This is a genomic window from Pantoea sp. BJ2, assembly GCF_040255075.1.
In the GTDB taxonomy this organism is placed as follows: Bacteria; Pseudomonadota; Gammaproteobacteria; order Enterobacterales; family Enterobacteriaceae; genus Pantoea; species Pantoea leporis.
Genome location: NZ_CP158292.1, coordinates 1 through 230,686, shown reverse-complemented (window position 1 = coordinate 230,686; position 230,686 = coordinate 1). Strand labels below are relative to the sequence as shown.

At 55.5% G+C, this 230,686-nt stretch carries 194 protein-coding genes, 6 tRNA genes, 1 pseudogene and 1 riboswitch (1 of these 202 cut by a window edge); of the genes and pseudogenes, 88 read left to right on the top strand and 113 right to left on the bottom strand.

Annotated elements, in window-relative coordinates:
- The 3 genes from rmuC to udp all read right to left on the bottom strand — a co-directional run.
- Nucleotides 1-1,420: the 5' portion of a DNA recombination protein RmuC gene (rmuC, locus tag AAF463_RS01005; protein WP_101763736.1), read on the bottom strand. Its footprint begins 92 nt before the window's first position; only the first 1,420 of its 1,512 coding nucleotides appear in the window; the start codon lies at nt 1,418-1,420; its stop codon lies beyond the left edge, outside the window.
- A 201-nt stretch (nt 1,421-1,621) separates the two neighbouring features.
- Nucleotides 1,622-2,893: a hypothetical protein gene (locus AAF463_RS01000; RefSeq protein ID WP_101763929.1), complete on the bottom strand. Its 1,272-nt coding sequence runs from the start codon at nt 2,891-2,893 to the stop codon at nt 1,622-1,624.
- 99 nt (nt 2,894-2,992) lie between these two features.
- The gene (gene udp / locus AAF463_RS00995) at nt 2,993-3,754 is read right to left on the bottom strand and encodes a uridine phosphorylase (protein ID WP_101763737.1); all 762 of its coding nucleotides are present in this window, start codon (nt 3,752-3,754) and stop codon (nt 2,993-2,995) included.
- 301 nt (nt 3,755-4,055) lie between these two features.
- On the opposite strand from udp, the gene AAF463_RS00990 reads away from it, so the two are divergent.
- Nucleotides 4,056-4,892 carry a dienelactone hydrolase family protein gene (locus tag AAF463_RS00990; protein WP_350261394.1) on the top strand — a complete coding sequence of 279 codons (837 nt, stop codon included), beginning with the start codon at nt 4,056-4,058 and terminating at the stop codon, nt 4,890-4,892.
- Between the two features lie 41 nt (nt 4,893-4,933).
- Here AAF463_RS00990 and metE read toward each other — a convergent pair whose 3' ends face one another.
- Entirely contained in the window at nt 4,934-7,204 is a 2,271-nt protein-coding gene (gene metE / locus AAF463_RS00985) for a 5-methyltetrahydropteroyltriglutamate--homocysteine S-methyltransferase (RefSeq protein ID WP_350261393.1), read from the bottom strand.
- Nucleotides 7,205-7,339: 135 nt separating this feature from the next.
- Here metE and metR point away from each other — a divergent pair, with 135 nt between their 5' ends.
- A complete protein-coding gene (metR, locus tag AAF463_RS00980; RefSeq protein ID WP_176973392.1) occupies nt 7,340-8,272 on the top strand; it encodes an HTH-type transcriptional regulator MetR in 933 nt (310 codons plus the stop codon).
- A gap of 93 nt (nt 8,273-8,365) precedes the next feature.
- Nucleotides 8,366-8,845, top strand: coding sequence for a DUF1456 family protein (locus AAF463_RS00975; RefSeq protein WP_101763741.1), 480 nt, complete (start codon nt 8,366-8,368; stop codon nt 8,843-8,845).
- A gap of 133 nt (nt 8,846-8,978) precedes the next feature.
- Here the strand turns inward: AAF463_RS00975 and AAF463_RS00970 are convergent, their stop codons facing one another.
- Nucleotides 8,979-9,842 carry a carboxylate/amino acid/amine transporter gene (locus AAF463_RS00970; RefSeq protein WP_101763742.1) on the bottom strand — a complete coding sequence of 288 codons (864 nt, stop codon included), beginning with the start codon at nt 9,840-9,842 and terminating at the stop codon, nt 8,979-8,981.
- Nucleotides 9,843-10,178: 336 nt separating this feature from the next.
- Here AAF463_RS00970 and glpT point away from each other — a divergent pair, with 336 nt between their 5' ends.
- Nucleotides 10,179-11,519: a glycerol-3-phosphate transporter gene (gene glpT / locus AAF463_RS00965; RefSeq protein WP_110867929.1), complete on the top strand. Its 1,341-nt coding sequence runs from the start codon at nt 10,179-10,181 to the stop codon at nt 11,517-11,519.
- 33 nt (nt 11,520-11,552) lie between these two features.
- Here glpT and yigL read toward each other — a convergent pair whose 3' ends face one another.
- Nucleotides 11,553-12,353, bottom strand: coding sequence for a sugar/pyridoxal phosphate phosphatase YigL (gene yigL / locus AAF463_RS00960; RefSeq protein WP_101763744.1), 801 nt, complete (start codon nt 12,351-12,353; stop codon nt 11,553-11,555).
- Between the two features lie 37 nt (nt 12,354-12,390).
- Nucleotides 12,391-13,383, bottom strand: coding sequence for a lysophospholipase L2 (pldB, locus tag AAF463_RS00955; protein WP_350261392.1), 993 nt, complete (start codon nt 13,381-13,383; stop codon nt 12,391-12,393).
- Nucleotides 13,384-13,487: 104 nt separating this feature from the next.
- Here pldB and rhtB point away from each other — a divergent pair, with 104 nt between their 5' ends.
- Complete coding sequence (gene rhtB, locus AAF463_RS00950; protein ID WP_101763746.1) at nt 13,488-14,111, top strand: homoserine/homoserine lactone efflux protein; 624 nt, start codon at nt 13,488-13,490, stop codon at nt 14,109-14,111.
- Between the two features lie 137 nt (nt 14,112-14,248).
- Here rhtB and rhtC read toward each other — a convergent pair whose 3' ends face one another.
- The 3 genes from rhtC to pldA are packed head-to-tail and all read right to left on the bottom strand — an operon-like array spanning nt 14,249 to nt 17,613.
- Nucleotides 14,249-14,872, bottom strand: coding sequence for a threonine export protein RhtC (gene rhtC / locus AAF463_RS00945; RefSeq protein WP_350261391.1), 624 nt, complete (start codon nt 14,870-14,872; stop codon nt 14,249-14,251).
- Between the two features lie 12 nt (nt 14,873-14,884).
- A complete protein-coding gene (recQ, locus tag AAF463_RS00940) occupies nt 14,885-16,711 on the bottom strand; it encodes an ATP-dependent DNA helicase RecQ (protein WP_350261390.1) in 1,827 nt (608 codons plus the stop codon).
- Nucleotides 16,712-16,734: 23 nt separating this feature from the next.
- Nucleotides 16,735-17,613, bottom strand: coding sequence for a phospholipase A (gene pldA / locus AAF463_RS00935; protein ID WP_101763749.1), 879 nt, complete (start codon nt 17,611-17,613; stop codon nt 16,735-16,737).
- Between the two features lie 165 nt (nt 17,614-17,778).
- Between pldA and AAF463_RS00930 the strand changes: the two genes are divergently transcribed.
- Both AAF463_RS00930 and rarD read left to right on the top strand, forming a co-directional pair.
- Nucleotides 17,779-18,249: a thioesterase family protein gene (locus AAF463_RS00930; RefSeq protein ID WP_101763750.1), complete on the top strand. Its 471-nt coding sequence runs from the start codon at nt 17,779-17,781 to the stop codon at nt 18,247-18,249.
- 22 nt (nt 18,250-18,271) lie between these two features.
- A complete protein-coding gene (rarD, locus tag AAF463_RS00925; RefSeq protein WP_192236906.1) occupies nt 18,272-19,171 on the top strand; it encodes an EamA family transporter RarD in 900 nt (299 codons plus the stop codon).
- Here rarD and AAF463_RS00920 read toward each other — a convergent pair.
- From AAF463_RS00920 to AAF463_RS00880, 9 genes are all read right to left on the bottom strand, one after another.
- Entirely contained in the window at nt 19,142-20,194 is a 1,053-nt protein-coding gene (locus AAF463_RS00920) for an AbrB family transcriptional regulator (protein ID WP_350261389.1), read from the bottom strand. The two genes, rarD and AAF463_RS00920, sit on opposite strands and share 30 nt — an antisense overlap.
- A 145-nt stretch (nt 20,195-20,339) precedes the next feature.
- Nucleotides 20,340-21,293, bottom strand: coding sequence for a magnesium/cobalt transporter CorA (corA, locus tag AAF463_RS00915; protein ID WP_008105777.1), 954 nt, complete (start codon nt 21,291-21,293; stop codon nt 20,340-20,342).
- 310 nt (nt 21,294-21,603) lie between these two features.
- Nucleotides 21,604-23,766 carry a DNA helicase II gene (uvrD, locus tag AAF463_RS00910; RefSeq protein ID WP_101763753.1) on the bottom strand — a complete coding sequence of 721 codons (2,163 nt, stop codon included), beginning with the start codon at nt 23,764-23,766 and terminating at the stop codon, nt 21,604-21,606.
- Nucleotides 23,767-23,842: 76 nt separating this feature from the next.
- Nucleotides 23,843-24,559 carry a 5-amino-6-(5-phospho-D-ribitylamino)uracil phosphatase YigB gene (gene yigB, locus AAF463_RS00905; RefSeq protein ID WP_312463513.1) on the bottom strand — a complete coding sequence of 239 codons (717 nt, stop codon included), beginning with the start codon at nt 24,557-24,559 and terminating at the stop codon, nt 23,843-23,845.
- Nucleotides 24,559-25,467 (bottom strand): tyrosine recombinase XerC, encoded by a 909-nt coding sequence (xerC, locus tag AAF463_RS00900; RefSeq protein WP_101763755.1) that lies wholly within the window; start codon nt 25,465-25,467, stop codon nt 24,559-24,561. Before xerC ends, yigB begins: the two co-directional genes overlap by 1 nt.
- Nucleotides 25,464-26,168 (bottom strand): DUF484 domain-containing protein, encoded by a 705-nt coding sequence (locus AAF463_RS00895; protein WP_101763756.1) that lies wholly within the window; start codon nt 26,166-26,168, stop codon nt 25,464-25,466. Before AAF463_RS00895 ends, xerC begins: the two co-directional genes overlap by 4 nt.
- Nucleotides 26,165-26,989 carry a diaminopimelate epimerase gene (gene dapF, locus AAF463_RS00890; protein ID WP_101763930.1) on the bottom strand — a complete coding sequence of 275 codons (825 nt, stop codon included), beginning with the start codon at nt 26,987-26,989 and terminating at the stop codon, nt 26,165-26,167. The genes AAF463_RS00895 and dapF overlap by 4 nt, the downstream gene beginning before the upstream one ends.
- Before the next feature lie 29 nt (nt 26,990-27,018).
- On the bottom strand, nt 27,019-27,222 hold the full coding sequence (locus AAF463_RS00885) for a lipoprotein (RefSeq protein ID WP_101763757.1): 204 nt from the start codon (nt 27,220-27,222) through the stop codon (nt 27,019-27,021).
- Nucleotides 27,223-27,356: 134 nt separating this feature from the next.
- The gene (locus tag AAF463_RS00880; protein ID WP_101763758.1) at nt 27,357-29,918 is read right to left on the bottom strand and encodes a class I adenylate cyclase; all 2,562 of its coding nucleotides are present in this window, start codon (nt 29,916-29,918) and stop codon (nt 27,357-27,359) included.
- A gap of 316 nt (nt 29,919-30,234) precedes the next feature.
- Here AAF463_RS00880 and hemC point away from each other — a divergent pair, with 316 nt between their 5' ends.
- The 6 genes from hemC to AAF463_RS00850 all read left to right on the top strand — a co-directional run bounded on the left by hemC (nt 30,235) and on the right by AAF463_RS00850 (nt 35,169).
- On the top strand, nt 30,235-31,176 hold the full coding sequence (hemC, locus tag AAF463_RS00875) for a hydroxymethylbilane synthase (protein ID WP_101763931.1): 942 nt from the start codon (nt 30,235-30,237) through the stop codon (nt 31,174-31,176).
- Nucleotides 31,173-31,913 carry a uroporphyrinogen-III synthase gene (gene hemD / locus AAF463_RS00870; RefSeq protein WP_350261388.1) on the top strand — a complete coding sequence of 247 codons (741 nt, stop codon included), beginning with the start codon at nt 31,173-31,175 and terminating at the stop codon, nt 31,911-31,913. The genes hemC and hemD overlap by 4 nt, the downstream gene beginning before the upstream one ends.
- Before the next feature lie 23 nt (nt 31,914-31,936).
- Nucleotides 31,937-33,067 carry a uroporphyrinogen-III C-methyltransferase gene (gene hemX, locus AAF463_RS00865; protein WP_350261387.1) on the top strand — a complete coding sequence of 377 codons (1,131 nt, stop codon included), beginning with the start codon at nt 31,937-31,939 and terminating at the stop codon, nt 33,065-33,067.
- A gap of 2 nt (nt 33,068-33,069) precedes the next feature.
- Entirely contained in the window at nt 33,070-34,266 is a 1,197-nt protein-coding gene (hemY, locus tag AAF463_RS00860) for a protoheme IX biogenesis protein HemY (protein WP_192236887.1), read from the top strand.
- Nucleotides 34,267-34,426: 160 nt separating this feature from the next.
- Complete coding sequence (locus tag AAF463_RS00855) at nt 34,427-34,795, top strand: hypothetical protein (protein ID WP_350261386.1); 369 nt, start codon at nt 34,427-34,429, stop codon at nt 34,793-34,795.
- Nucleotides 34,792-35,169 (top strand): MarR family transcriptional regulator, encoded by a 378-nt coding sequence (locus AAF463_RS00850; RefSeq protein WP_101763763.1) that lies wholly within the window; start codon nt 34,792-34,794, stop codon nt 35,167-35,169. Before AAF463_RS00855 ends, AAF463_RS00850 begins: the two co-directional genes overlap by 4 nt.
- A 565-nt stretch (nt 35,170-35,734) precedes the next feature.
- Here the strand turns inward: AAF463_RS00850 and AAF463_RS00845 are convergent.
- From AAF463_RS00845 to trxA, 18 genes are all read right to left on the bottom strand, one after another.
- A tRNA-Pro gene (locus AAF463_RS00845) sits at nt 35,735-35,811 on the bottom strand.
- Between the two features lie 37 nt (nt 35,812-35,848).
- Nucleotides 35,849-35,935, bottom strand: a tRNA-Leu gene (locus AAF463_RS00840).
- Nucleotides 35,936-35,951: 16 nt separating this feature from the next.
- Nucleotides 35,952-36,027, bottom strand: a tRNA-His gene (locus tag AAF463_RS00835).
- A gap of 90 nt (nt 36,028-36,117) precedes the next feature.
- Nucleotides 36,118-36,194: transfer RNA gene (locus AAF463_RS00830), tRNA-Arg, on the bottom strand.
- 159 nt (nt 36,195-36,353) lie between these two features.
- Complete coding sequence (wecG, locus tag AAF463_RS00825; protein ID WP_350261385.1) at nt 36,354-37,088, bottom strand: lipopolysaccharide N-acetylmannosaminouronosyltransferase; 735 nt, start codon at nt 37,086-37,088, stop codon at nt 36,354-36,356.
- Between the two features lie 28 nt (nt 37,089-37,116).
- Nucleotides 37,117-38,460, bottom strand: coding sequence for an ECA oligosaccharide polymerase (wzyE, locus tag AAF463_RS00820; RefSeq protein ID WP_350261384.1), 1,344 nt, complete (start codon nt 38,458-38,460; stop codon nt 37,117-37,119).
- On the bottom strand, nt 38,457-39,527 hold the full coding sequence (locus tag AAF463_RS00815; protein ID WP_350261383.1) for a TDP-N-acetylfucosamine:lipid II N-acetylfucosaminyltransferase: 1,071 nt from the start codon (nt 39,525-39,527) through the stop codon (nt 38,457-38,459). The genes wzyE and AAF463_RS00815 overlap by 4 nt, the downstream gene beginning before the upstream one ends.
- A complete protein-coding gene (wzxE, locus tag AAF463_RS00810; protein WP_101763767.1) occupies nt 39,524-40,777 on the bottom strand; it encodes a lipid III flippase WzxE in 1,254 nt (417 codons plus the stop codon). The genes AAF463_RS00815 and wzxE overlap by 4 nt, the downstream gene beginning before the upstream one ends.
- A complete protein-coding gene (gene rffA, locus AAF463_RS00805; protein WP_350261382.1) occupies nt 40,777-41,907 on the bottom strand; it encodes a dTDP-4-amino-4,6-dideoxygalactose transaminase in 1,131 nt (376 codons plus the stop codon). The genes wzxE and rffA overlap by 1 nt, the downstream gene beginning before the upstream one ends.
- Complete coding sequence (gene rffC / locus AAF463_RS00800) at nt 41,904-42,602, bottom strand: dTDP-4-amino-4,6-dideoxy-D-galactose acyltransferase (protein ID WP_350261381.1); 699 nt, start codon at nt 42,600-42,602, stop codon at nt 41,904-41,906. The genes rffA and rffC overlap by 4 nt, the downstream gene beginning before the upstream one ends.
- Nucleotides 42,580-43,461: a glucose-1-phosphate thymidylyltransferase RfbA gene (gene rfbA, locus AAF463_RS00795; RefSeq protein WP_101763770.1), complete on the bottom strand. Its 882-nt coding sequence runs from the start codon at nt 43,459-43,461 to the stop codon at nt 42,580-42,582. Before rfbA ends, rffC begins: the two co-directional genes overlap by 23 nt.
- Nucleotides 43,462-43,483: 22 nt before the next feature.
- Entirely contained in the window at nt 43,484-44,560 is a 1,077-nt protein-coding gene (rfbB, locus tag AAF463_RS00790; RefSeq protein WP_137384904.1) for a dTDP-glucose 4,6-dehydratase, read from the bottom strand.
- Nucleotides 44,557-45,816: a UDP-N-acetyl-D-mannosamine dehydrogenase gene (gene wecC / locus AAF463_RS00785; RefSeq protein ID WP_101763772.1), complete on the bottom strand. Its 1,260-nt coding sequence runs from the start codon at nt 45,814-45,816 to the stop codon at nt 44,557-44,559. The genes rfbB and wecC overlap by 4 nt, the downstream gene beginning before the upstream one ends.
- Nucleotides 45,817-45,818: 2 nt before the next feature.
- Nucleotides 45,819-46,943, bottom strand: coding sequence for a UDP-N-acetylglucosamine 2-epimerase (non-hydrolyzing) (gene wecB / locus AAF463_RS00780; RefSeq protein ID WP_008105750.1), 1,125 nt, complete (start codon nt 46,941-46,943; stop codon nt 45,819-45,821).
- 10 nt (nt 46,944-46,953) lie between these two features.
- On the bottom strand, nt 46,954-48,003 hold the full coding sequence (gene wzzE / locus AAF463_RS00775) for an ECA polysaccharide chain length modulation protein (RefSeq protein WP_192414398.1): 1,050 nt from the start codon (nt 48,001-48,003) through the stop codon (nt 46,954-46,956).
- Between the two features lie 34 nt (nt 48,004-48,037).
- On the bottom strand, nt 48,038-49,111 hold the full coding sequence (gene wecA / locus AAF463_RS00770; protein ID WP_350261380.1) for a UDP-N-acetylglucosamine--undecaprenyl-phosphate N-acetylglucosaminephosphotransferase: 1,074 nt from the start codon (nt 49,109-49,111) through the stop codon (nt 48,038-48,040).
- A 278-nt stretch (nt 49,112-49,389) separates the two neighbouring features.
- Nucleotides 49,390-50,649: a transcription termination factor Rho gene (gene rho, locus AAF463_RS00765; RefSeq protein ID WP_008105744.1), complete on the bottom strand. Its 1,260-nt coding sequence runs from the start codon at nt 50,647-50,649 to the stop codon at nt 49,390-49,392.
- A 345-nt stretch (nt 50,650-50,994) separates the two neighbouring features.
- Nucleotides 50,995-51,327 (bottom strand): thioredoxin TrxA, encoded by a 333-nt coding sequence (trxA, locus tag AAF463_RS00760; RefSeq protein WP_008105741.1) that lies wholly within the window; start codon nt 51,325-51,327, stop codon nt 50,995-50,997.
- Nucleotides 51,328-51,444: 117 nt separating this feature from the next.
- Between trxA and rhlB the strand changes: the two genes are divergently transcribed.
- Nucleotides 51,445-52,740: an ATP-dependent RNA helicase RhlB gene (gene rhlB / locus AAF463_RS00755; RefSeq protein WP_110867909.1), complete on the top strand. Its 1,296-nt coding sequence runs from the start codon at nt 51,445-51,447 to the stop codon at nt 52,738-52,740.
- A 7-nt stretch (nt 52,741-52,747) separates the two neighbouring features.
- Nucleotides 52,748-54,232, top strand: a complete 1,485-nt coding sequence (gene gppA / locus AAF463_RS00750; RefSeq protein ID WP_350261379.1) for a guanosine-5'-triphosphate,3'-diphosphate diphosphatase — start codon at nt 52,748-52,750, stop codon at nt 54,230-54,232.
- A 157-nt stretch (nt 54,233-54,389) separates the two neighbouring features.
- On the opposite strand, the gene rep is transcribed toward gppA, so the two are convergent.
- Nucleotides 54,390-56,411, bottom strand: coding sequence for a DNA helicase Rep (gene rep, locus AAF463_RS00745; protein WP_137384900.1), 2,022 nt, complete (start codon nt 56,409-56,411; stop codon nt 54,390-54,392).
- Nucleotides 56,412-56,483: 72 nt separating this feature from the next.
- Between rep and ppiC the strand changes: the two genes are divergently transcribed.
- Complete coding sequence (ppiC, locus tag AAF463_RS00740; RefSeq protein ID WP_008105734.1) at nt 56,484-56,765, top strand: peptidylprolyl isomerase PpiC; 282 nt, start codon at nt 56,484-56,486, stop codon at nt 56,763-56,765.
- Here ppiC and AAF463_RS00735 read toward each other — a convergent pair whose 3' ends face one another.
- Both AAF463_RS00735 and pdeH read right to left on the bottom strand, forming a co-directional pair.
- Nucleotides 56,766-58,826 carry an AsmA family protein gene (locus tag AAF463_RS00735; RefSeq protein WP_110867907.1) on the bottom strand — a complete coding sequence of 687 codons (2,061 nt, stop codon included), beginning with the start codon at nt 58,824-58,826 and terminating at the stop codon, nt 56,766-56,768. It lies immediately after the preceding gene.
- 61 nt (nt 58,827-58,887) lie between these two features.
- Nucleotides 58,888-59,661, bottom strand: a complete 774-nt coding sequence (pdeH, locus tag AAF463_RS00730; RefSeq protein ID WP_101763780.1) for a cyclic-guanylate-specific phosphodiesterase — start codon at nt 59,659-59,661, stop codon at nt 58,888-58,890.
- A 282-nt stretch (nt 59,662-59,943) separates the two neighbouring features.
- Here pdeH and AAF463_RS00725 point away from each other — a divergent pair, with 282 nt between their 5' ends.
- Both AAF463_RS00725 and AAF463_RS00720 read left to right on the top strand, forming a co-directional pair.
- Nucleotides 59,944-60,873, top strand: a complete 930-nt coding sequence (locus AAF463_RS00725; RefSeq protein ID WP_101763781.1) for a sugar kinase — start codon at nt 59,944-59,946, stop codon at nt 60,871-60,873.
- A gap of 398 nt (nt 60,874-61,271) precedes the next feature.
- Entirely contained in the window at nt 61,272-62,144 is an 873-nt protein-coding gene (locus AAF463_RS00720) for an alpha/beta hydrolase (protein ID WP_101763782.1), read from the top strand.
- A gap of 3 nt (nt 62,145-62,147) precedes the next feature.
- On the opposite strand, the gene AAF463_RS00715 is transcribed toward AAF463_RS00720, so the two are convergent.
- The 6 genes from AAF463_RS00715 to bcsE all read right to left on the bottom strand — a co-directional run bounded on the left by AAF463_RS00715 (nt 62,148) and on the right by bcsE (nt 71,323).
- Entirely contained in the window at nt 62,148-63,656 is a 1,509-nt protein-coding gene (locus tag AAF463_RS00715) for a pitrilysin family protein (RefSeq protein WP_101763783.1), read from the bottom strand.
- A gap of 245 nt (nt 63,657-63,901) precedes the next feature.
- Nucleotides 63,902-65,182: a dicarboxylate/amino acid:cation symporter gene (locus AAF463_RS00710; RefSeq protein WP_101763784.1), complete on the bottom strand. Its 1,281-nt coding sequence runs from the start codon at nt 65,180-65,182 to the stop codon at nt 63,902-63,904.
- Nucleotides 65,183-65,410: 228 nt separating this feature from the next.
- Nucleotides 65,411-67,423, bottom strand: a complete 2,013-nt coding sequence (hmsP, locus tag AAF463_RS00705; protein ID WP_350261968.1) for a biofilm formation regulator HmsP — start codon at nt 67,421-67,423, stop codon at nt 65,411-65,413.
- A gap of 540 nt (nt 67,424-67,963) precedes the next feature.
- Nucleotides 67,964-69,595 (bottom strand): cellulose biosynthesis protein BcsG, encoded by a 1,632-nt coding sequence (gene bcsG, locus AAF463_RS00700; protein WP_350261378.1) that lies wholly within the window; start codon nt 69,593-69,595, stop codon nt 67,964-67,966.
- A complete protein-coding gene (locus AAF463_RS00695) occupies nt 69,588-69,776 on the bottom strand; it encodes a cellulose biosynthesis protein BcsF (RefSeq protein WP_192414390.1) in 189 nt (62 codons plus the stop codon). The genes bcsG and AAF463_RS00695 overlap by 8 nt, the downstream gene beginning before the upstream one ends.
- Nucleotides 69,773-71,323, bottom strand: a complete 1,551-nt coding sequence (gene bcsE / locus AAF463_RS00690; protein ID WP_350261377.1) for a cellulose biosynthesis protein BcsE — start codon at nt 71,321-71,323, stop codon at nt 69,773-69,775. The genes AAF463_RS00695 and bcsE overlap by 4 nt, the downstream gene beginning before the upstream one ends.
- A 195-nt stretch (nt 71,324-71,518) precedes the next feature.
- Between bcsE and bcsR the strand changes: the two genes are divergently transcribed.
- The 7 genes from bcsR (at nt 71,519) to nadS (ending at nt 81,445) form a co-directional block, all read left to right on the top strand.
- Nucleotides 71,519-71,713 (top strand): cellulose biosynthesis protein BcsR, encoded by a 195-nt coding sequence (bcsR, locus tag AAF463_RS00685; protein ID WP_101763788.1) that lies wholly within the window; start codon nt 71,519-71,521, stop codon nt 71,711-71,713.
- On the top strand, nt 71,713-72,444 hold the full coding sequence (gene bcsQ / locus AAF463_RS00680) for a cellulose biosynthesis protein BcsQ (protein WP_271460917.1): 732 nt from the start codon (nt 71,713-71,715) through the stop codon (nt 72,442-72,444). The genes bcsR and bcsQ (AAF463_RS00680) overlap by 1 nt, the downstream gene beginning before the upstream one ends.
- Nucleotides 72,441-75,044, top strand: coding sequence for a UDP-forming cellulose synthase catalytic subunit (bcsA, locus tag AAF463_RS00675; protein ID WP_280172297.1), 2,604 nt, complete (start codon nt 72,441-72,443; stop codon nt 75,042-75,044). Before bcsQ (AAF463_RS00680) ends, bcsA (AAF463_RS00675) begins: the two co-directional genes overlap by 4 nt.
- 15 nt (nt 75,045-75,059) lie before the next feature.
- Nucleotides 75,060-77,345 carry a cellulose biosynthesis cyclic di-GMP-binding regulatory protein BcsB gene (gene bcsB, locus AAF463_RS00670; RefSeq protein ID WP_350261376.1) on the top strand — a complete coding sequence of 762 codons (2,286 nt, stop codon included), beginning with the start codon at nt 75,060-75,062 and terminating at the stop codon, nt 77,343-77,345.
- Nucleotides 77,338-80,727, top strand: coding sequence for a cellulose synthase complex outer membrane protein BcsC (gene bcsC / locus AAF463_RS00665; protein ID WP_350261375.1), 3,390 nt, complete (start codon nt 77,338-77,340; stop codon nt 80,725-80,727). Before bcsB (AAF463_RS00670) ends, bcsC begins: the two co-directional genes overlap by 8 nt.
- 99 nt (nt 80,728-80,826) lie before the next feature.
- Nucleotides 80,827-81,159, top strand: coding sequence for a type II toxin-antitoxin system RelE/ParE family toxin (locus AAF463_RS00660; protein ID WP_222234972.1), 333 nt, complete (start codon nt 80,827-80,829; stop codon nt 81,157-81,159).
- 1 nt (nt 81,160) lies between these two features.
- Nucleotides 81,161-81,445: a NadS family protein gene (gene nadS / locus AAF463_RS00655; protein WP_222234973.1), complete on the top strand. Its 285-nt coding sequence runs from the start codon at nt 81,161-81,163 to the stop codon at nt 81,443-81,445.
- Between the two features lie 57 nt (nt 81,446-81,502).
- Here the strand turns inward: nadS and AAF463_RS00650 are convergent, their stop codons facing one another.
- The 16 genes from AAF463_RS00650 to AAF463_RS00575 form a co-directional block, all read right to left on the bottom strand.
- Nucleotides 81,503-82,507 carry a glycosyl hydrolase family 8 gene (locus AAF463_RS00650; protein ID WP_101763795.1) on the bottom strand — a complete coding sequence of 335 codons (1,005 nt, stop codon included), beginning with the start codon at nt 82,505-82,507 and terminating at the stop codon, nt 81,503-81,505.
- Between the two features lie 9 nt (nt 82,508-82,516).
- Nucleotides 82,517-82,963 (bottom strand): cellulose biosynthesis protein BcsD, encoded by a 447-nt coding sequence (gene bcsD / locus AAF463_RS00645; RefSeq protein ID WP_008104594.1) that lies wholly within the window; start codon nt 82,961-82,963, stop codon nt 82,517-82,519.
- Entirely contained in the window at nt 82,963-86,766 is a 3,804-nt protein-coding gene (locus AAF463_RS00640) for a cellulose synthase subunit BcsC-related outer membrane protein (RefSeq protein ID WP_350261374.1), read from the bottom strand. Before AAF463_RS00640 ends, bcsD begins: the two co-directional genes overlap by 1 nt.
- Before the next feature lie 11 nt (nt 86,767-86,777).
- Complete coding sequence (gene bcsB / locus AAF463_RS00635) at nt 86,778-89,309, bottom strand: cellulose biosynthesis cyclic di-GMP-binding regulatory protein BcsB (protein WP_192236866.1); 2,532 nt, start codon at nt 89,307-89,309, stop codon at nt 86,778-86,780.
- Nucleotides 89,306-91,411 (bottom strand): UDP-forming cellulose synthase catalytic subunit, encoded by a 2,106-nt coding sequence (gene bcsA, locus AAF463_RS00630; RefSeq protein WP_101763798.1) that lies wholly within the window; start codon nt 91,409-91,411, stop codon nt 89,306-89,308. Before bcsA (AAF463_RS00630) ends, bcsB (AAF463_RS00635) begins: the two co-directional genes overlap by 4 nt.
- 54 nt (nt 91,412-91,465) lie before the next feature.
- The gene (gene bcsQ / locus AAF463_RS00625; protein ID WP_101763799.1) at nt 91,466-92,266 is read right to left on the bottom strand and encodes a cellulose biosynthesis protein BcsQ; all 801 of its coding nucleotides are present in this window, start codon (nt 92,264-92,266) and stop codon (nt 91,466-91,468) included.
- Nucleotides 92,257-92,916: a cellulose biosynthesis protein BcsO gene (gene bcsO / locus AAF463_RS00620; protein WP_101763800.1), complete on the bottom strand. Its 660-nt coding sequence runs from the start codon at nt 92,914-92,916 to the stop codon at nt 92,257-92,259. Before bcsO ends, bcsQ (AAF463_RS00625) begins: the two co-directional genes overlap by 10 nt.
- Before the next feature lie 473 nt (nt 92,917-93,389).
- A complete protein-coding gene (dppF, locus tag AAF463_RS00615) occupies nt 93,390-94,400 on the bottom strand; it encodes a dipeptide ABC transporter ATP-binding subunit DppF (RefSeq protein ID WP_101763801.1) in 1,011 nt (336 codons plus the stop codon).
- The gene (gene dppD, locus AAF463_RS00610) at nt 94,390-95,376 is read right to left on the bottom strand and encodes a dipeptide ABC transporter ATP-binding protein (protein WP_008104610.1); all 987 of its coding nucleotides are present in this window, start codon (nt 95,374-95,376) and stop codon (nt 94,390-94,392) included. Before dppD ends, dppF begins: the two co-directional genes overlap by 11 nt.
- Before the next feature lie 12 nt (nt 95,377-95,388).
- Entirely contained in the window at nt 95,389-96,291 is a 903-nt protein-coding gene (dppC, locus tag AAF463_RS00605) for a dipeptide ABC transporter permease DppC (protein ID WP_110867893.1), read from the bottom strand.
- A gap of 9 nt (nt 96,292-96,300) precedes the next feature.
- Nucleotides 96,301-97,320, bottom strand: coding sequence for a dipeptide ABC transporter permease DppB (dppB, locus tag AAF463_RS00600; protein ID WP_110867892.1), 1,020 nt, complete (start codon nt 97,318-97,320; stop codon nt 96,301-96,303).
- Between the two features lie 198 nt (nt 97,321-97,518).
- Nucleotides 97,519-99,129 carry a dipeptide ABC transporter periplasmic-binding protein DppA gene (dppA, locus tag AAF463_RS00595; protein ID WP_101763804.1) on the bottom strand — a complete coding sequence of 537 codons (1,611 nt, stop codon included), beginning with the start codon at nt 99,127-99,129 and terminating at the stop codon, nt 97,519-97,521.
- A gap of 1,043 nt (nt 99,130-100,172) precedes the next feature.
- Nucleotides 100,173-100,249 (bottom strand) — tRNA-Pro (locus AAF463_RS00590).
- Between the two features lie 103 nt (nt 100,250-100,352).
- Entirely contained in the window at nt 100,353-102,044 is a 1,692-nt protein-coding gene (eptB, locus tag AAF463_RS00585) for a kdo(2)-lipid A phosphoethanolamine 7''-transferase (protein ID WP_271460924.1), read from the bottom strand.
- Nucleotides 102,045-102,313: 269 nt separating this feature from the next.
- Nucleotides 102,314-102,742, bottom strand: a complete 429-nt coding sequence (locus tag AAF463_RS00580) for an organic hydroperoxide resistance protein (RefSeq protein WP_101763806.1) — start codon at nt 102,740-102,742, stop codon at nt 102,314-102,316.
- 99 nt (nt 102,743-102,841) lie between these two features.
- The gene (locus tag AAF463_RS00575; RefSeq protein ID WP_101763807.1) at nt 102,842-103,306 is read right to left on the bottom strand and encodes a MarR family transcriptional regulator; all 465 of its coding nucleotides are present in this window, start codon (nt 103,304-103,306) and stop codon (nt 102,842-102,844) included.
- Nucleotides 103,307-103,368: 62 nt separating this feature from the next.
- On the opposite strand from AAF463_RS00575, the gene AAF463_RS00570 reads away from it, so the two are divergent.
- On the top strand, nt 103,369-103,962 hold the full coding sequence (locus AAF463_RS00570; protein WP_350261373.1) for an HD domain-containing protein: 594 nt from the start codon (nt 103,369-103,371) through the stop codon (nt 103,960-103,962).
- 43 nt (nt 103,963-104,005) lie between these two features.
- On the opposite strand, the gene AAF463_RS00565 is transcribed toward AAF463_RS00570, so the two are convergent.
- The 7 genes from AAF463_RS00565 to AAF463_RS00535 form a co-directional block, all read right to left on the bottom strand.
- On the bottom strand, nt 104,006-104,302 hold the full coding sequence (locus tag AAF463_RS00565) for an HTH-type transcriptional regulator (RefSeq protein WP_008104629.1): 297 nt from the start codon (nt 104,300-104,302) through the stop codon (nt 104,006-104,008).
- A gap of 247 nt (nt 104,303-104,549) precedes the next feature.
- A complete protein-coding gene (uca, locus tag AAF463_RS00560) occupies nt 104,550-108,149 on the bottom strand; it encodes an urea carboxylase (RefSeq protein WP_350261372.1) in 3,600 nt (1,199 codons plus the stop codon).
- 79 nt (nt 108,150-108,228) lie between these two features.
- Nucleotides 108,229-108,864, bottom strand: a complete 636-nt coding sequence (locus AAF463_RS00555; protein WP_350261371.1) for an urea amidolyase associated protein UAAP2 — start codon at nt 108,862-108,864, stop codon at nt 108,229-108,231.
- Entirely contained in the window at nt 108,864-109,571 is a 708-nt protein-coding gene (locus tag AAF463_RS00550) for an urea amidolyase associated protein UAAP1 (protein WP_192414359.1), read from the bottom strand. The genes AAF463_RS00555 and AAF463_RS00550 overlap by 1 nt, the downstream gene beginning before the upstream one ends.
- Before the next feature lie 11 nt (nt 109,572-109,582).
- The gene (locus AAF463_RS00545; protein ID WP_350261370.1) at nt 109,583-110,329 is read right to left on the bottom strand and encodes an ABC transporter ATP-binding protein; all 747 of its coding nucleotides are present in this window, start codon (nt 110,327-110,329) and stop codon (nt 109,583-109,585) included.
- A gap of 10 nt (nt 110,330-110,339) precedes the next feature.
- Nucleotides 110,340-111,152, bottom strand: coding sequence for an ABC transporter permease subunit (locus tag AAF463_RS00540; protein WP_350261369.1), 813 nt, complete (start codon nt 111,150-111,152; stop codon nt 110,340-110,342).
- Between the two features lie 14 nt (nt 111,153-111,166).
- Nucleotides 111,167-112,225 (bottom strand): putative urea ABC transporter substrate-binding protein, encoded by a 1,059-nt coding sequence (locus AAF463_RS00535; protein ID WP_350261368.1) that lies wholly within the window; start codon nt 112,223-112,225, stop codon nt 111,167-111,169.
- Nucleotides 112,226-112,287: 62 nt separating this feature from the next.
- Nucleotides 112,288-112,382, bottom strand: a riboswitch (guanidine-I (ykkC/yxkD leader).
- 408 nt (nt 112,383-112,790) lie between these two features.
- On the opposite strand from AAF463_RS00535, the gene AAF463_RS00530 reads away from it, so the two are divergent.
- From AAF463_RS00530 to AAF463_RS00475, 12 genes are all read left to right on the top strand, one after another.
- Nucleotides 112,791-113,513, top strand: a complete 723-nt coding sequence (locus AAF463_RS00530; protein WP_192236857.1) for a FadR/GntR family transcriptional regulator — start codon at nt 112,791-112,793, stop codon at nt 113,511-113,513.
- The gene (locus tag AAF463_RS00525) at nt 113,510-114,505 is read left to right on the top strand and encodes an ABC transporter ATP-binding protein (protein WP_350261367.1); all 996 of its coding nucleotides are present in this window, start codon (nt 113,510-113,512) and stop codon (nt 114,503-114,505) included. The genes AAF463_RS00530 and AAF463_RS00525 overlap by 4 nt, the downstream gene beginning before the upstream one ends.
- Nucleotides 114,502-115,563, top strand: a complete 1,062-nt coding sequence (locus AAF463_RS00520; RefSeq protein WP_101763817.1) for an oligopeptide/dipeptide ABC transporter ATP-binding protein — start codon at nt 114,502-114,504, stop codon at nt 115,561-115,563. The genes AAF463_RS00525 and AAF463_RS00520 overlap by 4 nt, the downstream gene beginning before the upstream one ends.
- Before the next feature lie 16 nt (nt 115,564-115,579).
- The gene (locus tag AAF463_RS00515; RefSeq protein ID WP_192236854.1) at nt 115,580-117,097 is read left to right on the top strand and encodes an ABC transporter substrate-binding protein; all 1,518 of its coding nucleotides are present in this window, start codon (nt 115,580-115,582) and stop codon (nt 117,095-117,097) included.
- Between the two features lie 17 nt (nt 117,098-117,114).
- Nucleotides 117,115-118,056 carry an ABC transporter permease gene (locus AAF463_RS00510; RefSeq protein ID WP_137384873.1) on the top strand — a complete coding sequence of 314 codons (942 nt, stop codon included), beginning with the start codon at nt 117,115-117,117 and terminating at the stop codon, nt 118,054-118,056.
- Between the two features lie 2 nt (nt 118,057-118,058).
- Complete coding sequence (locus AAF463_RS00505; protein WP_350261366.1) at nt 118,059-118,940, top strand: ABC transporter permease; 882 nt, start codon at nt 118,059-118,061, stop codon at nt 118,938-118,940.
- Nucleotides 118,941-118,949: 9 nt separating this feature from the next.
- Nucleotides 118,950-120,548, top strand: a complete 1,599-nt coding sequence (locus tag AAF463_RS00500; protein WP_350261365.1) for a gamma-glutamyltransferase family protein — start codon at nt 118,950-118,952, stop codon at nt 120,546-120,548.
- A gap of 323 nt (nt 120,549-120,871) precedes the next feature.
- A complete protein-coding gene (locus AAF463_RS00495) occupies nt 120,872-121,585 on the top strand; it encodes a DUF3053 domain-containing protein (protein WP_350261364.1) in 714 nt (237 codons plus the stop codon).
- Between the two features lie 457 nt (nt 121,586-122,042).
- Nucleotides 122,043-123,977 carry a PTS mannitol transporter subunit IICBA gene (locus AAF463_RS00490; protein WP_101763823.1) on the top strand — a complete coding sequence of 645 codons (1,935 nt, stop codon included), beginning with the start codon at nt 122,043-122,045 and terminating at the stop codon, nt 123,975-123,977.
- Nucleotides 123,978-124,071: 94 nt separating this feature from the next.
- Nucleotides 124,072-125,220 carry a mannitol-1-phosphate 5-dehydrogenase gene (mtlD, locus tag AAF463_RS00485; protein WP_101763824.1) on the top strand — a complete coding sequence of 383 codons (1,149 nt, stop codon included), beginning with the start codon at nt 124,072-124,074 and terminating at the stop codon, nt 125,218-125,220.
- A gap of 60 nt (nt 125,221-125,280) precedes the next feature.
- A complete protein-coding gene (mtlR, locus tag AAF463_RS00480; protein WP_206098224.1) occupies nt 125,281-125,826 on the top strand; it encodes a mannitol operon repressor MtlR in 546 nt (181 codons plus the stop codon).
- Nucleotides 125,827-126,002: 176 nt separating this feature from the next.
- Complete coding sequence (locus tag AAF463_RS00475) at nt 126,003-126,365, top strand: YibL family ribosome-associated protein (RefSeq protein WP_007893377.1); 363 nt, start codon at nt 126,003-126,005, stop codon at nt 126,363-126,365.
- 7 nt (nt 126,366-126,372) lie between these two features.
- On the opposite strand, the gene AAF463_RS00470 is transcribed toward AAF463_RS00475, so the two are convergent.
- The 3 genes from AAF463_RS00470 to AAF463_RS00460 form a co-directional block, all read right to left on the bottom strand.
- Nucleotides 126,373-127,335 (bottom strand): VirK/YbjX family protein, encoded by a 963-nt coding sequence (locus AAF463_RS00470; RefSeq protein ID WP_350261363.1) that lies wholly within the window; start codon nt 127,333-127,335, stop codon nt 126,373-126,375.
- A 188-nt stretch (nt 127,336-127,523) separates the two neighbouring features.
- Entirely contained in the window at nt 127,524-128,141 is a 618-nt protein-coding gene (gene sodA, locus AAF463_RS00465; protein ID WP_350261362.1) for a superoxide dismutase [Mn], read from the bottom strand.
- Between the two features lie 160 nt (nt 128,142-128,301).
- Nucleotides 128,302-129,327, bottom strand: coding sequence for a LacI family DNA-binding transcriptional regulator (locus AAF463_RS00460; RefSeq protein ID WP_101763827.1), 1,026 nt, complete (start codon nt 129,325-129,327; stop codon nt 128,302-128,304).
- A 295-nt stretch (nt 129,328-129,622) separates the two neighbouring features.
- Here AAF463_RS00460 and AAF463_RS00455 point away from each other — a divergent pair, with 295 nt between their 5' ends.
- The 4 genes from AAF463_RS00455 to alsE are packed head-to-tail and all read left to right on the top strand — an operon-like array spanning nt 129,623 to nt 132,382.
- Nucleotides 129,623-130,066 (top strand): PTS sugar transporter subunit IIA, encoded by a 444-nt coding sequence (locus AAF463_RS00455; protein ID WP_350261361.1) that lies wholly within the window; start codon nt 129,623-129,625, stop codon nt 130,064-130,066.
- 15 nt (nt 130,067-130,081) lie between these two features.
- A complete protein-coding gene (locus AAF463_RS00450; RefSeq protein WP_101763934.1) occupies nt 130,082-130,348 on the top strand; it encodes a PTS sugar transporter subunit IIB in 267 nt (88 codons plus the stop codon).
- A 43-nt stretch (nt 130,349-130,391) separates the two neighbouring features.
- Nucleotides 130,392-131,651 (top strand): PTS ascorbate transporter subunit IIC, encoded by a 1,260-nt coding sequence (locus AAF463_RS00445; RefSeq protein ID WP_110867875.1) that lies wholly within the window; start codon nt 130,392-130,394, stop codon nt 131,649-131,651.
- Nucleotides 131,652-131,701: 50 nt separating this feature from the next.
- On the top strand, nt 131,702-132,382 hold the full coding sequence (gene alsE / locus AAF463_RS00440) for a D-allulose 6-phosphate 3-epimerase (protein ID WP_350261360.1): 681 nt from the start codon (nt 131,702-131,704) through the stop codon (nt 132,380-132,382).
- Nucleotides 132,383-132,459: 77 nt separating this feature from the next.
- On the opposite strand, the gene AAF463_RS00435 is transcribed toward alsE, so the two are convergent.
- Entirely contained in the window at nt 132,460-133,800 is a 1,341-nt protein-coding gene (locus AAF463_RS00435; RefSeq protein WP_110867874.1) for an aspartate aminotransferase family protein, read from the bottom strand.
- 174 nt (nt 133,801-133,974) lie between these two features.
- Between AAF463_RS00435 and AAF463_RS00430 the strand changes: the two genes are divergently transcribed.
- Entirely contained in the window at nt 133,975-134,751 is a 777-nt protein-coding gene (locus AAF463_RS00430; protein WP_350261359.1) for a DeoR/GlpR family DNA-binding transcription regulator, read from the top strand.
- Here AAF463_RS00430 and fdhD read toward each other — a convergent pair.
- A complete protein-coding gene (gene fdhD / locus AAF463_RS00425) occupies nt 134,748-135,572 on the bottom strand; it encodes a formate dehydrogenase accessory sulfurtransferase FdhD (protein ID WP_336768757.1) in 825 nt (274 codons plus the stop codon). The two genes, AAF463_RS00430 and fdhD, sit on opposite strands and share 4 nt — an antisense overlap.
- A 138-nt stretch (nt 135,573-135,710) precedes the next feature.
- Here fdhD and fdnG point away from each other — a divergent pair, with 138 nt between their 5' ends.
- The 9 genes from fdnG (at nt 135,711) to AAF463_RS00380 (ending at nt 145,855) form a co-directional block, all read left to right on the top strand.
- On the top strand, nt 135,711-138,758 hold the full coding sequence (fdnG, locus tag AAF463_RS00420) for a formate dehydrogenase-N subunit alpha (RefSeq protein ID WP_350261358.1): 3,048 nt from the start codon (nt 135,711-135,713) through the stop codon (nt 138,756-138,758).
- An 11-nt stretch (nt 138,759-138,769) separates the two neighbouring features.
- A complete protein-coding gene (gene fdxH, locus AAF463_RS00415) occupies nt 138,770-139,669 on the top strand; it encodes a formate dehydrogenase subunit beta (protein WP_101763836.1) in 900 nt (299 codons plus the stop codon).
- On the top strand, nt 139,669-140,310 hold the full coding sequence (gene fdoI, locus AAF463_RS00410; RefSeq protein WP_101763837.1) for a formate dehydrogenase cytochrome b556 subunit: 642 nt from the start codon (nt 139,669-139,671) through the stop codon (nt 140,308-140,310). Before fdxH ends, fdoI begins: the two co-directional genes overlap by 1 nt.
- Nucleotides 140,310-141,236, top strand: coding sequence for a formate dehydrogenase accessory protein FdhE (gene fdhE / locus AAF463_RS00405; protein WP_101763838.1), 927 nt, complete (start codon nt 140,310-140,312; stop codon nt 141,234-141,236). The genes fdoI and fdhE overlap by 1 nt, the downstream gene beginning before the upstream one ends.
- Nucleotides 141,237-141,353: 117 nt before the next feature.
- Nucleotides 141,354-141,965 carry a glutathione S-transferase gene (locus tag AAF463_RS00400; protein ID WP_350261357.1) on the top strand — a complete coding sequence of 204 codons (612 nt, stop codon included), beginning with the start codon at nt 141,354-141,356 and terminating at the stop codon, nt 141,963-141,965.
- Nucleotides 141,966-141,973: 8 nt separating this feature from the next.
- Nucleotides 141,974-143,353 (top strand): L-seryl-tRNA(Sec) selenium transferase, encoded by a 1,380-nt coding sequence (gene selA, locus AAF463_RS00395; protein ID WP_350261356.1) that lies wholly within the window; start codon nt 141,974-141,976, stop codon nt 143,351-143,353.
- Nucleotides 143,350-145,203, top strand: coding sequence for a selenocysteine-specific translation elongation factor (gene selB, locus AAF463_RS00390; RefSeq protein WP_350261355.1), 1,854 nt, complete (start codon nt 143,350-143,352; stop codon nt 145,201-145,203). Before selA ends, selB begins: the two co-directional genes overlap by 4 nt.
- A gap of 111 nt (nt 145,204-145,314) precedes the next feature.
- Nucleotides 145,315-145,599 carry a type II toxin-antitoxin system ParD family antitoxin gene (locus AAF463_RS00385; RefSeq protein WP_061719305.1) on the top strand — a complete coding sequence of 95 codons (285 nt, stop codon included), beginning with the start codon at nt 145,315-145,317 and terminating at the stop codon, nt 145,597-145,599.
- A gap of 10 nt (nt 145,600-145,609) precedes the next feature.
- Nucleotides 145,610-145,855, top strand: a complete 246-nt coding sequence (locus tag AAF463_RS00380; protein ID WP_233501802.1) for a type II toxin-antitoxin system RelE/ParE family toxin — start codon at nt 145,610-145,612, stop codon at nt 145,853-145,855.
- Between the two features lie 67 nt (nt 145,856-145,922).
- Here AAF463_RS00380 and glyS read toward each other — a convergent pair whose 3' ends face one another.
- Complete coding sequence (gene glyS, locus AAF463_RS00375; RefSeq protein WP_350261354.1) at nt 145,923-147,992, bottom strand: glycine--tRNA ligase subunit beta; 2,070 nt, start codon at nt 147,990-147,992, stop codon at nt 145,923-145,925.
- 9 nt (nt 147,993-148,001) lie between these two features.
- The gene (gene glyQ, locus AAF463_RS00370; protein WP_008105242.1) at nt 148,002-148,913 is read right to left on the bottom strand and encodes a glycine--tRNA ligase subunit alpha; all 912 of its coding nucleotides are present in this window, start codon (nt 148,911-148,913) and stop codon (nt 148,002-148,004) included.
- Nucleotides 148,914-149,260: 347 nt separating this feature from the next.
- On the opposite strand from glyQ, the gene AAF463_RS00365 reads away from it, so the two are divergent.
- The 10 genes from AAF463_RS00365 (at nt 149,261) to AAF463_RS00320 (ending at nt 159,751) form a co-directional block, all read left to right on the top strand.
- Nucleotides 149,261-149,653 (top strand): RidA family protein, encoded by a 393-nt coding sequence (locus tag AAF463_RS00365; RefSeq protein WP_101763844.1) that lies wholly within the window; start codon nt 149,261-149,263, stop codon nt 149,651-149,653.
- Nucleotides 149,653-150,624 carry a D-2-hydroxyacid dehydrogenase gene (locus AAF463_RS00360; RefSeq protein ID WP_350261353.1) on the top strand — a complete coding sequence of 324 codons (972 nt, stop codon included), beginning with the start codon at nt 149,653-149,655 and terminating at the stop codon, nt 150,622-150,624. Before AAF463_RS00365 ends, AAF463_RS00360 begins: the two co-directional genes overlap by 1 nt.
- Nucleotides 150,625-150,824: 200 nt before the next feature.
- A complete protein-coding gene (locus tag AAF463_RS00355; RefSeq protein WP_101763846.1) occupies nt 150,825-151,721 on the top strand; it encodes a transporter substrate-binding domain-containing protein in 897 nt (298 codons plus the stop codon).
- 55 nt (nt 151,722-151,776) lie between these two features.
- Entirely contained in the window at nt 151,777-153,306 is a 1,530-nt protein-coding gene (locus AAF463_RS00350) for an amino acid ABC transporter permease/ATP-binding protein (protein WP_350261352.1), read from the top strand.
- Nucleotides 153,290-154,333 carry an alpha-hydroxy acid oxidase gene (locus AAF463_RS00345; protein WP_350261351.1) on the top strand — a complete coding sequence of 348 codons (1,044 nt, stop codon included), beginning with the start codon at nt 153,290-153,292 and terminating at the stop codon, nt 154,331-154,333. The genes AAF463_RS00350 and AAF463_RS00345 overlap by 17 nt, the downstream gene beginning before the upstream one ends.
- The gene (locus AAF463_RS00340) at nt 154,333-155,259 is read left to right on the top strand and encodes an ABC transporter substrate-binding protein (RefSeq protein ID WP_350261350.1); all 927 of its coding nucleotides are present in this window, start codon (nt 154,333-154,335) and stop codon (nt 155,257-155,259) included. Before AAF463_RS00345 ends, AAF463_RS00340 begins: the two co-directional genes overlap by 1 nt.
- Nucleotides 155,256-156,632 carry an amidohydrolase family protein gene (locus AAF463_RS00335; RefSeq protein WP_350261349.1) on the top strand — a complete coding sequence of 459 codons (1,377 nt, stop codon included), beginning with the start codon at nt 155,256-155,258 and terminating at the stop codon, nt 156,630-156,632. Before AAF463_RS00340 ends, AAF463_RS00335 begins: the two co-directional genes overlap by 4 nt.
- Nucleotides 156,633-156,646: 14 nt before the next feature.
- Nucleotides 156,647-157,408, top strand: coding sequence for a GntR family transcriptional regulator (locus AAF463_RS00330; protein ID WP_350261348.1), 762 nt, complete (start codon nt 156,647-156,649; stop codon nt 157,406-157,408).
- A 32-nt stretch (nt 157,409-157,440) separates the two neighbouring features.
- Nucleotides 157,441-158,556 carry a mandelate racemase/muconate lactonizing enzyme family protein gene (locus tag AAF463_RS00325; protein ID WP_101763852.1) on the top strand — a complete coding sequence of 372 codons (1,116 nt, stop codon included), beginning with the start codon at nt 157,441-157,443 and terminating at the stop codon, nt 158,554-158,556.
- Nucleotides 158,557-158,755: 199 nt separating this feature from the next.
- Nucleotides 158,756-159,751: an acyltransferase gene (locus AAF463_RS00320; RefSeq protein WP_350261347.1), complete on the top strand. Its 996-nt coding sequence runs from the start codon at nt 158,756-158,758 to the stop codon at nt 159,749-159,751.
- Here the strand turns inward: AAF463_RS00320 and AAF463_RS00315 are convergent.
- The 3 genes from AAF463_RS00315 to xylA form a co-directional block, all read right to left on the bottom strand.
- Nucleotides 159,736-160,668: a helix-turn-helix domain-containing protein gene (locus AAF463_RS00315; RefSeq protein WP_210081049.1), complete on the bottom strand. Its 933-nt coding sequence runs from the start codon at nt 160,666-160,668 to the stop codon at nt 159,736-159,738. The two genes, AAF463_RS00320 and AAF463_RS00315, sit on opposite strands and share 16 nt — an antisense overlap.
- Before the next feature lie 215 nt (nt 160,669-160,883).
- Nucleotides 160,884-162,326: a xylulokinase gene (gene xylB, locus AAF463_RS00310; RefSeq protein WP_350261346.1), complete on the bottom strand. Its 1,443-nt coding sequence runs from the start codon at nt 162,324-162,326 to the stop codon at nt 160,884-160,886.
- 17 nt (nt 162,327-162,343) lie between these two features.
- The gene (gene xylA / locus AAF463_RS00305) at nt 162,344-163,666 is read right to left on the bottom strand and encodes a xylose isomerase (RefSeq protein ID WP_350261345.1); all 1,323 of its coding nucleotides are present in this window, start codon (nt 163,664-163,666) and stop codon (nt 162,344-162,346) included.
- A 345-nt stretch (nt 163,667-164,011) separates the two neighbouring features.
- Between xylA and xylF the strand changes: the two genes are divergently transcribed.
- From xylF to AAF463_RS00270, 7 genes and pseudogenes are all read left to right on the top strand, one after another.
- Complete coding sequence (gene xylF / locus AAF463_RS00300; protein ID WP_101763858.1) at nt 164,012-165,004, top strand: D-xylose ABC transporter substrate-binding protein; 993 nt, start codon at nt 164,012-164,014, stop codon at nt 165,002-165,004.
- 28 nt (nt 165,005-165,032) lie between these two features.
- Nucleotides 165,033-166,553: a xylose ABC transporter ATP-binding protein gene (locus AAF463_RS00295; protein WP_271460948.1), complete on the top strand. Its 1,521-nt coding sequence runs from the start codon at nt 165,033-165,035 to the stop codon at nt 166,551-166,553.
- Nucleotides 166,546-167,727, top strand: a complete 1,182-nt coding sequence (gene xylH / locus AAF463_RS00290) for a xylose ABC transporter permease XylH (RefSeq protein WP_350261344.1) — start codon at nt 166,546-166,548, stop codon at nt 167,725-167,727. The genes AAF463_RS00295 and xylH overlap by 8 nt, the downstream gene beginning before the upstream one ends.
- 93 nt (nt 167,728-167,820) lie before the next feature.
- Nucleotides 167,821-168,999 (top strand): D-xylose utilization transcriptional activator XylR, encoded by a 1,179-nt coding sequence (gene xylR, locus AAF463_RS00285; RefSeq protein ID WP_061719296.1) that lies wholly within the window; start codon nt 167,821-167,823, stop codon nt 168,997-168,999.
- 61 nt (nt 169,000-169,060) lie between these two features.
- Nucleotides 169,061-169,155, top strand: a tRNA-Sec gene (locus AAF463_RS00280).
- 98 nt (nt 169,156-169,253) lie between these two features.
- Complete coding sequence (locus AAF463_RS00275) at nt 169,254-169,451, top strand: DUF5375 family protein (protein WP_350261343.1); 198 nt, start codon at nt 169,254-169,256, stop codon at nt 169,449-169,451.
- A gap of 105 nt (nt 169,452-169,556) precedes the next feature.
- Nucleotides 169,557-170,300, top strand: a pseudogene (locus AAF463_RS00270) (primase-like DNA-binding domain-containing protein); the annotation flags it as partial.
- A 170-nt stretch (nt 170,301-170,470) separates the two neighbouring features.
- On the opposite strand, the gene AAF463_RS00265 reads toward AAF463_RS00270, so the two are convergent.
- From AAF463_RS00265 to AAF463_RS00200, 14 genes are all read right to left on the bottom strand, one after another.
- On the bottom strand, nt 170,471-170,734 hold the full coding sequence (locus AAF463_RS00265) for a hypothetical protein (RefSeq protein ID WP_350261342.1): 264 nt from the start codon (nt 170,732-170,734) through the stop codon (nt 170,471-170,473).
- A gap of 405 nt (nt 170,735-171,139) precedes the next feature.
- A complete protein-coding gene (locus AAF463_RS00260) occupies nt 171,140-171,553 on the bottom strand; it encodes a hypothetical protein (protein ID WP_350261341.1) in 414 nt (137 codons plus the stop codon).
- Between the two features lie 25 nt (nt 171,554-171,578).
- Nucleotides 171,579-172,196, bottom strand: a complete 618-nt coding sequence (locus AAF463_RS00255) for a response regulator (RefSeq protein ID WP_350261340.1) — start codon at nt 172,194-172,196, stop codon at nt 171,579-171,581.
- Between the two features lie 160 nt (nt 172,197-172,356).
- Nucleotides 172,357-175,947, bottom strand: coding sequence for a transporter substrate-binding domain-containing protein (locus tag AAF463_RS00250; RefSeq protein ID WP_350261339.1), 3,591 nt, complete (start codon nt 175,945-175,947; stop codon nt 172,357-172,359).
- Complete coding sequence (locus tag AAF463_RS00245; protein ID WP_350261338.1) at nt 175,947-176,570, bottom strand: response regulator; 624 nt, start codon at nt 176,568-176,570, stop codon at nt 175,947-175,949. The genes AAF463_RS00250 and AAF463_RS00245 overlap by 1 nt, the downstream gene beginning before the upstream one ends.
- A gap of 287 nt (nt 176,571-176,857) precedes the next feature.
- Nucleotides 176,858-177,724, bottom strand: coding sequence for a hypothetical protein (locus tag AAF463_RS00240; RefSeq protein ID WP_350261337.1), 867 nt, complete (start codon nt 177,722-177,724; stop codon nt 176,858-176,860).
- A 32-nt stretch (nt 177,725-177,756) separates the two neighbouring features.
- Nucleotides 177,757-178,281, bottom strand: a complete 525-nt coding sequence (locus AAF463_RS00235; RefSeq protein WP_350261336.1) for a fimbrial protein — start codon at nt 178,279-178,281, stop codon at nt 177,757-177,759.
- Between the two features lie 8 nt (nt 178,282-178,289).
- The gene (locus tag AAF463_RS00230; RefSeq protein ID WP_350261335.1) at nt 178,290-178,760 is read right to left on the bottom strand and encodes a fimbrial protein; all 471 of its coding nucleotides are present in this window, start codon (nt 178,758-178,760) and stop codon (nt 178,290-178,292) included.
- Between the two features lies 1 nt (nt 178,761).
- Nucleotides 178,762-179,247 (bottom strand): fimbrial protein, encoded by a 486-nt coding sequence (locus AAF463_RS00225; RefSeq protein ID WP_350261334.1) that lies wholly within the window; start codon nt 179,245-179,247, stop codon nt 178,762-178,764.
- A gap of 109 nt (nt 179,248-179,356) precedes the next feature.
- The gene (locus tag AAF463_RS00220) at nt 179,357-180,097 is read right to left on the bottom strand and encodes a fimbria/pilus periplasmic chaperone (RefSeq protein WP_350261333.1); all 741 of its coding nucleotides are present in this window, start codon (nt 180,095-180,097) and stop codon (nt 179,357-179,359) included.
- On the bottom strand, nt 180,084-182,633 hold the full coding sequence (locus AAF463_RS00215) for a fimbria/pilus outer membrane usher protein (RefSeq protein ID WP_350261332.1): 2,550 nt from the start codon (nt 182,631-182,633) through the stop codon (nt 180,084-180,086). The genes AAF463_RS00220 and AAF463_RS00215 overlap by 14 nt, the downstream gene beginning before the upstream one ends.
- 116 nt (nt 182,634-182,749) lie before the next feature.
- A complete protein-coding gene (locus tag AAF463_RS00210) occupies nt 182,750-183,262 on the bottom strand; it encodes a fimbrial protein (RefSeq protein ID WP_350261331.1) in 513 nt (170 codons plus the stop codon).
- An 838-nt stretch (nt 183,263-184,100) separates the two neighbouring features.
- Nucleotides 184,101-187,241: an autotransporter outer membrane beta-barrel domain-containing protein gene (locus tag AAF463_RS00205; RefSeq protein WP_350261330.1), complete on the bottom strand. Its 3,141-nt coding sequence runs from the start codon at nt 187,239-187,241 to the stop codon at nt 184,101-184,103.
- A gap of 1,386 nt (nt 187,242-188,627) precedes the next feature.
- Nucleotides 188,628-189,287 carry a DUF1345 domain-containing protein gene (locus AAF463_RS00200; protein ID WP_101763861.1) on the bottom strand — a complete coding sequence of 220 codons (660 nt, stop codon included), beginning with the start codon at nt 189,285-189,287 and terminating at the stop codon, nt 188,628-188,630.
- Between the two features lie 195 nt (nt 189,288-189,482).
- Between AAF463_RS00200 and rhuM the strand changes: the two genes are divergently transcribed.
- Nucleotides 189,483-190,526: a RhuM family protein gene (gene rhuM / locus AAF463_RS00195; RefSeq protein ID WP_350261329.1), complete on the top strand. Its 1,044-nt coding sequence runs from the start codon at nt 189,483-189,485 to the stop codon at nt 190,524-190,526.
- Between the two features lie 111 nt (nt 190,527-190,637).
- Complete coding sequence (locus AAF463_RS00190; protein WP_101763863.1) at nt 190,638-191,486, top strand: AraC family transcriptional regulator; 849 nt, start codon at nt 190,638-190,640, stop codon at nt 191,484-191,486.
- On the opposite strand, the gene AAF463_RS00185 is transcribed toward AAF463_RS00190, so the two are convergent.
- Both AAF463_RS00185 and AAF463_RS00180 read right to left on the bottom strand, forming a co-directional pair.
- Nucleotides 191,443-191,841 (bottom strand): helix-turn-helix domain-containing protein, encoded by a 399-nt coding sequence (locus AAF463_RS00185; protein ID WP_101763864.1) that lies wholly within the window; start codon nt 191,839-191,841, stop codon nt 191,443-191,445. The genes AAF463_RS00190 and AAF463_RS00185 overlap by 44 nt on opposite strands.
- 334 nt (nt 191,842-192,175) lie before the next feature.
- Entirely contained in the window at nt 192,176-193,168 is a 993-nt protein-coding gene (locus AAF463_RS00180; RefSeq protein ID WP_350261328.1) for a LacI family DNA-binding transcriptional regulator, read from the bottom strand.
- 401 nt (nt 193,169-193,569) lie between these two features.
- On the opposite strand from AAF463_RS00180, the gene AAF463_RS00175 reads away from it, so the two are divergent.
- Entirely contained in the window at nt 193,570-195,033 is a 1,464-nt protein-coding gene (locus AAF463_RS00175) for a sugar porter family MFS transporter (RefSeq protein ID WP_101763868.1), read from the top strand.
- A gap of 46 nt (nt 195,034-195,079) precedes the next feature.
- On the opposite strand, the gene AAF463_RS00170 is transcribed toward AAF463_RS00175, so the two are convergent.
- The 5 genes from AAF463_RS00170 to AAF463_RS00150 form a co-directional block, all read right to left on the bottom strand.
- A complete protein-coding gene (locus AAF463_RS00170) occupies nt 195,080-196,210 on the bottom strand; it encodes an ROK family protein (RefSeq protein WP_101763869.1) in 1,131 nt (376 codons plus the stop codon).
- 8 nt (nt 196,211-196,218) lie between these two features.
- Nucleotides 196,219-196,959, bottom strand: coding sequence for a DNA replication protein DnaC (gene dnaC, locus AAF463_RS00165; RefSeq protein ID WP_110868257.1), 741 nt, complete (start codon nt 196,957-196,959; stop codon nt 196,219-196,221).
- A complete protein-coding gene (gene dnaT / locus AAF463_RS00160; protein WP_101763871.1) occupies nt 196,959-197,495 on the bottom strand; it encodes a primosomal protein DnaT in 537 nt (178 codons plus the stop codon). The genes dnaC and dnaT overlap by 1 nt, the downstream gene beginning before the upstream one ends.
- Before the next feature lie 111 nt (nt 197,496-197,606).
- Nucleotides 197,607-198,284, bottom strand: a complete 678-nt coding sequence (locus AAF463_RS00155) for a hypothetical protein (RefSeq protein WP_192236815.1) — start codon at nt 198,282-198,284, stop codon at nt 197,607-197,609.
- A gap of 73 nt (nt 198,285-198,357) precedes the next feature.
- The gene (locus tag AAF463_RS00150; RefSeq protein WP_350261327.1) at nt 198,358-199,053 is read right to left on the bottom strand and encodes an autotransporter; all 696 of its coding nucleotides are present in this window, start codon (nt 199,051-199,053) and stop codon (nt 198,358-198,360) included.
- A 140-nt stretch (nt 199,054-199,193) separates the two neighbouring features.
- Here AAF463_RS00150 and AAF463_RS00145 point away from each other — a divergent pair, with 140 nt between their 5' ends.
- The 9 genes from AAF463_RS00145 (at nt 199,194) to AAF463_RS00105 (ending at nt 208,419) form a co-directional block, all read left to right on the top strand.
- Nucleotides 199,194-199,754 (top strand): DNA-3-methyladenine glycosylase I, encoded by a 561-nt coding sequence (locus AAF463_RS00145; protein ID WP_101763874.1) that lies wholly within the window; start codon nt 199,194-199,196, stop codon nt 199,752-199,754.
- A gap of 109 nt (nt 199,755-199,863) precedes the next feature.
- Entirely contained in the window at nt 199,864-200,526 is a 663-nt protein-coding gene (locus AAF463_RS00140) for an OmpA family lipoprotein (protein WP_101763875.1), read from the top strand.
- 159 nt (nt 200,527-200,685) lie between these two features.
- Complete coding sequence (locus AAF463_RS00135; protein WP_350261326.1) at nt 200,686-201,690, top strand: LacI family DNA-binding transcriptional regulator; 1,005 nt, start codon at nt 200,686-200,688, stop codon at nt 201,688-201,690.
- Nucleotides 201,691-201,748: 58 nt separating this feature from the next.
- Nucleotides 201,749-202,774, top strand: a complete 1,026-nt coding sequence (locus AAF463_RS00130; protein WP_350261325.1) for a LacI family DNA-binding transcriptional regulator — start codon at nt 201,749-201,751, stop codon at nt 202,772-202,774.
- Nucleotides 202,775-202,899: 125 nt separating this feature from the next.
- The gene (locus AAF463_RS00125; protein WP_192236812.1) at nt 202,900-203,646 is read left to right on the top strand and encodes a sugar phosphate isomerase/epimerase; all 747 of its coding nucleotides are present in this window, start codon (nt 202,900-202,902) and stop codon (nt 203,644-203,646) included.
- Nucleotides 203,647-203,656: 10 nt separating this feature from the next.
- The gene (locus AAF463_RS00120; protein ID WP_350262018.1) at nt 203,657-204,601 is read left to right on the top strand and encodes a sugar kinase; all 945 of its coding nucleotides are present in this window, start codon (nt 203,657-203,659) and stop codon (nt 204,599-204,601) included.
- 179 nt (nt 204,602-204,780) lie between these two features.
- Nucleotides 204,781-206,064 (top strand): MFS transporter, encoded by a 1,284-nt coding sequence (locus AAF463_RS00115; protein WP_101763879.1) that lies wholly within the window; start codon nt 204,781-204,783, stop codon nt 206,062-206,064.
- A gap of 50 nt (nt 206,065-206,114) precedes the next feature.
- The gene (gene ghrB / locus AAF463_RS00110; RefSeq protein WP_192236811.1) at nt 206,115-207,089 is read left to right on the top strand and encodes a glyoxylate/hydroxypyruvate reductase GhrB; all 975 of its coding nucleotides are present in this window, start codon (nt 206,115-206,117) and stop codon (nt 207,087-207,089) included.
- A gap of 82 nt (nt 207,090-207,171) precedes the next feature.
- On the top strand, nt 207,172-208,419 hold the full coding sequence (locus AAF463_RS00105) for a valine--pyruvate transaminase (protein WP_192236810.1): 1,248 nt from the start codon (nt 207,172-207,174) through the stop codon (nt 208,417-208,419).
- A gap of 72 nt (nt 208,420-208,491) precedes the next feature.
- On the opposite strand, the gene AAF463_RS00100 is transcribed toward AAF463_RS00105, so the two are convergent.
- A complete protein-coding gene (locus tag AAF463_RS00100) occupies nt 208,492-209,925 on the bottom strand; it encodes a PLP-dependent aminotransferase family protein (protein WP_350261324.1) in 1,434 nt (477 codons plus the stop codon).
- Nucleotides 209,926-210,121: 196 nt separating this feature from the next.
- On the opposite strand from AAF463_RS00100, the gene AAF463_RS00095 reads away from it, so the two are divergent.
- From AAF463_RS00095 to AAF463_RS00070, 6 genes are read left to right on the top strand one after another with little or no spacing between them, the layout of a single operon-like run.
- Nucleotides 210,122-211,588: a hypothetical protein gene (locus AAF463_RS00095; protein ID WP_350261323.1), complete on the top strand. Its 1,467-nt coding sequence runs from the start codon at nt 210,122-210,124 to the stop codon at nt 211,586-211,588.
- Nucleotides 211,589-211,605: 17 nt separating this feature from the next.
- Nucleotides 211,606-212,883 carry an ATP-grasp domain-containing protein gene (locus AAF463_RS00090; protein WP_350261322.1) on the top strand — a complete coding sequence of 426 codons (1,278 nt, stop codon included), beginning with the start codon at nt 211,606-211,608 and terminating at the stop codon, nt 212,881-212,883.
- Nucleotides 212,871-213,578, top strand: a complete 708-nt coding sequence (locus AAF463_RS00085; RefSeq protein WP_350261321.1) for a class II glutamine amidotransferase — start codon at nt 212,871-212,873, stop codon at nt 213,576-213,578. The genes AAF463_RS00090 and AAF463_RS00085 overlap by 13 nt, the downstream gene beginning before the upstream one ends.
- A gap of 5 nt (nt 213,579-213,583) precedes the next feature.
- The gene (locus AAF463_RS00080; protein WP_192236807.1) at nt 213,584-214,384 is read left to right on the top strand and encodes a hypothetical protein; all 801 of its coding nucleotides are present in this window, start codon (nt 213,584-213,586) and stop codon (nt 214,382-214,384) included.
- Between the two features lie 27 nt (nt 214,385-214,411).
- The gene (locus AAF463_RS00075; RefSeq protein ID WP_350261320.1) at nt 214,412-214,912 is read left to right on the top strand and encodes a YbaK/EbsC family protein; all 501 of its coding nucleotides are present in this window, start codon (nt 214,412-214,414) and stop codon (nt 214,910-214,912) included.
- 21 nt (nt 214,913-214,933) lie between these two features.
- A complete protein-coding gene (locus AAF463_RS00070; RefSeq protein ID WP_350261319.1) occupies nt 214,934-215,839 on the top strand; it encodes an EamA family transporter in 906 nt (301 codons plus the stop codon).
- A 46-nt stretch (nt 215,840-215,885) separates the two neighbouring features.
- Here the strand turns inward: AAF463_RS00070 and ibpA are convergent, their stop codons facing one another.
- Nucleotides 215,886-216,299: a small heat shock chaperone IbpA gene (gene ibpA / locus AAF463_RS00065; protein WP_101763888.1), complete on the bottom strand. Its 414-nt coding sequence runs from the start codon at nt 216,297-216,299 to the stop codon at nt 215,886-215,888.
- A 286-nt stretch (nt 216,300-216,585) separates the two neighbouring features.
- On the opposite strand from ibpA, the gene AAF463_RS00060 reads away from it, so the two are divergent.
- Nucleotides 216,586-216,945, top strand: a complete 360-nt coding sequence (locus AAF463_RS00060) for a YceK/YidQ family lipoprotein (RefSeq protein WP_304622225.1) — start codon at nt 216,586-216,588, stop codon at nt 216,943-216,945.
- Here the strand turns inward: AAF463_RS00060 and AAF463_RS00055 are convergent.
- The 11 genes from AAF463_RS00055 to dnaA all read right to left on the bottom strand — a co-directional run bounded on the left by AAF463_RS00055 (nt 216,923) and on the right by dnaA (nt 230,686).
- The gene (locus AAF463_RS00055) at nt 216,923-218,185 is read right to left on the bottom strand and encodes a DUF3748 domain-containing protein (RefSeq protein WP_350261318.1); all 1,263 of its coding nucleotides are present in this window, start codon (nt 218,183-218,185) and stop codon (nt 216,923-216,925) included. The two genes, AAF463_RS00060 and AAF463_RS00055, sit on opposite strands and share 23 nt — an antisense overlap.
- 145 nt (nt 218,186-218,330) lie before the next feature.
- A complete protein-coding gene (locus AAF463_RS00050; RefSeq protein ID WP_350261317.1) occupies nt 218,331-219,626 on the bottom strand; it encodes an MFS transporter in 1,296 nt (431 codons plus the stop codon).
- Nucleotides 219,627-219,932: 306 nt separating this feature from the next.
- Nucleotides 219,933-221,081 (bottom strand): galactonate dehydratase, encoded by a 1,149-nt coding sequence (gene dgoD, locus AAF463_RS00045; RefSeq protein WP_007893527.1) that lies wholly within the window; start codon nt 221,079-221,081, stop codon nt 219,933-219,935.
- Entirely contained in the window at nt 221,078-221,695 is a 618-nt protein-coding gene (locus tag AAF463_RS00040; RefSeq protein WP_061719996.1) for a 2-dehydro-3-deoxy-6-phosphogalactonate aldolase, read from the bottom strand. The genes dgoD and AAF463_RS00040 overlap by 4 nt, the downstream gene beginning before the upstream one ends.
- Nucleotides 221,679-222,557, bottom strand: a complete 879-nt coding sequence (locus AAF463_RS00035; protein WP_350261316.1) for a 2-dehydro-3-deoxygalactonokinase — start codon at nt 222,555-222,557, stop codon at nt 221,679-221,681. Before AAF463_RS00035 ends, AAF463_RS00040 begins: the two co-directional genes overlap by 17 nt.
- Nucleotides 222,554-223,252 (bottom strand): FadR/GntR family transcriptional regulator, encoded by a 699-nt coding sequence (locus AAF463_RS00030; RefSeq protein ID WP_101763893.1) that lies wholly within the window; start codon nt 223,250-223,252, stop codon nt 222,554-222,556. Before AAF463_RS00030 ends, AAF463_RS00035 begins: the two co-directional genes overlap by 4 nt.
- Nucleotides 223,253-223,512: 260 nt before the next feature.
- The gene (yidA, locus tag AAF463_RS00025; protein WP_101763894.1) at nt 223,513-224,322 is read right to left on the bottom strand and encodes a sugar-phosphatase; all 810 of its coding nucleotides are present in this window, start codon (nt 224,320-224,322) and stop codon (nt 223,513-223,515) included.
- Between the two features lie 170 nt (nt 224,323-224,492).
- Nucleotides 224,493-226,898: a DNA topoisomerase (ATP-hydrolyzing) subunit B gene (gene gyrB, locus AAF463_RS00020; RefSeq protein WP_101763895.1), complete on the bottom strand. Its 2,406-nt coding sequence runs from the start codon at nt 226,896-226,898 to the stop codon at nt 224,493-224,495.
- A 17-nt stretch (nt 226,899-226,915) separates the two neighbouring features.
- Nucleotides 226,916-228,001 carry a DNA replication/repair protein RecF gene (gene recF, locus AAF463_RS00015; RefSeq protein WP_101763896.1) on the bottom strand — a complete coding sequence of 362 codons (1,086 nt, stop codon included), beginning with the start codon at nt 227,999-228,001 and terminating at the stop codon, nt 226,916-226,918.
- Nucleotides 228,002-228,179: 178 nt separating this feature from the next.
- Complete coding sequence (dnaN, locus tag AAF463_RS00010; RefSeq protein WP_008105300.1) at nt 228,180-229,280, bottom strand: DNA polymerase III subunit beta; 1,101 nt, start codon at nt 229,278-229,280, stop codon at nt 228,180-228,182.
- Between the two features lie 5 nt (nt 229,281-229,285).
- Nucleotides 229,286-230,686 (bottom strand): chromosomal replication initiator protein DnaA, encoded by a 1,401-nt coding sequence (gene dnaA, locus AAF463_RS00005; protein ID WP_101763897.1) that lies wholly within the window; start codon nt 230,684-230,686, stop codon nt 229,286-229,288.

The following is a 230,686-nucleotide window of genomic DNA, read 5'->3' as shown; positions in this document are numbered from 1 at the left end:
CCGGCTGCGCTTGTTCAACCAGTTGCGGATTAATCGGACGTTTGATCTCCACGCCAAGCGAACGGAACGCTTCACTTTGTGCGATCAGATTGCCGCGCCCTTCAGACAGCTTTTTCATCGCCTGATGATAACTTTGCTGTGCTTTGTCGAGATTGTGCCCGATGCCACTCATGTCATCGACAAACAGCCGCATTTTGTCGTACAGCCGCGTTGCCCGGTCGGCGATGCGCTGTGCGTTGCGGCTTTGATGCTCATAACGCCAGAGATTATTGATAGTACGCAGCGCCACCAGCAACGTGGTGGGACTAACCAGCATGATGTTCTGCTGTAACGCTTCGCTGATCAGCTCGGGCTGACGATCAATCGCCAGCAGAAACGCCGGTTCCACCGGGATAAACATCAACACATAATCCAGAGAGCGTAAACCGGGCAATTGTTGGTAATCTTTACGGCTCAGCAGGCGAATGTGTCCGCGCATGGCACTAATGTGTTCCTGAATCGCCTGCTCACGCGTGGCTTCATCGTCGGCATTGAAGTAGCGTTCGTAGGCCACCAGCGTCATTTTGGCGTCAATCACCACATCTTTACCCTGCGGCAAACGCACGATCACATCCGGTTGCATCCTGCCCTGCTGTTCCAGCTGCACGCTAACCTGCGTTTGGTATTCGTAGCCTTCACGCAGGCCCGATGCTTCCAGCACGCGGGCCAATACCACTTCGCCCCAGTTTCCCTGAATTTTATTGTCGCCTTTTAGCGCTTTAGTAAGATTGACCGCTTCCTGCGCCATCTGTGCGTTGAGTTGCTGTAGCTGGCGAATTTCGTGGGTCAGCGTGTGACGTTCACGCGCTTCCAGGCCAAAGCTGTCGGTGACCTGACGGCGGAAACCGTCCAGCTGTTCGCGCAGCGGACCAATCAGACTATTCAGGCTTTGACGGTTTTGTTCATCGACGCGCCGCCCGCTGTTTTCGAAGATGCGATTGGCGAGATTTTCAAACTGCGCGCTGAGGCGCTGTTCGCTGTTGGTCAGTAGTCGCTGCTTCTCTTCTGCACCGTAGCGCGTCTCTTCAAGACGAATGGTCACTTCGCGCAGTTCGGCTTCCTGCGCGCTGTTCACTTCAAGCTGATTTCGCAGTTCACGGCTGAGTTGTTCACTTTCGCCGCGCCAGTAATCAAGCTGCTGCAAACGTTCCTGCGCACCGCTCAGTGCACCGTGTAGCTGGCGCATCTCCTGTTCGCGTTGTTGGATTTGCTGCTGTAACTGTTCGAGCTGCTGCTGCTGACGCTGCTGCGCCTCTTCCAGCAGGCGACGCTCAGTGGTAAAGCTGGCGTGCTGATGACCGGCGCGCAGTTGAGCAATGATCCAGCCAATGCCCAAACCGGCCAGCGCCAGCGCGCCGCTAATGATAAGTTGCTGATCCATAATCCCCCCGCGGATCGACTTGCTGAGGGAAAAGGTAGAGCTCTACTGTATGAATGTCCAGATTTTTTTCCCTTCATACTTCAAGCCGCAGATGCGTTGGCTGCACGTTCTCACCCCAGTCACTTACTGATGTAAGCTCCCGGAGATTCGCCGCTTGCCGCCTTCCTGCGACTCGAATTATTTAGGGAAAACGTTCTCTAATTAGAGGGCTTTTACGGTGAGATCGCCCGCTTTCCACGCATCAATCAGGAAGAAGGGCATCGGCAACACCCATTCGGTTTCACCCTGGATTTTGGCCGGATAGGTCCAGCTTTTCCCGTCGTAGGTGATCTCAACCTGCTGCCAGCCGTTCTCAGCGTTTTCGACCTGGCCCGCCATGCTGGCAAAACCGGCGTTACTACCGACGTGGAAGCTGTCGGTTTGCCAGCGAATCGGCTGATGCGCCGGCCACGGTTGTGCATGATGGAAGCGGAAAATATCGTCATGATTCAAGATGCTCTCACGTACCGTCGGCCACAGCGCCACTTTGAGGAAGTACTGATCGGTAAATCGTTCGCTGCCTTCATATTGCGCGATAAAGTCACGCATCTGCTGCTCAACGTTGTGGAACACGCCGTGGCAGCCGCCCCACATGCCCGCCAGCAGCAGCTCGGTATGCGAGAAGTAATCGCGCATATGATGGAACCAGTAAGGCGAAGTCAGCCAGGCTTCTACCGCCACGACTTCGCGCTCGGACAGCAACGAATCCGCATCACGCACGATGTAGCGTTTGACGCTGTCATCGTCCATCACCAGGAAACGCCACAGCGTTGGGAAGATAGTTTTCTCATGCGACATATCCACCAGTTGGGTGTTTGGCTGCGTCAGGCGCTGCCAGACGTGCTGCGGCACGCTGTCGTCGAGATAGATGCGGCAGATCCAGTCGGGATAAAGCTCGCGCGCCACTTCGATGTTTTTAATCAAGGTTTCGCAGTAGCGTGGCTGACTGCCATACAGGCTAAAGGAGATGATATTTTCTGCCGGATTACTGCGGTTGATCGGCGGTGGTGTCTCAGAAGGGAAGGCGACTTTCGCCCCTTTACTGAAAGTCACATCAGATTTTTGCAGCGATTCGAGGCCGTAACGTGCCGCTTCATCTTCTTTATTCAACCAGCCGCACACTTCGGTTAATCCATCCAGCCAGGTTTCCGATGCCTGCGCACGCTGCGCGGCCGGAGCCTGGTAGATCTTCTGGTAAATTTTATAAGATTTTTTGTATTCGCCGACGCGCATCAGGGTGAGCGCGTAGTCGCTAAGCACCTGCATATGATGGGGCAAGACGCGCAGCACTTCTTCACAGCATTGACGCGCAAGAGGATAGTTATTCGCCGCCATCGCCTGGCGAAATCTCGCTGCTGCACCTTCAACGCGTGATTGTGCAGTAGCGGGATTATTCATGAAATTGGGACGTGAGACAGAAACCATTTTGCGCATAAGAAATTTCTCAGTAGCTGCTGAAATTGCGCGCATTCTAATCAGGAAATAGCGGGATTCCTTATAAGCCTGGTCTCGAATTCATCCCTGACTGGCGCACTAAATTAAGCGACGCGCGGCTTCAACCACAATTTTCACCGCATCACTTTCGGTCTGCTTCATGGTCGCGGCATCCGGGATCTCTTTTTGCGTACGGTTCACGATGACGCCAGCCACCATGCCGGCACGCAGTCCCTGACTGGCGCACATGGTTAACAGTGTAGCGGATTCCATCTCATAGTTGAGGACGCCCATTTGCTGCCACTCTTCCATTGAGCCCTGGAAGCGATTCACCACGCGACCGGAGAAAGTGTCGTAGCGTTCCTGGCCTGGATAGAAGGTGTCAGATGAGGCGGTAATACCAATGTGGGTTTTCGCGCCGCACGCTTCTGCCGCTGCCACCAGCGCGGTGGTGCAGGTGAAATCAGCTACGGCCGGGAATTCCATCGGCGCAAAGTGCAGGCTGGCACCGTCGAGGCGTACCGAAGCGGTAGTGACCAGCACATCGCCCACATTAATATGCGGCTGGATAGCGCCGGTGGTGCCAACCCGCAGGAAGGTGCGCACGCCAAGCTGCGCCAGCTCTTCAACCGCAATCGAGGTAGAAGGTCCGCCAATACCGGTGGAGCACACCACAACCGGTTTGCCATCCACTTCGGCCAGATAGCTGGTGAATTCACGGTGTGAAGCCAAATGCTGTGGGTTGTCCATCAGCGCGGCGATTTTCTTTACGCGCTCAGGATCGCCAGGCACGATGGCCAACGTGGCTCCTTTCAAATCAGCTTTAGTAATGCCAAGGTGGAAAACGTCAGACTGGGCCATAACAGACTCCTGATAATTGGGGATGAGCGCGCCACTCTACGTGAGCAGGCGGCATAAATATGTGACTCAATTCACCATCGATAATGAAACTTACATTATCAGAAAAACATTATGTGACATAAATCACACATTAACGCTGTGCAATTCTGAATTGCTACAAGCGGTGCTGTGTAAGTGTTGGTGGCAATGTTAATAGAGAAGCAGCACACGTGAAAAAATCCCTCTGTACCCTACGACAGCCTTGCTTCACTTCGCCAGGCTATAGTTACGTGATTGCGCATTTGCTAGCACGGAGAGAACAATGAAAACCGAAGACAATATGGCACAAAAAACGGCACCCGGTGGCTTTGCACCGGCCGTTCAGCCCACCGCAAGCAGCACCATTATTACCGGCAGCGACGCGATTCATGCTGGCGAGACCTCAGTTCCGAGCCAGGGCGAAAACCTGCCTGCCTATTACGCACGACCAAAAGAGTATCAAGGCACCTTGCCGGTGGTGTTGGTAGTGCAGGAGATTTTCGGGGTGCACGAGCATATCCGCGATGTCTGCCGCCGTCTGGCGCTGGAAGGTTATCTGGCCATCGCTCCGGAACTCTATTTCCGTGAGGGCGATCCCAACGATTACCACGACATTCCCACGCTGTTTAAAGAGCTGGTGAGCAAAGTTCCGGATTCGCAAGTGTTGTCCGATCTCGATCATGTGGCCAACTGGGCCACGCGCCACGATGGTGATATCCGTCGCCTGGCGATTACCGGTTTTTGCTGGGGCGGACGTATTAGCTGGCTGTTTGCCGCGCACAACCCGCAGGTGCGTGCAGCGGTGGCGTGGTATGGACGCTTAGACGGTGAGAAGACGCTGAAGCAGCAGAAGCATCCGATTGATATCGCGATAGATCTTAATGCACCGGTGCTGGGCCTTTACGGTGGTCAGGATGAGAGCATCCCGCTGGAGAGCATTGATAAGATGCGTCAGGCGCTGCATGCCGCCAATGCCAAGGCGGAAATCGTGGTGTATCCGGATGCAGGACATGCTTTCAATGCGGATTATCGTGCCAGTTATCACGCCGATTCCGCCAAAGATGGCTGGCAACGCATGCTGGCGTGGTTCGCGCAGTATGGCGTGGCGCCAAACGCGTAATAATAGGGGGCGCATTTGCGCCCCAATCTCATTTACAGCGACTAAGCCGTTTCACCTCGCAGGTTTTGCGCCGCTTTTACCATGTTCGCCAGCGCCTGACGGGTTTCCGTCCAGCCACGCGTTTTTAGGCCACAATCCGGGTTAACCCACAGACGCTCTGCCGGGATGCTCTGCGCCGCTTTACGCAGCAACTCTTCCATCCACTCCACGCTCGGCACGTTTGGTGAGTGAATGTCATACACGCCCGGACCGATTTCGTTGGGATAGTCGAACTCCTTAAAGGTATCCAGCAGATCCATATCGGAACGTGAGGTTTCGATGGTGATGACATCCGCATCCAGCGCGGCAATCGAGTCCATGATGTCATTGAACTCGCAGTAACACATGTGGGTATGGATCTGGGTTTCATTCTGCGCCACGGCGGCATTGAGACGGAACGCATCCACCGCCCAGGTCAGGTACGCCGCCCAATCGGACTGATGCAGCGGCAGGCCTTCGCGCAGTGCCGGTTCATCAATCTGAATAATGCCAATACCGGCTTTTTCCAGATCTTCCACTTCGTCACGCAGCGCCAGCGCAATCTGTTTAGCGATGGTTTCACGGCTTACATCTTCACGCGGGAACGACCAGCAGAGAATCGTCACTGGACCGGTCAGCATGCCTTTCACCGGTTTGTCGGTCAGCGACTGCGCGTACTTCGCCCACTCAACGGTGATGGCTTGCGGACGGCTTACGTCGCCGATGATGATCGGTGGTTTAACGCAGCGTGAGCCGTAGCTCTGTACCCAGCCGTTCTGGGTGAACACGAAGCCGTCGAGGTTTTCGCCGAAGTATTCCACCATGTCGTTACGTTCTGCTTCGCCATGCACCAGCACGTCGAGGCCCAAACGTTCCTGCTCCACAATCGCCTGTTTGATGTGCTCGGCGATGCCAGTGCGATAGTTTCCACCATCAATGTTGCCTTTTTTAAAGTCGAGGCGCAGGCCGCGAATTTCGGTGGTTTGCGGGAATGAACCTATGGTGGTGGTCGGCCACGCTGGCAGGTTAAAGCGGTGACGCTGCGCTTTGGCACGCTCGGTGTAGCTGCTGGCACGTTCAACGTCTCTGGCCTGAATTTTCGCCAGACGCTCGCCGACTGCGGCATTGTGAACGCGCGTGGAGTTGGCACGCGCACGAATCGGTGCGCTCCACTCAACCAGCGAAGCGGCATCGTTGTTGTTCAGCGCATGACTCAGCAGTGCAAGCTCAGCGCACTTCTGCAGAGCAAAGGCGAACCAGCTTTTCACTTCCTCATCGAGGCGCGTTTCCACGCTTAAGTCGATTGGGCTGTGCAGCAGCGAGCAGGATGATCCAATCCACAATTGTTGACGCTGCCCCACCAGCGGCTGCAGACGTGCAAACCAGCTGCTGAGATCGGCACGCCAGACGTTACGGCCATTGATTACGCCGACGGAGAGCAGCCAATCCGCGGGAATCTGCTGGTTCACCTGTTGGATGTCGTCTTTGCCGTGGACCAGGTCAACATGCAGACCTTGCACCGGCAGCGCTTTGATCACGTCGAGATTCTGACCGATGCTGTCGAAATAGGTGGTGAGCAGCAATTTGCTTTCGCCCTGCAGCGCGTCGTAAGCCGGTTTGAAGGCATCGCGCCACGCTTGCGGCAGCTCCAGCGCCAGTGCTGGCTCATCGATTTGTACCCATTCGATGCCGCGTTTTTTCAGTTCAGCCAGCACCTGTTGGTAAACCGGCAGAATGTCTTTGAGCAGTGACAGGCGGTCGAACGACGTACCTTTCACTTTACCCAGCCACAAATAGGTAACAGGACCCAGCAGCACCGGTTTAATCTTGTGCCCGAGCGCCAGCGCTTCATCAACCTCATCCAGCAACTGAGTCCAGGTCAGTTTGAACTGCTGCCCTTGAGTGAATTCCGGCACCATGTAGTGATAATTGGTGTTGAACCATTTGGTCATTTCCGCCGCTGCCGCCGGTTCACCGCTTGGTGCGCGGCCACGGCCAAGGCGGAACAGCGTGTCAAGATCGACCGAGCCATCCTGATTTTGGTGACGAGCTGGCACGTTACCCAGCAGCAGGCTGGTGGTGAGCACGTGATCGTACCAGGCGAAATCGCCGACTGGCAGCAGATCCACGCCCGCCTCTTTCTGCTGTTGCCAGTGACGGGCGCGCAGTTCACGCCCCACCGCCAGTAGCTCTTCCTGTGAGCTTTTACCTGCCCAATAGCTTTCCTGTGCTTTTTTCAATTCACGACGCAATCCAACGCGAGGGAAACCGAGAGTGTGGTTCAGAATGGTCATTTTCTGTTCTCCAGATATTCTTAACTGAATAGGGGGCAGAGATGTTTAGCCGTCCAGATGTTTACACCGCCATAATCTGCGGGTACTGTATGTTCCTCAAGCGCAATTTGTTCAATCTCGATGTGAAGGATTCTCATGATCGAACTCAAACACCTGCGGACGCTGCAGGCGTTACGGAACACCGGCTCGTTAGCTGCCGCCGCCTCCCAGCTTCATCAGACGCAATCGGCGTTATCCCACCAGTTCAGCGATCTGGAGCAGCGGCTGGGTTTTCGCCTGTTTGTGCGTAAAAGCCAGCCGCTGCGTTTTACGCCGCAGGGAGAGATTTTGCTGCAGTTGGCTGAGCAGGTTTTACCGCAGATTCAGCAGGCTTTGCAGGCGTGTCATGAGCCGCATCAGGCCACGTTACGTATCGCCATTGAGTGTCACAGCTGTATTCAGTGGCTGACGCCCGCGCTAAATAATTTCCGCCAGAGCTGGCCGCAGGTGGTGATGGATTTCAAATCCGGCGTGACCTTTGATCCGCAACCCGCGTTGCAACAGGGCGAGCTGGATGTGGTGTTGACCTCCGATATTTTGCCGCGCAGTGGATTGTTTTATTCACCGATGTTCGATTTTGAAGTGCGTTTGGTGATGGCACCGGATCATCCTTTGGCGCAGCTTGAGCACATTGCTCCGGAAGATATGGCCGATGAAGTGCTGATGATTTATCCGGTGCAGCGTCAGCGTTTAGATGTGTGGCGCCATTTCCTGCAGCCTGCAGGCGTCAGTCCAGCCTTGAAGAGCGTCGATAACACGCTGCTGCTGATTCAGATGGTGTCGGCGCGCATGGGCATCGCCGCGTTGCCACATTGGGTAGTAGAGAATTTTGAGCAGCAGGGTTTGGTGGTGACCAAGACCTTAGGCGATGGTTTGTGGAGCCGCTTGTATGCCGCCGTACGCGAAGGCGAGCAGCGTCAGCCGGTAATGGAAGCCTTTGTGCGGTTTGCCCGTCAGCACGCCTGTGAACATCTGCCCTTTGTGCGCGATGCCGCGCGTCCCGGCTCACTTCAAACCACCTCATCCTGATGTTGTTGGGCGGCGAAAGTCGCCCGCGCTGTTATCCCTGCCCCGCCTGCTCTATAATGCGCCGCCTCAACCCGCGACCAAGAGAGTTTCACCATGATGAGTAACGATGTTCTGCGCAGCGTGCGCTATATGCTGGATTTGAGCGATAGCAAAGTGGTGGAGATTTTTGCCCTGGCGGGAAGTGAAGTGCCGCTGGAAGACGTGCAGGCGTGGATGAAGAAAGATGACGATGCCGCGTTTCGCAAGCTGCCAGATGTATTGATGGGATATTTCCTTAACGGTCTGATTTTTTACCGTCGCGGTAAGAGTGAAGATGCGCCCGCGCCTTCGATTGAGCGCCGCATGAATAACAACATTTTCATGAAGAAATTGCGTATCGCCTTTGAGCTGAAGACCACCGATATTCCGGATGTGCTGCTGAAAGCGAACTTTAAGATCTCACAGGCTGAAGTTGGCGCGATTTTCCGCAACCCAGATCATAAGAATTTCCGCGAATGCGGCGATCAGATTCTGCGTAATTTCCTGAAAGGGTTGACGATGATTCATCGTCCGGGGCCGGCTAAGAAGGGTTAATCGCTTCTTTGTTCGAGCCGGGTCAGGGATAGCGCAGCAGATCGCAAAGGGAAACCACTTCCTTGTGGATCAGCCTCGCCATCCATGGCTCGGATGCTTTGCTCCACTGCCGCGCTATCCCTTCCCTTTTAGCCTATGCGTTGCTTTTCTTACCTAATACCCAGCGTTTGTGCACATAAAGGGATGCGAAAATCACGGCGGCACCGGCGAGAAAACTTGGCCAATGCGGTTTCTCCTGCCAGATCGCCAGATTCACCAGCAAGCCCGCTGGCACATGCATGTTGTTCATAATACCCAGCGTGCCAGCATCCACCTGCGTAGCGCCGTAGTTCCACATGAAGTAGCCCAAACCTGAAGCCGCCACGCCCAGCCACACCAGAATGCCCCACTGCAGCGACGTGGTCGGCAGTTTGTTCGGATTGCCCCACAAGCTCCAGGCGATCACCGCGATCATCACCGCGCCCAGATAGAACCACGAAAATGCGGTGTGCTGCGGCATCGGGCGAGTTTCCTGCAGGCGTTTGTAGCCCACCATGCCGATGGCGAAGCAGATGTTTGCCGCCTGTACCAGCAGCAAGCCGAACCAGAAATGGTCGCTGACTTTGTCGTAACGAATAATCGCCGCACCGATTACCGCCAGTAGCGCGCTGAAGGCATAGCCGATACGCAGCGGACGTCGGCTGAGCAAATCGTAGATCAGCGTGACATACAGCGGCGTCATCACGGTGAACAGCAGGAACTCGGTCACGCTGAGATACAGATAAGCCTCAAAGCTTAATAAATACATGATGCCAAGCTGCAGCATGCCCACCAGCATATACAGCAGGATGGTGGAAGCACGGTAACCGCGCCAGCGCAGGAACGGCAGGAAAACGATGGCGGCGAGCGCCAGACGCATCAAAACAGAGAACCAGGAATCCACCTGACCTGCAAGGTATTCCCCGATCAAACTGAAGGAAAAGGCCCACAGAATGGTGGTAACGATCAGTAACGGCACGGTAACGATCCCAAAATGAACAGTGGCGCTAGTGTAAACAAACTGTCGAAATCGGGGTGAACTATCTGGTTTACAAGTGGATAAAATAACGACGAATAATTTTCGAACCTCATTTTTACGACCGGCTAAAAATGCGCGAAATACAACATTTTCTGGTTTTTTTCGCTCTCCATTGTCATAAAACTGTAACATATGTGTCACATGTCACAGTAACTGCGCGTGACCATCACTATCCTTTGCGCGAAATGGAAACTTCGCTTTGCCATTTTTACTGCCTGTTTTTGCCCCAACCTGCTGGGAACTCATAACTATATCGCGCCCTGGAGGGCCACACTCATGTTGAGTATTTTCAAACCTGCACCGCATCGCCCACAAGTGGCCGATGATCGTGTTGATCCGCTTTATCGTCGTCTGCGCTGGCAGATTTTCCTGGGAATATTTTTTGGCTATGCCGCCTACTATCTGGTGCGTAAAAACTTTGCGCTGGCAATGCCTTATCTGGTGGAACAAGGCTTCTCGCGCGGCGATCTCGGCTTTGCGCTATCAGGCATTTCCATCGCTTACGGCTTCTCGAAATTCATTATGGGCTCGGTCTCAGACCGCTCGAATCCGCGCGTGTTTTTGCCTGCCGGATTGATCCTTGCCGCAGCGGTGATGCTGGTGATGGGGTTCGTGCCGTGGGCCACCTCCAGCATCATGGTGATGTTTGTGCTGCTGTTCCTGTGCGGATGGTTCCAGGGCATGGGCTGGCCGCCGTGCGGGCGCACCATGGTGCACTGGTGGTCGCAGAAAGAGCGCGGCGGAATTGTGTCGGTGTGGAACTGCGCGCATAACGTCGGTGGCGGTATTCCTCCGCTGCTGTTCCTGCTCGGCATGGCGTGGTTTAACGACTGGAAAGCCGCGCTGTATATGCCGGCGTTTGGCGCCATCCTCATCGCGATTATCGCCTTCGCCTTGATGCGTGACACACCACAATCTTGCGGTTTACCGCCGATTGAAGCGTGGAAAAATGATTATCCGCCGGATTACAACGAGGATCACGAGCAGGAGCTGACGGCGAAGCAGATTTTCATGCAGTACATTCTGCCCAACAAGCTACTGTGGTACATCGCACTGGCGAACGTGTTTGTGTACCTGCTGCGTTACGGCATTCTCGACTGGTCGCCGACCTACCTGAAAGAGGTGAAGCACTTCACGCTGGATAAATCCTCGTGGGCCTACTTCTTTTACGAATATGCCGGTATTCCCGGCACGCTGCTGTGCGGCTGGATGTCGGACAAAGTGTTCCGCGGCAACCGTGGCGCAACCGGCGTGTTCTTTATGACGCTGGTGACCATCGCCACCGTGGTGTACTGGCTGAATCCTCCAGGCAATCCAGGCATCGACATGCTGTGCATGATTGTGATCGGCTTCCTGATTTACGGCCCTGTGATGCTGATTGGCTTGCACGCGCTGGAACTGGCACCGAAAAAAGCGGCCGGAACGGCAGCGGGCTTTACCGGGCTGTTTGGCTATCTCGGCGGATCGGTTGCGGCGAGTGCGATTGTCGGTTACACCGTGGATTATTTCGGCTGGGACGGCGGATTCATTGTGATGATTGGCGGATCGGTGCTGGCAGTGATTCTGCTGCTGCTCACCATGGTCAGTGAGCACAAGCACAAGAAACAGCTGGCATAACGAAAAAGGGCCGGTGGTGACCGGCCCTTTTTTCTAGGCGAGGAACAGTTTACGCAGCGTGTGCGGCACGGCGTCATCCGCGTTGCTGCCAATCACTTCCAGCGTCGGCAAGGTATCTTTCAAACGCTGCTGCGCATTGCGCATGATGCAGCCTTTGCCCGACATGCTGAGCATCTCCACATCATTCATGCCGTCGCCGAAGGCGATGCACGCTTTCAGCGAGTGGCCGAGCTGTTTCGCTACCGCTTCCAGCGCGTGGCCTTTGGAAACGCCGCCCGCCATCACTTCCAGACACGTTGGCAGCGAGAAGCTGACATTTACGCGATCGCCCCAGCGCGCTTCAATCGCCTGCTCCATGGGAATCAACCGCTCCGGATCTTCGCAGGTGAAGAACACTTTGCTGATGCCATCAGTCGGCAGCATGCCCGGCTGGTAAACCTGATAGTTAAACACCGATTCACGGAAATAGTCCTGCTCATCCGGACGATGACGGCTCATGAACCACTCATCGTCGCGATAGACGTGCGTCAGGATATGCTCGTCATGATATTGCAGGCCATAGAGATCGCTGGCGATGTCGGCGTCAAGATTGTGGCTGAACACCAGTTCACCTGCGGCATTGTGCACGCGTGCGCCATTAGACGTGATCATGTAAGCCGGAATGCCGAGCTTATCGCGCATCTGTCCGACGTCGATATAGTGACGGCCGGTGGCAAAGACAAAGTGGATATCACGCGCCACCAGTTCCTGCAGCGTGGTGCGCGCGAACGGCGTCAGGCGGTGGTCCGGAGAGAGCAGCGTGCCATCCAGGTCGGATGCGACGATGTGATACATGTAAACCTCGGGTGTTGATATCGGAAAGTAAAATTGATTAAGCGTGGCGTTCAAAGAAATCGACCACCGCGTTTAGCGCTTCGGCACGCATCGCGTCTGTTTCAAACAAGATCTCATGACGCGCTCCTTTGATCACATACGGCGCGTTGCCCGCGCAGGGATGTCCTGCTGCGGCCATCGCCGTACAAAATAGATTTTGTGAGCGGTTATCCACCACATCATCTTCACTGGCCTGCAGCAGCAAGGTCGGCGTGGTGATGTTCGCTACCTGATTGAAGATGTCCCGCCCGGCCTGCACGCCTTCGCGCACCCAGTGATAAGTGGGGCCACCGACGCGAATTGCCGGATCGTCGGCGTAAAAACGCAGATTACGGCGATAGCGTTCGCGGCTATGCGTCAGGCGGTTGATGCCAAACGGATTGGCGCGCCAGCGCCCGGTGCCCAGCGCGTAACCTTCACGCAGCGCCGGCAGTTTCTCGGTCCAGTCCAGAATGCGGTGCGCCATCCAGTCGGGCAGCGGCAGCACAATGCCAAACATCGGCGCGGAGAACACCGCAGCATGAAACGCCTGCGGCTGACGCGCCAGAAACAGCGCTAAAATCGCGCCGCCCATCGAGTGGGCCAGCACGTAGCGCTGCTGATAATGGTTGCTTACGATCTCTTTCAGATACAGCGTTTCCAGATCGTCAACGTAGTCGCCAAATTCCACCACATGGCCGCGATGCGAATCTTCCAGCAGACGTTCAGAGCGTCCCTGACCGCGATGGTCGAGAATCACCACATCGTAGCCGCACATGAACAGGTCGTAAGCCAGTTCGGGATACTTGATGTAGCTTTCGATGCGGCCAGGCACGACCAGAATGACACGGCGATGTTGCGGTGAGGTGAAACGGACGTAACGAATCTTCAGGTTGCCGACGCCGGTAAATTCACACTCTTCACGGCGACGCCAGAAGTCGAGCAGCGGACCGGTGGCAAAGGCCGAAAAGCCTCGCTCACGTCCGAGCCAACTCTGTTTATGCTGCTGCATCCGTCCCCCTGAAAAAAACGTGATTTGCGCGCCTGTGCTGCGTAGCGTGCGGCGATTTTCTGTCGTATTGTGTCACACTTCGCTAACTTCAGGGAATGTCACACATGACCATTGAATGGTGGTTAACCTATCTGCTGACCACAACCATCCTCAGCCTTTCACCTGGTTCCGGCGCGATCAACACCATGAGCACCGGCATCAGTCACGGCTATCGCGGCGCAGCGGCATCGATTACCGGCTTGCAACTGGGTCTGGCCATTCATATTGTGCTGGTCGGCGCCGGTTTGGGTGCGCTGTTTTCCCAATCGATTCTGGCGTTTGAAGTCCTGAAGTGGGCCGGCGCAGCCTATCTGGTATGGCTGGGCATTCAGCAGTGGCGCTCGGCGGGTGGCATCGACCTCGACGCCGTTGCCAAAGCCATGCCGCGTCGCCGCCTGTTTAAGCGTGCCGTGTTGGTAAACCTCACCAACCCGAAAAGCATCGTGTTTCTCGCTGCGCTGTTCCCGCAGTTTATTCAGCCGCACCAGCCGCAGCTCATGCAATATCTGGTGCTGGGCGTGACCACCATTGTGGTCGATATCATCGTAATGATTGGTTACGCCACGCTGGCAACGCGTATCGCCGGCTGGATTAAAGGACCGAAGCAGATGAAGCTGCTGAACCGCACCTTTGGTGGATTGTTTATGGCAGTAGGCGCGCTGCTAGCCAGCGCACGCAGAATGGCGTAAAAGAAAATCGCACCCACGTCAAAGCCGTCGGTGGCGCAGCCAGTTCGGTGCCGGCCAGCGCGCAGCCCCCGGAGCGTACACGTCGTACGTGAGGAGGGCGAGCACTGCCCGGTGCCGAAATGGCAAGTAAACCAGGCTTAACGTGAAATGATAAGGTGAATGCCAAAACCGGCGAATAACACGCCCGCCATACCATCCACCCACTTCGCCATTCGCTGATACTTATCACGCATCCACGGCATAGCGAAAATCGCCGCCACCAGCGTAAACCACGCGAACGTCTCTCCGATAATCAGCAGGAACAACCCCCAGCGCTCCAACGCGCCAACGTCGTTGCCAACAAACAATGAGAATACGCTACCGAAGTAGATGATCGCTTTTGGGTTCGACAGGTTAGTCAGGAAACCTTTCAGGAAACTCATGCCCTTTTTCGGCAGCTCAACCACCGGCGCTTGCGATTGTGGCTGCTTGTGACGTTGACGCGCTGAGCGCATCAGCTGCCAGCCCATCCACAGCAGATACAATCCGCCGCCGACCATAATGATTTCATGCAGCCAGGCCATTTTTTCCAGGATCAGATGCAGGCCCATCAGCGCCACACCGGCCCAGATCACAATGCCCAACGTAATGCCCAGAACGCCCATCATCGCCTCTTTGCGCGAGCGGCTTGCCGCCGTTTGCGACACAAAGAAGAAGTCCGGGCCGGGACTCATCAGCGCAACCAGATGCACCAGCGCGACAGTGGCGAATAACATCAGCATGAATTTTTTCCTTTAACCTTCATCAACATGTTCTTTGATCATCACCAGGAACGGCTTACCAAAACGCTCCAGTTTGCGATGACCGACGCCGTTCACGCTGAGCATTTCTGACGCGCTAATCGGCATTTGTTCTGCCATTTCAATCAGCGTGGCATCGTTAAACACCACGTACGGCGGAATATTCTCTTCATCGGCAATTGCTTTGCGCAGCTTACGCAGCTTGGCAAACAGCTGGCGATCATAATTGCCGCTGTGCACTTTCGGCGAACTGCTGCCGCGCGTTTTCACCGTCACGATACGCGGCACCGCCAGCATCAGCGGCACTTCCGCACGTAATACCGGACGCGCCGCTTCGGTGAGTTGCAGCGCCGAATGCATGGCGATGTTTTGCGTTACCATCCCGAGGTGAATCAGCTGACGCAGCACGCTGATCCAGTGTTCGTGGCTGTGCTCGCGGCCTAAGCCGTACACCGGCAGTTTGTCGTGGCCGTTATCGCGAATACGCTGATTACTGGCGCCGCGCAAAACTTCAACAATATAGCCCATCCCAAAGCGTTGGCCGGTACGATAGATGCTCGACAGCGCCTTTTGCGCCTCCAGCAAACCGTCGTAGCGACGCGGCGGATCGAGGCAGATATCGCAGTTATCGCACTGCTGCTGGCGACCCTCGCCGAAATAGTTCAGCAATACCAGACGACGACAGGTTTGCGCTTCAGCAAACGCGTCCATCGCATTGAGTTTGTGGCGTTCAATATCCTGCAACGGGCCAGGCACTTTCTCTTCCAGACATTTACGCAACCACGCCATGTCAGCCGGATCGTAAAGCATCATCGCTTCGGCAGGCAGGCCATCGCGCCCGGCGCGGCCGGTTTCCTGATAATAGGATTCGATGTTGCGCGGAATATCGAAGTGCACCACAAAGCGCACGTTGGGTTTGTTAATGCCCATCCCGAACGCCACGGTGGCGACCACGATTTGCAGATCGTCACGCTGAAAAGCTTCCTGCACGCTGGCACGCTGCGCGCTATCAATGCCGGCGTGATACGCGCCAACGCTCAAACCACGGCTCTGCAGGCGCGCGGCGGTGTCTTCCACTTTGGCGCGGCTGTTACAGTAAATGATGCCGCTTTTGCCGCGCTGATCCTGCACATAACGCAGAAGTTGCTCAGTGGGTTTGAATTTCTCCACCAGCGTGTAGCGAATATTGGGGCGGTCAAAGCTGCTGATTTGAATCAGCGGATCGTCCATCTGCAGCAGATGGACGATATCGTTACGCGTGGTTTCATCGGCGGTGGCGGTCAATGCCATGACCGGCAAATCAGGGAAGTGCTGACGCAGCTGGCCGATCGAGCCATATTCCGGACGGAAATCGTGGCCCCACTGCGAAATACAGTGCGCTTCATCCACCGCCAGCATCACCGGATTCCACTGGTGCAGGCTGTCGAGGAAATTGTCCATCATCAGACGTTCAGGCGCGATATACAGCAGCTTGAGCTTGCCGGTACGACAATCCGCAAACACCTGCTGCTGCTGCTCACGCGTCTGCGTCGAGTTGAGGCACGCTGCAGCCACGCCGTTGGCTAGCAGCTGATCGACCTGATCTTTCATCAGTGAAATCAGCGGTGAAACCACCAGCGTCAGCCCTTCGCGCACCAGCGCCGGGATTTGATAGCACAGCGATTTGCCGCCGCCAGTCGGCATCACCACCAGACAATCGCGTCCTGACAGGGCGGTTTCGATGATGTTTTGCTGACCTGGGCGGAACTGCTGATAGCCGAAGGTATCTTGTAATACCTGCTGCGCCAGCATTTCCTGATTAAGCACTGCCGATGTTGCCACGGTAATCCTGTCTTTGTTGCGGGTTAGAACAGATCGTTGAGCGTCACGCCCACGCCAAAGCGCGTCTGGCGATGGTTATAGTCGATCAATGATTCACCATAACCGCTGAAGACCTGCGTGTAAAAGCGCACGTGTTCAGAGATCGGGTAGCTCCAGGCGAAGGTTGCACCGCCAAAGCCGCTGTTCCAGTTGTAGTTACCTTCCACGCTGAAAATGTTCTCGCCCATCATGTAGCCGAGCTTGGCGCGGTAGTAACCCATGTATTTGGTGATGTCCGGGTTATCGTCATTGCTTTCACTTTCAGGCAGACGATACCAGGGTTTGATCTCTGCGAGCAGATTGCCGTTCTGCGCCATGAAGCGCGCGTAAACGCGGTTCCAGCTGCGTGAGGTCGGCTCGCTGCGGCCGTTCGACTGATGCACTAAGCCGGTTTCCACATCGCGTAAGGTCCAGCCTGCGAAAGTGTAATCGGTGGCCCAGCCGAGGAAAATTTGTGGCTCATAATCGGTTTCACGGAACGGTGATGACGCACCACGGTTCGAGAGCTGCCACCACGAGCGCTGAGTATAGGACGCCGCCAGCACCGAGTTATCGCCTAAAATGCCGCGCCACAGCGGAAACGCCAGGCTGAGCTGGAATTTTACTTCATCATTTTTAGCTTTGTCTGCCCAGTTGTACGAAGAGATCGCCTCTTTGTTCATGTCGCTGGTGTAGGTGTAGAGCAGATAGTTGTTTTCGTAAGGATAAAGCACGAACGGGTTATCGTGTTTCTCCAGCAGGTTAGCGATAATGCTGCCCTTCACTGCCGGTGCATCATGAACCTCTTTTATCGTGGCTTCTTCAGCCTGCGCCAGGCCAGGAAGGATCAGCGCCGCGGCCAGCAAGGCGTAATGCTTACGCATAGAATTCTCCAGAGAACTGCGTGTCGTAATCGTCAAGTGACGGTTCAAAAAGCAGGCCATTCTACACGCAAAACCTGCGGTTGATCAGCGCCGATTTCCGAAACTGGAAAGCGGCTCGAACGCGGCATAATATACACAACTCGTTAACATTTTAAGGCAGGCATTATGTCATCCCCGTTGCTGACACAGCAGGAAGCGCGTCGTCTGATTGGCGAAATCTTTGTTTATCACATGCCCTTCAATCAGGCGCTCGGATTAGAGCTGGATCGACTGGAAGCGGATTACGCCGAACTCGGCTTCGCCAATAAAACCATGCTGGTCGGCAACGCAGCGCAGCAGATTCTGCACGGCGGCGTGATCGCTTCAGTGCTCGATGTCGCGGCCGGGCTGGTGTGTGTCAGCTATGCGCTGACGCGTCAGGAGAGCATTACCGAGGAAGAGCTGCGTCAGCGCCTGTCGCGCATGGGCACCATCGATATGCGCGTGGATTATCTGCGCCCTGGCCGCGGCGAGCGCTTTGTCGCCACCAGCAGCCTGCTGCGCGGCGGCAACAAAGTCGCTGTGGCGCGCGTGGAGTTACATAACCAGCAAGGCGATTACATCGCCACCGCTACCGCCACCTACATGATTGGCTAATCAGTATTTTTGGAATGACATGATGGATTCGCAACAAACTCGCCAGGGTATTGGCTATGCGCTCGGCGCTTACTTCATTTGGGGAATTGCCCCCGCCTACTTCAAACTGGTCAAAGAGGTGCCCGCTACCGAGATCATGACGCATCGCGTGATTTGGTCCGCACTGTTTATGCTGTTGTTGATCACATTGACGCGCAGCTGGGCGCAGGTACGTAGCGTACTGGCTCAGCCGAAAAAGGTGCTGCTGCTGGCGCTGACCGCCATCACCATTGGCGGCAACTGGCTGCTGTTTATCTGGGCAGTGAACAATCAGCACATGCTGGAAGCCAGCCTCGGCTACTTTATCAACCCGCTGATTAATGTGGTGTTTGGCATGCTGTTCCTGCGCGAACGCTTCCGCCGCTTGCAGTGGCTGGCGGTACTGCTGGCGACCACCGGCGTGCTGGTGCAGCTGTGGCAGTTTGGGTCGCTGCCGATTATCGGCCTTGGCCTGGCGTTGAGTTTTGCTTTGTACGGTTTGGTGCGCAAAAAAATTCAGGTCGATGCGCAAAGTGGCATGTTGATCGAAACGCTGTGGCTATTCCCGCTGGCGGCGATTTACCTGTTTGGTTTTGCCGATAGCGCCACCAGCCATCTCAGCGCCAACGCCATGAGCCTCAATCTCAAGCTGGTCGCGGCGGGCATTATCACCACCATTCCGCTGATGTTTTTTGCTGCCGCCTGCGCGCGTCTGCGCTTATCGACCGTCGGTTTCTTCCAGTATCTGGGTCCGACGCTGATGTTCCTGCTGGCGGTGCTGTTCTACGGCGAGCGCCTGACGCCGGATAAAATGGTGACCTTCGGCTTTATCTGGCTGGCGCTCGCCGTGTTCATTATTGATGCGGTTGCGTTCTCAGCTCGGGCGCGCATGCGCGTAGCGTGAAATAAAACGCGCCAGCGCCGGACCGGTAAGCAGAATGGTGAACAGACGCAGCGTCTGCAGCGCCATGACAAAAGCCATATCGACGCGCGTGCCGGCCGCAATAATCGCCACGGTATCCAGCCCACCCGGGCTGGTTGCCAGATAGGCGGTCATCAGATCGACGTGTAGCACGCGCGTTAGCATCCAGGCTAATCCGCCGCACAACAGCATCAAACCAAAAATCGACAGCAACATTTGCGGCAGCGTTCGCAGCGCAAGTTTGAAAATCGGTCGGGTGAAACGCAATCCCACGCTCCAGCCAATCAGTGCATAGGCTAGCGCCAGCAGCCATTCCGGAACCTGCAAAGTCGCCACATCGGTGCCGTGCAATACCGCACCGATCAGCGCGGCTAGCAGCAAGGCACCAGAAGGAATTCGCAGCCTCTGGCCGAGCCACGCACCGGCGACCATCACCAGCAGCGTCAGCAGAAAGCTGCTGTGCAGCGCGGGAAACCACACCAGTTCAGCTGCACCGCCGTGGGTGCCGAGGCCAATGCGCGCCACCACGGCCGCAGCGGTGGCGACAAACAGCACGCGCAGATACTGCATAAACGCCACCAGCCGCACATCCGCCCCAAAATCACCGGCCATCGCCACCATCGCCGAAGCGCCGCCGGGCGACGATCCCCATGCGCCGGTTGGGCCGGGCAAACTACTGAAGCGTACCAGAAGAAAACCGGACAGGCCGCTGGCCGCCAACGTCAGCATCAGCACCGCCAACACCACCGGCCAATCCTGAATCAGCGGCGTAAGAATGCCCGGCGATAAGCTCTGGCCAATCATGCAACCAAGCACCGCTTGTGCCAGCACGAAGAAACGTTTATCGATGCGAACAGTCGCGCCGGACAAGCCCATAAAGGTGCCGACGATCATCGGGCCAAGCAGCAAGGCCGCAGGAAGATGGAACAGCTGGAGGATAATCCCCAGCACTAACGAAGCAATCAGCAGCAGTGTCCACTGAAGTCGCAGTGAGAAGCGCGCCATAGGAGAGAATCAGATAGTGAGCAGAGCCAACAGGTTACGCAGAAAATTTAAGTTTATCTACCAGGTCGCCATAAATGGCGCCCCTACATTTGTCATGAGCGGTTTTGTAGGGGCGTCATTCATGACGACCTGGACTTAAGAACGGTTACAACCAGTTCTTGCGTTTGAAATAGAGGTACGGCGCCAGGCCAGCGAGAATCATCAGGCTAATCGCGCCCGGATAACCAAAGCTCCATTTCAGCTCCGGCATAAACTCGAAGTTCATGCCGTAGCTGGATGCCACCAGCGTGGGCGGCAGGAATACCACCGAAACCACCGAGAAGATCTTGATGATGCGGTTCTGCTCAATATTGATGAAGCCCATTGCCGCCTGCATCAGGAAGTTGACCTTCTGGAACAGCGATTCGTTATGCGGCAACAGCGATTCGATATCGCGCAGGATTTCACGCGCCTGCTCCAGCTGGTTGCCCGGCAGACGCGCTTTACGCACCAGGAAGTTGAGGGCACGCTGGGTATCCATCAGACATAACCGCACTTTCCAGCCGATATCTTCCAGCTCCGCCAGACGTGACAGCGCCTGATCGTACTCTTCGCCCTGCTGGCCTTCCATGATCACGCGGCTGAGTTTCTCCAGCGCGCTATAGATGTTCTCGATCTCATCCGCCAGCTGTTCGATTTTGGTCTCAAACAGATCCAGCAGCAGCTCATAGGCGTTGCCATCGGTCAGCATCTGATTGCGCGCACGCATGCGATAGAGACGGAAAGCTGGCAGTTCGCGTTCGCGCAGCGTATACAGGCGATCTTCGCGGATGGTGAATGCCACGGTGGAGTTGCCAGCGTGGTCTTCGGCATCTTCAAAGAAGAAGAAGGAGTGAATGTGCAGGCCGTCTTCGTCTTCGAAGAAACGCGCCGAGGCTTCGATGTCTTCCAGCTCCGGACGCGTCGCCAGGCTCTGGCCGAGCTCGCATTGCACGCGATCGCGTTCGCTGTCGTCAGGTTCGATCAGATCGACCCAAACAGACGTGTTGAGTTTGTCGTTATCTTCTTCCAGCTCGATGCGCGTCAGGCGATTACGATCGAGTTTAAATGCGCTCAGCATAGCAATAACTCCCCATTTTTTCGGAATGGGACAAGGCGGTGACCACTGTAAATTACGGGCACGGCGAAGCCTGAACACGGAAACTTTCGCTTCAAGGGTAAATCAGTGCTAACTCACGCGACGAGAGTAAAAAAGGGAGGTCGCTGTTAACCGCTAAGGCTACCAGCTAAAAGAGGTAACCTTAGGAGTTCCTGTTAAACAGGTGATTGAGCCAGCATCGACTGGGCGCGTCCAAGGCATTGTCCTCTCATGATAATAGTGCGCGCATGTTACGCTGAGACGAAAAAGTCGTCAAGGTAGCGCAACCGCGCTACACCGTTTCCAGACGGGCGTAAGCCGCCACCAGCCACTTGATGCCCTGGCCCTGAAACGCCACTTGCAAACGGCTGTGTTCACCGCTGCCTTCGAGGTTGATGATGGTGCCTTCACCGAACTTGGCATGACGCACGCGCTGGCCGAGCGTGAAGCCGCTGTCATTTTGCGCGATGGGCGTGCCCATGCGCTGATGGCTCACCGGACGGCTGACGCTGGCGCGCAAACGCACCTCTTCCACGCACTCTTCCGGCAGCTCGCCGATGAAGCGTGATGGACGGTGATACACTTCCTTACCATAAAGACGACGGCTTTCAGCATAGGTGAGCGTCAGCTTGACCATGGCACGCGTCACGCCAACGTAAGCCAGACGGCGCTCCTCTTCCAGACGACCGCCTTCATCCAGCGACATCTGGCTCGGGAACATGCCCTCTTCCATGCCGACGATAAATACCTGGCTGAACTCCAGCCCTTTCGCCGAGTGCATGGTCATCAGCTGCACCGCGTCCTGCCATTTGTCGGCCTGGCCTTCGCCTGCCTCCAGCGCCGCATGCGACAAGAACGCCTGCAGCGGCATCAAATCTTCGTCTTCGTCCTGATAGCTGAACTGGCGCGTTGCCGTGACCAGTTCCTCAAGGTTTTCTATACGCGCCTGGCCTTTCTCGCCCTTCTCCTGCTCGTACATCACCCATAAACCGGAGTCTTTAATTACGCGATCGGTTTGCACATGCAGCGGCATCTCGGCGGTTTCGCTGGCCAGTGAATCGACCAACTCGCAGAAGCGTTGTAACGCCGACGCGGCGCGTCCGGCTAAGGCTTTGTTCTGCAACAGCTCGCGCGTGGCCTGCCACAAGGTGAGTTGCTGATCGCGCGCGGTCTGGCGCACCACATCGAGGGTACGATCGCCGACGCCGCGCACCGGCGTGTTCACCACACGCTCAAAGGCTGCATCGTCATTGCGATTGGCCATTAAACGCAGATAGGCCAGCGCATCTTTAATCTCCTGACGCTCGAAGAAGCGCATGCCGCCATAAATGCGATACGGCATGCTGCCTTGCAGCAGCGCCTCTTCCAGCACGCGCGATTGGGCGTTGCTGCGGTAGAGAATGGCGCAATCCTGCAGCGCATTGCCGTTCTCGTGCCAGCTTTTGATGCGATTGACCACAAAGCGCGCTTCATCCAGCTCGTTGAATGCGCAGTAGAGTGAGATCTTTTCACCATCGCTGCCGTCGGTCCACAGCTCTTTACCGAGGCGGCCATTGTTGTTGGCGATCAGCGTGTTCGCCGCTTTCAGAATGTTGTTGGTCGAGCGATAGTTCTGCTCCAGGCGAATGGTTTCCGCGCCGGGAAAATCCTGCAGGAAGCGCTGGATATTCTCCACCTGCGCACCGCGCCAGCCGTAAATCGACTGATCGTCATCGCCAACAATAATCACGCGGCCGCTATCACCCGCCAGCATGCGAATCCATGCGTACTGAATATTGTTGGTATCCTGGAACTCATCCACCAGCACGTTGCTGAAACGCTCACGGTAATGGTTCAGGATATGCGGCTTGTTAAGCCAGAGTTCGTGGGCGCGCAGCAGCAGCTCGGCGAAATCCACTAATCCGGCGCGATCGCAGGCTTCCTGATACGCCTGATAGATGCGCAGCCAGGTTTGCTCAACCGGATTGCCGTAGCTTTCGATGTGTTTTGGCCGCAGGCCTTCATCTTTTTTGCCGTTGATGTACCACATGCCCTGACGCGCAGGCCACTGTTTCTCATCAAGGTTCATCGCTTTGATCAGGCGCTTCAGCAGACGCAGCTGATCGTCGCTGTCGAGGATCTGGAAATCCTGCGGCAAACCGGCATCAAGGTGATGCGCGCGCAGTAAACGGTGCGCCAGGCCGTGGAAAGTACCAATCCACATGCCGCCCTGGCTGGTGCCGATCAGCTGATCGATACGATGGCGCATTTCCGCCGCCGCTTTGTTGGTAAAGGTCACCGCCATAATCGAATACGGCGAGCAGTTCTCTACCGACAGCAGCCAGGCGATGCGATGCACCAGCACACGGGTTTTGCCACTGCCTGCTCCGGCCAGCACCAGCAGGTTGCTGCGCGGTGCGGCGACCGCCTCGCGCTGTTTGTCATTCAAGCCGTCAAGCAGATCAGAAACGTCCATAAGCACCGTTCGCGAAAGAAAATGAACTCAAATCCACACTGCTGCGGATAGAGCTGTATATATTTACATGTGTGGATTATAGCAGCGAGGTCAGAGATGCCAACCGATCAATTTCAACGTGCGGCAGCAAACGCGCATCGTCGATCTTCATCAGATTGCCTTCACGCAAATTGATCCAGCAGGCTTGCATACCGGCACGCAGCGAACCGGCAACATCAGTGGTGAGATCGTCGCCGACGTGCAGAATGTGCTGCGGCGCAATGCTCAAACGCTCAGCGGCCAGATGATACATATCCTGCCACGGCTTGGCGCGACCGTGCGGACCGGCACGCAGCGCGAACTGGAAGTGGTGATGGATGCCAAGCTTTTCCGGACAGGCATTGCCGTTAGTGATCGCCACCAGCGGCACGCGCTCGCCCAGCCACGTCAGCGTTTGATGCGTCTCTTCCGGCATATCGACTTCACTACGCCACTGATGGAAGACGCTCATCACATCGCTGGCACCGGCGGTGGCTTCCGCTTTGGATAAGCCGACATTGAGCAGCGCCAGCTCCACCGAGCGACGACGCCATTCAGACACGTCGTGATAAATTTCCGGCTCGCGAGCCAGCAACTCATTGCGCAGCGTCTGATAATCCGCCGGGGTGAATTCTCGCAGCGCCGGATGATACGCCTGCAGCGCAGCGTGCGATTCGGCAGTGGTTTTGCGAATGACGGGATGGTTGTCATACAGCGTGTCGTCGAGATCAAAGGTGATTGCTTTGATCGGGCCGAGCGGACGATAAAACTTCATTAAGACTTTCCTCGTTTGGCACGCGGATGGGCCGCATCGTAAACCGTCGCCAGATGCTGGAAATCCAGATGGGTGTAGATTTGCGTGGTCGCCAGATTGGCGTGACCGAGCAGTTCCTGTACCGCGCGCAGATCGCCGCTCGATTCCAGCAAATGCGTGGCAAAAGAGTGGCGCAGTTTATGCGGATGAATATGGCTGGCAACGCCTTGCTTGATGCCCCATTCGGCAAAACGCTTCTGCACGTTGCGCGTCGAAATCCGGCTGCCGCGGCTGGAGACAAACACCGCATCATCCTGCGGCGCAAAGCTAGCACGCAGCGGTAACCAGTGCTGAATCCAGGTGACCGCCGTGCCGCCAATCGGTACGCGGCGCTCTTTGCTGCCTTTACCCAGCACCCGCACTTCACCGGCCTCCAAATCCATGTGGCGACAATCCATATTCACCAGCTCAGACAGACGCAAACCGCCGCCGTACATGGTTTCCAGCATCGCGCGGTCGCGTACCGCCAGCGGATCGTTGAGATCGATCTCCAGCAGTTGGTTAACTTCGTCGACATCCATGTTTTTCGGCAGATGGCGCGCATTACGCGGCGTGGCGATGCCTTTGGCGGGATTGGCGCTCAGCATGCCCTGATGCACTTGCCAGTCGAGAAAACTGCGCAGCGCCGACATGCGCAGCGCCAGACTGCTGGCGCCTAAACCGCCCCGCCGGCTGCGTGCCGCCAGGCTGCGCACCTGCGCCGGTTCCAGCTGCGACCAGCTCGTCAGCTTCATCTCATCGGCTATTGCTATAATCGCCTGCAATTGCCGTTGGTAATTCTTTTGCGTCAGCGGACTCAGCTGGCGTTCGACCTTGAGATAACGCAGAAAGTCATCCACGGCCGGCAGCAGCGGACTGACGTGACTCATGCGCGTTCAATCCAGCGTGACAGCAGATCCGGCAACATTTGCGCCAGATGCTGCAGCAGCAGCGTACCCATGCCCGCCTGATAATGCTGATTATCGCGGCTGGTGAACATTAATATGCCCAGCTCGCCGCGTTCGCCCATCAGCGACATGGCTACCGAGCCAATCGCTTTGGCCTGCGGCAACAGCAGTAGCAATTCCGGACCATTCAGGCTGCCGAGATAGTGATGTTCATTGCCGAAGCGCTGAATGCGCAGCGGTTCGAATGCCTGACGTGACAAGCCGAGCTGGGTGAAATCAGAGGGTGCGCCGATGTGCCACTTGTCATTGAACACGCGTACGTGTGCGCCGGCCAGACCCAGTTCGCGCGCCCAGCGGTGCAGACGCGTTAGCATCTCTTGCAAGCTGTCGGCGGCGGCGAGATGACCTTGCAGCGCCAGCAGGCGATCAAACAGCTGATGGTTGGCGGTAGCCTGCTCCATCAGCAGCGTGATCTCCTCTTCTAACTGCTGGATATGGTTGCGCTGCCGCGCCATATGCCACTCCACCAGCGAAACGCTGCCGCGTACCGGATGCGGCACCATCATCTGTTCAACCTGGCGCGCATTGCGAATAAAAAAATCGGGGTTTTGACGCAGAAATGCGCTTACCGATTGATCGTCCAGCAAAACCTCGCTTTCGGTTTGCTCTTCGACATTTTTCATAGATGAATAAACCCATCATAGACGTGTGTGGCTGGACCGGTCATAAACAGCGGTTGCCCTTCCCCTTTCCAGGCAATGTGCAGCGTTCCGCCCGGCAAATCGACGCGGACATTTTCTGCCAAAATGCCCTGCTGAACGCCGCAGGCGACCGCCGCGCAGGCGCCGCTGCCGCATGCCTGGGTTTCGCCTGCGCCACGTTCATACACGCGCAGACGGATGTGTTCACGATTGACCACTTCCATAAAGCCGACATTAACGCGCTCCGGGAATCGCTCGTGGCTTTCCAGCTCTGGGCCCAGCGTTTCCACCGGCGCGGTTTTCACGCTTTCTACCTGAATCACGCAGTGCGGATTGCCCATCGATACCGCACCAAACATAACGGTTTGCTCGGCCACCCGCTGCAAATAAAGGTTCTCTGCTTTGTTCGCGCGGAGCGGCACGCTTTGCGGTTCGAAGTTGGGTTGCCCCATATTGACGCGCACCAGCTCATCATTGGTAACGCTGAGCACCATGCGGCCGGTTTGCGTGCTGACACGAATGTCGCTTTTATTGGTCAAACCTTTCAGACGCACAAAGCGGGCAAAGCAGCGTGCGCCGTTGCCGCACTGCGCGACTTCGCTGCCATCAGCGTTGAAAATGCGGTAATGGAAATCGAGATCCGGATCGTAAGGCGGTTCAACGATCAGTAGCTGATCAAAACCGATCCCCTGATTTCTGTCCGCCAGGCGGCGAATCAGTTCCGGCGAAAAAAAGACGTTTTGCGTCACAGCATCCACAACCATAAAGTCGTTGCCGAGACCGTGCATTTTTGAGAACTGCATTTTCTGCTCCGCCGGATTACTCATAGAGTTTAGTTGGCCTGCGAACCAGGCTTGCTGGTGACCAAACCACCGACATCAGCATCCTGAGCCGCTTTTTGCTGCTGCGCGGTGACCTGCTGTTTCGGCTTGTTTGGCTGATCTTTCGGCGGGAAATACAGCGGTCCTTTTAGGCCACAGCCTACCAGGCTGACCAGTGCCAGCGCCATACCCAGCTGACTCATCACTCGTATCATTCTGTCTGCTCTTCTGTCCTAAAGCCATGGTTGCTTATCATCGCAGTTGACGTTGTAAAAGCAACAGGAAATAGCCGCATTTCCTGCGGCAGGTCAGAGTAACAGCGCATCCCGCCGCGCGAACGCGGGCGGGATCAATGCATTTGATAGCGCGGCTGGAAGTCGCCGTTGTCGTTGTCAGGCTGGGTAGCGCAGAGCTGCGTCAGCGTTTGGCTGCGGAAAGGAATCACCTGGAAACGTTCGCCAGTGTTCACAATCTGGTAGAACTGCGGCAGGTTAAAGTTGATAAAGCTGGAGCCGTAAGTAAAACGGTCATGCGATGAGGAATAGAATCGACTCACGTCGCGCACCAGCTCCTCTTTACTGCCTTCGCAATGGTGATAAACCTCAACGCGATTGGTTTCGTCGAGGATATAGATGTTGAAGCCGCGATCGTCATTAGTATCTTCAAAGAAGAACTGAATGATGCCTTCGCTGGCGTAGCCGTTCACCACCGGCGGCAACGGCGTCTGGTTCGATTCCACTTTAATCGACAAACCATGCAGCTTGTTGTTAGAAATCGCGCCATAAAATTCGACGGCGTTTTCCAGCTTCTGCACCGACACGCTCATGCGTTCGAAGAATAAGCCCCAGGTTTGGCCCGCCATGCGTAACGCTTTAAAGCGGCCCGGTTCCTGACGCGTGCTCGACAGACGCAGCTCAATGCATTCCGAAACCAGCTGCTGCACGCGAGTACGAATTAAACCGCGCAGATGCTGGCTGTAGCAGAATACTTCCACCGTATCCGGCGGCGCAGCATCCTGATGCATTTTGCCGAGAATGGTTTTCAGCGCCTCAATCATCGCCTGCTCGCCATTGAAGTGCAGCGTACGCACTTCATTCCACGAGTTGCGATAGAGCAGATCGATGCTGCCAATCAAACATTGCTGCTGCTGACCGAAGCTGAACACATCCAGCTTACGGAAATCAAAATGCACCACCTGATTGCGGAATGCGGAGGTAGGATCGTGTTCCAGGTTAACGATAATCGCTAAGTGACGAATTTCGCACGGGCTGTAGAGCGCTTTCGGCGTCGGTGCTGGCACGCGCAGCGGGAAGTGGCTCGACACATCGTTAACCAGTTCCTGCAGACGCGGCAGATCGCACAAATCGTTGCCCTTCATATGCAGACGCGTTTTACTGGTCAGCAAACCGTTAAACCACGCCCACGCCACCAGCTTGTTCAGATAGCGATTATATTCCAGCGGCTGATGGCTGATGATAGAACTCATGTCTGGCGATTGGTTATACAGATACCAACCGGCGCGATTAGCGCGGCCCGCCGGGACATGAATAAAGGTAAGATTCTCTTCCGAGAGATCGGGCGAAATCTGCGGGTTCACTAAAGTGACTTTACCCGGCAGCGCCTCGAACGCGGCATACAGTTTACGCGTCAGCACGCCGATATCCTGCGGGCTGGCGCTGACACTTAAATTGTTGCGACGCGCAAAGCGAATCAGGTTGCGATAGCTCTGCATCATCGCATCCAGCAGTTCGTTGTGCGCTTCGCGTACCCGTTCGATTTTCCACTGCGCGCGGTTATCCAGTACCGCTAACTTCTCTTCATCCCAGCCCCACTCTTTAACCAGCTGCGATAAGATCTCGCGCCGCCAGCCGGTGCGCTGATGATGGTGATCTTCGCTCGAGAGCTTTTCACACACTTTTAAATAGAAACATCGACGCACTAAATCGAGGCGCGCCATGTCATCAACGCTGGTGAGATAGCGCGTCACGCGCTCCAGCATCATGCAGTAAGGATCGAGACCAAAGGAGACAATTTCGCCGTCGTGCAGGCGCTGCTTGATGTCCATCGACAAGAGCTGCGTGTCGGGATATTCCCAGCTGTAGGCTTCCAGCAGCAGGGTTTTCAGCACCGCTTTATACGGCGAGTCGATACTTTTATACAGCTGCCACAAGCTGGCACCGAAATACTCTTCCGCTGACAGCGTGCCAAGGCCGCCGAGATCCAGCCACTCATTCGGCGTCAGTACGCCTTGTGAATAGAGCGACATGACGTAATCGTCGTAATGGTGCTCCTCTTCGCCAGGCACCATATTCCACAGGATGCGTTTACCCGCCATACGCACGGCGGTACGGTAGAACTCATCCAGCAGCAAAATATGTTGGGTAGAACCGCAGTCTTCACCGCCGAGGCTACCGCTTTCGTTATGGCGGAAACGGTTCTCGTCAATCAGGAAGAAGCTGACTTCCACACCCATCGACACACACCATTTCTGCAACAGCGTACACTTACGCTGCAGATTGAGGCGCTCTTCATTATCCAGCCACGATTGGTGGCATACCCAGATGTCGAGGTCGGAAATGCTGTTTTGCCCAACCGACGAGGTGCTGCCCATTGAGTAAATGCCGGTAATTGGACGTTCGCCCGCGACGGCGGCGGTGAGATCGAGCGGTTGTCCGCCCGCTAAGTTCTGCAGCAGCTGGAATTGATTTTCATCGGGCGTGTAAAGGCAGACGCCATGCGGAACGCTACCTTCGAGGTAGCCCGGCATCAGCGGATGATGGTAATGCAATAATGTTGGCAGCAGACTGTAGACTTGCTGGAAAGCAGGCCCCATGGCAGCCAGTGCGCGATCTACACGCAGCTGGTTAATCGCATCCAGTCTCTGTTTCAGTGTCTCAATGTAGAGGTACAAGACGTTTCGCCTGATTGTCCCAGTGTTAAGCACCCTGTTTCCGCATTCTGCCGCTTAATAATAAAGATATCGGGCAAATAATTGCTGGAAACGTGATCAATCTAACACCCGGAGGATTGACCGTAAAGAAAGTTGCGCTACTTAACAGTTTAGCATGTTCCGACCGTAGCCCTGCTTTTTTCAGACTTCGACACAAAACTGCGACCCGCAAGATCCAGGCGCAGTCTGACATCGCGGCCTTTTCAATCCGTTGAAACTGACAGCATTCCCCTATCAATGATAGGATATTCGATGAACGATCAAAATGGTTAACAGCATGTTAAACAAAATTTTCAGAATTGCTACCAGACAAAGTCCCCTTGCTTTGTGGCAGGCACAATATGTCCAACAGCGTCTGATGGCGGCTCATCCGGGTCTGCAGGTTGAGTTGCTGCCGATGGTCACCAAAGGTGATGTCATCCTTGATACGCCACTGGCAAAGGTTGGCGGCAAAGGGCTGTTCGTTAAAGAGCTTGAGCTGGCAATGCTGGAAGGCCGCGCCGATCTCGCCGTGCACTCAATGAAAGATGTGCCGATCGATTTTCCACAAGGCCTCGGTCTGGTGACCATTTGCGAGCGTGAAGATCCGCGCGATGCTTTCGTCTCCAATCGTTACAACAGTGTTGATGAGCTGCCGCAAGGCGCGGTTGTCGGGACGTCCAGCCTGCGTCGCCAGTGCCAGCTGAGCGCCCGTCGTCCGGATTTAGTGATTCGCTCACTGCGCGGCAACGTCGGCACGCGTCTCGGCAAACTCGATGCCGGTGAATATGACGCCATCATTCTGGCGGCGGCCGGTTTGAAGCGTTTAGGTCTGGAAGATCGCATCCGTCAGGCAATGCCTGCCGAGATCTCCCTGCCCGCCGTGGGTCAGGGCGCCGTCGGCATTGAATGCCGCGCAGATGATGAGCAATTGATTACGCTGCTACAGGCGTTGAATCACGACGATACCGCCGTATGCGTGCGCGCCGAACGCGCAATGAACACGCGGCTGGAAGGCGGTTGTCAGGTGCCTATCGGCAGCTTCGCGGTGCTGGAAGACGATCAGCTGTGGCTGCGCGGATTAGTTGGCTCACCGGACGGCAGTCAAATGGTGGTCGGCGAGCGTCGCGGTCCACGCGATCACGCCGAAAGAATGGGGGTTTCGCTGGCCGAAGAGCTGTTGGATGGCGGCGCGCGCGACATTCTGCGTGAAGTGTATCAAGGTCAACCGCCAGTATGACCATCCTCGTGACCCGCCCGGAACCGGCCGCCACTGAACTGGTCTCGCGTTTGCGCAGCCTGGGCAAGCTGGCATGGGGCTTCCCGCTGATTGAATTTACGCCGGGTCGCGATCTTATCCATTTGCCAAGCCAACTTGCGGCGTTACAGCCAGGCGATCTGGTGTTTTTACTGTCGCAGCAGGTCGTTACTTTCGCCGAGCCCGCTTTACAGCAAAGCGCGACAACATGGCCTGAAGCCCTCAACTATTATGCTATTGGTCGCAGCACCGCTTTAGCCCTGCATACCGTCAGTAATCTCAAAGTAGACTATCCTCATGCGCGGGAGACCAGCGAAGAGCTGGTGCGCCTGAACCGTCTGCAGCAGGTTAGTGGCAAACGCGCGCTGATTCTGCGCGGCAGTCCGGGGCGCGAGTTGTTGGCAGAAACGCTGATTGAACGCGGCGTTGAGGTGCAATACTGCGAGTGCTATCAGCGCTGTGAAAAGCACTACAACGGCGCGACTGAAGGCCGACGCTGGCGCGATCGCGGCATTACAACGCTGGTGATAACCAGCGGCGAAATGTTACAACAACTCTTTTCTCTGTTTCCGCCAATTGATCGTCGGGAATGGTTACTGCACTGTCGGCTTGTGGTCGTCAGTGAACGTTTGGCTACGCAAGCCGCTGAATTAGGCTGGCAGGACATTGATGTAGCCGATGGTGCCGATAACGATGCGCTGCTGCGCGCGTTACGCTGAACTTAACAATGGGATGAGCCATAATGACGGAACAAAAAGCCTCCTCCGCCATGGTTGAAGAAACCACCCCAGCGGACAATTCTCCCTCGCCAGCAACCAAACCACCTCGCGATAAAAAAGGCGATGGCAAGGTGCTGAGTGCCGTGGCGATTGTGATTGCGCTGGCTATTGGGGCGGGACTTTACCTTAATGGGAAACACCAGGCCGATTTACAGGCTCAAACTAACCAGAATCTCAGTGAGCAGCTGAGCGCCTTGCAGCAGCAACTGGGCAGCGACAAACAGCAGCTGACGCAACAGCTGGATAGCGCCAACAGCGCCTTGCAGCAGGCGCGCACGCAGCAGGATAACAGCGCAAAAGAGCTGGAAACCCTGCGTGATAAAGTCGCTACCATCTCTGGAAACGACACGCGTACCTGGCTACTGGCGCAAGCGGACTACCTCGTCAAACTGGCGGGCCGCAAACTGTGGAGCGATCAGGATGTCACTACCGCGGCAGCGTTATTGAAAAGTGCTGATTCCAGCCTGGCCGACATGAACGATCCGAGCGTGATGAATGTGCGTCGTGCGCTAACGCAGGACATCAGTTCACTCTCCGCCGTCAGCCAGGTTGATTATGACGGCACCATCCTCAAGCTTAATCAGCTGTCGAACGGCGTCGATAATCTACGCCTGGCCGACAACGACAGCGATGATTCGCCTATGGACGCTGATGGCGGTGAACTCTCAAGTTCGCTGCACGAGTGGCGTCAAAATCTGGTGAAAAGCTGGCATAACTTTATGGATGATTTCATCACCATACGCCGCCGCGACAACACCGCACAGCCGCTGCTGGCACCGAATCAGGACGTTTACCTGCGCGAAAACATTCGTTCGCGCCTGCTGATTGCGGCTCAGGCCGTACCGCGTCATCAGGATGAGATTTACAAACAGTCTATCGATGCGGTATCAACCTGGGTTCGCGCCTGGTACGACACCAACGATGCCGCCACCAAAGCCTTCCTTGCACAGCTGGATGAATTGAGCCAGCAAAGCATTTCAATGGATGTGCCGGATGCGCTGGAAAGCCAGCCGCTGCTGGAAAAACTGATGCAAACCCGCGTACGTAATTTGCTGGCTCAGCCATCGGTTGCTGCTGATCAACAAGGAGGCTAACCATGCTGAAAGTATTGGTGCTTTTCCTGCTGCTGATTGCGGGCATTGTAGTTGGACCGATGGTAGCCGGCCATCAGGGCTACGTGCTGATCCAAACCGACAACTGGAACATTGAAACCAGCGTAACCGGCCTGGCGATCATCTTGATCCTCAGCCTGCTGGTGATTTTGTTGGTGGAATGGATTCTGCGTCGCCTATTCCGTACCGGCGCACGCACACGCGGCTGGTTCACCGGCCGCAAGCGCCGTAGCGCGCAGCGTCACACGCAAAGCGCGCTGATGAAACTGGCGGAAGGTGACTTTAAACAGGCCGAAAAACTGCTGTCGAAAAATGCCGACCACGCCGATCAGCCAGTGGCAAACTACTTGCTGGCTGCCGAAGCGGCACAGCAACGCGGTGACGAAATCCGTGCTAATCAGCATCTGGAGCGCGCTTCTGAGCTGTCGGTGAATGACACGATTCCGGTTGAAATCACACGCGTACGTCTGCAACTGGCGCGCAACGAAGATCATGCGGCACGCCATGGCGTTGATCGCCTGCTGGAAGTCGCGCCGCGCCATCCGGAAGTGTTGCGTCTGGCAGAACAAGCCTATATTCGTACCGGCGCATGGGGCGCATTGCTCGACATTCTGCCTGCGATGCAGAAAGTGCAGATCAATGATGAAGCACAGCGCGATGCCTTGCAGCAGCAAGCCTGGCTGGGCCTGATGAACCAGGCGATGGCCGATCAAGGCAGCGACGGTTTGAAGAAATGGTGGCAAAACCAGAGCCGCAAAACGCGTCAGGAAACCGCCTTGCAGGTGGCTATGGCAGAACATTTGATTGAGTGTGACGATCCGGATACCGCACAGAGCATCGTGCTGGAAGGTTTGAAACGTCAATATGACGATCGTCTGGTATTGCTGATGCCGCGTATTAAAAGTGGCGATCCGCAATCTCTGGAGAAAGCATTGCGTCAGCAGATTAAACAGCATGGCGCCACGCCGCTGCTCCATAGCACGCTGGGTCAACTGCTGATGCGTCATGGGGAATGGCAGCAGGCAGCAGAAGCGTTCCAGCAAGCGCTGGCGCAGCGTCCGGATGCGTTTGATTATGCCTGGCTGGCCGATGTTTACGACCGCCTGCATCGTCCGGAAGACGCTGCCAAAATGCGTCGTGAAGGCCTGCTACTTACGCTGAAGACCAATCCCAGCGCCTGATTTTACGATTGTTACTTTTGTGCACGCCGGGCTTGTCCCGGCTTTTTTTTGCCTGCAATTTATCGCTAATCAATATCCTGATCTGTTTCGATCATTACCGTGTGGGTCTGATGAAATTTTACACAGCAACATTGATTTGTTATGATCGGGTCATAAGTATATGGATGATGAAGACTACGGATTAAATACACTGATCGACATGGATGGATATCGATTTACTTATGAGAGCGGATATTGGTGGAAAATTGAGGTTCGTAAAGAAGCACCGTCGAAGTTCAGGCCGCATGGCATAAGGTACAATCTTACCTTCCATAACAATTACAACACCCGCATCTTCGGCATAGATAACGCTCATGCCATTAAGCCGCCGAAGAGAGGTTTTTCAGGTAAATGGACGGTTTATGACCATTTGCATAAAACCTCTGTTGATTCTGGGCAGCCCTATTTCTTTGTTTCGGCCAGCCAACTGCTCGAAGACTTTCTGGAAAATGTAGACAAAATCATTGGTGAAAAAGAGGGTGAATCATGAAAGCGCTCATCGGCATTATTTCTCCAGAGAATATGCGTAATCGAATAATGAGCATTGCGAGTGGGCAGTACAAACCTGAGGCTGATGAACCCAAAGTTTGGTTTGCGTCCGTGAACGCGATTGCGCAGGTGCTTAGCAATGAGAACATCCTACTTCTCAAGCTTATGCACGAGCGCAAACCTCAGACCGTTACAGAGCTGGCGGAGCTTTCGGGACGTCGAGTCAGTAATCTGTCTGCGACGCTGAAAACGTTGGAAGGTCACGGCTTTGTGAGCCTGAAGAAGATAGGCAAAAAAAAAATTCCTACCGCACTTTTCACTGAGTTCGATATACGCGTGACCAGTGAACTCATCGCAAAACCCGAAGCGGCTTAACTGAACCTTGCGTTCCGAAGCCGAATCTACCCTTCGCCATATTACAGACAAAAAAACACCTGCCATAAGCAGGTGTAAGATCAGGTCGTTAAGACAACTGATGGCATCCGACTCAACGTAATGTCCTTCTTACTGCAGTAAAGCGTGCGCAAATACTGCCAGGCTGGACAACGGATGCCGTAAGGGGCTCTGCATCATTCCCAGGTTTATGTAGCATCAGCAAACATAAGAGGTGGAATGAGCATCTACAGGTAGATTATTGCACAAGACGTGCCAAAGTTGCAGCACGTGCAATAAGCTAATTAATATCAACAGGATATAGTCCCTGCCACAATCCCGGTGTTAGCCACTGTCGGTAAAACGCGACGATCACTCAATAAGCTGTCTCCGCAGAACGACAAGCTATGCAAGGAATTGTCATGTCCATATAAATCAATGATTTATATGTATCTAAATAGCGACAATGTGCGGAATTACGCTCAAAGGAAATGATGGGAAGAGTTGAGAATATGAATGGCGGATACAAACGAAAAAAGCCTGCTTTTTCAAGCAGGCTTTTCGAATATGGTCGGCGAGAGAGGATTCGAACCTCCGACCCACTGGTCCCAAACCAGTTGCGCTACCAAGCTGCGCTACTCGCCGATTTTTTACTTTTTTAACGCTACAGCGTAATTTTGCCTGGTGCGAAGGGAGGGACTTGAACCCTCACGTCCGTAAGAACACTAACACCTGAAGCTAGCGCGTCTACCAATTCCGCCACCATCGCGTGACCGAGCAAAATCTGGGGTGGCTAATGGGACTCGAACCCACGACAACTGGAATCACAATCCAGGGCTCTACCAACTGAGCTATAGCCACCATAATTCTGGTGCGTAAGCGTGTTTCGCTTACTAATTCACTGCATAACGCGGTCTAACCAACCACCGAAGCTCTTGCGCACAAACTAAATGGCGCGCCCGACAGGATTCGAACCTGAGACCTCTGCCTCCGGAGGGCAGCGCTCTATCCAGCTGAGCTACGGGCGCGTAGCGCCGTTGCGGATGGGCATACTACGGGCTTGACCTCATACTGTCCAGCCCTTTTTTAGAAAAAAAACGCGTTTGATTACGCTTTGTGCATTCCATCGATAATTACAGCAGTTTGAGGCGCTTACCCTCTCATTTTCGCTGGAAAAACCAGCAATTTCAGAGGTCGCCCCGCCAGTGGTAGCGTAAGTATTTCAGCAGCTTTAATTGGCGACGCAGACGCGAAGGCTGACGAATAAGGCGATAAAGCCATTCCAGTCCGGACTTTTGCCACCAAACGGGCGCGCGCTTAACGTGCCCAGTAAACACATCGTAAGTGCCACCAACGCCCATATAGAGCGCATGCGGCCAATGGGCGCGGCAATCACGCATCAACAGCTCCTGGCGCGGCGAACCTTGCGCCACCGTGACAATCTGCGCACCACTCGCGGCGATGCGGGCAAACAGCGCGTCGCGCGCTTCAGGCGCAAAGTAACCATCCTGACTGCCAACGATATCCACATTCCACTGTCGGCGCAGCTTGTCGCAGGTTTCCTGCAGCACCGCCTGACGTCCACCAATCAGAAACACCGGAATGCCGCTACGCCCTGCACTCTCCATCAACGCTTCCCATAAATCCGCGCCTGCAATGCGGTTCACCTGCAGCTGAGGATACTTCTTACGTAGCGAACGGACGATGCTGATGCCATCCGGATATTTGAACTCAGCCTCAGCGATCAGTGCGCGTAGCTGCGCATCTTCTTCCAGCGTGAGCATTTTCTCGGCATTCATCGCCACCAGCGTGCCGCAACGCGGTTTACCCTCGGGCAGCAGAAAGCGCAGAAAGCTCGCCATATCGTTGAAGGCGTGAAGATCGACTCCGCGCAGGCTATAGCGCGGCTTATCGGTTTCCATGGTATGAATTTCCCGTTGTGCCCAAAGGTTAAGAAGGGCTGTGTAAAACCGGCTCGCTGCGCGGACGAATCAACCCCGCGCGCGCCAACAGCCAGTAAAGCAATTTAGCCGCCCATATACAGGCCGCAAAAATCAGACAAAAGAACACCACGCGCGAGCCGAAAGCATCCAGCCCTTCACGCGCCAGCACGATCATATTAAACACCGCGCCGAAGCAGAAACTCTGCAAAATCGCCCCGCTGTAACGATTGCTGGTATCGCGGCCATACAGATAAAGGTTATCGAAGCCTTTCATCAGCAGTCCGACAGCCACCGCACCGATTGGGATAAACCACACGCCGCCCATCACCACCAGCGAACCCAATAGCGTGGGCGAGATCGCCAAGCCGGAATGGTTGTTCAGCACTTCCCAGGTAAAGTAGTTAGCGCTGTTAAGAATGGCTGTTGGACGTCCCGGCCACATCCAGCTGGGAATGAACACGTAGAAATCGCGCCAAATCGGTGCCAGCTCCTGAAAATCGATCTTGTCGTAGTTTTGCAGTAACAGCGCCAGATTTTCCCACGGCGAGAAGGTGTCGCGCGTCAGATAAAGGAAGGTATAAAACGCTTCATCGCCCACTACGTCGAGGTTATAGCGACGCAACGCCAGCCAGAACATACCGCCAATCGCCATCACACCGGCGCCAACCAGCATCCACAGCGTGATCCAGCCGCGCGTAATGCCAATAAACAAGAACAGCGCGAACGCGATAATGATATTGGCGCGCGTGCCGCCCACCAGCGCGTAGGTCAGCAAGCCAAATGCCACCGACACCAGCAAAAACCACAGCCACTGACGCTGGGTTGGCTTGAGGAAGTAGCGAATCAGCATCGCCGGAATAAAGAAGTAGAAGAAGCGTTTAAGCGCCACGCCGGACACTTCGCTGGAGAAGATCTGGTTGTAAGCCGAAAGCCGGAACAGCAGCAGGCCGTTGTGCATAAAGAACACCGTCACGGTGCCAATTGCCACCAGCGCCAGCAGCAGACAGGTCAGATGGGTTTCAACCCGGTTCATCTGCAGCCAGGGTTTGCGCGCAGGCGCATTGGCCGGCCGCAGCCGCACCTTGTAGCTAACGTAATAGATGGCATAAAAGCTGGTAGCGGCCAGCAGCGCCTGCAGCAGATATTCCGGCGGCACCACCGCCACGTTAAAGCGGAATACCAGCACGCTGGTCAGCGGGAAGCCGAAATAGAAGGTCAACAAAAACAGAATGGTGAAGAACAGGTGGAAGTTGAAGCGCACCCGTTTAAATTCCCGCCAGGTTAGGGTCAGAATGAAACCCAGCGAACACAGATAAACCACCAGCAGACCACTAAACTGCATCAGGCTCATGTTCTCTCCCTTTCACTCAGGGTTAGCGCGTCGCGCCAGCCTGCCAGATAGCCGGGGGCAAAAAAGGCAATCGAAGAGTGATCGCATTGCGCTAATTGCCGTTGCGCTTCGGCCACGCTGGCGCTATCCAGCGCATCTTCGCTAAACAGCACCGGCAAACCTTGCTCGCTAAGATCGCGCCAGAACGGATTTTTGCGGTTCAGCACAAACGGAATATTGGCCTGAATCAGCAAGCAAAGCGTACCAATGCCTTGCTGGCGCTCGAACATAAAATAGCCGAGCTGGCAGCGGCTAAGCAATGTCAGATAGGCATCAAAGTCGATCTTGTCGCGCAGCAGCGTCACTTGCCCCGCCGGGAACAGGCGCTGTGCGGCGGCGGCAATCTCATCGATATAAGCGTGATTATTCTGCGGATAACCGAGCGGCACGACGATTTTCACCTGTTCACCAAACTGGGCTCGAATCGCCTTTAAACCGGCAATGTGACGATTACTGCGATCGCCGGAGTTACCGAGCAGAATAGTGAAATCGGGGCTTTCCACTGGCGCAGGCAGCGCCACGTCCGGCATGCGCGTCGGGAAATAGAGCCGCGAGGCGGGAACGCGCGGATGACGCTGCTGGAAATGGTGCAAATCACCGCGCGTCGCAAACACGCGCGCCACGCGCCCTTGCGCCATTCTGCGCAGCAGATAAAACAGCTGATACTTAAGGCCGCGCCCTTCTTCGTAGAGATCTGCGCCCCATACATGCCAGAACGCCTGCTGACGACGCAGTTTGCCGCTCAGCAAGGCCAACCAAATGCTGGGATTAAACTGGCCGTGAAAGAAGAAGCGCTGCGAGCGATCGGCAGCACGCGTCACCACAGCTTGCGCCAGCGCACGCTTGCTGGCAAAGGTTTCAATCTGCAATGAAGCATACGCTTGCAGCGTTTCGGGCGCGCTGGATACCACCATAAACTGACGCGGCGCAGCGCCAGGCAGCTCGGCGCTCATCACGTCATTAAAGAAGCGCAGCACCGTATGATTGTGATGCGGGATATCCGATCCCAATACGTGAAAAGTCGTCATTTTTTCCGGCAATAAATCATGAAGGCGCCACAACAAAGGGCGAAATAGAGAACGTAGGTTGCCATGTAAGCCTGCGCGGCCCCGGCGGTCCCGTGCAGCGGAATCAGCCAATGGGAAAAACCGGTCAGCAGGGCAAACTGGCTGATTTCCGTCAGAATATAGAAGCGCAGTGACGCTTTGGCGATCACCAGATATCCGAAAACATAGGCGCCGACTTTAAACACATCACCGCACAACTGCCAGACGAAAAGGTCACGCATCGCGCTGAACTGCGGCGAAAACAGCAGCCAGATAGCGACATCGCGCAGCAGCCATACGCAGAAACTGGCCGCTGCGACGGCAGGTAACACAAAGCGCAGCGCACGCCCAATCTCACGGGCGATTTGCGGTTTCTGCTCCAGCCGCGCCAGCGTGGGCAGCAGCCAGACGCTAAAGGTGGCGGTGATAAATTGCAGGTAGGCATCGGAAATACTGGTCACGCCCTGCCATAAACCGACCTGCGCCCAGCCTTGCTGCTCGGCCAGCAGATTTCGCATCATCACCCACGCCACCGGCAAGGTGAATGAGGTGATCAGCGCCATCAGCGTAAACTTCGCCAGATTGCGCGCCAGGTCAGGATGCCAGCCTGGCATCAGCCAGCTCAGCGGCAGCCGATCGCGATGGCGACGTAGCATCAGCAACGCCGGAAACACCAGCAGCGCCGGCACCAGCGCCAACCCCACTAACGCACCAGCATAGCCGCCCAGCCACCAGCACAGCACATAACCCAGCACGCCGACGATACTTCCGGCAATCAGCGCCAGCGCATTGCCGCGCGCATCGCGAAAGCCCTTCAGCAACGCCAGCGTCAGATTGGCCCAGGCAATACCGAGCTGCAGAAAGGCGACAATGCGCACCACGTTGGCATATTCAGCATGACCAAAAAGCGCCGTGCTGATGGGCGTTGCCGCCAGCAAAAACACCAGCGCCAGCAGCGTTGAAAAACCGAGCACAATCGCCGAAGCCGTGCCGGTCACCGCGCGCAGTTGTTGTGGCTGTTGCTGATGTTGCGCGACTAACGTAGTGACGCCGTTGAAGATGCCCGCGCCCGCCAATACGCCGAGTACAGTAATCAACTGGCGGAAGTTACCGGCTTGCCCGATCCCTTCGGGTCCGAAGCTTATCGCTAACAGTTTCACCACCAGCAGGCCAGCAACGATTTTTACCAGCGTGGAAGACGCGGTCCAGACTGATGCTTTTGCTAATGACATCAGGCAAAGAAACTCAGCAGCGAACTGATCACCGTACGCTGGTTGTTATCCGATAAGTTGTAGAACAGCGGCAGGCGCAGCAGGCGCTCGCTTTCACGCGTGGTAAAGGCATCATCACCGTGGAAGCGGCCAAAACGTTCACCCGCTGGCGACGAGTGCAGCGGGATGTAATGGAACACCGTGAGGATTTCCGCCTCTTTCATCCAGTTGATCAGCGCCTGACGATCGTCGCTGTCGCGCAGCTTGATGTAGAACATATGTGCATTGTGGCGGCAATTTTTTGGCACTACCGGCAGCTCAATACGGCCGGCAGCAGCCAGCGGCTGCAGCGCATCGTAGTAGCGTTGCCACAAACGCAAACGCTGCTGATTAATTTGCTCCGCCGCTTCCAGCTGCGCCCACAAATAGGCCGCCTGCAAATCCGCCATCAAATAGCTGGAGCCAATATCGCGCCAGGTATATTTATCGACCTGACCACGGAAAAACTGGCTGCGGTTGGTGCCTTTTTCACGAATGATCTCGGCACGATCCACCAGCTTCGCGTCATTGATCAGCGTTGCGCCGCCTTCACCGCCGGCGGTGTAATTTTTAGTTTCGTGAAAGCTAAAGCAGCCAATGTGACCAATGGTGCCGAGCGCGCGTCCTTTGTACTGCGACATCACGCCTTGCGCGGCATCCTCGATAACATAGAGTTTATGCTTCGCCGCCAGCGCCATGATGCTGTCCATCTCGCAGGCCACGCCCGCGTAATGCACTGGCACGATGGCGCGGGTTTTCGGCGTGATCGCCGCTTCAATCAGCGTTTCATCAATATTCAGCGTATCGGGGCGCACATCGACAAACACAATGATCGCGCCGCGCAGCACAAAGGCGTTGGCGGTGGAGACGAAGGTGTAGCTCGGCATGATCACTTCATCGCCAGGCTGCAGGTCAATCAGCAGCGCCGCCATCTCCAGCGATGCGGTGCAGGATGGCGTCAGCAGCACTTTTTTGCTGCCGAAATGCTGTTCCATCCACTGCTGGCAGCGGCGAGTAAAGCCGCCATCGCCGCACAGCTTGCCGCTGGCCATCGCCGACTGCATATATTCAACTTCGCTGCCGACAATCGGCGGCGCATTAAATGGGATCATGAGGCTTTCCTGTAGAACCAGTAAGCGGTGCTTTCCAGCCGCGCACCGCTGCGTAAATAGAGGCGCATCGCCGTGAGATTGCTAAGCTGGGTCGCCACGCGCAGATGCGTTAGCTGACGTACGCGGCCCCAGTCGGCGGCGGCGAGCAGTAAGCGCTGGCCGACGCCGCAACCTTGTGCGGCGGGCAATACCGCCAGCAGACCGATGCGCATGTCGCCGTCCACTTCGCGCATCGAGACGAAACCTTGCAGCGCGCCCTGCTCATCGCAGGCCACCAGACATTGATTATCAAAGGTGCCGCGCACCGCATTTTCAATCCACTGCGCGTAGAAACGTCCGCTGTCCGCCGCAGCAAACCACGGCGCGCGGAAGCGACTTTGGCTAAACGCCTGCGCAGCCGCTTCACGCAGTGCCGGGATTTGTGCTTCCCGCGCAATGCGCACGCCAACTTGCCGCTCGGTATGTTTGATGCTGAGGGAAAGGTCAGCTTCGCCTTCCACTAACTGAAAACCATGCTGGCTCAGCGCATCGATGGCATCAACGCGTTCAGCGGGCACCTTCACTTGCCACAGCGCATACGGCTGCTGAAGGGCCTCGGCCAGCACCAAATCGCCATCCAGCGATAAGCGCACGCTGTTCTGACCGAAGAACTCATTTTCCCACGTAAGGGAATCAATATTGACGCGGACGGGCATTGTGAACATCCAGCAGATACTGGCCGTAGCCGGTTTTGGTTAGCGCCTGAGCCGCGGCTAAAAGCTGGGCATCGCTCAGCCAGCCGTTACGCCATGCAATCTCTTCCAGGCAGGCAATTTTAAAGCCCTGCCGTTTTTCCACCGTCTGCACAAACATACTCGCCTCAATCAGGCTGTCGTGCGTGCCGGTATCCAGCCAGGCAAATCCGCGCCCTAGCAACTCCACTGCCAGCTCGCCCTGATCGAGATACATTTGGTTGATGGCGGTGATTTCCAGCTCACCGCGCTCGGAAGGTTTCACCTGTTTGGCAAACTCCACCACGCGATTATCGTAAAAATAGAGGCCGGTGACCGCCCAGCGCGATTTCGGCTGCTGCGGTTTTTCCTCAATGGAGAGCGCGTTAAAGTCGTCATCAAACTCCACCACGCCAAAACGCTCCGGATCCATCACCTGATAAGCAAAGACGGTCGCGCCGCTGCTGCGCGCGGCCACTTTCTTCAGCTTGGGGCTGAAACCCTGGCCGAAATAGAGATTGTCGCCCAGCACCAGACAACAGTGATCGTCACCAATAAAACTTTCGCCAATGATAAATGCCTGCGCCAGCCCATCAGGACGGGGTTGTTCTGCATAGGTTAGCTGAATCCCAAATTCACTGCCGTCGCCCAGTAAACGTTCAAAATGGGCGCGATCTTCTGGCGTGGTGATGATCAAAATTTCGCGAATCCCTGCCAGCATCAGTACCGACAGCGGATAGTAAATCATGGGTTTGTCATATACCGGCAACAGCTGTTTCGAGATGGCGCGGGTAATCGGATGCAAACGCGTGCCCGAACCTCCGGCTAAAATAATGCCTTTCATCGCTGCTCCTTCTGAAGTGCGTTTAACGCGGCGTGGCTAATCCCAGACGCTCACCGCGATAGCTGCCGTTAAGAATTGCCTGCCACCATTGCGGGTTTGCCAGATACCATTGCACGGTTTTACGAATGCCGCTCTCAAAGGTTTCCTGCGGCGTCCACCCTAACTCACGCTCAATTTTACTGGCGTCGATGGCGTAGCGCTGGTCGTGGCCGGGACGATCGCTAACAAAGGTAATCAGGTCACGGTAGCGGCTCAGGTGCGGTGCACGCTGCTGCGGCGCCAACTCATCCAGCAGATCGCACAGCGTTTCCACCACTTCAAGATTACGTCGCTCGTTATGACCACCAATATTGTAGGTTTCCCCTACTTTGCCGCTGCTCACCACGCTATACAGCGCCCGCGCGTGATCCTCTACATATAGCCAGTCGCGTATTTGGCTGCCGTTGCCATATACTGGCAGCGGTTTGCCCGCCAGCGCATTAATGATGGTGAGCGGGATCAGCTTCTCCGGGAAATGATACGGTCCGTAATTGTTGGAGCAGTTAGTGATGATGACCGGCAAACCGTAGGTGCGCAGCCAGGCGCGCACCAGATGATCGCTGCTGGCTTTGGTCGCCGAATAGGGGCTGCTCGGCGCATACGGCGTGGTTTCGGTAAAGAAATCGTCGCTACCGTGCAGGTCACCAAACACTTCATCAGTGGAGATATGATGCAGAATGAAGCCTTTTTTGCGTTCATCTGCCATGCCATTCCAGTAATGACGCGCCGCTTCCAGCAGCTGATAGGTGCCGACAATATTGGTTTCGATGAAGGCGATAGGTCCATCGATCGAGCGGTCAACATGACTTTCTGCCGCCAGATGCATAATGCAATCCGGTTGATAGTGCGCCATGACACGATCCAGCTCAGCGCGATGGCAAATATCCACCTGTTCGAAGGCGAAACGTGCATTCTGTTGCACCGGCGCCAGCGACGCCAGATTGCCGGCATAGCTCAGCTTATCGACCACCACCACGCGGTGTTCGGTGTTTTCAAGCAGAAAACGTACCAGCGCAGAACCGATAAATCCTGCCCCGCCGGTCACCAGAAACTGTTTCATCGCCACACGCCTTTGGTATCAACAATCCACGGCTGGGCAATCTGGGCCGCATCAATCGCGCGGAACTGTGCGTGATCAACCAGCATCACCAGAATATCCGCCTGCTGCAGCGCTACATCCGTAGCAACCAGCGTGGCTTCGTGCGCCAGACGTTGCGGAATGTCTTCCACATGCGGTTCAACCACCCAGGTTGCGCCGCTGTGCCACTCGGCAATACGATGGGCGACGCTCATCGCCGGACTTTCGCGCAGATCGTCAATATTCGGTTTGAAGGCCAGACCAAAGCAGGCAATGGTGACATCGCTGGCGCGTTTGCCGCTGGCGGTGAGGCACTCTGCTAACGCCTGCTTTACCTGATCCAGCACCCAGCCCGGTTTGGCATCATTCACTTCACGTGCGGTGCGAATCAGTCGCGCCTGTTCTGGATTCTGCGCCACGATAAACCACGGATCGACGGCGATACAGTGCCCGCCGACGCCCGGTCCGGGTTGCAGGATGTTGACGCGCGGATGGCGATTCGCGAGCGCAATCAGTTCCCACACGTTGATGCCCTGCTCGGCGCAAATCAGCGAAAGCTCATTGGCAAAGGCGATATTCACATCGCGGAAGCTGTTTTCTGTCAATTTGCACATCTCGGCGGTACGCGCATTGGTTTCCACACACGCGCCGCGCAGGAAAATGCGGTACAGCTCGCTGGCGCGTGCGGAACAGGCTGGCGTCATGCCACCAATGACGCGATCGTTTTCCAGCAGTTCAACCATCACTTTGCCGGGCAAAACGCGCTCCGGGCAGTAAGCGATAAACACATCGCACGCATCACCGTGCTGCGGGAAACGCAAATCGGGACGCGCCGCCGCCAGCCATTCCGCCATTTGCTCGGTGGCGCCCACCGGCGACGTCGATTCGAGGATCACCAGATCGCCCGCTTTTAACACGGGTGCAATCGACAGCGCCGCGGCCTGCACATAGCTGAGATCCGGCTGATGGTCGCCGATAAATGGCGTGGGCACGGCGATCAGGAATGCATCGGCGGCTTCGGCCTGTGTAGTCGCACGTAGATGACCGGCACGCACGGCTTCGCGCACCACATCACCCAACTCGGGTTCCACGATATGGATATCGCCACGATTGATGGTTTCAACGGCGCGGACATTAATATCCACGCCAACGACTTTCTTTCCCTTTGAGGCAAAAACGGCTGCCGTTGGCAGCCCAATGTAGCCCAGTCCGATAACGGAAATGGTTTCAAAACGCATGGTTACACTCTGTGTTGTTTTAGGGCCTGCAAGATGCGCGCGCAGGCGTGGCCATCGCCGTACGGATTGTGCGCGCGACTCATTGCCTGCCAGGCTTCATCGTCCTGCAACAGCAGGCTGACTTCAGCGACAATTTTACTGATATCGGTGCCGACCAGTTTCACCGTGCCTGCGTCCACCGCTTCCGGACGCTCGGTGGTATCGCGCATCACCAGCACCGGTTTGCCTAATGACGGCGCTTCTTCCTGAATGCCGCCGGAGTCGGTGAGAATCAGCCATGAGCGATTCATCAGCCAGACAAACGGCAGATACTCTTGCGGCTCAATCAGGATGATATTCTCGATGCCACTGAGAATGCGATTAACCGGCTCGCTGACGTTGGGATTGAGGTGCACGGGATAGACAATTTGCACCTGCGGATGCTGGCGCGCGATTTGCGCCAGCGCACTGCAAATGCGTTCAAAGCCGTCGCCAAAACTTTCGCGGCGATGTCCCGTAACCAGAATGAGTTTTTTGTCAGCGTCGAGGAACGGATAGCGCGCGGCGAGGCGGGCATTGAGATCGGCATCGTCCAGCACGCGATCACGCACCCACAGCAGCGCATCAATCACCGTGTTGCCCGTCACGAAAATGCGCGCATCCGGCAGATTCTCGCGCAGCAGATTTTGTCGCGAATTTTGCGTGGGCGTGAAGTGATAACTGGCGAGATGGCCGGTGAGCGTGCGATTGGCCTCTTCCGGCCACGGCGACATCAGGTTGCCGGTACGCAATCCCGCTTCTACGTGACCCACCGGAATCTGGTGATAAAACGCCGCCAGGCTGGCCGCAAACGTGGTGGTGGTATCGCCGTGCACTAACACCACATCCGGCTGGAAATCGGCGAGTACGGTTTTCATGCCCTGCAGAATGCGGCTGGTGATCTCCGTCAGCCCTTGCTCCGGGCGCATGATATTCAGATCATAATCAGGCTGCAGCTGGAACAAACGCAGCACCTGGTCGAGCATTTCACGATGTTGTGCGGTGACGCATAGGCGTGACTCGAACGCAGCATCCTGCGCCAGCGCCTGCACCAGCGGAGCCATTTTGATCGCTTCAGGACGCGTGCCAAATACCGTCAGAACTTTCACGTGGCTTCTCTTAATGGCTCGTTGCTAACGTTGAACGCGGACGACGCACCAGCGCCACTCCCGCACCGACCAGCGCGCCAATTACGCCCCACATGATCATCATAAACAGGCGGCGCGGACTATCGCGCGACACCGGCTCTTCCGGGGTGCGCAAATAGCGGTAAGTCTGGAATTGTTTATCCAGACGCGGACCGGCCTGCAGCGTACTCAGCATCGCTTTGTTTTGATCATAGCTTAAATCGTAAGCAGGCCCGCTGGCTTGTAAAGTGTCGAGTTGCGCCTGCAGCATTTGCTGACCCAGCAGGAAACGATCGCTGTCTGGCAGCGCTTCGCCGGTTGCCGGCGCGCGATTCTCTTTAATCCCCTGCTCGCTCGCCACTTTCAGCGCCTGTTCGATGCGCTGACGTTGACGTTCAAATACCGTCTGCGCCACTTCCTGCTGGCGGTTAACCTGCGACGCCAGCTGCACGCTGCGCGCCTGCCAGGCGCCTTTCAGCTCCGCATTAAGATGACGCGCCGCACGCTCGCTGGCGTAGGCAATATATTGACGCAGCAGATTGTTAGCATCGCTGGCGGTTTCGGCCACCAGCTTAATGTTATCTAAGATATTGCGCGCCGGGTCGGCAGCGGTGAACTGAATGTTGGTGATCAGGTCGTCGAGCAGCGCCGCATCGTTGTGCGCGTTACCGCTTTTGCGGCTTTTGAAGTATTCGGTCTGCTGCCAGAAATCACGGCGCGTATCCCATGATGCCAGCTGCATGGTGAACTCCTGATAAACCTCATCCATCACGGTCGGCGCTGGCGAACTGAGATTGAGCGTATTGGTGCGCACATCCAGATTATTGAGGAATTGCTGCTGTACGAAGAAATCACCCAGCATATTGACCGTTGGACGATCGGTCACCGCCGTGGTGCTCCACGCCTGCTTCATTAACATCGATGCTAACCAGGCGACCAGCGCAAACAGCAGCGCCAGACCGATAATCCAGCGTTTACCACGCCAGAGTGTGCAGCCAAGGCCACGTATATCCAGTTCGTTCTCCACAACGACAGAGGTCATAACAAAATCCTTATCAGGGTACTTTCTGGGTAATTTATTTTTTATCTTCGCTGCTTTGCCAGCGACGTTTAATGCGACGGATTTTGCGCGCCACGCGCCATGCGTGTTTCAGGCAATAGCCATAAAGGAGGAATGCCATCATGAACAGCACCAGCATCACCCACTCCGGGATGAAAGCCAGATACTCGCCGAGCACACCAATACCCGCCAGAAGCGCGGCGGCGACGGTAATCAGCAGGAACGCCTGACGTGATGTGAATCCGGCGCGCATAATTAAATGGTGGATGTGCTGGCGGTCAGCGGAAAACGGGCTCATGCCTTTGCGCAAACGGCGATACATAATCGCCACCATATCCATCAGCGGAATCGCGATCAGCCACAGCGCGGTGACGGGCGTGATCGGATGGCTCAGGCCTTGGGTGGTTTCCAGCAGAATCCAGATGATGGTGAAACCGATCATGGTGCTGCCGGCATCGCCCATAAACACTTTGTAGCGACGGCCAATCAAGCCGAGATTAAGCAGGATATAAGGAATGGTGGCGGCGATCATCGCGAAGCACCACATGGCGAGGCTGGTCTGGCCGTCAAAATAGAGAATGATGCCGATGGCGGCGAAAGTGACGCTGGAGAGGCCGCCAAGCAGGCCATCAATCCCATCCACCATATTGAACGCGTTAATGGCGGCCCATACGGCGAATAGCGTCAATACGTAGCCAAACGGACCGACAATTAACTCAACCGGCCCGATAATGAAGCCCAGACTGAGCAAATAGAGTTTGGCGCCGACCATCATCACGATGGCGACCGCCGCCTGCACCAGCGCGCGAATTTTAACGCTGATATCGAAGCGATCGTCCAGTGCGCCAACCAGCACCAATACGCCCGCGCAACTCAGATACAGCATCGCGTGCGGCAGATAATAATTTGAAATGGCAAAAGCGAAGCAGATTCCCGCGTACACGGAAATGCCGCCAACTAACGGAATGGCGCCATGGTGCCTTTTTCTGGAGTTTGGTGTGTCCACAAGCCCAATTTTTTTAGCTGCTTTGCGAGCAAAAAACAGGAACACTAAAGTAAAAAGAAAAATTAAACCAAGCTCAGTACTCATAGTGAGTAAATTCACGTTAATGCTCTCAGCTAAAATCGTGGACAACAATATGCAAAACACCCGCCATTGCCGTATATCCCTATTCCGAATTCTGCTACAGAAAAGTCTGATTGCTGAAAAAACAAACGAATCTCTGTCACAGTCAATATAAAAGCTTCCTGACTGCGCTAATCCTAATGCCCATAAATAAAAAACGCCACGTTAAGACGTGGCGTTAGCAATATTTCCTGGCATATTGTGCGAATCACCGCTTGGCTTAGCGACTCGCCGATCGCAACTTAGGAACGCTTCATCATATCGAAGAATTCGTCGTTGGTTTTCGTCATGGCCAGTTTGTTGATGAGGAACTCCATCGCGTCGATTTCACCCATTGGATGGATGATTTTGCGCAGAATCCACATCTTCTGCAGCTCTTCCTGCGTAGTGAGCAGCTCTTCTTTACGGGTACCGGAACGATTGTAGTCAATCGCTGGGAATACACGCTTCTCGGCGATTTTGCGCGAGAGGTGCAATTCCATGTTACCTGTACCTTTAAACTCTTCGTAAATCACTTCGTCCATCTTCGAACCGGTATCAACCAGCGCGGTCGCGATGATGGTCAGGCTGCCGCCCTCTTCCACATTACGTGCCGCACCGAAGAAACGCTTCGGACGATGCAGGGCGTTAGCATCCACACCACCGGTCAGCACTTTACCTGAAGCTGGAACCACGGTGTTGTAGGCACGCGCCAGACGCGTGATGGAGTCAAGCAGGATGATCACATCTTTCTTGTGCTCAACCAGGCGCTTGGCCTTCTCGATCACCATCTCAGCAACCTGCACGTGACGTGACGCTGGCTCATCAAAGGTCGAAGCGATCACTTCACCTTTAACCAGACGCTGCATCTCGGTCACTTCTTCCGGACGTTCGTCAATCAGCAGCACCATCAGCAGGCAATCTGGATAGTTGTAGGCGATGCTCTGCGCGATGTTCTGCAGCAGCATGGTTTTACCCGCTTTCGGCGGCGCCACAATCAGACCACGTTGACCACGACCAATCGGAGAAGCCAGATCCAGCACGCGTGCGGTCAGATCTTCAGTCGAGCCATTACCGCGTTCCATACGCATACGCTTGCTGGCGTGCAGCGGCGTAAGGTTTTCGAACAGAATCTTGTTACGCGCGTTTTCCGGCTTGTCATAGTTAACTTCATTAACTTTCAACAGCGCAAAGTAGCGTTCACCCTCTTTTGGCGGGCGAATCTTGCCAGAAATGGTGTCACCAGTGCGGAGGTTGAAGCGGCGGATTTGGCTAGGAGAGACGTAGATATCATCGGGACCGGCGAGGTAGGAGCTATCTCCAGAACGGAGGAAACCAAATCCGTCCTGCAATATCTCCAGCACACCATCACCAAAGATGTCTTCGCCGCTTTTTGCGTGCTGTTTCAGGATAGAGAAAATAATATCCTGCTTGCGCATACGCGCCTGGTTTTCCAGCCCCATATTTTCGCCGAGGGTAATCAGCTCAGAAACCGGCGTATTCTTTAATTCGGTAAGATTCATAGTGATGGGTTCTTAAACTCGGGGTAATTCTCGAAATGATTGTCGTGAGTGGTATGGCAAAAATTCCATGCCTGTTAATGGCTCTTTTTCAACTCAGCTCGACGATTATCGTCAGATGTGGCGATAGGAAACGAGGAGACAGTCGAAAGATGATGCCGAATGTGCTAGTCATCAGATTGCCAAACCACGATAACGTTCATTGCGAGTAGGGTCTGACAAGGGAAAACTTAGATGCAAACTACAAGGTAAGAGCGTAATGCAGTGAAATTAACTTAACACGCTTAAAGTGAGACGTCCAGCAGTGGCGAAAAAATTCACCACTGCCGAACAAACACCGCGCCGGGCTTAGGCCAGGTTGGCGTTCAGGAACTCTTTCAACTGTCCTTTAGACAGTGCGCCAACCTTGGTTGCCGCCACTTCACCGTTCTTGAACAGCAGCAGAGTTGGGATACCGCGGATGCCATATTTTGGCGCCGTACCCGGGTTGTCATCAATGTTCAACTTAGCGATGGTAAGTTTACCTTCGTACTCTTCTGCGACTTCGTCGAGAATTGGGGCGATCATTTTGCAAGGACCACACCATTCAGCCCAGAAATCTACCAGAGTGACACCGTCTGCTTTCAGTACGTCTGTGTCGAAACTGTCATCGGTCAAGTGAACGATCTTATCGCTGCTCATGTTTAACTCCAAAAGATTGCGCCTGGCGAATTGGCGGAAATGATACCAACGTAGGTTGACTTTATTTCATCGGATACGCTTTCGTAAAGCGCTAGTAAGCTGATATTCTACCACACTATGAGCAAAACACACTTAACTGAACAGAAGTTTTCCGACTTCGCCCTGCACCCTCAGGTGGTAGAAGCCCTTGATACCAAAGGCTTTTCTAACTGCACGCCTATCCAGGCGCTCGCATTGCCTTTTACGCTTTCAGGGCGTGATGTTGCGGGTCAGGCGCAAACCGGTACCGGCAAAACGATGGCGTTCCTGACGTCAACGTTTCATTATCTTCTTTCTCATCCTGCCGCAGAAGGTCGCCAGATCAATCAGCCACGTGCGCTGATCATGGCCCCGACGCGTGAGCTCGCCGTACAAATTCATGCCGATGCAGAACCGTTAGCCAAGGTCACTGGCTTAAAGCTGGGCCTGGCTTATGGTGGCGACGGCTACGATAAACAGCTGAAAGTGCTGGCTGATGGTGTCGATATTCTGGTGGGCACCACCGGACGTCTGATTGACTACGCCAAGCAGAACCATGTCAACCTGGGCGCGATTCAGGTTGTTGTGCTGGATGAAGCCGATCGCATGTTCGATCTCGGTTTTATTAAAGACATTCGTTGGCTGTTCCGCCGCATGCCGCCGGCCACCCAACGCCTGAGTATGCTGTTCTCTGCAACCTTGTCTTACCGCGTGCGTGAACTGGCGTTTGAGCACATGAACAACGCCGAATACGTGGAAGTGGAACCCGAGCAGAAAACCGGCCACCGTATTAAAGAAGAGCTTTTCTACCCTTCAAATGAAGAGAAAATGCGCTTGCTGCAGACGCTGGTAGAAGAAGAGTGGCCAGATCGCGCCATTATCTTTGCGAACACCAAGCACCGCTGTGAAGACATTTGGGGCCATCTGGCTGCCGATGGTCATCGCGTGGGTCTGCTGACGGGTGATGTGGCGCAGAAAAAACGTCTGCGTATCCTCGATGACTTCACCAAAGGCGATGTGGATATCCTGGTTGCCACCGACGTCGCGGCACGGGGTTTGCACATTCCTGCCGTCACGCATGTGTTCAACTACGATCTGCCTGACGATCGCGAAGACTACGTTCACCGTATCGGTCGTACTGGCCGCGCGGGTGCCAGCGGTCACTCCATCAGCCTGGCGTGCGAAGAGTACGCGCTGAACCTGCCGGCAATCGAAGAGTATATTGGTCACGGTATTCCGGTCAGCAAGTACAACAGCGATGCGCTGATGAGCGAACTGCCACCGCCGAAACGTCTGCAACGCAGCCGCTCGGGTAACGGCCCACGCCGTGGCGGGAACAACAGTAACCGTCGGAGCGGCGCGCCGCGCAATAGCAACCGTAAACGTTCGGGTTAAGCACACCATGCTAAGCGCATCGTCACTTTATGCAGCGATTGATTTAGGTTCTAACAGCTTTCATATGTTGGTGGTGCGCGAGGTGTCTGGCAGCATTCAGACCGTCGCGCGGATAAAGCGCAAAGTGCGTCTGGCGGCTGGCCTCGACAAAGCGAATCACCTCTCCGCTGAGGCGATGCAACGCGGCTGGCAGTGCCTGAGGTTGTTCTCCGAACAGCTGCAGGATATTCCTCCGGAACAAATCCGCGTGGTGGCAACCGCCACGCTGCGCCTTGCCGAAAATGCGCAGGATTTCCTCACAACGGCTGAACACATTCTTGACTGCGCGGTGAATGTCATCAGCGGCGAAGAGGAAGCACGCCTGATTTATCAGGGCGTAGCGCATACCACCGGCGGTTCCGATCAGCGTTTAGTGGTCGATATCGGCGGTGGCAGCACCGAACTGGTGACTGGCGAAGGTTCACATGCCACCACGCTGTTCAGCTTGTCGATGGGTTGCGTAACCTGGCTTGAACGCTACTTCAGCGACCGTCATCTGGCCAAAGAGAATTTCGAGCAGGCCGAACTGGCCGCGCGCGAGATGATCCGTCCGGTGGCCGCTGCGCTGCGCGAAAAAGGCTGGCAAATCTGCGTCGGAGCGTCGGGCACCGTACAAGCGTTGCAGGAAATTATGATGGCGCAGGGCATGGATGAGCGCATCACCCTAAGCAAACTGCAACAGCTGAAACAGCGCGCGATTCAGTGCGGCAAGTTGGAAGAGCTGGAAATTGAAGGATTGACGCTGGAGCGCGCCTTAGTGTTCCCGAGCGGTTTATCGATTCTCATCGCTATCTTCCAGGAACTCAGCATTGAAGGCATGACGCTAGCCGGCGGCGCACTGCGCGAAGGTTTAGTGTATGGCATGCTGCATCTGCCGGTGGATCGTGATATCCGCAGCCGCACATTGCAGAACGTGCAGCGTCGTTTTGCCATTGATATTGACCAGGCCGGTCGCGTACGTCAGTTGGCGGAAAGTTTCTTCCGTCAGGTGAGCAGCAGTTGGAAGCTGGATAACCGATGTCGCGATCTACTCCTTAGCGCCTGTTCTATCCACGAAATTGGCCTGAGCGTCGATTTCCGCCAGGCACCGCAACACGCCGCTTACCTGATTCGTCATCTCGATCTTCCTGGCTTCACTCCCGCGCAGAAAAAAATGCTGGCTTGCCTGCTGCAGAACCAAAGCGGCAGCATCGATTTAGCCTTGCTGACCCAGCAAAACGCCGTACCGCCGCGCATGGCGGAGCGTTTAAGTCGTTTGCTACGCTTAGCGATTATCTTCTCAAGTCGTCGTCGCGATGACACTTTGCCTGCCGTGCGTTTACAGGCGGATGATGATGCACTGCATTTGACGTTGCCGGCCGGTTGGCGCGAAGCGCATCCGCTGCGTTCTGAGCTGTTAGAGCAGGAGAGTCATTATCAGTCCTACGTGCACTGGTTACTGACGATTTCCTGATTGGGATTGCGCTGGCTATCCCCCATCCCGACCTTCCCCCGCAAGCGGGGTAAGGAGATGCTGCCACATGCAATTTCCGACTCACATATAGCAGCATCTTCCTCCCCCATTCATGGGGGAGGACCGAGGAGGGGGACTGCAAGCACTAACCGATAACTCAGCCCTTCTTCGCATTCTCCAGCATCGCTCTCAATCCAGCGACGCGCGTCTGCCCGGTCTTCACGCGCTCTTCGGCGCTCACCACTTTTTTCTCGCGTTCCCACACCACATCGTCCTGCGGCAACTCCAGCAGGAAGCGACTCGGTTCCGGGCGCATCAGCTCGCCATACTGGCGGCGTTCCCGGCACAGCGTAAAGGTCAGCTCTTTCTGCGCTCGCGTAATCCCCACGTAAGCCAGACGCCGCTCTTCCTCGATGTTGTTCTCATCGATGCTGCTCTGGTGCGGCAATAACCCCTCTTCCATGCCAACCAGATAGACATACGGGAACTCCAGCCCTTTTGAGGCGTGCAACGTCATCAGCTGCACCTGATCGAGCTCTTCGTCGCTTTCACCGCGCTCCATCATGTCGCGCAGCGTAAAGCGCGTCACCACCTGCGCCAGCGTCATCGGCTCGTTCAGCTCATCGCCTTCCAGCATCTCGGTCATCCACTGGAACAGCAGGTTAACGTTCTTCATGCGCATCTCAGCGGCTTTCGGGCTGGGCGAGGTTTCAAACAGCCAGCTTTCGTAGTCGATGCCGCGAATCAGATCACGCACCGCATTCACCGGCTCGCGTTCGGTCAGCTGGACGATTTCACTCAGCCAGTGCGTAAAGCGCTGCAGATGCTCCAGTCCGCGCCCGCTCAGCGTTTGCTCCAGCCCCATATCGAAGCTGGCGTTATACAGGCTTTTATTGCGCAGGTTGGCCCATTCGCCCAGCTTCTGCAGCGTTGCCGGACCAATCTCACGGCGCGGCGTATTCACGATACGCAGAAACGCGCTGTCATCTTCCTGATTGGTCAGCACGCGCAGATAAGCCAGCAAATCTTTGATTTCCGGACGAGAAAAGAACGACGTGCCGCCCGAGATACGATACGGAATACGGTTCTGCATCAGCTGCTTCTCGAAGACGCGCGACTGATGATTGCCGCGATAAAGAATGGCGTAATCTTTGTAGGCGGTTTTATTGATGAAGTGATGCGCGATCAATTCGCCCGCTACGCGTTCCGCTTCGTGGTCTTCGTTATTCGCGCTCAGTACCTTCAGCTCGCTGCCCTGCCCCAACTCTGAGAACAGGCGCTTCTCAAATACGTGCGGATTGTTGGCGATAAGGATGTTGGCCGATTTCAGGATGCGCTGCGTCGAGCGATAATTTTGCTCCAGCTTCACCACTTCCAGCGCCGGGAAATCCTGCTGCAGCAGCACCAGGTTTTGCGGACGCGCGCCACGCCACGAGTAAATTGACTGATCGTCATCGCCCACCACGGTAAAGCGCGCGCGCGCACCCACCAGCAGCTTCACCAGCTCATATTGGCTGGTGTTGGTGTCCTGATACTCATCCACCAGCAGATAGCGAATGCGCTGCTGCCAGCGTTCGCGCACTTCCTGATTGCGCTGCAGCAGTAGCGTGGGCAGCGCGATTAAGTCGTCGAAATCCAGCACGTTGCAGGATTTCAGGTGTTGGTCATACAGCTGATAACAGTGAGCAAAAATCTGGTCGCGCTGCGATTGCGCCAAACCCGCGGCGCCCTGCGGATCGACCAGATCGTTCTTCCAGTTGGAGATGGTGGAAATCAGCTGCTGTAACAGCGTCTTGTCCTCTTCCAGCCACTGTTTGGTCAGGTCTTTAAGCAAGGCTAGCTGATCCTGATCGTCGAACAGCGAGAAGCTGGCTTTCATTCCCAGCGCCTTGTATTCGCGTTTAATGATCTCCAGTCCCAGCGTATGAAAGGTGGAAATCATCAGGCCGCGTGCCTCTTTACGCCCCAACGTCTGCGCCACGCGCTCTTTCATCTCGCGCGAGGCTTTATTGGTGAAGGTTACGGCGGCGATATGGCGCGCCTGATAGCCACATTCGCGGATCAGGTGGGCGATTTTGTTGGTGATCACGCGGGTTTTACCCGAGCCAGCACCGGCCAGCACCAGACAAGGACCGGTGACAAATTCGACAGCTCGTTGTTGGCCGGGGTTTAAACGCATAACGGAATTCGCTCAGTTGAATCAAAAGAAAGGAGGTTATAATGGCCGGATTATACACATTAGGACTTCATCATGGCGAAAACCGCGGCGGCTTTACATATCCTCGTGAAAGAGGAAGCGCAGGCCAAATCCCTGCTGGCGCAACTTGAGAAAGGGGCGAACTTCCAGCAACTGGCAAAGAAACACTCTACCTGCCCATCCGGGCGCAACGGCGGTGATTTGGGTGAGTTCCGTAAAGGACAAATGGTACCGGCATTTGATAAGGCGGTCTTCTCCTGTCCGCTGCTACAGCCTTACGGACCGGTGAAAACCGCCTTTGGTTACCACATCATCAAAGTGCTGTGGCGTAACTGATCACTTCTGATTCTTCATCTGCTGCAGCACATTACTGCACTGATTGTCGTCAGTATCGCTAGGCGAAATCAGTGCGATCAACGCAGCGGCGGGAGCAACCACCGCCCCGAGCGCCACCGCTGCGGCACCGCGTGCAATCAGCGGTCCGGCTTTCACCCCGGCATCCGGATTTTTAAAGGTGCCGCGCACATACAGCGGCGAACGCAGCGTGATGATGCGAATCCCTTTACTCTCCGGATTGATCGACAGGTCCATGCGTTCATTCGCGAAATTAACGTTGCCGGTCACGTTGATCACCGCGTTCTCGGTATCCAGCAGGAACAGTTTCGGCGTCGCTAAGCCCTGACGAATATTCATATCGGTCGCCGCGCAGTTGATCCTCACTTCATCATCGCCGAACAGCTTACCCACCACATAGTTACCGACGTTCAGTCCGGCAATCTCCATCAGGCTGCGGCTGATCAGGCCATCATTCATCAGTAGCTTCAGTTCGCCATTGCTGGTGCCGAGCAGATCCGCCACCGAATTGCCGGTGCCGCTCAGCGAGGCATCGCCGTTGAGCTGGCCCAAACTGTTCTGCATCGCCGTAACATCCGGGAACAGCTGACGCAGACGCAGCTTACGCGCGTGCAAATCGGCGCGTCCGCGCATCGGGCTGCGATCGCCCTCCAGATGAATGGTGGAGTTGATGCTGCCGCCGGCCATACCGAAGCGCAGCGGATCGAGCAGCAGGTCGCCGTTTTTTAGCTGCAGATGCGTATAGAGATCGCTGAGCGGCAGCTTACTGCTGTGTTCAATGCGTTTGCCGCTGAACTTCACATCCGCATCCATCACGTCCCAGCTCTTGGTATCAAACTTGTCGTGTGGCAACACGCGATCGGCAGGCTGCGATGAGGCTTCGCCGCGCTGCGCTTTGGCCTGCTGCGTTTTCTCGCTGCCTTTGCCGGAGTTGACGCCAATCAGCGGCCCCAAATCTTCCATCCGCAGCTGGTTCGAGGTCAATTCACCGGTCAGCGTTGGACGCGGTTTGCCCTGACGATAGGTGAGCGAGCCGTGAATATCGCTGTCGCCGATGTGGCCGTTAAACTTCTCGTAGCGGAATAGCGGCCCTTTCGCCTCATTGAAACGCGCAATCAAATGGCCGTCGGTTTCATAGGGCGGCGTATCGGGCAGCAGCACGCCGGTCAGGCCATACAGATTGGCCAGCGTATCGCCCGCGAAGCGCAGGCGCACATCAAGTCCGCCAAGATTGAGCGGATCCTGCAAGGTACCGTCAATACGTACACGCGTGGTGCCATTACGCACATCCACCTGCAGCGGGAACGGCGTGGTTTTACTGCGCAGCGATAACATGCCGCCAATTTTGCCGTCGCCATCCAGCTTCTGATTGTTGTAGGTGCCGTTCGCCTGCCAGCCAAAGACAAAATCACCCGCGCCTTTCTGCTGATCGTCACCGCCCGCCACTTGGGCGTAGGGCACCGGTTTGCCCAGCGGATTGATGGTCACTGTGACATCGGCTTTATTGACGGCGTCGCGATAGCGCACTTGTCCCTGATCGAACAGGATGTTGTCGAGGCGGAAGGACCAGGCAGAAGGCGCGGCGTTAGCATCGCTGTTCTGGCTGCTGGCGAGATCAAAGGTCCAGTTATTCTTTTTGTCTGCGGTTTGCACCAGCCGCGCATCCGGCTTTTGCATCTTGATCCACGGCAGGTAGATCTGCTGATGCAGCAGCGCCAGCGGCGCAATGGTGGCTTCAACCCGCTGCAGATGCACCATGGTGACATCAGGAATAGAGGGCGGATTGCCGAGCATCACATCATCGGCATGCACCTGCGGCCACGGCACCCAGCTGCGCCAGCCAGGTTCTTCACGGTTGCGAACCCAGGCCACGCCGAGATCGCCGCGAATCGCGAAAGGTCGGTTCAGTTCGGCTGAAACTTTTTGATTAATCGTTGGTTTCAAGCGGTTCCAGTCAAAGGTGGCGATGAGCACCACAATCACTACAACCAATAACAAAAAAATCCCGAACACCCAGCTCAGGATCTTTCGAGTACGTGACATATTGCTTCCTCCTTGCCCTTCCACGTCTGACTAAGGATAGTCGAGACGCCGCGGAACGGGATCAGGGAAGCTCAAGAGCCATACGTTCCAGCTCGCTAAACGGCACCGGGCGCGAGAAGAAGTAGCCCTGCGCCGCCATCGCTGGCGAGCTACGCACCTGTTGCCACTCCTCTTCGGTTTCCACGCCTTCAACGATGACGCCGTTGCAGTAACGGTTAATCAACGCCAGCAGCATCGAGAACATCGAGCGGCCTTCATCGCTGGCGCGCAGCAGCATAAACAGCTCGCGCGAGAGTTTGATGTAGTCGTAACGCAGCTCGGTCAGCGCGGAGAAGTTCGCCATGCCAGAGCCAAAATCATCCAGCCACAGCGGCCCGAGTTCGGGCATCTTCGCCACCATCTCTTCCTGCGGCAGCGCATGATGCTCCGTTAGCTCGAAGCGCACCCACGGCAGTTGCGCAATCAGCGTGCGAATCGACTCATGCTTCTCAATCTCCATCAGCGTTGGACCGTCGATATTAACCGACGCCACCAGCTGACGCTGATTGAAAAACGCTGACCATGTTATCAGCAGCTCGAGTTGTTCCTGGACGACACCGAGGCGCTGCGCGATAGTCAGTGCTTCAAAATAGTCTTCGGGCGACAGCCTTTTTTCTGGCGCGGAGGGATGGGTAACCGCCGTCAGTAATTCAATAGCCAGCATGCGGCCTGAGACCTGGTAAATCGGCTGGAAAGTATAGAATCGTTGGCACTGCTGCCAGAAGAGACGCGTTTCCTGTTGTTGCTCCAATTCATTTGAAACAGGCAGCCGATGACTCAAATTCTTCATCACCATGGTTTTTTCCTGGTTGGTGTTGAGTGCCTGCAAATAGCATCTCAGCGGCAAGTATCGGCGATCGCCGGGATAACTTTATCAATCTCGTTAGTCCCATGAAGAGTTGAGTGTAACAGCGTGCTTCGCACTTAATCGGCAAAACAAAACGCGCTTTGGCCGCTAAATCACCGTGGCGCAGGCGGTTTGCTGCCTTAAGTTAAATCAAAACATCGTTTTAAAAACCATTGACGACTGCCATACCAGACGCGAGACTAAGGCAGAATTCACTACAGGCTGAAGACCATGACGCAGAAGAAAATCGCTATTATTGGCGAATGCATGATTGAGCTGTCCGAGAAAGGTGAGAACATCAAACGCGGTTTTGGCGGCGATACGCTGAACACGGCGGTGTATCTGGCGCGTCAGTCAGATAAACAGCTGCGTGTCGATTATGTCACCGCACTCGGCACCGACAGTTTCAGTGACCAGATGATCGCCGCCTGGCAGCAGGAAAATGTCGAAACCGCGCTGGTTCAGCGCCTCGACAATAAAATGCCGGGTTTGTATTTCATCGAAACCGACGACCACGGCGAGCGGACCTTCTGGTACTGGCGCAACGACGCCGCCGCCCGTTTCTGGCTGGACAGCGCGCAAGCGGACGCGATTTGCCAGCAGCTGGCGCACTATGATTATCTCTATTTGAGCGGCATCAGCCTGGCGATTCTGCCTGCGACCAGTCGCGAAAAACTGATGACGCTGCTTAGCGCCTGTCGTCAGAACGGTGGCAAGGTGATTTTCGATAACAACTATCGTCCGCGTCTGTGGGCCGATAAAGCCAGCGCTCAGCAGGCGTATGCCGAGATGCTGCGTCATACCGACATGGCATTTCTGACGCTCGACGACGAAGATTTGCTGTGGGGCGAGCAGCCGCTGGATGCGGTGATTGCTCGCACACGCGCTGCGGGCGTGCAGGAAATTGCCATCAAACGCGGTGCGGACTCCTGTCTGGTGGCGGTTGGCGATGAGCCGCTGCGCGAGGTCGCCGCCATCAAGCTGGCGAAAGAGAAAGTGATCGATACCACCGCGGCTGGCGACTCCTTCAGCGCTGGTTATCTGGCGGTGCGTTTAGCCGGAGGAAGCGCCGAAGATGCCGCCGCACGCGGTCATCTCACCGCCAGCACGGTGATCCAGTATCGCGGGGCGATTATCCCGCTCAGCGCGATGCCGAAATGACTTAACCACCTGCACCAACCGTAGCGGCGCAATTGATTGCGCGATGAATCGCGCCGCTACAAATCTCTGCGCCATTCATTACCTGTGCTAACCAACCCGCCCGCGCAGTTTGCCTTAACGCAGCATTTTTCCCTGCCAATTTCCGCTAACGACCTGACTCATCCACTTCTGTAACAAAAACGGTATTACTTCTTCACTCGCGCTAATCAGATCGATTTAAATTCAATGTGTTATGGCAGGAAATCTGGCCGCCAGGCATAGTCCGAAACTGGCGAAATCGGCGATTTTCGGCTGGACGCCAGCAGCAAAAAAGACCATGTTTTAATCAACAACAGCAGGACGCTGTTACTCCGGCCGCGAAAAAAATAACGACAACATGACTCGCTCAGGACTGACTTATGCACACAGAAATCATCAATATCTGGCCACACGGTGATGCGCCAGGCGCGAGCGATTCGCGCGCTCAGCCGCAGATCGTCGATCTCGCCAAAGAGTATGAACCTTATGACCGCGCCGCCACCGGCGTGCGCTGCCCGGAAATTGCCATCTGGCATCCGGAAACCTCGAACGGCATCACGCTGCTGGTCGCACCGGGCGGCGGTTATCAGCGGGTGTTGATCGACCGCGAAGGCAGCGCGCTCGCCACCTTCTTCACGTCAATGGGCTACACGCTGGCGGTGATGACCTATCGCCTGCCGTATGACGGTCACCACGAAGGTCCAGACGCGCCGCTGGCCGATGCGCAGCGTGCGGTGCGCGTGCTGCGTGAACGTGCGCAGCGCGGGCTGAACGGCAAATATATCGTGATGATGGGCTTCTCGGCGGGTGGACACGTTGCCGCCAGCCTCGGCACCCGCTTTGGCGAGAAACTCTATCCGGTGCAGGATCAAGCCGACAGCTTCACACCGCGCCCGGATGCGATGGTGCTGCTCTATCCGGTGATCAGCATGCGTGAAGGTCTGGCGCATGAAGGTGCACGCACCCGCTTGCTCGGCGCATGGCCGGATCAGAAGATGGTTGATGCTTATTCGCTGGAGACGCGCGTGCACGCACACACGCCACCGACGCTGCTGATTCACGCGTCCGATGATGAATCGGTTTCGGTGAACAACAGCATGGTGTTCTTCAGCGCGCTGCGTGAGCACAAAGTGCCGGTGGAGATTCACTTCTACCAGAAAGGCGGCCACGGATTTGGTATCCGTGGCGTGGCAGATTTACCGCTCGCCAGTTGGCCGATGCTGGTAACCGAGTGGCTACGTGCTAAGACCTAATGGTTAGGATGATGGCGCGGTCTGATCCGCCGCGCCTGCGCTGTTATCCGGTTTCACTTCTTCCGGACTCGCGGGTACCGCTGGCGGTTCGGGTAGCTTCATCACTTTATCCCAGCTTTCCTGCAGCATCTTCACGTTGGTCTCGGCTTCACCCTGCGGCTGAATCAGCACCATGGTCAGCTCCTGCGACAGTTGCTGACGCAGTTCCTGATTTAGCTGATCGCGCGTCATTTCGCTGAGGAAGGTTTGACGCAGCTTCTGATACTGCTCAGGCGCAATGTCCACCACCGCGTTTTGCTGCGAGCGCAGACGCTGGCCCATCAGAATATCGGTGTCGGTGCGGGCGTATGTGGCAAACAGCTTGTTGAGCTCCAGCAGCTTCTGCGCCATCAGCGCATCGAACTCCTCCTGCGGTAACCCTTTGTCGCGCACCGCCGCCAGCTCTTTCGCCACCTGATTCATATTCTGCGGCAAAGAGGCATTCGGGCTGTCCATGTTGATCGAGCACTGCGCACGTTGATAGAGCACGCGGCAATCGAAGCCAACCTGCACGCTTTGCGCTTTGCTGTCAGCCAGCGCGCGCTGCACATGCCAGAACAGAGCTTCACGCGCTAAATCGCTCTGCCAGTAGCGCTGCAAATTTTGCGAATCACGAATCGGCTGCCATGCGGTGTCCCACACCAGCGACAGGCGATCCTGATTCATGCCGCCATTCACCAGATTCACCGGCTGATGCGGCAGCGGTGACAGCGTCGGTAGCGCGGCAGGTGCGACACGCTTGCCTTTCAGCGGCGCAAAAGCTTTGTTGATCTGCTCCGCCATGCTGCGGCTATCGACGTTACCTACCACATAGAGCGTCATGCCGTCGGGCGTGTACCACTGCTGATAGAAGCTGTTGAGCTGTGCGATATCCACCGGCGCGCGCGGTTGCTCGCCGGGATCGTGCGCCAGCATCGCCGAGCCTTTCAGGCGATAGCGCCACCACACATCCTGCGTATTGGCAGGCCAGGTGGCAATCGGATCGGTCGCCATTAATGCGGTAGAAACCACCTGCTCATTAATCGTCATTTTCCCGGCGGTCGCCGCCAGCCAGCTGAGCGCTTCTTTCAGCAAATCAGGGCGGTTATTCGGCAAGCTCAGGTTGTATTGGGTGTAATCGTACGACGAAATAGCGGGTGGCAGCGGACGTTGCGGATCCATGGCTTGCTGCCACAGCGCACGTTGCTGATTGGTGTCCAGCGTGGCGTTATGCACCATCGCTAAACGCGGTAAAAGATGGCTATAGCCGGTTTGTTGCGCACTCTCCACCAGCGAACCGGTGTTAACAATCAGGCGCAGCTCAATACGATCGCTTGGACGTTGTGGTGTGGTTAGCAGCTGCCAGCTAAAACCATTGTCCAGTTTGCCTTCCTGCCAGGCGGGATCGGGTTGGAGCGTCTCGGCGTGCACGCCAAAACCGGACGCTGCCAGTAGCAATCCGCCAACCAAAAGCCGAATTCTGGTGCCCTGCATGTGAACCCCTACTCAAACAGATCAACGCTCGTTAGCGCGGCATGTTCGGTCACATCTGGGGTGACCGGCGCGGCATTGTGCCGCCACGTTTATTTAATAACAGACTCTTTGACCACGAGAAGGTCAGGATGTCGCGCAACGAGGCAAAAAATCGGGAAAAAAATCAATGGGGTTTATTATGCAAATGCCCGCTGTCAGGGCAAGCGACAGCGGGCATTTCTCGGCAAATTAACGCAAATAGCAGGTTATGCGGCGGTTTCTGGTGCGTTATTCACCTTTTTCCCGGCAGAAAGCGTCGCATTCAGTTGTTTCTCATCCAGCTGGCCGACCCACTTCGCCACCACGATGGTCGCCACGCCGTTACCCACCAGATTGGTCAGCGCACGCGCTTCGGACATAAAGCGGTCGATACCGAGAATCAGCGCCAGACCCGCAACCGGTAAATGTCCCACCGCTGACAAGGTCGCCGCCAGCACGATAAAGCCACTGCCGGTTACACCCGCTGCGCCTTTCGAGGAGAGCAGCAGCACCACTAACAGCGTGATTTGGTGGAACACGTCCATATGCGCGTTGGTCGCCTGAGCGATAAACACCGCCGCCATGGTGAGGTAAATCGAGGTGCCATCCAGGTTGAAGGAGTAGCCGGTTGGAATCACCAGCCCCACCACCGATTTCTTACAGCCCAGCTTCTCCATCTTATCCAGCATGCGCGGCAGCGCAGACTCGGAAGATGACGTGCCCAGCACAATCAGCAGCTCTTCTTTGATGTAGGCGACAAATTTAAAGATGTTGAAGCCAGCGAAGCGTGCAATCAGCCCCAACACCACCACCACGAACAGCACGCAGGTGATATAGAAGCAGATGATCAGCTGCCCCAACTGCACCAGCGAACCGACGCCATATTTACCGATGGTGAAGGCCATCGCCCCGAAGGCACCGATTGGCGCGAGACGCATAATCATGTTGATCACGCCGAAGATCACTTTCGAGAAGCTCTCAATGACGTTGAACATCACGGTGCCGGCGCTGCCCAGGCGATGCAGAGCGAAGCCGAACAGGATAGCGAACAGCAGCACTTGCAGAATGTTGCCGCTGGCAAAGGCACCAATGACGCTATTCGGGATCACATCCAGCAGGAAGGCGACCACACCTTGCTGCTCCGCCTGCTGCGCGTATACCGCGACTGCTTTAGCATCCAGCGTGGCCGGATCAACGTTCATGCCCACGCCAGGCTGCACCACGTTAACCACCACCAAACCGATGATCAGCGCGATGGTGCTGACCACTTCAAAGTACAGCAGCGCCACTGCGCCCGTACGTCCAACGGCTTTCATGCTCTCCATGCCGGCAATACCGGTCACCACCGTACAGAAAATCACGGGGGCGATGATCATCTTGATCAACTTAACGAAACCATCGCCAAGCGGCTTCATTTGCGCGCCTAACTCAGGATAGAAGTGGCCCAACAGGACGCCGATGCCGATGGCAACCAGTACCTGAAAATAGAGGCTTTTTAAGATTTTCATAACAGGTGTCCAGTAAGACGGTTCGCACCGCCATTGTTGTGGAGAACGCATGCGGCAAGCCGCCAGAAGCGTAAAACCTTACCGATGGCGAGGAAAATAACACCCTGTTAACAAGATTAATATCCCCTACTATTCCTTACAAAAGTTACAAAACTCTAACTATGAACTGAAACGCTTCAGCACAGCGCTTCGCTACAATTTTGTAAGGAAAATCAATAACCAAGGTGATTATTCAGGGAGTTGCGAGCTATTGAGCCAGCGTTGGTTAAAGATGTGGAGCGGCAGCGCTTCAGCGTATAAGTAGCCTTGCCCTATAGTAATTCCGCGCGCCAGCAGCCAGTCGCGCTGCTCGGCGGTTTCCACACCTTCGGCGATGACGTCGAGGTGAATGATGTCGGCAATCGCCGCCACGATGCGCACCATGGTGTCGTCATCCGGCAGCGCGGCGACGAAGCTGCGATCCATTTTCAGCTTATTTACCGGCAGCGCTTTGAACTGATGCAGATAGTTGAGGTTGGAGTAGCCCATTCCGAAATCATCGAGCGCTACCGCCACGCCGGTTTGCTGCAGCAAGCGCAGCAGCGCAATCGCCTGTTCGGCATCGCCAATGTGCGCGGTTTCGGTGATTTCCAATACGAAGTTGCCCGGCGCAATGCGATGGCGCTCCAGCAAGCCCTGCAAATGGCTGACCATGCTGGCATCACGCAGCTGCACCGCCGAGATATTGACGCTGAGCGGGATGTTAATGCCCTGCTTCTGCCAGCCGGCCAGAATGCGGCAGGCTTCTTCAAACACCCAGCGGCCAATGGCCGAGATCACGCCAATCTCTTCAGCGCTGGCAATAAACTCTTCCGATAATCCGTAGCTGCCATCCGGCATGCGCATGCGCAACAGCGCTTCGGCACCGGCCAGCTCGCCGGTTTCCATATTGATTTGTGGTTGGAGATAGAGGGCAAACTGCTCGTCCTGCAGACCTTGCAAGATGTCGTGTTCCTGCGTTAAACGCTTTTGCGCCCGCTCGGTGAGCGCCGGATCGAAGAACAGAATCTGGTTTTTGCCCTGATGCCGCGCCGACATCATCGCCGAGGTGGCGCGATCGAGCTGTTCGCTGGCCGAGATGCTGCTCTCTTCGTGCAGCGCCAGGCCAATGCTGGCGTTCGGGCGCAGCTGCAGCTGTTGCAGGTTCACCGGCTGATTAATGCGAATCATCAGGTTGCGCGCCAGACGCATGGCGCGGAACGGATTGTGCGCGCGCTTCATCAGCAAGGCGAAGTCGCTGGGCCCGGTTTGCGCCAGCAGTGAGTGATCGTCAACGGTGCTGCGAATCTTCTCCACCAGCGTCAGCATCAGCGTATCGCGCTGCTCATCGCTCAGCACGCCGTTGGCTTCCTGCAGCGTTTCAATGCGAATCACCATCAAGCCCCACGCCTGACGATTGTGGCGATGGCTGATGTGCTGTTCGAGCAGCGCAAGGAACAGCGCGCGATTGGGCAGATCCGTAACGGCAAAATGCGTGGTCATGCGGCTCATTTCGTCGTGAATCGACTCCAGCACCTGCTGGTTGCGGTTGTAGCTGCGGATCAGCATGCCGATTTCATCATCGCGATGATTATTCGGCAGCTTCATTTTGTGGGTCAGAATCGCCTGCGGCGGCAGCTCCTGTAAATCACGCGAAAGATCGCGCAGCGGATGCACAATCAAGCGGTTGATACACCAGCTAATGGCGATCGAGAGAATCAGCGCCAGCAGCAGGTAGGTGGTGATCATGGTGGATAACGTGCTGAGCAGGAACTGATAGACGCGGGAGGAATCAGCCTGTAGCACCAGATAGGCAATCGGCTTCGGCAAACCGGAACGCTCCACGGAATAGAGCGGCAGCGTGATTTGTACCGGCAGCTCAAACAGGCGTGCGACCCAGCGCGGCACCGGTTTTTCCGGCGCAAAATCGGCGTGCAGCGCCTGGAAGGCATTTGGCAACACCACATCGGCGCGCGATAAAATACCGGCCGGTTTCAGGGTATTAAGGATGCGTTCGGCTTGCGGAATATCGGCTTTGAGTACCGCTTCGGAGAGTGGCTGACGCACGGTGTGCGCCACATTTTCCATTTGCTGGGCGTAGTCAATCCTGCGCTGCTGCACAAAGTGAAAAAGCTGGATGACAATAAAGATGCAGATGGTCACCATCGCCACGGCGGAAACCGTCGCCATCTGCTTTATCGTTAGAGAACGACTGACGCGCAACAAAACTTCTCCAGGCCACCAAAGGCGTGTAATGAGATGAAATTCGCAGCGAGTATATCCCAGGTCACGCGTTTTTTTCGCCGGGATAAAGGCGAAAAATAAGCAAGTTTGGTTATTTATGAAGTGATTCGGAATTATGCAGGTTTTGACGCGCATTCAAGCGCGCCTGGCCGTCATGGATGACAACCCCATGAGATTTGTAGCGATTGCGAGTGAAAAATACGCGTTAATGCTGCAGCGCGGGTGTTGAGGCGACATCCCGAGCCGCTGAGCGAATGAGGGATTCCTGGGCGAGCCGCATGGATGCGGCGAGAGGTGGCGCTGAGCAGGAGCGAATCGCCACCGGTCCGTCAGGAATCGTGAATGAGTGAAGGCACCGCGAAGCGGCGGGTTGGGCTGGCGCAAGGCCCGGGAGTGCAGAGGGCGCGGCCAGGCGTCCTCTGCTCGGTCGCCGCGCGTAGGTGCTGCAACTGCCTCAGCACATGGCGAACGAAAGTCGCTCCGCGCTTAACTGAGCGGCATCACACCATTAATGGCGCCCTACTGCGGATACGGCACCCAATCGCCACCGTTCAGGCGGATCCACGGTTTACCCTGATACATCATCACCACCGCGTTATCGTTCTCAGACACCACCGGCGTCTGCGGCAAATTATCGGTCAGCACCGACATATTAACGTTCGGCGCGTTAAATACCTGGCCATCCACCACGCGCGACACGATTTCCGAGATCGCCATCAGGCTGGTAGGCGTCTCCACGCTAAGCGGCTGGCCCTGATGCGGTGCTTTCATGCCAACAAACTTAATGCCGACCGGCACATGGGTGATATCCGGACTGGGGATATCACGCAATCCTGACATCTGCATCTTGTCGCCCTGCAGCGCCGCGCCGTGTTCCGGCACCACCAGCACCATCACGCGACGGCCCGACTTCTCCAGATTGGTCAGGAAGGCATCGAGCTGATCAAACAGCACTTTGGCGCGCGGCTGCCAGTCTGCGCTGCGCGTACTGCCCAACTCGCGCGTACCGTCATGCAGCGGAATCAGGTTATAGAAGGTCGCGGAGCGCGCATCGCTGCTCTTGGTGCGATCGTCGAGCCAGCGCTGCATCAGCTGCGCATCATTAAATACCGGCGAGCCATCAAATGACGTCACCTCCGGCGAGATGCCCGCCTGCGACATCAGCGGCGCCTGCAGATTGCCCTCTTCGCGTAGCTCTTTGAGATAGTTACCAAACACGCCGGTGTGATCCATCATCAACTGCTGTTTAAAGCCCAGCTTCGCCAGATTATCAAACAGATAGCAACGCTGATCGGTGGCTTTGTACAGATCGCTGTGCGAGCTCTGGCCGCAGCTGGCGCGCAGCAGACGAATCCCCGCCGGGCCGCTGTAACCGGTAGCAGAGTTGTAGTTGTTAAGCAGAATATCGAAGTGCTGCCACAGCGGATGATTACGCAGCTGCGCGACGTTCAAATCCGACCACGACAGCGAACAGATGTTGATCACCAGAATATCGAACGGCTGCGAATCAGCTGGCAAGGCGTCCGGGAAATGGGTTGCACGCTGGCGCTCGGCGTCGTAAAAACGGTTGAGCCACGCGGTGAGGTTGGCGCTGGTTGGCGGCGCGGATTGATCGAGGCCATCTGGCGCTTTCGCCGCTGGTGTATCGTTGAGCTTCACCGTCGGCGTGGCGGCGCTGTTCGGCAGTAAATTCATTGCCGGTCCGGCGATCGTCAGCACGTTGAGCCAGATCAGCATCAGCGACACCAGCACGGTGACGCGAATCCACTGCGCGATAAACAGATACAGCACCAGCAGTACAAAGCTCGCGCCAATCATCTCCCAGTTGATAAAGCGATTGGCAAGATCGAGCAGATAGCTGGGCGAGAAGCCTGCCAGCTGGCTGCCCTGGCTCATAATCGAATTGAGTCCCGGCAGCCAGGTATCGTGCCAGAACAACGCCACGCCAATTGGCAGCGAAATCCACTGACGCAAGCGATGCAGCCGCACGCCCGGCAGCGGGAACAGCAGCCACGCCAGAAACACCAGGTTACTTAGCGCGTGAAAATTAAGGTAGCCGTACCACAGCAGCGCAAATTTAATCAGGAAGTAAAAGTTCCAGCCGCCGAGGCCGCGCCACCACGAACCGTGCATCGTGAATCTGTTATTCATGTTTATCCGTTTTATGGGTTTTGCGTTGCCACTGTCCTTCTGATTTCAATGCGCGCGTCGGCAGCAAACGCAGCAGCGGATTAGAGCCGCTACGCGCTCGTCCGCGCCCAAACAGTGATGTCAGGAACAGCAAAATCAGTAACAGCAGGATCGCCACCTGCACCCAATCCATCAGCGTCATTGGTGGCTTACTCCGTCGAGGTTGAGGGTAATCGGCTGCGGCGTTTGTGCCCCGCGCTCAGGCGCGGCGGTTTGCGTGCTGACTGGCGCAGCGGCCAGCGGCGTGGCCTGCCGGTCGCGCTGTGCCACCGGCGTCAGCTGACGAATTTTGTCCGCCTCCGACACGATCTGATTGTCTTCAAACCAGACGATACGATTGCTAAACAGCTCGTCGTGCGGCAGCGAGAAGATCGACTTCAGCGCGATATCCAAATCATTGAATCGGCATGAAGAGAGGAACAGATAGATGCGGTCGTTCACCAGCGTCACCAAATCGCCGAAGCGGCGCGGTTTACACAGCGTCAGAATCTGTTCAGGTTTCAGCTGCGGCACCGCGCGCAGCGCCACCATCAAGCCTTTGTCATTTTCCGGCAGCAGCGTGTTGGTCATCAGCTGCTGCACCGCCGCGCAAAATGCGTCCAGCGGTAGATAGCCTTTCTGCTGCAGCGGCTGCAGCGCCTGCATCAGGGTATTGAGATTGGCAGGCACATGGCGCGAGAACTGCTGCCCCTGAACCCCTTCCAGCGTGGTAAGAAAGCGCGACAGGCTGGCCGCGGTCGGCACAATGGCATTCAGGCCGCAGGCCAGCAGCAAACGCTCATCACTGTAGCGCAGCGTGGTACTGATTTCGCGCACCACAATCTTAAGCGCGCTACCGCGTGAGCGCCGCAAACTATGGACCATCGTTGCTAAAGAATTAATGTCTTGATTATGAACCAGACTAAAGATGACCGTGGCGGCATTCGCCTGCTGCGCACGCGAGAACACGCTTTCATTATCGCTAAACAATTGCCACTGCGCCGAAAGCGGCGGCGCGCCTTCCAGCACACCTTCCTGAGCAAGGAATTGGTTTTCATCATTGCGGCTTAAGGGAATATTTTGTTCCGCTTGATTAACGGCAATAAATTGATTATCGACATAACTCAAACGGATAGCGCGGTCGGCCAGTAATTTATCTGCCGCATACCACCAGTTAATTCGATAATGCCAACTGTCCTGCTGAAACTCCAAATGTGCGAGACCATCAAGCTGGCGAAAATAACCTTGCAGATGATTACGCAGGTGAATTATTGACGTACCGGAGGTGATCATTAACAACGTAATTTGTTTTTTACATAACAAACGGCGCATGCGCTTAAGCCAGAAGCTTAACTCATCGGGCGATAATTTTCCCCACAGCGCGGCATTACTATAAAAAATCACCAGGCCACTGCGACTATTAAGCACACGGGAAAAATCACTTTCAAGCTGCTTTAGGCTGCGTTTATTAGCCGGCAGTGAAAATAACGGCATACGCGCTGGACCGCCGATGGGATCGGGCGTCAAAAGCGCCTGCGGTTTCTCATCCGCACTGATGAGCGTAGCCGCCTTTTGTTGGCTAACTACCTGACGCAGCAGCGTTCGCGCATCATCCTGACGCTGGCTGGTAATCCAGTAAAACCCCGGATTCTGCAGAGTATTTAATTCCTGCTGAATCTGCTGCAGGCCAAGCGCATAATGTTTTTTCATATTTGATTCGCGATCGATACAATCCAGGCTAGTTTAATCGAGACAGCCGCAATTGGAACGGGTGAAATAAAAAATAGCGTATTAGCGCAAATCATATTGATCTGTGGATAGCATTTGTCTTTACTTCAGGTTTAAACTTTACAAAAAATAAAACCACAATTCATCCGTTGTCGATTTTTTGGTGGCAAAAAAATAATGAAAACAGAGAATGCATTTTCGCTGAATGCGACTAGCAGCGAAGAGCACGATGACATTACTGCCTTGAGTGATGCCTTTTCTCTCAAGGCATTTCGCTACATTGATATTGCCCGCGAAGCGCGACTGAATACCATTATGACGCGCTGGCCATTGCTGCGTGAAATAAGCGCCGCACAGGAGTCAGAACGTTAATGCCTGTTATTGCATTACAAGGATTGCGTGGCGGTTGTGGCGCTACCTCGCTGAGCGCCGCACTCGGCTGGGCGTTTAACGCGCTGCAGCAATCGGTGCTGGTTATCGATTTTTCCCCGGTAAATCAGCTAGCTGTCCACTTTAATATGCCGCTCGACCGCGCTCAGGGCTGGGCGCCCGCGCTGCTCGAACAGCAAGCGTGGCAGCAGTGCGCTCAGCGCTATCAGGCAGGGCTGGATTTTCTGCCGTTTGGCGCACTCACGTCGCAACAGTACGCCAGCATCAGCGCTATCAACGCAGAATTTGCCGCACCGCTGCTACACGCGCTACCGGCCCTGAAATCGCACTACAACTGGATTATTTTCGACATGCCAACGGATCTGTTGCCGTGGCAGCGATCCCTGGTTACCGCGGCCGATCGTCTGCTGCAGGTGCTAACGCTGGATGCCAACTGTCAGTTGCGTCTGCATCACGCGCGTTTTCCTGCGCACACGCTGTTTCTGATCAACCAGTTCAACGCCAACAGCCAGCTACAGCAGGATCTGCATCAGCTGTGGATCAACTCACTGAAAAACCTGATTCCCCAAGTGATTCACCGCGATGAAGCGCTGGCGGAAGCGCTGATGATGAAACAGCCGGTGGGCGAATATCGGCCGCATGCGCTGGCCAGCGAAGAGATCAACACCCTGGCTAACTGGCTGCTGCTGCATGTGCCGGGAGGCGCGGCGTGAATCCATTACGCTGGCTGCTGATGCCGCAAGCGTGGCAGGCGCTGCAACGCCGCGCTCAGCTGGCGCATCAGCATGGCGCGGGCCGTTTCACCATCGCGCTGCATTTAATGTGGTGCGTACTCGCGTGGTCGCTGTTGCGGCTGGAAACACCGGGATGGCAGCGCATCCTGCAACATCGTCAACGTTACTACCCGCAAATTTCGCCGCTGCGCCCACGTCCGCTTGACCCGCTGCGCTATGCACTGCAAAGCCTGTGGCTGATGCTGGTATTGCCGCTGGATAAACGCACGCGTAAAAGTTTCAGCGTCAAACCGCTGTTCCGCTGGCGCGAGCCGCTCTATCAGTGGCTCGGTGCGCTGCCGGCACGGCTGGAACGAAACCGGTTCGCCCAGCGCAGCGAACAACGTATTCAGGCGCTGCCCGCGTGGTTGCGGCAGCTGCTGTTTATCGTGGCAGCGATTGTCGCCAGCCTGCTGGCGCTGCTGTGCATCTCGCAGCCCTTCGGCATCACTACGCAGTTTGTCTTCGTGCTGCTGTTATGGGGATTGGCGATGCTGGTGCGTCGCGTGCCGGGCCGCTTGTCCACCATCATGCTGATCGTGTTATCGCTGACGATTTCCTGCCGTTATCTGTGGTGGCGCTACACCGAAACTCTCAACTGGGATGACCCGATCAGCCTGACGTTTGGTCTGCTGCTGATAGGTGCGGAAACCTATGCGTGGGCGGTATTAGTGCTGGGTTATTTCCAGACGCTGTGGCCACTCAATCGTCAGCCGGTCTCGATGCCGCCGGAAATAACCTCGTGGCCGAGCGTCGATATTCTGGTACCGACCTACAATGAACCGCTGAGCGTCGTGAAACCGACCCTCTACGCGGCGATGGGCATCGACTGGCCGCAGGACAAGCTCAATATATACCTGCTGGACGACGGCACGCGCGAAGAGTTCCGCGAGTTTGCCGCCAGCATCGGCGTCAATTACGTGGTGCGTCCCACCCACGAACACGCCAAAGCGGGCAACATCAACCATGCTTTGAAAGCCGTGTGCCGCAGCGAATATGTTGCCATTTTTGACTGCGACCATGTGCCGACGCGCTCGTTCCTGCAGCTGACGATGGGCTGGTTCCTGAAAGATCATCGGCTGGCGATGCTGCAAACGCCGCACCACTTCTTCTCACCCGATCCGTTTGAACGTAACCTCGGTCGCTTCCGCCAGACGCCTAACGAAGGCTCGCTATTTTACGGTTTGGTGCAGGATGGCAACGATACCTGGGATGCGGCGTTCTTCTGCGGCTCTTGCGCCATATTGCGCCGAACTGCGCTGGATCAGATCGGCGGCATTGCGGTAGAAACCGTCACCGAAGATGCGCACACCTCGCTGCGCCTGCATCGTCAGGGTTACACCTCGGCGTATATCCGTATTCCGCAGGCTGCCGGTCTGGCCACCGAGAGTTTGTCCGCGCATATCGGCCAGCGTATCCGCTGGGCGCGCGGGATGGTGCAGATTTTCCGCCTCGATAACCCGCTGTTCGGTAAAGGATTAAAGCTGGTGCAGCGCCTGTGTTACGCCAACGCCATGCTGCACTTTCTCGCCGGGATTCCGCGTTTGATCTTCCTGCTGGCACCGCTGGCGTTTCTGCTGTTCCACGCCTACATCATCTACGCGCCCGCGCTGGCGATCGCCATCTACGTGTTGCCGCACATGCTGCACACCAGTTTGACCAACTCGCGCATTCAGGGCCGCTGGCGACATTCGTTCTGGAGCGAAGTGTATGAAACTGTGCTGGCGTGGTACATCGCGCGGCCAACCACGGTGGCGCTGTTTAATCCGCACAAAGGCAAATTCAACGTTACCGCCAAAGGTGGTTTGGTGGCTGAACGTCATCTCGATTGGGTGATTACCAAGCCGTACATGATGCTGGTGCTGCTGAATATCGCCGGTATTGGCATGGCCTTCTGGCGCATGGCGTACGGTCCGGCCAACGAAATGCTCACCATTTGGGTCAGTTTGGTGTGGGTGATTTACAACATGATTATCCTCGGCGGCGCGGTGGCGGTATCGGTTGAAGCGCGCCAGATCCGCGAAGCGCATCGTGTGGAAATCGCCATGCCTGCCGCCATCGCGCGTGAAGATGGACACATGGTGCCGTGCACCCTGCGTGACTATTCCGACGGCGGCGTGGGCGTTGAGCTGCGCGAAGCCGATGCGCTGAAAGAGGACGAAACCGTGTCGCTGCTGCTGCGCCGTGGTCAGCAAGAGTTCAGCTTCCCGTGTCAGGTGCAGCGCGTGTTTGGCCGTCGCGCCGGAATTCGCCTGCATCAACTCACGACGCGCCAACACATTGAATTTATTCAGTGCACCTTCGCTCGCGCCGATACCTGGGCGCTGTGGCAGGACGGCTTCCCGGAAGATAAACCGGTGCAAAGTCTGGCCGACATTATGGTGCTGGGTTTTAAAGGCTATCTGCGTCTGGCCGAGTATGGACCTGCGCCGCTGCGCCGCTTATTCCGTGGCCTCACCGCGCTGGTGAGTTGGCTGGCGACACTGCTACCGCAGCGTATTGACCGCCAGCCTGCGACGATCAAAACCGATTTTACTTAAGTTGATGATATGACCATGACGAAAAAACTGAGTTGGTTCACCGCCCTGCTGCTGGGCTGCGTCTCTGTGGTGCAGGCCGCGCCGCTGACTTCTGGCGCCATGACTGCGCCGCAGCCGTTACCGGAGGTGAATGCGCGGGTCGACGCCAACGCGCCGCTGCGTGACAGCCAGCTGGTGTTTAATCAGGTCGCTCCGCCGCCCGGTAGCATGACGCTGCGCGGTACCGAACCGAGCAGCCAGATTGAGTTCGGCGTGCGCAGCGATGAAGTGGTGACGCGCGCGCTGCTGAATCTGAGCTATCGTCCCTCGCCGGCGCTGATTCCGACGCTGTCGCAGCTCAAAATCTATCTCAACGATGAACTGGTGGGATTGGTGACGGTCACCGCCGAGCAGCTCGGCAAAGAGAACCAAACGCAAATCCCTATCGATCCGCGCTTTATCAGCGACTTCAACCGCGTGCGACTTGAGCTGGTAGGTCACTATGCCAACGTATGTGAAAACCCGGCCAACAGCACCATCTGGCTGGATATCGGCAAAGCCAGCAAACTCGATTTGACGCTGCAGAAGCTGCCGCTGAAGAACGATCTGTCGCATTTCCCGGAGCCGTTCTTAGATACGCGCGACAGCCGTCCGTTGCAGCTGCCGATGGTCTTCAACGCCCAGCCGAATCTGCTGCAACAGCGTGCGGCCGGGATTCTGGCTTCCTGGTTTGGCAGCAAAGCGCAGTGGCGCGGACAATCTTTCCCGGTGCTGTATAACCAGCTGCCCAAAGAGCAGCATGCGGTGGTGTTTGCCACCAACGATCATCGTCCAGACTTCCTGAAAGATCTGCCGCCAGTTGAGAAACCGACGGTGGAGATGGTGAATCAGCCGGACAATCCGTACGAGAAGATGCTGCTGATCCTCGGCCGTGACGATAATGACCTGCTGACCGCCGTCGAAGGCCTTGCGCAAGGCGAGCTGCTGCTGCGCGGCGACAGCTCAACCATCGACAGCGTAAAACGGCTGGCGCCGCGTCAGGCGTACGACGCGCCGAACTGGGTGCGCACCGATCGCCGCACCACCTTTGCCGAGCTGACGCAGTATCAAAACCAGCTACAGGGCGACGGTTTACAGCCGAATCCGATCAGCCTGACGCTGAATCTGCCGCCGGATCTGTTCCTGGTGCGCGCACGCGGCATCAATATGGATCTGCGCTACCGCTACACCTCGCCGATTCAGCAGGATGGCTCGCGTCTCGCGGTGCACCTCAACAATCAGTTCATGCAGGATTATCCGCTGACGCAGAAAGATACCGCCGGTCAGCAGCTGATGCGCATCCCGCTGATGCAAGGTTTGCAGGACAGCAATCGCCAGCTGACCATTCCGGCGCTGCGCCTCGGCGTGGTGAATCAGCTGCGTTTTAACTTTGATTACGCCAACACCTTTATTGGCGGTACCGCCGATGGCCGCTGCGAAACCGTCACCGCCGTTGGACATCACGTGGTGATTGACGATACCTCGAGCATCGATTTCTCCGGCTATCGTCACTACATCGAAATGCCGTCGCTGGGCGCCTTCGCCAACGCCGGTTTCCCGTACAGCCGCTACGCCGATCTGGCGCAAACGCTGGTGCTGGTGCCATCCAGGCCGAGCAATGACGAAGTCAGCACGCTGCTGAATGCGCTCGGCAGTATCGGCGCACAAACCGGTTATCCGGCGCTGCGCGTGCAGATGAGCGATGACTGGAGCAAAGCGAAATCGGCGGATGCGGATATGTTGATGATCGGCGGCATTCCGCAGGATCTGCAGGACGACACGAAGATCCCGCTGCTGGCCGATGCCGCCCGTAGCTGGATCAGCATGCCTGCACGCAACAACGCAGCAGCCAACGTACCGATTTCTGACAGTGAACGCGCGGTAGAAAGCCAAACCACTATTAGCTCACGCGGGCCGATGGGCGCGATTGTCGGGTTCCAGTCACCGTTTAACGATCAACGCAGCGTCGTGGCATTGCTGGCCGACAGCCCGCGCGGCTGGGAATTGCTGAATAACGCGCTGCTCGACAGCGGCAAACGCGCGGCAGTGTTCGGTACCGCCACGGTGATCCGTGAATCGGGGGTTAACAGCATCCGCGTCGGCGATACCTATTACGTCGGTCACCTGCCGTGGTGGGAACGCCTGTGGAATCTGCTGGCCACCCATCCGGTGTGGCTGGCGATTTGCGCGGTGGTGGTCGTGGTTCTGTTTGCGCTGATGGCGTGGCGTTTAATGCGCATGGTCAGCCGTCGCCGTCTGGCCGAGCTGGATGACGATGAATAAGCTGCAGCTGGGATTGCTGATCAGTAGCACGCTCGGGGTGTTGGCCGGCGCGACTGCCGCCCCGATCGGTCCCCAAGTTTCGCCGGTTGAGTGGCTGCTGATGCAGATTCGTACCGGCGAATCGACCAACAAAATCGATCTGGTACAGCAATCGCTCTATCGACTGGAAAAAATCGATCCTGATAATCCGCAGGTGCTGGCGGCGCAAATCCGCATGGCGCTGCGCCAGGGCGACCAGGCCAAAGCGCAAAAACTGCTGGATGAACTGAAGCGCGTGGCACCGAATGCCGCCGCCACGCGTGAATCAGCAGCCGGCTTGCGTCTGGTGACTGCGGAAGGGCGTCAGCAGCTGCAGCAGGCGCGACTGCTGGCCACTGCCGGGCATGTTGTCGAAGCCAAAGCCGCGTGGGACGCGCTGTTCCAAGGCGTGCTCCCTGATGTGAATACCGAGCTGGAGTATTGGCGGCTGGTGGCGCGTTTACCCGGCCAGCAGCCACAAGCGTATCAACAGTTGCAGGCGCTGGAACAGCGCTATCCCGGCAACATCGGCGTAGAACTGCAGCTGGCGCGCATGGCGTTTGATAATAATCAGCCGGCCGAAGCCTTCACCCAGTTGCGTCGTCTCGCCAACCGCAACGGCGGGCGCGATGCCGCTTCCGAGCTGTGGCTACAGCAGATCCAGAATCAGCCGGTGAGCGAAAGCAGCGTCGCCAGCCTGCAGCAATATCTGCAAACCTTTACCGAGGGCGATGCCCAGCAGCGCGGTCAGCAAGAGCTGGCGCGTCAGCAACAACTGCTCGCCGATCCGGCGTATCGCCAGCGCATGCGTGGCTTAGCGCTGGTGGATGCCGGTGGCGGCGCCAATGCGATTGCCGCGCTCAATGCCGCGCTAACCGCCAATCCCAACGATGCTGAATTGATGGGCGCGATGGGCCAGGCGCAGGCGCGAGCCAACAATCGCGCCGCCGCCATTCGCTGGCTGGAGAAAGCGATACAGGCCGGTCAGGCCAGCACGCAGATCGGCAAATGGCAGTCGCTGCTGCAAACCAACCGTTACTGGTTGGCGATCAACAACGGTGATGCGGCGCTGAAAAAAGGCGATATCGCCGCGGCGGAAGGGTATTACCGCAGCGCGCAAGGGTTGGATAATCGCGATAGCTGGGCGCTGATTGGCTTGGGTGATGCCGCGCTGGCGCGTAAAAATTCTGCGCAGGCAGAGCGTTATTGGCAGCAGGCGCTGCGCTTAGATCGCAGCAATAGCACGGCGAAACGTCGTCTGCTACAGCTGCGCACCGATGCGCTGATGGCCGAAGCCGATGCGTTGGCGCAGCAAGGCCAATGGCATCAGGCGGCGGAGAAGTATCGCCAGGTAGCGCAGGCGAATCCTGATGATATCTGGCTGGTTTATCGACTGGCTGGCGCGCTGCGCAACGGCGGCGAAGAAACTCAGGGCGCGCAGGTGATGGACGCGATGGTGCGCCAGCATCCACAGGAACCCACAGCGCTGTATGCATCGGCGCTGTGGCTGGCTTCCGGCGACCGCGATGACGCGGCGCTGGCCACCTTGCATCGCCTGCCCGCTGCGCGCTGGGACAGCAACATGCACGAGCTGGCCGATCGTCTCGAGCAGGACAAGGTGTTTACCCGCGCCAGTGATTTACGCACGCGCGGCGATGAAACGGCGGCAATTGCGCTACTGCAACAGCAACCCGCGTCCATCCGCCGCGATATCACGCTGGCCGATTGGGCGCTGGAGCGCGGCGACGCCCGCCGCGCGCTGGCAAGCTATCAACAGGTGCTGCAGCAAGACCGTAAAAACGGCGATGCGGCGCTGGGGCGTATCGAAGCCTTGATCGCTTTAAAACGCCCTGCAGAAGCGCAACGCGCGTTACAAGCCTTGCCGCCCGGCGTGGCGCAGCAAAGTGTGAACAGCGGTCGGCGCGTGGCGCTCGCCTGGCAGAACAGTGGCGATGCGGTTCGTGCTCAACAGATTTTTGCTGAGCTGAAAACCCGCGCGGCGCAACAGGCCGCGTCACAGGAAAAAGCGTTGGTGTTTCGCGATGCGGCGCGGCTGGAAACGCAGCTGCAACAACCCGCACCAGCGCAGCAGGATTATCAACGGGCGATGGCCGCGAGCGGCATCAGCCCGGATGTGCCACAGGATAACGATCGTTATACGCAATTAACCCGCAATCAGGCGCAGGATGACTGGCTGAAACGTAGCATCCGCAGCGACGCCGCCGATCTTTATCGTCAGCAGGACACCACGTTCACGCTGGAGCAGGATTACTCGCGCAACAAAGGCAACGGCGGCACTTCCGATTTCACCGCCCATACCACCATGATGCAGGCGGAAACACCGCTGGCCGATGGCCACAGCTTTGTGCGTGTCGATCATGTGCGGGTTTCAGCCGGCACTTTCTCCACCAGCAACGGCAGCCACAGCGAGCAGTTCGGCAGCTGTAACGATGACAATTCCGGCGGATGCAGCCGCGACTTTACTCAGCGCGATGAAGGTACCGCGCTAGGCGTGGGCTGGCATAACGATCGCTGGTCGGCAGACTTCGGCACCACGCCGCTCGGCTTCGAGACCCGCAACTGGGTCGGCGGCGTCAGTTGGAAAACCGACGTCAAAGACATTGGCCTGACGTTCACCGCATCACGCCGACCGATCTCCAGCTCGCTGCTGGCGTACGCAGGCGCGCGCGATCCCGCGGCGAACGGCGGCAAAACCTGGGGCGGCGTGGTGGCAACCGGCGGCTCGCTCGGACTGAGTTATGATCAGGGCGGCGCGCATGGCGTGTGGGGCGATATCAGTGCGCATCAACTCAGCGGTGATAACGTGGCGGATAACAGCCGCGAGCGCCTGATGGCGGGCTATTACTACAAGCTGATTAATGAAAATAATCGCCGCGCCACCGTGGGCCTGAACAGCATGCTGTGGCATTACCAGAAGGATCTCAGCGACTACACCTTCGGTCAGGGCGGCTATTACAGCCCGCAGCAATATTTCTCGCTGTCGCTGCCGGTGACCTATCGCCAGCGCACAGAGAACTGGTCGTTTGATCTCGGCGGCTCGGTTTCCTGGTCGCAATCGCATACCGACGGGCAGCAGCGCTATCCGGTCAATCCAGGCTTTATGCTGGCGTCGAATCCCACCTCAGACAGCAGTTCGGGTAGAGGTTTTGGCTACACGCTGCAGGCGCTGGTGGAGCGGCGCATTACGCCGCATTGGTCGGTGGGCCTGGCAATGGATATACAGCAAGCGAAAGATTACACCCCAAGCCACGGTTTGATTTTCATGCGCTACTCAATGTCCGGCTGGAATGGCGATATGGATATGCCGCCACAACCGCTGACGCCGTATGCGGATTTTAAATAACACTTCGGACGTAGCTCACATTAACTCTGACGCCTGAGAGTCTTTAACGGCACACATTTTAGTGTACAATGTACTCCTTGAAGGCAAAGGAGATAGCCGATGAGTCATGCGATTGAGTTTATTGAAACTCCAATATTTACTCGCCAGATAAAGCAAATCGCCACGGATGACGAACTCAGGGAGTTACAAAAAACGCTTATCGAGTCACCTGAGAAAGGTGATCTCATTCAACATACTGGTGGCCTGCGAAAAATCAGGATGGCAACGGGTAATCAGGGAAAAAGTGGCAGTGCAAGGGTGATTTATTTCCTCGCCACCGTTGAAGTGATTTACCTGGTAATGGCCTACCCGAAAAATATCAAAGAGAGCCTCACGCATGCGGAAAAAGCCGAGTTGAAGAAGTTGACCCAACGATTAAAAGACGAGGTATAACATGAGTTTTTTTGACGAGCTGAAAGCATCGCTTGAAGAAGCTGTAGAAATTAAAAACGGTACAAGCGAGCCTGCTCGCGTTACCCGTTATGAGTTGGCTGATGTAAAAGCCATTAGGATGCAGCTGAACGTCTCGCAAAGCGAAATGGCGCAGGTCCTCGGCACCAGCCTTGATACCATTAAAAGTTGGGAAACGGGGCGGCGCAATCCGACCGGACTGGCCGCAAAGGTGCTGGCAATGATTCAAGCCAATCCAAAATTCTTCCACGAGCTTGCGTCACATTAATCAACAGCTCCGCCGTCCTGAAGTCGCCATTTATAGCGACCAGGCCAAAAATGAGATTTAGCGCTTTTCCTGATATGCCAGCCAGGTCAGCAGCTGCAGGCTGGCGGAAAAGTAGTTTTGATCCGCTGCCAGCGTGTCATTGAGATACTGGGTTTGGCCCAGGGTTAAATCGCGCACCGCAATCAATCCCCCCTCCATGTTGTACGGCGCTGGCGTGTTGCCCAACACATCATACCAGGCGGGCGTGGTCATGCGCGCCGAACCTTGCCAGACACGCTGGAACGGCACCAGACGCAGGCTTTGCGGGTCGTACCACCAGATATTTAGCGGAATACGGATCGCGTCATAGCTGAAGCGATTGGAATAGCCGACCGCCGGTGCCACAGAACCATCAGCATTCAGCGCCACCCAATCGAGCGGCAGGCCGGTTTTGCCGAAGTGCATCTCACCCAGCAAATCCATGCCGTCATCAATCAGCTCATTCCAGATACGCAGATGGCTGTGTTCCGCAAATTCGCGCCAGGCCTCAAACAGGAAATAAGAGGGATTAAGCACCACGTAGCTGGTTTTGTTGAAGCCCTGCGCGCCCGGCAGCATCACTTTATGTCCGCCGTAGCTGATCACATTCAGCTTCACGATCGCACGCTGAATGCGGTCGGAGGCCTGCTGATAATCGCCGCCCCACTTCTGTGCCGCACGTTGCAGCGCCCAGGCAATCAGGACATCACCATCGGAAGCGTTATTTTTGTCGGCAATCGGATCGGCGGCGCCTGGCGTGTAGCGCCAGTAGAACAGATCGTTTTGCGGATTACGCAGATGGCTGCGCGTCCACTGCCACAGCAGATCGAAAGTGGCGCGATCGTCATGCGCCACCGCCAGCAACATGCCGTAGCCTTGCCCTTCGGTATGGCTAACGTTGTTGTTGGCCGTATCGCTGATTCGGCCATCGCTGCCCATAAAACGGCTTTTATAGGTACTCCAGCCATCTGCGGCCGCCTGAGCGCTAAAAAACATCACCATGAAACACAGCATCCATTGACGCCAGAACCGCATCACTCTCATTACAGCATCCTATTGATATCGATAGTGCAGCGTGCCGCCGTCGTTGTTCTCCAGCGTCACCGGCACCGCCGCGCTGCCGCCTTGTGCCTGCAGCCACTGCGCATACACGCCCGCCAGCACCGCGCTCAACGCCAGCTGCCAACGTTCAACACCGACGTTGCTGTCGCCCTGCGGCAGCGCGTGGTGCTGAATCAGAATGGCATTCTCCTGCGGCTGTAACTGCACAAAGCCCCAGTTAAATCGCGCCAGCTGCAAATTCATTTCACGCTCCAGATCCTGCACGGTGCGCGCGTCGGGTAAAGGATAGCGTGTTGCCAGCGATACGCCGACACCGTTGAGAAAGCCTTCCGCTTCCTCGCCCGCGTTGTCCAGCATGCTCTCAATCATCGCGCTCACCAAATCAAACCAGCCCGGCTGATGCGGATGGCTGACGCGTGCGGTTACTTGCTCACTCATTAGTAATCTCCGAACATGTAACGGAAGTACAGATTGGCGGTGCTCTCGTTGTAATCGCCAAAGGTGTCGTAGCCAAGTTGACCGCCCACGGTGACATCTTTGTTGATCTTATAATCCGCACCGGCATGCAGGTTGTAGCCAATGCCGTTTTTGCTGTCGCCGCTGTAGAACGCATCCTTCACGAAGCCTTGATCGGCCAAACTTTGCAGCTGCGCCTGCAACGACGGATTATTCGGGAAGTAGGCGCTCTTATCCTGACTGTAGGATTGATAACCCACCGAACCGCCGACATTCACTTTCAGATCGTCAAACTTGCGGCTGAATTCGATAGGGAACGACACCGACGCATAGTTCTGCGGGCTGAAGTAACCGCCCTGACCGTAGCTGAAGTAGCTGAGGTTTTTCGAGTAATCCATCCACGACAAGCTCATGCCGACTTTCAGCTCGCGATCGTCGAGGTGATACGGACGCACATACGCGCCTGCGGTCGCCTGCACGCTGTTGTTGCTCGCCACGTTTTCGCCGATGTAGCTGTACGCGCCGCCGCCGACATAAAAACCGGCATCGCCGTTGTCGTAACTCAGCAAGGCGTTACCGCCGTTTTTAGTCACACGGCCCCAGCGTTTACCGCTGGTTTTGTCTTCGACGCCGACATACGACAGCAAACTGTCGGTCATCGCGCGGCGTTCACCGGTAAGGATCAGCGTCAGGAAGTCGGTCAGCTTCGGCGACCACTGCACGCCGCCCACCAGCGTACTCAAGTCCTGACCCAGCGGCGTGCTGCCGAGGTCAATCTTGTAGCTGTCGCCCTTCAGCGCCATGTTCAGCTCCACGCCGGTCGCGGATTGCGAATCGGTGGTGGAGTTGGGCGTATCATCAATTTTCGCCGCACCGGAGGCAACCACGTTGCCCTGCACCAGCGCGTTGGTGCCGAATCGACGCCATGCGTCGCCACCGGCGCTGCCGGCGGTGAGGGAAACCGGCGTCATGGTGAAGTCGAAGCGCGACTCGCCAAACGGCACGGTGGAGAAGGTGAGCGGCGCTTTGGCTTCGGTCAACTTACTCAAACCGGATTCGCCATCACGACCGCGTACCTGCATTTCACCCTGCACCCAGGTGCCGGTTTTCTCTTGCAGGTCATCCATCATGTTGTCGATTTGGCGCAGCGTCTGGCTCTGCTGAACCGCCGGGGTGTTGCTCGCCAGCGTCACGCCTTCGGCGCTGCTGGTAGCCGCCGGTGCCGACTGCCACGGCATCACCGCGCCATAGCTGGAAGGCGTACGCCCCACCGGCGAGGTGCCGCGATTGATAAACGGATTGTCAGCCAGCGCCAGACCACCTACGCCTGGCACGCTGCCGGTTTCTGCGCCCTGCAGACCAATCAGCTGACCGCGCGCGGTGCGCAGGTAGCTCATCGCCTGGCTGTGTTCGCCGTTGGCTTCGGCCACGCGGGCTAACAGCAGCAAGCGATCCGGCGACTGCTCGTTGCGCAGGCCGCGCGCTAAGGTATTGGCTTTGTTGACGTCATTTTGTGCCAGCGCCACGTTGATGGCGCCGGTGCGCGCGTCTTGCGTTGGCGTATCCTGCGTCATCAGGTAGTCGTACACCACGCCCGCTTCTTTATTCATCTTGCCGGACTGGTAGAGTCGCGCCATGGCGAACATCAGATCGCGGTTCTGCGGATCGTGCTGCAGCGCGCCCACCAGCTTGTCGTAAGCGGCGGCGTACTGTTTCTGCTCGCGCAGGCGATCCACTTCGTTGATCACGTAGCCGTTGCGGATGCCCGCCAGCTGGGTTGGCGTGCTGCGTGCCTGCAGTTCCGGGCTGCTGAGGAAGCTCTGCGCTTCGGTATTCAGCCCGGCCTGATTCAGCACCGCCACCTGCGCGGCGTAATCACCGGCGTTGCCCTGAATGCCGCGCTGCATGTTGCTGCGCACCACGGACACCGCGCTGGTGAGATCGCCGGCTTTCGCCAGCTTCTGCGCCAGGTTACCGGCATCCACCGGATTGGCGGGCGGCGTAGAGGCCAGCGCGCGCAGGGTGTTGGCCGCTGCCGCGTTCGAGCCCTGCGCCAGATACTGATCGGCGGTAGCCATCTGCAGGTTGAAGTTGACGCGCTGCGCCAGCTCGCGCATATCGCTGTTTTTGCTGCTGTTGGGAATGCGAGACAGCAACTGACTCGCCTGCTGCCACGCGCTGCTTTCGCTGGCGTTTAACGCACCTGCATAGAGTTCGGTGGTGCTGGCGCCGCTGCGCATAGTGGGCTGCATGATATTGGCCGCCATCATGTTATTGCCCTGCGCGCGGTAGAGACGTGCCAGATCGAGACGCAGCCAGCCATCGTTGGGATAGCGCTGAATACCCGAGGTCAAGGTGGCGATGGCGGCGCTGTTATTGCCCGCCGCCACTTCACGTTTGGCCTGGGCACGAATCGGATCGGTGCTGCTGCCGCGCGGTGCCACGCTTTGGCGCACGCTGTCGGGCAGTGATGCCAGCAGCGTGTTGGCTTCTGCGCCACGGTTCTGCTGACGCAGCACGTAGAACAAGCCTTCTTTGGCGTTGCGGTTATTGGCATCGCTTTGCAGGATGGCGCGATAGGTTTGCTCCGCCTGATCGAGCTGATTGCTGCGACGCTGCACATCGGCGCGGAACAGTTTGGCCGAGACGCCTTTCTCGCCGTCGGCCTGCGCCAGCGGTTCGCTCAGCGCCAACGCCTGCGCGCTGTCGCCATTTTTCAGCGCCTGCTGCGCGGAGGCCAGCTGCGCGTAGAAGCGTGCATCGGCGGCCTGCTTCTGGCGCGTGTCGCTCTGATCGCCACCCATCTGCGCCGCGCGCGTCAGGTAATCCGCCGCTTCGGCATAACGTCCGGCGCGCTGGGCCACATAGCCCATACCGGCCAGCGCATCCGCATCTTGCGGGTTAGCTTGCAGTACTTTCTCAAAGTTATTCTGCGCGTTGCTGACGTCGCCGCTGTTAAGCGCGGTAAAGCCTGCGCCCTTCTCAGCGCCGCCAACGTTTTTACGGTAGTAATCCAGCACCGCGTTGTCTTGCGGATGGCGCTGCTGCCAGGTTTGATACAGCGATGCATCAGACGCCTGCGGACCCAGCCACAACAGCGCCTGACGCAGCGAACGGTCCGCTTCTTTGTTGCCGTCTGCCAGGCTGGCAAGCACATCGATACCCTGACGACGCGTTGCTTCCTGATAGGTCAGCGCTTTACCCAGCGCCAGCTTGGCACCGGTATCCTGCGGATGATCGGCGGAGAACTGGCGCAGCGCTTCAACCGCCTGCGGCAGCAGCGAACGATCGCCCGCCATGGTCAGATAATATTCGGCTGCCACGCTCGGCGGCGGTTCGTTGCCGCTGAAGGTGTTACGCCAGGTTTGCAGCGACGCCGCGATGTTGCCGCTGCGTGCCTGCTGGCGCGCTAACTGCAGCTGCGCCTGCGGAATGGTTTGCAGCTGGCGGGCGTTATCCAGCTCGGTGAGATGCGGATCGTTCGGCGAGGCCGCGCTCAGGCGCGCACGCCACTGCGCCGCCTCCGCCGTGCCGCCGCTCTGCTGTGAATAGAGCGCCAGCAGATAGAGCGCCTGCGTGTTGTTGGGCTCAACCATCAGCACTTTCTGCAGCGAGGCTTTGGCCAAATCGTCATGCGCTTTCTGGTGCCAGTAAGCCGCCTGATCGAACAGCGCCTGTAACGCAGGATTACTGCTCTCCGCCGCCAGCAGCGGCTGCGAGAGCGTCAGCGCCCCACCCAGAACCAGGGCATGGCGAATACCGGCACTTAACAGATGTTTTTTCATTGTTTTTATCCTTACTTCTTGCCGGACTTGCTATCAACTTTTGGGTTGAGACGACGCCACGCATGACGTTTCAGCATCACCCATGCACCGCCGCCGACCAACGCTGAAAGCAGCAGCGCCGCCAGCGCCATCAGCACCGAATGCTGGTTGGCATACCACACCACCATCATGTACCACGGCATTTCGCCGCTCGGGAATTGCGGGCCAACGCGGAAGCTGCGAATGCCGTTCTCATCGGTGATGATGGCGGTATCGCCGCGAATCCCGGCGTTGATGCGTGCAGAATTCAGGTCTTCATGCAGGCGCAGCAGTTGCTGATCGCTGGTCGCCACCGTCATCACCACTAAGCGATCCGGGTTCCACGGCGAGCGATAGCTGACAAAGCCGCGCCACGCTTCGTTGGAGGAGAAGTAACGATCGGCATCCAGCGGCTGGCGATACCAGTCGCCGGTCAGCCAGCCACGCAGTTTGTCCCAGGTGGTGGGCTCTTTCACGCCCAGCGTGTTGCCGCTGGTATCGAACGGCGTGTTCGCCAGCATGGCCTGGTTGAACTCGTTGTTCTGCGTGGTGCTCACCGCCAGCAGATCGCTCTGCTGCAGGCGCGTCATGTTGGTGCCGCCGTTTGGCAGGCCAAACAGCACCTGATTTTGCAGCAGCGGTACGCCGGTAGCGTTACCGGCGCGTGAGGCCATATCCAGCAGCGTGGCGATCTCCGCATCGCTTGGTTGTTCCGGCAACAGCAGCGTGGTCTGCGAGAAGTCCGCCAGACGCGAGAACGGGAACGAAGCGCCAACAAAGTAAGAGAGATTCGGCAGCATGGTGAAGTGGCGCGTGTGGCTCAGATCGATCCACGAATCCTCTTCAATGCGGCTCTTAATGTTGTTGTTCAGCAGCACGCCGCACGGTGCATCCGCTTTCGGCTTGATGTTGAAGTAGAGCGCCAGCTGATTGTCACCGTAAATCAGGTACGGTTCGAGCTTCAGGGTGTAATGCTCCTGACGCGCGTCGCCGCCCAGCCGATGCCAGGCGCTCTCCAGCAAGCCGACTTTATTCACCGTAAGATTGCGCAGGAATGTGCCGTTAATCATGACGTTGAGGAACGAGTTGTCCTCATCAATCCAGCTTTCGGATGGGAAGCGATAGTGCAGCTCCACCGGAATGGTGTCGCCATCCCACAGGAACAGGTCTGGCGCCGCGCGGAAGTTGACGCTCAGCGCATCGTGCCAGATGCCAGTGGTGGTCAGGCTCTGATCTTTGCGCAGCAGTTCGCTCAAACGCACCGGGCGCATGGTGTTGATCCAGCGCGGCGCATCGTACGGCTTACGTTCACCTATCGGCTGCGGCTGCACGTTAAGGCTGCTGGCATCGGTCGCCAGCGGCTGAGTGGTTAAACGGTTAGCGGCCTGACGTAGCTGATCGTCATTCGCGCCCACCACCAGCAGCAGTTTGTAGACCGGATTGTTCGGATTATCGATCACCTGCAGCAGCGGACCACTGGTGGCTGGCAAGGTTACGGTACCAATTTTGTCGCCCGGATGGCCGACCAGAATGCCGTTGTGTTCAGGCAGATCGCCGCGCACCACCGGGAAACGGATGCCACGATAATCCGACTGAATGCCCATCCACGATGCCACCAGCGCAGCGGCGCTGATGCTGTCCGGCGCGACATTGGCGGCAAAGCCAAAGGTGACGCTGGCGGGCGTCATGCGCTGCGCATCAATAAACGGACGCGGGAAGTTACGCAGGCTGGTGCCGATGTTCAACTGCTGCCCTTCGAGGCTCAGCGTGGTTTTCGGCAAAATCGACACCTGATACTGCTGCGCGCTCTCTTTCTCGCACAGCAGCTTGTCGGCATCGTTAATCTTGAAGCTGAGGTTATTGCTGGAGACCACCATCGCCGCCGGAATATCCAGCTGGTAATCGCTGACATCGCTGTCGCTGGCGCCCAAAGGCAAGGTACCCAGCGGCTGACCGTTCAGCATCAGCTGCAGCGAGGTGTTACGCGCGGCCAGCGCCGCCGAGACGCGCAGCGACAGATTAAGACGCGCGTTGGTGATCACTTCATCGCTGGGCAGCGTGAACATGATGCCGGATTGCAGCTGGCCGCCGGTCAACGTAATGCCGCGCGGCTGGCCCATTTGCGCCACCGAAACGGTGCTGCTGATTGGCTGGTTAAGCGTCACGGAAGACGTTTCTGGCATCATCGCCGGTGCGGTTGGCGCTACCGTTGGCAGCACCATTTCTGGTGCGGCAGCAGGTTCGCTGGGCGCAGGTTCAGCAGGCGCGTTGTTTTCCGTTGTCGATGCGGCTTCCGGTGCGGTTTCGGGAGCGGTTTGCGGTGCGGTTTCCGCTGGCGCATAAGGTGCAGCGCCCGCTGCCTGTTGCAGCTGCGGATCGGCAGCGCTTTCGATGCCTTGCGGCGGCGGCACGTCTGAAAGTGCAGCGCTATCCTGAGTGACTGGCGGGGTTTCGGCCCACGCTGGCGCGAGCAGCAGCGCCGTTGCCAGCGAGCTTGCCAGCAACCTTTGCGTCAAATTCTTCATGCAGCGCTGTCCTCTTTTACTGCGGGCTGGTTGTCACGCTTACGCTTCTCACGGCGATCTTTCCAGGTCAGCCAGAACAGCTCAAAGACGGTACGAATAATGGTGCCAAGCGAAACCAGTGGATTGTCTTGCTTATACTCCGGCTGAATCCACGCATCGGCACGCGCCAGTACCACGCGCACCAGCTCACGGCGGCGCGACAGCGGCATATCGCCAAAGCGCAGACGGATGCTCTCCTCATCGCCGGAGATTTTGTTCACCGGAATGGTGATGGTGCCCGACTTCAGCAGCAGATCGATCTCTTCAATTTCATCGTGCTCGTGACGATTGTCCGGCGCATCCAGCTGCGCGCCGCCCATCGACAGATCGCTGGTTTTCGTGCGTGACGAGATGCCGCTGGCGTAGTGAATCACCGCCGGGATCTGCACTTCAATACGGATGGTTTTACGCACCTGCTTGGTTTCGCGCGCCACGGCAATCGCCGCCATCAGGATAACCAGGCTGAATACCGCCCAGCCGACGTTGAGCGCAATAACGTAAGGATCAACGCCAAAGTAGTCATGCGCGGTGGCGCGCACCACGCCCGCGATGATGCCGATCGACAGCAGCACCGCGACAATCACATGTGGACGCACGATGTGGAAGTCGAAGAAGCCCTGATCGAGCAGGCCGCCTTTATCCGTTACGTTAAACTTACCGCGCTTCGGCGCCAGCATGGTGAGCAGCGTTGGGATGACGAGGTGGAAGCACATCACGGTTTCGTAGATTTCGCCCCAGAAGGTGTAACGGAACTTGCCGTTCATTCGCGAGTTGACGTAGAGCGACATCACCAGATGCGGCAGGACGTAGGCGAAAATCAGCGAGGCTGACGAATGAATGATATTCAGGTTAAACAGCAGGTAGGCCAGCGGTGCCGTCAGGAACGCCACGCGCGGCAAGCCAAACTGGAAGTGCAGCATGGCGTTGAGGTAGCACAGACGCTGCTGCCACTTCAATCCACGGCCAAACAGCGGATTATCAACGCGGAAGATCTGCGTCATGCCGCGCGCCCAGCGGTTACGCTGCACGACGTGCAGGCCAAGACGCTCGGTCGCCAGACCGGCCGCCAGCGGAATCGCCAAAAAGGCCGATCCCCAACCGCGACGCTGCATTTTCAGCGCGGTATGCGCATCTTCGGTCACGGTTTCCACCGCAAAACCACCGATCTCTTCCAGCGCGCTACGGCGAATCACCGCACAAGAACCGCAGAAGAAGGTGGCGTTCCAGTTATCGTTACCCTGCTGCACCGGGCCGTAGAACAGTGAACCTTCGTTCGGGATGCTGCGCGCCGCGCGCAGGTTACGCTCGAACGGATCCGGTGAATAGAAGTAGTGCGGGGTTTGCAGCAGCGCCAGCTTTGGATCTTTCAGGAACGGACCGACCGTCGCCTGCAGGAAGGTGCGCGTGGCCACGTGATCGCAGTCGAAGATGCAAATCAGCTCACCTTTGGTGATCTTCATCGCGTGGTTGAGGTTACCGGCTTTAGCGTGATTATTGTCGTCACGGGTGATGTAACCCACGCCAACATCGGCGGCAAATACCGCAAACTCACTGCGCTTACCGTCATCCAGCAAATAGACCTTCAGCTTGTCACGCGGGTAATCAATACACTGCGCCGCCAGCACGGTATCACGCACCACATCGAGGCTTTCGTTGTAGGTTGGAACATAGACATCCACCGTCGGCCACAGGCTGGTATCATCCGGCAAAGGTTCGATGGTGCGTTTTAATGGCCAGGTGGTTTGCAGGAAGCCGAGAATTAAGATCAGCCAGACATAGAGTTCGGCCAGATATAAGCCGATACCGAGAATCGCTTCAATCTCAGAATTAAATTGCAGCGTCTCCGTAGTACGCCACCAGATATATCGGGTCGACATCAGCGCGGATAAGATAACCATAACGATGGTTATTTTGCGGCTTTTGCTGAAGCCCAGTAAAAACATCATCCCGATGCTGATTAAGCCAAATATATATTGCTTCTGGCTGTCCATAGGCGTGATGACGATTACCGCCGCCACCGGTGCAAGCACCAGCAGCAGCAGGTAAAACCCGAGTTTACTCATGATTCACCCTGAAGAAGCTGTGTTGTTATTATGTGGCCGGAGTCGGCCTCATTATTAATAGTGGCTGCGAAAAGGTGCCTGAACTTCGCCGTTACCCACGGTGATATCCAGGATATTGGCTACGCGTTTTGCCACTAATTCGATATCAAACGCAGCTGCAGACGCTGGGCTGAAATCATAAACCGATTGTTGCGAGGCATTGGCTTCCGCGACGCTTTCATCACGATGAACCACGCCTAATAAGTTCTCACCCAAGCGCTGCTGCATAAAAGCGGTGACTTCACGGCTAATATTGCGGCGGTTATCGCTCTGGTTAAGGACAAAATAGTGACCACGTTTATTATTCAGCGGCCGACCGATCATGCGGTCATTTTCTATTTGCGGCAGCAACGAGACCGATGCGGTATCCGCTAACATCACCACTAAATGCATATCGGCAAGTGCCTGCATTGCTTTAAGCGCCGGACCCGGACCGGGGGGAAAATCGGCGATAATCACCAGTCCCGGATAATTCAGCACCGTATCCAGCCCGCGTTTCAGGAAATGCGGATCTTTTACCAGGTTCTCTTCAAAGCGTTCACGCTGCTCTTCGCTCACCTCGCCATACGGCATGACGAAAATATTGCCGCCGGTGGTCAGAATCGATTGGCTCCAGTCAGCCTGATCTTCAGAGCGTGCCACAAAGCCGCGACCATCATTCAGCGGTACACCGAAATGCAGGCGCAAGGCGTTCTGAACATCGAAATCGATTGCCAATACCTTGCTGCCAGCGCGAGCCAGACTCCACGCAAGGTTGGCCGCCATGGTGGTTTTCCCTACTCCCCCTTTTGGCGAGCACACACAAACTAACGGCATAGCGCAATCTTCTCCAGTAGCGGTTTTAACGGTGTTTCTTTTGACAGGTTAGCCGGCTCGGCTGGACGCGAGCGGAACAGCGCACCAAAGCGAGACGGGGCCGGCGCAGCCGGACGTGCCGGTTCAACCGCAGCGGCCAGGGTTGGCACAGGCACTGGCGCGATTGGCGCGGGAGCTGCCGGTGCGGCAACAGCAGCAGGCTGAGCGGCTGGCGCGGCGGCAGGTTTTGCTGGTGGAAACAGTGAGGTTGTCGCCTGGCGCTCGACCAGCGTGGCTTTCGGCGCTAATGGCGTCGCAGAGGAGAGCGGCTTAACCGACGGCGCGGGCGGAAACAGCGATGAGCCGCTCTCCGGTTGCGCGGCGGCAGGTGCGTTCAGGCTATCGAGAATCGATGCGCGCGTCGGGCTGGCTGGTGCAGCCTGAGCCGGTTCCGGCGGTGCGCTGAATTCATCCCCGCGAATCGGCTGTGGTTGCGGCATATCAATGCGCTGACCGCTGCCTAATTCAGGCTCTTGTTCGGTGGTCAATTGACGCAGTAACGCCCACTGACTTTGATCGGCTTCCTGCGATTGACCGGACATATCCTTAAAAGCGATGTCAAGCGTCTGCGTTTTCTCTTTAAAACGCTGCAGATCGTCGTAATTCTTCATGATCAGAGCCTGTAAAAGCGGGAGAGAATTTTCCGCGAATATATCACACACATTAAAAGACGGTGAGACAAATCTGATTACTAAAACAGCGCATTCAATAAAACAATTCTATCTTTAAGATTGAAAAAGCGGGAATGCAAAAAGCATGCAGTTATTTATGGACGGAGATTAATTAGTATCAATTAACAGAAATAATCACGCAGGGGATTTTAACCTAAGCTACTGAAAAACCTCTACTGCGCTGCAAGTTATGGATTTTATTCCACAGTGACATTGCTCACACAATGATGATGAAAATAGGAATTTGCCTTTACGCTATATATCTTAATCAGGACCAATTGTTCACAGATGCAGTGGCGTAATGCTTTTGCCAGTGCTTTCGCGGTAACCCTTTTTGTCGTTAATTTATCTCATGTATTAATCAGCAAAAAGAAAGGCTCCCGCAGGAGCCTTGATTCATTTATGGCAGTAATTTATGACACGCCTACCGGCTGATTTTCATCCTGATCAACCGCGAAGCAGGCGATTTGCTGATCGCCATATTGCTTCAGTTTTGGCTGCAGCTGAACGCAGGTGCCAAAACGACGACGGCAGCGCGCGTTAAACGCACAGCCCGGCGGCGGATTGAGCGGGCTTGGCAACTCGCCCGTCAGTTTGATGCGCTCGCGGCGATCGTCCGGGTTGAGGCGTGGTGTCGCCGACAGCAGTGCCTGCGTGTAAGGATGACGCGGATTGCTGAAGATCGCCTCTTTGCTGCCCTTCTCAACGCAGCGGCCGAGATACATCACCATCACCTCATCGGCGATGTGTTCCACCACGGAGAGATCGTGCGAGATGAAGACGTAGGACAAGCCTAAATCCTGCTGCAAATCCATCATTAGATTCAGCACCTGCGCACGCACCGACACGTCGAGCGCCGAGACCGGCTCATCGGCGATCAGCACATCAGGATCGAGCATCAAACCACGCGCAATAGCGATACGCTGACGCTGGCCGCCCGAGAACATGTGCGGATAGCGATCGTAATGCTCGGTTTTCAGGCCAACCTTCGCCATCATCTCCAGCGTTTTTTCCTTGCGCTCCGCTTTGGTCAGCGAGGTGTTGATCACCAGCGGCTCTTCCAGAATCTGGCTGATTTTCTTACGCGGATTGAGCGAGCCATACGGGTTCTGGAACACGATCTGAATTTTCTGGCGACGCAGTTTCTGCGCCTGCGGATCGTGTTTCAACAGATCCTGACCGTGCCAGAACAGCTGGCCTTCGGTCGGGGTTTCAATCATGGTCAGCAAGCGGCCCAGCGTGGATTTACCACAGCCAGACTCGCCGACCACCGCCAGCGTTTTGCCGCGTTCGAGGTTGAACGAGACGCCATCCAGCGCTTTGACCAGACGTTGCTGGCCAAACAGACCTTTCTTCACCGGGTAGTGTTTTTTCAGGTCAATCGCCTGCAGCAGGTAATCCTGCTTATCGTTATCAAGACTCATAAGTCGGTCTCCCGGCATCATCCAGTGGGAAGTGACATTTGGCCTGGCGGCCAGGAATGTCGCGCAGCTCCGGCTCTTCGCGGCGGCAGCGATCGGTCACATACGGGCAGCGCGGATTTAACAGGCAGCCGGTTGGGCGGTCGTATTTACCCGGCACCACGCCAGGCAGCGAGGCCAGACGCGCTTTGTCGGCAGCAAACTCCGGCAGCGCGCGCAGCAAGGCTTGCGTGTAGGGATGACGCGGCGCTTTGAAGATATCCACTGCTTTACCGCTCTCCACCACTTGTCCGGCATACATCACGATGATGTGCTGAGCCGCTTCGGCCACCAGCGCCAGATCGTGGGTAATCAGGATCAGCGCCATATTCTCCTGCTTCTGCAACTCCAGCAGCAGTTCGATGATTTGCGCCTGAATGGTCACGTCGAGCGCGGTGGTCGGCTCATCGGCGATCAGCAGCTTCGGTTTGCAGGCAATCGCCATCGCGATCATCACGCGCTGGCTCATCCCGCCCGATAGCTGGTGCGGATAGACATCCAGACGCGATGCCGGGTCGGGAATGCCCACCTGATCGAGCAGATCAATCGCACGCTGACGACGGGTACGTTTGCTGCCGCCCTGATGCACCTTCAGCGCTTCCATGATCTGGAAACCCACGGTGTAGCAAGGGTTGAGGCTGGTCATCGGGTCCTGGAAGATCATCGCTACTTCGGCGCCCACCAACTGGCGGCGCTCTTTTTCGGAAATTTTCTGCAGGTCGCGCTGATTGAATTCCAGTTTCTCGGCCATCACGCGGCCGGGATAATCGATCAGGCCCATAATCGCCAGCGAACTGACCGATTTACCGGAACCGGATTCCCCGACGATGCCGACTACCTGGCCTTGCTCGACCTGATAGCTTATGCGGTCAACCGCACGGAACGGTGTTTTTTCGTCGCCGAAATGCACCGATAATTTGTCTACATTTAATAACGCCATCTCGGTGCCTCTTTACTGCTTGAGTTTCGGGTCGAGTGCATCACGCAAACCATCGCCCATGAGGTTGAATGCCAGAACCGTTAGCAGAATGGTCACTCCAGGGAATGTCACCACCCACCAGGCACTTTGCGCATACTGCAACACGTCGGAGAGCATGGTGCCCCACTCCGGCGTTGGCGGCTGCGCCCCCATACCGAGAAAGCCCAACGCCGCCATATCGAGGATGGCGTTGGAGAAACCTAATGATGCCTGCACGATCAGCGGTGCCAGGCAGTTAGGCAGAATATTGATGAACATCTGGCGCAGCGTACCGGCACCCGCCACGCTTGAGGCGGTAACGTAGTCGCGGTTAACTTCAACCAGCACCGCAGCACGCGTCAGACGGATATAGTGCGGCAAGGCGACGAAGGTAATCGCCAGCGAGGCATTAACGATCGACGGACCGAAGATTGCCACCAGCACCAATGCCAGCAGCAGGCTTGGCAGCGCCAGCATGATATCGACCACACGCATAATGATGGCGTCAACCACGCCGCCAAGGTAGCCGGCCATCAGGCCAAATATCACGCCGAGAATCAGCGACAGCACGACGACCATGCAGCCAACCAGCAGCGACAGGCGTGCGCCGTACATCAGGCGAGACAGCACATCGCGGCCCACGTCATCGGTACCGAGGATGTAGCTCCAACTGCCGCCTTCCTGCCAAACTGGCGGATGCAGCAAGGCATCACGGAATTGCTCAGCCGGTGCGTGCGGTGCCAGCACATCAGCAAAGATAGCGATTAACAGCATCAGAACGATGTAAACCAGGCCGATAACCGCGCCTTTGTTACGCCTGAAGTAGTGCCAGAATTCCTGCAACGGGGTCATCGGCTTGGGTGCAGCAGTTACGCTTGCGGGATCAACAGCAGACATGATTCCCCCTTATTTCTTATGACGGATACGTGGATTGACCACGCCGTACAACAGATCAACCAGCAGGTTGACCACGATGATCAGAATCGCCACCAGCAACACGCCACCCTGCACCACAGGATAGTCACGGCGTTGCAGCGCTTCGATCAGCCAGCGACCGAGTCCCGGCCACGAGAAGATGGTTTCGGTCAGAATCGCACCGGCCAGCAGCGTACCAACCTGCAAACCAATCACGGTGACGACCGGCAGCATGGCGTTACGCAGCGCATGCACCACAATCACACGCATACGCGTCAGCCCTTTGGCGCGCGCGGTGCGGATGTAATCTTCACCCAGCACTTCCAGCATCGAGGAGCGCGTCATACGCACGATCACCGCCAGCGGAATGGTGCCGAGCACGATGGCCGGCAGAATCATGTGCATCACCGCATCTTTAAAATCGCCCTCTTCGCCCCAGAACAGCGTATCGATCAGCATAAAGCCGGTGAGCGGATGACTGTCGTCGAGGAAGATGGTGTCGCTGACGCGCCCGGAGACCGGCGTGAGGTTCCATTGCACCGAGACCAGCATGATCAGCATGATGCCCCACCAGAAAATCGGCATCGAGTAACCGGTGAGCGAGATGCCCACGGCAGTGTGATCGAAGATCGAGCCGCGTTTTACCGCGGCCAGCACACCAACAGGAATGCCGACAGCGACCGCGAACAACATGGCGCAGATGCCCAGTTCCAGCGTAGCTTTGAAGCGTGGTACGAATTCGTCCCAAACCGGGATACGGCTTTTCAGCGAGATGCCGAGGTCACCGTGTAAGACGCCGTTGATGTAGGTGATGTATTGCTTCCACATCGGCTGATCGAGGCCAAACTGCGCCATCAATTGCGCGTGACGTTCAGGAGAGATACCGCGTTCGCCAGCCATGATCAGTACCGGATCGCCGGGGATCAAGTGGACAAACGCGAAGGTCAATAACGTGATACCGATGAACGTTGGGATGACAAGGCCCAAACGTCGGAGTATGAATTGCAGCATAAGCCTGGTTCTCTGACATTTCCCACAGCGTTACCGCCGGGGACAACATTGCTCAACACTCGCAGCCAGCCGAAGGCGGACGCGACGCAAGAAGCGCTTCATTAGTAGAATTTGCCGGAAAAAAAGAGCGGAATACGGGCGGCGAAGGTGCCGCCCGAGGGCCAGCAATGCTGGCCCTGACCGCGATAATCCGAAAGGTTATTCCTGGATATCGACGTTTTCGAAGTGATGTTTACCTAATGGATCAACCACATAACCAGAGACTTTCTTACTCACTGGCTCGTAGACGGTTGAGTGAGCGATGATCAGCGCTGGAGCCTGGTCATGCATCACTACCTGAGCCTGTTTGTACAGTTCAATACGTTTGTTGTGATCGGCTTCAGCACGGGCTGGCTGAATCAGATCTTCAAACGGCTTGTAGCACCAACGTGAGTAGTTAGAACCGTCTTTCGCCGCTGCACAGCTGAACAGCGTGGCGAAGAAGTTATCCGGATCCCCATTATCACCGGTCCAGCCCATCATCACGGTCTGGTGTTCACCGGCTTTCGCGCGCTTCAGGTACTCGCCCCATTCGAAGGTGACGATTTTGGCTTTCACGCCAATTTTCGCCCAGTCAGCCTGAACCATTTCCGCCATGCGACGTGCGTTCGGGTTGTATGGACGCTGAACCGGCATTGCCCACAGGTCGATGGAGAAACCATCAGCCATACCTGCTTCTTTCAGCAGCGCTTTGGCTTTCTCAGGATCGTAAGCGTAATCTTTGATGTCGTCGTTGTAGCCCCACATGGTTGGTGGGATCAGGTTTTTCGCGGCCTGGCCAGCGCCCTGATAAACGGCATCAATGATGGCTTGTTTGTTCACCGCCATGGTCAGTGCCTGACGCACCTTCACGTTATCCAGCGGCTTTTTCTCGGTGTTGAACGACAGGTAACCGACGTTCAAACCAGGCTGTTCCATCAGGTTAATTTTGTCGTCTTTCTTCATGCTGGCGATGTCGGCCGGGTTCGGGTACGGCATGACCTGGCACTCGCCTTTCTGCAGTTTCGCATAACGCACAGAGGCGTCTGGCGTGATGGAGAACACTAAGCGATCAATCTTCGGCTTAGTGCCCCAGAAGTCTGGGTTAGCTTTATACAGAATGCGCGAGTCTTTCTGATACTGCTGCAGTACAAACGGACCGGTGCCCACTGGATTGAGGTCCAGCTTCTCAGGCGTGCCCGCTTTCAGCATGTTGTCGGCATATTCTTTAGAAATGATTGAGGCGAAGTCCATGCCGAGGTCAGCAATGAACGGCGCTTCAGGACGCGTCAGCGTGAAGCGTACGGTGTAATCGTCAACTTTTTCGATTTTGGCGATCAGCTTAGGCATGTCCATGCCTTCGAAGTATTCGTAGCTGCCGCCAGAAACACCGTGATATTTGTTGTTTTTGTCGAGCTGACGCTCGAAGGAGAACACGACGTCATCGGCATTGAAGGTGCGGGTTGGCTTGAAGTCTTTGGTGGTTTGCCACTTCACGCCCTGACGCAGGTGGAAGGTATAAGTTTTACCGTCCGCGCTGACATCCCATTTTTCTGCCAGACCTGGCTGCAGCTCGGTGGTACCGGTTTTGAACTCAACCAGTCGGTTGTAGATCGGTACCGAGCTTGCGTCGTAGGTGGTGCCCGATGTGAAGAGCTGCGGGTTGAAGCCTTCCGGCGAACCTTCTGAACAATAAACGAGGGTTTTCGCCTGGACACCAGCGGCAACGGTCATAGCAATCAGGCTGAGACCGACCTTCAGCATCCTGGATTTAGCCAGGGAGTTGATCATGTTTTGCTCCATTGTGATGTGATGTTGTGTGCGTCGCCCGACCTCTGATTTTTTTATGCGGTTCGGGCAGGTCAATTAAGAGTAAGCAAAATGTGAGCGGTTATTTTTTTGTGCTGGCACCGTGGAATCTGTCAGACACGTCCTTCTCTACATTTTATTGACGCATCAATTTGTCAACAGTTGCAATGAACGTCAATACAGTGTGGGGTTATTTACATAGAGTGTGACTAAGTGCAAGCAACGATAAAAAACACCCTTCACAGCCTAAGCCAAAATTAAAAAAGGTGATAAAGCGCTCAATGCCGCGTGATTATCTGGCTATGTAGTCAAATAGCAGTGATTATCACCGCTAAAAAACACACAAAACTTATTGGTAAATGTTGAATATCTGAACGATTCTGCGTGCGTTATGACGTTCAGGCAGCGGAATGTGCTAGGGAAATGGCATAAGAAATCAGCATGATGCATAAACCGGTCATAAGAAGAATGTTTCGCGAATTAAGCCTGCGGGTTCCATTTGGCGTGGGGTGCAAGCTTGAAAGTCGGAATAATAGTGATCATTTTTGATTTGAGAGATGGAACGGTTGTATGTACGGGTTTTGCTGATTATTGGTGCGTTGCTCAGGAAAGGCGGCTCGAACGCAAAGTCGGCGTGAATACGTCCCTATAGCCTCGACCGCCGCATCCCTGCGGCGGACGCTTTGCTAACCGAGCCGCCTCCCCATCGCCTGAACGATGGGTTTCGCTTTAAAACAGAGCGCAGCGGAATTTGATAAGGATGGGATACGGGCCGCGGAGTAAAGCTTCCGGCGCATGGACAAAAACGCCGGGAGCGTTTTTGAACAACGCGCAGCGTTGGCCCGCGAAGCGGGCGAGCCTCAGGGATGAGGCGAGTAACCGTCGGCAGAGCCCACAGGGATGTGTCCACGGCGACTTTACGGAGCGGCCCGTATTTCATCCTGATACGCACCGAACCAGTGAAGTAATCCACGCATATTACAGACGAAAAAAAACCTGCTTATAAAAGCAGGTTTCTTCAAAGATGGTCGGCGAGAGAGGATTCGAACCTCCGACCCACTGGTCCCAAACCAGTTGCGCTACCAAGCTGCGCTACTCGCCGATGGGGGCGCATATTACTGCGCTGCTAAAAAAGCGTCAATGCCTTTTACTGAAAACCCAACTGATCGCCTGGAAAGCAAGCAGCGGTCAACAACCCCAAAAAATCACAGCGCTTTAGCAGGCGCGGCCGCTGGAGCTGAACACCAGTTGTTTGCGTCTTTAATTCCGCCGTCCGGCGAGGTGTAGCCCAGGCAACCCATGATGGTGTCGAACAGCTCAACATGGCGATGGGTTTTACCCACGCGCTGCTGCGCCTGTAAACGCTCGAAGTTGCTGCGGTTGGTTGGATCTTCAAGATACTTATCAGAAGCCCACACCATCATCGGTACACGGAACTGCTCCGGTGGCGCCATCTCGCGCGGCGTACCGTGCAAGTGCATATTCTCGCTGATTGATTCACCGTGATCGGAGGCGTAGAAGACAATCGCCTTCTTATCACGCAACTGATCGAGCACGCTATCCAGCATGGTATCAACATACAAAATCGAGTTGTCGTAGGCGTTAATCAACTGCGCCTTACTGCACTTCTCATCAACGCCCATGCACTCCGGCTGATAGCGCGCGAAGTCTCGCGGATAACGTTGTGAATAAAGGTAGTGCGAGCCTTTGGTGTGCAGAATCACCACGTGCTTGCCTTTCGGGAAGCGCTGTAACGATGCCTGCAACTCCGGCACTAACAGCATGTCATCGACCGCTTTGCCCTGATTACGCTTCTCTGAACCAATCTGCTCACGGAACGAGAAGTTATTGGTGTCAGCGTTATCGTAGAACCACACTTCGCTCTGCATCGCGAACAGCTCAGAGGTGAAGCCCAGCTCTTTCAACACGGCGAAAACGTTTTGTTCTTTCAGCGTGCGGCCCGGATTATCCATGGTGCCGCCTTCGCGCACGAACATGCAGCGCAGCGATAGCTTGGTGGCGGTATCACAAGATTCACCACGGAACGCGACCAGGTTCTTCTCTTTCGACAGCTTCGGCGTGGTATCACGATCGTAGCCGAGCATGCCCATGTGATCCCAGCGCGTGGTTTCTCCAATCACAAACACCATATAGGTATCGTCGAGGCCCGCAGGCGCGACGTAAGTAAACTCTTTTGCCGGATCGAGTAACTTCTGGCCATCCCACTCTTCATCAACTTTGGTCCAGGCGAACAGGCCCAGCGCGGCAATCCAGTTGGATGGCAGATACGAGTGCGCCACCACGCCGCCATAGCTCGGCAAATCGATGTTGGTGATCTCTTCATTCACCTTCTGCAGCTTGTCGAAATAGCGAATCGGCAGCCAGACCAGCGCCACGCTCAGCAGCATAATGGCTACCGGCTTCAAACGTTGCCCTGGCGTTTTAAGTTGTTCAATCAGTGTCTGGCTAAGCTTATTGCGCCAGATAAGCAGCAGCGGCAACGCACTCACCAGCACCATCCACAGCACGAAATGCAGACCAATCACTTCTTTAGAGAGATCGATATCGGTGGTCATCACCGAGGCGATAATGCCGTAGCCAATCACCACGTTGAAGAACGCCATGTAATAGGCGGCGGCAACAGAGATGATCACGGTGAGTGTGGCGAGAATGCGGTAAACCCATTTGCCGCCCAGCGACAGCAAGCGCATCAGGAAGAAAGTCAGCAGTACCGCTGCCATCACTTCCGCCGCTGCAGAGAGCCAGTTAGAGATATTGGATTTCGTTAAGAAGCCGTCAAAGCGGCGATAAAATATCGGTAAATTCAGTAAGATACCGAGATATAACGCAAGCAGCAGAGACAGCTTTTGCTGCGTTAAACTTTTAATATAATTCATGAAAATTTTCTATTCCCGACCTGGTGTCGTTGTATCAACCGTTATGTGACTGTTTAAAGACAGCAGAGTTCGCTAAACCGCATTAAAAGCGTGACGCAAGATGCAGGATCGGGACGATTCCGACTGGCGAAAGGGCGATGGCGCGAAGCCGAGCAGTAGAACATTTAACCAATGGTAAGACCAGACAAATTTTCTAATCGAACCGGTTAGCGTTTTATTCTGATGTGAAAAAGGCTCCCGCAGGAGCCTGTTATCGTGAATAACATCAATTAGTTGATGATGTTCAGCGTCACGTCGATATTGCCACGCGTTGCGTTTGAGTATGGGCAAACGATGTGTGCCGCATCTACCAGCTTCTGCGCTTCAGCTGCATCCATCTCTGGCAGATGAATATTCAGTTTGGCTTCAATACCGAAACCGTTCGGGATTGGGCCAATGCCAACTTCGCCTTCAATCCACGCATCTTTCGGCATCGAAATCTTGTCGCGGCCAGCCACAAACTTCATCGCACCGAGGAAACACGCTGAATAACCTGCAGCAAACAGCTGCTCTGGGTTAGTCACTTCACCGCCTGCGCCGCCCATCTCTTTTGGCACGCCCAGTTTTACATCCAGTACGTTGTCGGAAGAAGTAGCACGACCATCACGACCGCCGGTAGCTTTAGCTTTTGCAGTGTAAACAACTTTTTCTAAAGACATAATAACCTCATTAATTCGCTATATAATCGCGCACTACTTATTATGCGCAAACCTGAACGTCATCTTTTGGGTTGTCGGGACAGCGACTTCCCCTGTTTATTAATTGGCGCGGTAAAGGCTATCGCGCAACTCGTCTAACTGAGCTTTCAGAGATGCCATCACCTGGTCATCGCAGGCTGTTGCGCACTGAATGGCTTCCGGAATACTTTCTGCTTTGTCACGCAACGCACGACCTTCATCGGTCAGCGTTACCACAACCTGACGCTCATCCTGACGGGAACGCTGGCGATGCAATAAACCCGCGCTCTCCAGACGTTTCAACAGCGGCGTCAGCGTAGCTGAATCAAGAAACAGCTGCTCGCCAATCTCAGAGACCGTCACATCGTCCTGACTCCACAGCACCAGCATCACCAGATATTGCGGATAGGTAATCTCCAGCTTTGATAGCAGCTGGCGATAGACTTTGTGCATCGCGAGATTCGCCGAATACAGTGCAAAGCAGAGCTGCTGATCTAACTGAAGTGGCGCCTGCTTCACTTTTTTGTCATCTTGATTACTGTTCATGGGTTTCAATATAAATAGCGCGCTAGATAATTGCAAGCGACTTTTCTCTGGGAGAGTGAAATATGCGAGATTCACTGGAAGAGCACGCGCGCCGTTATGCCACTGAGGCGCATGCCGCTGCGGGTCAACGTCGCAAATACACTGACGAGCCTTACATTGTGCATCCGGCGGCCGTCGCCGAATTAGTGCGTAGCGTTACCGGTGATGAACAGATGATTGCCGCCGCCTGGCTGCATGACACGGTAGAAGACACGCCCAGCACCATTGACGATATCGAACGCCATTTCGGCCCGCGTGTGGCGGAACTGGTGGACCAGCTCACCGACAGCGCGCAGCCTGCGGCAAAAAACCGCGCCGCACGTAAGCTGGCGCATTTTCGTCATACCGCCGATGCCTCGCCCCAAGCGCAAACCATCAAGCTGGCCGACATCATCGACAACACCCGCGCCATCGTGCAGTACGATGCCGACTTTGCGCGCGTCTATCTGGTGGAAAAGCAAATTCAGATTCAGCTGTTACGCCAGGGCGATAGCCATCTTTGGCGGCAGGCAGAGCAAACCATCAAACAAGGGCTTGCGCAGTTAGCGCAACCGCCGTACAGCGTGCCGGAGAGCTGGTTCGTTAAACAGGCAGCAAAGTATGGCGCCATAAATTAAAAAACCCGCCATCAAGGCGGGTTGGATCATCCCGAAAAAGGGATTACTCCAGCAGCTGACGCCCTAAATAAGGGTTGGCCTGCAACAACTTCATCAATTTACGCGCCGTAGCGGAAGGACGTGTACGTTGCGCCTCCCAGCTTTTCACTGACGAAACGCTGACACCCATCACACGGGCAAATTCGTCAACCTGCATGCCGGTCATCTCGCGTAAACGCTGCGGCTCGGGAACTGTAGTCTGATTGATTGAAATTTCTGATACGGATGGCTTCGCGTCACGTGTCAAAACAATCTGCTCAAGGCTGCTGAGCAACTCGACCATGGGATCTTTTAATTCCATAGAGAACTCCTTAAAAACTCACTATGAAGCACGTGAAAGTAGAGAGGTAAGCGCCACCAGGCGCTGAAACCGGACGATCAGGCTGTATCCCGAAGCGGTTTCGCATAGTTATTATCAAACCGATGCGGGACACAGCCTGTTGAGCACTGCAAAAGATGTCAGGGCAATGCAACAATAGTTCGGGTTTCTAAGTATGGGACATATCCCCGACTTTGCTGCCAGATTCCTGATTATTTTTTATTCTTTCTTATGCCACTTGTGGGTCGATCACCATAAGCAATTGACCTGCCTGCACTTGCTGCCCAGGCTGCCGCGTCAGACTATGGATTTTTCCACTGACGGGCGCGACGATCGGGATTTCCATCTTCATTGATTCGAGAATGCCGACCGTGGCCCCCGCACTGATTTCACTGCCTTCCTCCACCACCCATTGCCACACGCTGCCCGCCACCTGGCTCTCAACGGGATGACAACCGGCTGGCACCACACTCTCTTCGCTGCTCTGCGCTTGCAGCTGGCTATCGAAGGTAAACTGCCCTTCCGCTCGCCAGCGCGCCAACTCCTCATCAAACGCCTGCTGGCGCAGCTGCTGGAAGGCATCAATCTCCTGCGCGTGCTGCGTCAGCATCGCCTGATACTCGGCGAGGCGGAATTCACCCTGTTCCACGCGTAGCGGATAATCGCCCCACGGGAAACGCTCACGAATCTGCAGCAACTCGTCGGCATCTACCGGATAAAAGCGTATTTGATCGAAGAAGCGCAGTAACCAGGGCTGGGTAAACGCAGCTGTAGGGCGATCGCGGTTCCACATCTGCATAGTGCGTCCAACAAACTGATAGCCGCCCGGCCCTTCCATGCCGTACACGCACATATAAGCGCCACCGATACCGACTGAATTTTCCGCCGTCCAGGTGCGCGCCGGATTGTATTTGGTGGTCACCAGGCGATGGCGCGGATCGAGTGGCGTAGCCACCGGCGCACCGAGATAGACATCGCCCAATCCCATGACCAAATAAGAGGCGCTAAATACGATCTCTTTTACCGATTCAATGCTATCCAGCCCATTGATGCGGCGAATAAATTCAATATTGCTTGGGCACCACGGCGCATTCGGTCTGACGGATTGGTCGTAGCGCACAATCGCTTCACGACAGGCCGCATCATCCCAGCTAAGTGGCAGCCAGACGGTGCGCGCAGGCACGGCCGCATCGGCCAGGCTACCCAATGCTAAATCAGCGTGCAATATTTGCGCCACTCGCTCACTTCTGCCACACATTTGTGCGTCATAATGAATTTGTAGCGAGCGGATGCCAGGCGTCAATTCCAGTTGCCCCGGCAGCGGGTGCGCTTCCAACCATTGCATCAGCGCATGCACGCGAAAACGCAACGCGATATCCAGTTGTAAATCGCCATATTCCACCAGCAGAAAACGGTCGCCCGCCGCCCGAATACTGAGCGAAGGACGTTGCTCCGTTGCCGCATGATGGTGCAGCACCGGATCAATTAAGGGCAGCGCCGCGTTCACTGTAATCGGTTGAGATTGCAGTTTGATGATCACGTCACGCTGCGCCTGCGCCAGTTGATCGGCGGTGGCAAGTTCGATCGGCTGGAACTGGATGCGATCGCCAGCTTTCAGCTGCCCCAGCTTCCACAGATCGGCTTCGATCACCGTTGCCGGACAAACAAATCCTCCCAGCGATGGGCCATCCGGGCCGAGGATCACCGGCATATCGCCGGTAAAATCCACGGTGCCGAAGGCGTACGCATTGTCGTGGATGTTCGAGGGATGCATGCCCGCTTCGCCGCCATCGCTGCGTGCCCAGGTCGGTTTGGGGCCAATCAGGCGAATGCCGGTGCGGCTGGAGTTGTAGTGCACTTGCCACTCAGCGGCAAAAAATTCCGCGATGTCATCATCGGTGAAGAAGGTTGGCGCGCCATGCGGACCGTAAATCACCCGCAGCTGCCAGCTGCCGTTCAGTGACGGCAGCAAATTATCCGGCAAGCTGGCCGCTGTCAGCACCTGCGGCGCGGCGAGATGCAGCACATCACCGGCGCGCAGCGCGCGTCCGGCATGACCACCAAATTTGCCGAGGGTGAAAGTGCTGCGGCTACCCAGATAGCGCGGCGTATCGAGGCCACCGGCCAGCAGCAGATAGCTGCGGCTGCCGTCTCGAACTTCGCCGAGCGTCAGCGTTTGCCCGGCCTGCGCCGTCAGCCGCTGATGCATCGGTATCGTTTGTTGATCAAGCTGCGCGGCAATCGGCGCGCCGGTCAGGACAAAACTGCAGGCCTGGTTGAAGCGCAGCGTCGGGCCACGCAAGGTGATCTCCAGCCCGGCGGCCTGCGCATCATTGTCTAACAGGCGATTACCCAGCTGGAACGCGCGGCTGTCGAACGGACCGGAAGGCGGCACGCCAACATGCCAATAACCGATGCGGCCCGGCGCATCTTGCACTGTGGTTAAGGTGCCGCCGCTGAGAATATCCAGCGTTGGCGGCTGCCACTGCAGGGTGCCGAGCGTGGCGGTGATGATGCGTCCCTGCTGCACGTCCGGCAGCGTGCACAGCTGGCGCAGCCATAGCAAATTGGTTTCGATGCCGTACAGTTCGGTGGCGGATAGCGCCTGCGCCATGCTGCCTAGCGCGCTGGCACGGTCTGCGGCATGTACAATAAGTTTCGCCAGCATCGGATCGTAAAATGGCGAAACCTCCATGCCGCTCTCAACGCTGCTGTCGATGCGCAGCGTAGCGCCCTCAATCGTAGTCGGGAACTGCACATGGCTGAGCAATCCCGCGCTGGGCTGGAACTGCTTAGCCGGATCTTCGGCGTAAAGCCGTACCTGAATGGCGTGACCTTGCACCACCGGCTGCAAATCGGCCAGCGGCGGCAATCTTTGCTGCGCCAGTTCTACCATCCAGCGCACCAAATCAACGCCATACACCATTTCGGTGACGCCATGTTCCACCTGCAAACGCGTGTTCACTTCGAGGAACCAGAACTGCTGGCTGGCATCGTCATAAACATATTCCACCGTGCCCGCGCTGCGATAGTTCACCGCCCGCGCCAGCCTTACGGCGGTGGCCTGCAACTGCGCGCGCACCGCAGCGCTCAAGCCCGGTGCGGGCGTCTCTTCCAGCACCTTTTGATTGCGGCGCTGGGCCGAGCAATCACGCTCGCCGAGCGCGATGACTTCACCTGCGCCGTCGCCAAAAATCTGCACTTCGATATGGCGCGCACGCGCAATAAACTTCTCTAAAAACACGCCATCGTCGGCGAAGTTGTTGCCCGCCAGGCGCTTCACGCGGGTAAATGCCGCGTCGAGCTGTTCGGCATCGTCGCAGCGCTGCATGCCAATGCCGCCGCCGCCCGCGGTGCTTTTCAACATGACCGGATAGCCAATCTGCGCCGCCATCTGCTGCGCCTCGGCCAGCGAAGACAGTAAGCCGCTGCCCGGCAGCAGCGGCACATTATTCTGTTCAGCCAGCGCACGCGCGCTGTGTTTCAGGCCAAAGGCCGCCATCTGCTCGGCGCTCGGCCCAAGAAAATGCACGCCCGCCGCTTCGCAGCGCGTGACAAACTCCGGATTTTCACTGAGAAAACCGTAGCCGGGATGCAGCGCCTGCGCGCCACTCTGCGCGGCTATCGCCAGCAATTTATCCTGATTGAGATAAGTGTCTCGCACCTGACCTTCACCGAGCGACCAGGCTTCATCCGCCAGACGCACATGGCGCGCATGACGGTCGGCTTCGGCATACACGGCAATCGCCCGGATATTCATGGCTTGCAGGGTTCGAATAATGCGCACGGCAATCGCGCCACGGTTGGCAATTAATACGCGATCAATCATGACTGAATACTCTCGTTGCGGCAGGTCGTCCTGCGTAGCATTGACGGCAGAAAACGGGTCGTCCCGTTGCGTCAGAGAATTACCACACGCTGACTAAAATCGGCGTTGGGTTGTAACCGTTGCAGGGATTATTGAGCTGCGGGCAGTTGGAGATCAGCACCAGCACGTTGATGTGCGCCAGCATCTCGACATATTTGCCCGGCGCAGAAATGCCGTCGGCAAAGGTTAATCCGCCATCCTGCGTCACCGGCACGTTCATGAAAAAGTTGATGTTGTGGGTGATGTCGCGGCGCGTCAGGCCAAACTCCGGCTGTTCCGCCACCGCCAGCATCCAGCTATCGCGGCACGAATGCATATGACGCTTTTCCAGGTCATAGCGCACCGTGTTGCTCTCGCACGAACAAGCGCCGCCGAGCGTGTCGTGACGGCCGCAGGTATCGGCAGTGATGGTCAGTATTGGGCGATCAAAGTTCGAGCGCAGCACGCTGCCGGCCGTCAGAAACACATTGTTTTGCCCGCGCAGCGTGTCGCTCATGCTGTAGCGTTCGGCGGTGTCATCAGCATTGAAAAACAGCGTATCGGCGGCTTGATTGCCTTCAAGATCGGTGATGCGTAGCGTTTGGCCCGCCTCGATGCGCTGCAGCCAGTAATCACCGGCATCAATTTGCTGCTGGAAGCGCGCTTCGGCTGGATTGCGCTGACTTTCAATGATCATCACATTTCTCCTTGCAGTTGATACAGCGCGTTATTGCGCAGACCGCGCTGATTCTCGTCGCGCTCGAGACACATCGCCGGCAGCGGCGCGTGTTGCGCATCCAGTTCGATCTGCACCGGCTGGCGCGGATAATCCTGCGATGCGCTGAGCGGATGCGGGCAAGTGTGCAGCAGCACCAGCGTGTCCATCGCGAAACGTAAACGCACGCTGGCACCCGCCGCGCCCTGACGTTCCAGCTGCAAAGTGCCACTGTCGTCGGCGCGCACCTGCGCAAACAGATTGAGGCAGGACGCCATATCGCGCTGGCCGAGCCCATATTTGGCCAGCTCGACGAGAAAACTGTCGTAGCCATTTTGATGGCGCAGATTGCGCGCCTGCTGATAGGTGCTGGCACCAAAACGCGCGGCGGTTTGTGCGGCATTCAGCGTGCCGCACACGCTCTCGTGCCAGCCGAAGCTGTCGTGTTCGATGCCGCAGAAAATACGTCCCATATCTGAATAGAGACAATGACCGGCGGTGAGGCGGAAAGTGTGCTGGCACTTCAGGGTGTCGGGCGCGTTATAGCGCTCCAGCAGGTTTTCCGGGTTGTAAAACAGCAGGCCGACGTTGGCGCCACCTTCGACATCGGTGAGGGTCAGCGCGCTACCGCTGCGCATAACCAGCGACCAGTGTGCGCCGCTCGGCAACAAGGTTTGATAAGGCTTCATGGTTTTCTCCTTTAGGCGACCTGGGGTTCGGATGGCTGTGCGCGATCCAGCGGCAGATCGTAAGTGATGGTCGCGCCCCAGGCTTCAGGCGCGTGCGGATCGTGGCGCAGCTTGTCGAACACCAGCAGACGCGATGCAAGGCTAAATCCCTCTTTCAAATCGTGGGTGATCATGAAAATGGTCAGGTTATGCTGCTGCCACAAACGGGTGATCAGCTGTTGCATCTCGCTACGGATGCCGGGATCGAGTGCGCCGAAGGGTTCATCGAGCAGCAAAATGCGCGGCTGCTTCATCAATGCCTGCGCCAGCGCCAGACGCTGCTGCATGCCGCCCGACAGCTGATGCGGATATTTATTCTGTGCCTGTTCAAGCCCGACCTGCGCCAGCATGGCCTGCGCGCGCTGGCGAATCGCCTGGCGTTTCTTTCCCCACACGCGGCCCAGCCAACGCGCACTGCTGAACTCGTCGCCCAGCATCACGTTGCCCAGCACCGTCAGATGCGGAAACACGGAATAACGCTGAAACACCACGCCGCGATGCGCATCCGGTTCGTCAGGGATAGGTTCGCCATCCAGCAACAGCTGGCCTTTGCTGGGCGCTTCAGTGCCCAGCAGCATATTCAGGAAAGTGGTTTTGCCGCAGCCGGACGCACCGACAATCGCCACAAACTCGCCCTCTTCAACCTCGATGTTGAGGCGCTCCAGCACCACTTGCTGGCCGTAATGTTTCTCAAGGTTTTTCAGTTGCAGTAACGGCATCGCTCGCCCCTTATTTCGCGTGATACCACGGCCAGCAGCGACGGCTAACCAGCCGCAGCAACAGGTCGAGCAGGAAGGCCAGCAGCGCGATCCACGCCACGTAGGGCAGAATCACATCCATTGCCAGATAACGCCGCATCAGGAAGATGCGATACCCCAGGCCTTCCGTGGCGGCGATGGCTTCGGCGGCAATCAGAAATAGCCACGCCGACGCCAGCGACAGCCGTACCGCATCCAACAGGCGCGGCATCAGCTGCGGCAGGATCACGCGCCATAAAATCTGTGCGCTGTGCGCGCCGAGCGTCTGCGCTTTCACCAGCTGCTCGCGTGGGATCTTCTGCACCTGCAGTTGCAAATCGCGGGCAATCAGCGGCGTAATGCCGATGACAATCAGCACCACTTTCGATACTTCGCCGAGACCAAAACAGATAAACAGAATCGGCAGAATCGCCAGCGGCGGCACCAACGCAAACAGCGTCACCAGCGGCGCCAGCACCGCACGCACCACCGGCAGCGCGCCGGTGAACAGACCCAGCGCCAGCGCCAATAGCGCGCTGATCGCCACACCACACAGCAAACGCAGCAGACTGGCGGCGGTATCGCTCCACAACAGATATTCGCCAGTGCGCGGGCTGGGCTGAAATGCCATGCGGCTGATGGCGTCGCCCATGGCGTTAAAGCCCGGCAACAGCTTGTCTGCCGCATTCAGGCTGAGACGCGCCTCCGACGCGAACAGATACACCAGCAGCAGCGCCAGCAGCGGCAGAACGCCCAGCAGCAAGCGCCCCAGCGGCAGCGGTTGGTAGTTGATCAACTTACGCATCGGCATCGCCTCGCTTACAGCTGCCCGGCGGCGGCCATTTTGGTGTACTCATCGGTGAAGCGCAGTTTGAGGTTACCCGCATCGCCCCAATTGCCCGCAGGCGTTGCCACGCCAACCACATCGGCGCTCGGCGCGCCCTCGCCCAGCAAACCGTGCTTAAACGAGAACTCGGCGACCATCTGCATGGTGGCTTTGAGCTGTGGGCTTTGGACGAAATCGAGGGTGGTTTTGGCATCGCTAAACAGATGCGTGGCGGCCAGCTGCTGGTCAAAGCCCGCCAGATCGGTGCCGGAAGCCTGCGCCATTTGTGTACGTGCCGCTTTAGCGCTGTCGGTTGGGCCGGACATGGTTTTCAACGTTTCATACCATGCGCCGGTCAGCGCTTTGCCGAGCTGCGGATACTTCTGCAGCGTGGCGCTGTTGACCACCAGCAGATCGAGGATTTCGCCAGGAATTTGCGCGGAAGAGAAAATCAGATGGCTGTTCGGCTGCTTCTCCGCTTCGGCGAGCAGCGGATTCCAGGTAACGATAGCGTTGACGTCGGCGGTGCCGAACGCCGCCACCAAATCGGCATCGGCGGTGTTCACCACTTTGACGTCTTTCTCGCTCATGCCGGATTTCTCCAGCGCCCGCGCCAGCAGGTAATGCGAAACCGAGAGTTCGACCAGATTGATCGGCTTGCCTTTCAGCGCTGAGAGGTTGCCCGCGCCTTTTAGCAGAATGCCGTCGTTACCGTTGGAGTAATCGCCGACGATCAGCGCCGTGCTATCCACGCCGCCGGTGGCCGGAATGGTCAGTGCATCCATGTTGGTCATGGTGCAACCCGCAAAACCCCCGGCGGTGTATTGATTCACCGACTCGATGTAGTCGTTAACCTGCACAAACTGGATATCGATGCCGTATTTGTCGGCCCATTTTTTGACGATGCCGCTCTGCTGCGCGTAATCCCACGGCATCCAGCCCGCGTAGATCGACCAGCAAATCTTAAAGGAGGGTTTGTCGGAGGCCAGCGTGTTGACGCTGAACAGCGTGATGGTGCAAAGCAACAGCAGGCGAAGGCAGGCTTTGATCATGATGGTTCCTCTGGCGTTAACGGACGAAAAAAAGCAGGAGGCGGCGAGCAACGTTCTCGCTTTCCTCCCGGGCTTTTTTCCCGCCGTGTAACCGTCAGAGGACGGTCGGTCACTCTCGGACCAGCATCTTTCGACCGGAACCCTAGTGACCCATTGCAAATTGTCTGGCGACCTCGGGTTGCCCGCTATCGCTCCTGCATCTGCGTTAACACATACAAAATAGATGCCAAGGTTATATCCCGCTGAAAACCATCGGTTATTCACCCACCGTGCGTCGCCGCACTGCTGGCATTGCACAGATAAGCAGCGCGCGCGCACCACCGTGAAGCAGTATGCCGGTGAGGACGTTGACGCTTCTCGCAATTCACAACCGGCACTGAAAAAACTTTTGCTTTGCGATCATGTGGTTATTACACATTGATGACACGCCAATCCGAACCAATTAAATATTGGTTCACTTCTTGCCTACGCTAAGAAAGCTGCCGAATTCGCCTTTCATCAGGAAAAGTGCTGGATACGCGGCGATTACCGATCTTTTTCTGATGCATAAGCAGGCGAACCAATTATGAATGACACGCCAGAAACCAGCCGCAACTCCAGCACCGCACTTGAGCAACTGCGCCAGCTGATTCAGCAGCAGGAGCACACGCCCGATCGCGCGCTGCCCACCGAACGTGAGTTAGCCGAGCGGTTTGGCATCGGTCGTCGTGAAATTCGCCGGGCATTAGATGTGCTGGAAGAAGAGGGCCGCATCTGGCGTAAACAGGGCAAAGGCACCTTTGTTGGGCCCTCCGCGCCAGTGCAGCCGCTGGTGCTACAGGATCTGCCACAGCAATCGAATCTGCTTGAAGTGATGGAAGCGCGTTTACAGCTGGAGCCGGGGCTGGCACGTCTTGCCGCCCTGCGCGCCACCAAAGAACAAATCGCCTTAATGAAACGCCTGCTGGAGCGCATGCACGCCATCACGCCGCCTGAAGATGGCGATCAGCATGAACTGTGGGACAGCGCCTTCCATCGCGCCATCGCCGAAGCGGCGGGCAATCGCCTGATGCTCGGGCTGTTTGATGCCGTCGATGCGGTGCGCCGCGATCCCGGCTGGCAGCATTTGCGGGTGCAGGCGCGTACCCCGGCACGCCTGGATAACTATGACACCCATCATCAGCGGCTGGTGATGCACATCGCCCAGCGCCAGCCCCATGAAGCGGCAGCGGCGATGCGTGAGCATCTGCTTGCGCTGCAACAGGCGCTGATGGAAACGCTCTATTCCCGTCAGGAGGAAGCGCCATGACCGCACATCCCGTTTTATCGCTGCGCAATCTGCGCGTGCAGTTTCGCGGCTCGCCGGTCACGGTACTGGATGATATTTCTCTGGAGCTACAGGCGGGAGAAACGCTGGCGCTGGTCGGTGAATCGGGCTGCGGCAAAAGCATCACCTCACTCACGTTAATGGGTTTGCAGCCTGACAGTGCGCAAATCTTGCAGGGCGACATGCTGTTTGATGGCCGCGATCTGCGCCAACTCAGCAGCAGTGAATACGCCAGCCTGCGTGGCAACCAATTGGCGATGATTTTTCAGGAACCGATGACCTCGCTTAATCCAGCCTTCACGCTTGGCGATCAGCTGAGCGAAGCGGTGAGGCGCCATCGCAAAGTGAGTAAGCGCCAGGCAATGGACGCGGCGCTGGCGATTCTGCAAAAAGTGCAAATTCCAGCAGCGGAACAGCGGCTGAAAGCCTATCCGCATCAGCTCTCCGGCGGCATGCGCCAGCGCGTGATGATTGCCATGGCGCTGATCAACCAGCCAAAACTGTTGATTGCCGATGAACCCACTACCGCGCTCGATGTCACCATTCAGGCGCAAATTCTGGCGCTGTTAAACACCCTAAAACAGGACACTGGCACCGCAGTATTGATGATCACGCATGATCTCGGCGTGGTAGCGGAAGTGGCGCAGCGCGTGGCGGTGATGTATGCCGGTCAGGTGGTTGAGAGCGGCAGCGTGGAGCGTATTTTCAACGATCCGCAGCATCCGTACACCATTGGCCTGATGGGCTCAATTCCCAGCCTGAGCGCGCGTGAAGGGGCGTTAGCTACCATTCCCGGCCAGGTGCCGTTGCCGGAAAACATGCCGGCTGGCTGCCGCTTTGCCACGCGTTGCCCCTTCGCCGAAATACGCTGCCACCAGCATCGTCCGGCGTTGCGCGCACTGGCGAACGATCATCAGGTGGCCTGTTTCCGCGCTCCGTTAGAGCAACACGTCACGCTGGGAGAAAGTGCATGAAGCCGATTTTAGAGTGCCGCGATTTAAGCAAAACCTTCTCCACCGGCAACCGGCTTTTTTCACGCAATCGCGGCGTGACGGCGGTCGATCGCGTTGCGCTACAGGTGATGCCGGGCGAAACGCTGGCGATTGTCGGCGAATCCGGTTCCGGTAAATCGACGCTGGGACGTTTGCTACTGCGTTTATTAGCCGCCAGCGCCGGCGACGTGTTCTATCAGGGCGAAAGCATCACCGATGCCAGCGGCGCGCGACTCAATCAGCTGCGTCGCGAATTGCAGATTATCTTTCAGGATCCGTTTGCCTCGCTCAATCCGCGCATGACGGTGCAGCAGATTGTTGGCGAACCTTTGTGGCTGCATGAAAAGATGAGCCGCGATCAGCGCCACGCGCGCGTCGCCGAACTGCTGCGCACCGTTGGCCTGCCTGCGGCCTGGGCCGAACGTTACCCGCACGAGTTTTCAGGCGGTCAGCGCCAGCGCATTGGTATTGCCCGCGCGCTGGCCTCACAGCCGAAATTACTGCTCGGCGATGAGCCGGTTTCAGCGCTGGATGTGTCCGTGCAGGCGCAGGTGGTGAATCTGCTTGAGAGCCTGAAACAGCAGTTTGGCCTGACGATGGTGATCGTGGCGCACGGTTTGGCGGTAATCCGCCATATGAGCGATCGCGTGGCGGTGATGTATCTCGGTCAGATTGTCGAACTGGCCAGCGTCGATGAGATTTTTGATGCGCCGCTCCATCCTTATACGCAAGCGTTGATTGCCTCCGCGCCACAAATGCAGCCGGGCGTCAGTCGCACCATCCCAATGCTGCAGGGTGATTTGCCCAACCCTGCAGATCCCCCGAGCGGCTGCCGTTTTCATACCCGTTGTCCCTATGCCACAGCGGAATGTCGCCAGTTTGAACCGATTAATCAGGTGCTGAGCGGCGGCCGTCAAATTGCCTGTCACCGCTGGCAGGAGATTAACCGCGATCGCAGCGTCATCACCCTTGCGCCACCTTCCGCCGCTTTTTTACGTCGCCGCGCCCTGTTTGAGCAGGCGGTGAATCAGCAAGCCTAACCTCTGGAGATACACCGTGAAGCAAGCTCGTCATACGTTATTAACCGCCCTCAGCGGTCTGTTACTGCTCGGGGCTAGCGCCCACAGCCAGGCTGACAGCGTGATTCGCATCGGCCTGGGCGCCGATCCCGACATGCTCGATCCGCATCTGGCGCGCACCTATTACGGCCGTTTTGTGTTTGCGGCCATGTGCGATCGTTTGGTCGATGTTGACCAAAACCTCAAAGTGGTACCGGGTCTCGCGACCGATTGGGCGTGGAGCGAGGACGGCAAAACGCTGACCATGAATCTGCGCAGCGGCGTGACCTTCCACGATGGCGAAAAATTTGATGCGCAAGCGGTGAAATTCAATATCGAACGTGCGCAAACGCTGCCGGGTTCGCTGCGTAAAAGTGAAATCTCCTCGATTGAAAGCGTGGAAGTGAGCGGCCCGATGCAGGTGAAGTTCCACCTGAAAAACCCGGATGCGGCGCTGCTGAGCCAGCTGACCGACCGCGCCGGAGCCATGCTGGCACCGGAAGCGGCGAAAAAGCCCGATTTCGCCGCTCATCCGGTCTGCTCTGGCCCGTATCAGTTCGACAGCCGTGTTCAGCAGGATCGCATCGTGCTGAAGCGCTATGACAATTACTGGAATAAAGGCGCCTATCACTTCGATAAGGTGATTTTCCTGCCGATCCCGGATGCTTCAGTGCGCCTCGCGAACCTGCGTGCCGGCGATTTGGATCTCACCGAAGGCGTGGCCGCCAGCGATGTGAAAACCGTTGAAGCCGATAGCAAACTGGCGCTGGCAAAAGTCACAGGTCTTGGTTACCAGGGCATCACTTTCAATATCAACAACGGCAAAGTCGATGCTAATAGTCCGCTGAAAGATGCGCGGGTGCGTGAAGCGTTCTCACTGGCGATTGACCGTGATGCGCTGAACCAGGTGGCGTTTGAAGGCTTATATACGCCAGCCAATCAGGCGTTTTCACCGGTCAGCGCGTATCACGTCAAAACACCGATCGCACCGCGCGATGTTGAGAAAGCCAAAGCACTGCTGAAGGCTGCGGGTGTTACCACACCGCTGAATCTGACGCTGCTGGTCAGCAATAACCCGACCGCGCAACAGGTGGGCCAGGTGATTCAGGCGATGGTCGGTGAAGCCGGTTTCAACCTCAATCTGCAAATGAGTGAGTTCGCCACCCTGTTGGATCGCCAGCAGCGCGGGGATTATCAGCTTAGCCTGTCGGGTTGGTCTGGTCGTCCGGATCCGGACGGCAGCATCTATTCGTTTATTAACAGCAAAGGCACGCTCAATGACGGACGCTACAGCAATGCGCAGGTCGATGAGTGGCTGAATGCCGCGCGTCTTACCAATGACCAGGCACAGCGTCAGGCGCTGTACACCCAGGTGGTGAACCAACTGCAAAGCGATATGCCGATTGCTTACCTCTACTTTGAGCCACGCATTTTTGGCATGTCGAAAAAACTGCAGGGCTTCAAAGCCTGGCCGGACGGATTGGTACGTTTGGCTGGCGTAAGTCTGGCGCAGTAAACCGCTAAGGAGCGAGGATGCTGGAACTGATTGTAAAACGGCTATTGCTGGCCATTCCGACGCTGCTGCTGGTGAGCATTATGGTATTCGCACTGCAAAAGCTGCTGCCGGGCGATCCGGTGCTGGCGATGGCGGGCGAAGAGCGCGATCCAGCGGTTATCGCCCAGCTGCGGGCGGAATATCATCTGGACGATCCGATTCCCGCGCAATATTTCGCCTGGATGGGTAATGCGCTAACCGGCGATTTAGGCATGTCGCTGCGCACCAAAGAGCCGGTGACGGCGCTGATCGCCAGCAAATTGCCGGTCACGCTGGAATTGTCATTGCTGGCGATGATTATCGCGCTGGTGATTGGCATCAGCATGGGCATCATCGCCGCAGTGCGCAAAGACAGTTGGGTCGATCACACCACCAACTTTGTCGCGCTTTCCGGGATTTCAGTGCCTCACTTCTGGCTCGGTATTCTGCTGATTTTGCTGTTTTCCGTGCACCTGCAATGGCTGCCGGCATCGGGTTTTGTGCCGGTTAGCGAAGATGTGGCGCAGAACCTGAAAACGCTGCTGCTGCCGGCGCTGGTGCTTGGTACCGGACTGGCCGCCACGTTAATGCGCCACACTCGCGCTTCAATGATCGCCGTGCTGAAAGCGGATTACATTCGCACCGCACGCGCCAAAGGGCTGCTGGCAAAGAAAGTGGTGCTCAAGCATGCGTTGCGTAATGCGCTGATGCCGATTGTTACTCTTACCACGCTGCTGTTTGGCGAGTTGCTGGGTGGCGCGGTGCTGACCGAGCAGGTCTTCACGCTGCCCGGCTTTGGCAAGATGATTGTCGATGCGGTATTCAACCGTGATTACGCCGTGGTGCAAGGCGTGGTGCTGGTGGTGGCGATTGGCTTCTTGCTGCTCAATCTGCTGGCTGATGTGCTCTATATGATCATTAACCCGAAAATGCGAGGCTGACCATGAGCGAGGTATTAACCGCTGGCGCACTGCCTGCAGTGGCAAAGCCGAATCGTCGGGTGCTGAAAAAGTTTCTGCGTAATAAAAGTGCGCTGATTGGTGCGGTGATTGTGCTGCTGTTTGTCGCCGTGGCGCTGCTGGCACCGTGGCTGGCACCGTTTGATCCCATTAAAGCCAATTTCCTTGCGGTGCGCAAAGCGCCAACGGTGCTGCATTGGTTCGGCACCGATGAGCTGGGGCGCGATATTTTGTCTCGCCTGGTGTGGGGCGCGCGTGCTTCGCTGCTGGCGGGGTGCATTTCGGTGCTGATCGCCATTCTGATTGGTGTGCCGCTTGGGTTGATTGCCGGTTACTGGCAAGGCTGGTGCGACGGCATTATTTCGCGCTTTATCGAAGCGCTGCTGGCATGCCCGTTTCTGATTCTGGCAATCGCGCTGGGAGCGTTTCTCGGCCCGAGCTTATCAAACGCTATGATTGCCATCGGTTTATCTGCGATGCCGATTTTCGCGCGCTTGACGCGCGGCCAGGTGATCGCCATACGCCACGAAGAGTACATTGACGGCGCGCGAGCGATTGGCCTGCCCGATCGCTGGATCATCCTGCGTTACGTGCTGCCCAATGTGCTATCGCCAATTCTGGTGCAGGCCACGCTGGCGATTGCTTCGGCGATCATTACCGAAGCCAGCCTCTCATTCCTTGGCCTCGGCCAGCAACCGCCCTCGCCTTCATGGGGCGCGATGCTGAATACCGCCAAAGGCTTTCTCGAACAGGCGCCGTGGATGTCGATTTTCCCCGGCCTGGCTATTTTTCTCACTGTGCAGGGCTTCAACCTGCTGGGCGACGGTTTGCGCGACGCGCTCGACCCACGTGATGACTCACACTAAGGAACGATCATGAGTGAACTGGATTTTAACGTCAGCTATGCCTCACACCGCGTACCGATGATGGGACGCAACGCGGTTGCCACTTCGCAGCCGCTGGCGGCGCAGGCCGGGATGCGTATGTTGCAACAGGGCGGCAATGCGGTAGATGCGGCGATTGCCAGTGCAATGGCGTTGACCGTGCTGGAGCCTAGCGGCAACGGACTCGGCAGTGACGCCTTTGCGATTATCTGGGATGGCAAACAGCTGCACGGTTTGAATGCCTCGGGCCGCTCGCCCGCCGCATGGAACCCGGAACGCTTTGCCGGACGCGATGCCATGCCGGAAATTGGCTGGGAAGCGGTCACCGTGCCGGGCGCGGTTTCGGCGTGGGTGGAGCTGGCCGAACGCTTTGGCACGCTACCACTCACCACGCTAGCGCAACCGGCCATCGAATACGCGCGCGATGGTTTCCCGGTTTCACCGCTGATTGGTCATCTGTGGCAGCGCGCCTACCAAAAGCTGAAAGATCAGCCCGGCTTCGTCGAGTGCTTTGCGCCCGATGGACGACCGCCGTGTGCCGGCGAGCTGTTCCGTAATCCGGCGCAAGCCGAAACGCTGCAAAAAATCGCCGAAACGCGCGGTGAAGCCTTCTATCGTGGCGAGCTGGCTGAAAAGATAGTGGCGTTTGCTGAGCAGCATGGTGCGGCGCTGAGCCTTGATGATCTGAAAAATCATCGCGCCGACTGGGTAGAATTGTTATCGCGTCCGTTTGCGGGCGGATCGGTGCAGGAATTGCCGCCGAACGGTCAGGGCATTGCCACCCTGATTGCGTTGGGCATTCTTGAGCAGTGGGATATTGGTCGCTATGAACCGGATTCGGTGCCGTGGCTGCATCTGTCGATTGAAGCGATGAAGCTGGCGCTGGCCGATCTGGATCGCTATGTCAGCGATTACGATCACCTCGAGTTCCCGGCAGAATTGCTTCTCAGTGATGAGTATTTAAAACAGCGCGCGCAGTTGATTAATCCCGATTGGGCCGGAGATTTTACCTTTGGCTCCCCGCAGCAGAGCGGCACAGTTTATCTTTCTACCGCCGATGCCAGCGGCATGATGGTTTCCTTTATACAGTCAAACTACATGGGCTTCGGTTCTGGCGTAGTGGTGCCGGGCACCGGCATTAGCCTGCAAAATCGTGGCTGCGGTTTCTCGCTCGATCCGCAGCATCCCAATGTGGTCGCCGGCGGCAAACGTCCGTTCCACACCATCATTCCGGCGTTTGCCCTCGACGGTGACGGCCAGCCGCTGATGTCGTTTGGCGTGATGGGCGGCCCGATGCAGGCGCAAGGTCATTTGCAGATGGCGCTGCGCATCATGCAGCATAAGCAAAACCCGCAGGCAGCGATTGATGCACCGCGCTGGCGCGTTGAGCAAGGACGTGCGGTGGTGGTTGAACCCGGCATCGACCGTAACGTGCTGGCGAAGCTGCGCGAGATGGGGCACCAGATCACGCTGGAAGATCCTTTGCTCGGCTATAACTTCGGCGGTGCGCAGGCGATTGTGCGCGATCCGCAAGGCTTCTATATCGCCGCCACTGAAAGCCGTAAGGATGGGCAGGCGCTGGTGTTTTGATTTAACGTGTTAAAACGGTCACCATAATGGGTGTAATGCCGATCAGCTAAGCACCTTATTAAATCACCGCACATTCCGTAGCGGCGCGATTTATCGCGCAATAAATTGCGCCGCTACAATATGTGCTCTCGGTAATTATGGGTTTTCATGTCTTAACTGACGAGCATTACACCATAATGGGTGACCCTGGAATTCCGCCATTTCCTTATCGGGTGCGCATTTATGCGCACCAGGCAAACGCCGCCCGTTGTACCCGTCAGGCCATTGCACTATTCTTTAGGACCATTCCCATCGAATCGAATTAGCCATAACAGGAGTTCATCATGGCGTCAGGAATTTCTCGCATCTGGATGCGTACCGGCATGCTGATGGTCAGCGCGTTAGTGGTGCTGCAACTCACAGCCTGCGGTGACAAAGAGGGCGATCAGCGTAAAGCGTTCAGTGACTTCCTTCAGAACACGGTGATGCGCAGCGGCGAACATCTGCCAAGCCTGAGTGAAAACCAAAAGCAAACCTTCGGCAACTACGCCAGCGACTACGCCATCCTTTATGGCTTCTCGCAGCAGACCAATCAGGCGATTGAGCAAAGTATGCGCCCGGTGGTTGATGAGTTAGCAGCGATTCGTGTACCGCAGGATTACCTCACGCGTCGCGATAGCCTGCGCCAGGCCAGCGGCAATCTGAGCGTGCTGACCCAGCAGATTCAGAGCGCCAAAATGCAGGCGGACAGCAGCAAAGCCACCCTGAAGCAGCCGGATGATCTGAAGAAAGTGTATGACGCGGCCTACGTCAAAGTCGTGACGCAGCCAGCTAGCACGCTGATTCCGCTGCTGCCACAGCTGCAGGCGCTGAGCCAGGCAGCCGTGCAAACCGGCGACTATCTGCAATCGCAAGGCACGCGTGTAACCTTCAACGATGGCGGCGTACAGTTCCCAACCCAGGATCAGGCAACGCAATACAACACGCTGATGAGCAATCTCTCCAGCAACGCGCAAGCGCTGACGCAAGCGCAAAATGCGGTGCAAGGCGGGTTGTAACAGCCGAACTATTTTAGTGGTCGCCATCAATGGCGACCCTGAAAGTCTGTTGTCCCTTTCCAGAATTTCGTCACTTCCTTACAGCTCACTTGTCTGCTGCAGCATATTGTGATCTGGCGCATTTTCGACCAAAAATAGTTTGTGACATTGATCACACTTACACAACAAAGCGCCCACCTTAAAAGGTGACTTAAGTCACATTCATCGCCTTGTTTTGCTTAATTTTTCGGCATCGTTGCTTTCTTACAGCGCCTTTTTGTGATCGATGTCACCTTATTGCCCCCCAACCACCCCAGCTTAGCGTGATTTGCATCACACTTAGGTGCAGCTCTACGCAGCGTAATAAACTAGTGCTAGAGTCCGCGTGCATACAGTAATGCCACGGCCCCCGCCGTAACGTTCAAACAAAAACAAACGCGCTCTCTTATTGCAGCGCGTCTCAATAAGGGGTGGGTTTATGTCCTCATCAGTAAAGGTCAAGGTTCAGAGCTTTGGTCGCTTTCTGAGTAATATGGTGATGCCTAACATCGGTGCGTTTATCGCATGGGGTATCATCACTGCGCTGTTCATCCCAACCGGATGGATTCCAAACGAAACGCTGGCGAAACTCGTCGGCCCAATGATCACCTACCTGCTGCCACTGCTGATTGGTTTCACCGGTGGACGTCTGGTTGGCGGCGATCGCGGTGGCGTGGTCGGTGCGATCACCACCATGGGCGTGATCGTCGGTGCCGATATGCCGATGTTCCTCGGCTCCATGATTGCCGGTCCGCTGGGCGGCTGGGCAATCAAATCCTTTGACCGCGTTGTTGATGGCAAGATCAAAAGCGGCTTCGAGATGCTGGTTAACAACTTCTCGGCCGGTATCATTGGTATGCTGCTGGCGCTGCTGGCGTTTGTCGCTATCGGTCCACTGGTTGAAGGCCTGTCACACATTCTCGCCGCGGGCGTGAATCTGATGGTGCAGAACAACCTGCTGCCGCTGACCTCAATCTTTGTTGAACCGGCGAAAATCCTGTTCCTCAATAACGCCATCAACCACGGCATCTTCTCTCCGCTGGGTATCCAGCAGGCGAGCGAGGCGGGCAAATCAATCTTCTTCCTGATTGAAGCCAACCCAGGTCCGGGTATGGGCGTGCTGGTTGCCTACATGGTATTTGGTCGCGGTAGCGCCAAACAATCTGCAGGCGGTGCAGCGATCATCCACTTCCTTGGTGGTATCCACGAAATTTACTTCCCATACGTGCTGATGGCGCCGCGTCTGTTGCTGGCGGTTATTCTCGGCGGTATGACTGGCGTATTCACCCTGACACTGCTGAACGGTGGCCTGGTCTCTCCGGCTTCTCCAGGTTCCATCCTGGCGGTGCTGGCGATGACGCCAAAAGGCGCTTACTTCGCGAATATCGCTGCCATTATCGCTGCGTTTGCCGTCTCTTTTGTGGTCTCAGCTATCCTGCTGAAAACCAGCAAAGTGAAAGAAGATGACGACATCGAAGCGGCGACGCAGCGCATGCAGGATATGAAAGCGCAGTCAAAAGGTCAGGCTGTTGCCGGTTCGCCAGTCGCTGGCGATGCGATGAGCGTTGACCTGAACCACGTGCGTAAAATCATCGTAGCCTGTGACGCCGGTATGGGTTCAAGTGCGATGGGTGCGGGCGTGCTGCGTAAGAAAGTGCAGGACGCGGGTCTGAGCAATATCTCTGTCACCAACACGGCGATTAACTCGCTGCCGGGCGACGTTGATCTGGTGATTACCCACCGCGATCTGACCGAACGTGCAATGCGTCAGGCGCCGCAGGCGCAGCACATTTCGCTGAACAACTTCCTTGATAGCGCGCTGTACAGCAACCTGACCGAACGTCTGGTGGCCGCTAACCGCAGCGAAGCGCGTCGTGAAACCGTGCAGACCACGCTGGCTGACAGCTACGACGAAGGCAACGCGCACCTGTTCAAACTGGGTGCAGACAACGTGTTCCTCGGTTTGAGTGCCACCCATAAAGAGCAGGCGATTCGCTTTGCGGGTGAGCAGCTGGTGAAAGGCGGCTACGTGCAGCCGGAATATGTTGACGCGATGCTGGAACGCGAAAAGCTGACGCCAACTTACCTCGGTGAATCCATTGCTGTGCCACACGGTACTGTAGAAGCGAAAGACCGCGTGCTGAAAACCGGCGTGGTGTTCTGTCAGTATCCGGCGGGCGTACAGTTTGGTGATGAGCCAGAAGACGTGGCGCGTTTGGTGATTGGTATCGCCGCTCGCAATAACGAGCACATTCAGGTGATTACCAGCCTGACCAACGCGCTGGATGATGACAGCGTGATTGAGAAGCTGGCCAATACCACCAGCGTGCAGGACGTGTTGGATCTGCTCTCGGGCAGCACCGTCAAAGCGTAATACCCCGTTTTACCTTCCCTGGGGCGGGTAAGCCCGTCCCACATTTCCGGGGCGGACTTGCCCGCCCTTTCGTCATTTGATATGGGTCAAATTTATGAAAGCGTTACATTTTGGAGCAGGTAACATCGGTCGCGGTTTTATCGGTAAGTTACTGGCAGATGCCGGCATCGAGCTGGTGTTTGCTGACGTCAATCAGGTGGTACTTGATGCCCTTAACGCCCGTCATGAGTATCCGGTTCATGTGGTTGGCGAACAGGCAAAAGTCGAAATCGTAACAGGCGTGAGCGCCGTTAACAGCACCAGCGATGACATCGTTACGCTGATTGCTGAGGTTGATATCGTGACCACGGCGGTTGGCCCGCAGATTCTGGAGCGCATCGCCGGTGGCGTCGCGAAAGGTCTGGCCAAACGCAGCGACAGCGGTAATGTGCGTCCACTCAACATCATCGCCTGTGAAAACATGGTGCGCGGTACCAGCCAGCTGAAACAGCACGTGCTAAAAGCGCTGCCAGAGCAGTATCACGCATGGGTTGAAACGCATGTTGGCTTCGTGGATTCCGCGGTAGACCGCATCGTGCCGCCGTCCGAAGCGGGCACCACCGATCCGCTGGAAGTCACCGTGGAAACCTTCAGCGAGTGGATTGTTGATAAAACCCAGTTCAAAGGGGAATTGCCGAACATTCCTGGCATGGAATTGACCGACAACCTGATGGCATTCGTTGAGCGCAAGCTGTTCACTCTCAATACCGGTCACGCCATCACCGCGTATCTCGGCCAGCTGGCTGGTCACGCTACCATTCGTGACGCGATTCTCGATGAGAACGTGCGTGCGGTAGTGCAAGGCGCGATGCAGGAGAGCGGCGCCGTGCTGATCAAGCGTTATGGTTTTGAAGCCGATAAACATGCTGCCTATATCCAGAAAATCCTCACCCGCTTCGAAAACCCGTACCTGAAAGATGACGTTGAGCGCGTCGGTCGTCAGCCGCTGCGTAAACTCAGCGCGGGCGATCGCCTGATCAAGCCAACGCTGGGCACGCTGGAGTATCAGCTGCCGCACGATAATCTGGTTCAGGGCATTGCCGCCGCGATGCACTATCGCAGCGAAGCCGATCCGCAGGCGCAGGAACTGGTCGCGCTGCTGGCAGAAAAAGGCCCGCAAGCCACGCTGGCGGAAATTTCTGGCCTGGATGCCAACAGCGAAGTGGTCACCTCAGTGGTGAGCGCTTACAACGCTATGGCATAATGCGCGCCCTTTAGTGGTTAACTCGGGCGCGCTTGCGTGCCCGCTGGCGGTAGCTGAACGATGCAGGCAATGATGGAAGAGAAGCAGGCTTTTGAAAACCGGGTGCTTGAGCGCCTGAACGCCGGTCGTTCGGTGAGAAGCTTCCTGATCGCCGCCGTTGAGCTGCTGACCGAAGCGGTTAACCTGCTGGTGCTGCAAGTGTTTCGCAAGGACGATTACGCGGTTAAATACGCGGTAGAACCGCTGCTGCTGGGTGATGGTCCGCTGGGCGAACTCTCGGTTCGCCTCAAGCTGATTTACGGCCTGGGCGTGATCAACCGGCATGAGTACGAAGATTGTGAACTGCTGCTGGCGCTGCGTGAGGAGCTGAATCACGATATCAGCGATTATCGTTTTATCGACGATGAGATCCTCGGCCCGTTTGGCGAACTGCACTGCGTGGCCGCCTGGCCACCGCAGCCAGACTTCAACCGCGACGACGACCAACTGCGCTCCATGCAGCAACAGCGCTATCTGCAGATGGTGCGTTCAACCATGGTGCTGTCGCTCACCGAGCTGATTTCACGGATTTCGCATAAGCAGGTGTTTAAAAAGCCGGCGCTGTAGTTTTCGTATGAACAAGCGCGATGAACCGTGCCGCTGCGGATAAGTGCGCGTGAGACATCTACGTGTTAAATCAGCACGCATTGTCGCGGCGCGATTTATCGCGCGAAGTCATGCGCTGCAAAGTTGCCTGAATTTGATGTATCCTTTGCCTGTTTTCCTTAACGAGTTTTCCCCCAATGAAAGAACAAGAAAAAGCCGAGATCAAACTTCTGAGCGATCAGCTCGATGCGCTCAACCGCAAAGAAGCCCCGCTGTTAGCCTCTGGCGATGCCGAAAAGCTCGGTGAACTGCTGCGTGAAAAAGAGAAGCTGGAGCTGGAAATTGAGCGCCTGCGCGGTGTGCGCACCGAGAAGCTGAGCAAAGAAGCGCAACAGCTGCAGAAGCTGGGCTTTAGCCGCGAAATCACCAAAAAAGAACAAGCCAACATGGGCGCATTCAAGAAAAGCGTGCGCGGCCTGGTGGTGGTACACCCAATGACCGCGCTCGGACGTGAGATGGGACTGAAAGTGATGACCGGCTACGCGAAGCAGCCGTTCTAATCTTGACTTACGCGGCGTGTGAAACGTCGCGTAGGATGCCCGCCGCCTGATGAACTTGTTCATTCAGACTGTCCAGCAAGGCATAGCGACGGCGATACTCGGCGCGCTTCTTGCTGGCAATCTCTTCCAGATCTTTACGCTCTGCGCGTAACGGCAACGCAAATAGCTCATCGGCCCGCGCCACGCCACCCAACGACAACCAAAACTCGCTGTAGCTGGCAAAGAACTTATCGCCTTTACTGTGACGATAGCGCAGGCTGCGAAACACGTGCGTGGTATCGCCAACGGCGGTGATCGCTTCAACGCCACACTGTTCAGCCAGATTAAATACTGCTTCCATCAACAGACGTTTTGGGAATACGCCATGCGCCGCTTTGGTGGCATCGCGAATCACATCGTTGGAAATATGCTTACGCGGTCCCTGCAATCCACCAATTAATAACGTGCGCTTCTGCTGTTCGCGAATAATTGAGAAAGAGAGCGACGCAATTAACTGCGTTTCATAGCGCAATTCCAAAGTAATTTCACCTTCACGGTCAAAGCGGCCCGGACAGCAGTGAATCACATACGTCTCATCATTTTTGCCGCTCAGGGTGGCCAGCAAATTATCACCCGGACTCTGCAACAGCTGACGCAGCGTCGCATTATCTAACTGATCCATCAACGTATAGTGATCGATGATCGCCTGTGCGCGCTGCGCCACGCTGAATCCCGCACGCAGATAAGGACGATGTGGCTTCGCCGGCAGCAAACCCTGCATGGTCAACAGCTGTGGTAACGCAGATAATTGCGCCAACTGGTGCAGGTAATTAAAGGTAGTTACTGGAAACACCAGCGATCTTAAGGCAAATTTCGCGCGAAATCTTCCGCTATTCCATAATTTATTTGGCCTGAACTTTCCGCTTATTAACGGCAAAAATAGCGGTGCTGACGAATCATTATTCGTCACAGAAGTTGCGATAGTAGACATGATTATTTAGGCTTGACGAGACAAATTATCGCCACTATATGCCCCAAATTATCAACGGCAGGTTAATAGCTTTCGCAGCGGAATAGTCGTGTGCGGGAATATTCAGGTCGTTTAGAAAGGGTTTATAAAGGCGAAAAAAAACCGGTGAAGAGATCACCGGTTTAGTGCGTTGCGGCTATCGCCTGAACTTACTTCGCAGCAGCGAAACGTGCTGCAGCTTCGTCCCAGTTCATTACGTTCCAGAATGCTTTGATGTAATCAGGACGTTTGTTCTGATACTTCAGGTAGTAAGCGTGTTCCCACACGTCCAGACCGATGATCGGCGTGCCTGAAACGCCAGCAACGGCTTCACCCATCAGCGGGCTATCCTGGTTTGCGGTTGAAACCACAGCCAGTTTGTCGCCTTTTTTCACCAGCCACGCCCAGCCTGAACCGAAGCGAGTAGTCGCGGCTTTCTCAAACTCAGCCTGGAAAGCTTCAACGCTACCGAAATCTTTTTCGATGGCGGCTTTCAGGTCGCCCTGCAGCGAGGTGCCCAGCTTCAGACCTTTCCAGAAGAAGCTGTGGTTAGCGTGGCCGCCTGCGTTGTTACGCAGTGGGCCTTTTTTGTCTGCTGGCAGCTGATCCAGTTTGGTGATCAGCTCTTCTACCGGCAGGTCAGCGAATTCGGTACCTTCCAGCGCAGCGTTAGCGTTGTTAACGTAGGTCTGGTGGTGTTTAGTGTGATGGATTTCCATCGTCTGCTTGTCGAAGTGCGGTTCCAGTGCGTCGTACGCATACGGCAGGGATGGCAGTGAATAACTCATGTTCTTCCTCTCCATTTTAGTGTTTTGCAGCACCACCTCACTGGGTGTGCCGCGTAAGCAGTCGGATCATTATAGTTAAAAACATGATCCGTAAAAGGGTTATCAATGCCTTAGAATTGATAAGGATTTGATGAATCTGGGAAAAGGTGCGCACGCACGGCTACACCTTGTGGCTGCTGGCGCGCAGTTTTAGCTGCACCGGCAGTTCATTGATGGCTGGCGGCTCATCACCTTTGAGCGCCGCCAGCAGACGTTTACCCGCCATGCGCCCCATCTCTTCATACGGCAGCACAATGCTGGTGAGCGGCGGCGAACATACGGCCGCCAGCGGACCGCCGCCGATGCTGGCAATCGCCAACTGGCTGGGAATCGCAATCCCCGCCGCATGGCACGCCATGATAGCGCCGCAGGCCACTTCGTCGCTGGTGCAAATCAGCACATCCAGCTCCGGCCAGGTCAGGCGAATTTCCGCCAGCAAGCTGTGCCCGGCGGCAAAGGTCGGCATTTTCGGTGAGGTCACCACGCGATGCGGCGCCTGATTCATCGCCAGCATGCCGCTGTGCCAGCCATTCAGCAGCTGGCGGAAGATGGTGTTATTACTCTGCGTGCACAGCAAACCGAGATTGCGATAGCCGCGCTCGACCAGACTTTGCACCAGTTGGCGAATCGCTTTGGCGTAATCGACACCAATGCTGATCCCCGCCGAATCCTGATGCACGCCGCCAATATCCATGACCGGCAGCCCGGAATTGCTCAGCAGACGATGCGCTTCGGCGGCGTTATCGAAATTGAAATGCACCATCGCCGCCGGATTATAGGAGAGCAACATTTCAATCAGCTCGCTCTCTTCTGCCGCCGAATGGTTGGCTTCAGCCAGCATCATGTTATAGCCCTGCGGCCGCAGCACTTCCTGTAGCGCTTCGGACACAATTGCACTGCCCGGCGTGGCAAACGATGGCACCACCATGGTGATCAGGCGTGATGTGGCCGATGCCAGATTGCTCGCCTGCACATTCGGCACATAGGAGAGCTCAATCACCGCCGCATCGATTTTGGCGCGAATTTCAGGCGACACTTTCTCCGGCATGCGTAGCGCGCGCGACGCTGTCATGGTGCTTACGCCCACCAAACGGGCAACATCGGCTAAAGTGCTTTTACCGGTACCGCGCCGTTTTTTTTCTGTCATGCGATCTCCTGCATTACTCGCTACTTTTTTGCCAGGACGCAGCTTAAAACCAAATCTGTTAACGCGCCATGTGAAAAACCACAGTTTCGGGCATGCCTCACCCCGCGATCTTTTCAGAATGATTGAGCATGTCAGGTGCTTGCAACCAAGACAAACGCACAGCAAGGAAATGTTAGCGATAACACGTTTTTTAACAATAACGGTGTTAGCGCTAACTTTTGCGACAATCATCACAGAAAACCGCTGAGAAAATAACCTACATTGCACTCCATCGACGAATAAACAGGAATGACTGATGCTCACTCAATGGCTAACGCCGCAACATATTCGGGTAGTCGAGCAGGTTAGCGTCTGGCAGGAAGCAGTGCGATTATCTGCCGAACCGCTGCTGGCCGCTGGGGCGATCAGCCCGGCTTATCTCGATGCCATCTTCACTTCGCATGCCGAACTCGGCCCTTACTACGTGCTGGCCCCGGGCCTGGCGATGCCGCATGCCCGCCCGGAACAAGGCGCGCGCAAAAACGGCCTGTCGTTGCTGCATGTGAAAAATGGCGTGAATTTTCAGGCCGATGAAAACGATCCGGTTTATGTGGTCATCATGCTGTGCGCGGTATCTGGTGACGATCACATTCAGATGATCACCGCCTTAGCGGACGTGTTCAGCGACGAATCCCGCCTGCAGCAGTTGCTGTCGGCTTCTACCCTGTCAGCGATTGAAGCTGTCATTGAAAATAAATAACCAGAGAACCCTATGATGAAAAAAGTCCTGATTGTGTGTGGAAATGGTTTAGGTAGCAGCTTTATTGTTGAAATGAACGTGAAGAAGATTGTGGCGGAATTAGGCAAAGAGGCAGAAGTGGGCCATACCGATTTAACCTCTGCGAAATCTGAACAGGCTGATTTAATCATTGCCGCAAAAGATATTGCCGACCAATTAGCCGGGCACAGCGCGAAAGTCGTTGGTCTGACAAACCTGCTGGATAATGCAAAGATTAAAGAAATTTTGGCTGAAAATATCTAACAACAGTTTATCCCGAAAAACTTTACTCACTATGGAGTAAGTTATGCTGCAGTTTATAATTAAGGATGTTCTTGGAACACCCGCTATACTTGTCGGCCTTTTTTCCCTGTTTGGTTTATTACTGCAAAAGAAACCGGTTTCTGATGTTATTTCCGGTACGCTTAAAACCATCATGGGTTTTGTTATTCTCATCGCCGGGGCCAATTTAATTGCGGCCACGCTGACCATCTTCAGTCAGCTGTTTGAGCACTCTTTTAATATTCAGGGCGTAGTGCCAAATACGGATGCAATGGCCGCGCTGGCGCAGAAAAGTTACGGCACCGAAACCGCCATGATCATGGTGTTTGGTATGCTGGTGAACATCTTGCTGGCGCGCATTACCCCGTTGAAATACATCTTCCTGACCGGTCACCACACGCTGTATATGTCGGCGATGCTGGCGGTAATTCTGTCAGTAGGCGGCATTCACGGCTTCTGGCTGGTGCTGATTGGTTCGCTGATTCTCGGCACCATGATGGTGGTTTGCCCGGCGATTCTGCAGCCGTTCACCCGCAAAATCACCAACTCGGACGATCTGGCGCTCGGCCACTTTGGCTCAACCGGCTATCTGCTCTCCGCGTTAGTGGGCAAAATGGTCGGTAAAGGCAGCCCGTCGATTGAAGAGCTGAAGGTGCCAAAAACCCTCAACTTCCTGCGCGACTCATCGGTAGCGATTTCGCTGACCATGATGATTCTGTTTATCGCGCTGGTTCTGGTTGCCGGTAAAGAATTCACCGAAAGCATCAGTGGCGGCCAAAACTACATTGTGTTCGCCATCATTCAGTCGATCACCTTTGCTGCGGGCGTCTATATCATCCTCGCCGGTGTGCGCATGGTGATTGCCGAAATCGTGCCGGCCTTTAAAGGTATCGCCGATAAGCTGGTACCCAACGCCAAACCGGCGCTGGATTGCCCAACCGTGTTCCCGTTCGCGCCGAACGCGGTAATCATCGGCTTCCTGTCGAGCTTCTCCGCCGGCTTGATCAGCATGTTCCTGTGTCCGCTGTTTGGTCTAAGCGTTATTGTTCCGGGTCTGGTACCGCATTTCTTCTGCGGTGCGACCGCTGGCGTCTACGGCAATATCACCGGCGGACGTCGCGGCGCTGTGATCGGTGCCTTTGTGCAAGGCTTGCTGATCTCCTTCCTGCCAGCGATTCTGCTGCCGCTGATGGGCGACCTCGGCTTCGCTTCCACCACCTTCGGTGATGCCGACTTCGGCATTGTTGGTATTGTGCTCGGCCACATTATTTCGTTCTTCCATTGATGTCATCAACAGCGCCTGCGGGCGCTGTTGTTGTAATGAGGAAATAAGTTATGCAAGCCAAATTCTCCCCCTCCTTAATGTGCATGGATCTCACGCGTTTTCGCGAGCAGGTTGAAGCGATGAATAGCACCGCCGCCTTTTATCATGTCGATATTATGGATGGCAGCTACGTGAAGAATATTACGCTGTCGCCGTTCTTTATTGAGAACCTGCGTAAAATTACCGATGTGCCGATTGATGTGCATTTAATGGTAAATCATCCCGAAGATATTATCCCGATGTGCATTGAGGCCGGCGCCGATATTATTAGCTTCCACCCGGAAACCGCTAATAACAAAATTTTCCGCCTGCTGATGCAAATTAAAGACGCAGGCCGTCGCTGCGGCGTGGTGTTAAATCCGGCCACACCGGCAGAAACTATTCGTGAATATGCGCACCTGCTGGATAAAGTCACGGTGATGTCAGTGGATCCGGGTTTCGCCGGGCAGACATTTATCCCGCAAACGCTGAATAAGATTCGCCAGTTGATCGCCATGCGCGAAGAGCACGGTTATCACTATCTGACCGAAATTGATGGTTCATGCAACGCACGCACCTTCCGGCAGATTGCTGCTTCAGGCGTGGATGTGTTTATTGTGGGCACGTCAGGTTTGTTTAATCTGGATGACGATGTCGCGCAGGCGTGGCAGAAGATGGAGAGCATTTTCGCCGAGGAAACCGCAGCTGCGTAAACCTGCACATATCGTAGCGGCGCAATTTATTGCGCGATAAATCGCGCCGCGACAAAATGTGCACAATCAATGATCTGTTAACGCCCCAGCTCACTCAGCGATTTATCCAGCGCGCCCACCAGCCAATCGATATCCGCTTCCTGGAACGCCAACGGCGGACGCAACTTCAGCACGTTGCCGTAAGGTCCCGCCACTGACGTCAACACGCGGTGTTCGCGCAGTTTCTCGATCAAATCCAGCGCCAGCGCTTTATCCGGCGTTTTACTGGCGCGATCCTGCACCAGTTCGAAACCAATAAACAGGCCCGCACCGCGCACGTCGCCGATCGACTCGTGACGATCCATTAGTTTCTGCAGTTCACTCAACAGCCTGGCGCCCACCACGCGGCTGTGCTCCTGCAAGCCCTCTTCTTTAATTACCGTCAGCACCGCTTGCGCGGCGGCCATCGCCACCGGATTACCGCCAAAGGTGTTGAAGTAAGGAATCTCGTCACTAAATGCCGCTAGCACATCGCTTTTCGCCAGCAAACCTGAAACCGGAATGCCGTTGCCCATTGGCTTGCCGGTGGTGATCACATCAGGCACCACGCCGTGACGCGCAAAGCCCCAGAACGCATCGCCGGTACGACCAAAGCCCGGCTGCACTTCATCGGCAATGAAAATCCCGCCGTTGGCATGCACCACATCGACCGCTTTTTGCAGGAAGCCGCGCGGGTTCGGCAATACGCCATCGGATGAGAAGATCGAGTCAGCGAGGAAGCCGGCAAACTTAATGCCGTGCGCTTTCATATCGTCAATCTGCTGCTGGATTTCATTGGCAAACCACTCGCCGAGATCGGGCGCATTCACGCGATAGGCATCCGGCGGTGAAACCAGACGCGTGGTTGCCGCCAACGGCTGTCCGCTGCCGAGGGCGGGCGACACACCTGACGTGAGATCGCTGGTGCCGTGATACGCCTCCTGCGACACGATAATGCCGGTGCCGCCGCTGAAAGCCCGCGCCACGCGGATCGCCAAATCGTTGGCTTCCGAACCGGTACACATGTACATGGCGCGATCGATGGCATCTGGCGTGGTCGCCAGCAGCTCTTCGGTGTAATCGAGAATGCGTTCGTGCAGATAGCGCGTGTGAGTGTTCAGCATCTTCATCTGCTGATTCACCGCCTCAATCACCGCCGGATGGCAGTGACCAATGCTCGCCACGTTGTTGTACACATCAAGATATTTATCACCGGCGGCATCCCACACATACTGCCCTTCGCCGCGCACTAAGTGCACCGGCTTGCGGTAAAACAGGCGATACGACTCGCCCAACACTTTGCTGCGCTTGTCGGTTAGCTTGCGGGTTGCCGCATCCAGTCCGTCGGCGTGCTCAGCACGAAAACTGTTGGTATCCATGATGGTAGAACGTGTAGCCATGGTAACTCCCGTTGCGAAGGTGAAAGGGGTGCATGCGAAATCGCCGTTTGCCAATATCATGCCTGCTTTGGCGACAAATGCAACCAAATACACAAATACAACCAAATACACATGACGGCGCAATGACACTCAGGTAAGCTTAGGCCCAGGTTGAACACGCCACAGGGAAAAGTCATGCTGCAGGAAACCCGCTTACACCGCATTCGCGCGCTGCTGACCACGCAACATCAGCTCAGCACCGAGCGCATCATCAATGAGCTTGGTATCTCGCGCGAAACCGCGCGGCGCGACATTATTGAGCTGGAAGCGCAGGGATTGGCGCGGCGGGTGCATGGCGGTTTGGTCGCCGTCGATAGCCAGCCAGAGCCGCCGCTGCAGGTGCGCCGTAACGCGCAGGCGAAAGAGAAACGCGCAATTGCGGTTGCTGCCGCGCAACATCTCCAGCCCGGCCAAACGCTGTTCCTTGATGCCGGCACCACCACCACCATGCTGGCCGAACAACTGCGCACCATGTCGGGTTTAACCATCATCACTAACAGCCTGCAGGCCGCGCTGGCGCTGAGCGCAGCGGAAGAGCATGAGACGCTGAATAATCAGGTGATTTTAATTGGCGGCGTGATGATGGCAGGCGCACAGCAAACGCGCGGGGAGATGACGATTGGGGAAATTTATCGTTATCGCGCCGATGTGGTGCTGCTTTCGCCGGTCGGCATCGATGCGAAAAACGGTGCCAGCAGTTTTCATCCCCACGAAGCGGCGATTGCCCGCGCCATGGTGCAGCAGGCGAACCGCACCATTTTACTGGCGGATCACAGCAAACTCGGCGTGATGAGCCGCACCGTTTATGCTCCGGTTGCGGAAATCGATCTGCTGATCTGCGACAGCGGCGCGGCAAAACCCGGCGCGCTGACGGCACTGCAACAGGCGCTGCCGCAGGTGCAGGTGGTTTAACGCAGCCGCTGCGGATGGCTGTAAACCGTGGCGCGGCCCGGTTTACTGAAGCCGACTAGCGTGAGATTGCAACGTTCGGCCACCTCAACGGCAAGCTGTGTCGCAGCCGACACCGCGAACAGAATCTCCACGCCGCACATGGCGGATTTCTGCACCATCTCATAGCTGGCGCGACTGGAAACCAGCACCGCGCCCTGCTGCCACGGCTGCTGGCTGCGACTCCCCAGCAGTTTATCCAGCGCCACATGGCGACCAACATCTTCATAGCCGCCCTGCAATTCGCCTTGCGGTGACATCCACGCCGCCGCGTGCGTGCAGCCGGTGAGATTGCCGATCGGCTGGTAGTCGCGCAGCTGCGCCAGGCCTTTATCCAGATTGACTAAATCAAAGGTTTGGCTGAACGGCAGCGGCTGTAATGGCTTACCGATTTGATCGAGTTGCTCCACGCCACACACGCCGCAGCCGGTGCGTCCGGCCATGGCGCGGCGCTGCTCTTTCAGCGCCATAAAGCGGCGGCTGGAGAGTTCAATCTGTACTTCAATGCCATTACAGCCCGGAACCACATCGATACCGTAGATTTCATCCGGGCGCGCAATAATGCCTTCCGAGAGCGAGAAACCTATCGCAAAAGCTTCCAAATCATTGGGTGTCGCCATCATCACAACGTGCGAAATGCCGTTATAGACCAGCGCCACCGGCACTTCCTGCGCCAGCCAGTCTGTTTCCGCAAGGCTGATATCACGCCGCTGATGCACCTGCGCCTGCACCGCACCTGAGATCTTATTCACATTAATGTGACTTTCCTGCTCATTCTCTGTCACTTTTTTCGCCTCACATAACAACCTTACTAAAGTAGTGGTAATATTAGGTCGCTATTGCCGCAATATTCGTCGGGTTATTGTGACGCCCGATTCACTGCTCTGCAAAAGTAAAAATCATTCATGTTGAAAGGATAATCCATGAACGTCAGCCGAAGAAAATTCTTCAAGGTCTGTGCTGGCGGTATGGCAGGGACAACGGCAGCACTGCTTGGCTTTGCGCCAGAGGTAGCGCTGGCGGAAACGCGACAGTATAAACTGCTGCGCGCACGCGAAACCCGTAACACCTGCACTTACTGCTCAGTTGGCTGTGGCTTGTTAATGTACAGCCTCGGTGACGGCGCGAAAAACGCCAAAGAGACCATTTTCCACATCGAAGGGGATCCGGATCATCCGGTGAGCCGCGGCGCATTGTGCCCGAAAGGCGCAGGCCTGCTCGACTTCATCCACAGTGAAAGTCGCCTGCAATACCCGGAATACCGCGCGCCAGGCTCCGATAAATGGCAGCGCATTAGCTGGGACGATGCCTTTGATCGCATCGCCAGGCTAATGAAAGCGGACCGCGACGCTAACTTCGTGGCGCAAAACGCTGCGGGCGTGACGGTAAACCGTTGGCTCTCCACCGGCATGCTGTGTGCTTCCGCATCCAGCAACGAAACCGGCTATTTAACCCAGAAATTTACCCGATCGCTCGGCATGTTAGCGGTCGACAACCAGGCACGCGTTTGACACGGACCAACGGTAGCAAGTCTTGCTCCAACATTTGGTCGCGGTGCGATGACCAATCACTGGGTCGACATCCGTAATGCCAATCTGATCGTTGTGATGGGCGGGAACGCCGCTGAAGCGCATCCGGTGGGATTCCGCTGGGCGATGGAAGCCAAGATTCACAACAAAGCCAAACTGGTTGTTATCGATCCGCGCTTCACGCGCACGGCATCGGTAGCCGATTTCTATACGCCGATTCGTTCGGGTACCGACATCACTTTCCTGTCGGGCGTCCTGCTGTGGCTGCTACAAAACGACAAAATCCAGCATCAATATGTGCAGGCCTACACCAATGCCAGCCTGATCGTGCGCGAGGATTATCATTTTGAAGATGGCCTGTTCAGCGGCTACGACGAAGAGAATCGCAAATACGACAAAACCAGCTGGAACTACGAGCTGGACGCCGACGGCTTCGCCAAACGCGACACCACGCTCACGCATCCGCGCTGCGTATGGAACCTGCTGAAGCAGCACGTTAGCCGTTACACGCCAGAAATTGTTGAACGCATCTGCGGCACGCCAAAAGCGGACTTCCTGCACGTGTGTGAACTGATTGGCGAAACCAGCGCGCGCGATCGCACCACCTCGTTCCTGTATGCGCTCGGCTGGACGCAGCACTCGGTCGGTGCGCAGAACATCCGCACCATGGCGATGATTCAGCTGCTGCTCGGCAACATGGGCATGATTGGCGGCGGCATCAATGCGCTGCGCGGCCACTCGAATATTCAGGGTCTGACCGATCTCGGTTTGCTGTCGCAAAGTTTGCCGGGTTACATGACTTTGCCGTCGGAAAAACACACCGATCTGCAGAGTTATCTTGCTGCCAACACGCCGAAAGCGCTGCTGCCGGGCCAGGTAAACTACTGGAGCAACTACCCGAAATTCTTTGTCAGCCAGATGAAAGCCTTCTTCGGTGACAAAGCCCAGGCGGAAAACAGCTGGGGCTTCGACTGGTTGCCGAAGTGGGATAAAGGCTACGACGTGCTGCAGTACTTCGAGATGATGTCGCAAGGCAAGGTCAATGGCTATCTGTGCCAGGGCTTCAACCCGGTGGCGTCGTTCCCGAACAAGCGCAAAGTGATTGATTCACTGTCGAAGCTGAAGTTCCTCGTCACCATCGACCCGCTCAACACCGAAACTGCCACCTTCTGGGAGAATCACGACGAGTTTAACGATGTTGATCCGTCAAAAATTCAGACCGAAGTGTTCCGTTTGCCCTCCACCTGCTTCGCCGAAGAGAACGGTTCGATCGTTAACTCCGGCCGCTGGCTGCAGTGGCACTGGAAAGGTCAGGATGCACCGGGCGAAGCGCTCAATGACGGCGAGATTCTTTCCGGCATCTATTCACGCCTGCGCAAAATGTACGCCAGTGAAGGCGGTGCATTGCCTGAGCAAGTGCTGAACATGAGCTGGAACTACCTGACGCCAGAAAATCCGGCGCCGGAAGAAGTGGCGATGGAGAACAACGGCAAAGCGCTGGCGGATGTATACGATGACAAAGGCACGCTGCTGGTGAAAAAAGGCCAACAGCTCAGCACCTTTGCCCATCTGAAAGATGACGGCAGCACCAGCAGCGGATGCTGGATTTTCGCCGGCAGCTGGACGCCGGACGGCAACCAGATGGCGCGCCGCGACAACACCGATCCCACCGGTTTGGGCAATACGCTGAACTGGAGCTGGGCGTGGCCGCTCAACCGCCGCATTCTCTACAACCGCGCCTCGGCTGATCCGCAAGGCAATCCGTGGGATCCGAAACGTCAGATCCTGAAGTGGGATGGCAGCAAATGGGGCGGCATGGATGTGCCGGACTACAGCGCCGCCGCACCCGGCAGCGATGTCGGGCCGTTCATCATGCAGCCGGAAGGCATGGGCCGCCTGTTTGCGCTCGATAAAATGGCCGAAGGTCCGTTCCCGGAACACTACGAGCCGTTTGAAACGCCAATCGGCACCAACCCGCTGCATCCGAACGTGGTATCCAACCCGGCGGCGCGCGTGTTCAAGGACGATTTGGCGTCGATGGGCCAGGCGGAGCAGTTCCCGTATGTCGGCACCACTTATCGCCTCACCGAGCATTTCCATTACTGGACCAAACACGCGCGGCTCAATGCCATCGCGCAGCCGGAACAGTTTATTGAAATCGGCGAGAAGCTGGCCAACAAGCTCGGCATCGCGCAGGGCGACACGGTGAAAGTGAGCTCCAATCGCGGCTACATCAAAGCCAAAGCGGTGGTCACCAAGCGCATCCGTCCACTCAACGTCGACGGCAAAATCGTTGATACCATCGGCATTCCGATTCACTGGGGTTATCAGGGCGTGGCGAAAAAAGGCTTTATTGCCAACACTCTGACGCCGTTTGTCGGTGATGCCAACACGCAGACGCCAGAATTTAAGGCGTTCCTGGTCAACGTCGAGAAGGTGTAAGGAGAACGAATATGGCTTATCAATCTCAAGACATTATCCGCCGCTCCGCCACCAATGGACTCACGCCTGCCCCGCAGGCACGTAACCATCAGCAGGAAGTGGCGAAACTGATCGACGTGACCACCTGCATCGGCTGCAAAGCGTGTCAGGTGGCGTGCTCGGAGTGGAACGATATCCGCGATGAAGTGGGACATAACGTTGGGGTGTACGACAATCCTGCCGATTTGACCGCCAAATCGTGGACGGTGATGCGCTTCTCAGAAGTGGAGGAGAACGGCAAGTTAGAGTGGCTGATTCGCAAGGATGGCTGCATGCACTGCGCCGATCCCGGCTGCCTGAAAGCCTGCCCATCTGAAGGCGCGATTATTCAGTACGCCAACGGCATCGTCGATTTTCAGTCAGAACAGTGCATTGGCTGCGGCTACTGCATTGCGGGCTGTCCGTTCGATGTGCCGCGTCTGAATAAAGAGGACAACCGCGTCTATAAATGCACGCTGTGCGTCGATCGTGTCAATGTCGGTCAGGAACCGGCGTGCGTGAAAACCTGCCCGACCGGCGCGATTCACTTCGGCAGCAAAAGCGATATGCAGGCGCTGGCCGGTGAACGCGTGGCCGAGCTCAACACGCGCGGCTATGCCAACGCCGGCTTGTACGATCCGGAAGGCGTCGGCGGCACACACGTGATGTACGTGCTGCATCACGCCAACAAACCGCAGCTCTATCACGGTTTGCCGGATAATCCGAGCATCAGCCCGGCGGTAACGTTCTGGAAAGGGATCTGGAAACCGCTGGCGGCGATCGGTTTTGCCGCTACCTTTGCTGCATCCGTGTTCCACTACGTTGGCGTAGGGCCAAACCGCGTGGAAGAGGATGAGGACGAGAATCTGCACGAAAAAGAGGAGCGCGAATAATGAAAAAACGCGATCGTCTGGTGCGCTACAGCGCACCGGAACGCATCAATCACTGGATTGTGGCGTTCTGTTTTGTGCTCGCCGCGCTGAGCGGACTGGGTTTCTTTTTCCCGTCGTTTAACTGGCTGATGCACGTGCTCGGCACGCCGCAGTTGGCGCGTATCCTGCATCCGTTTGTTGGCACGGTGATGTTTGCCGCCTTTATCATCATGTTCTTACGCTATTGGAAACATAATCTGATCAATCGCGAAGACCTGGTTTGGGCGAAAAACATCCACAAAATCGTGCAAAACGAAGAGGTCGGCGATACCGGCAAATACAACTTCGGGCAGAAGTGTGTGTTCTGGGCTGCTATCATCAGCTTAGTCTTGCTGCTGGTGAGCGGAATTGTTATCTGGCGCCCGTACTTTGCCGGTGCCTTTACTATTCCGCTGATTCGCATCGCGCTAGTGGTGCATTCGGTCTCAGCTGTGGCGCTGATCGTGGTGATTATGGTGCACATTTACGCCGCCTTGTGGGTAAAAGGCACCATTACCGCCATGGTTGAGGGCTGGGTTCCGGCCGCGTGGGCGAAGAAACATCACCCACGCTGGTATCGCGAGCAGCGCCAACGCCAAACACAACAGGAAAAACGTCCCTGATGAGTATTCGCATCATCCCGCAGGACCAGCTGGAGAAAAGCGAAAAGCACACGGCGGAGCAAGTTCCGCCGTTACTTTTCCCCCGGCTGAAAAATCTGTATAGCCGCCGTGCGGCACGTTTGCGCGACCTGGCCGCGAAGAATCCGCTGGGTGATTACCTGCGCTTTGCCGCGGTGATCGCCGAGGCGCAGGAGATCGTGCTGTATGACCATCCGCTGCAGCTCGATCTGCAGCAGCGGCTGACGCAGAGCGCCGAGCAGGGCAAACCGCCGCTTGATATCCACACCTATCCGCGCGATGCGCACTGGCAGCGTTTGCTGCATTCGCTGATCGCCGAGCTGAAGCCAGAGATGAGCGGCCAGGCGCTGGCAGTGCTGGAGAATCTGGAAAAATCCTCCACTACCGAACTGGAAAATCTGGCACATGCGCTGCTGGAAGGCGATTTCGCACAGGTGAGCAGCGACAAATCGCCGTTCATCTGGGCGGCGTTGTCGATTTACTGGGCGCAGATGGCGGCATTAATTCCCGGCAAAGCGCGCGCCGAATACGGTGAGCATCGCCAGTTCTGCCCGGTATGCGCCAGCGTGCCGGTCACCAGCGTGGTGCACATGAGCGTAGGCCAGCAAGGTCTGCGCTATCTGCACTGCAATCTGTGTGAAAGCGAATGGTATGTGGTGCGCAGCAAGTGCTCCAACTGTGAACAAACCGGCGATCTGCATTACTGGTCGCTGGACAGCGAAAAAGCGGCGGTGAAAGCAGAGAGCTGCGGCGATTGCGGTACCTACCTGAAGATGTTGTATCAGGAGAAGGATCCCGCCGTGGAGCCGGTGGCCGATGATTTGGCCTCGCTGGTGCTGGATGCCCGCATGGAGCAGGAAGGATTCGCCCGCAGCAGTCTGAATCCGTTTATGTTCCCCGGCGATTAGCTTTTTCCATGTTTCTGCGGTCCGTAGCGGCGCGATTTATCGCGCATTGTGCCAGCGCGCCGCCAGGGATATGTGCGGTTTGTTATCGCGTATTTTCATTCAACACGGAGGCGCACGATGAAACTGATTGGCAGCTACACCAGCCCTTTTGTCCGCAAAATATCAGTGATATTGCTGGAAAAAGGCCTGGTTTTCGAATTCGTTAATCACTCTCCGTGGATCGATGACAGCGATGTACCGCAGTACAATCCGCTGGGCAAAGTACCGGCGCTGATTGACGACAACCAGCTCACCTGGTTCGACTCTTCGATCATCGCGCAGGTGATTGAACTGCGCGGCGATGCGCCTGCGCTGCTGCCCGATGATGCGCTGCACGCGTTGCACATCCGTCAGCTGGAAAAACTGGCCGACGGCATTAACGATGCGGCGGTGATGATCGTGCGCGAGCAGATGCGTCCTGGCGATCAGCAATCTGAAGAGGTGCTGCTGCGCAACCGTGATAAAATCCAACGCGGCCTCGATGCGCTAGAAACCGCCGCCGCCCGAGGCGAATGGCTCAATAGCGGCACGCTCAATCTGGCCGATATCGCCACCGGCTGCATGATTGGATACCTCAACTTCCGCCGCGTGCTGCCAAACTGGTGCGTAAATCGCCCGGCGCTGGTGAAGCTGGCCGAAAACCTGTTTGCGCGCGAAAGCTTTGCCCGCACCGTTCCGCCCTCTCTGTAAGTCACCCGATGAAAACCCTGTACAGCCAATTACCTGCTATCGACAGCCTGCTGCGCGATCCCGCGCTGCAGCCGCTGCTTGCCGATCACGGAACCGCCTTCGCTACGCGCCAGCTGCGCAGCATGCAGCAGGAAGCGCGCGACCACATTCAGCAGCACCAAACCTTGCCAGAGTGGCACCTGAACTGGCCGGATGAAGCGCTGCGCCGTATCCAGCAACAGCAGCAAAGTGCGCTGCGTCCGGTGTTCAATCTCACCGGCACCGTACTGCACACCAATCTTGGCCGCGCACAGCTGAGCGATCGCGCTATCGACGCGGTGGTGAATTGCCTGCGTCAGCCGGTCACGCTGGAATACGCGCTGGATGAAGCGGCGCGTGGCCACCGCGATCGTGCGGTTAGCGCGCTGCTGAGCGAGTTAACCGGCGCGGAAGCGGCCTGTATCGTTAACAACAATGCCGCCGCCGTGTTATTGATGCTGGCCGCGTTAGCGCCGGGGCGCGAAGTGATTGTCTCGCGCGGCGAGCTGGTGGAAATTGGCGGCGCCTTCCGCATTCCTGACGTGATGCGCCTGGCGGGCTGCAAACTGGTGGAAGTAGGCACCACCAACCGCACGCACCTGAAAGATTATCGCGCCGCCATCGCGGAAAACAGCGGCCTGCTGATGAAGGTGCACACCAGCAATTATCAGATTCAGGGCTTTACCCATGCGGTAACGGAAGCAGAGCTGGTTGCGCTGGGTGACGCTTATCAATTGCCGGTGATCACCGACCTTGGCAGCGGATCGCTGATCGATATGACCGAATTTGGTCTGCCGGCTGAACCGATGCCGCAGCAGCTGATCGCCGCAGGCGTCAGTCTGGTAAGTTTCTCCGGCGACAAACTGCTCGGCGGTCCGCAGGCGGGGATTATCGTCGGCAAGCAGACGCTGATTGATCAGCTCCAGTCGCATCCGCTGAAACGCGCGCTGCGCGTCGACAAAATGACGCTCGCGGCGCTGGAAGCCACGCTACAGCTCTATCGTCAGCCGGAAACGCTGCGTGAAGCCCTGCCGACGCTGCGGCTGCTCACCCGTCCAGCGCAGGATATTCAGCAACAAGCTGAACGATTGCTGCCCGCGTTACAACAGATTTATCGAGATGACTTTTCGCTGGCGATTGCGCCCTGTTCATCCCAAATCGGCAGCGGATCGCTACCGGTTGAACGCCTTCCCAGTTTCGCCCTCACCTTCACGCCACGCGATGGGCGCGGTAGCCAGCTCGTCAATTTGTCACAGCGTTGGCGCAGCTTAGCGCGCCCGGTGATTGGCCGCGTTCAGGAAGGCAAACTGTGGCTGGATCTGCGCTGCCTTGATGATGAAAGCGCGCTGATTCAGGCCTTAGCGTCATGATTATTGCCACCGCTGGACACGTCGATCACGGCAAAACCGCGCTGTTAATGGCATTAACCGGCGTGGATGCCGATCGCCTGCCGGAAGAGAAACGGCGCGGCATGACCATCGATCTCGGCTACGCGTACTGGCCGCAACCGGATGGTCGCGTGCTCGGCTTTATTGATGTGCCGGGCCACGAGAAATTTCTCGCCAATATGCTGGCGGGCATTGGCGGCATTCATCATGCGCTGCTGGTGGTGGCCTGCGACGATGGCGGGATGCCGCAAACCCGCGAACATCTGCAGTTGCTGAGCCTGGCCGGACAGCCGCCGCTCAGCGTCGCGCTGACCAAGGCCGATCGCGTGGATGAAGCGCGCATCGCGGAAGTCCAGCGGCAGGTGGCGCAGCTCACGCAGCAACTCGGCTGGCTGGCGGTGCCGCAATTTGTCATCAGCAGCCACACCCAGCAAGGCATCGACGCGCTGCGCCAGCATCTCAGCACGCTGGCGGAACCGGCCTTCGACTCTCGTTACCGTTTCCGTCTCGCTATTGATCGCGCCTTCACGCTGAAAGGCAGCGGATTGGTGGTCACCGGCACCGCGCTGTCGGGCGAAGTGAACGTCGGCGATACTCTTTGGCTTAGCAGCCTGAATCTGCCGCTGCGCGTGCGCGCGCTGCATGCGCAGAACCAATCGGTGACGCGCGCGCAGGCCGGTGAACGTATCGCATTGAATATCGTCGGCGATGTGGAAAAAGCGCAGATCGCGCGCGGCGACTGGCTGCTGTCACAGGCCAGAGCGGAAGGCACCTCGCGCTTAACCGTGGCGCTGCGCTTGCTGCAGCCGCTGAAGAGCGCGTCGCAGCCGATTCATCTCCACCACGCCGCCAGCCACGTCACTGGACGCATTACGCTGCTGGCGGATGATGTCGCGGAACTGGTGCTGAACCAACCGCTGTGGCTGGCCGAGAATGATCGGCTGATTATCCGCGACAGCAACGCACAGCACACGCTGGGCGGCGCGCGCGTGCTGCTGCTCAACAGTAAAAAGCGCGGCAAACGTCAGGCGGAGTATCTTGCCTGGCTGCAGCAGCTGGCCGCCGCACAAGATGATGACGCCAGCCTGCAGGCGCATCTGGCCTATCAACCGACAGAACGGCGTGACCTGGCGTGGGCGCGCCAGCTTACCGAGCCCGCGCTGGATGCACTGATCGAGCATGCAGCACCGGTGCAGCTTGATAACGCGCTGATGAGTGCCGCGCAGGCAGCACAATGGCGGCAAAAGCTGCTGGAATCACTGGCGCATTTTCATCAGCAGCATCCCGAGATGCCGGGCATCGGCCACGATCGTTTGCGTCGTGTGGCAATGCCGCATCAGCCTGCGGAATGGGTGTTAGCGCTGATTGATCAACTGCTGGCGCAAGGTCAGCTACAACAGCGACAAGGCTGGCTGCATCTGCCCGACTTCGAACCGCGCTTTAATCCGCAGGAAGAAGCTCTTTGGCAGCAGGTCGGCCCGCTGTTTGGCGATCAGCCGCTGTGGGTGCGCGATATCGCGCTGGCGCTGCAGCAGGATGAACAGGCGATTCGCTCGCTGCTGCTCACTGCTGCGCGGCTCGGACATATCACCGCGATCGTACGCGATCGCTACTATCGCAGCGACCAGATCCAGATCTTCGCCGATCTGATTCGGAGCCGTGCCGCGCAAGAGGGCAGCACCAGCGCCGCCGACTTCCGCAACCAGCTTGGCACCGGGCGCAAAGTGGCGATACAGATTCTGGAATTCTTCGACCGCAGCGGCTTCACCCGCCGCCGTGGTAACGATCATCTGTTGCGCGACGACCGCCTGTTTCCCGTCTCATCTGCCTAAAATCTCTCGCGTTGCCTCGCAGTTCAGCCTGTAACTGCGCTGCAACGTACATTCCCTGTTGCGCAAAAAAGTGCCAGAATGTAAGAAATACTCTTACACTGGATAACGATGATGGCACGTACCATGACGATCGATTTAGGCGATGAACTGCGCGAATTTGTTGAATCTCTGGTTGAATCCGGCGACTACCGTACGCAAAGCGAAGTGGTGCGCGACTCGCTGCGCTTGCTGCGTGAGAAGCAGGCGGAATCAAAGCTGGAAAAGCTCAGAGAGTTGGTCAGAGAGGGCTTTGAAAGCGGCCCGGGAAAAGAGTGGGATCATGAAGATTTTCTAAGACGAGCAAAAGCCAGGGTAGGCATTTATGAAAAGGACCATCACGATAAAACCGGAAGCTGATGCAGATCTAATGAAGATCTGGATTTATGGCTACTGGAATTATGGAGAGCAGTTAGCTGATGACTATAGCGCCAGATTCGCTCAGCTCTTCGACAAACTCGCCATGTTTGATTTAGGTCGTAAACGACCGGATTTAGGTCAGCAGATCTATTCGCTGCCTTTCGAACAGCATATTGTGATCTACCGCGCTGAAGTGGATGAAATTTTCATCGGGCGTATCTTGCACCACTCGCAGGACGTTAGCGCCGAGTTTTGAAAACAAAAAAGGACGATCTCTCGTCCCCTTTATTTTGTAGCATCGCCATTCATGGCGACCACGCCAATTACTGCAGCAGTGAAATATCCGCCACCTGCAGGAACAGCTGGCGCAGCTGTGCCAGCAGCGTCAGACGGTTAATACGCACCGCCTGATCGTCAGCGTTCACCATCACTTTATCGAAGAAGTTATCTACCGCTTCACGCAGCTGCGCCAGTTCAACCAGCGCATCCTGATAGCGACCTTCTGCAAAGTACGGCTGCAGCTTGTCGCCCAGCGCGGTCACGAAGGTCGCCAGTTGGATCTCTTCGTTCTCTTTCAGCAGGGAAGCCTGCACGCTGTCGTTCAGGGTTTCGGTCGATTTCGCCAGGATGTTCGACACACGTTTGTTGGCAGCAGCCAGCGTGGCGGCCGCTTCCAGCGTACGGAAGTGCGAAACCGCCTTCATGCGCGCATCGAAATCAGCCGGACGGGTTGGACGACGCGCCAGCACTGCCTGAATGGTGTCAACGCTGTGGCCCTCTTCCTGATACCAGGTACGGAAACGGCCCAGCATAAAGTCGATCACTTCATCGACCACTTTGGCGTTGCTCAGCTTGCTGCCGTACAAACGCACCGCTTCTTCGGTCAGCGTTTGCAGATCGAGCGGCAGGTTTTTCTCCACGATGATACGCAGCACGCCCAGCGCAGCACGGCGCAGTGCGAACGGATCTTTGTCGCCTTTCGGATGCTGACCGATACCGAAGATACCCGCGAGGGTGTCCATTTTGTCGGCAATCGCCACGGCGCAGGCCACAGGATTTGACGGCAGATCGTCACCGGCAAAGCGCGGCTGATACTGCTCATTCAGCGCCACCGCCACATCTTCCGCTTCGCCATCGTGGCGCGCGTAGTGCATGCCCATCACGCCCTGGGTGTCGGTGAACTCGAAGACCATGTTGGTCATCAGGTCACATTTCGACAGCAAGCCCGCGCGGGTAGCGTGGTTCACATCAGCGCCAATCTGCGCGGCAATCCAGCCAGCCAGCGCCTGAATGCGATCGGTTTTATCACGCAGCGTACCCAGCTCTTTCTGGAACAGTACGGTTTCCAGACGCGGCAGATTATCTTCCAGACGCTTTTTGCGGTCGGTGTTGAAGAAGAACTCGGCATCCGCCAGACGCGGGCGCACCACCTTCTCGTTACCGGCGATAATCTGCTGTGGATCTTTGGATTCGATGTTGGTAACGAAGATGAAATTCGGCAGCAGCTTGCCCGCCGCGTCGTACACCGGGAAGTACTTCTGGTCACCTTTCATGGTGTAAACCAGCGCTTCAGCTGGCACCGCGAGGAACTTCTCTTCGAATTTCGCCGTCAGCACCACCGGCCACTCCACCAGCGAGGTCACTTCTTCCAGCAGGCTTTCGCTCAAATCGGCGATGCCGCCAATTTTCTGCGCTGCCGCTTCCGCATCCGCTTTGATTTTGGCTTTACGCGCGGCGTAATCCGCCACCACTTTACCGCGCTCCAGCAGCAGCTGCGGATACTGATCGGCGTTGTCGATGGTGAATTCTGGCTCGCCCATAAAGCGATGACCGCGAATCACGCGATCGGATTTAATACCGAGAATCTTCGCGGGAATCAGCTCGTCACCCAGCAGCAGCGTAACGGTGTGCACCGGACGCACAAACTGCACGTCGCTCGCGCCCCAGCGCATCAGCTTAGGAATTGGCAGCTTGCTCAGCGCGGTAGCCACCATAGCGGGCAGCAGCACCTGCGCGCTTTCGCCGGTGATGGCAGCGCGATGCACCAGCCATTCACCTTTATCCGTGCTCAGACGTTCGGCCTGCGCCACAGTGATGCCGTTACCACGCGCCCAACCTTCGGCCGCTTTGGTGGCGTTGCCATCGGCATCAAACGCGGCGGCGATAGCCGGGCCACGTTTTTCAACTTCGCGATCCGGCTGCGCGGCAGCCAGCTGGGCCACTTTCAGCGCCAGACGGCGCGGAGCAGCAAACCAGCTCACTTCGCCGTGCGCCAGACCGGCGCTATCAAGTTCAGCAGTGAAATGCGCAGCAAAGGCTTCCGCCAGACTGCGCAGCGCTTTCGGAGGCAACTCTTCGGTGCCAATTTCCACCAGGAAAGTTTTATCGGTCATGGCTGCCTCTTACTTGTTTTTATTGCACATCGGGAAGCCAAGCGCCTCACGGGACGCATAATAGGCTTCCGCCACGGCTTTCGTCAGGGTGCGGATACGCAGGATATAACGCTGGCGTTCGGTAACCGAAATCGCTTTGCGGGCATCCAGCAGGTTAAAGCTGTGCGCCGCTTTCAGAATGCGCTCGTAAGCCGGCAGCGGCAGCGGTTTTTCCAGCGCCAGCAGCTGCTGCGCTTCTTTCTCATACTGCTCGAAGCAGGTGAAAAGGAAGTCAACGTCAGCGTATTCAAAGTTATAGGTCGACTGCTCCACTTCGTTCTGATGGAACACTTCGCCGTAGGTGGTTTTACCGAACGGACCGTCGCTCCACACCAGATCGTAAACGCTGTCTACGCCCTGAATGTACATCGCCAGACGCTCCAAGCCGTACGTGATCTCGCCGGTTACTGGCTTACACTCGAGGCCGCCAACCTGCTGGAAGTAAGTGAACTGCGTCACTTCCATGCCGTTCAGCCACACTTCCCAACCGAGTCCCCACGCGCCCAGCGTTGGGTTTTCCCAGTTGTCTTCGACAAAGCGAATGTCGTGGATGGTGGGATCCATACCCAGCTCTTTCAGCGACCCAAGGTACAGCTCCTGAAGGTTGTCCGGGTTGGGCTTAATCACCACCTGGAACTGGTAATAGTGCTGTAAACGGTTCGGGTTTTCACCGTAACGTCCGTCGGTCGGACGACGAGATGGCTGCACGTAAGCGGTCGCCATCGGCTCTGGGCCTAAGGCACGCAGACAGGTCATCGGGTGTGAGGTGCCGGCGCCCACTTCCATGTCCAACGGTTGGACAATGGTGCAGCCTTGACGCGCCCAGTAATCCTGCAAGGTCAGGATCAGGCCCTGAAAGGTCTTGGTATCAAACTTTTGCATGTTGAATTCGCACGCGATACGGATCGGTTAAAAAAAGAGTGCGCCAGTATACCCTTTGACCGCGGATTGTGCAGCCGGAAATCCAGGCCAGTGCGCAAGCGATTACGGCAAGGTTTAGCGGGCAAAAACAGAACAATAAGAAAATCGTATACGATTCACACTCATCGCGAGCACTCAACATAAAATTTTCATTAAAATCTTACATATCATAAGCTTGGTCGATATATCAGCAAATCCTATTACGTGATGAATATCACCTTTTTGACCCAATGGTTAAAAATAGCGCGTTGACACTCGTATAATCGTATACGAAATTGCGGTGAAACAGTTTTGCTTGAGATTTCACCATGAAGATTGCGTTGAGTTATCCCGGCATGAACGCCAGCGACCGCCCAATGGGGCCTGCGCCGCTCTCCGCCGCCGTGCTGCATGAACCGATGTTGTTCATTTCCGGCCAGGTGGCGATTGATCCCTACAGCGGCGAGATTATGGGCAACGACATCGCCAGCCAGACGCGTCAGGTGTTGAAAAACGTCGGCGATCTGCTGAGCGAAGCGAATATGACCTTCGACAACGTGGTCCGCGTCACTGTTTACCTGACCGATCTCAGCACGTTCAGCGCGATGAATGCCGCTTACAGTGAATTCTTCCGGTTCCCCTTCCCGGCGCGCGCCACCGTGGGCATTCAACTCAACCATCCTGACCTGCTGGTCGAGATGGAAGTGACGGCGATGCGCTGATGCATATTCACATCGAGAACGACGCCAGCGCACCGCGCGCACTCCATCTCTCTGTCGAGCAGCTGCAACTGCAACTCGACGCGCATCCGCCGTTGCGCAGCCACTTCACGCTGAGCGAAAACCGCGATCCGGCGCAGACCGCCGACTTTCTCGCCCGCTGCGACATTCTGTGGAGCGGACGTAAGCTGGCGCTCGATCAGTTCAGCACGCCGCGTCTGGGTTGGGTGCAGGTGATGTCCGCTGGCGTTGAGCAGTGGCTGGCGCACTGGCCGCAAGGCGTGACGCTCACCAATGCTTCTGGCGTACACGGCGATAAAGGTGCCGAGTTCATTTTGATGGCGGCGCTGATGTTCAACTTCGGCATTCCCGGTTTTCTGCAGGATCAGGCGCAGCGTGTGTGGCGTCCGACTTTTGGCGGCTGCGCACGCGGCAAAATCGTGCTGCTGCTGGGCGTGGGCGGCATTGGCGCCGCGGCGGCAACTCTGCTGACGGCGCAAGGCTATCGCGTGATTGGCGTGACGCGCAGCGGCCAGTGCGATGCCAACGTGGCGCGCTGCATCCGTATTGATGCGCTAGACGAGGTATTGCCGCAGGTGGATGTGGTGGTATCGACGCTGCCGCTGACGCCACAAACCCGCAATCTGTTCGATCGCCGCCGTCTCAATCTGCTGCCCGCACGCGCTGGCATCGTGATTGTTGGCCGCGCTGATGTATTTGATTACAGCGCGATGCGCGAAAAACTCAACGCAGGCGAACTGGCCGGCGCGGTGCTGGATGTCTATCCGCAAGAGCCGCTACCGGCCGACGACCCGCTGTGGCACACACCCGGCGTGGTGATGACACCGCACTGCAGCCTCGACGATCACAGCGCCTACCTCGCCGGTTGCCTTGACGTGTTTATCGATAACCTGGCGCGCTTCCGCCACGGACAACCGCTGCGTAATCAGGTTGATCCGGCACGAGGTTATTAAGGGTGCGCTTTTCCCCTCACCCTAACCCTCTCCCATAAATGGGAGAGGGGATGAAGAGATTTCCAGCCCGCACTATCGGCCCCCTCTCATGCTTGCGGAAGAGAGCTGGGGTGAGGGACCAGCAGCACCCAAACACCAAAGACGTTCATAAATCACAAGGTCATCGCTTTCTCATTCACCAGCATCAGGGGAACCTTATTATGAAATTTGCACGCACTGCTTTGTTAATATCTGGTCTCAGCGGCAGCTTACTGGCGGGCATCTCCAGCGCCCACGCAGCCAGCACCGATCCCATCACGCCTGCCGCCAGCGACTTCGCGGCGATGGCGCAGTGCAAAGCACTGCAAACCAAATATCCCTCGCTGAAAGGCAAAGATCTGGTCGTCGGCCTCGGCGGCTACACCAAAGGCTTTGAAGCGCCATCGGAAAAAGATCCCAGCATCATTGAAGGTCTCGATCCTTCCCTGTTCGAGCGCATCAGCAGCTGCCTCGGCGCGAAACACAGTTACCAAAGTGGCTCGTTCAACGTGCTGCTCACCTCGATCGCCAGCGGACGCGCGGATATCGGTCCGATGCTGTACGTCACCGAAGAACGCATGAAGCAGATCGCCTTCGTCGCCTCGATGCAGGTGCAGGACGGTTCGGTGCTGGCACAGGGCAATCCGAAGAAAATTAACAGCGTCGATGATCTGTGCGGCAAAACCGTCGCCGCCGCTGCGGGTTCGTACGAAGCCAACAAACTGGTGCCGGAACAAAGCGCCAAATGCAGCGCCGCCGGTAAGCCCGAAGTCAGCATGTTGATGGTGCAGAACACCGACAACAGCATTCAGGCGGTGAAAAGCGGTCGCGCGGACGTCTATCTGACCGAAGCCGGTTCCGCCGTTGCTATCGCCAAAGCGGATAAATCGCTGCAAAGCGGCTTCACCGTGGATCTGCCGATCATGGTGGGCTTCCCGATCGCCAAAGACAACGCCACGCTGCGCGCGGCGGTGCTGGACGCGATGAAGGTGATTCAGGCGAGCGGCGCACAGAAAAAACTGCTGGATTACTGGGGCCAGGGCAGCGCTGCCGAACGTCCAGTGGTTGCGCGTGGTTAATGCATAAACTCAGCCGCCTCGGTGACTAATCCGAGGCGTTGAGGAGGATAACGCCTTGGATGATTTTCTTAAGTACCTGACTTTCCCCTACTTGTGGGAAGGCGCTGTTATCGCCGTGCAGCTGCTGATTGGCGCGCTGGCGGGCGGCATTGTGATTGGCTTTTTCCTGGCGTTAGCCAGCAGCTCAAAGCACGGATTTATTCGCGTGCCGGTGAAAATCTACATCTATACGCTGCGCGGCACGCCGGTGCTGCTGCAGCTGATTTTGCTGTGCAACGTGCTGCCGGAATTTGGTCTGCGTTTGAGCCCATTCACCAGCGCGCTTATCGCCCTGATGATCAACGAAACCGCCTTCTGCGCCGAAATCATTCGCGGCGGCATTATGGCGACCGATCGCGATCAAAGCATGGCGGCGCAGGCGTTCGGTTATTCGCGCAGCAAAGAGATGATTCACGTGGTGATCCCGCAGGCGCTGCGCGCCATTCTGCCCACCATGGGCAATGAAACTGTCGGGCTGCTGAAATCCACCTCGCTGGCTTCGGTGGTGGGCGTCAATGAGCTGACGATGCGCGGCCAGGCGATTGTGTCGCAAAACTTCCTGTTTATTCCGGTGCTGGTCGCGTCGGGCGGCATCTATCTGATTCTTTCCACGCTGCTGGCGGGCGGTCAGTGGTGGCTGGAGAAGTTCTACAACCTTGATGAACGTGCGCGACGGGCGCGCGCGCGCCTGGCGAAACTGCCGCCGGAAGCAGACGTGATGCCGATGCAGCTACCAAAACGGCGCTGGGATACGCAAACCGCTGCGCCGGTGCTGGAAGTGAATCAGCTGTGCGTCGACTACGCCGGTAAAGCGGTACTGAAATCGCTGTCGTTAACCGTCCGTCGCGGCGAAGTGGTGGTGCTGCTTGGTCGCTCCGGTTCGGGCAAAAGTACGCTGCTGAAATCGATTCTGGCGCTGACGCCACGCAGCAGCGGCACCATTCAGACCGAAGGCCACTTCATGGGCAGCGACGAAAACGGTCGCGCGCTGGCGCAGCGACATCTGCCGGTGAACCGCGCCAAGTCGGGCATTGGCATCGTGTTCCAGCACTTCGCGTTGTTTGATCACCTCACCGCGCTGGAAAACGTGATGAGCATTCTGCTGCGCGTGCAGGGCGCACAGCCGGAAATCGCGCGCGGCAAAGCGATGCGCGCGTTGAAAATGGTAGGACTCGGTGATTTCGCCGCCTCGCTGCCGCACGAACTCTCTGGCGGACAGAAACAGCGCGTCGGCATTGCGCGCGCGCTGGCGGCAGAACCGCAAATCCTGCTGTTTGATGAGCCGACTTCCGCGCTCGATCCCGAACTGGTGCGCGAAGTGAACCAAACCATGCGCAGCCTGGCACAGACCGGCATCACCATGATCATCAGCACCCACGACATCGCGTTTGCGGCGGGCGTGGCCGATCGGGTGGTGTTCCTGCAGGATGGCGCGCTGATTGAAGAAGGCCCGCCGACGATTCTGCAAAATCCGCAAACGCCAGCGTTTGCCACCTTCCTTGAACATGAAAATGCTGCGGAGGCGCCACATGCCAACGCGCTTTGAACTCACGGCACGCGAGCGCCTCGGCGATGCGCTGTTCCACTATATGCAGGGCCAACCGGCCGATGCGCTGGGTAATGAACCCGATGCCAATCAGCAGGCGCTACGCCGCTTTCGTCTGTTACCGCGCGTGCTGCAGGGCAATGAAAGCATCGACACGCAGATTTCCCTGCACCAGCAAAACTGGTCCGCGCCGATTGGCGTCGGCGCGTTTGCCGGTGACCGTATTTTCCATGAAGAAGGGGTGCTGCCGATTGCGCGCGCCTGCAAACGTCTGCAACTGCCGCTGGTGATCTCCGAAGAGAGCGTCACGCCGCTGGAGCAGATTGGTGCCGAATACGACCGCTGCTGGCTGCAACTGCGTGCGGCGGGCGATGTCGGCCGCATCAACGCTTTGATCGACCAGGCCGCGCAGGCCGGATTTAAAAATATCGTGCTCACGGTGCTGGCGCCGGTGCATCCGGTGGCCGGGTTACAGCCCGGCGGCTTCTCTATCGGCGACGCCCTGAAACAGCGCGGCTGGCACACCATCGGCGGCACGCAGCCGGGTGTTGCGCCGCTGCCCGCTTTCCCGGTGTGGCGCTGGCAGGAGATTGATGAGGTGGCGGCGCACTGCGCCGATCGCCAGCTTCCGCTGTGGCTAAAAGGCATTCTGCATCATGACGATGCGGCGCAGGCCGCGCAGCACGGCGTCAGCGGAGTGATTGCCTCAAACATCGGCCTGCGCCAGAGCGCGCGCTGGGCTACGCCGGTCGATCAGCTGCCCGATTTGCAAGCGGTGACGCGGCTGCCGCTGCTGCTGGATGGCGGCGTACGCTGCGGCAGCGATGCGGTGGTGGCGCGCTGTCTTGGCGCGTCGCTGTCGCTCAGCGTGCGCCCGATCATCAGTGCTTTAGTCGCCGGTGGCGAGAGCGCGGTGTTCGATCTGCTTTCCGGCTGGATCAATGAAGTTACGGCCATTAGTCATTGGTGCGGCGTCAGCGATATGGCGGCGCTGAACGGCAGCTTTATCACCGAGGAGCGCCACTGATGCAGACACTGATTTTCAACCAAGGCGATACCAGCGAATCCCGCATCTTTTACTGCGCGCACTATCTGGCGCACAGCCTCGGCCTGTTCGCCGCAGAGCAGCTGCAGGTGATCTTCACCACCAGCGAATCAGGCGGGCATACGGTACAAGGCGGCCAGGTTCCAGCAGTGCTGAATCGCGACGCCGATCTCACGCTGGGCGGCCCGATGGTGGTGATGAAGCATTTTCAGCAGCACGGCGCAGAGTTGCAGTGTTTCTGCGCCTCGGTGGCGGCCAATCCGTGGTTTCTTGCGGCGGCGCAGGCGCAGCCCGATTTTCAGCTCAGCGATCTGCGCGGCAAACGTGTGCTGGATGTCGGCAATGTCGGCACCGCCACGCTGACGTTCCGCTGGCTGCTGGCGCGTCACGGTTTGCAGGATGACGTTGAGCTGATCGCCGGCAGCGGCGATCAGGCGCGGGATTTCACCGCCGTGGCCCAAGGGGCAGCGGATTATGCGCTGCACGCCATGCATATGCTGGCGCCCGCCATCGCCGCCGGACAACTCCACAGCATCAGCAGCCTCGCCAGCGTGTGCGGCCACGTACCCTGGAGCGCCTACATCGCCCGCACCGATGTATTGCAGGAGAAAGCCACCGCTTTCGCCGCCTTCTCCCGCGCCATTGCCCAGGCGCTGACGTGGATCGCCAACCATGACGCCACTGCGCTGGCGCAACAGGTGCAGGCGTTTTACCCCGATTATCCGCGCGAGGCGCTGGTGCGCGGCCTCGCGGCCTATCAACAGGCTGGCGTGTTTGCGCCAGATGGCGTGATTCCGCGCGCTGAGTTTACGCATTTCAGCCAGCTGTTAACTGCTATCGGCTGGCTCGACTCTTCACAGCCGGTGCCGTATGCGGCGCTGGTGACGCAGGCAGGAGCAGAGCAATGAAACAGCTAATTATTAATGGTTTGGTGGTCGGTGAAAGCGGCGCGGCGCCTGCCGATCTGTTACTGGAAAACGGCAAAATCAGCGGACTGCTGACGCCTGGCGCGCTTACCGACGGCGTTGACGAGGTGATCGATGCACACGGCTTGATCATCGTGCCCGGCGCCATTGACGTGCATACCCATTTCACCGGCTCGCACGATTTTCCCGAACAGGAGCTGCGTGAAGGCACGCGCGGTGCGGCGGCGCACGGCGTTACCACCATCGTCGAGATGCCGCATTCTCTGCCACCGGCGACATCGCTGGTTAACTTCAACGCCAAAAAAAGCTGGCTGGCTGACAACTGCTCGGTGGATTACGCCCTGTGGGCTGGGTTAGACGGAAACAACGTGCATGAACTGGCGGCGCTGAATCAGGCGGGTGCGCTGGCCTTCAAAGCCTTCCTGTGCAGCGGCGCACCCAACGGCGACGCCACCGACGAGAAAGGTTTGCCGCGTCTCGACGATGACGGCCTGCTGCGCGCCATGCGCGAGCTGGCCACGTTCGACGGGCTGATTGGCGTGCACGCTGAGAATCACGAGATTTTGATCGGTGCTGGCAGCGAACAGCGCCGCGCCGGACGCAAAGATGCGCGCGCTCATGCGCTGGCGGGGCCGGAAATCGCCGAGATCGAAGCGGTAGGACGCGTGTTAGCGATTGCCGAAGAGACCGGCGCGCGCTGCCATATCGTGCACGTCAGCTCGGCGCGCGCGGCGGAAACCATTGTCGCTGCCAAAACCCGCGTACGCGCCAGCTTCGAAACCTGTCCGCACTATTTACTGCTCGACGAAGACGATCTGGTGCGCATCGGCCCCAACGCGCGCTGCGGCCCGCCAATCCGCCCACGTCCGGTGGTGGATGCGCTGTGGCAGGTGCTGCTGCGCGGCGATATCGACATGATCGCCTCTGACCATTGTCCGTACACGCCCGCACAAAAACAGGCGGGTGAAGCCAGCATCTGGGAGGCGGGGATGGGCCTGACCGGCGTGGAAACCCTCAGCCCGATGTTCTTCAGCGCGGCCCATATTGAACGTGGCGTGGCGCTCAGGGAGTTTGCGCGCATGACCGCCAGCGGCCCGGCCAAAGCCTTCCAGCTGTGGGGCAAAAAAGGGGCGATTGCGCCCGGCTTCGACGCCGATTTGGTGTTCTACGACGCCAGCCAAAGCTGGACGGTGCGCGGCGCCAATTTTCAGGGACTCGGCAAGTGGAGCGCATTTGAAGGGATGCGCTGTCAGGGTAGAGTGGTGCGCACATTGATTCGTGGCGTCACGGTATTCCAGGATGACCAGATGCAGGTTGAACCCGGCTTCGGTCAATTCGTGACCCGACAGGTCTAAACAGGATAAACAACATGGCAGGAAAACCCTCTACCGCTCGTCGTAAAAACAGCGCCCCGCTGGCGCAGGACGCGGCCACCGATAACAGCTGGAATAACGCGCGTCCGCGCACGCTGGTCGATCACGCCGTGGATGCCATTCTCAGCGCCGCCTCGCGCGGCCTGATCCTGCCCGGCGACCGCATCGCAGAACCCGAGCTGGTGGCGAAACTCGGTATGAGCCGCGTGCCGATCCGCGAAGCGCTGCGCATTCTGGAGAGCCAGGGCATTGTCACTAGCGAGCCGTATAAAGGTATCCGCCTGATGGAGATTTCGCATCAGCGGCTGGAGCAGATTATCGATGTGCGCATCCCGCTGGAGACGCTGGCCTGTCGCCGCGCGATTGAGGCCGGACGCAACAGCGCTGAGCAGCTTAATCAGCTCTATCAGGGCGTGGCGCAGATGCAGGCGATGATGCAAAGCGATAACGTTTACGGTTTTGCCTCCGCCGATACCGATTTCCACCGCACGCTGTGCAGCTTCGCGCACAACCCGGTGCTGAGCAATTTGTGGGAGTCGATTGCCCGTCAGCTGACGGTGATTTTCGGTCTCTCCACCATGGGCAAATCAATGAGCGACATCATTGAGGAGCATCAGCGGCTGATTAATGTCTTTGCCGATGGCGACATCGCCAAAATGACCGACGAGGTTGAGAACCACATCCGCATTCAGGCGCTGGACGTGGATTACGAAACCCTGATAACACAGCGCCGACAGCACCGTTCCGCTCTCGGCTAATTTCGCCTTGCCTTTACACCAGGGAAAACACCATGAAAATCATTAACGTTGAGGCGTTTTACCTGCGCCTGCCAGTGATTGAGCAGCGCACCGACAGCTCTCAGGATGCGCTACTGATCAAAATCACCACCGATGCCGGCATCACCGGCTGGGGCGAAGTGGATGGCAGCCCGTATGTCACCAAAGCCATCATTGAAGCGCCCTATTCGCACACCATGGTCACCGGCCTGAAGTCGCTGTTAATCGGCGAAAACCCGCTGGAAACCGGCCGTTTATGGAAGAAGATGCACAAAGCCACCCTCTATTACGGCCGCAGCGGCGCGGTACTGCAGGCGATGGCCGGCATCGACATCGCCTTGTGGGACATCAAAGGTAAAGCACTCGGCAAGCCGATTGTTGAACTGCTGGGCGGCGCCATGCGCGATAAAATGCGCGTTTACTCCTCCAACATGTTCCAGTTCAGCGTGGAAGAGACGGTCGCGCGCGCGCAGCATGCGATGGATACCGGCCATAGCGGCGTGAAGTTTGGCTGGGAGCCGTTTGGCACTGACGAAGCGCTGGATCTGCGCTATCTCGACGCCCTGCGTAAAGCGATGGGCGACGATGTGGATCTGATGCTGGACGTCGGCCACGTGTGGGATGCCAAAACCACCATCCGCCGCAGCCAGCGCTATGAACACCTCAATCTGTTCTGGATTGAAGAGCCGCTGCATCCCGATAACTACGCCGGTTACGGCCAGGTTTCCGCCGCCTGCCAGCAGCATATCGCCGCCGGTGAGCAAGAGTGTTCGGTAACGGGTTTCCAGCGCCTGATAGATGAAGGCGGCATCGATATCGTGCAGATCGACCTGACGCGCACCGGCTTTACGCAGGCAATGGAGATCGCCAGCTACGCGCACAGCCGTGGACGCAAAGTGTGCAACCACAATTTCACCACCGACATTAATACCGCTGCCTCGCTGCATTTCCTGTGCGCGATTGAGAATGCGCTGGTGATGGAGTATTGCGTCGAGCCGGGCGAAATCAGCCGCTCGCTGGCGAAGAATCCGGTGCGCATCGCCGACGGTTACGCGTGGCTGCCGAGCGAGCCAGGCCTCGGCGTTGAACCCGACGAAGCGGTGATCGAGACGTTTTTGGTGCGTGATTAATGGCTGTCACCGCCTAACAACGAAGCACACATTGTAGCGGCGCAATTTATTGCGCGATAAATCGCGCCGCTACGCAGTGCGCGCGAATTGATTCTGGTGTCGAGTGTCGAATAACAGAGTGATCTGAATTACAACGCTAAAGGTTGTTGGCGCGCTGCTCACTGGCTACCCTTCTTCGCAGCCAATGCAAGAGGGTGCCATGCAGCAAAAAATTTACTGGATCGACAACTTACGTGCGGTTGCCTGCCTGATGGTGATCGTCATTCACACCACAACCTGGTACATCACCGGACCGATGGCGGTAACAGGCCTGAGCTGGGATGTGGCGAACCTGCTTAACTCAGCGTCACGCGTCTGTGTGCCGCTGTTCTTTATGATTTCAGGCTATCTGTTTTTCGGCGAACGCAGCGCACAAGGGCGGCATCTGCTGCGCATCGTGCTGTGCCTGCTGTTCTACAGCGCGGTGGCGCTGGCCTATATCACCTGGCTGACGCCGATCAGCGAAGGTCGATCGCTGCTCAAACTGCTGCAAAGACCGGTGTTCTATCACCTGTGGTTCTTCTTCGCCATTATCGGCATTTACCTGTTATCCCCGCTGATTCAGGTGAAAAGCGTGGCACCGCGCTATGTCGCGATACTGGTGATCGTGCTGGCGGTGCTGGCGAATCCGAATACCGTGAGCCAATCGCTGGGGCCGTTCCACTGGCTGCCGGTGAATCTGTATGTCAGCGGCGACAGCATCTATTACCTGCTGTATGCGCTACTCGGGCGCGCGATTGGCTGTATGGAGACCGACAAGCGCAGCATCAGCTGGCTGGCGGGATTGGGCTTTGTGGCCTGCGTGATTGGCATTGCACTCGGCACCAAACAGATGCTGAAAATCAACGGCGCGTTCAACGATACCTGGTATCTCTATTGTGGGCCGCTGGTGTTTATTGCCGCCATCAGCCTGTTGATTCTGTTCAAAAACACCCTGAATCAGCGCGCGCTGCCGGGGCTCGCCACCATCTCACGCTATTCCCTGCCGATCTATGGTTTTCACGCGCTGTTTATCCACTTTCTGCGTACCCATCACTACGACGACATGTCGCGCCCGTGGCTCGATTTGCCGTGGGTGATGGGCGTGACGCTGATCGGTAGCCTGCTGCTGGCGATGGGATTACAACGCGTGGATAAGCGTCATCTGGTGAGCTGATCGTCCCAGCGCTGGTGCGCGCGGCGCAGCTGGCGGGCCGAGGAGAATCCGGCGGCCAGCGCCGCTTTCTCCGCCGCTTCACCCTGCTGCTGGCGTTGCCGCGCAATCACTAAGCGCAGCTGTTCGTGGTATTCGCGCACGCTGATGCCCAGATGCTGGCGGAACAGGCGCGTCAGATGACGCTCGCTGACGTGCGCCCGTTCGGCCAGCGCGGTAAGCGACCAATCATGTTCGGGATGGGCAATCATCACATCCTGCGCGCGATGAATCGCCGGATGCATGTGATTGCGATAGCGCAGCCACGGCGACAGTTGCGGATCGTCGCCGGAACGGCGGAACCACACCACCATTTCGCGCGCCACTTTCAATGCCTGCGGCGCGCCGCACAGCCGATTGATGAGATGCAGCGCCAGATCGATGCCCGCAGTAATGCCCGCGCTGGTCCAGATGCCGCCATCTTCGACGAAAACACGGTTATCTTTTACTAACGCCGCCGGCGCTGCCGCTTTCAGGCGCGGTAACACATCATGATGCGTGGTGCATTGGATGCCATCCAGCAATCCCGCCTGCGCTGAGAGCAGTGCGCCGGAACAGATGCACACCAGCGTGATGCGCTGATCGGTAATCGCTGTCTGCTGCTGGCGCAGCCAGTCACGCGCTATCGCGGCCGGTGCGGTGTCGAAACAGACGCGCGAATCGTGTACGCCAGGCACCACCAGCAGGCTGTTTGCCGGCAGTTGCGCGGGCAAGGGCGCGATGTCGGCGAGGGTCATGCCGGTGGAGCACAGCACGCTCTGCTGCGGGCCGATGTAGTGCAGCGCGAAGTGGCCGTCGGCCAGCTGCAGGGTTTCAGCGGGGCCAGTGAGATCCAGCGCCATCACGCCGGGAAGCACGAGAAAGAAGACGGACTGCGGCATGGTGAGCTCCGGTTGGGTTTGGTGTGTTTTTCCCCCTCACCCTAGCCCTCTCCCGCAAGCGGGAGAGGGAACCGATCGAGCTAATAACTCCCTCTCCCGTTTACGGGAGAGGGTTGGGGTGAGGGCAAATCAGGCCACTACATTTAACACAAAACCCCAATCATACCCGATAAAAACTCCAACACCCTGCCAAATCCAGCCATCACTCTCCCACATCAGGACATCAACGGCTGCAACTGCTGATACAAGCGCGCAAACACCTCGCGCTGTGGCTGATACGCCTGATGCCGCGCCGCATCCGGTTGATGCCGCTGCGCCAGTTCCAGCGACGGCCATTCGCTCGCCGGATCAACCGCCAGCTGCGCCAGCCGCGCTGCGCCCAGCGCCGGACCGACTTCGCCGCCATGACAATAATCCAGCGTTTGCCCGCTGATATCCGCCAGCATCTGACGCCAGTACGCACTTCGCGCGCCGCCGCCAATCAGCATCACGGTTTTCGGCTGCACGCCACACTCATGCACCGCATCCATGCCTTCGGCCAGCGCGAAGCCCACGCCTTCCAGCACCGCGCGCGCCAGTTCTGGTCGGCCATGCTGATGCGTTAAACCAAAGAACGCGCCCTGCGCCTGCGGATTGTTATGCGGCGTGCGCTCGCCAGAAAGATAGGGCAGGAACCACACTGGCGGCACATCGCTGCGCGCTTTTTCCGCCTCACTTAGCAGTTGCGGCACATCGGCGCAGCCGGTCAGCGCCGCCGCCCAATCAAGGCAGGAAGCCGCGCTCAGAATCACCGACATCAGATGCCAGCGCTGCGGCAGCGCGTGGCAAAAGCTGTGCACCGCACGCTGTGGATTGCTGAGATAGCCGTCGCTCACCAGGAAATAGACGCCCGACGTACCGAGCGACAGCATGCCTTGTCCCGGCTCAACCATGCCGACACCCACCGCGCCCGCCGCGTTATCGCCACCGCCCGCCACCAGCGGCACGCTTGGCATGCCCCAGCGCGCGGCGACATCTGGCAACAAGGTGCCGGTGATCTGATTGCCTTCAAACAGTTGCGGCATCTGGCTGCGCTGCAAATCGCAGGCGTTGAGCATCTCATCGCTCCAGTCGCGCTGCGCCACATCCAGCCACATCGTTCCCGCCGCATCCGACATGTCGCTGGCGAACTCACCGCTCATGCGCAAGCGCAGATAATCCTTTGGCAGCAGCACTTTAGCTACCTGAGCAAAAACTTGCGGCTCATGCTGTTTTACCCACAGCAGCTTAGGCGCGGTAAAGCCAGGCATCATCAGGTTGCCGGTGATGCGACGCGAATCCGGCACGCGCTTCTCCAGTTCCTGACACTGCTCGCCGCTACGCCCGTCATTCCATAAAATCGCCGGACGCAGCACCCGACTCTCGCTATCCAGCAAGGTGGCACCGTGCATCTGCCCGCTCAGGCCAATCGCCTTCACGCCGCTGAGATCGTGCTGCTGGGCCAGCGCCTGCATGGCACGATCGGTCGCCTGCCACCAGCTTTCGGCATCTTGCTCGCTCCATAACGGCTGCGGCCGCGACACCTCCAGCGGCGCACTCTCCACTGCAATCACTTTGCCGTGCGCATCCAGCAATGCCACTTTCACGCCGGAGGTGCCTAAATCGATGCCGATAACCATGCTGCGCTCCTGAAAAGTTAAAAATCAAACAAGTAGTGATTCACCAGATTCTCCAGCTGTTCCTGGCGTCCACTACGATGCTGTGGATTAAATTGCTGTTGCTGCGCCTGCTCCGCCAGAGCGGCAAGGGAAAATTCTCCCTTCAGGATCTGCTGTCCGAACTCGCCGTTCCAGCCGCTATAGCGCTGCGCCACACGCTTATCCAGCTCGCCATCCGCCACCATACGGGCCGCGACTTTCAACGCCAGCGCCATGGTATCCATCGCGCCGATATGGCCGTAGAACAGGTCATATTTATCGGTGCTCTGGCGGCGGACTTTGGCATCAAAGTTTAAGCCGCCGGTGGTAAATCCGCCCGCTTTGATAATTTCGTACAGCACCAGCGCATTCTCTTCGACGCTGACCGGGAACTGGTCGGTATCCCAGCCACACTGCATATCGCCACGGTTAGCATCCACCGAGCCGAAAATGCCCAGCGCGATGGCCGTTGCGATCTCATGATGGAAAGAGTGACCCGCCAGCGTCGCATGGTTGGCTTCCACATTCACTTTGATCTCTTTCTCCAGCCCGAACTGCTTCAGGAAGCCATAAACTGTCGCGACATCATAGTCATACTGATGTTTCGTCGGCTCCTGTGGCTTGGGTTCAATCAGCAACATGCCGTGGAAACCGATCTTATGTTTGTGCTCCACCACCATCTGCATAAAGCGGCCAATCTGCTCGCGCTCCTGACGCAGGTCGGTATTCAGCAGGGTTTCATACCCTTCACGCCCGCCCCACAGCACATAGTTCTCGCCGCCCAGAGTTTGCGTGGCCTGCATGGCGCTGCACACCTGGCTGGCGGCCCAGGCAAAAATTTCCGGATCCGGATTGGTCGCCGCACCCGCACCGTAACGCGGATGGGTAAAGCAGTTGGCGGTTCCCCACAGCAGTTTCACGCCGGTTTCCTGCTGTTTCTCCAGTAATTTATCGGTCATCACCGCGAAGTTTTCACGATAGCTTTTCAGCGAATTGCCTTCCGGTGAGACATCCACATCGTGGAAGCAGTAATAAGGCACATTCAGTTTATGGAAGAACTCAAAGGCGACATCGGCCTTTTGCTTCGCCAGCTCAAGCGCATCACCCGGCTTCTGCCACGGACGATCAAACGCGCCAACGCCAAACATATCCGCGCCGTTCCAGCAGAAGGTATGCCAGTAACAGGCTGCAAAGCGCAGATGCTCCGCCATGGTTTTACCGAGAATCACCTCGTCCGGGTTGTAATGACGAAACGCCAGAGGATTGCGGGTATTACTCCCTTCATAACGAACGCGATCAAGCTGGTCGAAATAGGCGTGCATAGTTAGCTCCTTAGCATGAGGACCCGAATGGTCAGCTTTGAGCGGTTATTGTGATGATGTAATTTACTGCTGCTCAATTACGATATTTAACACTCAACGTAAGATAATTATTATTTGTGCGCCAGCTCGCAAAATAATGTCGTTATTTTCATTCAGCCTCTCTTACGTCGTTTTTTCTGAAAGCGTTGAAATATCGATCGCGCTCATAAAATCGCAAATAAACCAAAAAACGTAATAGCCGGATAAAAATCAGTAATTGATGTCATCTGAAACTCAGGGCAACAATTCATCGGCCTGGTTATCAGCCTTACAACGACAACAGCCTCAACCTACAGGATTAATACCATGAACATGAAAAAATCACTGTTGGCCGCCTGCGCGGCTCTGGCCCTGTTTAGTCACGCGGGTAGCGCTAAAGAAGTCAAAATCGGTATGGCTATTGATGATTTACGTCTGGAACGCTGGCAAAAAGATCGCGATATCTTTGTTAAACAAGCCGAATCCCTGGGCGCCAAAGTGTTTGTGCAATCGGCCAACGGCAACGAAGAAACGCAGATGTCGCAAATTGAAAATATGATTAATCGCGGCGTCGATGTATTGGTCATCATTCCTTATAACGGCCAGGTTTTAAGTAACGTGGTGGCGGAAGCGAAACGTGAAGGCATTAAAGTGCTGGCGTATGACCGCATGATAAATAACGCCGATATTGATTTTTACATCTCATTCGATAATGAAAAAGTGGGCGAATTACAGGCAGAAAGTATTGTGAAGCAAGTACCAAAAGGTAATTACTTCCTGATGGGTGGCTCGCCGGTGGATAATAACGCGCGCCTGTTCCGTGCCGGTCAGATGAAAGTGTTAAAACCTTATATTGATAATGGCAGCATTAAAGTGGTCGGCGATCAGTGGGTTGATGCGTGGCTGCCGGAAAATGCGCTGAAAATAATGGAGAACGCCTTAACCGCAAACAGCAACCACATTGATGCTGTTGTGGCGTCGAATGATGCCACCGCAGGCGGTGCGATACAGGCATTAAGCGCGCAGGGACTTTCCGGCAAAGTCGCGATCTCCGGCCAGGATGCCGATCTCGCCGCCATCAAACGCATTATGAACGGCACGCAAACCATGACGGTTTACAAACCCATCACCGAACTGGCGACTGAAGCAGCCAAAATCGCGGTGGAACTCGGTGACGACAAACAACCCGCCAGCAACAGCAAGCTGAATAATGGCCTGAAAGATGTGCCATCGCGCCTGCTGAATCCTATTCCGGTGAACAAAGACAACATTGAAAGCACGGTAGTCAAAGACGGCTTCCACAAGCAGAGCGAACTCTGAGGCGCGAGCCCGTAAAGGAGAGAGGCCGATGTTGCTGGAAATGAACCATATCACCAAGCGTTTCGGCGCGGTGAAAGCTCTGGATGACGTGAGCCTGCAGCTGGAAGCCGGTGAAGTGATGTCGCTGTGCGGCGAAAACGGCTCGGGGAAATCGACCCTGATGAAGATCCTGTGCGGGCTGTATCCGCACGGTGACTTTGAAGGCAGTATCCATTTTGCGGGCGACGAGATTCAGGCGCAGACCATTCGTGATACCGAACGCAAAGGGATCGTGATCATCCATCAAGAGCTGGCGCTGGTGCGGCAGCTGACGGTGATGGAGAACATTTTCCTCGGCGCAGAGCTGGGACGTTTCGGCATGGTGGATGACGAAACCATGACGTTGCGTTGCCAGCAGCTGCTGGAGCGGGTCAAGCTGCAGGTATCGCCGGATACGCGCGTCGGCGAACTGGGATTAGGCCAGCAACAGCTGGTGGAGATTGCACGCGCCTTGAATAAACAGGTGCGCCTGCTGATCCTCGACGAACCGACCTCTTCGCTCACCGAACAGGAAACGGAGGTGCTGCTAAGCATCATCAAAAACCTGCGCGAACATGGCATCGCCTGCATCTACATTTCGCACAAACTCAACGAGGTAAAAGCGATTTCGGACACCGTCTGCGTGATCCGCGATGGTCAGCATATCGCGACCCGCGCGGCCGCCGGGCTGAGTGAGGATGACATCATCACCATGATGGTCGGGCGCGAGCTGACGGCGCTCTATCCGCATAGCCCACACGAGATTGGCGAAACCCTGTTGCAGGTAGAGAACCTCACGGCGTGGCATCCCATCAACCGCCATATCCGCCGGGTGGATAACGTCTCTTTTAGCCTGAAGCGCGGCGAAATTCTTGGCATTGCCGGGCTGGTTGGTGCCGGTCGAACCGAAACCGTGCAGTGTCTATTTGGCGTTTGGCCGGGACGCTGGCAGGGCGATATTCATATTAACGGCAAGAAAGTCCGTATCAAGGACTGCCGCGCCGCCATCGCGCACGGCATCGCGATGGTGCCGGAAGATCGCAAAAAGGATGGCATCGTGCCGCTAATGGGCGTGGGCAAAAACATTACGCTGGCCGCGCTGGATCAATTCTCTCCCCGACTTTCGCTGCTGGATGAAGCGCAGGAGCAGCAGGCGATCAACCAGGCCATTGCGCGCCTGCGGGTGAAAACCTCGTCGGCGGAACTGCCGATTGGTCGCCTGAGCGGCGGGAATCAACAGAAAGCGATCCTCGCTAAATGCCTGCTGCTCAATCCAAAAATCTTAATTCTTGATGAGCCTACGCGCGGCATTGATGTGGGCGCGCGCCAGGAAATCTATCTGCTAATCAATTCGCTAGTGCAGCAAGGGATTGCCGTGATTGTCATTTCGTCTGAGCTGCCCGAAGTGCTGGGCCTGAGCGATCGGGTTTTGGTGATGCATGAAGGCAAAATCAAAGCCGATCTGATTAACGATAACCTGACTCAGGAGCAGGTGATGGAAGCCGCCCTGCGGAGTGAACACTATGTTTAAGACCGAAAGTACGCAACGCGGCCTCACTACGCCGGGTAAAGGTGCGCCAGGTAAATTCTCGCTGCCTAATCTGCAGGTGCTGGTGATGCTGGGTGCGATTGTGCTGATCGCCCTGTTCTTCACCTGGACCACCGACGGTGCCTGGCTCAGCGCACGTAATGTTTCCAACCTGCTGCGCCAGACCGCCATTACCGGCATTCTTGCGGTCGGCATGGTGTTCGTCATTATCTCTGCGGAGATCGATCTCTCGGTGGGTTCGATGATGGGGTTGCTCGGCGGTGCTGCAGCTATCTTTGACGTCTGGCTCGGTTGGCCGCTGCCGCTCACCATCGTCGTGACTTTGGTGATGGGTTTGCTGCTCGGCACCTGGAACGGCTGGTGGGTGGCCTATCGCAAAGTTCCGTCGTTTATTGTCACGCTGGCGGGGATGCTGGCGTTCCGCGGCATTCTGGTCGGCATCACCGATGGCACCACGGTAGCGCCTACCAGCCCGGCGATGTCGCAGATTGGCCAAAGCTATCTGCCTGGCGGGATCGGGTTTGGCTTCGGCTTTGCTGGCCTCGCGCTGTTTATCCTCTGGCAATGGCGCTTGCGCCTGCGTCGCCAACATCTTGGTCTGGCGCAAACCTCCGTCAGCGGTGCGCTGGTGCGGCAGGTCGTCACCGCCGTTCTGGTACTGGGCGCGATTTGGCTGCTCAACGACTATCGCGGCGTACCAACGCCGGTCTTGCTGCTGGCGCTGCTGTTGCTCGGCGGCATGTTTATGGCGACGCGCACGGCCTTTGGTCGCCGGATTTATGCCATCGGTGGCAACCTGGATGCCGCGCGCCTTTCCGGCATTAATGTGGCCCGCACCAAGCTGGCGGTCTTCGCCATCAATGGCGTGATGGTGGCGATTGCGGGCCTGATCCTGAGCTCACGCCTTGGCGCGGGTTCGCCCTCGGCAGGCAACATTGCCGAGCTGGATGCCATCGCCGCCTGTGTGATTGGCGGTACCAGCCTGGCGGGCGGCGTTGGCTCGGTGGCGGGCGCGGTCATCGGCGCCTTTATCATGGCGTCGCTGGATAACGGCATGAGCATGATGGATGTCCCGACCTTTTGGCAGTACATCGTCAAGGGCGCCATCCTGCTGCTGGCAGTGTGGATGGATACCGCGACGCGCCGCCGGGTGTAATCGCGTGGGGGATCACAATGTGGCGCAAATTCTTTCTGCTGTCCGTCGTGCCATGCTATGCAAGGTGCTGTCGATTTAGGAGAGTGCGCCACGATGCATGAGAAACGCTTTCGCATTACGTTGCTGTTCAACGCCAATAAGGTCTATGACCGCCAGGTGGTTGAGGGTGTCGGTGAGTATTTACAGGCATCACAAACGGATTGGGACATTTTCATTGAGGAGGATTTTCGTTGCCGCATCGACAATATCCGTGAATGGCTGGGCGATGGAGTTATTGCGGATTACGACGATCCCTCGATTGAAAAACTGCTGGCGAACGTGTCGGTGCCGATAGTTGGCGTTGGCGGATCGTACCATCAGCCGCAGGATTATCCGCCGGTGCATTACATCGCCACCGACAACGCCGCGCTGGTCGAGAGCGCTTTCTTGCATTTGAAAGAGAAAGGCGTGAATCGCTTTGCTTTCTATGGCTTGCCCGCAGCCAGTGGCAAACGCTGGGCGCAAGAGCGTGAACATGCGTTTCGCCAGCTGGTGGCGCGCGAGCGTTATCAAGGCGTGGTTTATCAGGGCATGGAAACAGCGCCGGAAAACTGGCAGCACGCTCAGAACCGCCTGGCTGACTGGCTGCAAACCTTGCCGCAGCAAACCGGTATTATTGCCGTCACCGATGCCCGTGCGCGCCATCTGCTGCAGGCCTGTGAATATCTCAAAATTCCGGTGCCGGAAAAGCTCACGGTGATCGGGATTGATAACGAGGAACTGACGCGTTATCTGTCGCGCGTAGCGCTCTCGTCCGTGGCGCAGGGTTCACGCCAGATGGGTTATCAGGCGGCAAAACTGCTGCATCGCCTGCTGGATAATCAGCCTCTGCAACTGCAACGAATTCTGGTGCCACCGGTAAAAGTGATTGCGCGCCGCTCCACCGATTTCCGCTCCTTGCACGATCCTGCGGTGATTCAGGCGATGCATTACATCCGCTTTAACGCCTGCAAAGGCATTAAAGTTGAACAGGTGCTGGATGCCATCGGCATCTCGCGATCGAATCTGGAAAAACGTTTCCGCGATGAAACCGGTGACACCATTCACGCCATGATTCACCGCGAAAAACTGGAGAAAGCGCGCGAGCTGCTGGCGTGTTCTTCGCTGAGCATCAATGAGATCTCACAAATGTGTGGTTACCCGTCGCTGCAATATTTCTATTCGGTGTTTAAAAAGAGTTACGCCAATACGCCGAAGGAGTATCGGCAACTTCACGGTGAAAACGTGTTGTGACGCACGGCTGAGATCAAGAATTCCGCCGCGATTGTCGCTATACTCCTGCGGCATCTTCAAAGGAAGATCGTCGTCTCCGGTGAGGCGGCCGGATTTCAAATCCGGTTGGGGCCGCCAGCGGTCCTGGGCAGGTTCGACTCCTGTGATCTTCCGCCACGACACTTCTGTATCCTTCCGAGATTATTCATCTAAAAACAAAATATTGAATTACCACCCTATCTGAGGAGTGCCACGAACAGCAGCGTTATCCCGGTGTGAAGCTGGCGCGCCTTGAGCACGTTATTGAAACCGAGCTGGAGGTTTTTACCTGCCTTGGCACGGGTGCCTGCGCGCTGCTGGATGACCCGCTGTTCACCGGGCCGCTGAAGTCGGCCCCGCGTCTGAGCTTTCTCGGTCATGTGATGATAGATGAACTCTGCAGGCGCATGACAGACGCGCCGGTGCTGCACTGAGGGAAAACGGTACGATGAAAATGATGGTATCAGAAGCGGCCACCGCAGCGCGGGGCGTGAAGGTAATAAAAAAACCGCCACATGCCGTGCCCGGTGTGTCAGAGAACGGACAACACCACCTCCGCGACCATCGAGACGCTGGAGTCATCGCGCGAGCGCGCGGCGGTGATTGGCTTCTCGCTGATAATTCTGCCCGACCTGGAGAAGTGGAGCGGCGACGGCGCGGGCATCAAGGCGATTACCGGCGGCGATGCGGTTTCCGTGGACCCGAAATACCGCGATGCCTACTCAACGCACATTCCTGCAGTTATCCTGGCGGTAAACAACAATCCGATGCGCTTCACCGACCGCAGCGGCGGCGTGTCGCGCCGCCGGGTTATCCTGCACTTTCCGGAAATCATCCCGGCAAACGAGCGCGACCCACAGCTGAAGGAAAAAATCAGCGGCGAGCTGGCCGTTATCGTGCGCCAGCTGATGCAGCAGTTCAGCCAGCCGCAGGACGCAAGGGCGTTGCTTCAGTCGCAGCAGAACTCTGATGAGGCGATGCGCATCAAGCGCGACGCGGATCCGATGGTGGACTTCTGCGGCTACCTGTTCACCACGCCGGAGCCTACTTCGCTTTATATGGGGAACGCCAGCATCAGACCGCTACAGCCGAAACGCTATCTCTATCACGCCTATCTGGCTTACATGGAGGCGAACGGCTACAGGAATCCACTCAGCATGAAGATGTTCAGTCTGTCGCTGGAGAGCATTATGCGCGAGTACGGGCATCATTATCTGAAGCGGCGCACGAAGCTGGGGGTGCAGACCAATCTCGATCTCACGGAAGAAAACAGCAGCGACTAGCTGCCAAAATGCGATGCAGCCTTAACTTTATAAATAGTAAGAACCGGCAAAAGCCGCTTTTTTACGCTTATTGCGTGGCTGGCGTCAGTAATCAGGCTGAAGTGTGACGTTCTGCATTCGGTGACTGACCCACAGTATTAGCATGTGCAGGCAGGTCAGCCGGGATAAGCTTAAATGTAGGCGATAGTAATAATTTTGGCGTGCCCGCGTGTTTCGATACTGGCGGTGCCAACAGACTCAGGAAGTGATGCAGGTAGCTTATCTATATTCACAGGCAACGTATCTGAATACACGTTGCCTGTGCAGTGCATCGAATGCTCTCCAGTTGAACAGGGTGCTACAAAAATGGTACCGGTGAACGTTATGCTGCCATTTACAGCGGCATAACTATGTGACATCGCGGCCAGTAGCAAAAAAAAGCGCAGTTTCTTCATCACAATCTCCTTAGATAGGTAATTAACCTATCGGATACTTTTCGCATAACTTAAGTAGTTTGATGCTTAAGAGATTGAGATTTTTCTAGAGTGCAGTAACAGGCACGATAAATCCAGCCGCTGATACAGATATGCCTTTACTCCGTTCGTGGAGAAAATTAGGGGGAATAACTGAATGGGTTGTTCAATTATATTTCATAACATGGTTGGGGTGACGAAAATGACCGTTAGTTCCAGAGGTTTGGCTGGCACAGCGAAGATAAACTGTTGAATGAGGGAAGTAATGAAATATGTGACCAAGTTGACGGATAACTAACTGATTTAATTAATATAGATCATCACATGACCAATAAGGTATAAGAGCTTGATCAGCAGGCATTAACAAAGCGATACATCAGGAGGATATTAGCCATGCAGTCTGCAAGATGTTCGAAGTAGACCCGGAACAAGCTTCGTGGCAAGCCTCTGATTAAGCGTGAACTGTAAGACTCCACCCTTCAATTCATTCTGAATTGTGGCGGTCGTAATTTTTTCACCATTGATGTAAATGGATAGCGAATTACCCAGATTTTTACGCGTGAGTAATTCAAGTTTCCTGGCGGCTTCAGAATTCAAGACAACCCGGACCTTTATATTTTCAGTTTCGGAACCATCCTGAGAAATAATTTCCACCTCTGTCTCATTAAAATCACAGGCAGAGTAAAAATGGTGATTAACTTCTTGAGATAAAGCCGCATTAGATAATGATATCGTTAATGCAGGAAGCATAATAAACCGGATAATTGAAAGCAGCACCTTTACTCCAAAAAATAATGTCATTTAAGAAAGACAACCTGATTCATTATCAGATTAGATTGTGGCGAGCAGAGAAATCAACAACGTCTTTCATCGTATTAAGCTTAAGTTTCTGCATCATACGAAACTTGAAAGTACTCACGGTTTTATTACTTATACTGAGCCTTTCTGCAATTTCTTTATTGTCCATACCTTCGCTAAAGAAATGTAAAATCTGCATTTCCCTCATTGAAAGAGTATTAAGACGCAGTTTTTCATCCAGTTGAAACGCACTTTCATTACAGGCAAATTGAAAGGGAAAGTGCGTATACCCTGAACTGACAAGAGAAATAGCCATTTTCAAATCTACTAAGCTCTGAGTTTTGCTGACAAAGCTGCTCGCACCGCATCGGAAACTTTCAAGCCCATAGAATTCAGCTGATTTACCACTAATGGCAATTATGGGAATGGTTTTATTAAATTTACGGAGGGCTTGAATTACCTCTATACCATTTCGTTCAGGAAGATCGATATCAATAATTAACACATCAGGTTTGAACTCTTTAATTACTGTGATGACGTCTAAACCATCTTCACATTCAGCAACTACATGCCCATCTTTTGTAAGCAATTCCCGAATAGCCAGCCGAACTATAGGATGATCGTCCACTATTAGAAAACGTCGCATTTGCAATTCCGCCAATTTTTATTCAATGGCGCTATAATAGAATCCATCTATCTTATAATGCAATTACAACCGACTATGGTAGGAGAATTCTTACAACATATGGTAAAAAATCCTAATCTCCCCTTCCTATAGTTGCAATCTTCAAATAGCACACTCAAAATCATTGTATATTCACATCTCTCCAGGCTTCAAAAGACGTTCTGAACGATTTAAATTCAATTTCAAGTGCATTAACGAACTGCCTGATTACTGAGGTATCCTCTTCGACGTCAATCAGTTCTTCAATAGATAAAATCTCTCGAGTAATACGTTCAACTTTCAATATCTGAAGTGCGCCGCCCATTTTATGTAAACTCTGCTTTAGCGTTTCCGAGTTGCCTTCGTCCAATGCGTTTTTAGCCAGTGCTAAATCTTTCTCCCCTTCTTCAAACACTTTACCTAAAAAGTCCGTAAAAACTGTGTTGTCTTCGGGTAAAAAATCCCGCATAACATCAAAATCAATCCAGTCAGTTAAATTACTTTTATTTTCAGTTTCATGAAAATAAAAGTTCAGCGTATCAGAAAGCCGGTTGAGCTCAAGCGGACGGAAGAGGCAATCGTTCATACCTGCCCCAATGCACCTTTCTTTTTCTGAAAGCTGTGCATTTGCGGTCAATCCGAGAATAACTATTGGATCTGAAGTCGCAGCTCTAATGCTTTTAGAAAGTGAGAGGCCGTCCATGACGGGCATATTACAATCGGTAATGATCAGGTCAAAGTGAGCGCTTTTCCATTTTTCTAAAGCAATTTTTCCATTTTCAGCCTCAGCTACGTTATGACCGAGGATAGTTAACTGCCTCGACAGTAAAAGTCGATTTGCAGGATGATCGTCTGCTATCAATATGCTCACGGCCCGCGCCTTTTTCTGACGGTTCTCAGAATGCTGGAGTGATAGCGCAGAAGCGCGATAGTCAGCATTAAGCTCAACCTTAATACAGGTTCCTATACTGGGAATACTGTCCAGCGTGAGGGTGCCTGACATCATTTTGACCAGTTCAGCCGTGATTGCGAGACCAAGACCTGTTCCGGCTGCATCATTTGCGCCGCCCTGCTCAAAAGGTCTGAATACTTTATCCTGAGTTGACTTATCGATACCTACGCCAGTGTCACGTACGCTAATGGTGATATGAGCTTTCTGGGTTTGCTCATTCACGATTAGATCGACGTTAACATCCACTTGTCCCTGCTCGGTAAATTTAATTGCGTTACTGACCAGATTCGCGATAATTTGACGCAGCTTTGTCGGATCAGTAAATATCTCAACTTCGGGGATATTTTTATGCAGATTTAACATCAGTCCTTTTTGTCTTGCCAGGCCATCAAATACCCTGGTCACCTGCCTTGTGATGTATCGAAGTTCAAGCCATTCAGGCTGTAATTCAAGCTTACCGGATTCAATCTTGGACATATCAAGAATGTCTCCAATGAGCCCCATCAACGATTCAGCTGAATCATAAGCCACACGTAACGAATCGGGATCCGGCTTCGCGGCATCTCTGACGTTTAGTTCCAGCAAGCCAATTACTGCACTCAGCGGGGTCCTGATCTCATGACTCATAGTTGCAAGGAACTGGCTTTTGCTTCGGTTAGCCAGCTCAGCAGCCTCTTTAGCATGAGATATCTCATCAAGCAGCTGCAGGTATTCAGTAATATCCTGCCATCCGCAAATCCATCCAGCCTGCCTGTTCTGATCGTCACTATAGGGGGTTATCCAGTGACGTATTTTCCGGTTTTCAAAGCCATTGAATAATACGAATTCACTCTCGTATACGCTTTCTGTTTCATAACCTGAATCCGACCACTTGCTGGTTATTGAGTAAAAAACGTCGTCAAGAGGGTTTCGTCTGTCCTGCAATGGCAGCGTCAGCAGAGGGTGTTGCTCTTCACTAAAGAAGTCGCGAAATGCCCGGTTTGAACGAATAATCATGCCGTCATTATTAAAAACATAAACCGGCCTTGGCGGACCATTTATCAGTCGATCCTGAAAATTGAGTTCAGCCTGATATTTTGCTTCCGCAAGCTTATTAGCTTTTACTCTGCGACGGTTTGCGTATCCCCACAATAGTGCGGTAATAAGGAGCAACGCGGCCGATGCAGCGAGCAAATAAAACTGACCGCGATAAACCGTCCATGTACGAAACTGAGCTTCAGGGGTTCCCTGCCACCGGCTAATAATGTCGGTATACATTTTAGGTGGAACCGCTGCTAACGCTTTATTGATAATACTGAAGAGTTCAGGCGCGCCACGCCTCACAGCAAGGGATACTGCAGCATCACCGATGGGGAGAATGCCTGCAATTCTCAGTTTCGCAGGATAGTAACGGGCAATAATATAGTCAGCACTGATCATCGTCGTAACCACACCATCAAGCTTGCCCTCAGCAAGCTCCTGCATGGCTAAACTCGCATTACCGATTTCAGTGACCTTTACGGCAGGGTACTGTTCACGTATCCACTTTACTGCAGCGTGCCCTGCAGGCACTCCTATCCGCATACCAGGATGGTAGGGAAGGCTAGGATCCTGCTCATTCATGACCAAAACATTGGGTGAATACATGAATGGTCTTGTTAATAAAAACTGTTTTGCCCTTTCAGGGCTCCATATCACCCCGCCGACCATATCCATAGGTAATGCTGGATCGTTTAACTTTTTTTGCGCGTTGTTAACGTAGTCTTCACGCTGAGGAATAAATTTCAACCCGGTTTTTAAATGAATAAGGTTAAGTACATCTGCTGTAATGCCGTAAAAGTTATTCCTATCATCAAATAACATGAAGGGAGCAGTAAACTGAGAAACCAGAATATTTACTTCGGGATTATTTTTAATCCAGTCAGTTTCTTCCCGAGTTAATGAAAGTGGCTTTGCAAGAAAAGCGGTTACCGACCCCTGATCCCATCTTCTCAGCAGGAGCTCTCGTTCGGCGATTGAAATATTCTGTATGACTGTATTGAGCGCGTGGTACAGAGGTGTTCCGTCATTACGCACATACAAACGATAACCAGGAATAGCTGTACTGACCTGACTGTCTAACGTAAGCAGATTCGCGAAATGTCGCTCAATCATGAAGTTGACGGGAATCAAATCACCCAGTGCTTTATCACTTTTACCGAGAACAACCGAAGCCAGCGCGCTCTTTACATCAGGGTAAAAAGTAAACTCTTTATCAGGATAGAGGGTGGAAAGGTCTTCTTTAGAAAGTAAGCCTTCCTGAACAGCGATAACATTTGCTCCTGGACGATGATGCTTTGCCGCCCTATCGCTGCGAACCATTACTGGCACAGGAGATAATAAATCATCTGTGATCAATACGCTGGGACCAAGAGAAGGCTGCTTCCCGGGTGCGGCAACCACCGCATCAATTGATGAATGGGATTCCTGAAGGGCCTCCAGCGCCTCTTCACGACTGCCGTAATGAACAAATTTTACCTGCAGGCTGAGACTCTGGCCTAGCGACTGAACCAGTTCAGGAATGATGCCTCTCAGAACATCGTCGTACTCATATTGAGTGACCGGTGGTAATCCGGAACCATAGAGTGCAACGGTCAGCTGGCGCTTCATCGCGAGCCAACGCCAAGTCGATCCAGGGAGTTCAGCGCCTACTGTCTCAGGTGTCGTATCCGACTGCAAAATAAGCGGAACAGCGGAAGCCATTCCCTTAAGAGGAAATAAAAAGCTTAAGATCAGCAAAAGAAGATAAGCATGCACTCGCATCAGGACATCCTGTTTCGTCGGGTAAACTCGAGCAGTTCCTTACGATTTTTAAGTTCCAGTTTAGGCATGAGGCGGGATTTAAATGTGCTGACAGTTTTATTGCTAATCTTCATACGGGTTGCAATCGTGATAACTTCCATGCCCTGCCCCAGGTACTGCAGAACTTCAAACTCGCGCGCTGATAAACTCTTGAGTCGGACACTGTCATCTATAGGCTGATTTTCAAACAAAGTATTTGACGCGTTTAAAGGGAAGTATCCGTAACCATTGCGGACGGTGTTCACCGCGTTGACAAGGTCGTCCAGGTTATTTGCTTTGCTGATAAAGCCGTTTGCCCCTGCCTTGGCGCTCTGAGATGCATAATAGTCTATATTTTTGCCGCTCATCACGATAATGGGCAGTGTTCTGCCGGAACGACGTATGGCTTTAATAACTTCGATTCCGTTGAGCGTAGGTATATCAATGTCGACTATGAGCATATCGGGTTTGAGCTGGCTAACTAGCGTCACCGCTTCTTCTCCATCGCCGCATTCAGCTATAACACTATGGCCATGTTTTTCCAGCAGAAGTTTTATTGCTATCCGGGCAATCGGATGATCGTCGACAATAATAAATCTTGGCATAATTAATCATCTCTTTAAACTGTGAAAATAATTATAAATGCTATATGGTCAGAAAAAATCCTACAAGCACAACCCATTCATTGTAGTACAATTCTTACAGCATCAACGGAATATTCCGAATAAAATATTCAAAATGTAAAAAGATATGTTTAATCATATTAAATGGAGTTTAAATTAAAGAATCCAACCATCTAAAATAATGAATAGAGCATTTGCAATATTAAAAATAACAACAAAAAAACGCCCACAAAATTACGTTATGGGCGGCCAACAAAATTAAAAAATAATTACTGAAATGACTGCATCAAAACGACAGTGCTCTCGAAGCTTCCTGCAGTAGCACCTGTATCAGCCAGAGTTGAAGCAATGGGTAATATATTATCCCCCACTCGAAGAGATATATCTGACCCCAACGCTTTATTGTCCACCGTTATGGTGCTGCTGAGGCCTGGTTTCAGGACTATTGGACCAGTGGGAAGGATATTATATTGTGCAGTCACATTACCATTACAGCGTACATTAAACTGTGAAGCTTTTACGCTTCCATTTACCTGCCCTAAAACTAAATCGCCGTGATCAAGTAGGATAGAAGGTGTAGTGATTTGACAGTCAATTCTGGGTGGAGGCGCACTTCGGCAACTACTCCAGTCTATATTTCTATTAGAAGAACTGCCATCATTTCTCTCCCAGCCAAAACATAATTCGGCAGATACATACTCATAATACCTTGGATCATAGGATGAATATCCTGCGACACGAGTATTACCATACTGTTCTTTCCACATTGTCACTGCATCTGACCATGAGGTACCTTGAGGTGTGATGAGTGTAGGCGAACCATATCTAATTTCTCCAGTAGCGTAAAAAATCGTCCCGCCTGATAAACGCCTAAATCCATATTTGGCAGTTGGTCCAAAAACACAGCCAGAAATATAAGAACACACATCATTTGGCCCGCCACCACCACCTACATTACCTCTAATATCAGGAACACCGTTTGGATCATAAACAGCGTAGCCTTTTGCTTCAAGTACTATCATTTGAGGATAATTGACAGTTACTTCCATTGCATCAGGCGACATTACGAAAGTTGCAGAATAAACTTTATTTATCCCTATAAAAAAGAGCAAAGCCAGAAAAATAAGTATTTTCATATAATCATCTCATAAAGAACAATAGCAAGTATTTATTGATAGTTAAATGAAAGTGTAGCCATGCTATTAAAGTCTCCGGCTGCAATCGTTTTATTTGCTATAGAATCTGGCTGTCCTTGAACAAAACTCTTAAACACAATATCATTTGTTCCATTTACCAGTTCTGTGGCTGGCGAGGCGGTGCCCAACGCTATTAAATCACCCGACTCGGTTTCAATACCTATTCCAATTCCGGATGCGGTGCTGGAGGGAGCAATTGCCAAATAACCCGCAAGTCCACCTGCATCCGGTGAGCCCTCGAAAGTGACACTCACTGATTGGGCAACTGATACATTGCAGTTAATTAACGATACAGTGAATGATTTGCCCGCTGTGCGGGTGTTATCATAAAGGCTATTTACGGCAATCTGTCCAAAATCAACTTCTAATGGTACGCCAGGCTGGGCGATTTGGCAGGCATCATCAATAAGACGCCCTTGGAAATTAACATCAGTAGCTGCTGCAGTGAAACTAATAAGAGAGTTTAAAAAAATTAACGTTCTGATTGAGTATTTCATATGTAGTCCTACTGAAATTCTGCTGTCAACGTAGCTGACGCGCTAAAGGGAGCAGCTGAGAGAGTTGATCCAGGCTCTTTAACAGGAACAGCTTTCAGCTCAGGAGGGTTGGCAGGATCGATCAATATCTCATTATTTATTTGCAGAGCATTTCCGTTCTGAAAAATACGTATTCCAAGATCGCTTATATCGGTTTGTAGAGCGGCAGTGTCATACGTAGTTACAGTTCCACTCATTTTCAGATACAGATCAAAACCCGCCGGTGAAGAGTTACATGAAAGCGAGTAAGGGATATCTTTTATATAATTTTGCCCATCAACGTTGTTAACGCCGACCTCCCCAAAATCTACTGATATCGGTTCACCACTGCTTACCTCACAGGTAGGGGGTTCAATAAGTACGCCATGCAAGCGGGTGTTCGCTAAGGTATTAAATGAAAGCCCCAACGCCAGACATGCTAAATACACCTTAAGTTTCATATCACTGTACCTCAACAACAAGCGTTGCATTGGTGTCGAATGCTCCGGTAGTCAATGTTGCACCACTGCGTTTTACCGGCACAGCCTCAAGTGCAGGTAAATTATTCGCATCATAGGTAAAATTGAGCCAGCTATTAACGTCAAGAGCGGTGTTGTTGGCATAAAACTTAATTCCTAAGTTAGATTTATTAGTGGCAAGCGCACCATCAAATCCTGCAGCGGTACCTTGCATAGCAAGTTTGAGATTGTTAGACAAAGAACTATCGCATACCAATGTATAAACTAGATTTTTTCTGTAATTTTGCCCATCAACTTTCGAAGTGTAGATATTATTACCAAAATCAACATCTATCGTATTGTTGTTATTAATCACGCATGATGGTGCGGCAATAATATTACCTCTGACAGTTACATTTATGTTTGCCTTAACAGGCGAGGCGGTCAATATAAATACTAAAGTTGTGATGATGCAGGCTCTCTCAAACATTTCAAGAGTTTCTCCATATATAATTATATTTTCGTTAGCCCACAATCATCTTTGAAGGCTTTTTATTATTTTTTTAGTAAATGCTTTTAATCTTGATGTCGATATTTTATTATTTTTTTTGTGGCACACTCACGCATTTTGTTGCGCTACAATTGAATGGCAATTCTGGTCGACCGCCGTAATCATTAATGTAGGTTAATAATGGCTTATTTCCTATTGCTTCAGCTGTCACACCTAAATCAGCCTTACCAAAAGGACTAACCATTACTGGTTGAAATCCTGCCAGCGTCTTTCCTTTCATCTCACGTTGCACGTTTGCCAAAGTAATATAATAAGGCGTAGGATTTTCAACGATGACCTTTTTACCCTGTAAATTTAATACCATTTTTTCCTGCCAGGGATTGAGATAGAGCTTTTCATCCGGGACAATTGCAGCCGGACGATAGAAAATTTTCACTTTCGTCTGCAGGGCAATCTGCAACGTATTGGGTTTATCCGTTCGAGGCGGAATTTCGCGCAGGTTAAAGTAATAAAGGCTTTCTCTGTCTTTTGGTAGCGTATTAATAGCCGGTAAAGCATCAATCCTGATCTGACTTTTTTTGCCGGGTTCAAGCCGCTGAAGCGGTGGAACTACGGTCAGCGGTGAGTTGATTTTTTTACCATCCGCATCTTCTATCCATGACTGTGCCAGATAGGGCAATTTTTCATTATTATTCGCTATTACAACACTTGTGGAATTTTGATTCCCATCGAATATTACACGCGTGCGATCAAGAGCGACTGCAGCATAACCTTGGCTGGAAATGCTCAAAGCTAATAAAAGTAATGCTTTACGATTAACGAATTTCATTTTTTGCAATCTCGATTTTTTTAACAGATACAGGTTTTTTAGCTTTAATACAGGGTAATAACATCGATTCACCACTTATCTTTCCTTCGGGTAGATTGATATCGCATTCATAATTATCACCCCAGGAAACGCGCATATCTTGCCCGGGAATTATTCCGCTCAGGTATACATTTCCGTTATCACCGACCAGACCGGTAGCCTGTCCTTTGGTGTTTTTAACCGTCGCACCAAAAGGAGGATAACTACCATCCTGAAGTCTGATTATCCCCATGCCTTTTTCACCAGCTAATACGTCGAAAGTCCGGTAACCTACAGCCCCCTCAGTCAGCGTAAACTGTTTGAGCGATCCAGTGGACTCAGCATTTTTGGGAAGTTTGTCCACATCAATTTTAATTTCGTTTTTAAAGTAATTGGCTACATCAGGAATAACGGCAATACCAAACAGATTAGTTCTCACATTAGAACCACCGCTATTTACAGGTATGTCTGCGACGTCATCGGTGTCTACCATGATTCGACTGCCACCAAGAACGGTTGTACGATGTAAGGCTGCGCCTTTCGTGGTTATCGTTGCGCCACCTCGTAATCCCGCGCCTATTGATGAATATTTTGAGGCGTCAAATGAGGCATTCGCATTGACTTCCGCTATGTCCGCATTATGAGACACATACCCACTGGCTAACATGCCATTGCGTGTCACGCCGCTACGGATCTGATAACTCGTTCTGTTATCGACTCGCGCGTTATAGCTCACAGAGTTTGTTATATCGCTTCCATTAACGGAACTGTTCACGCCAAGCGTCCCGTTATTACCAAACGGCATGCTTAAGGAAAGATAACCACCCGTATCTCTTTTATATCCGTTATTGTTCAGATAAGCAGATAGGGAAACACTTATACTCTTAAATCGTCCTATATCCATATATCTAGCTGCAGTCAAACTCCAGCGTTGATTTTCCGGTCGATCCCAATAAGATTGATAATTATAGTCAAGGTAGGCACTGACATCAGAGCCGCGAAAATTCTTAACAAACGTCGTGGTGTATGACTCTTTACCCTGCCCTGTATATCCGCTATTGCGTGAATGATTAAGGTAATCACTCATCGTCATGTAATTTTTTTCAGAGAAACGATAAGCAGCAAACGCAATTTGGCTATCGTATTCACTGAACGATTTGGAATAACTTAGACGATAGGAATTGCCTTTCATACTACCGGCGTTCTTCACGTCTGCTCGTGAAGTGGATACGTCAAAAGATAATGCCCCCAGCTCGAGAAGATCGCGTCCCAATCCCACCGCACCAGACTGATATCGGTCAGCGAGGATGCTGCCTCCGTAAAGGGACCAGCCGTTACTCACCCCCCATGAAAACTCGCCGCTGCCGAACGCCGGCCCCTGAATATTATGGCGAATGTTGGATGGACGCCCACTGCTTAGCTTATACCTGAACAGTCCAGGCCTTGTAAGGTAAGGAATACTGGCGGTATTAACCTGAAAGGTCCTAACGCTACCATCCTGCTCCTCAATTTTGACATCCAGCAGCCCGTTGTAAGCACTGCTCAAATCACGGATGTTAAACGGTCCAGCAGGTACCTGTGTTTCATATATAACTTGCCCCTGCTGACTGATTATGACTTTTGCGTTGGTTTTGGCGATTCCCGTTACTTCTGGCGCATAGCCACGAAGATTAGGAGGAAGTTGCCCGTCCTCTGAATTTATTTTGAATCCAGTGAAGCGAAAGCTGTCCAGTACACCAGAGTCGGTATAGGATTCCCCAATCGTTAATTTTGAACGAATACTGGTCAATGCTTTATAGGCATAGTAACGACTGAAATCGAACTCATTATTTTTGACACCGCGCCCCTGACTATTATTCATCCTTCCTTGCCAGTCAGCGCGCAGTCGCCATTCACCGGCATTTGCGCCCACAACACCGTTTCCGCTAATGTTGTGGCGCGTCGGTCCTGTCTGATCTTTGTTACTCATCCCCAGCAGATTATAGTCGGCAATAATCGCCGGAATGCCGTTGTCCCAGCGTGCAGGGGGGTCCCAGCGTGCATCAGAATATTCTAGATCCATTTTGGGGATGGAAACGTTTATGACTGCACCGCCCAAGTCACCGCGGGCTTCCATCCCTTTTATGCTGGAAATATTCAGGCATTGATTCTGGTTCCACCAGGTTAGGTTTTTTGCCACCTCTTCCTTAAAGGCAAATTCTGAAACAACATTTCTATCAAGACAGGGCAGTGTTTCTGAAGCATTGCCGTCTTTAATTAAGTAGCTGACTTTATGCTCACCTATATCCTGATTGTTGAGCGATATTCTGAAATCGTATTCTCCAGGAAGAATATAGTTGCCAGCAGAAAACTTTGAGAGGTCAATATTTTTTTTATCTTCAGAACTTAAAATATCAGTATTGAACTCAGTGAAATTCACTGCATCAGCAGAACTGGCAGACCCTAAAAAAAACAGGCTAATAATTACTGCAATCTTAGTTTTAGGAAAAACATTATCAAGTTGATTTATCTTAATCATATTGTCGCAGCTTGAATTATATTAAATTACAGTGTAAAGCGCCTGGTAAATAAACTATCGTCATGACTAAATAAAAAAGCGCGTAAGCACGCGCTTATTTTAATTTCCAGCCGGGATTATTGATAAGCCAAGGTGTAATCAGCTACTGCGGTGAATTGACCTGGGATTGCCGCTTCTGTTGCTGCACCTTTCAGGTAAGCAGAGTACAGCAGCGTGTTATCGCCATTTTGCAGCGCTTGAGCGGCGGTTTCTTCGCCCAGTTCAATTGGAGCACCGTCACCGTTAGTGATCACCACGCCCGCGTTACCCGCATCTCCGGTGATACCCAGAGTATCTGGAACGCTTGAGGAAGCAGCACCGGTGAACTTGGTGGTTACGGTACCATCAGCCAGGCCTGAAAGGTCGCAGTTTTCCAGACGAATAGAGAAGTTGCGTGGCGTTGATGAACCGCCGCTCGCTAATTCTTTTACTGAGATCTGACCCAGGTTCACTGTCTGATCCACGTCATCCGGGTTAATTGAGCATGCTGCGTCGATGATGGAACCGGTGAAAGTTACGGTATTTGCTTGAGCGACAGAAACCGAACCTGCAAGTAATGCAACTACAACAGCGATATTTTTTAATTTCATGTTTTGATTCCTTATATGTGTTATCAGAATTTTTCCTGAATTAAGTCCTGTTAATGCAACACATCTACTAATTCAGTCATGAGAGGCAGCTATGTTCTACATACACATTTCCTCTGACACATATTTGACTTGAATCAATGTTTCGTCGCTATAATCCTAAATGTAATATCGTGTAGTACATGGACTACATGTTGATTTTTTAATTTAATTGCATTTGTTGTGTGTGAATTTTCCTAAAATTCCTACTTTTTATGATTTAAAGAACATTTACAGGCTGGCCGACCACCTCTTTCAAACTTGCATTTATCGTTAAATAAATCTTGGCGTCTGGACAGATGGGGGTGCACGGGTGGTGATGACACAATGAGGAGGTTTAAGGGCAGGAGGGAAGATTATTAACGACAAAAAAAACATGTTTTAATTTAGTAAGGTCAAACTGGTAGAAGTTAAATAGATAACCTCCACCATCTCACTAATCAACTTCGTAGCGCTGCAGTTTTAATTACATGATAGCTCTATGACATTACTCATTTGATTAAAAATAAGCGATACTCAATACAGAACTAGCTAATAACCAGAATCCTGTGCAAAAGATAATTAGAGCAAGCCAGGTGTTCGCTCTGGTATTTTTTCCTAGCCAAAACTTTATTGCTGCATTGAGAGATATCATACAATGCCTTCTTTGAAGTTGTCGATAAAGCGGACATTTTCTGTCAATAGTCCATTACGTGCCATCAGTTAACAGGATAAAAGACGTAGGAAAATAACTACAGAGTTTCAAGTCTTTCCAAAAAAACCCGCCGTAAGGCGGGTTATATGCAAAAATTTAATTAACTTTTTAAAAGTTCACTTTCAGACCAACCATAGCGCTACTGTCACTATAGCCTTTAGCGCCGAGTTGCTGACCTATATTTCCCCACAGATTGAGATTGGGGTTAATCTGGCCTTCAACACCAGCCTTTAATTCGCCAATATTGCGGGAGCCACTCTGACTCACCTGGACGTCGTTCAATTTACTGCCAAACGCTTTCGTATTGGCAACCCAGTTAGCCTCAATATACGGTTCAAAGGTCCGATTTTTTCCATCGTCGATATGATTGTGGCCTTTCAGGAAAATTCGGGCTCCAAGTCGAGTCTGAACATTATTTTCGCCTGAGTCTCGAACGCGAGTACCATTTTGCTCTTGATGATTATCTGCTTTAACGCCCATCCAGGTAAGCTGCGCTTGAGGCTGAAGGTAATAGCCCAATTTATTGGCCTCGCCCAACTTAAATGTGTACCCCCCTTCAATGGACGCAGTGATACCTTTAGATTTGTAATTTTCCTGACCGATATCCTGCCCCTTGACGCTATTATCAAACCAGTTGTAAAGCGCCCAGCTGTCGATATAGCCACCACGATTTTCCTCATCGTTCTGTAGCCAGGTTGCGTATAAACCGGTGCTATATCCGTGAATATTTCCTTTAGAACTATAACCGGATACTGCAGAGTGAGTATTAGTTTGTGCCCTTGCATACCCTCCCATTACGCCCAGATGAAAGCGATCGCTTCCGTCAGTACTCCCGCTAGAAACATCTCCTCCCAGCTGAACGACATAGCGGTTGCCGGTTGAGCTTAATTGTCCTGAACTGTCTTTAAAACGGTTGTGACCACCCTTATTACGGAGCCACATACTCGTCACATGCTGTTGCCCGAGGCTATCAACGTAGGCGGTCTCGCCCAGCCTGTCATGAAGTGAGGTTGCAAACAGCGTATTAGCTGATGCAAGGTTGGCCGCATAGCTTGCCGCTTCAGGACGGACAATGTGCTGAGAAGGTCCTGATGGTGGCGTAATGCTTCCGCCCGACTCACCTGTTTCACCCGGGCCACCAGGCACTACCGGAATCTCAGGGTCTACAGGGTCTACAGGTTTTTCCGGATCGACAGGATCAACGGGTTTTTCCGAGATTTTACTGTCCAGCAACCATTTATTACCTTTTTGAACAAGATTGTAGTCATACGCGCCAGCCACTATACGCCCTTGCTGGCTAAAGGTTCCATTAACGGCACCGTCAACGCTGATAAGTTCAATTCCATCGATAGTCTGCGCACCCGTGCCTCCGGCATTGCTAACCATCACGTTGGTATTACCAGAGTAATCGCCAGTAATGTGTAATTTATCCGTTTCAGATGCGTCATCAAAAAGCTTTGTACCAAATCGCAGCGTGCCGCCAGCGCTTGTCAATTCCCCAACCGTCAAGGTATTGAAACCATTCGCTTGAGTATGCAAATCAATAGTACTGTTATTGAGATTGAGTAATTCCACACCAGAATTGCCGCTGACACTCCATGTACTGCCATCGCTCATTGATAATTGCTGCAAGCTGTCCGTAGCTCCTTTCCACGAAGAGCCTGAGTCGAGATTTAAATTAATCGTTCCGCCAGAGTTAGCGATATCACCGGCGAACATTGAGCCATCTTTACCGTTAAGTGTGGTATTGGAGTTCAGCGCAGCCGAAACCAATGTCTTGCCCGATATGTTTGAGCCTGAAGCGTTAACAAGCATCGTTGCGCCCGACTGAGTAACAATCCCTGTTCCGCTTTCTGCGCTAATCAGGCTATTGTCCAGCGAGAGTGTCTGTGTACCGCTCCTGGCATAAACGGCCGTCCCCGTGTCGCCAGCCACCTCAATGCGAGAATCTGTTAACGAGACATTTCCAGCTCCACTACCACTGCCCATTAATAAGCCACGAGCTGGATTACTGCCACCATCGGTGGCACTGCTCATATTAAGACGAAGGTTAGTGGCATTCAGTGAAGTTTCCGCACCGATTACGATCCCGTCCCAATTGTTTAATGCGTTGATTGTAACATTATCGAGTGTAGCCTTTGAATGATCCCTGAGTTGAATACCAGTCTGGTTTGATCCAAGCATATTAATCTGAGTATTTTTCAGATTTATGTCGCTATAGGCGTAACCATACACACCGACATGTGTTCCAGTAATATTGAATATGACATTATCAGCATTTAGTTTTGTGCTACTGGTTCCTGTAAACCCATATCCGTTTGTGTTAATCGTTGCATTTTTGACATTAAGGGTCCCACCAGTGCGAGCATAAAGCGCTTCAGTGTTTGAGTTATTACTAATTGTACCCCCATCATAATTAATTACAGAGTTTCCGTCAGCCTGCATGGCATAGGTCTTATCAGAGTGTACATCAGTATTTTCCAAGCTGATGATGCCACCATTGGTGACGTACACTCCGGGCGCGCTAGAACCCAAAGTAGTAATTTGGCTGTCAGAGATATCAATGGTATTTCCGGCTCCGGTAGCAAAGGCCCCTATACCGTATCTTCCAGCTGAATTGATTGTTCCATTTCTGAAGGTGATGTTTCCACCGCCATTCATTGCTGAAATACCATAAGCAATTTCACCGCTTGTGGTAATTTCAGTGTTGGTTATCACGGCATTGCCACCTTCACTGTGCACGCCTCTGGTTCTATTTCCCGTTACGTTTATTTTACTATTTGTAATATTCAGCACACCCCCACCAGGGTTAGCTAACGCCCCATAAGCTGAAGAACCCGATGTATTGATAACAGAATTATCAATGTTAACCGTTCCTCCAGCGGATGTAACCACACCCGAAGCATCGTCACCCGTTGTACTGATAGCCCCATCAATGAAAGAAATATTTCCACCCTCACCAGTGCTAAAAACTCCGTAACCGGCCTGACCATTATCAGATGTGCTCACGTCTTCTGCGGTATAAGATCCACTTGTTCCATCATGCATTATCGGACCAGAAGCTGAAGCGTTGCCTGATATCATTAATATACATGCGGGAAGAATTAATGAATTAATTCCGCGTATCAATGAAGCGGGAGTACCTGAAGAACATGATACTCTTGATTTACCTCTTCCCCTGGCCAGTTCAGATGCCACGACGCAATTACCCGTCGCTCTACTTTTGACAACTCTATATATCCTATTCATGATTTCTCTCATAAAAATTGATTAAAGTGATTCTGAATTCATTCCCACCCTGTACAAAAATTTAACCCACTGCTGTGCCCGGCTAATTATCTAAAATTTCCGGAGATATCATTGAATTAATTTGAACCGATTAAATTTTGGATTGGGATTTTTCGTACTATTTACTTTTATCAATAAGATGCCATATAGGCACTATGGTTTTATATGAGATAAATCTTCGTACCACGTAAGAAACGACCTACAAACTGAATCACTTTTTATATGATACTGAAGAAGAGCAATATGATTTATGGGGGAGATCATTCATAAAAAGCGTCATCGCCCGGGTTTTATAAATATCTCAGAAAAAACTTTGCCATGTCTAACAGTATCAAGCGCCATTTAGATTGAAACATAAACCTCAAATGTTTCTATGCCTTATCCTTTGATGAATTTATAAAGTACTCAGTGAGTTTTATTTTTAATCATTTTCTGTACTCTTAGACTTTGGAAATATTATTTCGGAAGGTCTTCGTATTAAAAATGAATAGCTTTCACTGATGACCTTCATGTCGACCTTCGTAGAAGTCATCGGTCTATTGGTGCCACACGCCGGTTAGCCTTGTCGTGAGGGCCCCCGGAGTGGGTAATGCGATGTATGGTGTCGGATTTTTCGCTTAAGCAGGGGGAAGTAATTAGCTATTCGCTGATGCATTCAACAAATTGAGCAATAACGGTTCTGAACTAAAGGCCATACTGGCGCCGATAACGAAGTCGATTTTTGCGGCTACTTGTTTACTACGCCGGAGCTCAATACGCTCAGAGTGGAGAACGCTAGCATCAGGCCGCTACAGCCTAGGCGCAACATCAATCACTTCTCTCGGACCTGTATGGAGAAGCGAGTAGCTATATGAGCCCGCTTAGCAAGAAGATTTATGGCCTGTTACTTGAGAGTAATTATACGGGAGTATGGGCATCACCATCACAAGCTAGACATAGTGTGCAGCCCAACCTCGTTCTCATGGGAGAGAGCAGTATCTGCCGGCCACTGAAGTGCCACGATCCCGCAATGATATGACTATCCTTTAACGGAGAATGACGGGGTTAACGTTTTAGACTTCATCGGAGATGAATGATAATGGTAGCCCTTCACCCATCAATCACTATATAACATAATGTTTTTATTGATAAAAAAACATGAGTGAATAGTGTGAAGGATAATTAGTAAAATCTTTTGCGCATTTCGATAAAAGTTACATCATTTTCATAACGCAATTTCGTTTAATGAAATGTGTATAGATTTATGTATACAAAGAAAGTTGCTTTCCAAATAAATCAATTATATTCAATAGTTTAGGTTCTTTATATTACTCCTGTGATCTTCCGCCACTTTTTTGTTTCATTCAGCTAACTCAACAACCCCGCCCCCACATTCACCGACAATCCCAAAATCGCCAGATTGAATACAAACGAAATCACCGACTGTAATAGGGCGATTTGCCGCATATCCGTGGTGCCCGTTGCCACATCGGCGGTTTGCGAAGCTACCGCGATGGTGAAAGAGAAGTAGAGAAAATCCCAGTATCCCGGCTGTTCGGGCTTTTCAGGAAAGATCATCGGCGTGACATCCTTGCTGCGCCGCAGATAGTGATGATGCGCGTAATGCATGGCGAATGACGTCGGAAGCAGCGCCCAGGAAACCACCAAGGTTGCCGCGGTCAGCAGCAGATGCAGCACGCGTGGCGTTCCCGTCAGGCTCTTCAGCGTGGTGAGCTCCATCAGGATCGCCAGAATGCTGACCAGGCAGGTGAGCGTTACCATACTCAACACCAGCGTCGCGCTTTCATCCTCGATTTTTGCAATATGCGGAATATCTTTGGCCTCAGTGCCTAACATGCGCAGCCACAGAAAAGCGAGATAGAGCCATGCCAGCACGTTCCAGCCAATCAGCAGCCGCTGCAACATGCCCAGATGCGCAGGCAGGAAGAAATAACAGGCCACGCCAGCGACTATCGAAATCAGCAAACGCAGGCGCGCGCGAAGGTAATGCATCAAGGAAAGGCTCATGGTGTCAGAGGCTTAGTGAAGGAAGGTGGATAGGTTAACTGTAGACGCTGTTAATGAGGTTGTAATTGTGGAGCATCTCAACCGTTTACCGATTCTGCTGCGCTGTAGTTGATAAAATAATCGCCAATCGACTAATGAGCTTCATTGCGTCTCTCTGGCATACTGTGCACCAGATCCTATAAGAGCGGAGGCGACATGTCAGAGGAGCAATCCACACCATCACCAGCAGGCGAATTTGTCATGTTTGCGAGCGGCGATGGGAAAGTGCGAGTTCAATGTCGCTTCGAGCAGGAATCGCTTTGGCTTTCACAAGCATCCATCGCCACCCTTTACCAAATTACGCCGCAAGCCATTACGCAGCACATTAAAGCGATCTATGAAGAAGCCGAACTTGAACAAAACGCAACCTGTAAGTCTTACTTACAAGTTCAACAGGAAGGAACTCGTCAAGTCAGTCGCAATACCCTTCATTACAATCTGCCGATCATTCTCGCCATCGGTTATCGCGTCCGCTCTGCACGCGGTACTCAGTTCCGCCAATGGGCAACGCAAACCCTGCAAGAATATTTGGTCAAGGGCTTCGTGATGGACGACGAGCGGCTGAGAAATCCGCCGGTTGGTTCATCCGCAGTACCTGACTATTTCGATGAGATGCTGGAGCGTATTCGCGACATTCGCGCCAGTGAGCGTCGGATGTATTTACGCGTTCGCGAGATTTTTGCCTTAGCGGCTGACTATCAACCTTCCCTCAAAGAGACCACGCAGTTTTTTCAAACCATTCAGAACAAATTGCACTCTGCCTGTACCGGTTATACCGCTGCCGAGCTGATTCATTTGCGCGCCAACGCCAGCCAACCTCATATGGGTTTGACCAGTTTCAAAGGTGAAGAGGTGCGCAGAAGCGATGTCACCGTGGCTAAAAATTATCTGGTTCAGGACGAAGTGAGCGAGCTTAATCGCGTGGTCACGATGTGGCTGGATTTCGCAGAAGATCAGGCGCGCCGCCGCCAGCAGGTTTTTCTTCGCGATTGGCAGAGCAAACTCGATCAATTTTTGCAGTTTAACGATCGCGATGTGCTGCAAGGTGCAGGTTCAATCAGTAAGAAAATGGCCGATGAAAAAGCGCAGGCTGAATACGGTCAATTCGCCGAGCAACAGCGTCGTTTAAAAGAGGCAGAAGGTGAAAACAACATCGCCGGTCTACTGCAGTGGCAGACAAGCCCTAAGAAATCGAAATGATCGCCGCTGGGCCGCATCCCGCCCTTTCACTCCTCAGCTTATACACACCCACGCTTTACTTCCCCACCTATCTCCGCCACTTTGCTCCTTCATCGCATTGTGGAGCCAGGCATGTTAATCCATCCAACCGATACTCTGACTTTTTCCGGCAATCCGCGTCAGGCTGAGCTGCGTCAGCGCCTGCTGCAGCCGGATGCGCCGAAAGTGATTGCCGCTGCGTTAGCGAAACAGCTGGACCGTGAAACCTTCACCCATCGCCACGCTGCGGGGCAACTCTTCTGTTTGAAGCAGGGATTGATGACGGTGAAAACGCCGTCGGGTATTTTCGCCAATCCGCCGCGACTGGTGGGCTGGATTCCGCCCTACTTTGAACATGCGATCATCGGGCCGGGCCCGGTGCTTGGCTGGACAGTATTGGTGGACGACGCGCTGGCCGCACCCTTGCCGGATCATCCCGTCCTGCTTTCCTGCCCGTCGGTGCTGGAGCCGCTTGCGGAAAGGCTGGCAACCTTATCGCCCGATCACTGGGGCAGCGCGCGCTACCATCGCCTGTGCGAGGTGTTCCTGGATGAGTTGTATGAATCGACCGAACATCCATTGACGTTACCGCTGCCGGCGGAACCGCGCTTGCTGCAGATTGCGCGCCTGTTAATGGACGACCCCGCCGATACGCGTACCGGGCCCGAACTGGCGCGCTGGGCGGGACTCAGCCCGCGCAGTCTGAGCCGTCATTGGGCCAGCGCGGTCGGCATGAGCTTGACGCGCTATCGCCAGGTTTCACGTTTACTCAAATCACTGGAAGGATTGGCGGCGGGCAAAAGTGTGCAGCAAGTGGCGTGGCAGGTCGGATTCGACAGTGTTAGCAGCTATATCAGCGCTTTTCGCAGCGCGTTTGGCTCAACGCCCGGCAAATACTTTACGCCGCCAGCCGACTCTGCGGATGCAAAAACAGCAAACTAGCGGGCCCGTCAATGTCCGGCAAACTGTGCTGATATTTGCGACGGAACGCGCCTGGCGGCAGGTCGAACATGCGGCGGAAAGTGCGGCAGTAAGTTTGCTGCGAGTCGAAGCCATATTTGATGGCGATATCCATCAGCGGCATATTGCTGTTCAACAGCGCAATCACCGAAGCCGTTAACTTGCGCTCGCGAATATAGGTACCCAGCGCGACGCCGGTGTAACTGCGAAACAGTCGCTGCAGATGCCACTGCGAATAGCCGGCGCGGCGCGCCACGGTTTCCAGAATGAGTTTCTGCTCAATGTTGTCCTCAATCCAGAGCATCAGTTGCTGCATAAAGGCGGCGTGCATATCCATCTTTCCTCCTGATGTCGAAATGAATACCGTGATACCGATAAATCGTCGCACATCCCGTAGCGGCGCGATTTATCGCGCAATAAATTGCGCCGCTACGATCAGTGCGCTCTGAAATTTCGGTGTCAGCGATTAACTGATAAGCATTATAAGAAGACGTTAGCTGGCTATGTGATGGTCAAAAGCCAATAAATAACGATAACTCGCCAATTTATGGCTGCGCCACATCCAGTTCGATGGTTGTCAAAACGAGAGGGATTTGTCATCACCGGTCGCTCGCCGCTGGATGGTCAGGGAAATCCTTTTCCGCTGCTTCATCTGCGCTATGCGCGGTGATTTAAATGGTCGCGCCCATTGAAAGGCGATAATGCAGGTCGACCTGCTCGATGGTGGGCTGCTGGTTGATCTTTTTCAGGATGATCTCCGTCGCCACTTTTCCCATCTCAAAGCGCGGCGTGATCACGCTAGCTAAGCGTGGCGTGGTTGCCTGACCAATTTCCAGCCCGTGAAAACCGGCAATCGCCATCGCTTGTGGCACGGCAATGCGCGCCGCCTGACACTCCTGCAGTACGCCAACCGCCAGATCGTCATTGGTACAAAGAATCGCATCCATCTCCGGATAGAGCTGGCGCGCCAGCGTCATCATGCCGGTGCCAATCGATACCGAAGAGACCTTGTTCGGCACAATCCGGCCCGCAGGCAACCCGGCCGCTTCAACCGCATCGCGATAACCGGCGTAGCGTTGCTCATCACGGCGATCGGACATCGAACCAAAGTAGATAACGCGCTGTTTGCCGCTGGCCAGCAGCATCACCGTCATATCGTAGCCGGCGCGATAGTTGTCGAAGCCAACATTGATGCGTCCGCGCGCCTCGGTCAGCCCCATCACTTCCGCCACCGGAATGTTGGCGGCGTTTAGGTATTTTTCTGCGCGCACGGTGTGCACGGATTCGGTCAGGATCAGCCCTTTGATGTTAAAGGCCAGCACCGTGGCGATCTGCTCCTCTTCACGCTGGGCGTTGTAGTCGTAATTGACCACCAGCGTTTGATAACCGTGGGCGCTGGTCACCGATTCAATGCCCGCCAGCAGATCGGCAAAGATTTGATTATTAAAAGAAGGGATTAACACGCCGATGCGCGGTGGGTTCTGTTTGGTCGCTGCGACATTTTCGCTATCCGCGACGTAGCCAATTTCGGCAATCACGCTGGCGATTTTCTCCGCCGTTTCCGTTTTGACCTTTTCCGGCGTGCGCAGATAGCGACTTACCGTCATTTTGGTGACGCCCGCCAGGGTAGCAATATCGTCCAGAGTGATGCGCTGCGTTTTCATTACGACGTCCGCAAAGAGGGGCTGATAATCAACGTATTATGCCCGTTGCCTGTTAAAAAATGAAACGCACCCGTGCGCTCAGTCGGGTGAAATAAACCCGGCAAACCCGTGTGTTTAACAGAATGAAAATTCCAATAAAAAGCAAATTTTGCAATGCCCTTACAGAGTGAATTGATGAAAAACCTATCATTTCATTGGGCTATAAGCATACTCCTGACGACTTATTCGGCAATTTTCGCCACCCCCTTCACACTTTTCGGAAAAAATTATCCAAATACCATCATTTAGAACATATATTCCAACACGAAGACCTCGCGTGAATAAAAGTTGAACATCGAAACCTACACCACCCTCTTTCTGGACAAGTAACGTTCAGGCCGTAGAGACAAGGGGCTATAACAATGGATACCAGGCAAAAACGCTACAACATGAAGTATGTCATTCTCTGCTGTACTGTCGCGGCATTCGGCGGTCTGCTGATGGGATATGACTCTTCCATTATCTCCGGTGCAATCGAACCCTTAAGTGAATATTTCCAGTTAACGCCCGCTGAAACCGGCTGGGCCGTTTCCAATATCCTGCTCGGCAGTTTGATCGGCTGCTTTATGGCACCGCGCCTCAGTGACAAGCTGGGACGTAAAAAATCCCTCGCCATCACCGCCCTGCTGTTTACCGTTTCGGTAATCGGCACGGCGCTGGCGCATAACTTCACCGTGTTCGTCATCTTCCGCATGATTGGCGGATTAGCGATTGGCCTGGCGTCGGTAATTTCGCCTATCTATCTGGCCGAGCTGTCGCCTTCGAAGTTTCGTGGCCGTACCACCGCGCTCTATGCGGTGTGCTGCGTCGGCGGACAATCGGTGGTGTTGCTGACCAACTACTTCATCACCAAATCCACCTTGCCGGATGTGATGATCAACATGGGCTGGCGCTACATCCTCGCCACCGCGCTGGTGCCGTGCGCGCTGTTTATTTTGTTCATCGCCTTTATCCCGGAATCACCGCGCTGGAACGTGCTGAAAGGCAAGTACGATGAAGCGCTGGATACGCTGACCAAAATCTCTAACCGCGAACATGCCGAGAGCGTGTTCAACGAAATCAAACATTCGTTTTCTGATAAAACCGCGCAGCAGCACAAATCGCGTCTGCGTCTGGATAAAACCACCATTCCATTGCTGATTGTCGGCATCGGTTTGGCGGTGGGTAACCAGATCAGCGGTATCAACGTCATTCAGTACTTTGGGCCAACCTTGCTGAAAAACGTCGCGGGCAGCACTGACTCAGCGCTGCTGCAAACCTTCTGGCTGTCGATTTGTCAGTTTATTGGCGTGCTGGCGGGGATGATGCTGATCGATAAAGTCGGTCGTCGTAAGCTGCTGCTGCTGGGCGCAATCACCTCTTGCGTGTGCCTGACCTACTCCTTCATCGCCTTCTATTACCACTTGCCGGGTATGCTGGCGGTTATTGGCCTGTTCGCTTACATGATTTTCTTCGGTATGACGTGGGGCCAGATCGTCTGGACGGTGCTGGGCGAAGTGTTCCCAACCGAGATTCGTTCGATTTGCGTGGGGATTTCCATCTGCGCGATGTCGATGGCCAACTTTGTTATCAGCAGCACCTTCCCGATCATGAACAGCAGCCCGATGCTGCTGGATATGTTCCACGGTGGCTTCCCGCTGTTGCTGTTCGCGATCTTCTCGCTGGGTATGTACTTCTTCACCTTCCGCTATCTGCCAGAAACGGCCGGCGTGTCGCTTGAGAAGATTCATGCGCTGGTGCTGCGTAAATTTAACGTCGAAGCAGAGTTGCCGGAGACGACGTCTACCGTGAAGGCGAGCGAATCATTTGATATTCCACGGCATTAATCGGTAAGGATACGGATTCTGCTGGGCGCCCTTTATGGCGCCCTTGTTAACTCAGGCGTTCGTACTGCTCAATCACCGCCAGCGCTAAGCCGTTGGCCGGATCGATACGCAGCGGCAGGAAATGCAGCGCGGTATGGGCGAAGGTAAAGGCCAGCGCACCGGCCTGCGCCGCCTGCTGCACCGCCTGCACAAATGCTGGCTGCGCATTCCACGGTCCATCAATAATGATGCTGGCCGGATTCACCAGCTGCATCACCTGACTCAACGCGTTGCCCAAGTGGGTGCCCGCCTGCGTCATCACCTCTTTCAGGATTTCCGGTTCGCTCTCGCCATTCTGCCAGCGCAGGCCCGGTTTGCGTTTTGCCAGCTGCTGCTGAATGGCCGGTTTGCTCACCAGCGTTTCCAGACAACCTAAGCGGCCGCAGCTACAGCGTTCGCCGTTGGGTTGCACGATAAGATGGCCGATCTCGCCCGCCGTCCAGCTGCTACCGGTAAACACTTCGCCGTGTTCCACCAGCGCGCCACCTAATCCTTCAGAAATTCGCAGATAGAAATGGCTTTGCGACTTATTCAGTTCGAGTTGCTGCACCGAAAGCAGCGCCGCCGCTTTGACGTTATTCATGATGCGCAGCGGCAGCGGCATCTCGTGGCTGAGAATGGTCATCACATCCACATCCTGCCAGCCCAGATGCGCGGAAAAATGCACCCAGCCGCGATGCGGATCGATGATGCCAGGGAAACCAATCGCCACGCCGAGCAGCTCGGGATGCGCCGCGTGCAAGGTCTGGCACACTTCCACCAGCTCATGCAGCAACTGCTCGGGATCGCTGGTTTCGGTGCGCCAGGTTTGCTCGGCAATCACCTGCGAGAAATAGTCGCACACGCGCCAGTGAATTGCCTGGCGCTCCACCATGATGCCCGCGCTTTTCAGCTTTTCGGCGCGCAGCGAGATTTCGATTTTCGGTCGTCCCGCTGACGCCACGCTAACCGGGCCGAGCTCATTGATCAGCCCGGCTTCCAGCAAATCATCGACAATCAGTGAAACGGTGTTTTTGCTCAGCTCGAGCGCTAATGCCAGATCCTGGCGGGAGGTGATGCGGGTGGTGCGCAGTTGCATCATCACCCGCTTCAGGTTGTTCAGGCGAAGTAGTGCTGGACCTTTACCGGCTGCTTTCATAGCACTCCTCAATACTCATCACCGCGCACACGGCTGCGATAACTTTCCCAGTCAAAGCGCACCCACAAGCTGTTGCCGAGGCGCATACGGTCCATCACGCGTTCACCCAGCAGCGAATTCATGCCGGCGGGATCGAGGTTCGATAACATGCCCGTTGGGCGTTTCGACGATGAGCGGCGATCAACAATCTGATTGATGATCACTTTTTCATAGCGCGATTCACTCTGCATGCCGATCTCATCGATCACCAGCAGATCCACATGGCTGAGATCGTGCAGCAGGCGCTCTTCAGTTAAATCGCTGCCGCCGCTGAAAGTGCCTTTCATGCTCGACATCAAGTCGGCCACGGTCACAATCAGCACGCTTTTACCGCGAATAATCAGATCGTTACCAATCGCTGCGGCAAGGTGGTTTTTACCGGTGCCGGGACGACCGGAAAAAACAAAACTGGAGATGCTGTTTTCAAATCCGGCGGCGTATTCGCGCGCCATGGCCAGCGCTTTGCGCTGCCCATCATTTTCCACGCGATAGTTGTCGAACGAGCAGTTCATGTGCAGCTCGCGGATGCCCGAGCGCCCCATGATGCGCTGCATTTTCATCGCGCGGTTTTCTCGCACAATCGCTTCCGAGCGCAAACGGCCCTGCTCCTGATTCCAGGCCAGCAGCTCCGCGCCGCTTTTGAATTTCGGTTGCACTTCGGACGGCATCATCTTTTTCAGGCGACTAAAAAGATCGTTCGGCGTTTTCATTACTCACCTCGGAATCCATCGGGAATATCGTAATCAGTATTGCTGATTTGCGTGAGATCGCGCTTTGGCTGTCCGCCATTGGCGGCGCGATTCATCTGCACGCTGCGCGCTAACTTCTGCTGCCACTGCACATGATGGAACAAACGGCCTTCCGCCTGCCAGTACGCCACAAACGTGGCCAGCTCGGCGGCGGTAACCGGTTCACTCAACGCCACGCCCCAAATTGCGGCCTGACGCTGGAAATCGCTGTCCGGCTGCCAGCCTTCATACATTGCGAACTTGCCCACCGGCGTGGCGATGGGCGCGCTTTCGGTCTGAAACAGACTCTCATCCAGCGTGACATCATTGGGCTGCTGCGCGGCGGCTTCCAGCGCCAGCAGCTGCGCCAGACGCTGCGGCGTGAGCGCATAAAACGCCGGCGTATTGTTATGCAGCACCGCCAGCGTGCCGTTATCGGCCTGCTGCAGCACGGCGAGCGGGTCATGGCAGAAGCCATCCAGCCCCACCAACGTTGAAGATAAGATTTTGACTGACATGAAGAAACCTGACGTTAACCAGCATGGTGCGCCGGGCGGCAAATTCAGCCCGGCGTTATGCGGTAAGTGTACCTGTTTTAGGACAAGTGATCGTCAAAAAGGTCGCAGCGATTAGCGTGGCATCGTCAGCGGTTCGGCGCGATCCACATGGCGTGACGCGTGCGGCACCCGAACCGCGACAGGCTGCGGCCGGGTTTGCCAAAGATAGCGAGCCGATGCGATCAGGCACAGGCTGTAGCCAAACATCTCGCTGCCCTCTTCCGCCATGTTTTTTACCACGCGGTTATAGCCATCGAGCATCAGATGTTCCCACAGCTGATGCATGCCAAACAGGCGCGAAAACACCAAAATAGCCAGTAAACCTGCGGCCATCATCTGCCAGCTGCGATGCTGAACCAGCGACGCCAGGCCGGGCAGGATCTGGCGCGGCTGGCGGAAGGCCATCGCCAGACAGGCCGCCGTCGTCGCCAGCGCAAACCACAGCCATGCGCCGTGCCTGATGAAATCGAACAGGAAGTCCATCTCACGAATCAGCATGCAGCTGTAAAAACCGCCGACCAGGATCAGCACGCTGCGTTGTGATGGCCGCTGCCAGGCCGAGAGGAAATAGAAGGTGGCGATGAGCAAGAGCATCAGCTCCTGGGTGATTTCGGTGAAGGAGGTTTCGTGCAGGGCATCGTTCATCCAGTTGACGTCGATGTAGACCATCGCCATACAGAAAACGAGCACCAATCCACTGATGAGAAAGGCCGTAACTTCACGGCTAATAAGAATAATATTGTTGCGCATATTGTGACCAAAGTAATGATTAGCGCGCTTAGTATATGGACCTCAGGTTTTGTCACTTCTCTTTTTATGCCGATTAGAAGCTGGCGCTGACGCCCAGGCTATAAATAAACTGCTCGCCGCTGGTCACTGCGCCGGTTTGCGCAAAAGAAGCAAAGGCCGCCATATTTTGCCCCAGCGGCATATTTGCGCCGACGCTGACATCCACCCAATTATTTTCCCGTCCGTTGATATCCTCGGCTCGTTCGCGGGTGGGCGATGGCAACTCTTCATTTACCAGATGGCTGTAACTCACCTGCGCCCACGGCGATATCCCACTAAGGCTGGAATCCACGCGCCAGCCAACGGAGGCAATGTGCTCGGCGTTGTTACTATCCACTCCTGCGCACTTCGGACAGCTCAAAGTCGAATCATCTACCGCAAACTGCGCCACCGGCCCGGTGCTCACCGCTTTACTCATCGGCATTGACCAGCCGGCAGAGTAGCGATTAACAAAAGGCGTAGCGCCGACGCTGGCGGTTTCACTGTGCAATACCAGCGCGTAGTCATTCGGCGAGTTAAGCGCGGCGTCAAACAGGTTGGCATCGGGGTTTTCTGTCAACATCAGGTGATTACTGGAAATTTTTTCAGCAAGTATGGCGTTGTAATCGGGTGCGCTATTCTGGCTCGATTGATCAAAGGCATAGGTATTCCCGGCCAGAAAAAATAGCCATACACTGCCAAAAGCCAGCGCGATTATATGCTGGCCTGTCCGCTGACTTTTCTGCAACATGAAGGACTCCTGACGAGCCGGGAAGAGATGGGCGTTTAGGTTTTATAAGATCTATATCGGCGCCCCTTGTATAACTATTAATCGCTTTTGCCATTCGTCAAGGGAACTACCGCTATTTCATAGGCTAAGGGAGTGATGCAATGCAACGTTGTGGCTGGGTAACTGAGGATCCACTGTATCTGGCGTACCACGATAAAGAGTGGGGCGTGCCGCAAACCGATAAGCGAGTCTTATTTGAAATGGTCTGTCTTGAAGGCCAACAGGCCGGACTTTCATGGATTACGGTACTGAAAAAACGCGAAAACTACCGCCGCGCGTTCCATGAATTTGATCCCGCAGCCGTGGCGTTGATGGATGAAAGCGACATGGCACGGTTGATGCAAAATGCGGGACTGATTCGCCATCGCGGCAAGCTGGAAGCGATCATCAACAATGCGCGTGCCTTGCTGGCGCTGGAAGCCACCGGAGAGGAGTTTTCACGCTTTATCTGGTCTTTTGTCGACCATACGCCGATTTTGCACCGATACGCGAATTACAAAGACGCGCCAACGACCTCCGAGCCCGCGATTGCGCTGTCGAAAGCACTTAAGAAGCGTGGTTTTAAATTCGTCGGGCCCACAACCTGCCACTCATTTCTACAGGCCTGCGGCTTAATTAACGATCATCAAACCAGCTGTTTTTGCCATCCTGATAATCTTTAAAGCAAAAGTTTACAAATTAAGACTGACCCTCACGTATTTCCCCATAATTGAACGGCATAATAGTGCCGTTTTGGGGCTTTTCCCCGTTTAAATCTGTGAGGGGTTTTTCATGAATAAGCGTATTTTGGCGCTGACCTTGTTACTGAGCGGCAGCCTCGCGCTGTCGGGTTGTACCACCAATCCCTATACCGGCGAATCGCAGGCGGGCAAATCGGGTATCGGCGCCGGTTTGGGCGCGGTGCTGGGTGCGGGCGTGGGCGTGCTGTCGTCGTCGAAGAAAGATCGCGGTAAAGGTGCGTTGATTGGCGCGGCGTCCGGTGCCGCACTGGGCGGCGGCGCGGGTTATTACATGGATGTGCAGGAAGCGAAACTGCGCGACAAAATGCGCGGCACCGGCGTCAGCGTGACACGTCAGGGCGACAACATCGTGCTCAACATGCCAAATAACGTCACCTTTGATTCCAACAGCAGCAACCTGAAACCGGCGGGCGCCAACACCCTGACCGGCGTGGCGATGGTGCTGAAAGAGTATCCAAAAACCGCCGTGAATGTGGTGGGCTACACCGACAGCACCGGCACGCGCGCGCTGAATATGCGCCTGTCACAGCAGCGCGCCGACAGCGTGGCCAGCGGTCTGATTCTGCAAGGCGTGGCACAAAACCGTCTGCGCACCCAGGGTTTAGGCCCGGATAATCCGGTTGCCAGCAACAGCACCGAAGACGGTAAAGCACAGAACCGTCGCGTTGAGATCACCCTCAGCCCACTGGGCTAAAAGTAAAGAGCCGATCTGCACGAACAGATCGGCTTTTGTCACATTTTTCCGCCTCTTTTGACGCCATCTTTGTTAGAAAAAGCTAAAAAATTCGTAACCGATAGAGCCGCCTTTTCCTTTATGCTAGCGTGATCAAAAATTGATCAGTGGGACGCTATCATGTCACTCAAAGCCATCGCCGCTACCCTTGGCCTCTCTGTTACTACCGTGAGCCGGGCGCTAAATGGCTATGACGATGTAGCGGCCGTCACGCGTAAACGCATTGAAGACGAAGCGAATGCGCGCGGCTATCGCCCCAACGACGCTGCCCGCCGCCTGAAAACCGGGCGCGCCAATGCGGTCGGTCTACTCTTTCCCATCAGCCACGCCTCGCTCAATGACAGCTATTACAGCCAAATGCTGCTGATGCTGGATCAACGCCTCGCCCAGCACGATATTGATTTGCTGTTGCTGCCTGACAAACCGCAAGGGCAACAGCGTAAGCTGATCCGCATGCTGCGCAGCGGCGCCATCGATGCGCTGATTTTAACCCACACCCTGCCGCAGGATGCGCGACTGCAACGCTTGCAGCAGAAGGGTTTCCGCTTCCTGACGCTCGGCCGCAGCGAGCTGCCGCTGCCATACGCATGGATTGATTACGATAATCACGCCGGTACCTTTCTGGCGGCAGAACACTGCCTGCAACAAGGTTGGCCACGTCTGGCCTATCTCGGCAGTAACGAAACGGCAACGTACATCCTCGATCGCCGCCAGGGATTTATTGATGCGCTGATTCGGCATCAGGCGCCGGTCGATCAATCCCTGATGGCCGCGCTACCCGCCACGCGCCGCTCCGGCTATCAGCAAACCAATGCCTGGCTGGCCCAAGACGACGCGCCGCAGGCGATCATCACCGATTGCAGCACGCTGGGTGAAGGTGCCGCGATTGCGCTGCAGCAAGCGGCCCGCCTTAAGGGCGCGCAGGCGATTCCGCTGTATGTGTATGATGGATTGCCGCCCGATTCGATTGTCGATCAGCCGGTGAACACCATTCTGCAATCATCGCAGCAGCACATTGGCGAGCGCATCGCCGAAATGGTGCTGCAACTGCTCGATGATGTGCCGCCTGGCGATCTGCAAACGCTCTGGCAGCCGGTGCTGCGACTCACTTCTGACGCGCAATGATTGCGCCTGGCGCGAGCTGTGTTAGTCTTCGCCTGTTTCTTTTCAGCAGGTGTAAGCAATGAAAACCAGGCCGCCACGAGCCACAATCAGTGACGTTGCCCGTACGGCAAAAACCGGTAAAACCAGCGTTTCCCGCTATCTGAATGGCGAAGTGAATCTGCTCTCGCCCGATCTCAAAGCCCGTATCGAACAGGCCATCGCCGAACTCAACTATCGTCCCAGCCAGATGGCGCGCGGACTGAAACGCGGCCGCACGCGTTTGATTGGCCTGATCATTGCCGACATCACCAATCCATACTCGGTTGACGTGCTGAGCGGCATCGAAGCGGCGTGTCGTGCGCAGGGCTTTACCCTGCTGATGTGTAACACCAACAATGAAGTCGATCTCGAACAACATTACCTGCAACTGCTCAGCAGCTATCAGGTGGAAGGCATTGTGGTTAATGCCGTGGGCATGCATGAAGAAGTGCTCAATCGCCTGCAACAGTCGATGCTGCCGATGGTATTGATTGACCGGAAAATCCCCGATTTCGCCTGCGATATGGTGGGGCTCAACAACGTTGAAGCCTCCACGGTTGCGACCCAACATTTGCTGGATAACGGCTATCAAGCCCTGCTCTTCCTTAGCGAGCCGCTCGGCAGCGTCAATACGCGCCGTGAACGTCTGCGCGCCTTCTACGACACGGTAAAAAACGTACCTCAGATTGCGGCAGAGAATGCCGAGATAGCGCTGCATCAGCCCGACGCGCTGGAAAAACAGCTGCGGGAATTCCACCAGCGCCATCCCGACAAACGCTGTGCGGTGATCGCCGCCAACGGCGCGCTGACCTTGCAAGTGGCGCGCGCGCTGCAGCGCCTTGCGCTGCGCTGGGGCGAAGCGATTGGCCTGCTGGGCTTTGACGAACTGGAATGGGCGGCGCTGGCGGGCGTCGGCATCACCACCTTAAAGCAACCCACCTGGCAGATTGGTTACGCCGCGCTGGAGCAGGTTATCGCGCGCATTGAGGGCAGCGAGCAACCGGTCAGCGAACAGCTCTTCTCTGGCGAACTGATCGTACGCGGCTCCAGCCAGCCGCTGCGCTAAGCCGGCCTTTTATGGCTCACTTCGTGAGCATGATCATAATTTCACGGTCTGCGCCTTTCCTTTGGAACCGGTTCCATTTAGGTTTTTTATAACGAATGGGATGTGGTCATGCCCGGAGAAACGTGATGAAACCAGAAATTATTGTTGTAACTGCCGCATACGGCGCGCAGAAAGTAGCGGAATTGGGTGGCCAGGCCGCGCTGTTGCCGCTGATCAAACAGGCCGGCGCGGATGGCGTCGAAATTCGTCGCGAGCTGTTCAACGAAAATGAACTCTGCCTGCTGCATGCGCTGGGCAATGCGATTTCCCAGCATCAGCTGAGCGCCAGCTATTCCGTGCCGGAAGCGTTGTGGCTGGATGATGGTGCGCTGAATCCGCGTCTGGCGCAGTTCCTGCAGGAAGCCGAACAAATCGGCGCTCAGCGCCTGAAAGTGGCGCTTGGCCATTTTGTTGAACTTGATGCGCGCGCGCTGCTTGATGTACTTAAAGCATCAACGGTGACGCTGGTGGTTGAGAACGATCAAACGCCAGACAGCAAACTGGCGCCGATGCTGCGCTTCTTCCATCAGGCTTGCGATGCCGCATTGCCGCTGGATATGACCTTCGATATGGGCAACTGGCAGTGGACCGGCGAAGACGGTTTGCAGGCCGCCGCGCAACTCAGTCGCTACGTTAGCTACATCCACGTTAAAGCGGCGGTGCCACACGGCGCTACTTTCCGCGCGATCGCGCTGGATCAGGCCGACGATAGCTGGCGCACGCTGCTTAACGCGCTGCCAACCGACGCACCGCGCGGCATCGAATTCCCGCTGGAAGGCGCGGATTTGCTGGCGGTCACTCGCCATTACGTTGACCTGCTGCGTGCAGCGTAAGGAGCCGATGATGACGCAAAAAACGCTGGATGTGGTGACGATTGGTGAAGCGATGGCGATGTTTATCGCCCAGCAAACCGGCGATCTCGCCGCAGCAGAAGGCTTCGTCAAACGCATTGCTGGGGCCGAGCTCAACGTGGCGATTGGCCTGGCGCGCCTCGGTTTGCAGGTCGGTTGGGTGAGCCGCGTCGGCGACGACAGCTTTGGTCGCTTCACGCTGCAACAGCTGGAAAAAGAGGGCGTCGATCACCGCTGCGTCACCACAGACGCGCGCTATCGCACCGGCTTCCAGCTCAAATCCCGCGTCGATGACGGCTCCGATCCGGAAGTCGAATATTTCCGCAAAGGCTCCGCCGCCAGCCATCTGTCGCCCGACGATTTCAACGACGACTACTTTGGCAGCGCGCGCCATCTGCATCTGAGCGGCGTGGCGGCGGCAATCTCTGACAGCTCGCTTGCCCTGGCGCAACACGCGGCAAAAGAGATGCGCGCGCGGGGCAAAACCATCTCCTTCGATCCCAATCTGCGTCCGGTGTTATGGCGCAGCGAAGAGGAGATGCGTAAGCAACTCAATCATCTGGCGGAATACGCCGATTGGGTGCTGCCGGGCGAGAAAGAGGGTTTGATTCTCACCGGTTACCGCCAGCCGGAAGCCATCGCCGATTTCTACCTCGATAAAGGGGTGAAAGCGGTGGTGATCAAAACCGGTGGCGACGGCGCCTGGTACAAAACCGCCGACGGCCAGCAAGGCCAGGTCGCACCGATTCGCGTCGAGAATGTGGTCGATACCGTGGGTGCCGGCGACGGCTTTGCGGTTGGGCTGATCAGCGCTTTGCTGGAAGGCAAATCCCTGCCGCAGGCGATTCTGCGCGGTAATAAGATCGGTTCGCTGGCGATTCAGGTCGCTGGCGACAGCGAAGGCCTGCCGACGCGCGCGACATTGGGCGATTACTGATAACAGCACAATCCCGTAGCGGCGCGATGCATCGCGCGCTTTTCGCAGCGGCTTCGCTGCCAGAAGCGCAATAAATTGCGCCGCTACGGGTCCGTACGAAACCAAATAGCTGTACCCACTACAACAATATCGCGAGGCGCATCCACTGAATGCGTCCACCTCAACCAGAGGAGTCACCCATGAAATCGCAGACAATCGCGCCAAAACGCTGGTGGTTTATCATGCCCATCGTGTTTATCACCTACAGTCTGGCGTATCTGGACCGGGCGAACTTTAGCTTCGCCTCTGCCGCAGGGATAAATGACGATCTCGGCATCACCAAAGGCATGTCATCGCTGCTGGGCGCCCTGTTCTTCCTCGGCTACTTCTTCTTCCAGATCCCCGGCGCGCTGTACGCCGAACGTCGCAGCGTGAAGAAGCTGATTTTCTGGTGCCTGATTTTATGGGGCGGCTGCGCCTCGCTGACCGGCGTGGTCAGCAACATTCCGATGCTGGCGGCGATCCGCTTTGTGCTCGGCGTGGTGGAAGCGGCGGTGATGCCGGCGATGCTGATCTATATCAGCAACTGGTTTACCAAATCCGAACGTTCGCGCGCCAATACCTTCCTGATCCTCGGTAATCCGGTGACGGTGCTGTGGATGTCGGTGGTTTCTGGCTATCTGATTGAGTCCTTTGGCTGGCGCGAGATGTTTATCATTGAAGGCATCCCGGCAGTGATCTGGGCGGTGGCCTGGTGGTTCCTGGTGCAGGACAAACCTGCCCAGGCCAAATGGATGAGCGAAAGCGAGAAAGCCGCGCTGCAGGCGCAGCTGCAAAAAGAGCAGGAAGGGATTAAAGCGGTACGTAACTACGGTGAAGCGTTCCGTAATCGCAACGTGATCCTGCTGTGCCTGCAATATTTTGCCTGGAGCATCGGCGTGTACGGTTTCGTGCTGTGGCTGCCGTCCATTCTGCGTAACGGTTCGCAGATGGGCATGGTGGAAGCCGGTTGGCTGTCTGCGGTGCCGTATCTGGTGGCGACCATTGCGATGATCGTGGTGTCGTGGGCGTCGGATAAAACTCAGAACCGTAAACTGTTTGTCTGGCCGCTGCTGCTGATTGGCGCGCTGGCGTTCCTCGGTTCGTACCTGGTGGGCTCCAGCAACTTCTGGCTGTCGTATACGCTGCTGGTAATTGCCGGTGGGGCGATGTATGCGCCTTACGGTCCGTTCTTCGCCATCATTCCGGAGATGTTGCCGCGCAACGTCGCCGGTGGTGCGATGGCATTAATCAACAGCATGGGCGCACTGGGTTCCTTCGTCGGATCGTGGATTGTAGGCTATCTTAATGGCGCGACCGGTTCGCCTGCCGCCTCCTACATTTTCATGGGTGCTGCGCTGCTGGCTTCGGTTTGGCTGACGTTGATCGTCAAACCAGCCCAGAACAAAACGCCGCCGCCCGTTCACGGGGCGAAGCACGCGTAATCGATTCGGGAGGCCTTAACGCCTCCCCTACATTTTAAAGGGAGCAAAAGATGAAACCTGCTGTGATTCTTTATAAGAGCCTGCCAGATGACCTGCGCACCAAACTGGATGCCCATTTCACCGTCACTGAAGTGCACGACATTTCCCCGGAAACTATCGAAAAACACGCGGCACAGTTCGAACAGGCGCAAGGTTTGCTCGGCTCTGGCGGCAAAGTGGATGGCGAGCTGCTGGCAAAAATGCCCGCGCTGCGCGCCTGCTCCACCGTGTCGGTGGGTTACGATAACTTCAACGTTGATGCGCTGAATCAACGCAAAGTGCTGCTGATGCACACACCAACCGTGCTGACCGAAACCGTCGCCGATACCATGATGGCGCTGGTTCTGAGCACCGCGCGTCGCGTGACCGAGCTGGATAAGTGGGTCAAAAACGGCGAGTGGAAAAAGAGCATCGGACCGGATCATTTCGGCATCGATGTGCACCACAAAACCCTCGGCATTCTCGGCATGGGCCGCATCGGCCTCGCGCTGGCGCAGCGTGCGCACTTTGGCTTCGGCATGAACATTCTCTATAACGCGCGTCGTCAGCATGAAGAGGCGGAAACCCGCTTTGGTGCGCGTGCCTGCGATCTGGAAACCTTGCTGAAAGAGAGTGATTTTGTCTGCATCAGCCTGCCGCTGACCGAACAGACGCACCATATGATTGGCGCGGCGCAGCTCAAGTTGATGAAGCCAAGCGCAATTCTGATCAACGCCGGTCGCGGTCCGGTGGTGGATGAGCAGGCGCTGACGGCGGCGCTGAAAGACGGCACTATCCACGCCGCCGGTCTGGATGTGTTCGAAGTTGAACCGGTGCCCGCCGATGCTGAGATTTTGACGCTACCGAACGTGGTCGCGCTGCCGCACATCGGTTCCGCCACCCATGAAACCCGTTACGGCATGGCGCGCGACGCGGTAGATAACCTGATCGCCGCCCTGAGCGGTAAAGTCGAGAAAAACTGCGTTAACCCGCAGATCCAAGGCTAAGCTTGCTGCTTTATCCATTGCGCCTGCCAGCGGCGGGCGCTATGGTGGTTCCCCATTCGATTTCACAACGTTTTAACTTCCTATGTCCTTTTCTCAGTTCGGCGACAAATTTACTCAACACTCCGGCATCTCACGTCTGATGGAAGACATGGGTGAAGGCCTGCGCACGCCCGGCACCATCATGCTTGGCGGCGGTAATCCGGCGCAGATCCCGGCGATGAACGACTATTTCAACCAGTTGCTGATGCAGATGCATCAGGACGGCCAGCTGAGCGAAGCGCTGTGCAACTACGATGGTCCGCGCGGCAAAGCGCTGCTGCTGGATGCGCTGGCGAAGATGCTGCGTGAGGAACTTGGCTGGCCATTAACCGCGCAAAACATCGCGCTGACCAACGGCAGCCAGAGCGCGTTTTTCTATCTCTTCAACTTGTTCGCCGGACGTCGCGCCGACGGCAGCAAAAAGCGCGTGCTGTTCCCGCTGGCACCGGAATATCTCGGCTACGCCGATGCCGGTCTGGAAGAGGATCTGTTTGTCTCCGCCAAGCCAAACATTGAGCTGCTGCCGGAAGGCCAGTTCAAATATCACGTTGATTTCGACCATTTGCCGCTGAATGACGATGTCGGCCTGATCTGCGTTTCGCGCCCGACCAACCCAACCGGCAACGTGATCACCGATGATGAACTGCTGCAGCTGGATGCGCTGGCGCAGCAGCACGGCGTACCGCTGCTGATTGATAACGCGTACGGCGTGCCGTTCCCCGGCATCATCTTTAGCGAAGCGCGCCCGCTGTGGAATCCCAATACCATTCTGTGCATGAGCCTGTCGAAACTTGGCCTGCCCGGCGCACGTTGCGGCATTATCGTCGCCGATGAGAGCACTATCACCGCCATTGGCAACATGAACGGCATTATTAGCCTGGCGCCGGGCAGCATCGGCCCAGCGATTGCTAATGAGATGATCGTACGCGGGGATTTGCTGCGGCTGTCGCAAGAGGTGATTAAGCCGTTCTATCAGGCCAAAGTCAGCGAGACGATTGCGATTCTGCGCCGCTATTTGCCGGAAGATCGCTGCCTGATTCATAAACCCGAAGGCGCGATTTTCCTCTGGCTGTGGTTCCGCGATCTGCCGATCAGCACCGAAACGCTGTATCAGCGCCTGAAAGCGCGTGGCGTGCTGATGGTGCCCGGCCACTTCTTCTTCCCCGGTTTGGAGCACGAATGGCCGCACACCCATCAATGCATGCGCATGAACTATGTGCCGGATGCGGAGAAGATTGAGCGCGCGGTGCAGATATTGGCGGAAGAGCTGGAAGCCGCGTTTAAGAATTAAAGCTTCAAAATCGCGCGATGAATCGCGCCGCTACGATTGTGTGCACATTCCGTAGCGGCGCAATCTATTGCGCTATCCCTGCGTTATAGATAGCTGGCACCACTGCGCCAGCTGCTGAATCGCCTGCTCCACTTCGGCATTCCAGCCAAAACCGGCATTGAGTCGAAAACAGTGATCGTAGCGGTGATCGGTAGCGAAAATGTGGCCCGGCGCGATACCGATACCCGCGTTGCGCGCCTTGAGAAACAGCGCGCGCACATTCAGCGCACCGATCGGCATTTCCACCCATAACACATAGCCGCCTTCAGGATCAGACACCCGCGTGCCCGGCGGGAAGTAGCGCAGCACCGCCTGACGCATATGCTGGATTTGATTCTTCAACTCGCGCCGTAGCTTACGCAGATGCGCATCATAGCCGCCGCTGCGCAGCAGTTCGGCAATCGCTGCTTGCGACAACACCGACGTGCCCATGCTGGTGGTGTATTTCAGCGAGGCGATTTTGCGCATGTAGTTGCTGCTGTGCACCCAGCCGATGCGAATGCCCGGCGCAACCGTTTTCGAGAAGCCGCTGCACAAAATAGCGTTCGGGCTGAAGGCACGCATCGGGAACGGACGGCGCTCGCCAAACGCGGTATCACCGAAGATATCATCCTCAATGATCACCACATCGTTCTCGTCGGCCTGACGCGCGATATAGGCTTTCTGCTCGTTGGGAATGCTTTTGCCGAGCGGATTATTGATGTTGTTGATGGTGAGATACGCCTGCACCGCTTTGCGCTGGAACAGCGAAGTAAGTTTCTCCACATTGACGTAGCCTTCCGGCCCCGCTTCCACCTCAATCACCCGCAGATTGAGGTTATGCAGCATCTGCAGCAACACGAAATAGCACGGCGATTCCACCGCGACGATATCGCCTGGCCGCGTGGTGGCGCGTAGCGCCAGCGAAATCGCTTCGATGCAGCCGTTGGTGATCAGGATGTCATCCGCATTGATATTGCAGCCATAATCCACCGCGCGGCGTGCAATTTCATTTTTCAGCGGCGCATAACCGGTGCCTTTTACGGTATTCCCCAGCAGCGCCGGTTTGCTGTAACCCATCTGGCGCATCAGCAAACCAATCTTCTTCACCGGATAGAGTGAGAGGTCGCCGTTGGCCAGATCCAGCCGCACGCGGCAGTCTGAACCGAGCATCGCCAGATGCAGCTCGGTCTGCTCATCGAGCGGCGCCACTTCGCGCGCTTGCTCGTTGATGACCGTGGGAAAGGTTTTATTAACAGGCCGCGGGGCGACAAAAAAACCGGACTTGGGACGCGCCACCGCGTAGTGCTCATCCTCAAGCGTGCGTAATGTTTTCAGCGCGGTGGTCATGCTGACGCTGTACTGCATCGCCAGCGTGCGCACCGACGGTAAACGGCTGTCGGGCGGCAGCGAGCCGCTGTGAATGGCTTGTTTTATCTGCTCTGCGATTTGACGGTAACGACTGCCCTGTTCCGTTTCACCCGCCATCTGTTCCACCCTATTTCGTCCGGATCTGTGCGTTTTCACCAGATTACATTCAAAGTACTTTAGGCTGCATTAGTTAATTGATAATCCGCGCAATCGTCTTTAAGGCATTCATTCCGTAGCACCTTCGTGGCCCATTTCCCGTCTGATGCCGCCAGCACGGCAGCAGCGACTTTTTAGCCAAAGGATGAAGTGAAAAATGAATAATCTGTCCACCCTGATGCGAGAGATTAGTGGATATCTCACCCCCACGATTATTGATTCCGCGCAACACTGTTCACGCCGTTTACTTGCCGCGCTCCCGGATGCCACTCACCCGGAGAATAACCGCGTGCTGCTGGCCTACGGCGGCGGCAAAGACAGCAGCTATATGGTGGCGTACGTGCGCTACATTCAGGGGCTGATCTGGCAGCAACATGGCAGCACCTTTCAGCTGCGCATTAGCACCAACCGCCATGCGGCAATGAACGACAGCGTAATGGAGAATATCGATCGCGTGTATCGCGCGTTGCACATCCACGATGATGACTTTACCGAATGTCTGGTGACTGACGGCCTGCAAATCCGCCACTTCGATCGCCATTTACCGATGCCAGACAGCGTGCGCCAGCAGAATCGCAACGATGTGCTGATGAATGGCCATCGCTTCCGCGCCGATGCGCGTTCCACGTTTTGTAACGCCTGCAATCTCAGCATGGTGAACTCGTTTGGCCTGGCGGCGCATTACGACGGCGGCGTTGATGTGATCATCACCGGCGATTCGCCGCAGGAACAAACCGCTTATCTGGCGTGGGCGCGCCATCTTTCGCGGCTGTTTGCGGCTCCGGTGGCGGATAAATCGCGCGGCTTTAGCGGCTTCCTGCAGACGCTGGATGGCGTGGCCGAGCGCTATTTCGCCGATATCTACGGTGCCGATCAGGTGACGCCCGCGCACCGCATTACCTGGCAGCTGGAACGCGATCCGCTGTTCTTCAATATCTATCAGGACACCGCCTATGAAGCGGGCGCGCACTGGGCGCTGCTGACTGAATTTATGCATTTCCGCTTTGATGAACTGATGTTCAGCTTCTCCGAATCGGACTGCGGGAACCCGACATTAATGGCACATATTCGCGGTCTGCGTGCGGAGACGCTGTTGCAGCGCAGCTACGCCGAAGGCATTCGCGAATATGTGCGCTTTGCGCTCGGGCTGATGGTGAAAAAAGATTTCCCGCCGCAGCTGATTGATGAGATGGCGGCACGTTATCAGGACGATGAAGCGATTAAGCGCGCCCGCCAGCGTGCTGCGCAGTTCGCCGAACAGGCATTTGGCCTCAATGAAAACCAACTGGTTTGCATGATCTATTCGCCGTTTATCGCCGAAGGCAATCAGCTGAAAAGCTGGCTGCAGCAGCTAGTCGATGCGCCGGACGAAGCGGCGGTGCGCGCCTTGCTGCGCGGCGAAAGCGACGACCTGGGGCTGGCGCAGCAGCTGGAGCAACGCTCTGGTTTGACCGTGGCGCAGATGCGTCACTGCTGGCGTAGCAAGCAGGTGAGTTCACTGCTGGACGATCAGCGCGGCGATGCGCTTTCGCGCGTGCTGCGTTTTGACCCGCACAAAGCAGTGATTCAGGTGAATAACGGGGTCATGCACGACGTCGTCACTGAAGTGATCTCCGGGCGTTAACCCGGTAAGGCAACGCGATGAGAAAGATTTTCCTGCAGATTGGCGCCACCCGCGACGGACAAAATCCTTACTGCGCGGTGGCCAAACGCGACGGCTACTTTACCGTGCTGGCGGAGATGGGCGATTTCGTCGATTACCAATCGCTGAGCATCCCGTTGCCGTTCGATCTGATTGTGCGGCTCGATCGCCCGGAAAATCCGTGGGATGTATTGCAAGCCTGTTTGCATGCCGGGTTGATGGAGCATCCTCACGTGGTGCTGGCGGGCTTTGAAGCTTACAACGCCAGCGCCGGTCGCGTACGCGAACTGCTGGCGGGGCCCGACGCTGGTGCCAGCTTTATTCCGCCGGATAAGTACGCGCAGCGTATGGCGTTGCGCAAAGCCTGGCAGCGCTTTCCGCAGCCGGAGTTTCGCTTTTTTGCCTCGCCGCTCAGCATTCGGGATGCGCGAGACGCGTTGCTCTATCCCTGCGTGATCAAGCCGGTTGACGGCGGCGGCGGTCTTGGCGTCTGGCTGGTGAAACAGGCCAGCCAGCTTGATGCGGTGATCGGCAAGCTGGTCGACACCATGAATTACGGCGGGCGCGGCTTCAGCGGTTTTATCGTGGAGAGCTGGCTGGCGGGCGATGAGTATTCGCTGCAAGGCGTGGTGGCGGACGGCCATGCGGTGGCGCTGACCTGCTGCCAAAAGGTGATCGAACACCATAGCGATGCAGACGGCTGCGTCAGTTTTTACGAATCCGGCCATGTGGCAGTCGCCGCGCAGCAACTGCCCGCCAGCTTTAGCAGCCTGATGAGCTTCTGCTGCGAAACCTTCGGCTATCGTCAGGGCGCATTTCACATCGACTTCATTTTGGTCAACGGCGAACCGCATTTCCTTGAAATGGGCTTCCGCCTTTCCGGCATGGGCGTGGTGAATCTGGTGCAGGAAGTCACCGGCATCAACTGGGCGGAAGTGGCGTTCCACATCGAAGCCGGTCACGGCATGCCGCCGCTGCATTTTCCGGCGCAGCCGCAGGCGGTGGGCCGCGTGCGTTTGCGTCAGCGCCTACAGTATGACGCGGCTGAGCGCTGGATCGCACAGCATCAGCGCGGTCAGCTGTTGCCGCCGCTCAATCTGCCCGCGCTGGCAGTTTCGCCACGCTCTTCGCTGTATGCCGATTTAACCCGCCACGCCGGCATTCTCGCCACCTTGCGTCTCGCAGCCACCAGCCGCGACGACATTCTGGCGGTGTTCCATCAGATCCTTGAGGCCTCATCGCTCACCATTCGGAGAGATTTACTATGTGCAGAATGATTGTGGCGCACGGCCAATTTGATGCCGCCGCAGTGCTGGACGCCGCGCGTGCCATGAGCTGCGGCGAAACCGCCACGCACGAAGGTCCGATTAAACAGCATCCCAACGGTTGGGGCTGTTTATGGCTGGAGCAAGGGCACATTCGCACGCTGCACGGCACCGGCACGTTCGCCGATGCGCTGCCGACCATTGATGTTGATCGCCTGCGCGGCCGCTTTCTGGCGGTGCATGTGCGCCACGCCACGCTGAGCAAAAATCACGCTATCGAATTTTCCCATCCGCTGTGGCGCACCAGCGGCGACACGCAGTGGTACATGATGCATAACGGTTTTTTGCCCACCGTTTATCAGCAATTGGGCATGGCGGAGTCGCGTTTCGATTCCGCGGAGTATCTCGAATATATGGTGGATCGCGCCACGCCCGCCGATTTCACCCGCGATTATCTGCGCGACAAGATGGCGCAGGTCGCGCCGGGCGGCAGTTCGGCCAACGCCATTTTTGTCACCCGCGATAAAGCCTGGGCGTGGCAATGGCATCCCGACGACACGCCCTATCCCAACTATTTCACGCTGCACCGCTTACAGAAAAACGACACTACTTTCATCTCTTCTGAACCTATTTCAGCACTGGGCACGGCGTCTGAATGGCGTCGTATGAACAACCATGAACTTCATGAATTTCCAATTGGGGAGTGATCAACATGGCGATTTTCAATCAGATCCGCGTTATTCATCCAAACATGTTTGTGGAGAGCACCTGGCTGGATGACATCGTGACGGCGCGCGTGCCGCTGCTGGTGTTACGTAACTTCCTCAAGCCGGACGTGCGCGCAGCGGTGGTGGAGGATTTGCAGCAGTGCCGCGAACAGGTGCGGGTATCGCACTATCCAAACGGCGCGCTGACCACGCTCGGCCCTTATCTGGCGAAGCACACCGCTGCGCCGGAAAACTACTTCACCGAGCTGCGCGATATTCAGCACGCGCTGCCGTCGTCGCTGCACTGCCTGCGCGATCAGATCTACAACTGGGTGCAGCACGCGCTGCGCCTGGAAAGCCTGCAAACCGCCAACGAACCCGAGCTGGGCGATTACGCCGGTTCGATTGTGCGCTTCCACGCTGACGGCGTCGCCAATCCCCTGCATAACGACAACATCGTGCGCGATGCCGCCGGCAGCGGATTGGCGGTGACCCGCATCTTGCACCAGCTGAGTTGCGTGGTTTGTTTGCAAGAGTGCAACGCCGGCGGCGCGCTGCGCATCTTCAACAAGAAGTGGCAGCCGGTGGATGAATGGTACAAAACGCCGGGTGAACTGGGTTATCAAACCGGCGTCATCGAGCACAGCGAGGTGTGCGAGTTCTCACCGCGCAGTGGCGATATCTATCTGTTTAATCCAGCGTTTTATCACGAAATTGATCGCGTGGAAGGCGACACGCGCATCACCATGGGCTTCTTCTTTGGCCTGACCGACAAAAAAATGAAACACGCCATCGCCTGGAGTTAACGCCAGGTTTTCGACGAGGAGACGAACATGAATACCTATGAAAAAGTAGCGGCCCTGCTGGATCACCATCAGGCGCGTTATCGCGTGGTGGAGCATGAAGCCATCGGCCAGACCGACCTGATTAGCGAGATTCGCGGTAACGATCTCAATCAGGCGGCCAAAGCGATGGTGCTGGAAGTGACGATGCCGGATGGCGCGGATGCGCGCTATCTGCTGGCGATTGTGCCAGGCGACTGCAAGATCAACTTCAAGAGCGCCGCGCGTGCCATTGGCGGCAAGAAGTCGAGCTTTGCGGCGCCAGAGAAAGCGCAGGAGTTAACCCAGTGCGTGATGGGCGCGGTGCCGCCGTTTAGTTTTGATGATCGGCTGGCGCTGCGCGTCGATATGCGCCTGCGCGATGTCGGCACGCTGTGGTTTAACGCCGGGGCACTGGATCGCTCCGTGGCTTTACAGGTGGATGATTTCTTTAAGGTTGTCGGTGATGAATGTTGTGCCGAGATCGCAACACCGGTGACGGCAACCGCCTGATCGCGGCAGTAAGGACTGTGTATGTCAGTGAAAGATATGTTGTTAGCCCTGCTGGTTGTGGTGGCGTGGGGCGTGAATTTTGTGGTGATTAAGCTGGGCCTGCAGGATATGCCGCCTTTTTTACTGGCGGGATTGCGGTTTAGCCTGGTGGCGTTTCCGGCGATCTTGTTTGTGAAGCGTCCGGCGATTCCGCTGCGCTGGCTGATCGTCTACGGCATGACCATCAGCTTCGGCCAGTTCGCCTTTCTGTTCCTCGCCATCAAGCTGGGCATGCCGGCAGGATTGGCGTCGCTGGTGTTACAGGCGCAGGCCTTCTTCACGCTGCTGTTGGGGGCGCTGTTCCTGGCGGAGAAGTTACGCTGGAATCATATCGTCGGCATTTTAGTGGCGACATTCGGCATGTTTATGCTGGCAACCGCAGGCATGGCAGGCCAAACCACAGCGGGCATTACGCTCACTACCATGATGCTGACGCTGGCTGCGGCGCTGTCGTGGGGCCTCGGCAATATCACCAACAAAATCATTTTGCGTAACCGCAAAGTGCCGGTGATGTCGCTGGTGGTGTGGAGTGCGCTGGTGCCGACCGTGCCGTTCTTTGCCTGCTCATGGCTGTTCGATGGCGAAGCGGCGATTGTCACCAGCCTGCTGCACATTTCACTGCAAACGGTGTTGGCGCTGATCTATCTCGCCTTTATCGCCACCATTGTCGGCTACGCGATATGGGGTAATTTGCTGAGCCGCTATGAAACCTGGCGCGTGGCACCGCTGTCGCTGCTGGTGCCGGTGGTGGGGATTCTCAGTGCGGCGCTGATTCTCGGTGAAACCTTGTCGATTCAGCAGATGATCGGCGTTTCAGTGATCATCCTCGGCCTGCTGGTGAATGTGTTTGGCGGCATGGTGAGTCAGCGATTATTGGTGCGCACCTAAACAAAAACGCCGCTTTTCAGCGGCGTTTTTTTAACTCACATCCTGATTACAGAATTTCGATACGACGCGGTTTCGCCTCTTCCGGGACAATGCGAATCAGATCGATGCTCAGCAGACCATTTTCCAGACGCGCATCGCGCACCGTGATGTGATCGGCCAGCTGGAATTTGCGCTCGAAGTTGCGCTCGGCGATACCCTGATACAGGTATTTACGCTCCGGCTGCTCTTCAGGATGTGCGCCACGCACCACCAGCACGTTGTCATGCGAGGTGATATCTAACTCGCTCTGAGCAAAGCCCGCCACGGCAATGGTGATACGGTAGAAATTCTCATCCACCAGCTCAACGTTATACGGAGGGTAGCCACCATTGGCCTGGTTTTGGTTGGACTCAAGCAGGTTAAACAGGCGATCGAAACCAATGGCAGAACGATAAAGTGGGGTGAGATCAAAGTTACGCATAATAAGACTCCTGATATTCAGCAAGTTTAGGCAACCTTCCACCATGGACAGGTTGTGCAGTCCGTTGCTGTCCCTTCCGGCAACAGCAACAAGACCGTTCCTTAAAAGTGGGTGCAGCCTGGTCGCTTTCAAGGGCTGATGCGTATTTTTTTAAAGCAAATCTGACGATATGACATACACTCAGGGGACCAATCGCCTGAGATCCAAGACGCAGCCACAGAGCTTTGCTTAACGTCAGGTGACACACTCCAGCCAGGGCCATGCCATGACTGAAGGGATGATGATGATGAATATGATGAAACGCTTTCCACTCACAGCTGTGCTGGTTTGCAGTACCTTTGTTACTTCAGGTTGCTCCAGCGTTATGTCTCACACTGGCGCCAGTCAGGGCTACTATCCCGGCACGCGCGCCAGCGCAGAGATGATCACTGACGACAACACCAGCTGGGCGATCAAGCCGCTGGCGCTGATCGATCTCCCGTTCTCAGCGGTGATGGACACCGTGCTGCTGCCGTGGGATTACTTCCGTTCTGACGACGATAAAAGTAAGGATTCGATTCACGAGCGCGTGATGCAGAGCGAAAAAATGGCCGGCACGCAAGCCAGCCTGGCGACCGCCGCGTCTATGCCCGCGCAGCCGCACTGACGCAAAACAGCTGCCGCCAGCCGTCCACTTCCCGCATATAAGCGATCTTTTCGCCATCCGGCGACCAGACCACTGCATCACCGGATGGCGCATGATCGCTACGTGGCGTTAAGCGCGTACAGGCTCCCGTCGCCATTTCACAGCGCATCACACTGTTATCACAGATAAAGCATATCGCGCCGCCTTGTGGATGCCAGCTAAAGGCCGACTGAATGCTGCTCGCCAGCTGCGTCACCTGGCGTGGCTGGCCGCCATTCGGTGAAACAGTCCACAGCTGAATCACGCCCTGTTCGTCCGCCAGCAAAAAGGCGATGGCGCTGCCATCCGCGGAGGCGCGCAGCCAGTGGCGCGGTTGCAGCGCCAGGCCATGGGTGTGCGTGATGCGTCGCTGCTGCACGCCAGCTGGCGGCGCAGGCAATTTATCCGCCGTGCCCTGTAAGGGCGAAGCGCCCGCTTTGGCGTAATCGGCTAACGCGGCGGGCAGATCCACCACAAACACTTCCGGCACTTTGTCGCCGTTGGCGGCGCGCGTATCACCGATAAAGGCGATGGCCCAGCGCTGCCAGCTGCCATCCGCTTTCTGATAGCCTTGATTCCCGATCCAGCACTCTTCATAGGCGCGGTCAATCTGGTCGCTGCCCGGCTGAGGATCGCGCTGCGTCTGGCTGACCAGCACGCAATAATGGCTGCCCTCATATTCACGCGGATGCTGTTTAGGCGGACACACCGGATGCAGCGGCACGGCCACGCCGACGTTACGCAGGTCGTCGCCAGCATCCTTTTCATGCATCACATGATCGTTGTAGGTAAAGCTCAGGCGCGAACCATCCGGGCTGAAAACATGGACATGCGAGCCACCGCGCAGCGCGCCGGGCGTGTAAGGCGCGGTGATATCGCAGGCATCGAGGTTCTCAGCGATGCCATGCTGCACGATCACGCCGCGTCGGTGATGAAAATCGTAGCGCCAGTGCGCATCCGGATGTTCCGGACCATGAATGCAAACGTAACGCGGCGGCAGATCCGGACTGACGGTGACCACGCCAACGTGTGCGCCATCGCGAGCCTGATACAGCACTTCAACGGCACCGCTCGCCACGTTGACGCGCTCGATAGTCAGGCTGGTAAAAGAGGCGCCGGAAGGTCGCACATCAAATGCCAGCCACTGGCTGTCGCCGGTCCAGACGTTGATGTTGGTAAGTTGATGATGACGCGCGGCAAAGGTGATTTGTTTTTCTGACATGAGGCAACCTTCCATCTAACAGTTGCCGGATAAATTACGTGATTCTGCAGTGATAAGCAGCAATTTCACCGCGGTTGATTGCGCAATGAACGGCGCCGCTACGGATTGTGCCCGTATTTGTAGCGGCGCGATTCATCGCGAGAATTTATTCACCTACGCGTTTTACATCACCGACCAGCAGGATGTAGGAGAGCGCGCCAATCAGCGCCACCGCCGAGATATACACCAGCGCTGGTGCAAAGCCGTAGTCCTGCGCCAGATAACCCACCACCAGCGGTACGGTGATGCCACCCAGGCCGCCAATAAAGTTGAACATGCCGCCGGTCAAACCAATCAGGCGCACCGGTGCCAGCGAGGAGACCAGCGACCAGGTAATTGAGGCGAAACCGTTGCCGAAGAAGGCGATCGCCATCAGCGTCATAATCCATATCGGATCGTTGGTGTAGTTCGCGCCCATGATGCAGGTGGAGATCAGCAGACCGCAGATGATCGGCGTTTTGCGCGCAAAGCCGAGCGAACGGCCACTGCGCACCAGACGATCGGCGACGATACCCGAGAGAATCACGCCAACGAATGCCGCGAGGAAGGGCACGGTGGTCATGAAGCCCGCGGTGAGCGCCGCGATATGTTTTTCCTGCGTCAGATAGTTCGGGAACCAGGTCAGGAAGAACCACAGCGTGGATGTGACGGCGAACTGGCCAAGATAGACGCCGCACAGCTTGCGGTGGAACACCAGTTTCCAGTCGGCGGCGGTAAGTTTGGTGCGGGCTTTCTTTTCGCTCGGCGCATCGCCATCCACCATCGCGCCACCTTCACGGATGTAATCCAGCTCGGCTTTATTGATGCCTTTGCTTTGGCTGGGTGCCTGATAGAACTTAATCCAGATGAACGACCAGATGATGCCGATGCCGCCGGTAATAATGAAGACCCAATGCCAGCTCAGCAGTTCCTGAATCCAGATCAGCAAGGGCGTGAGGAACGCCAGACCAACAAACTGACCGGACGTGTAGAAGCCGACGGCGGAAGCGCGCTCTTGCTCCGGGAACCAGCTGGTCACCAGCCGGTTATTGGTCGGGAAAGCCGGCGCTTCAAATATGCCGGTAATCGCACGCAGACCAATTAATGATAATAAGCCGGTGGCAAAACCCTGCAATAACGTCGCAACCGACCAGCCAAAGATGGCAATAAAATAGGTTAAGCGTGAACCCACGCGATCAAGGAACCAGCCGCCGGGAATCTGGCATAACGTATATAACCAGGCAAAGGCCGAAAATACATAACCCATTTGCGCTTTAGTAATACCGAACTCTTCCTGAATATGCGCGGAAGCGACGGCTAAATTAGCGCGATCGACATAACAAATGACCACCGTAATAAATATCATCAGCAGCGTGATATAACGACGGCGCGTCGGTTTGGCGTGAACAGCAGAGAGATCCATGGTGTTTCTCCGTAATCGGTTTTGCCGTTTGGGCACGACAGAGCACGCCCCGGCAAATGTAGGGTAGCGATATCAAAGGTAAAACCGCGTCAGCGGTAAATAAGCTGTGCCGGGAAACAGACTGAACGCAGCCCTATGCCTTATTTCACCGACATATAATTATCGAGATTTAATAAAATTTAATACCCTAAAGAATTCGAGTTGCAGAAAGGCGGCAAACGAATGAATCCCCCGGAGCTTACACTAGTAAGTGACTGGAAGAATGAGCGCAGCCAACGCATCTGCAGCTTGAATTATGACGGGTATTTACCATTCAGCGACTGAACCGTCCGGGAATCGCCATAATGGATTACGCCAGTCGGGGGCATTTTTACTGCGCTCGATCACCAGCTCTTCGTTAATTTCCACGCCAAGGCCCGGTTTATTTAACGGATAGAAATGACCATCATCCATTTTAAAATCGTCTTTATTGATCACGTAATCGAGCAGTTCGGCGCCCTGATTATAGTGAATCCCCATGCTTTGCTCCTGGAACACCGCATTGCGTGACACGAAGTCAACGTGCAGGCACGCAGCCAGCGCAATTGGGCCGAGCGGACAGTGAGGCGCCAGCGCCACATCGTAAGATTCGGCCATCGCGGCAATTTTGTAGCACTCGGTGATACCGCCCGCGTGTGACAGATCCGGTTGCAGAATCGCCAGTCCACCCGCTTCCAGCACGCGTTTGAACTCGAAGCGCGAGAACATGCGTTCGCCAGCGGCGATCGGAATATGAGTCTGCGCCGCCAGACGCGGATAATATTCCGCCTGCTCCGCCAGCACCGGCTCTTCGATAAACAGCGGGCGATACGGCTCCAGCTCTTTGATCAGCACTTTTGCCATTGGCGCGCTGACGCGGCCGTGGAAATCGAGGCCAAATTCAATCTCTTTACCGAAGGCTTCACGAATTTGCGCTACGGTATTCACCGCGTCATCGACTTTGCGCGCGTTATCAATAATGCCCATCTCTTCGCAGCCGTTGAGTTTGAAGGTATCAAAACCGATGGTGCGCAGTTTCTTAATGCCGTCAATCACGTCGGCCGGACGATCGCCGCCCACCCAGCTGTAAGCTTTAATGCTGTCACGCACTAATCCGCCAAGCAGTTGATAAACCGGCACGCCGAGCGCTTTGCCTTTGATATCCCACAACGCCTGATCGATACCGGCGATGGCGCTCATCAGGATCGGGCCGCCGCGATAGAAGCCGCCGCGATACATCACCTGCCATAAGTCGTTGATGCGTGCTGGATCCTGACCAATCAGGTATTCCGACAGCTCATGCACCGCCGCTTCCACGCTGCGCGCGCGGCCTTCAATCACCGGTTCGCCCCAGCCAACGATGCCTTCGTCAGTTTCGATTTTCAGGAACATCCAGCGCGGCGGCAGGCGATAAGTGGTCAGTTTGGTAATTTTCATCGTACAGCGTCCTTATATGCAGCAATAAATGCGCGAGCTTGTTCCACAGTGCGTGACAGCGGTTGACCGGCGCGATAGAGATCGCTGCCTAAGCCCGCGCCAATGCAGCCTGCGGCCATAAATTCATGCAGGTTTTCCGGCGTCACGCCGCCCACGGCAAACACCGGCACCTCTGGCGGCAGCACCGCTTTCAGCGCTTTGATGTAGCCCGGACCAAAGGCTGACGATGGGAAAATTTTCAGCGCCTGCGCACCGGCCTGTAAGGCGGTGAACGCTTCCGTCGCGGTAGCGCAACCGGCGGCAACGATCATCCCTTTGGCGACCGCCTGGCGGATCACCGCAGCATCTGTATTCGGCGTGACGACCAATTTGCTGTTCAGCGTTGCCAGCTCATCGACCTGCGCCGGATTCAGCACCGTACCGGCACCAATCAGCGCTTTATCGCCGAAGGTTTTCACCATCGCGCCGATGCTTTTCGCCCACTCCGGCGAGTTGAGCGGGATTTCAATCGCATCGAAACCCGCTTCAATCAGCGCGCCAACGTGCGCTTCGGCTTCATCCGGCGTGATGCCGCGCAGAATGGCGATCAGCGGGACTTTAGTTTGCCAGGACATTCGCAATACTCCTTATTCCGTGCTGGAAAGCACGATCGCCTTCCAGCGTGACTGAATCCATGCCGATAAACTGCAGCGCCTGCTGATAACGTTGCGCCAGCGCACTACCGGCAATAATGGTGATCGGTTGGCTTGCGGCGTCGGCCTGTTGCGTCATCAGCGCTACTTCGTGACCAATCAGCAAGCCTGAAAGAAAGTCGCTGATATGGCGGCGATCGCGCGCGCCGAGTACGTGTGAAGCACGCACTTCAAACAGGCGCGCCAGAATCGAGGCATCGTTGCTGCCGACTTGCACACCTGCGCGGAAAGCCGCCGCGTTCTCTTGCTGTTCGGGTAAACCTGCGCCAACCAGCGACTGTTTGAGCAGCAGATGATGCAGTTCGCCGGTCATCACGGTGCGGAAATCCAGCACGCGATCCTGTTCCATCTGCACCCATTTGGCGTGCGTGCCTGGCATCACATAGAGCGGCGCAGGTTGCAGTTCCACCGCGCCAAGCAGCTGCGTCTCTTCACCGCGCATCACGTTGTAATTGTCGGCACGTTCGACGCTCAATCCCGGCACGATCCACGCTTTATCCTCGACGCGCGTCAGGCGGCTAGCGATGTCGCCCAGCGCCACCGGACAGGAGAGATAGGGCACCGACAGCCAGCCGGCATTGCTGCCTACCATGCCCGCCATCACCACCGGCACGTCATCGACTGGCCAACCTGCGGTGACGCTGGCAAACACTTCGGCGGGTGTGCGATCGCCCAGGCGCGTGACGCCGGCTTCCGAACGACGCTCATCGATGCAAACGCCGGCTTGATAATGCCAGGCGCGCAGGTTAGTTGAGCCCCAATCAATCGCGATATAGCTGGTCACATAATCTCCTTGAGTCGCGCCGTTGAGCTGGCAATCATCGCTTTCGCCGCCTGCTCGGCAGCATCGCCATCCTGATGACGAATGGCATCAAACAGCGCTTTATGTTCGGCAAGCGTACGCGGCATGTTGCCTTCATCCGCCATGTAGGTTTGCGCAAACACCGCTTTTTGCAGCTGGCTGATCGCCACGTTGAGCTGCTGCAGTACCGGATTGTGTACCGAATTCAGCACCGCTTCGTGATAGCGGATATCCGCTTCATTAAAGGCATCACGATTGAGATGGTTGGCCACCATGTCGTTGTACGCCAGTTCAATCGCAGCCAGATCGCTTGAGGTGGCGCGTTCGGCAGACCAGCGTGCAATCTGCGGCTCGACCAGCACACGCACTTCGTTCATGGCGGCAATCAGACGCGGGTCCTGATCGTGCGCCAGCGCCCACTGCAATACGTCGCTATCCAGATAGTTCCAGTGATTGCGCGGCGTGACGAACGCGCCGCGATAGCGTTTCATCTCCATCAAGCGTTTCGCCATCAGCGAGCGAAACACTTCGCGGATGATATTGCGCGAGGTGCCGAAGCGTTCACACAGCTCAGCTTCCGCGGGTAACGCCGCGCCCGGCACAAACTTGCCAGCCACAATCTCTTCACCCAGCGTCAGGATGATGCGCTCTGTTTTGCTTAGTTGTTCTTGCGTCATGATGTTCCATTCAGTGAAAGGCAGGTATGCATCAGATTACTGCTTTCGCCTGGCGAAGCCTAACGGCCGCCCTGACCTGCGTTGTCGATTGTAGTACCATTAATCCAGGTTGTACTACAATGCGGATCACAAAATAGACAAGTCATGTGTCATAACGCGATAAGGTCGCCATAAATGGCGACCTTATGAAGGCTTGGTGGGATTTGAAGTGTCGCCATGTATGGCGACCTAAAAACAGCGTGACGAGGAATAACGAGGGTTTACAGCACCAGCTCTTCAATGGCGTGCGCTACGCCGTGTTCCATGTTGGTTTTGGTAATGAACTGCGCGATTTTCTTCACGGAATCAATCGCATTGCCCATTGCTACGCCGGTTCCTGCATACTCAATCATCGCCAGATCGTTTTCCTGATCGCCAATCGCCATCACCTCTTCACGCGCCAGGCCGAGCTTCTCAGCCAGCATTTTCACTCCTTGCCCTTTATTCACGCGGGCATCGAGGATTTCGAGATAATAAGGTGCGCTTTTGAGAATGGTGTAGTTGTCGCGTGCCCGCTGCGGCAAGCGCTGTATGGCAGAATCCAGCAGATCGGGCTTATCGATCATCATCAGCTTAGGGAAACGCGTGGCGCGATCCATCTCTTCCACAGAACGATAGCGCACCGGAATGCCGGTCAGGCTCGCTTCGTGGATGGTGAACTCACTGATGTCTTTGTTCGGCGTATAGAGGAAAGATTTATCGAAGGCCTGGAAGTGGACGCCAAGATCGCGCGCCAGCTGTTCGATATACAGATAGTCGTCGAAACCCAAGGTGATTTCCGCGACGCACTCGCCATCATTAGCGCGATGCACCAGCGCACCGTTATAACTGATGCAATATTGGCCTTCATCAACCAGATTCAGCTCCATCAGATAGCGCTGAATACCGACAAACGGACGGCCGGTGGTGAGCACCACCATCACACCTTTTTTATGTGCGCGTTCAATGGCCGATTTAACGGCAGGCGTGATCTCGTGCTGCGGATTGAGCAGCGTGCCGTCCATATCGATTGCAACCAGTTTTATAGCCATAACGTCCTCATTGAGTCAGGGTTTTGATCAATGCTAGCGCGATTCAGCTCACATTGACCAGTTTCGCTCCCCATTCAGATTTTTTACCGCAGCGGGCTTTGCGCGTTTTGCCGGGCGGAAAACAAAAAACCCTTCCACCAGGGAAGGGTTTTTACGTGTTGCCGTGTCGATCAGATATCGATGTTGGCGGCTTTCAGCGCATTCTCTTCGATGAAGGCGCGGCGCGGTTCTACCGCATCGCCCATCAAGGTGGTGAACAGCTGATCGGCAGCAATCGCATCCTTGATGGTCACGCGCAACATGCGGCGGCTATCGGGATCCATGGTGGTTTCCCACAGCTGCTCTGGGTTCATCTCACCCAAACCTTTATAACGCTGGACTGACAGACCGCGACGCGACTCTTTCACCAGCCACTCAATCGCCTGCTCGAAGCTGGTGACCGGCTGACGACGTTCGCCACGTTCGATATAGGCATCTTCTTCGATCAGGCCACGCAGCTGCTCGCCCAGCGCACAGATTTTGCGGTATTCCGGTCCATCGATGAATTCGCTATCCAGCGGATAATCGGTATCAACGCCGTGCGTGCGCACACGCAGCACCGGTTCAAACTTCTGCTCATGGTTGGCGCGGACATGGGCCAGATAGCTGCTTCCGTGTGCTTCACGTTCGGTCAGATACGCCACTAAACCGTCGATCCAGCCTTTCACAGCGGCTTCATCACTGAGGTCGCTTAAGGTCGGATGGTAGATCAGCCCGCGCAGCAGAGCCGTAGGGAAACGGCGCTCCATACGTTTGATCATGCGCTGCGTGCCGTTGAAATCCGCCACCAGCGTTTCCAGCGGCTGGCCGCCTAACGCCGGTGCACTGGCGTTGGTGTGCAGCGTTGCGCCGTCGAGGGCGATGGAAATCTGATACTGATCCATCGCTTCGTCGTCTTTAATATACTGTTCTTGCTTGCCTTTCTTCACTTTGTACAGTGGCGGCTGCGCAATATAGACGTGACCACGTTCGACGATTTCTGGCATCTGACGGTAGAAGAAGGTCAACAGCAGCGTACGAATGTGCGAGCCGTCGACGTCCGCATCGGTCATGATGATGATGCTGTGATAACGCAGTTTGTCCGGATTGTATTCGTCACGACCGATACCACAGCCCAGCGCGGTGATCAGCGTGGCAACTTCCTGCGAAGCGAGCATCTTGTCGAAACGCGCTTTCTCCACGTTCAGGATTTTACCCTTCAGCGGCAGAATCGCCTGATTCTTACGGTTACGACCCTGTTTGGCTGATCCGCCTGCAGAGTCACCCTCCACCAGGTAGATTTCAGACAGCGCCGGATCGCGCTCCTGACAGTCGGCCAGTTTGCCCGGCAGACCGGCCAAATCCAGCGCGCCTTTGCGGCGCGTCATCTCACGAGCACGGCGGGCAGCTTCACGCGCACGCGCTGCATCGATGATTTTGCCAACCACGATTTTCGCGTCAGACGGGTTTTCCAGCAGGTATTCCGCCAGCAGTTCGTTCATCTGCTGCTCAACCGCCGATTTCACCTCTGAAGAGACCAGCTTATCTTTAGTCTGAGAAGAGAATTTCGGATCCGGCACTTTCACGGAAACCACTGCAATCAGGCCTTCACGCGCATCGTCACCGGTCGCACTGACTTTGGCTTTTTTGCTGTAGCCTTCTTTATCCATGTAGGCATTCAGCGTACGCGTCATTGCCGCACGGAAGCCCGCCAGGTGCGTACCGCCGTCGCGCTGTGGAATGTTGTTGGTGAAGCAGTAGATGTTTTCCTGGAAACCATCGTTCCACTGCAGCGCCACTTCCACGCCAATGCCATCTTTCTCCGTCGAGAAGTAGAACACCGTTGGGTGAATCGGGGTTTTGTTCTTGTTGAGATACTCAACGAACGCCTTGATGCCGCCTTCGTAGTGGAAGTGATCGTTCTTGCCGTCGCGTTTGTCTTCCAGACGAATCGAAACGCCAGAGTTCAGGAACGACAGTTCACGCAGGCGTTTCGCCAGGATTTCGTACTCAAACTCAATCACATTGGTGAAGGTTTCGTAGCTCGGCCAGAAACGCACGCGAGTACCGGTTGCATCGGTATCACCGGACACCGCCAGCGGTGCCTGCGGCACGCCGTGCTGATAAACCTGCTGATGCACTTTGCCTTCACGGCGAATGGTCAGCTCCAGCTTCTGTGACAGGGCGTTTACGACTGAAACGCCAACGCCATGTAGACCACCGGAAACTTTATATGAGTTATCATCAAATTTACCGCCTGCGTGCAGGACGGTCATGATCACTTCAGCAGCAGAGACGCCCTCTTCCGGGTGAATGCCGGTAGGAATACCACGACCATCATCTTGCACCGAGACAGAGTTATCTGCATGAATAGTAACGGTAATATCACTACAGTGACCGGCGAGCGCTTCGTCGATTGCGTTATCCACGACTTCGAATACCATGTGATGCAGACCGGTGCCGTCATCCGTATCGCCGATGTACATACCCGGGCGTTTGCGTACCGCATCAAGCCCTTTCAGGACTTTGATACTTGAGGAGTCATAAGAATTCGACATCAACGTTTCTCGCTCATTTAATCTTCAGGTTGAACCACTATTTTACCCTGTTCCACGCGGAACATCTTGCCCTTTTCATCACTCATGTCGATTACATGCTCGACACCAATGGCGCTGACAAATACTTGAGCCTGCGTGGCTTTTAGGCGTTCAGCTAACAGCCGACGACGGGTGTCATCCAGCTCTGAGGCAAAGTCATCAATCAAATACAAACAGCGTTGTCCGCTGCTGCGCGTCAGGTATTCGCCCTGCGCTAAGCGCAGCGCGCACATCAGCAGTTTTAACTGGCCGCGTGAGAGTAAGTCTTCCACCGGCGTGCCCTCAGCACGAATGCGAAAATCGGCTTTATGCGGGCCGCTGGCGGTATACGTGAGCGCGCGGTCGCGCTCGAAATTGCGTTCCAGCAGTTCGGCGTAGTCGCTCTCTTTATCCCAGCCGCGCTGGAAAGAGAACGTCAACGCAAACTCCGGTAAAAACTGACCGCAGGTGGCGATGATCTCGCGGGAAATCGCCGCGCTGTATTCGGCGCGCCAGGCGCTGATCTGTTCGGCCAGCGGCACCAGTTCCTGATCCCAGGGACGAATCTGGCTGTAGCGCGAAACCTGACGCAGCGCCGCATTGCGCTGTTTCAGCAGGCGACGCAAATTGCTCCAGGCATGGAAAAAACCAGGCGAGGCGTGAAAGCAGCCCCAATCGATGTAGGCACGACGATATTTTGGACCGCCATTGAGCAGGGTAAATCCTTCCGGCGTAATCAGTTGCATCGGCAGCAGCTGCGCCAACTCGGCGACTTTGTGACCATCGCTGCCATCAATACGCACTTTGCTGTCGCCAGCGCGATTCTTGGTCAGACCGACCGACATTTCACGTTCGCTGCCTTCAATGCGGCCGTGCAACACAAAGGCGTCCTGATCGTGACGAATCACGCGGCCCGCTTGCAAACTGCGAAATGCGCGACCGTGCCCTAGCGTGTAAATCGCCTCCAGCACGCTGGTTTTACCGCTGCCGTTGGCACCGACAAGGAAATTAAACCCCGGCGCCAAAGCCAGATCGGCCTGCTCGATATTGCGAAAATCTTTAATCAGGAGGCGGGTTAAAGCCATAACGAATCCAGCGAGAACGGTAGGAGAGGGTTTTACCTAACATCAACAATCAAGGGCGTTAACGTCGAAGCTAGTTTGTGCACGGCCAGCGCGCAGGCCCTGGGAGCATACTGAAGTATGTGACCAGGGACGAGCACTGCCCGGGCGCAAAATAGCGAGTAAGTTAGCCCGATAAGGATCACAAGCGCATTGGCATCACGACGTAGGCTGCAGCCGGACTGGCCACATCCTCAATCTGCACGCTCGATACGCCATCGGTCAGCAGCAAACGCACGTTCTCGCACTTGAGCGCATTCAACACATCCAGCACGTAGCTGACGTTGAAGCCAATCTCCAGATCGGTGCCGTTGTAAGAGACATCCAGCATCTCTTCCGCTTCTTCCTGCTCTGGGTTATTCGCCGTGATTTTAAGCTGATTTTCGGTGATATAGATGCGAACACCGCGGAATTTCTCGTTCGAGAGAATCGCCGCACGCGCAAACGCCTGCTTCAAAATATCACAGCCGGCTTCCAGCGCTTTGTCGGGATTCTTCGGCAATACGCGGCGATAATCCGGGAAACGGCCATCAACCAGCTTCGACGTAAAGATAAAGTCGCCAACGTGTGCGCGGATGTTGCTGCTGCCGATTTGCACCTGCAGCGGCGTTTCGCCACCGTCGAGCAAACGCATCAACTCAATCACCCCTTTACGCGGCACGATCACCGAATGGTTTGGCAGCGCCTGACCAATCGGCATGGAGCATACGGCAAGGCGGTGACCATCGGTAGCGACGGTACGCAACTCTTCGCCTTCGGTTTCGAACAGCATACCGTTGAGGTAATAACGCACATCCTGATGCGCCATTGAGAACTGCGTGGCTTCAATCAGGCGTTTTAGCGTCGCCTGCGGCAAGGTGAATTCCACCTCGCTCTGCCAGTCATCCAGATTTGGGAAGTCGCTGGCGGGCAGCGTTGACAGCGAGAAACGGCTGCGGCCAGAACGCACCAACATTCTGTCACCTTCCAGCGTCAGGCTGATTTCAGCGCCTTCCGGCAAACCGCGGCAAATATCGAGGAATTTACGCGCAGGAACCGTGGTGGCGCCCGGCTCGTGTGGCTGCGTCAGCGCAACACGGGCTACCATTTCCATTTCCAGATCGGTACCGGTCAAGCGCAGCGAGCCTTCGCTTACTTGCAGCAGTAAATTTCCGAGGATTGGCAGCGTCGGGCGTCCGCCAAGTGGACCGCTAACCTGTTGCAGTGGCTTCAGTAACTGCTCACGTTCTACAATAAATTTCATATGCGTCAGGAAGATAGTGTTCGAATGAGGTTAGAGAAATCTTCTTTAATGTCGTGGCTCTCTTCACGCAGCTGCTCGATTTTACGGCAAGCGTGAAGCACGGTGGTATGGTCGCGCCCACCAAACGCATCGCCAATCTCCGGCAAGCTGTGATTGGTGAGCTCTTTCGCCATCGCCATCGCCATCTGGCGCGGACGCGCTACCGAACGCGAACGGCGTTTCGACAGCAAATCCGCCACTTTAATTTTGTAATACTCGGCCACCGTTTTCTGAATATTATCGATGGTGACCAGCTTTTCCTGCAGCGCCAGCAGATCGCGCAGCGCTTCGCGCACGAAATCGATGGTAATCGCGCGACCGGTAAAGTTAGCGTTGGCAATCACGCGGTTCAGCGCGCCTTCCAGCTCGCGGACATTGGAACGCAAACGCTTAGCAATAAAGAAGGCGACTTCACCCGGCAGGCGAATATCGTTTTCATCGGCTTTCTTCATCAGAATCGCGACGCGCGTTTCCAGTTCAGGCGGCTCGATCGCCACGGTTAATCCCCAACCAAAACGTGATTTCAGGCGATCTTCGACGCCGTTGATCTCTTTTGGATAGCGATCCGAAGTCAGGATGATCTGTTGATTGCCTTCCAGCAGCGCGTTGAAGGTATGGAAGAACTCTTCCTGCGAGCGCTCTTTATTGGCAAAGAATTGAATGTCATCGATCAGCAGCGCATCAACCGAGCGGTAGTAACGCTTAAACTCTTCAATGGCGTTGTTCTGCAAGGCTTTAACCATGTCCTGCACAAAACGCTCAGAGTGCATGTACACCACTTTGGCATTGGGCTTGCGCGCAATAATGCCGTTACCCACCGCGTGCAACAGGTGAGTTTTACCCAGGCCGGTGCCGCCATAAAGGAACAGTGGGTTATAAGCGCCGCCAGGATTATCCGCCACCTGACGTGCCGCCGCGCGCGCCAGCTGGTTCGATTTACCTTCGACGAAGTTGTCGAAGTTATGACGGTTATTCACATTGGAGCGGTAAGTCACATCGGCCGGTGCGGGAACGGAATCCCAACTTGGACGCAAAATTTGCGCGGGTGCCGGACGATTTTCGATCGGCGCGGGCGCATTGTAACTGGCCATCGCCGGTTGGTTAGTGGTGACCTGTGCTGCAGGGCGCGTACCGACTTCGAAACGCAGTAAAGGCACATTTGCACCGCAGAATTCATTCAGCAGCCCATTGATACTATTGAGATATTTATCTCTAACCCAGTCGAGTACAAACCGATTTGGTGCATACAAGGTCAGCGTATTGTCGTTCAATTCAGCTTGCAGCGGACGAATCCACATGCTGAATTCGGTGGCAGGAAGCTCATCCTGCAAACGGGCAAGACACTGTTGCCAAAGCGTAAGTGACAC

Excerpts from the sequence above, each read along its gene's own strand:
- AAF463_RS01000 (WP_101763929.1), bottom strand. The coding sequence starts at position 2,893 with ATGCGCAAAATGGTTTCTGTCTCACGTCCCAATTTCATGAATAATCCC.
- udp (WP_101763737.1), bottom strand. The coding sequence starts at position 3,754 with ATGGCCCAGTCTGACGTTTTCCACCTTGGCATTACTAAAGCTGATTTG.
- AAF463_RS00990 (WP_350261394.1), top strand. The coding sequence starts at position 4,056 with ATGAAAACCGAAGACAATATGGCACAAAAAACGGCACCCGGTGGCTTT.
- metE (WP_350261393.1), bottom strand. The coding sequence starts at position 7,204 with ATGACCATTCTGAACCACACTCTCGGTTTCCCTCGCGTTGGATTGCGT.
- metR (WP_176973392.1), top strand. The coding sequence starts at position 7,340 with ATGATCGAACTCAAACACCTGCGGACGCTGCAGGCGTTACGGAACACC.
- AAF463_RS00975 (WP_101763741.1), top strand. The coding sequence starts at position 8,366 with ATGATGAGTAACGATGTTCTGCGCAGCGTGCGCTATATGCTGGATTTG.
- glpT (WP_110867929.1), top strand. The coding sequence starts at position 10,179 with ATGTTGAGTATTTTCAAACCTGCACCGCATCGCCCACAAGTGGCCGAT.
- yigL (WP_101763744.1), bottom strand. The coding sequence starts at position 12,353 with ATGTATCACATCGTCGCATCCGACCTGGATGGCACGCTGCTCTCTCCG.
- pldB (WP_350261392.1), bottom strand. The coding sequence starts at position 13,383 with ATGCAGCAGCATAAACAGAGTTGGCTCGGACGTGAGCGAGGCTTTTCG.
- rhtB (WP_101763746.1), top strand. The coding sequence starts at position 13,488 with ATGACCATTGAATGGTGGTTAACCTATCTGCTGACCACAACCATCCTC.
- rhtC (WP_350261391.1), bottom strand. The coding sequence starts at position 14,872 with ATGCTGATGTTATTCGCCACTGTCGCGCTGGTGCATCTGGTTGCGCTG.
- pldA (WP_101763749.1), bottom strand. The coding sequence starts at position 17,613 with ATGCGTAAGCATTACGCCTTGCTGGCCGCGGCGCTGATCCTTCCTGGC.
- AAF463_RS00930 (WP_101763750.1), top strand. The coding sequence starts at position 17,779 with ATGTCATCCCCGTTGCTGACACAGCAGGAAGCGCGTCGTCTGATTGGC.
- rarD (WP_192236906.1), top strand. The coding sequence starts at position 18,272 with ATGGATTCGCAACAAACTCGCCAGGGTATTGGCTATGCGCTCGGCGCT.
- AAF463_RS00920 (WP_350261389.1), bottom strand. The coding sequence starts at position 20,194 with ATGGCGCGCTTCTCACTGCGACTTCAGTGGACACTGCTGCTGATTGCT.
- corA (WP_008105777.1), bottom strand. The coding sequence starts at position 21,293 with ATGCTGAGCGCATTTAAACTCGATCGTAATCGCCTGACGCGCATCGAG.
- uvrD (WP_101763753.1), bottom strand. The coding sequence starts at position 23,766 with ATGGACGTTTCTGATCTGCTTGACGGCTTGAATGACAAACAGCGCGAG.
- yigB (WP_312463513.1), bottom strand. The coding sequence starts at position 24,559 with ATGAAGTTTTATCGTCCGCTCGGCCCGATCAAAGCAATCACCTTTGAT.
- xerC (WP_101763755.1), bottom strand. The coding sequence starts at position 25,467 with ATGAGTCACGTCAGTCCGCTGCTGCCGGCCGTGGATGACTTTCTGCGT.
- AAF463_RS00895 (WP_101763756.1), bottom strand. The coding sequence starts at position 26,168 with ATGAAAAATGTCGAAGAGCAAACCGAAAGCGAGGTTTTGCTGGACGAT.
- dapF (WP_101763930.1), bottom strand. The coding sequence starts at position 26,989 with ATGCAGTTCTCAAAAATGCACGGTCTCGGCAACGACTTTATGGTTGTG.
- AAF463_RS00885 (WP_101763757.1), bottom strand. The coding sequence starts at position 27,222 with ATGATACGAGTGATGAGTCAGCTGGGTATGGCGCTGGCACTGGTCAGC.
- hemC (WP_101763931.1), top strand. The coding sequence starts at position 30,235 with ATGTTAAACAAAATTTTCAGAATTGCTACCAGACAAAGTCCCCTTGCT.
- hemD (WP_350261388.1), top strand. The coding sequence starts at position 31,173 with ATGACCATCCTCGTGACCCGCCCGGAACCGGCCGCCACTGAACTGGTC.
- hemX (WP_350261387.1), top strand. The coding sequence starts at position 31,937 with ATGACGGAACAAAAAGCCTCCTCCGCCATGGTTGAAGAAACCACCCCA.
- hemY (WP_192236887.1), top strand. The coding sequence starts at position 33,070 with ATGCTGAAAGTATTGGTGCTTTTCCTGCTGCTGATTGCGGGCATTGTA.
- AAF463_RS00855 (WP_350261386.1), top strand. The coding sequence starts at position 34,427 with ATGGATGATGAAGACTACGGATTAAATACACTGATCGACATGGATGGA.
- AAF463_RS00850 (WP_101763763.1), top strand. The coding sequence starts at position 34,792 with ATGAAAGCGCTCATCGGCATTATTTCTCCAGAGAATATGCGTAATCGA.
- wecG (WP_350261385.1), bottom strand. The coding sequence starts at position 37,088 with ATGGAAACCGATAAGCCGCGCTATAGCCTGCGCGGAGTCGATCTTCAC.
- wzyE (WP_350261384.1), bottom strand. The coding sequence starts at position 38,460 with ATGAGCCTGATGCAGTTTAGTGGTCTGCTGGTGGTTTATCTGTGTTCG.
- AAF463_RS00815 (WP_350261383.1), bottom strand. The coding sequence starts at position 39,527 with ATGACGACTTTTCACGTATTGGGATCGGATATCCCGCATCACAATCAT.
- wzxE (WP_101763767.1), bottom strand. The coding sequence starts at position 40,777 with ATGTCATTAGCAAAAGCATCAGTCTGGACCGCGTCTTCCACGCTGGTA.
- rffA (WP_350261382.1), bottom strand. The coding sequence starts at position 41,907 with ATGATCCCATTTAATGCGCCGCCGATTGTCGGCAGCGAAGTTGAATAT.
- rffC (WP_350261381.1), bottom strand. The coding sequence starts at position 42,602 with ATGCCCGTCCGCGTCAATATTGATTCCCTTACGTGGGAAAATGAGTTC.
- rfbA (WP_101763770.1), bottom strand. The coding sequence starts at position 43,461 with ATGAAAGGCATTATTTTAGCCGGAGGTTCGGGCACGCGTTTGCATCCG.
- rfbB (WP_137384904.1), bottom strand. The coding sequence starts at position 44,560 with ATGAAACAGTTTCTGGTGACCGGCGGGGCAGGATTTATCGGTTCTGCG.
- wecC (WP_101763772.1), bottom strand. The coding sequence starts at position 45,816 with ATGCGTTTTGAAACCATTTCCGTTATCGGACTGGGCTACATTGGGCTG.
- wzzE (WP_192414398.1), bottom strand. The coding sequence starts at position 48,003 with ATGACCTCTGTCGTTGTGGAGAACGAACTGGATATACGTGGCCTTGGC.
- wecA (WP_350261380.1), bottom strand. The coding sequence starts at position 49,111 with ATGAGTACTGAGCTTGGTTTAATTTTTCTTTTTACTTTAGTGTTCCTG.
- rho (WP_008105744.1), bottom strand. The coding sequence starts at position 50,649 with ATGAATCTTACCGAATTAAAGAATACGCCGGTTTCTGAGCTGATTACC.
- trxA (WP_008105741.1), bottom strand. The coding sequence starts at position 51,327 with ATGAGCAGCGATAAGATCGTTCACTTGACCGATGACAGTTTCGACACA.
- rhlB (WP_110867909.1), top strand. The coding sequence starts at position 51,445 with ATGAGCAAAACACACTTAACTGAACAGAAGTTTTCCGACTTCGCCCTG.
- gppA (WP_350261379.1), top strand. The coding sequence starts at position 52,748 with ATGCTAAGCGCATCGTCACTTTATGCAGCGATTGATTTAGGTTCTAAC.
- rep (WP_137384900.1), bottom strand. The coding sequence starts at position 56,411 with ATGCGTTTAAACCCCGGCCAACAACGAGCTGTCGAATTTGTCACCGGT.
- ppiC (WP_008105734.1), top strand. The coding sequence starts at position 56,484 with ATGGCGAAAACCGCGGCGGCTTTACATATCCTCGTGAAAGAGGAAGCG.
- AAF463_RS00735 (WP_110867907.1), bottom strand. The coding sequence starts at position 58,826 with ATGTCACGTACTCGAAAGATCCTGAGCTGGGTGTTCGGGATTTTTTTG.
- pdeH (WP_101763780.1), bottom strand. The coding sequence starts at position 59,661 with ATGGTGATGAAGAATTTGAGTCATCGGCTGCCTGTTTCAAATGAATTG.
- AAF463_RS00725 (WP_101763781.1), top strand. The coding sequence starts at position 59,944 with ATGACGCAGAAGAAAATCGCTATTATTGGCGAATGCATGATTGAGCTG.
- AAF463_RS00720 (WP_101763782.1), top strand. The coding sequence starts at position 61,272 with ATGCACACAGAAATCATCAATATCTGGCCACACGGTGATGCGCCAGGC.
- AAF463_RS00715 (WP_101763783.1), bottom strand. The coding sequence starts at position 63,656 with ATGCAGGGCACCAGAATTCGGCTTTTGGTTGGCGGATTGCTACTGGCA.
- AAF463_RS00710 (WP_101763784.1), bottom strand. The coding sequence starts at position 65,182 with ATGAAAATCTTAAAAAGCCTCTATTTTCAGGTACTGGTTGCCATCGGC.
- bcsG (WP_350261378.1), bottom strand. The coding sequence starts at position 69,595 with ATGAATAACAGATTCACGATGCACGGTTCGTGGTGGCGCGGCCTCGGC.
- AAF463_RS00695 (WP_192414390.1), bottom strand. The coding sequence starts at position 69,776 with ATGACGCTGATGGATTGGGTGCAGGTGGCGATCCTGCTGTTACTGATT.
- bcsE (WP_350261377.1), bottom strand. The coding sequence starts at position 71,323 with ATGAAAAAACATTATGCGCTTGGCCTGCAGCAGATTCAGCAGGAATTA.
- bcsR (WP_101763788.1), top strand. The coding sequence starts at position 71,519 with ATGAAAACAGAGAATGCATTTTCGCTGAATGCGACTAGCAGCGAAGAG.
- bcsQ (WP_271460917.1), top strand. The coding sequence starts at position 71,713 with ATGCCTGTTATTGCATTACAAGGATTGCGTGGCGGTTGTGGCGCTACC.
- bcsB (WP_350261376.1), top strand. The coding sequence starts at position 75,060 with ATGACGAAAAAACTGAGTTGGTTCACCGCCCTGCTGCTGGGCTGCGTC.
- bcsC (WP_350261375.1), top strand. The coding sequence starts at position 77,338 with ATGAATAAGCTGCAGCTGGGATTGCTGATCAGTAGCACGCTCGGGGTG.
- AAF463_RS00660 (WP_222234972.1), top strand. The coding sequence starts at position 80,827 with ATGAGTCATGCGATTGAGTTTATTGAAACTCCAATATTTACTCGCCAG.
- nadS (WP_222234973.1), top strand. The coding sequence starts at position 81,161 with ATGAGTTTTTTTGACGAGCTGAAAGCATCGCTTGAAGAAGCTGTAGAA.
- AAF463_RS00650 (WP_101763795.1), bottom strand. The coding sequence starts at position 82,507 with ATGAGAGTGATGCGGTTCTGGCGTCAATGGATGCTGTGTTTCATGGTG.
- bcsD (WP_008104594.1), bottom strand. The coding sequence starts at position 82,963 with ATGAGTGAGCAAGTAACCGCACGCGTCAGCCATCCGCATCAGCCGGGC.
- AAF463_RS00640 (WP_350261374.1), bottom strand. The coding sequence starts at position 86,766 with ATGAAAAAACATCTGTTAAGTGCCGGTATTCGCCATGCCCTGGTTCTG.
- bcsB (WP_192236866.1), bottom strand. The coding sequence starts at position 89,309 with ATGAAGAATTTGACGCAAAGGTTGCTGGCAAGCTCGCTGGCAACGGCG.
- bcsA (WP_101763798.1), bottom strand. The coding sequence starts at position 91,411 with ATGAGTAAACTCGGGTTTTACCTGCTGCTGCTGGTGCTTGCACCGGTG.
- bcsQ (WP_101763799.1), bottom strand. The coding sequence starts at position 92,266 with ATGCCGTTAGTTTGTGTGTGCTCGCCAAAAGGGGGAGTAGGGAAAACC.
- bcsO (WP_101763800.1), bottom strand. The coding sequence starts at position 92,916 with ATGAAGAATTACGACGATCTGCAGCGTTTTAAAGAGAAAACGCAGACG.
- dppF (WP_101763801.1), bottom strand. The coding sequence starts at position 94,400 with ATGAGTCTTGATAACGATAAGCAGGATTACCTGCTGCAGGCGATTGAC.
- dppD (WP_008104610.1), bottom strand. The coding sequence starts at position 95,376 with ATGGCGTTATTAAATGTAGACAAATTATCGGTGCATTTCGGCGACGAA.
- dppC (WP_110867893.1), bottom strand. The coding sequence starts at position 96,291 with ATGTCTGCTGTTGATCCCGCAAGCGTAACTGCTGCACCCAAGCCGATG.
- dppB (WP_110867892.1), bottom strand. The coding sequence starts at position 97,320 with ATGCTGCAATTCATACTCCGACGTTTGGGCCTTGTCATCCCAACGTTC.
- dppA (WP_101763804.1), bottom strand. The coding sequence starts at position 99,129 with ATGATCAACTCCCTGGCTAAATCCAGGATGCTGAAGGTCGGTCTCAGC.
- eptB (WP_271460924.1), bottom strand. The coding sequence starts at position 102,044 with ATGAATTATATTAAAAGTTTAACGCAGCAAAAGCTGTCTCTGCTGCTT.
- AAF463_RS00580 (WP_101763806.1), bottom strand. The coding sequence starts at position 102,742 with ATGTCTTTAGAAAAAGTTGTTTACACTGCAAAAGCTAAAGCTACCGGC.
- AAF463_RS00575 (WP_101763807.1), bottom strand. The coding sequence starts at position 103,306 with ATGAACAGTAATCAAGATGACAAAAAAGTGAAGCAGGCGCCACTTCAG.
- AAF463_RS00570 (WP_350261373.1), top strand. The coding sequence starts at position 103,369 with ATGCGAGATTCACTGGAAGAGCACGCGCGCCGTTATGCCACTGAGGCG.
- AAF463_RS00565 (WP_008104629.1), bottom strand. The coding sequence starts at position 104,302 with ATGGAATTAAAAGATCCCATGGTCGAGTTGCTCAGCAGCCTTGAGCAG.
- uca (WP_350261372.1), bottom strand. The coding sequence starts at position 108,149 with ATGATTGATCGCGTATTAATTGCCAACCGTGGCGCGATTGCCGTGCGC.
- AAF463_RS00555 (WP_350261371.1), bottom strand. The coding sequence starts at position 108,864 with ATGATCATTGAAAGTCAGCGCAATCCAGCCGAAGCGCGCTTCCAGCAG.
- AAF463_RS00550 (WP_192414359.1), bottom strand. The coding sequence starts at position 109,571 with ATGAAGCCTTATCAAACCTTGTTGCCGAGCGGCGCACACTGGTCGCTG.
- AAF463_RS00545 (WP_350261370.1), bottom strand. The coding sequence starts at position 110,329 with ATGCCGTTACTGCAACTGAAAAACCTTGAGAAACATTACGGCCAGCAA.
- AAF463_RS00540 (WP_350261369.1), bottom strand. The coding sequence starts at position 111,152 with ATGCGTAAGTTGATCAACTACCAACCGCTGCCGCTGGGGCGCTTGCTG.
- AAF463_RS00535 (WP_350261368.1), bottom strand. The coding sequence starts at position 112,225 with ATGATCAAAGCCTGCCTTCGCCTGCTGTTGCTTTGCACCATCACGCTG.
- AAF463_RS00530 (WP_192236857.1), top strand. The coding sequence starts at position 112,791 with ATGAATGACACGCCAGAAACCAGCCGCAACTCCAGCACCGCACTTGAG.
- AAF463_RS00525 (WP_350261367.1), top strand. The coding sequence starts at position 113,510 with ATGACCGCACATCCCGTTTTATCGCTGCGCAATCTGCGCGTGCAGTTT.
- AAF463_RS00520 (WP_101763817.1), top strand. The coding sequence starts at position 114,502 with ATGAAGCCGATTTTAGAGTGCCGCGATTTAAGCAAAACCTTCTCCACC.
- AAF463_RS00510 (WP_137384873.1), top strand. The coding sequence starts at position 117,115 with ATGCTGGAACTGATTGTAAAACGGCTATTGCTGGCCATTCCGACGCTG.
- AAF463_RS00505 (WP_350261366.1), top strand. The coding sequence starts at position 118,059 with ATGAGCGAGGTATTAACCGCTGGCGCACTGCCTGCAGTGGCAAAGCCG.
- AAF463_RS00500 (WP_350261365.1), top strand. The coding sequence starts at position 118,950 with ATGAGTGAACTGGATTTTAACGTCAGCTATGCCTCACACCGCGTACCG.
- AAF463_RS00495 (WP_350261364.1), top strand. The coding sequence starts at position 120,872 with ATGGCGTCAGGAATTTCTCGCATCTGGATGCGTACCGGCATGCTGATG.
- AAF463_RS00490 (WP_101763823.1), top strand. The coding sequence starts at position 122,043 with ATGTCCTCATCAGTAAAGGTCAAGGTTCAGAGCTTTGGTCGCTTTCTG.
- mtlD (WP_101763824.1), top strand. The coding sequence starts at position 124,072 with ATGAAAGCGTTACATTTTGGAGCAGGTAACATCGGTCGCGGTTTTATC.
- mtlR (WP_206098224.1), top strand. The coding sequence starts at position 125,281 with ATGCAGGCAATGATGGAAGAGAAGCAGGCTTTTGAAAACCGGGTGCTT.
- AAF463_RS00475 (WP_007893377.1), top strand. The coding sequence starts at position 126,003 with ATGAAAGAACAAGAAAAAGCCGAGATCAAACTTCTGAGCGATCAGCTC.
- AAF463_RS00470 (WP_350261363.1), bottom strand. The coding sequence starts at position 127,335 with ATGTCTACTATCGCAACTTCTGTGACGAATAATGATTCGTCAGCACCG.
- sodA (WP_350261362.1), bottom strand. The coding sequence starts at position 128,141 with ATGAGTTATTCACTGCCATCCCTGCCGTATGCGTACGACGCACTGGAA.
- AAF463_RS00460 (WP_101763827.1), bottom strand. The coding sequence starts at position 129,327 with ATGACAGAAAAAAAACGGCGCGGTACCGGTAAAAGCACTTTAGCCGAT.
- AAF463_RS00455 (WP_350261361.1), top strand. The coding sequence starts at position 129,623 with ATGCTCACTCAATGGCTAACGCCGCAACATATTCGGGTAGTCGAGCAG.
- AAF463_RS00450 (WP_101763934.1), top strand. The coding sequence starts at position 130,082 with ATGAAAAAAGTCCTGATTGTGTGTGGAAATGGTTTAGGTAGCAGCTTT.
- AAF463_RS00445 (WP_110867875.1), top strand. The coding sequence starts at position 130,392 with ATGCTGCAGTTTATAATTAAGGATGTTCTTGGAACACCCGCTATACTT.
- alsE (WP_350261360.1), top strand. The coding sequence starts at position 131,702 with ATGCAAGCCAAATTCTCCCCCTCCTTAATGTGCATGGATCTCACGCGT.
- AAF463_RS00435 (WP_110867874.1), bottom strand. The coding sequence starts at position 133,800 with ATGGCTACACGTTCTACCATCATGGATACCAACAGTTTTCGTGCTGAG.
- AAF463_RS00430 (WP_350261359.1), top strand. The coding sequence starts at position 133,975 with ATGCTGCAGGAAACCCGCTTACACCGCATTCGCGCGCTGCTGACCACG.
- fdxH (WP_101763836.1), top strand. The coding sequence starts at position 138,770 with ATGGCTTATCAATCTCAAGACATTATCCGCCGCTCCGCCACCAATGGA.
- fdoI (WP_101763837.1), top strand. The coding sequence starts at position 139,669 with ATGAAAAAACGCGATCGTCTGGTGCGCTACAGCGCACCGGAACGCATC.
- fdhE (WP_101763838.1), top strand. The coding sequence starts at position 140,310 with ATGAGTATTCGCATCATCCCGCAGGACCAGCTGGAGAAAAGCGAAAAG.
- AAF463_RS00400 (WP_350261357.1), top strand. The coding sequence starts at position 141,354 with ATGAAACTGATTGGCAGCTACACCAGCCCTTTTGTCCGCAAAATATCA.
- selA (WP_350261356.1), top strand. The coding sequence starts at position 141,974 with ATGAAAACCCTGTACAGCCAATTACCTGCTATCGACAGCCTGCTGCGC.
- selB (WP_350261355.1), top strand. The coding sequence starts at position 143,350 with ATGATTATTGCCACCGCTGGACACGTCGATCACGGCAAAACCGCGCTG.
- AAF463_RS00385 (WP_061719305.1), top strand. The coding sequence starts at position 145,315 with ATGGCACGTACCATGACGATCGATTTAGGCGATGAACTGCGCGAATTT.
- AAF463_RS00380 (WP_233501802.1), top strand. The coding sequence starts at position 145,610 with ATGAAGATCTGGATTTATGGCTACTGGAATTATGGAGAGCAGTTAGCT.
- glyS (WP_350261354.1), bottom strand. The coding sequence starts at position 147,992 with ATGACCGATAAAACTTTCCTGGTGGAAATTGGCACCGAAGAGTTGCCT.
- glyQ (WP_008105242.1), bottom strand. The coding sequence starts at position 148,913 with ATGCAAAAGTTTGATACCAAGACCTTTCAGGGCCTGATCCTGACCTTG.
- AAF463_RS00365 (WP_101763844.1), top strand. The coding sequence starts at position 149,261 with ATGAAGATTGCGTTGAGTTATCCCGGCATGAACGCCAGCGACCGCCCA.
- AAF463_RS00360 (WP_350261353.1), top strand. The coding sequence starts at position 149,653 with ATGCATATTCACATCGAGAACGACGCCAGCGCACCGCGCGCACTCCAT.
- AAF463_RS00355 (WP_101763846.1), top strand. The coding sequence starts at position 150,825 with ATGAAATTTGCACGCACTGCTTTGTTAATATCTGGTCTCAGCGGCAGC.
- AAF463_RS00345 (WP_350261351.1), top strand. The coding sequence starts at position 153,290 with ATGCCAACGCGCTTTGAACTCACGGCACGCGAGCGCCTCGGCGATGCG.
- AAF463_RS00340 (WP_350261350.1), top strand. The coding sequence starts at position 154,333 with ATGCAGACACTGATTTTCAACCAAGGCGATACCAGCGAATCCCGCATC.
- AAF463_RS00335 (WP_350261349.1), top strand. The coding sequence starts at position 155,256 with ATGAAACAGCTAATTATTAATGGTTTGGTGGTCGGTGAAAGCGGCGCG.
- AAF463_RS00330 (WP_350261348.1), top strand. The coding sequence starts at position 156,647 with ATGGCAGGAAAACCCTCTACCGCTCGTCGTAAAAACAGCGCCCCGCTG.
- AAF463_RS00325 (WP_101763852.1), top strand. The coding sequence starts at position 157,441 with ATGAAAATCATTAACGTTGAGGCGTTTTACCTGCGCCTGCCAGTGATT.
- AAF463_RS00320 (WP_350261347.1), top strand. The coding sequence starts at position 158,756 with ATGCAGCAAAAAATTTACTGGATCGACAACTTACGTGCGGTTGCCTGC.
- AAF463_RS00315 (WP_210081049.1), bottom strand. The coding sequence starts at position 160,668 with ATGCCGCAGTCCGTCTTCTTTCTCGTGCTTCCCGGCGTGATGGCGCTG.
- xylB (WP_350261346.1), bottom strand. The coding sequence starts at position 162,326 with ATGGTTATCGGCATCGATTTAGGCACCTCCGGCGTGAAAGTGGCATTG.
- xylA (WP_350261345.1), bottom strand. The coding sequence starts at position 163,666 with ATGCACGCCTATTTCGACCAGCTTGATCGCGTTCGTTATGAAGGGAGT.
- xylF (WP_101763858.1), top strand. The coding sequence starts at position 164,012 with ATGAACATGAAAAAATCACTGTTGGCCGCCTGCGCGGCTCTGGCCCTG.
- AAF463_RS00295 (WP_271460948.1), top strand. The coding sequence starts at position 165,033 with ATGTTGCTGGAAATGAACCATATCACCAAGCGTTTCGGCGCGGTGAAA.
- xylH (WP_350261344.1), top strand. The coding sequence starts at position 166,546 with ATGTTTAAGACCGAAAGTACGCAACGCGGCCTCACTACGCCGGGTAAA.
- xylR (WP_061719296.1), top strand. The coding sequence starts at position 167,821 with ATGCATGAGAAACGCTTTCGCATTACGTTGCTGTTCAACGCCAATAAG.
- AAF463_RS00265 (WP_350261342.1), bottom strand. The coding sequence starts at position 170,734 with ATGAAGAAACTGCGCTTTTTTTTGCTACTGGCCGCGATGTCACATAGT.
- AAF463_RS00260 (WP_350261341.1), bottom strand. The coding sequence starts at position 171,553 with ATGACATTATTTTTTGGAGTAAAGGTGCTGCTTTCAATTATCCGGTTT.
- AAF463_RS00255 (WP_350261340.1), bottom strand. The coding sequence starts at position 172,196 with ATGCGACGTTTTCTAATAGTGGACGATCATCCTATAGTTCGGCTGGCT.
- AAF463_RS00250 (WP_350261339.1), bottom strand. The coding sequence starts at position 175,947 with ATGCGAGTGCATGCTTATCTTCTTTTGCTGATCTTAAGCTTTTTATTT.
- AAF463_RS00245 (WP_350261338.1), bottom strand. The coding sequence starts at position 176,570 with ATGCCAAGATTTATTATTGTCGACGATCATCCGATTGCCCGGATAGCA.
- AAF463_RS00240 (WP_350261337.1), bottom strand. The coding sequence starts at position 177,724 with ATGAAAATACTTATTTTTCTGGCTTTGCTCTTTTTTATAGGGATAAAT.
- AAF463_RS00235 (WP_350261336.1), bottom strand. The coding sequence starts at position 178,281 with ATGAAATACTCAATCAGAACGTTAATTTTTTTAAACTCTCTTATTAGT.
- AAF463_RS00230 (WP_350261335.1), bottom strand. The coding sequence starts at position 178,760 with ATGAAACTTAAGGTGTATTTAGCATGTCTGGCGTTGGGGCTTTCATTT.
- AAF463_RS00225 (WP_350261334.1), bottom strand. The coding sequence starts at position 179,247 with ATGTTTGAGAGAGCCTGCATCATCACAACTTTAGTATTTATATTGACC.
- AAF463_RS00220 (WP_350261333.1), bottom strand. The coding sequence starts at position 180,097 with ATGAAATTCGTTAATCGTAAAGCATTACTTTTATTAGCTTTGAGCATT.
- AAF463_RS00215 (WP_350261332.1), bottom strand. The coding sequence starts at position 182,633 with ATGATTAAGATAAATCAACTTGATAATGTTTTTCCTAAAACTAAGATT.
- AAF463_RS00210 (WP_350261331.1), bottom strand. The coding sequence starts at position 183,262 with ATGAAATTAAAAAATATCGCTGTTGTAGTTGCATTACTTGCAGGTTCG.
- AAF463_RS00205 (WP_350261330.1), bottom strand. The coding sequence starts at position 187,241 with ATGAATAGGATATATAGAGTTGTCAAAAGTAGAGCGACGGGTAATTGC.
- AAF463_RS00200 (WP_101763861.1), bottom strand. The coding sequence starts at position 189,287 with ATGAGCCTTTCCTTGATGCATTACCTTCGCGCGCGCCTGCGTTTGCTG.
- rhuM (WP_350261329.1), top strand. The coding sequence starts at position 189,483 with ATGTCAGAGGAGCAATCCACACCATCACCAGCAGGCGAATTTGTCATG.
- AAF463_RS00190 (WP_101763863.1), top strand. The coding sequence starts at position 190,638 with ATGTTAATCCATCCAACCGATACTCTGACTTTTTCCGGCAATCCGCGT.
- AAF463_RS00185 (WP_101763864.1), bottom strand. The coding sequence starts at position 191,841 with ATGGATATGCACGCCGCCTTTATGCAGCAACTGATGCTCTGGATTGAG.
- AAF463_RS00180 (WP_350261328.1), bottom strand. The coding sequence starts at position 193,168 with ATGAAAACGCAGCGCATCACTCTGGACGATATTGCTACCCTGGCGGGC.
- AAF463_RS00175 (WP_101763868.1), top strand. The coding sequence starts at position 193,570 with ATGGATACCAGGCAAAAACGCTACAACATGAAGTATGTCATTCTCTGC.
- AAF463_RS00170 (WP_101763869.1), bottom strand. The coding sequence starts at position 196,210 with ATGAAAGCAGCCGGTAAAGGTCCAGCACTACTTCGCCTGAACAACCTG.
- dnaC (WP_110868257.1), bottom strand. The coding sequence starts at position 196,959 with ATGAAAACGCCGAACGATCTTTTTAGTCGCCTGAAAAAGATGATGCCG.
- dnaT (WP_101763871.1), bottom strand. The coding sequence starts at position 197,495 with ATGTCAGTCAAAATCTTATCTTCAACGTTGGTGGGGCTGGATGGCTTC.
- AAF463_RS00155 (WP_192236815.1), bottom strand. The coding sequence starts at position 198,284 with ATGCGCAACAATATTATTCTTATTAGCCGTGAAGTTACGGCCTTTCTC.
- AAF463_RS00150 (WP_350261327.1), bottom strand. The coding sequence starts at position 199,053 with ATGTTGCAGAAAAGTCAGCGGACAGGCCAGCATATAATCGCGCTGGCT.
- AAF463_RS00145 (WP_101763874.1), top strand. The coding sequence starts at position 199,194 with ATGCAACGTTGTGGCTGGGTAACTGAGGATCCACTGTATCTGGCGTAC.
- AAF463_RS00140 (WP_101763875.1), top strand. The coding sequence starts at position 199,864 with ATGAATAAGCGTATTTTGGCGCTGACCTTGTTACTGAGCGGCAGCCTC.
- AAF463_RS00135 (WP_350261326.1), top strand. The coding sequence starts at position 200,686 with ATGTCACTCAAAGCCATCGCCGCTACCCTTGGCCTCTCTGTTACTACC.
- AAF463_RS00130 (WP_350261325.1), top strand. The coding sequence starts at position 201,749 with ATGAAAACCAGGCCGCCACGAGCCACAATCAGTGACGTTGCCCGTACG.
- AAF463_RS00125 (WP_192236812.1), top strand. The coding sequence starts at position 202,900 with ATGAAACCAGAAATTATTGTTGTAACTGCCGCATACGGCGCGCAGAAA.
- AAF463_RS00120 (WP_350262018.1), top strand. The coding sequence starts at position 203,657 with ATGACGCAAAAAACGCTGGATGTGGTGACGATTGGTGAAGCGATGGCG.
- AAF463_RS00115 (WP_101763879.1), top strand. The coding sequence starts at position 204,781 with ATGAAATCGCAGACAATCGCGCCAAAACGCTGGTGGTTTATCATGCCC.
- ghrB (WP_192236811.1), top strand. The coding sequence starts at position 206,115 with ATGAAACCTGCTGTGATTCTTTATAAGAGCCTGCCAGATGACCTGCGC.
- AAF463_RS00105 (WP_192236810.1), top strand. The coding sequence starts at position 207,172 with ATGTCCTTTTCTCAGTTCGGCGACAAATTTACTCAACACTCCGGCATC.
- AAF463_RS00100 (WP_350261324.1), bottom strand. The coding sequence starts at position 209,925 with ATGGCGGGTGAAACGGAACAGGGCAGTCGTTACCGTCAAATCGCAGAG.
- AAF463_RS00095 (WP_350261323.1), top strand. The coding sequence starts at position 210,122 with ATGAATAATCTGTCCACCCTGATGCGAGAGATTAGTGGATATCTCACC.
- AAF463_RS00090 (WP_350261322.1), top strand. The coding sequence starts at position 211,606 with ATGAGAAAGATTTTCCTGCAGATTGGCGCCACCCGCGACGGACAAAAT.
- AAF463_RS00085 (WP_350261321.1), top strand. The coding sequence starts at position 212,871 with ATGTGCAGAATGATTGTGGCGCACGGCCAATTTGATGCCGCCGCAGTG.
- AAF463_RS00080 (WP_192236807.1), top strand. The coding sequence starts at position 213,584 with ATGGCGATTTTCAATCAGATCCGCGTTATTCATCCAAACATGTTTGTG.
- AAF463_RS00075 (WP_350261320.1), top strand. The coding sequence starts at position 214,412 with ATGAATACCTATGAAAAAGTAGCGGCCCTGCTGGATCACCATCAGGCG.
- AAF463_RS00070 (WP_350261319.1), top strand. The coding sequence starts at position 214,934 with ATGTCAGTGAAAGATATGTTGTTAGCCCTGCTGGTTGTGGTGGCGTGG.
- ibpA (WP_101763888.1), bottom strand. The coding sequence starts at position 216,299 with ATGCGTAACTTTGATCTCACCCCACTTTATCGTTCTGCCATTGGTTTC.
- AAF463_RS00060 (WP_304622225.1), top strand. The coding sequence starts at position 216,586 with ATGAATATGATGAAACGCTTTCCACTCACAGCTGTGCTGGTTTGCAGT.
- AAF463_RS00055 (WP_350261318.1), bottom strand. The coding sequence starts at position 218,185 with ATGTCAGAAAAACAAATCACCTTTGCCGCGCGTCATCATCAACTTACC.
- AAF463_RS00050 (WP_350261317.1), bottom strand. The coding sequence starts at position 219,626 with ATGGATCTCTCTGCTGTTCACGCCAAACCGACGCGCCGTCGTTATATC.
- dgoD (WP_007893527.1), bottom strand. The coding sequence starts at position 221,081 with ATGAAAATTACCAAACTGACCACTTATCGCCTGCCGCCGCGCTGGATG.
- AAF463_RS00040 (WP_061719996.1), bottom strand. The coding sequence starts at position 221,695 with ATGTCCTGGCAAACTAAAGTCCCGCTGATCGCCATTCTGCGCGGCATC.
- AAF463_RS00030 (WP_101763893.1), bottom strand. The coding sequence starts at position 223,252 with ATGACGCAAGAACAACTAAGCAAAACAGAGCGCATCATCCTGACGCTG.
- yidA (WP_101763894.1), bottom strand. The coding sequence starts at position 224,322 with ATGGCTATAAAACTGGTTGCAATCGATATGGACGGCACGCTGCTCAAT.
- gyrB (WP_101763895.1), bottom strand. The coding sequence starts at position 226,898 with ATGTCGAATTCTTATGACTCCTCAAGTATCAAAGTCCTGAAAGGGCTT.
- recF (WP_101763896.1), bottom strand. The coding sequence starts at position 228,001 with ATGGCTTTAACCCGCCTCCTGATTAAAGATTTTCGCAATATCGAGCAG.
- dnaN (WP_008105300.1), bottom strand. The coding sequence starts at position 229,280 with ATGAAATTTATTGTAGAACGTGAGCAGTTACTGAAGCCACTGCAACAG.